213 protein-coding genes, 4 tRNA genes and 1 other RNA gene (1 of these 218 cut by a window edge) are annotated in these 223,450 nt (G+C 70.8%); 106 read left to right on the top strand and 112 right to left on the bottom strand.

From position 1 onward, the window contains the following. Positions 1 to 248 carry the start of a TetR/AcrR family transcriptional regulator gene (locus ABD999_RS23510; protein ID WP_271277287.1) on the bottom strand. Its footprint begins 337 nt before the window's first position, so the window shows 248 of its 585 coding nt (coding positions 1-248); its start codon is at positions 246 to 248; the stop codon falls past the left edge of the window. A gap of 62 nt (positions 249 to 310) precedes the next feature. Here ABD999_RS23510 and ABD999_RS23505 point away from each other — a divergent pair, with 62 nt between their 5' ends. After that, complete coding sequence (locus ABD999_RS23505; RefSeq protein ID WP_219549912.1) at positions 311 to 1,594, top strand: cytochrome P450; 1,284 nt, start codon at positions 311 to 313, stop codon at positions 1,592 to 1,594. On the opposite strand, the gene ABD999_RS43975 is transcribed toward ABD999_RS23505, so the two are convergent. Next, positions 1,557 to 1,727 carry a DUF3073 domain-containing protein gene (locus ABD999_RS43975; RefSeq protein ID WP_148036040.1) on the bottom strand — a complete coding sequence of 57 codons (171 nt, stop codon included), beginning with the start codon at positions 1,725 to 1,727 and terminating at the stop codon, positions 1,557 to 1,559. The genes ABD999_RS23505 and ABD999_RS43975 overlap by 38 nt on opposite strands. 89 nt (positions 1,728 to 1,816) lie before the next feature. Between ABD999_RS43975 and ABD999_RS23495 the strand changes: the two genes are divergently transcribed. From ABD999_RS23495 to ABD999_RS23485, 3 genes are all read left to right on the top strand, one after another. Further along, positions 1,817 to 2,149 carry an ArsR/SmtB family transcription factor gene (locus ABD999_RS23495; RefSeq protein ID WP_148036039.1) on the top strand — a complete coding sequence of 111 codons (333 nt, stop codon included), beginning with the start codon at positions 1,817 to 1,819 and terminating at the stop codon, positions 2,147 to 2,149. A 42-nt stretch (positions 2,150 to 2,191) separates the two neighbouring features. Beyond that, positions 2,192 to 3,070: a 1,4-dihydroxy-2-naphthoyl-CoA synthase gene (locus tag ABD999_RS23490; protein ID WP_148036038.1), complete on the top strand. Its 879-nt coding sequence runs from the start codon at positions 2,192 to 2,194 to the stop codon at positions 3,068 to 3,070. A 66-nt stretch (positions 3,071 to 3,136) separates the two neighbouring features. Continuing rightward, entirely contained in the window at positions 3,137 to 4,051 is a 915-nt protein-coding gene (locus ABD999_RS23485) for an aminoglycoside phosphotransferase family protein (protein WP_271277288.1), read from the top strand. Between the two features lie 16 nt (positions 4,052 to 4,067). Here the strand turns inward: ABD999_RS23485 and ABD999_RS23480 are convergent, their stop codons facing one another. Continuing rightward, positions 4,068 to 4,925: an alpha/beta fold hydrolase gene (locus tag ABD999_RS23480; RefSeq protein WP_271277289.1), complete on the bottom strand. Its 858-nt coding sequence runs from the start codon at positions 4,923 to 4,925 to the stop codon at positions 4,068 to 4,070. A 93-nt stretch (positions 4,926 to 5,018) separates the two neighbouring features. On the opposite strand from ABD999_RS23480, the gene ABD999_RS23475 reads away from it, so the two are divergent. Next, positions 5,019 to 5,540 (top strand): CGNR zinc finger domain-containing protein, encoded by a 522-nt coding sequence (locus ABD999_RS23475; RefSeq protein ID WP_271277290.1) that lies wholly within the window; start codon positions 5,019 to 5,021, stop codon positions 5,538 to 5,540. On the opposite strand, the gene ABD999_RS23470 is transcribed toward ABD999_RS23475, so the two are convergent. Next, positions 5,537 to 6,448, bottom strand: coding sequence for an NADP-dependent oxidoreductase (locus ABD999_RS23470; RefSeq protein ID WP_271277313.1), 912 nt, complete (start codon positions 6,446 to 6,448; stop codon positions 5,537 to 5,539). The genes ABD999_RS23475 and ABD999_RS23470 overlap by 4 nt on opposite strands. A 177-nt stretch (positions 6,449 to 6,625) precedes the next feature. Between ABD999_RS23470 and ABD999_RS23465 the strand changes: the two genes are divergently transcribed. From ABD999_RS23465 to ABD999_RS23455, 3 genes are read left to right on the top strand one after another with little or no spacing between them, the layout of a single operon-like run. After that, positions 6,626 to 7,165, top strand: coding sequence for a hypothetical protein (locus ABD999_RS23465; protein WP_271277291.1), 540 nt, complete (start codon positions 6,626 to 6,628; stop codon positions 7,163 to 7,165). Further along, positions 7,166 to 9,262 carry a flotillin family protein gene (locus ABD999_RS23460; RefSeq protein WP_219549896.1) on the top strand — a complete coding sequence of 699 codons (2,097 nt, stop codon included), beginning with the start codon at positions 7,166 to 7,168 and terminating at the stop codon, positions 9,260 to 9,262. A 3-nt stretch (positions 9,263 to 9,265) separates the two neighbouring features. Next, a complete protein-coding gene (locus tag ABD999_RS23455; protein ID WP_271277292.1) occupies positions 9,266 to 14,065 on the top strand; it encodes a DNA repair ATPase in 4,800 nt (1,599 codons plus the stop codon). A gap of 4 nt (positions 14,066 to 14,069) precedes the next feature. Here ABD999_RS23455 and ABD999_RS23450 read toward each other — a convergent pair whose 3' ends face one another. Then, positions 14,070 to 14,516, bottom strand: a complete 447-nt coding sequence (locus ABD999_RS23450) for a MarR family winged helix-turn-helix transcriptional regulator (protein ID WP_271277293.1) — start codon at positions 14,514 to 14,516, stop codon at positions 14,070 to 14,072. Between the two features lie 84 nt (positions 14,517 to 14,600). Between ABD999_RS23450 and ABD999_RS23445 the strand changes: the two genes are divergently transcribed. Continuing rightward, on the top strand, positions 14,601 to 15,746 hold the full coding sequence (locus ABD999_RS23445) for an FAD-dependent monooxygenase (RefSeq protein WP_271277294.1): 1,146 nt from the start codon (positions 14,601 to 14,603) through the stop codon (positions 15,744 to 15,746). Here the strand turns inward: ABD999_RS23445 and dapA are convergent. Next, positions 15,708 to 16,586: a 4-hydroxy-tetrahydrodipicolinate synthase gene (gene dapA, locus ABD999_RS23440; protein WP_271277295.1), complete on the bottom strand. Its 879-nt coding sequence runs from the start codon at positions 16,584 to 16,586 to the stop codon at positions 15,708 to 15,710. The two genes, ABD999_RS23445 and dapA, sit on opposite strands and share 39 nt — an antisense overlap. A gap of 71 nt (positions 16,587 to 16,657) precedes the next feature. Here dapA and ABD999_RS23435 point away from each other — a divergent pair, with 71 nt between their 5' ends. After that, positions 16,658 to 17,527 (top strand): LysR family transcriptional regulator, encoded by an 870-nt coding sequence (locus ABD999_RS23435; protein WP_148036029.1) that lies wholly within the window; start codon positions 16,658 to 16,660, stop codon positions 17,525 to 17,527. Here ABD999_RS23435 and ABD999_RS23430 read toward each other — a convergent pair. Further along, complete coding sequence (locus tag ABD999_RS23430) at positions 17,517 to 18,461, bottom strand: serine hydrolase domain-containing protein (protein ID WP_271277296.1); 945 nt, start codon at positions 18,459 to 18,461, stop codon at positions 17,517 to 17,519. The genes ABD999_RS23435 and ABD999_RS23430 overlap by 11 nt on opposite strands. Positions 18,462 to 18,557: 96 nt before the next feature. Between ABD999_RS23430 and ABD999_RS23425 the strand changes: the two genes are divergently transcribed. Further along, positions 18,558 to 18,767: a hypothetical protein gene (locus tag ABD999_RS23425; RefSeq protein ID WP_148036027.1), complete on the top strand. Its 210-nt coding sequence runs from the start codon at positions 18,558 to 18,560 to the stop codon at positions 18,765 to 18,767. A 562-nt stretch (positions 18,768 to 19,329) separates the two neighbouring features. On the opposite strand, the gene ABD999_RS43970 is transcribed toward ABD999_RS23425, so the two are convergent. Both ABD999_RS43970 and ABD999_RS23415 read right to left on the bottom strand, forming a co-directional pair. Further along, positions 19,330 to 19,830: a hypothetical protein gene (locus ABD999_RS43970; protein ID WP_425571061.1), complete on the bottom strand. Its 501-nt coding sequence runs from the start codon at positions 19,828 to 19,830 to the stop codon at positions 19,330 to 19,332. Between the two features lie 129 nt (positions 19,831 to 19,959). Then, positions 19,960 to 20,913, bottom strand: a complete 954-nt coding sequence (locus ABD999_RS23415) for a hypothetical protein (RefSeq protein ID WP_271277298.1) — start codon at positions 20,911 to 20,913, stop codon at positions 19,960 to 19,962. Between the two features lie 282 nt (positions 20,914 to 21,195). On the opposite strand from ABD999_RS23415, the gene ABD999_RS23410 reads away from it, so the two are divergent. Together ABD999_RS23410 and ABD999_RS23405 are read left to right on the top strand one after the other, a co-directional pair. Next, the gene (locus ABD999_RS23410) at positions 21,196 to 21,549 is read left to right on the top strand and encodes a hypothetical protein (protein WP_148036025.1); all 354 of its coding nucleotides are present in this window, start codon (positions 21,196 to 21,198) and stop codon (positions 21,547 to 21,549) included. A 96-nt stretch (positions 21,550 to 21,645) separates the two neighbouring features. After that, positions 21,646 to 22,047 (top strand): RidA family protein, encoded by a 402-nt coding sequence (locus ABD999_RS23405; RefSeq protein WP_219549882.1) that lies wholly within the window; start codon positions 21,646 to 21,648, stop codon positions 22,045 to 22,047. On the opposite strand, the gene ABD999_RS23400 is transcribed toward ABD999_RS23405, so the two are convergent. Then, positions 22,048 to 23,490: an MFS transporter gene (locus tag ABD999_RS23400; RefSeq protein WP_271277299.1), complete on the bottom strand. Its 1,443-nt coding sequence runs from the start codon at positions 23,488 to 23,490 to the stop codon at positions 22,048 to 22,050. Positions 23,491 to 23,520: 30 nt separating this feature from the next. Continuing rightward, complete coding sequence (locus ABD999_RS23395; protein WP_271277300.1) at positions 23,521 to 24,201, bottom strand: class I SAM-dependent methyltransferase; 681 nt, start codon at positions 24,199 to 24,201, stop codon at positions 23,521 to 23,523. Between the two features lie 155 nt (positions 24,202 to 24,356). Between ABD999_RS23395 and ABD999_RS23390 the strand changes: the two genes are divergently transcribed. After that, positions 24,357 to 25,727 carry an LCP family protein gene (locus ABD999_RS23390; RefSeq protein ID WP_261808993.1) on the top strand — a complete coding sequence of 457 codons (1,371 nt, stop codon included), beginning with the start codon at positions 24,357 to 24,359 and terminating at the stop codon, positions 25,725 to 25,727. Between the two features lie 3 nt (positions 25,728 to 25,730). Here the strand turns inward: ABD999_RS23390 and ABD999_RS23385 are convergent, their stop codons facing one another. Continuing rightward, complete coding sequence (locus tag ABD999_RS23385) at positions 25,731 to 26,192, bottom strand: ATP-binding protein (protein ID WP_271277302.1); 462 nt, start codon at positions 26,190 to 26,192, stop codon at positions 25,731 to 25,733. 323 nt (positions 26,193 to 26,515) lie between these two features. Between ABD999_RS23385 and ABD999_RS23380 the strand changes: the two genes are divergently transcribed. After that, positions 26,516 to 27,445 carry an ATP-binding protein gene (locus tag ABD999_RS23380; RefSeq protein WP_271277303.1) on the top strand — a complete coding sequence of 310 codons (930 nt, stop codon included), beginning with the start codon at positions 26,516 to 26,518 and terminating at the stop codon, positions 27,443 to 27,445. Between the two features lie 88 nt (positions 27,446 to 27,533). Further along, complete coding sequence (locus ABD999_RS23375) at positions 27,534 to 27,920, top strand: SCO5389 family protein (protein ID WP_148036017.1); 387 nt, start codon at positions 27,534 to 27,536, stop codon at positions 27,918 to 27,920. Positions 27,921 to 27,947: 27 nt separating this feature from the next. Here ABD999_RS23375 and ABD999_RS23370 read toward each other — a convergent pair whose 3' ends face one another. From ABD999_RS23370 to ABD999_RS23360, 3 genes are read right to left on the bottom strand one after another with little or no spacing between them, the layout of a single operon-like run. Continuing rightward, the gene (locus tag ABD999_RS23370) at positions 27,948 to 28,943 is read right to left on the bottom strand and encodes an LLM class flavin-dependent oxidoreductase (protein ID WP_271277304.1); all 996 of its coding nucleotides are present in this window, start codon (positions 28,941 to 28,943) and stop codon (positions 27,948 to 27,950) included. 13 nt (positions 28,944 to 28,956) lie between these two features. Then, complete coding sequence (locus ABD999_RS23365) at positions 28,957 to 29,628, bottom strand: ribonuclease HII (protein WP_219549870.1); 672 nt, start codon at positions 29,626 to 29,628, stop codon at positions 28,957 to 28,959. A gap of 11 nt (positions 29,629 to 29,639) precedes the next feature. Then, positions 29,640 to 30,575 (bottom strand): LysR family transcriptional regulator, encoded by a 936-nt coding sequence (locus tag ABD999_RS23360; RefSeq protein ID WP_148036014.1) that lies wholly within the window; start codon positions 30,573 to 30,575, stop codon positions 29,640 to 29,642. Positions 30,576 to 30,654: 79 nt separating this feature from the next. On the opposite strand from ABD999_RS23360, the gene ABD999_RS23355 reads away from it, so the two are divergent. Together ABD999_RS23355 and ABD999_RS23350 are read left to right on the top strand one after the other, a co-directional pair. Beyond that, the gene (locus ABD999_RS23355; protein WP_271277305.1) at positions 30,655 to 31,902 is read left to right on the top strand and encodes a pyridoxal phosphate-dependent aminotransferase; all 1,248 of its coding nucleotides are present in this window, start codon (positions 30,655 to 30,657) and stop codon (positions 31,900 to 31,902) included. 255 nt (positions 31,903 to 32,157) lie between these two features. After that, positions 32,158 to 35,178 carry an AfsR/SARP family transcriptional regulator gene (locus ABD999_RS23350; RefSeq protein WP_271277306.1) on the top strand — a complete coding sequence of 1,007 codons (3,021 nt, stop codon included), beginning with the start codon at positions 32,158 to 32,160 and terminating at the stop codon, positions 35,176 to 35,178. Between the two features lie 300 nt (positions 35,179 to 35,478). Here the strand turns inward: ABD999_RS23350 and ABD999_RS23345 are convergent, their stop codons facing one another. Beyond that, positions 35,479 to 36,876, bottom strand: coding sequence for a N5-glutamine methyltransferase family protein (locus ABD999_RS23345; protein WP_271277307.1), 1,398 nt, complete (start codon positions 36,874 to 36,876; stop codon positions 35,479 to 35,481). Positions 36,877 to 37,030: 154 nt separating this feature from the next. Here ABD999_RS23345 and ABD999_RS23340 point away from each other — a divergent pair, with 154 nt between their 5' ends. Further along, complete coding sequence (locus ABD999_RS23340) at positions 37,031 to 37,333, top strand: hypothetical protein (RefSeq protein WP_261808992.1); 303 nt, start codon at positions 37,031 to 37,033, stop codon at positions 37,331 to 37,333. Positions 37,334 to 37,336: 3 nt separating this feature from the next. Here the strand turns inward: ABD999_RS23340 and ABD999_RS23335 are convergent, their stop codons facing one another. Then, positions 37,337 to 37,936 (bottom strand): TetR/AcrR family transcriptional regulator, encoded by a 600-nt coding sequence (locus tag ABD999_RS23335; protein WP_271277308.1) that lies wholly within the window; start codon positions 37,934 to 37,936, stop codon positions 37,337 to 37,339. Beyond that, on the bottom strand, positions 37,933 to 38,469 hold the full coding sequence (locus ABD999_RS23330; protein WP_271277309.1) for a GNAT family N-acetyltransferase: 537 nt from the start codon (positions 38,467 to 38,469) through the stop codon (positions 37,933 to 37,935). The genes ABD999_RS23335 and ABD999_RS23330 overlap by 4 nt, the downstream gene beginning before the upstream one ends. 60 nt (positions 38,470 to 38,529) lie before the next feature. Here ABD999_RS23330 and ABD999_RS23325 point away from each other — a divergent pair, with 60 nt between their 5' ends. The 4 genes from ABD999_RS23325 (at position 38,530) to ABD999_RS23310 (ending at position 42,092) form a co-directional block, all read left to right on the top strand. Further along, the gene (locus ABD999_RS23325; RefSeq protein ID WP_271277310.1) at positions 38,530 to 38,991 is read left to right on the top strand and encodes a winged helix-turn-helix transcriptional regulator; all 462 of its coding nucleotides are present in this window, start codon (positions 38,530 to 38,532) and stop codon (positions 38,989 to 38,991) included. 42 nt (positions 38,992 to 39,033) lie between these two features. Next, positions 39,034 to 39,822: an SURF1 family cytochrome oxidase biogenesis protein gene (locus ABD999_RS23320; RefSeq protein WP_271277311.1), complete on the top strand. Its 789-nt coding sequence runs from the start codon at positions 39,034 to 39,036 to the stop codon at positions 39,820 to 39,822. A 10-nt stretch (positions 39,823 to 39,832) separates the two neighbouring features. Next, the gene (locus ABD999_RS23315) at positions 39,833 to 40,558 is read left to right on the top strand and encodes a tyrosine-protein phosphatase (RefSeq protein WP_271277312.1); all 726 of its coding nucleotides are present in this window, start codon (positions 39,833 to 39,835) and stop codon (positions 40,556 to 40,558) included. Positions 40,559 to 40,892: 334 nt separating this feature from the next. Continuing rightward, positions 40,893 to 42,092, top strand: coding sequence for an amidohydrolase family protein (locus ABD999_RS23310; protein WP_148036005.1), 1,200 nt, complete (start codon positions 40,893 to 40,895; stop codon positions 42,090 to 42,092). On the opposite strand, the gene ABD999_RS23305 is transcribed toward ABD999_RS23310, so the two are convergent. The 3 genes from ABD999_RS23305 to ABD999_RS23295 form a co-directional block, all read right to left on the bottom strand. Then, on the bottom strand, positions 42,089 to 42,451 hold the full coding sequence (locus tag ABD999_RS23305) for a YkvA family protein (protein ID WP_271279847.1): 363 nt from the start codon (positions 42,449 to 42,451) through the stop codon (positions 42,089 to 42,091). The genes ABD999_RS23310 and ABD999_RS23305 overlap by 4 nt on opposite strands. Before the next feature lie 62 nt (positions 42,452 to 42,513). Next, a complete protein-coding gene (locus ABD999_RS23300) occupies positions 42,514 to 43,470 on the bottom strand; it encodes an LLM class F420-dependent oxidoreductase (protein WP_148036003.1) in 957 nt (318 codons plus the stop codon). Between the two features lie 33 nt (positions 43,471 to 43,503). Then, positions 43,504 to 44,172: a TetR/AcrR family transcriptional regulator gene (locus tag ABD999_RS23295; RefSeq protein ID WP_219549848.1), complete on the bottom strand. Its 669-nt coding sequence runs from the start codon at positions 44,170 to 44,172 to the stop codon at positions 43,504 to 43,506. Between the two features lie 284 nt (positions 44,173 to 44,456). Between ABD999_RS23295 and ABD999_RS23290 the strand changes: the two genes are divergently transcribed. Further along, the gene (locus tag ABD999_RS23290) at positions 44,457 to 45,179 is read left to right on the top strand and encodes a hypothetical protein (RefSeq protein ID WP_271279846.1); all 723 of its coding nucleotides are present in this window, start codon (positions 44,457 to 44,459) and stop codon (positions 45,177 to 45,179) included. Positions 45,180 to 45,203: 24 nt separating this feature from the next. On the opposite strand, the gene ABD999_RS23285 is transcribed toward ABD999_RS23290, so the two are convergent. The 5 genes from ABD999_RS23285 to ABD999_RS23265 all read right to left on the bottom strand — a co-directional run bounded on the left by ABD999_RS23285 (position 45,204) and on the right by ABD999_RS23265 (position 49,092). Beyond that, entirely contained in the window at positions 45,204 to 46,262 is a 1,059-nt protein-coding gene (locus ABD999_RS23285) for an aspartate-semialdehyde dehydrogenase (RefSeq protein ID WP_219549846.1), read from the bottom strand. After that, positions 46,259 to 47,533: an aspartate kinase gene (locus ABD999_RS23280; protein WP_148035999.1), complete on the bottom strand. Its 1,275-nt coding sequence runs from the start codon at positions 47,531 to 47,533 to the stop codon at positions 46,259 to 46,261. The genes ABD999_RS23285 and ABD999_RS23280 overlap by 4 nt, the downstream gene beginning before the upstream one ends. Before the next feature lie 83 nt (positions 47,534 to 47,616). Further along, positions 47,617 to 48,147, bottom strand: coding sequence for a DUF5063 domain-containing protein (locus ABD999_RS23275; RefSeq protein ID WP_148035998.1), 531 nt, complete (start codon positions 48,145 to 48,147; stop codon positions 47,617 to 47,619). Beyond that, a complete protein-coding gene (gene recR, locus ABD999_RS23270) occupies positions 48,140 to 48,739 on the bottom strand; it encodes a recombination mediator RecR (protein ID WP_148035997.1) in 600 nt (199 codons plus the stop codon). Before recR ends, ABD999_RS23275 begins: the two co-directional genes overlap by 8 nt. 2 nt (positions 48,740 to 48,741) lie before the next feature. Next, positions 48,742 to 49,092, bottom strand: a complete 351-nt coding sequence (locus ABD999_RS23265; RefSeq protein ID WP_187281561.1) for a YbaB/EbfC family nucleoid-associated protein — start codon at positions 49,090 to 49,092, stop codon at positions 48,742 to 48,744. 340 nt (positions 49,093 to 49,432) lie between these two features. Here ABD999_RS23265 and ABD999_RS23260 point away from each other — a divergent pair, with 340 nt between their 5' ends. Together ABD999_RS23260 and ABD999_RS23255 are read left to right on the top strand one after the other, a co-directional pair. After that, complete coding sequence (locus ABD999_RS23260) at positions 49,433 to 50,872, top strand: helix-turn-helix domain-containing protein (RefSeq protein WP_187281560.1); 1,440 nt, start codon at positions 49,433 to 49,435, stop codon at positions 50,870 to 50,872. A gap of 534 nt (positions 50,873 to 51,406) precedes the next feature. Then, positions 51,407 to 52,212 (top strand): IS5 family transposase gene (locus ABD999_RS23255; protein ID WP_378525268.1). Its coding sequence is split into 2 segments (ribosomal slippage): positions 51,407 to 51,755 and positions 51,755 to 52,212, totalling 807 coding nucleotides; the frame shifts between segments, so codons are not numbered across the junction. A gap of 123 nt (positions 52,213 to 52,335) precedes the next feature. Here the strand turns inward: ABD999_RS23255 and ABD999_RS23250 are convergent. Both ABD999_RS23250 and ffs read right to left on the bottom strand, forming a co-directional pair. After that, positions 52,336 to 55,302 carry a DNA polymerase III subunit gamma and tau gene (locus ABD999_RS23250; protein ID WP_417629319.1) on the bottom strand — a complete coding sequence of 989 codons (2,967 nt, stop codon included), beginning with the start codon at positions 55,300 to 55,302 and terminating at the stop codon, positions 52,336 to 52,338. 29 nt (positions 55,303 to 55,331) lie between these two features. After that, positions 55,332 to 55,430: signal recognition particle sRNA small type (gene ffs / locus ABD999_RS23245), an RNA gene on the bottom strand. Positions 55,431 to 55,512: 82 nt separating this feature from the next. Here ffs and ABD999_RS23240 point away from each other — a divergent pair. Further along, positions 55,513 to 55,597 (top strand) — tRNA-Ser (locus ABD999_RS23240). Between the two features lie 114 nt (positions 55,598 to 55,711). Here the strand turns inward: ABD999_RS23240 and sigJ (ABD999_RS23235) are convergent. Then, complete coding sequence (gene sigJ / locus ABD999_RS23235) at positions 55,712 to 56,605, bottom strand: RNA polymerase sigma factor SigJ (protein ID WP_271279881.1); 894 nt, start codon at positions 56,603 to 56,605, stop codon at positions 55,712 to 55,714. Positions 56,606 to 56,774: 169 nt separating this feature from the next. Between sigJ (ABD999_RS23235) and ABD999_RS23230 the strand changes: the two genes are divergently transcribed. From ABD999_RS23230 to ABD999_RS23210, 5 genes are all read left to right on the top strand, one after another. Further along, a complete protein-coding gene (locus ABD999_RS23230; protein ID WP_271279880.1) occupies positions 56,775 to 58,040 on the top strand; it encodes an amidohydrolase family protein in 1,266 nt (421 codons plus the stop codon). Next, positions 57,968 to 59,044: a threonine aldolase family protein gene (locus ABD999_RS23225; RefSeq protein ID WP_271279879.1), complete on the top strand. Its 1,077-nt coding sequence runs from the start codon at positions 57,968 to 57,970 to the stop codon at positions 59,042 to 59,044. Before ABD999_RS23230 ends, ABD999_RS23225 begins: the two co-directional genes overlap by 73 nt. Before the next feature lie 58 nt (positions 59,045 to 59,102). Next, positions 59,103 to 59,513, top strand: a complete 411-nt coding sequence (locus ABD999_RS23220; protein ID WP_271279878.1) for a VOC family protein — start codon at positions 59,103 to 59,105, stop codon at positions 59,511 to 59,513. 66 nt (positions 59,514 to 59,579) lie between these two features. Beyond that, on the top strand, positions 59,580 to 61,964 hold the full coding sequence (locus tag ABD999_RS23215; protein ID WP_271279877.1) for an excinuclease ABC subunit UvrA: 2,385 nt from the start codon (positions 59,580 to 59,582) through the stop codon (positions 61,962 to 61,964). 46 nt (positions 61,965 to 62,010) lie between these two features. Continuing rightward, positions 62,011 to 62,343 carry a YbaB/EbfC family nucleoid-associated protein gene (locus ABD999_RS23210; protein ID WP_148035991.1) on the top strand — a complete coding sequence of 111 codons (333 nt, stop codon included), beginning with the start codon at positions 62,011 to 62,013 and terminating at the stop codon, positions 62,341 to 62,343. Here ABD999_RS23210 and ABD999_RS23205 read toward each other — a convergent pair. From ABD999_RS23205 to ABD999_RS23190, 4 genes are all read right to left on the bottom strand, one after another. After that, positions 62,336 to 63,289 (bottom strand): hypothetical protein, encoded by a 954-nt coding sequence (locus ABD999_RS23205; protein ID WP_271279876.1) that lies wholly within the window; start codon positions 63,287 to 63,289, stop codon positions 62,336 to 62,338. The two genes, ABD999_RS23210 and ABD999_RS23205, sit on opposite strands and share 8 nt — an antisense overlap. Before the next feature lies 1 nt (position 63,290). Then, the gene (locus ABD999_RS23200; protein ID WP_219549830.1) at positions 63,291 to 63,671 is read right to left on the bottom strand and encodes a hypothetical protein; all 381 of its coding nucleotides are present in this window, start codon (positions 63,669 to 63,671) and stop codon (positions 63,291 to 63,293) included. Between the two features lie 107 nt (positions 63,672 to 63,778). Then, complete coding sequence (locus tag ABD999_RS23195) at positions 63,779 to 64,480, bottom strand: DUF4097 family beta strand repeat-containing protein (RefSeq protein WP_271279875.1); 702 nt, start codon at positions 64,478 to 64,480, stop codon at positions 63,779 to 63,781. A gap of 69 nt (positions 64,481 to 64,549) precedes the next feature. Further along, the gene (locus ABD999_RS23190) at positions 64,550 to 65,149 is read right to left on the bottom strand and encodes a LysE family translocator (protein WP_246640995.1); all 600 of its coding nucleotides are present in this window, start codon (positions 65,147 to 65,149) and stop codon (positions 64,550 to 64,552) included. Between the two features lie 127 nt (positions 65,150 to 65,276). Here ABD999_RS23190 and ypfJ point away from each other — a divergent pair, with 127 nt between their 5' ends. Both ypfJ and ABD999_RS23180 read left to right on the top strand, forming a co-directional pair. After that, positions 65,277 to 66,107, top strand: a complete 831-nt coding sequence (gene ypfJ / locus ABD999_RS23185; protein WP_148035986.1) for a KPN_02809 family neutral zinc metallopeptidase — start codon at positions 65,277 to 65,279, stop codon at positions 66,105 to 66,107. 48 nt (positions 66,108 to 66,155) lie between these two features. Then, on the top strand, positions 66,156 to 66,452 hold the full coding sequence (locus ABD999_RS23180) for a type II toxin-antitoxin system VapB family antitoxin (RefSeq protein WP_148035985.1): 297 nt from the start codon (positions 66,156 to 66,158) through the stop codon (positions 66,450 to 66,452). A 98-nt stretch (positions 66,453 to 66,550) separates the two neighbouring features. Here the strand turns inward: ABD999_RS23180 and ABD999_RS23175 are convergent. From ABD999_RS23175 to ABD999_RS23160, 4 genes are all read right to left on the bottom strand, one after another. Continuing rightward, positions 66,551 to 66,640: transfer RNA gene (locus ABD999_RS23175), tRNA-Ser, on the bottom strand. Positions 66,641 to 66,650: 10 nt separating this feature from the next. Further along, positions 66,651 to 67,088: a nucleoside deaminase gene (locus ABD999_RS23170; RefSeq protein ID WP_148037197.1), complete on the bottom strand. Its 438-nt coding sequence runs from the start codon at positions 67,086 to 67,088 to the stop codon at positions 66,651 to 66,653. Between the two features lie 14 nt (positions 67,089 to 67,102). After that, positions 67,103 to 67,579 carry a tRNA adenosine deaminase-associated protein gene (locus tag ABD999_RS23165; protein WP_345482881.1) on the bottom strand — a complete coding sequence of 159 codons (477 nt, stop codon included), beginning with the start codon at positions 67,577 to 67,579 and terminating at the stop codon, positions 67,103 to 67,105. 14 nt (positions 67,580 to 67,593) lie between these two features. Next, complete coding sequence (locus ABD999_RS23160; protein WP_148035983.1) at positions 67,594 to 68,103, bottom strand: tRNA adenosine deaminase-associated protein; 510 nt, start codon at positions 68,101 to 68,103, stop codon at positions 67,594 to 67,596. A gap of 153 nt (positions 68,104 to 68,256) precedes the next feature. On the opposite strand from ABD999_RS23160, the gene upp reads away from it, so the two are divergent. The 6 genes from upp (at position 68,257) to ABD999_RS23130 (ending at position 72,242) form a co-directional block, all read left to right on the top strand. After that, positions 68,257 to 68,895 (top strand): uracil phosphoribosyltransferase, encoded by a 639-nt coding sequence (gene upp, locus ABD999_RS23155; RefSeq protein ID WP_219549824.1) that lies wholly within the window; start codon positions 68,257 to 68,259, stop codon positions 68,893 to 68,895. Between the two features lie 130 nt (positions 68,896 to 69,025). Further along, on the top strand, positions 69,026 to 69,250 hold the full coding sequence (locus tag ABD999_RS23150; protein ID WP_148035981.1) for a three-helix bundle dimerization domain-containing protein: 225 nt from the start codon (positions 69,026 to 69,028) through the stop codon (positions 69,248 to 69,250). A 97-nt stretch (positions 69,251 to 69,347) separates the two neighbouring features. Further along, positions 69,348 to 69,506 carry a hypothetical protein gene (locus ABD999_RS23145; protein WP_187281558.1) on the top strand — a complete coding sequence of 53 codons (159 nt, stop codon included), beginning with the start codon at positions 69,348 to 69,350 and terminating at the stop codon, positions 69,504 to 69,506. Next, positions 69,503 to 70,036, top strand: coding sequence for a PH domain-containing protein (locus tag ABD999_RS23140; protein WP_148035980.1), 534 nt, complete (start codon positions 69,503 to 69,505; stop codon positions 70,034 to 70,036). Before ABD999_RS23145 ends, ABD999_RS23140 begins: the two co-directional genes overlap by 4 nt. 96 nt (positions 70,037 to 70,132) lie before the next feature. Then, positions 70,133 to 71,464 (top strand): helix-turn-helix domain-containing protein, encoded by a 1,332-nt coding sequence (locus tag ABD999_RS23135; RefSeq protein ID WP_219549822.1) that lies wholly within the window; start codon positions 70,133 to 70,135, stop codon positions 71,462 to 71,464. A gap of 103 nt (positions 71,465 to 71,567) precedes the next feature. Next, a complete protein-coding gene (locus ABD999_RS23130) occupies positions 71,568 to 72,242 on the top strand; it encodes a FadR/GntR family transcriptional regulator (RefSeq protein ID WP_148035978.1) in 675 nt (224 codons plus the stop codon). A gap of 19 nt (positions 72,243 to 72,261) precedes the next feature. Here the strand turns inward: ABD999_RS23130 and ABD999_RS23125 are convergent, their stop codons facing one another. Next, the gene (locus ABD999_RS23125) at positions 72,262 to 73,080 is read right to left on the bottom strand and encodes an NAD(P)H-binding protein (protein ID WP_148035977.1); all 819 of its coding nucleotides are present in this window, start codon (positions 73,078 to 73,080) and stop codon (positions 72,262 to 72,264) included. Then, complete coding sequence (locus ABD999_RS23120; RefSeq protein ID WP_148035976.1) at positions 73,077 to 73,364, bottom strand: antibiotic biosynthesis monooxygenase; 288 nt, start codon at positions 73,362 to 73,364, stop codon at positions 73,077 to 73,079. Before ABD999_RS23120 ends, ABD999_RS23125 begins: the two co-directional genes overlap by 4 nt. Before the next feature lie 61 nt (positions 73,365 to 73,425). Here ABD999_RS23120 and ABD999_RS23115 point away from each other — a divergent pair, with 61 nt between their 5' ends. Continuing rightward, positions 73,426 to 73,881: a MarR family winged helix-turn-helix transcriptional regulator gene (locus ABD999_RS23115; RefSeq protein ID WP_219549816.1), complete on the top strand. Its 456-nt coding sequence runs from the start codon at positions 73,426 to 73,428 to the stop codon at positions 73,879 to 73,881. Here ABD999_RS23115 and dnaN (ABD999_RS23110) read toward each other — a convergent pair. The 3 genes from dnaN (ABD999_RS23110) to ABD999_RS23100 all read right to left on the bottom strand — a co-directional run bounded on the left by dnaN (ABD999_RS23110) (position 73,864) and on the right by ABD999_RS23100 (position 77,105). After that, positions 73,864 to 74,961, bottom strand: coding sequence for a DNA polymerase III subunit beta (gene dnaN, locus ABD999_RS23110; RefSeq protein WP_271279664.1), 1,098 nt, complete (start codon positions 74,959 to 74,961; stop codon positions 73,864 to 73,866). The two genes, ABD999_RS23115 and dnaN (ABD999_RS23110), sit on opposite strands and share 18 nt — an antisense overlap. A 63-nt stretch (positions 74,962 to 75,024) precedes the next feature. After that, positions 75,025 to 75,675: a response regulator transcription factor gene (locus ABD999_RS23105; protein WP_148035973.1), complete on the bottom strand. Its 651-nt coding sequence runs from the start codon at positions 75,673 to 75,675 to the stop codon at positions 75,025 to 75,027. After that, the gene (locus ABD999_RS23100) at positions 75,675 to 77,105 is read right to left on the bottom strand and encodes a sensor histidine kinase (RefSeq protein WP_271279665.1); all 1,431 of its coding nucleotides are present in this window, start codon (positions 77,103 to 77,105) and stop codon (positions 75,675 to 75,677) included. The genes ABD999_RS23105 and ABD999_RS23100 overlap by 1 nt, the downstream gene beginning before the upstream one ends. A 110-nt stretch (positions 77,106 to 77,215) precedes the next feature. Here ABD999_RS23100 and ABD999_RS23095 point away from each other — a divergent pair, with 110 nt between their 5' ends. The 7 genes from ABD999_RS23095 to ABD999_RS23065 all read left to right on the top strand — a co-directional run bounded on the left by ABD999_RS23095 (position 77,216) and on the right by ABD999_RS23065 (position 85,223). Beyond that, positions 77,216 to 78,121, top strand: coding sequence for an ABC transporter ATP-binding protein (locus ABD999_RS23095; protein WP_271279666.1), 906 nt, complete (start codon positions 77,216 to 77,218; stop codon positions 78,119 to 78,121). Next, positions 78,118 to 78,852 (top strand): ABC transporter permease, encoded by a 735-nt coding sequence (locus tag ABD999_RS23090; RefSeq protein ID WP_271279667.1) that lies wholly within the window; start codon positions 78,118 to 78,120, stop codon positions 78,850 to 78,852. The genes ABD999_RS23095 and ABD999_RS23090 overlap by 4 nt, the downstream gene beginning before the upstream one ends. A gap of 9 nt (positions 78,853 to 78,861) precedes the next feature. Continuing rightward, the gene (locus ABD999_RS23085; protein ID WP_271279668.1) at positions 78,862 to 79,581 is read left to right on the top strand and encodes a metallophosphoesterase; all 720 of its coding nucleotides are present in this window, start codon (positions 78,862 to 78,864) and stop codon (positions 79,579 to 79,581) included. A gap of 10 nt (positions 79,582 to 79,591) precedes the next feature. After that, positions 79,592 to 80,071 (top strand): redox-sensitive transcriptional activator SoxR, encoded by a 480-nt coding sequence (soxR, locus tag ABD999_RS23080; protein WP_148035968.1) that lies wholly within the window; start codon positions 79,592 to 79,594, stop codon positions 80,069 to 80,071. Positions 80,072 to 80,191: 120 nt separating this feature from the next. Then, a complete protein-coding gene (locus tag ABD999_RS23075; protein ID WP_148035967.1) occupies positions 80,192 to 80,674 on the top strand; it encodes a hypothetical protein in 483 nt (160 codons plus the stop codon). Positions 80,675 to 80,704: 30 nt separating this feature from the next. Beyond that, a complete protein-coding gene (locus tag ABD999_RS23070; RefSeq protein ID WP_345482879.1) occupies positions 80,705 to 84,997 on the top strand; it encodes an HAD-IC family P-type ATPase in 4,293 nt (1,430 codons plus the stop codon). Positions 84,998 to 85,097: 100 nt separating this feature from the next. Continuing rightward, complete coding sequence (locus tag ABD999_RS23065; protein ID WP_261808989.1) at positions 85,098 to 85,223, top strand: hypothetical protein; 126 nt, start codon at positions 85,098 to 85,100, stop codon at positions 85,221 to 85,223. Here ABD999_RS23065 and ABD999_RS23060 read toward each other — a convergent pair. After that, entirely contained in the window at positions 85,220 to 88,765 is a 3,546-nt protein-coding gene (locus ABD999_RS23060) for a replicative DNA helicase (protein ID WP_271279311.1), read from the bottom strand. The genes ABD999_RS23065 and ABD999_RS23060 overlap by 4 nt on opposite strands. A 282-nt stretch (positions 88,766 to 89,047) precedes the next feature. Here ABD999_RS23060 and ABD999_RS23055 point away from each other — a divergent pair, with 282 nt between their 5' ends. Continuing rightward, positions 89,048 to 90,349 carry an MATE family efflux transporter gene (locus ABD999_RS23055; RefSeq protein WP_271279310.1) on the top strand — a complete coding sequence of 434 codons (1,302 nt, stop codon included), beginning with the start codon at positions 89,048 to 89,050 and terminating at the stop codon, positions 90,347 to 90,349. An 88-nt stretch (positions 90,350 to 90,437) separates the two neighbouring features. Beyond that, complete coding sequence (locus ABD999_RS23050) at positions 90,438 to 91,907, top strand: APC family permease (protein WP_261808988.1); 1,470 nt, start codon at positions 90,438 to 90,440, stop codon at positions 91,905 to 91,907. On the opposite strand, the gene ABD999_RS23045 is transcribed toward ABD999_RS23050, so the two are convergent. The 7 genes from ABD999_RS23045 to rpsF all read right to left on the bottom strand — a co-directional run bounded on the left by ABD999_RS23045 (position 91,904) and on the right by rpsF (position 96,253). Beyond that, a complete protein-coding gene (locus ABD999_RS23045; protein ID WP_271279309.1) occupies positions 91,904 to 92,647 on the bottom strand; it encodes an amino acid ABC transporter ATP-binding protein in 744 nt (247 codons plus the stop codon). The two genes, ABD999_RS23050 and ABD999_RS23045, sit on opposite strands and share 4 nt — an antisense overlap. Beyond that, positions 92,644 to 93,492, bottom strand: coding sequence for an amino acid ABC transporter permease (locus ABD999_RS23040; RefSeq protein ID WP_271279308.1), 849 nt, complete (start codon positions 93,490 to 93,492; stop codon positions 92,644 to 92,646). Before ABD999_RS23040 ends, ABD999_RS23045 begins: the two co-directional genes overlap by 4 nt. Next, on the bottom strand, positions 93,489 to 94,355 hold the full coding sequence (locus tag ABD999_RS23035; protein ID WP_271279307.1) for an ABC transporter substrate-binding protein: 867 nt from the start codon (positions 94,353 to 94,355) through the stop codon (positions 93,489 to 93,491). Before ABD999_RS23035 ends, ABD999_RS23040 begins: the two co-directional genes overlap by 4 nt. A gap of 189 nt (positions 94,356 to 94,544) precedes the next feature. Next, on the bottom strand, positions 94,545 to 94,991 hold the full coding sequence (rplI, locus tag ABD999_RS23030; RefSeq protein WP_148035962.1) for a 50S ribosomal protein L9: 447 nt from the start codon (positions 94,989 to 94,991) through the stop codon (positions 94,545 to 94,547). A 14-nt stretch (positions 94,992 to 95,005) separates the two neighbouring features. Further along, positions 95,006 to 95,242 (bottom strand): 30S ribosomal protein S18, encoded by a 237-nt coding sequence (rpsR, locus tag ABD999_RS23025; protein ID WP_020543048.1) that lies wholly within the window; start codon positions 95,240 to 95,242, stop codon positions 95,006 to 95,008. Between the two features lie 66 nt (positions 95,243 to 95,308). Beyond that, the gene (locus ABD999_RS23020; protein ID WP_148035961.1) at positions 95,309 to 95,869 is read right to left on the bottom strand and encodes a single-stranded DNA-binding protein; all 561 of its coding nucleotides are present in this window, start codon (positions 95,867 to 95,869) and stop codon (positions 95,309 to 95,311) included. A 93-nt stretch (positions 95,870 to 95,962) separates the two neighbouring features. Continuing rightward, complete coding sequence (gene rpsF / locus ABD999_RS23015; RefSeq protein WP_148035960.1) at positions 95,963 to 96,253, bottom strand: 30S ribosomal protein S6; 291 nt, start codon at positions 96,251 to 96,253, stop codon at positions 95,963 to 95,965. Positions 96,254 to 96,444: 191 nt separating this feature from the next. Here rpsF and ABD999_RS23010 point away from each other — a divergent pair, with 191 nt between their 5' ends. Next, entirely contained in the window at positions 96,445 to 96,756 is a 312-nt protein-coding gene (locus ABD999_RS23010) for a hypothetical protein (RefSeq protein ID WP_271279306.1), read from the top strand. Between the two features lie 44 nt (positions 96,757 to 96,800). Here ABD999_RS23010 and ABD999_RS23005 read toward each other — a convergent pair whose 3' ends face one another. Further along, entirely contained in the window at positions 96,801 to 96,980 is a 180-nt protein-coding gene (locus ABD999_RS23005; protein WP_148035958.1) for a hypothetical protein, read from the bottom strand. Between the two features lie 73 nt (positions 96,981 to 97,053). Between ABD999_RS23005 and ABD999_RS23000 the strand changes: the two genes are divergently transcribed. Continuing rightward, complete coding sequence (locus ABD999_RS23000) at positions 97,054 to 97,797, top strand: deoxyribonuclease IV (protein WP_187281556.1); 744 nt, start codon at positions 97,054 to 97,056, stop codon at positions 97,795 to 97,797. A gap of 63 nt (positions 97,798 to 97,860) precedes the next feature. Here ABD999_RS23000 and ABD999_RS22995 read toward each other — a convergent pair whose 3' ends face one another. The 4 genes from ABD999_RS22995 to ABD999_RS22980 all read right to left on the bottom strand — a co-directional run bounded on the left by ABD999_RS22995 (position 97,861) and on the right by ABD999_RS22980 (position 103,447). Then, positions 97,861 to 98,925: a mannosyltransferase family protein gene (locus ABD999_RS22995; RefSeq protein WP_148035957.1), complete on the bottom strand. Its 1,065-nt coding sequence runs from the start codon at positions 98,923 to 98,925 to the stop codon at positions 97,861 to 97,863. Then, the gene (locus ABD999_RS22990; protein WP_271279305.1) at positions 98,922 to 100,247 is read right to left on the bottom strand and encodes a glycosyltransferase family 87 protein; all 1,326 of its coding nucleotides are present in this window, start codon (positions 100,245 to 100,247) and stop codon (positions 98,922 to 98,924) included. Before ABD999_RS22990 ends, ABD999_RS22995 begins: the two co-directional genes overlap by 4 nt. Next, positions 100,244 to 102,907 (bottom strand): transglycosylase domain-containing protein, encoded by a 2,664-nt coding sequence (locus tag ABD999_RS22985; RefSeq protein WP_345482878.1) that lies wholly within the window; start codon positions 102,905 to 102,907, stop codon positions 100,244 to 100,246. Before ABD999_RS22985 ends, ABD999_RS22990 begins: the two co-directional genes overlap by 4 nt. Before the next feature lie 153 nt (positions 102,908 to 103,060). Further along, complete coding sequence (locus ABD999_RS22980; RefSeq protein ID WP_271280538.1) at positions 103,061 to 103,447, bottom strand: DUF5318 family protein; 387 nt, start codon at positions 103,445 to 103,447, stop codon at positions 103,061 to 103,063. A gap of 133 nt (positions 103,448 to 103,580) precedes the next feature. On the opposite strand from ABD999_RS22980, the gene ABD999_RS22975 reads away from it, so the two are divergent. Together ABD999_RS22975 and ABD999_RS22970 are read left to right on the top strand one after the other, a co-directional pair. Beyond that, positions 103,581 to 104,168 carry a PadR family transcriptional regulator gene (locus ABD999_RS22975; RefSeq protein ID WP_271280539.1) on the top strand — a complete coding sequence of 196 codons (588 nt, stop codon included), beginning with the start codon at positions 103,581 to 103,583 and terminating at the stop codon, positions 104,166 to 104,168. Positions 104,169 to 104,181: 13 nt separating this feature from the next. After that, positions 104,182 to 105,261, top strand: a complete 1,080-nt coding sequence (locus tag ABD999_RS22970) for an inositol-3-phosphate synthase (protein WP_219549783.1) — start codon at positions 104,182 to 104,184, stop codon at positions 105,259 to 105,261. A gap of 49 nt (positions 105,262 to 105,310) precedes the next feature. Here the strand turns inward: ABD999_RS22970 and idi are convergent, their stop codons facing one another. Next, positions 105,311 to 105,907: an isopentenyl-diphosphate Delta-isomerase gene (gene idi, locus ABD999_RS22965; RefSeq protein ID WP_148035951.1), complete on the bottom strand. Its 597-nt coding sequence runs from the start codon at positions 105,905 to 105,907 to the stop codon at positions 105,311 to 105,313. 107 nt (positions 105,908 to 106,014) lie between these two features. On the opposite strand from idi, the gene ABD999_RS22960 reads away from it, so the two are divergent. Beyond that, positions 106,015 to 107,301: an MFS transporter gene (locus ABD999_RS22960; protein WP_219549781.1), complete on the top strand. Its 1,287-nt coding sequence runs from the start codon at positions 106,015 to 106,017 to the stop codon at positions 107,299 to 107,301. On the opposite strand, the gene ABD999_RS22955 is transcribed toward ABD999_RS22960, so the two are convergent. Continuing rightward, a complete protein-coding gene (locus ABD999_RS22955) occupies positions 107,291 to 108,694 on the bottom strand; it encodes a CCA tRNA nucleotidyltransferase (protein WP_148035949.1) in 1,404 nt (467 codons plus the stop codon). The two genes, ABD999_RS22960 and ABD999_RS22955, sit on opposite strands and share 11 nt — an antisense overlap. A gap of 146 nt (positions 108,695 to 108,840) precedes the next feature. On the opposite strand from ABD999_RS22955, the gene ABD999_RS22950 reads away from it, so the two are divergent. From ABD999_RS22950 to trxA, 8 genes are all read left to right on the top strand, one after another. Further along, complete coding sequence (locus ABD999_RS22950; protein ID WP_271276836.1) at positions 108,841 to 109,365, top strand: aminoacyl-tRNA deacylase; 525 nt, start codon at positions 108,841 to 108,843, stop codon at positions 109,363 to 109,365. 47 nt (positions 109,366 to 109,412) lie between these two features. Then, positions 109,413 to 111,560 (top strand): DUF6049 family protein, encoded by a 2,148-nt coding sequence (locus ABD999_RS22945; protein ID WP_271276837.1) that lies wholly within the window; start codon positions 109,413 to 109,415, stop codon positions 111,558 to 111,560. Beyond that, the gene (gene murJ / locus ABD999_RS22940; RefSeq protein ID WP_271276838.1) at positions 111,557 to 113,164 is read left to right on the top strand and encodes a murein biosynthesis integral membrane protein MurJ; all 1,608 of its coding nucleotides are present in this window, start codon (positions 111,557 to 111,559) and stop codon (positions 113,162 to 113,164) included. Before ABD999_RS22945 ends, murJ begins: the two co-directional genes overlap by 4 nt. Before the next feature lie 167 nt (positions 113,165 to 113,331). Beyond that, a complete protein-coding gene (locus tag ABD999_RS22935; RefSeq protein WP_271276839.1) occupies positions 113,332 to 114,846 on the top strand; it encodes a protein kinase family protein in 1,515 nt (504 codons plus the stop codon). A gap of 15 nt (positions 114,847 to 114,861) precedes the next feature. Next, positions 114,862 to 115,491, top strand: coding sequence for an RNA polymerase sigma factor SigM (sigM, locus tag ABD999_RS22930; RefSeq protein ID WP_148035945.1), 630 nt, complete (start codon positions 114,862 to 114,864; stop codon positions 115,489 to 115,491). Continuing rightward, a complete protein-coding gene (locus tag ABD999_RS22925; protein ID WP_271276840.1) occupies positions 115,488 to 116,348 on the top strand; it encodes an anti-sigma factor family protein in 861 nt (286 codons plus the stop codon). Before sigM ends, ABD999_RS22925 begins: the two co-directional genes overlap by 4 nt. Before the next feature lie 126 nt (positions 116,349 to 116,474). Then, positions 116,475 to 117,407, top strand: a complete 933-nt coding sequence (trxB, locus tag ABD999_RS22920; protein WP_148035943.1) for a thioredoxin-disulfide reductase — start codon at positions 116,475 to 116,477, stop codon at positions 117,405 to 117,407. A gap of 12 nt (positions 117,408 to 117,419) precedes the next feature. After that, on the top strand, positions 117,420 to 117,734 hold the full coding sequence (gene trxA, locus ABD999_RS22915) for a thioredoxin (protein WP_148035942.1): 315 nt from the start codon (positions 117,420 to 117,422) through the stop codon (positions 117,732 to 117,734). A 48-nt stretch (positions 117,735 to 117,782) separates the two neighbouring features. Here trxA and ABD999_RS22910 read toward each other — a convergent pair whose 3' ends face one another. Beyond that, positions 117,783 to 118,070, bottom strand: a complete 288-nt coding sequence (locus ABD999_RS22910; RefSeq protein WP_148035941.1) for a DUF6300 family protein — start codon at positions 118,068 to 118,070, stop codon at positions 117,783 to 117,785. Further along, entirely contained in the window at positions 118,067 to 121,591 is a 3,525-nt protein-coding gene (gene dnaE / locus ABD999_RS22905) for a DNA polymerase III subunit alpha (protein ID WP_271276841.1), read from the bottom strand. Before dnaE ends, ABD999_RS22910 begins: the two co-directional genes overlap by 4 nt. Before the next feature lie 100 nt (positions 121,592 to 121,691). Between dnaE and ABD999_RS22900 the strand changes: the two genes are divergently transcribed. Beyond that, on the top strand, positions 121,692 to 122,642 hold the full coding sequence (locus tag ABD999_RS22900) for a LysR family transcriptional regulator (RefSeq protein ID WP_271276842.1): 951 nt from the start codon (positions 121,692 to 121,694) through the stop codon (positions 122,640 to 122,642). Positions 122,643 to 122,678: 36 nt separating this feature from the next. Here ABD999_RS22900 and ABD999_RS22895 read toward each other — a convergent pair whose 3' ends face one another. Further along, complete coding sequence (locus ABD999_RS22895) at positions 122,679 to 123,296, bottom strand: GNAT family N-acetyltransferase (RefSeq protein WP_148035938.1); 618 nt, start codon at positions 123,294 to 123,296, stop codon at positions 122,679 to 122,681. Positions 123,297 to 123,563: 267 nt separating this feature from the next. On the opposite strand from ABD999_RS22895, the gene ABD999_RS22890 reads away from it, so the two are divergent. From ABD999_RS22890 to ABD999_RS22880, 3 genes are all read left to right on the top strand, one after another. Next, positions 123,564 to 124,796: an aminotransferase-like domain-containing protein gene (locus ABD999_RS22890; protein WP_246640482.1), complete on the top strand. Its 1,233-nt coding sequence runs from the start codon at positions 123,564 to 123,566 to the stop codon at positions 124,794 to 124,796. A gap of 140 nt (positions 124,797 to 124,936) precedes the next feature. Next, complete coding sequence (locus ABD999_RS22885) at positions 124,937 to 125,908, top strand: D-alanine--D-alanine ligase family protein (RefSeq protein ID WP_271276843.1); 972 nt, start codon at positions 124,937 to 124,939, stop codon at positions 125,906 to 125,908. A 1,322-nt stretch (positions 125,909 to 127,230) separates the two neighbouring features. Continuing rightward, positions 127,231 to 128,274, top strand: coding sequence for a threonine aldolase family protein (locus ABD999_RS22880; RefSeq protein WP_271276844.1), 1,044 nt, complete (start codon positions 127,231 to 127,233; stop codon positions 128,272 to 128,274). A gap of 324 nt (positions 128,275 to 128,598) precedes the next feature. Here ABD999_RS22880 and ABD999_RS22875 read toward each other — a convergent pair whose 3' ends face one another. The 8 genes from ABD999_RS22875 to rpmH form a co-directional block, all read right to left on the bottom strand. After that, positions 128,599 to 129,564 (bottom strand): ParB/RepB/Spo0J family partition protein, encoded by a 966-nt coding sequence (locus ABD999_RS22875; RefSeq protein WP_271276845.1) that lies wholly within the window; start codon positions 129,562 to 129,564, stop codon positions 128,599 to 128,601. A 291-nt stretch (positions 129,565 to 129,855) separates the two neighbouring features. After that, positions 129,856 to 130,788 (bottom strand): ParA family protein, encoded by a 933-nt coding sequence (locus ABD999_RS22870; protein ID WP_271276846.1) that lies wholly within the window; start codon positions 130,786 to 130,788, stop codon positions 129,856 to 129,858. Positions 130,789 to 130,924: 136 nt separating this feature from the next. Further along, on the bottom strand, positions 130,925 to 131,617 hold the full coding sequence (gene rsmG / locus ABD999_RS22865) for a 16S rRNA (guanine(527)-N(7))-methyltransferase RsmG (RefSeq protein WP_148035933.1): 693 nt from the start codon (positions 131,615 to 131,617) through the stop codon (positions 130,925 to 130,927). A gap of 250 nt (positions 131,618 to 131,867) precedes the next feature. Further along, positions 131,868 to 132,356, bottom strand: coding sequence for a Jag family protein (locus ABD999_RS22860; protein ID WP_148035932.1), 489 nt, complete (start codon positions 132,354 to 132,356; stop codon positions 131,868 to 131,870). Positions 132,357 to 132,376: 20 nt separating this feature from the next. After that, positions 132,377 to 133,327 (bottom strand): membrane protein insertase YidC, encoded by a 951-nt coding sequence (gene yidC, locus ABD999_RS22855; protein ID WP_219546774.1) that lies wholly within the window; start codon positions 133,325 to 133,327, stop codon positions 132,377 to 132,379. A gap of 4 nt (positions 133,328 to 133,331) precedes the next feature. Continuing rightward, on the bottom strand, positions 133,332 to 133,610 hold the full coding sequence (gene yidD, locus ABD999_RS22850) for a membrane protein insertion efficiency factor YidD (RefSeq protein WP_148035930.1): 279 nt from the start codon (positions 133,608 to 133,610) through the stop codon (positions 133,332 to 133,334). Beyond that, on the bottom strand, positions 133,607 to 133,972 hold the full coding sequence (gene rnpA, locus ABD999_RS22845; protein ID WP_148035929.1) for a ribonuclease P protein component: 366 nt from the start codon (positions 133,970 to 133,972) through the stop codon (positions 133,607 to 133,609). The genes yidD and rnpA overlap by 4 nt, the downstream gene beginning before the upstream one ends. A 63-nt stretch (positions 133,973 to 134,035) precedes the next feature. Continuing rightward, entirely contained in the window at positions 134,036 to 134,173 is a 138-nt protein-coding gene (rpmH, locus tag ABD999_RS22840; RefSeq protein WP_020547366.1) for a 50S ribosomal protein L34, read from the bottom strand. Between the two features lie 446 nt (positions 134,174 to 134,619). Here rpmH and dnaA point away from each other — a divergent pair, with 446 nt between their 5' ends. From dnaA to ABD999_RS22795, 9 genes are all read left to right on the top strand, one after another. After that, the gene (dnaA, locus tag ABD999_RS22835) at positions 134,620 to 136,215 is read left to right on the top strand and encodes a chromosomal replication initiator protein DnaA (protein WP_148035928.1); all 1,596 of its coding nucleotides are present in this window, start codon (positions 134,620 to 134,622) and stop codon (positions 136,213 to 136,215) included. A 522-nt stretch (positions 136,216 to 136,737) separates the two neighbouring features. Next, positions 136,738 to 137,877: a DNA polymerase III subunit beta gene (gene dnaN / locus ABD999_RS22830; RefSeq protein WP_148035927.1), complete on the top strand. Its 1,140-nt coding sequence runs from the start codon at positions 136,738 to 136,740 to the stop codon at positions 137,875 to 137,877. A 49-nt stretch (positions 137,878 to 137,926) separates the two neighbouring features. Beyond that, complete coding sequence (gnd, locus tag ABD999_RS22825) at positions 137,927 to 138,877, top strand: phosphogluconate dehydrogenase (NAD(+)-dependent, decarboxylating) (RefSeq protein ID WP_148035926.1); 951 nt, start codon at positions 137,927 to 137,929, stop codon at positions 138,875 to 138,877. A 62-nt stretch (positions 138,878 to 138,939) separates the two neighbouring features. Continuing rightward, positions 138,940 to 140,172, top strand: coding sequence for a DNA replication/repair protein RecF (recF, locus tag ABD999_RS22820; RefSeq protein WP_148035925.1), 1,233 nt, complete (start codon positions 138,940 to 138,942; stop codon positions 140,170 to 140,172). Further along, a complete protein-coding gene (locus ABD999_RS22815; RefSeq protein WP_261808987.1) occupies positions 140,162 to 140,662 on the top strand; it encodes a DciA family protein in 501 nt (166 codons plus the stop codon). Before recF ends, ABD999_RS22815 begins: the two co-directional genes overlap by 11 nt. A gap of 379 nt (positions 140,663 to 141,041) precedes the next feature. After that, entirely contained in the window at positions 141,042 to 142,985 is a 1,944-nt protein-coding gene (gyrB, locus tag ABD999_RS22810; protein ID WP_271276848.1) for a DNA topoisomerase (ATP-hydrolyzing) subunit B, read from the top strand. A gap of 36 nt (positions 142,986 to 143,021) precedes the next feature. Beyond that, complete coding sequence (gene gyrA, locus ABD999_RS22805; RefSeq protein ID WP_148035923.1) at positions 143,022 to 145,523, top strand: DNA gyrase subunit A; 2,502 nt, start codon at positions 143,022 to 143,024, stop codon at positions 145,521 to 145,523. A 3-nt stretch (positions 145,524 to 145,526) separates the two neighbouring features. Continuing rightward, the gene (locus ABD999_RS22800; RefSeq protein ID WP_148035922.1) at positions 145,527 to 146,231 is read left to right on the top strand and encodes a DUF3566 domain-containing protein; all 705 of its coding nucleotides are present in this window, start codon (positions 145,527 to 145,529) and stop codon (positions 146,229 to 146,231) included. 126 nt (positions 146,232 to 146,357) lie between these two features. Further along, a tRNA-Ile gene (locus ABD999_RS22795) sits at positions 146,358 to 146,431 on the top strand. Positions 146,432 to 146,638: 207 nt separating this feature from the next. On the opposite strand, the gene ABD999_RS22790 is transcribed toward ABD999_RS22795, so the two are convergent. Continuing rightward, positions 146,639 to 147,034 (bottom strand): RidA family protein, encoded by a 396-nt coding sequence (locus ABD999_RS22790; protein WP_271276860.1) that lies wholly within the window; start codon positions 147,032 to 147,034, stop codon positions 146,639 to 146,641. 97 nt (positions 147,035 to 147,131) lie between these two features. Between ABD999_RS22790 and ABD999_RS22785 the strand changes: the two genes are divergently transcribed. From ABD999_RS22785 to ABD999_RS22765, 5 genes are all read left to right on the top strand, one after another. Further along, on the top strand, positions 147,132 to 148,106 hold the full coding sequence (locus tag ABD999_RS22785; protein WP_271276849.1) for a helix-turn-helix transcriptional regulator: 975 nt from the start codon (positions 147,132 to 147,134) through the stop codon (positions 148,104 to 148,106). A 185-nt stretch (positions 148,107 to 148,291) separates the two neighbouring features. Further along, on the top strand, positions 148,292 to 149,110 hold the full coding sequence (locus ABD999_RS22780; RefSeq protein WP_271276850.1) for an ABC transporter ATP-binding protein: 819 nt from the start codon (positions 148,292 to 148,294) through the stop codon (positions 149,108 to 149,110). Further along, positions 149,107 to 149,679, top strand: coding sequence for an ABC transporter substrate-binding protein (locus ABD999_RS22775; protein WP_271276851.1), 573 nt, complete (start codon positions 149,107 to 149,109; stop codon positions 149,677 to 149,679). Before ABD999_RS22780 ends, ABD999_RS22775 begins: the two co-directional genes overlap by 4 nt. Continuing rightward, positions 149,658 to 150,092, top strand: a complete 435-nt coding sequence (locus tag ABD999_RS22770) for an ABC transporter substrate-binding protein (RefSeq protein WP_271276852.1) — start codon at positions 149,658 to 149,660, stop codon at positions 150,090 to 150,092. The genes ABD999_RS22775 and ABD999_RS22770 overlap by 22 nt, the downstream gene beginning before the upstream one ends. Beyond that, entirely contained in the window at positions 150,089 to 150,859 is a 771-nt protein-coding gene (locus tag ABD999_RS22765; protein WP_271276853.1) for an ABC transporter permease, read from the top strand. The genes ABD999_RS22770 and ABD999_RS22765 overlap by 4 nt, the downstream gene beginning before the upstream one ends. A 9-nt stretch (positions 150,860 to 150,868) precedes the next feature. Here ABD999_RS22765 and ABD999_RS22760 read toward each other — a convergent pair whose 3' ends face one another. Then, a complete protein-coding gene (locus ABD999_RS22760; protein ID WP_271276854.1) occupies positions 150,869 to 151,408 on the bottom strand; it encodes a dihydrofolate reductase family protein in 540 nt (179 codons plus the stop codon). A 137-nt stretch (positions 151,409 to 151,545) separates the two neighbouring features. On the opposite strand from ABD999_RS22760, the gene ABD999_RS22755 reads away from it, so the two are divergent. Beyond that, positions 151,546 to 154,047, top strand: a complete 2,502-nt coding sequence (locus ABD999_RS22755; protein WP_271276855.1) for an ABC transporter substrate-binding protein — start codon at positions 151,546 to 151,548, stop codon at positions 154,045 to 154,047. A 40-nt stretch (positions 154,048 to 154,087) separates the two neighbouring features. Here ABD999_RS22755 and ABD999_RS22750 read toward each other — a convergent pair whose 3' ends face one another. After that, on the bottom strand, positions 154,088 to 155,695 hold the full coding sequence (locus tag ABD999_RS22750; protein WP_378525265.1) for an RICIN domain-containing protein: 1,608 nt from the start codon (positions 155,693 to 155,695) through the stop codon (positions 154,088 to 154,090). A gap of 173 nt (positions 155,696 to 155,868) precedes the next feature. Between ABD999_RS22750 and ABD999_RS22745 the strand changes: the two genes are divergently transcribed. Further along, positions 155,869 to 156,717: a fumarylacetoacetate hydrolase family protein gene (locus ABD999_RS22745; RefSeq protein ID WP_148035915.1), complete on the top strand. Its 849-nt coding sequence runs from the start codon at positions 155,869 to 155,871 to the stop codon at positions 156,715 to 156,717. Here ABD999_RS22745 and ABD999_RS22740 read toward each other — a convergent pair. The 4 genes from ABD999_RS22740 to ABD999_RS22725 form a co-directional block, all read right to left on the bottom strand. After that, a complete protein-coding gene (locus ABD999_RS22740) occupies positions 156,706 to 156,981 on the bottom strand; it encodes a hypothetical protein (RefSeq protein ID WP_271276856.1) in 276 nt (91 codons plus the stop codon). The genes ABD999_RS22745 and ABD999_RS22740 overlap by 12 nt on opposite strands. Before the next feature lie 18 nt (positions 156,982 to 156,999). Further along, positions 157,000 to 158,007, bottom strand: coding sequence for a methyltransferase (locus tag ABD999_RS22735; RefSeq protein WP_271276857.1), 1,008 nt, complete (start codon positions 158,005 to 158,007; stop codon positions 157,000 to 157,002). Between the two features lie 267 nt (positions 158,008 to 158,274). Then, positions 158,275 to 159,462 (bottom strand): sensor histidine kinase, encoded by a 1,188-nt coding sequence (locus ABD999_RS22730; RefSeq protein WP_271276858.1) that lies wholly within the window; start codon positions 159,460 to 159,462, stop codon positions 158,275 to 158,277. Next, the gene (locus tag ABD999_RS22725) at positions 159,459 to 160,115 is read right to left on the bottom strand and encodes a response regulator transcription factor (RefSeq protein WP_148035911.1); all 657 of its coding nucleotides are present in this window, start codon (positions 160,113 to 160,115) and stop codon (positions 159,459 to 159,461) included. Before ABD999_RS22725 ends, ABD999_RS22730 begins: the two co-directional genes overlap by 4 nt. A gap of 128 nt (positions 160,116 to 160,243) precedes the next feature. Between ABD999_RS22725 and ABD999_RS22720 the strand changes: the two genes are divergently transcribed. Genes ABD999_RS22720 through ABD999_RS22705 form a run of 4 tightly spaced genes read left to right on the top strand, consistent with a single transcriptional unit; the run spans position 160,244 to position 163,687 of the window. Continuing rightward, positions 160,244 to 160,714 carry a hypothetical protein gene (locus ABD999_RS22720; protein WP_271276859.1) on the top strand — a complete coding sequence of 157 codons (471 nt, stop codon included), beginning with the start codon at positions 160,244 to 160,246 and terminating at the stop codon, positions 160,712 to 160,714. After that, a complete protein-coding gene (locus ABD999_RS22715; RefSeq protein ID WP_345482870.1) occupies positions 160,714 to 161,814 on the top strand; it encodes an efflux RND transporter periplasmic adaptor subunit in 1,101 nt (366 codons plus the stop codon). The genes ABD999_RS22720 and ABD999_RS22715 overlap by 1 nt, the downstream gene beginning before the upstream one ends. Further along, positions 161,811 to 162,482, top strand: coding sequence for an ABC transporter ATP-binding protein (locus tag ABD999_RS22710; protein ID WP_271280536.1), 672 nt, complete (start codon positions 161,811 to 161,813; stop codon positions 162,480 to 162,482). The genes ABD999_RS22715 and ABD999_RS22710 overlap by 4 nt, the downstream gene beginning before the upstream one ends. Then, on the top strand, positions 162,482 to 163,687 hold the full coding sequence (locus ABD999_RS22705; protein WP_345482869.1) for an ABC transporter permease: 1,206 nt from the start codon (positions 162,482 to 162,484) through the stop codon (positions 163,685 to 163,687). Before ABD999_RS22710 ends, ABD999_RS22705 begins: the two co-directional genes overlap by 1 nt. Before the next feature lie 56 nt (positions 163,688 to 163,743). Here ABD999_RS22705 and ABD999_RS22700 read toward each other — a convergent pair whose 3' ends face one another. The 3 genes from ABD999_RS22700 to ABD999_RS22690 are packed head-to-tail and all read right to left on the bottom strand — an operon-like array spanning position 163,744 to position 166,084. Then, positions 163,744 to 164,955 (bottom strand): Dyp-type peroxidase, encoded by a 1,212-nt coding sequence (locus tag ABD999_RS22700; protein ID WP_271280076.1) that lies wholly within the window; start codon positions 164,953 to 164,955, stop codon positions 163,744 to 163,746. Then, entirely contained in the window at positions 164,955 to 165,473 is a 519-nt protein-coding gene (locus ABD999_RS22695; protein ID WP_271280075.1) for a copper chaperone PCu(A)C, read from the bottom strand. Before ABD999_RS22695 ends, ABD999_RS22700 begins: the two co-directional genes overlap by 1 nt. 59 nt (positions 165,474 to 165,532) lie before the next feature. After that, positions 165,533 to 166,084 (bottom strand): MFS transporter, encoded by a 552-nt coding sequence (locus tag ABD999_RS22690; protein WP_271280074.1) that lies wholly within the window; start codon positions 166,082 to 166,084, stop codon positions 165,533 to 165,535. Between the two features lie 86 nt (positions 166,085 to 166,170). On the opposite strand from ABD999_RS22690, the gene ABD999_RS22685 reads away from it, so the two are divergent. Continuing rightward, positions 166,171 to 166,854: a hypothetical protein gene (locus ABD999_RS22685; RefSeq protein WP_271280073.1), complete on the top strand. Its 684-nt coding sequence runs from the start codon at positions 166,171 to 166,173 to the stop codon at positions 166,852 to 166,854. Positions 166,855 to 166,928: 74 nt separating this feature from the next. Beyond that, positions 166,929 to 167,450, top strand: a complete 522-nt coding sequence (locus ABD999_RS22680) for a universal stress protein (RefSeq protein WP_148035902.1) — start codon at positions 166,929 to 166,931, stop codon at positions 167,448 to 167,450. A 51-nt stretch (positions 167,451 to 167,501) separates the two neighbouring features. Here ABD999_RS22680 and ABD999_RS22675 read toward each other — a convergent pair whose 3' ends face one another. Genes ABD999_RS22675 through ABD999_RS22665 form a run of 3 tightly spaced genes read right to left on the bottom strand, consistent with a single transcriptional unit; the run spans position 167,502 to position 170,871 of the window. Next, positions 167,502 to 169,703, bottom strand: coding sequence for a heavy metal translocating P-type ATPase (locus ABD999_RS22675; RefSeq protein WP_271280072.1), 2,202 nt, complete (start codon positions 169,701 to 169,703; stop codon positions 167,502 to 167,504). Positions 169,704 to 169,723: 20 nt separating this feature from the next. Further along, a complete protein-coding gene (locus ABD999_RS22670) occupies positions 169,724 to 170,662 on the bottom strand; it encodes a hypothetical protein (RefSeq protein ID WP_271280071.1) in 939 nt (312 codons plus the stop codon). After that, positions 170,659 to 170,871, bottom strand: coding sequence for a heavy-metal-associated domain-containing protein (locus ABD999_RS22665; protein ID WP_271280070.1), 213 nt, complete (start codon positions 170,869 to 170,871; stop codon positions 170,659 to 170,661). Before ABD999_RS22665 ends, ABD999_RS22670 begins: the two co-directional genes overlap by 4 nt. 282 nt (positions 170,872 to 171,153) lie before the next feature. Between ABD999_RS22665 and ABD999_RS22660 the strand changes: the two genes are divergently transcribed. The 4 genes from ABD999_RS22660 to ABD999_RS22645 all read left to right on the top strand — a co-directional run bounded on the left by ABD999_RS22660 (position 171,154) and on the right by ABD999_RS22645 (position 174,279). Beyond that, a complete protein-coding gene (locus tag ABD999_RS22660; RefSeq protein WP_013130296.1) occupies positions 171,154 to 171,273 on the top strand; it encodes a DLW-39 family protein in 120 nt (39 codons plus the stop codon). A gap of 15 nt (positions 171,274 to 171,288) precedes the next feature. Beyond that, on the top strand, positions 171,289 to 172,020 hold the full coding sequence (locus tag ABD999_RS22655) for an HAD family hydrolase (RefSeq protein WP_148035898.1): 732 nt from the start codon (positions 171,289 to 171,291) through the stop codon (positions 172,018 to 172,020). Positions 172,021 to 172,039: 19 nt separating this feature from the next. Beyond that, positions 172,040 to 172,112 (top strand) — tRNA-Ala (locus ABD999_RS22650). A gap of 406 nt (positions 172,113 to 172,518) precedes the next feature. After that, positions 172,519 to 174,279: an ATP-binding protein gene (locus tag ABD999_RS22645; protein WP_271280069.1), complete on the top strand. Its 1,761-nt coding sequence runs from the start codon at positions 172,519 to 172,521 to the stop codon at positions 174,277 to 174,279. Positions 174,280 to 174,872: 593 nt separating this feature from the next. On the opposite strand, the gene ABD999_RS22640 is transcribed toward ABD999_RS22645, so the two are convergent. Continuing rightward, positions 174,873 to 175,049 (bottom strand): hypothetical protein, encoded by a 177-nt coding sequence (locus tag ABD999_RS22640; RefSeq protein WP_271277008.1) that lies wholly within the window; start codon positions 175,047 to 175,049, stop codon positions 174,873 to 174,875. 184 nt (positions 175,050 to 175,233) lie between these two features. On the opposite strand from ABD999_RS22640, the gene ABD999_RS22635 reads away from it, so the two are divergent. After that, entirely contained in the window at positions 175,234 to 175,590 is a 357-nt protein-coding gene (locus ABD999_RS22635) for a helix-turn-helix domain-containing protein (RefSeq protein WP_148035888.1), read from the top strand. Between the two features lie 27 nt (positions 175,591 to 175,617). Here ABD999_RS22635 and ABD999_RS22630 read toward each other — a convergent pair whose 3' ends face one another. After that, positions 175,618 to 176,208, bottom strand: a complete 591-nt coding sequence (locus ABD999_RS22630) for a ClpP family protease (protein WP_219546817.1) — start codon at positions 176,206 to 176,208, stop codon at positions 175,618 to 175,620. Continuing rightward, the gene (locus tag ABD999_RS22625; RefSeq protein WP_271277009.1) at positions 176,205 to 176,831 is read right to left on the bottom strand and encodes a ClpP family protease; all 627 of its coding nucleotides are present in this window, start codon (positions 176,829 to 176,831) and stop codon (positions 176,205 to 176,207) included. The genes ABD999_RS22630 and ABD999_RS22625 overlap by 4 nt, the downstream gene beginning before the upstream one ends. A 200-nt stretch (positions 176,832 to 177,031) precedes the next feature. On the opposite strand from ABD999_RS22625, the gene ABD999_RS22620 reads away from it, so the two are divergent. Beyond that, positions 177,032 to 177,538 carry a hypothetical protein gene (locus ABD999_RS22620; RefSeq protein ID WP_148035885.1) on the top strand — a complete coding sequence of 169 codons (507 nt, stop codon included), beginning with the start codon at positions 177,032 to 177,034 and terminating at the stop codon, positions 177,536 to 177,538. A 306-nt stretch (positions 177,539 to 177,844) separates the two neighbouring features. Here ABD999_RS22620 and ABD999_RS22615 read toward each other — a convergent pair whose 3' ends face one another. Further along, the gene (locus tag ABD999_RS22615) at positions 177,845 to 178,495 is read right to left on the bottom strand and encodes a class I SAM-dependent methyltransferase (RefSeq protein WP_148035884.1); all 651 of its coding nucleotides are present in this window, start codon (positions 178,493 to 178,495) and stop codon (positions 177,845 to 177,847) included. A 61-nt stretch (positions 178,496 to 178,556) separates the two neighbouring features. Here ABD999_RS22615 and ABD999_RS22610 point away from each other — a divergent pair, with 61 nt between their 5' ends. Next, positions 178,557 to 179,195, top strand: a complete 639-nt coding sequence (locus ABD999_RS22610; RefSeq protein WP_148035883.1) for a TetR/AcrR family transcriptional regulator — start codon at positions 178,557 to 178,559, stop codon at positions 179,193 to 179,195. 19 nt (positions 179,196 to 179,214) lie between these two features. On the opposite strand, the gene ABD999_RS22605 is transcribed toward ABD999_RS22610, so the two are convergent. After that, positions 179,215 to 180,105, bottom strand: a complete 891-nt coding sequence (locus ABD999_RS22605; protein WP_271277010.1) for an aminoglycoside phosphotransferase family protein — start codon at positions 180,103 to 180,105, stop codon at positions 179,215 to 179,217. 103 nt (positions 180,106 to 180,208) lie between these two features. Further along, complete coding sequence (locus ABD999_RS22600) at positions 180,209 to 180,814, bottom strand: hypothetical protein (protein ID WP_271277011.1); 606 nt, start codon at positions 180,812 to 180,814, stop codon at positions 180,209 to 180,211. Between the two features lie 205 nt (positions 180,815 to 181,019). On the opposite strand from ABD999_RS22600, the gene ABD999_RS22595 reads away from it, so the two are divergent. Then, complete coding sequence (locus ABD999_RS22595; RefSeq protein ID WP_271277012.1) at positions 181,020 to 182,435, top strand: autotransporter outer membrane beta-barrel domain-containing protein; 1,416 nt, start codon at positions 181,020 to 181,022, stop codon at positions 182,433 to 182,435. Between the two features lie 14 nt (positions 182,436 to 182,449). Here ABD999_RS22595 and ABD999_RS22590 read toward each other — a convergent pair whose 3' ends face one another. From ABD999_RS22590 to sigJ (ABD999_RS22580), 3 genes are all read right to left on the bottom strand, one after another. Continuing rightward, positions 182,450 to 185,020, bottom strand: a complete 2,571-nt coding sequence (locus ABD999_RS22590) for an AfsR/SARP family transcriptional regulator (protein ID WP_271277013.1) — start codon at positions 185,018 to 185,020, stop codon at positions 182,450 to 182,452. 49 nt (positions 185,021 to 185,069) lie between these two features. Then, a complete protein-coding gene (locus ABD999_RS22585; protein WP_271277014.1) occupies positions 185,070 to 187,157 on the bottom strand; it encodes a glycoside hydrolase family 6 protein in 2,088 nt (695 codons plus the stop codon). 64 nt (positions 187,158 to 187,221) lie between these two features. Next, positions 187,222 to 188,112, bottom strand: coding sequence for an RNA polymerase sigma factor SigJ (gene sigJ / locus ABD999_RS22580; RefSeq protein ID WP_271277015.1), 891 nt, complete (start codon positions 188,110 to 188,112; stop codon positions 187,222 to 187,224). Positions 188,113 to 188,204: 92 nt separating this feature from the next. Between sigJ (ABD999_RS22580) and ABD999_RS22575 the strand changes: the two genes are divergently transcribed. Then, on the top strand, positions 188,205 to 188,591 hold the full coding sequence (locus ABD999_RS22575) for a hypothetical protein (protein WP_271277016.1): 387 nt from the start codon (positions 188,205 to 188,207) through the stop codon (positions 188,589 to 188,591). On the opposite strand, the gene lgt is transcribed toward ABD999_RS22575, so the two are convergent. Continuing rightward, the gene (gene lgt, locus ABD999_RS22570; RefSeq protein ID WP_271277017.1) at positions 188,567 to 189,454 is read right to left on the bottom strand and encodes a prolipoprotein diacylglyceryl transferase; all 888 of its coding nucleotides are present in this window, start codon (positions 189,452 to 189,454) and stop codon (positions 188,567 to 188,569) included. The genes ABD999_RS22575 and lgt overlap by 25 nt on opposite strands. A gap of 64 nt (positions 189,455 to 189,518) precedes the next feature. Then, entirely contained in the window at positions 189,519 to 190,445 is a 927-nt protein-coding gene (locus ABD999_RS22565; RefSeq protein WP_271277018.1) for a zinc-binding dehydrogenase, read from the bottom strand. Between the two features lie 101 nt (positions 190,446 to 190,546). Between ABD999_RS22565 and ABD999_RS22560 the strand changes: the two genes are divergently transcribed. Beyond that, complete coding sequence (locus ABD999_RS22560) at positions 190,547 to 191,239, top strand: TetR family transcriptional regulator (RefSeq protein ID WP_271277019.1); 693 nt, start codon at positions 190,547 to 190,549, stop codon at positions 191,237 to 191,239. Here the strand turns inward: ABD999_RS22560 and ABD999_RS22555 are convergent. From ABD999_RS22555 to ABD999_RS22545, 3 genes are all read right to left on the bottom strand, one after another. Beyond that, positions 191,226 to 192,110 (bottom strand): hypothetical protein, encoded by an 885-nt coding sequence (locus tag ABD999_RS22555; protein ID WP_271277020.1) that lies wholly within the window; start codon positions 192,108 to 192,110, stop codon positions 191,226 to 191,228. The genes ABD999_RS22560 and ABD999_RS22555 overlap by 14 nt on opposite strands. Positions 192,111 to 192,164: 54 nt before the next feature. Next, on the bottom strand, positions 192,165 to 192,923 hold the full coding sequence (locus ABD999_RS22550; RefSeq protein ID WP_271277021.1) for a class I SAM-dependent methyltransferase: 759 nt from the start codon (positions 192,921 to 192,923) through the stop codon (positions 192,165 to 192,167). Between the two features lie 83 nt (positions 192,924 to 193,006). Beyond that, a complete protein-coding gene (locus ABD999_RS22545; RefSeq protein ID WP_333485714.1) occupies positions 193,007 to 193,216 on the bottom strand; it encodes an ATP-binding protein in 210 nt (69 codons plus the stop codon). Between ABD999_RS22545 and ABD999_RS22540 the strand changes: the two genes are divergently transcribed. After that, positions 193,215 to 194,135, top strand: coding sequence for an ABC transporter permease (locus ABD999_RS22540; protein WP_271277022.1), 921 nt, complete (start codon positions 193,215 to 193,217; stop codon positions 194,133 to 194,135). The genes ABD999_RS22545 and ABD999_RS22540 overlap by 2 nt on opposite strands. A 91-nt stretch (positions 194,136 to 194,226) precedes the next feature. On the opposite strand, the gene ABD999_RS22535 is transcribed toward ABD999_RS22540, so the two are convergent. After that, positions 194,227 to 194,463: a hypothetical protein gene (locus tag ABD999_RS22535; RefSeq protein WP_271277023.1), complete on the bottom strand. Its 237-nt coding sequence runs from the start codon at positions 194,461 to 194,463 to the stop codon at positions 194,227 to 194,229. A 261-nt stretch (positions 194,464 to 194,724) separates the two neighbouring features. Here ABD999_RS22535 and ABD999_RS22530 point away from each other — a divergent pair, with 261 nt between their 5' ends. Continuing rightward, a complete protein-coding gene (locus tag ABD999_RS22530; RefSeq protein ID WP_271277024.1) occupies positions 194,725 to 197,550 on the top strand; it encodes an AfsR/SARP family transcriptional regulator in 2,826 nt (941 codons plus the stop codon). A gap of 21 nt (positions 197,551 to 197,571) precedes the next feature. On the opposite strand, the gene ABD999_RS22525 is transcribed toward ABD999_RS22530, so the two are convergent. The 7 genes from ABD999_RS22525 to ABD999_RS22495 are packed head-to-tail and all read right to left on the bottom strand — an operon-like array spanning position 197,572 to position 204,025. Then, the gene (locus ABD999_RS22525; protein ID WP_271277025.1) at positions 197,572 to 198,750 is read right to left on the bottom strand and encodes an ABC transporter permease; all 1,179 of its coding nucleotides are present in this window, start codon (positions 198,748 to 198,750) and stop codon (positions 197,572 to 197,574) included. Beyond that, positions 198,750 to 199,424 (bottom strand): ABC transporter ATP-binding protein, encoded by a 675-nt coding sequence (locus ABD999_RS22520; protein WP_271277026.1) that lies wholly within the window; start codon positions 199,422 to 199,424, stop codon positions 198,750 to 198,752. Before ABD999_RS22520 ends, ABD999_RS22525 begins: the two co-directional genes overlap by 1 nt. Next, a complete protein-coding gene (locus tag ABD999_RS22515) occupies positions 199,417 to 201,135 on the bottom strand; it encodes a peptidoglycan-binding protein (protein ID WP_271277027.1) in 1,719 nt (572 codons plus the stop codon). The genes ABD999_RS22520 and ABD999_RS22515 overlap by 8 nt, the downstream gene beginning before the upstream one ends. Positions 201,136 to 201,163: 28 nt before the next feature. Further along, complete coding sequence (locus tag ABD999_RS22510) at positions 201,164 to 202,036, bottom strand: hypothetical protein (protein WP_271277028.1); 873 nt, start codon at positions 202,034 to 202,036, stop codon at positions 201,164 to 201,166. 33 nt (positions 202,037 to 202,069) lie between these two features. Then, positions 202,070 to 202,993: a hypothetical protein gene (locus ABD999_RS22505; RefSeq protein WP_148035861.1), complete on the bottom strand. Its 924-nt coding sequence runs from the start codon at positions 202,991 to 202,993 to the stop codon at positions 202,070 to 202,072. Next, a complete protein-coding gene (locus ABD999_RS22500) occupies positions 202,990 to 203,313 on the bottom strand; it encodes a PadR family transcriptional regulator (protein ID WP_148035860.1) in 324 nt (107 codons plus the stop codon). Before ABD999_RS22500 ends, ABD999_RS22505 begins: the two co-directional genes overlap by 4 nt. A 43-nt stretch (positions 203,314 to 203,356) precedes the next feature. Continuing rightward, complete coding sequence (locus ABD999_RS22495) at positions 203,357 to 204,025, bottom strand: DNA alkylation repair protein (RefSeq protein ID WP_271277030.1); 669 nt, start codon at positions 204,023 to 204,025, stop codon at positions 203,357 to 203,359. A 303-nt stretch (positions 204,026 to 204,328) separates the two neighbouring features. On the opposite strand from ABD999_RS22495, the gene ABD999_RS22490 reads away from it, so the two are divergent. Continuing rightward, positions 204,329 to 204,820: a VHL beta domain-containing protein gene (locus ABD999_RS22490; RefSeq protein WP_271277031.1), complete on the top strand. Its 492-nt coding sequence runs from the start codon at positions 204,329 to 204,331 to the stop codon at positions 204,818 to 204,820. Here ABD999_RS22490 and ABD999_RS22485 read toward each other — a convergent pair. The 7 genes from ABD999_RS22485 to ABD999_RS22455 form a co-directional block, all read right to left on the bottom strand. After that, positions 204,807 to 205,325: a DUF1707 SHOCT-like domain-containing protein gene (locus ABD999_RS22485; RefSeq protein ID WP_271277032.1), complete on the bottom strand. Its 519-nt coding sequence runs from the start codon at positions 205,323 to 205,325 to the stop codon at positions 204,807 to 204,809. The genes ABD999_RS22490 and ABD999_RS22485 overlap by 14 nt on opposite strands. Beyond that, positions 205,322 to 206,125: an ABC transporter permease gene (locus ABD999_RS22480; RefSeq protein ID WP_271277033.1), complete on the bottom strand. Its 804-nt coding sequence runs from the start codon at positions 206,123 to 206,125 to the stop codon at positions 205,322 to 205,324. The genes ABD999_RS22485 and ABD999_RS22480 overlap by 4 nt, the downstream gene beginning before the upstream one ends. Next, positions 206,122 to 207,087: an ATP-binding cassette domain-containing protein gene (locus ABD999_RS22475; RefSeq protein WP_148035855.1), complete on the bottom strand. Its 966-nt coding sequence runs from the start codon at positions 207,085 to 207,087 to the stop codon at positions 206,122 to 206,124. Before ABD999_RS22475 ends, ABD999_RS22480 begins: the two co-directional genes overlap by 4 nt. Positions 207,088 to 207,104: 17 nt before the next feature. Further along, the gene (locus ABD999_RS22470; RefSeq protein WP_271277034.1) at positions 207,105 to 208,034 is read right to left on the bottom strand and encodes a DUF4097 family beta strand repeat-containing protein; all 930 of its coding nucleotides are present in this window, start codon (positions 208,032 to 208,034) and stop codon (positions 207,105 to 207,107) included. Then, positions 208,034 to 208,552 carry a toxin-antitoxin system HicB family antitoxin gene (locus tag ABD999_RS22465; protein ID WP_219546837.1) on the bottom strand — a complete coding sequence of 173 codons (519 nt, stop codon included), beginning with the start codon at positions 208,550 to 208,552 and terminating at the stop codon, positions 208,034 to 208,036. The genes ABD999_RS22470 and ABD999_RS22465 overlap by 1 nt, the downstream gene beginning before the upstream one ends. A gap of 89 nt (positions 208,553 to 208,641) precedes the next feature. Further along, positions 208,642 to 209,406: an ABC transporter permease gene (locus tag ABD999_RS22460; protein ID WP_271277035.1), complete on the bottom strand. Its 765-nt coding sequence runs from the start codon at positions 209,404 to 209,406 to the stop codon at positions 208,642 to 208,644. Then, positions 209,403 to 210,338: an ABC transporter ATP-binding protein gene (locus tag ABD999_RS22455; protein WP_271277036.1), complete on the bottom strand. Its 936-nt coding sequence runs from the start codon at positions 210,336 to 210,338 to the stop codon at positions 209,403 to 209,405. Before ABD999_RS22455 ends, ABD999_RS22460 begins: the two co-directional genes overlap by 4 nt. A gap of 111 nt (positions 210,339 to 210,449) precedes the next feature. On the opposite strand from ABD999_RS22455, the gene ABD999_RS22450 reads away from it, so the two are divergent. Together ABD999_RS22450 and ABD999_RS22445 are read left to right on the top strand one after the other, a co-directional pair. Next, entirely contained in the window at positions 210,450 to 211,556 is a 1,107-nt protein-coding gene (locus ABD999_RS22450; RefSeq protein WP_271277037.1) for a sensor histidine kinase, read from the top strand. Continuing rightward, on the top strand, positions 211,553 to 212,203 hold the full coding sequence (locus ABD999_RS22445; protein WP_271277038.1) for a response regulator: 651 nt from the start codon (positions 211,553 to 211,555) through the stop codon (positions 212,201 to 212,203). The genes ABD999_RS22450 and ABD999_RS22445 overlap by 4 nt, the downstream gene beginning before the upstream one ends. Here ABD999_RS22445 and ABD999_RS22440 read toward each other — a convergent pair whose 3' ends face one another. Together ABD999_RS22440 and ABD999_RS22435 are read right to left on the bottom strand one after the other, a co-directional pair. Beyond that, positions 212,204 to 213,163 carry an endonuclease/exonuclease/phosphatase family protein gene (locus ABD999_RS22440; protein WP_271277039.1) on the bottom strand — a complete coding sequence of 320 codons (960 nt, stop codon included), beginning with the start codon at positions 213,161 to 213,163 and terminating at the stop codon, positions 212,204 to 212,206. Between the two features lie 104 nt (positions 213,164 to 213,267). Next, the gene (locus ABD999_RS22435; RefSeq protein ID WP_271277040.1) at positions 213,268 to 214,152 is read right to left on the bottom strand and encodes a M23 family metallopeptidase; all 885 of its coding nucleotides are present in this window, start codon (positions 214,150 to 214,152) and stop codon (positions 213,268 to 213,270) included. Positions 214,153 to 214,548: 396 nt separating this feature from the next. On the opposite strand from ABD999_RS22435, the gene ABD999_RS22430 reads away from it, so the two are divergent. After that, entirely contained in the window at positions 214,549 to 217,797 is a 3,249-nt protein-coding gene (locus ABD999_RS22430; protein ID WP_271277041.1) for a LamG-like jellyroll fold domain-containing protein, read from the top strand. Positions 217,798 to 217,840: 43 nt separating this feature from the next. Next, positions 217,841 to 223,450 (top strand): RHS repeat domain-containing protein (locus ABD999_RS22425; RefSeq protein ID WP_345482864.1); only part of this gene is annotated, 5,610 nt, incomplete at its 3' end.

Genomic DNA, 223,450 nt, shown 5'->3' with positions numbered 1-223,450 from the left:
AGCTCGCGGGGCGTGCCGAGGCCGCTGCTGAAGATGGCCTTCTCGACCCGCTCGGTCCACCCCTCGAAGCAGGCGATGATGGCCTCGTTGAGCAGGGCGTCCTTGCCTCCGAAGTGATAACCGATGGAGGCGAGGTTGGTGCCCGACGCCGCGACCAGGTCGCGCGCGGTCGTGCGGGCGTAGCCCTTCTCCTGCAGGCAGCTCACCGCACCGGCGAGCAACCGCTCGCGAACCTCTTTCCGTGACACGGCATCCATGCTATCGATATATACAAACGTCTATGACATACGTACGTATCGGAGGACCTGTGATGCTCCCACCCGGACCGCGACTGCCCGCAGCCGCCCAGACCGCCTGGATCATGCTCGACCCCGCGGGCGCGTTCGACAGGCTGCACCGCGAGTACGGCCCGATCTTCACGGTGCGCTACTTCGGCTTCCCGCCCGAGGTGTACGTCACCACCGCCGAGCTGGCCGAACAGGTCTACCGCACCGACCAGGGCGGCGGCCTGGCCGGCGCCGCGCGGCGCGACTTCCTGGAGCCGATGGTCGGCGCCCACTCGGTGCTGACGCTGGACGGCGACGGCTGGTCACGCCACCGGAAGGCGCTCACCCCGCCGTTAAGAGCCAGGCAGGTGGCCGGCTACCACGACGAGATCGCGGCCATCGCCGCGGAGAAGATCGCGACCTGGCCGCTCGGCGTGCCGATCGCGCTGCGCGACCGCATGCAGGAGATCACCCTGGAAGTGATCATCAGGCTGGTCTTCGGCATCCGCGACGCGGAGCGCCTCGGCCGGCTGCACGCGCTGCTCCCCCGCCTGATCCGGCTCGGCGGCGCGACGTCGGTCGTCATGCTCCCGGCCCGCCTGCGCGAGCGCGCCAAGGGAGTGCCGTTCCTGCCGTACGCGCGCTTCCTGAAGGCACGCGCGGGCGTCGACGCGATCCTGTACGAGGAGATCGCCCGCAGGCGGAGCGCCGGGGCGGACGGCACGGACGTGCTGAGCAGGCTGCTGGAGTCGGGCTTCGACGACCAGGAGATCCGCGACGAGCTGATCACCCTGCTGATCGCCGGTCACGAGACCACGGCGACCAGTCTGGCCTGGGCGTTCGAGCGGCTGCTCCGGCTGCCGCACGTCCTGGAGCGGCTGCCCGACGACGAGCCGTACCTGGACGCGGTGGTGAAGGAGGTGATGCGGGTCAGGCCCGCGGTCTACGAGGCTCCCCGGCTGCTCGACGCCCCGCTCCGGCTGGGTGAGTACGAAATACCGGCCGGATCGTACGCGGGACCGTTCATCCCGCTCGTGCACCGGGACCCGGCGGCTTTCCCGTCACCGGAGGAGTTCAGGCCGGAACGCTTCCTCGATGGTCAGCAGAGCAGGGCCTGGATGCCGTTCGGCGGCGGCCGGCGCTTCTGCGTCGGCGCTCAGCTGGCCCTGCTGGAGATGCGGGTGATCATCAGGGAGGTGTTGCACCGCCTGGATCTCACGGCGCCGGATCCGGCGCCCGAGACCAGGCGGCTCACCAACGTCACCCTGAGTCCCGCACGACTCACCCGCGTTATTGCGCGCGCCCGGTCTCTTGATCGGACGACGTAGCGGGGTGCATGTCGTCACGTCGTTCGTCGGCGCCCAACTCCTCGCGGAGGCGGTCGTAGTCGATGTGATGGCTGGTGTACTTCAGCTGGCGAGCGACCTTCGTCTGCTTCGCCTTGGCTCTTCCTCGGCCCATGGCTCAACTCCCTAGTCCCCGCTGCCCATGCTATCCGACAACGTTACGACTTGAAGAATTATGCAACTGCGCTGGATTAGTCTGTCACTATGCACGTGGAGGTCAACCAGGCCAAGGCGGATTTGTTCCGGACTCTCGGCCACCCCGCTCGCATCAGAGTGTTGGAGCTACTCCAGGAAGGGCCACTTCCCGTCAGGGATCTCCTGGCCCAGATCGACATCGAGGCGTCGAGCCTCTCACAGCAGCTGGCGGTCCTGCGCAGAGCGGGCATCGTGACCGCCATCCGTGAAGGCAGCACCGTGGTCTACACACTGGCCACACCCGAGCTCGCCGACCTGCTGCGGATCGCCCGCCGCATCCTGACCGACATGCTCGCCGACCAGGGCCAGCTGCTCGCCGAGCTCCGGGCGGAGGTCCCCTGACCGGCCCGTGGGCCGGAGCCGCCACCCGGTAGGCTTCGGCCCATGGTCTCCGAGCTGTTCGATCCCAAGGCGTGGCAGGAAGTCGAGGGGTTCGACTTCACCGACATCACCTACCACAGGGCTGTCGACCAGGGCACGGTGCGCATCGCGTTCAACCGCCCGGAGGTGCGCAACGCCTTCCGCCCGCAGACCGTCGACGAGCTCTATCGCGCGTTCGACCATGCCCGGCAGACCACCGACGTCGGGTGCGTGCTGCTGACCGGCAACGGCCCCTCGCCCAAGGACGGCGGCTGGGCCTTCTGCTCCGGCGGCGACCAGCGCATCCGCGGCAAGGACGGCTACCAGTACGCCGACGGCTCGGCCGCGACCGGGCGGCTGCACATCCTCGAGGTGCAGCGGCTGATCCGGTTCATGCCCAAGGTGGTCATCTGCGTGGTGCCCGGCTGGGCGGCGGGCGGCGGCCACAGCCTGCACGTGGTGGCCGATCTCACACTCGCCAGCGCCGAGCACGCCCGGTTCAAGCAGACCGACGCCGACGTGGCGAGCTTCGACGGCGGCTTCGGCTCCGCCTATCTCGCGCGCCAGGTGGGCCAGAAGTTCGCCCGCGAGATCTTCTTCCTCGGCGACACCTACAGCGCGGCCGACGCCCACCGGATGGGCATGGTCAACGCGGTCGTGCCGCACGAGGAGCTGGAGGCCACGGCGCTCGACTGGGCCCGCAAGATCAACGCCAAGTCGCCGACGGCGCAGCGGATGCTCAAGTTCTCCTTCAACCTGATCGACGACGGGCTGGTGGGCCAGCAGGTGTTCGCCGGTGAGGCGACCAGGCTGGCCTACATGACCGACGAGGCCGCCGAAGGGCGCGACTCGTTCCTGGAGAAGCGCGAACCCGACTGGTCGCCGTACCCCTATCACTACTGACGCCCGCTCCCCGCGCGAGGCCCTGACCTCCCGAAAACCGGTTGCCCGGGCGGCCAGACTGGTGGCATGGAGATCGTGGTGCCGCCGGCGTTGACCGAGTCGCATGTCAAGTGGGAGGGCGAGGCGGGACGGGCCTGGTCGGCCGGGCTGCCCGCGCTGGCCAAGCGTTATCTGGAGGAGTGGGGGCTGCGCCTCGACGGCGCGTCCATGCACGGCGTGGTCTCCCTGGTGCTGCCCGTGGTGCGGGCCGACGGCACGCCCGCCGCGCTGAAGCTGCAGCCCGTCACCGACGAGAACGCGACCGAGCCCGTGGGGCTGCGCGCCTGGGCCGGCGACGGGTCGGTGCTGCTGCTGGAGCACGACCCGGCGACCGGGACGATGCTGCTGGAGCGGCTGGACGAGAGCCGGTCGCTGTCGGCGGTGCCGGACGACATGAAGGCGATGGAGATCCTCGCCGAGCTGCTGGCCCGGCTGGTGGCGCGGCCCGCTCCCGAAGGGCTGCGGCGGCTCGGCGACATCGCCGGGCAGATGGTGGAGGACGTGCCCGCGGCACTGGCGAAGCTGCCCCGGGAGGAGGACCGGGCCTGGCTGCGCCGGTGCGCCGCGGCGGTCGCCGATCTCGTCCCCGAGCCCGGCGACCGGCTGCTCCACTGGGATCTGCACTACGACAACGTGCTGGCCGCCGAGCGGGAGCCGTGGCTGGCGATCGACCCGAAGCCGCTGGCCGGCGACCCCGGGTTCGACCTGCTGCCCGCGCTGGACAACCGGTGGGGTGAGGTGGTGGCCTCCGGTGACGTGCGCGGGAGCGTGCTGCGGCGCTTCGACCTGCTGGTGGAGGCGCTGGGGCTGGACCCCGCGCGGGCGGCCGGCTGGACGCTGGGACGGGTGCTGCAGAACTCGCTGTGGAGCGTCGAGGACGGCGAGGACCGCCTCGACGATGTCCAGCTGGCCATCGCCGAGGCGATGGTTCACCGCCAGTAGGCCCGGCGGCCGGGGGTCAGTCCGAGAGGCCGCGCAGGAAGTCGCGGGTGAGGGCCGCGATCTGGGCGAGCCTGGTCTCCAGGGGGAAGTGGCCGGCGTCCAGCAGGTGGATGCGCGCGTCCGGCACGTCCCCGGCGAAGGTGCGCGCGCCGTCCGGGCCGAAGATCTCGTCGTTGCGGCCCCACACGGCCAGCACGGGCGGGCGGTGCGTGCGCAGATACTCCTGCCACTGCGGGTAGAGGGCGACGTTGCCCCCGTAGTCGAGGAAGAGCGCGAGCTGGATGTCGGCGCTGCCCGGCCGGTCCAGCAGCGCCTGGTCGAACAGCGCCTTGTCCGGGTTGACCAGCGTGGTGTCCGGCACGCCGTGCGTGTACTGCCACTGGGTTGCCTCCCAGGTGAAGTACGCCCGCAGCGCCGCCGTGCCGGCCTGCGGGTCTGCCCAGGCCTTCTTGAACGGGTCCCAGAACGGGGTCAGCCCTTCCTCGTACGCGTTGCCGTTCTGGGTGACGATGCCGGTGATCCGCTCGGGATGCCGGACGGCGAGCCGGAAGCCGACGGGTGCGCCGTAGTCGTGCACGTAGAGCGCGTAACGCCGCACGCCGAGCGTGTCCAGCAGCCGGTCCACCACGTCGGCGAAGCGGTCGAAGGTGTAGCCGAACTCTCCGGCGGCGGGCGCCGAGCTGTGCCCGAAGCCGGGGTAGTCGGGCGCGATCAGGTGGAACTCGTCCCGCAGCTCGCCCATCAGCTCCTGGTAGGCGATGGACGAGGTCGGGAACCCGTGCAGCAGGACGAGCGTGGGCGCGGACGGGTCGCCCGCCTCCCGGTAGAAGACGTCGAGCCCGTCGATCCGGACGGTGCGGTAGCGGATGGTCACGGCGAACCTCTTAACCGTTGAAAGTCTTTTCGATGGTTAAGTGGTAGCATGATGATCTGCAACCGGTCAAACTGACTTCAGGGGTTAATCACTGTGAGACTGCGTCCGCTCAGGACCGAACCCGTGGGGCTGGACCTGGTCGACACCGTGTGGATCGACAACGCCACACTGGTCGACCAGTTCGACGATCTCGACGGCGTGCGGGCCTGGCTGGCGGATCACGATCTGCCAGGCGGCGACGACCCGGAGCGCGCCCGCGACCCGCTGGTCCAGGCCCGCGACGCGATGCGCGCGCTGCTTGAGCGGGGCGAGGCGGCCCCGCTCAACGCGGTGCTGGCCCACGGCGCCCGCCGCCCCCAGCTGAGCGGCGCCGAGCCGTACGAGGTCGTCGTCCTGGACGATCCGGCCTGGCACGCGGCCTGGGTGGCGGCCGCCGACCTGGCCCGGGTGCTCGGCGAGCGCCCGGAGCGGGTGCGCAAGTGCGCCAACCCGCGCTGCGTGCTCTGGTTCTACGACGTGAGCAAGAACGGCGGCCGCCGCTGGTGCTCGATGGACGTGTGCGGCAACCGGGCCAAGGTGGGCCGGTTCAACCAGCGGCAGCGCGTCCGTTCCTAGGAGACCGTGATGACGATCTTGCCGGCGCCGTGGCGGGTCTCGATCTCGCGGTGCGCGTCCGCCGCACGCTCCAGCGGGTACGTCCTGCGTACCGGGAACTTGAGCCGGCCCTCGGCGTACAAGGCGGCGTAGCGGGCCAGGCGCTCGGCGCTGCGCGTGCCCCGGGTGACCTTGATGCCCAGCTCGGCGGCCTTGTCGTGCTCGACCAGCGTGAGGATGCGGTCGCGGTCCTTGACCAGCTCCAGCGACACCTCCAGCGCGTCGCCGCCCGCGCCGTCGAGCGCGGCGTCCACCCCGCCGGGGGCGAGGGCGCGCACCCGGTCGGCCAGGCCCGCGCCGTAGGCGACCGGGATGGCGCCGAGGTCGCGCAGGTAGGCGTGGTTCTCCTCGCGGGCGGTGCCGATCACGGTGGCGCCGCGCATCCCGGCGACCTGGACGGCCACCGTGCCGACCGCGCCCGCGGCGGCGTGCACGAGCAGCGTGTCGCCCTCGGTCACGGCGAGCCCGTCGAGGGCCAGCTCGGCCGTCTGCGCTCCGGCGGTCAGCGAGCCGGCCACCTCCCACGGCATCGAGGCCGGCTTGGGGGTCACGTCGCCCGCGTCGACCACCACGTACTCGGCGTAGCAGCGCAGCAGCGAGAACCCCAGCACCTCGGCGCCCGCCGTCACCCCGGTCACCCCCTCCCCCACCTGGTCCACCACGCCGGCGAACTCGTTGCCCGGGATCCGCGGCAGCCCGCCCGTCACCCCCGGCGGGGTCCAGCCGGCCCGGACGGCCGCGTCGAACGGCTGCACCCCGGCGGTCCTCACCCGTACGCGCACCTGGCCGGGGCCGGCCTGCGGAGCCGGCAGCTCCATCACCCGCAGCACCTCGGGGCCGCCGAACTCGGCGAAGGCCGCGGCCCGCATGATCTCGTCGTTCATGCGGCCAGCCTGCTTCCTCAACCGAGGTTGAGGTCAAGCGGGCTAACCGCGCGCAACATATGCCTAACCATTCGGGAACTTTTCGCTTTACTCGTTCTTTATCTGTATATAGTCCGACATGACGAGCACCGGGGGACGGGGCATCGGGTATTGACTGACTTCTTGCGGGTTGCGCTGAGCTTCCCGACGGCCGTTTTCAGCTTCCTTCTGATCGTGGTCGTCGGGTACTGGATCGTCGTGATCACCGGGATTTCCGACCTTGAGGGCGACGCCCCCTGGCTCGGGTTCGGCGGGGTGCCGGCCGGCATCACGATCTCCCTGCTCGTCGCCCTGGCGTGGCTGCTCACGCTGATCGGCAGCCAGTTCGCCGCGGGCCCGCTGCTGTGGGCCGTGCCGGTGCTCGCCCTCGGCGGAGCCTGGCTCGCCACCCGCGTGCTGATCGCCCCCCTGCGGAGGCTGGTGCCGGACGGACCACAGCCCTCACGTGGGGATTTCGTCGGCCAGCGGTGCGTGATCCGCACCGGGCGGGCGACCCCCGACTTCGGCCAGGCCGAGGTCACCGCCGCGGACGGGTCCTCCGCCGTCGTCCAGGTCAGGACGACCGGCCAGGACCGGCTCACCCGCGGCCAGACAGCCCTGATCTTCGAGTACGACGCAGACGGCGAGTTCTTCTGGGTCATGCCTTACGAAAGTGAGCAGTGAATGGATGTGATCTCCACCGGCGTCGGCGTGTTCATCGCCGTCGTCCTTGTGATCCTCATCGGCCTGCTGATTCTCATCAGCCGCCTTTTCCGCAAGGTCGAGCAGGGCAAGGCGCTGATCATCTCGAAGGTCAACAAAGTCGACGTGACCTTCACCGGCGCGGTGGTGCTCCCTGTCGTGCACCGGGCGGAGACGATGGACATCTCGGTGAAGACCATCGAGATCGAACGCACCGGCCGCGAAGGGCTGATCTGCCGCGACAACATCCGGGCCGACATCAAGATCACATTCTTCGTACGGGTGAACAAGACCGCCGAGGACGTCATCAAGGTCGCCCAGGCCATCGGCACCGAGCGGGCCAGCGACGAGAAGACGCTGCAGGAGCTGTTCAACGCGAAGTTCTCCGAGGCGCTCAAGACCGCCGGCAAGCACCTGGACTTCGTGGACCTCTACACCAAGCGCGACGAGTTCCGTGACGAGATCGTCCGGCTCATCGGCACCGACCTCAACGGTTACAGCCTTGAGGACGCGGCCATCGACTACCTGGAGCAGACCGCGCTGCACCAGCTCGACAAGAGCAACATCCTCGACGCGCAGGGCATCCGCAAGATCACCGAGCTGACGGCGATCGAGCACGTGCGCACCAACGAGTTCCAGCGCACCGAGGAGAAGGAGATCACCCGCCAGAACGTGGAGGCCCGCGAGGCCATCCTCGAACTGGAGCGCCGCCAGGCCGACGCCGAGATCAAGCAGAAGCGCGAGATCGAGACGATGAAGGCCCGCGAGGAGGCGGAGACCTACCGGGTGCAGGCGGAGGAGCGGCTGCGCGCCCAGAGCGCCGCTATCAAGACCGACGAGCAGCTCGGCGTGCAGCAGGAGAACCGCAACCGCGAGGTGGCCGTCGCGGAGAAGAACCGCGAGCGCGTGATCGCCATCGAGTCCGAGCGCATCGAGAAGGACCGCCTGCTGGAGGTCATCGCCCGCGAGCGGGAGACCGAGCTGTCGCGCATCGCGAAGGACAAGGAGGTCGAGACCGAGAAGCGGTCGATCGCCGAGGTCATCCGCGAGCGCATCGCCGTCGACAAGACGGTGGCCGAGCAGGAGGAGTCGATCAAGCGGCTGCGCGTGGTCGAGGAGGCCGAGCGGACCCGCCAGTCCGTCATCATCGCCGCCGAGGCCGAGGCGCAGGAGAACCTGGTCAAGGACATCAAGGCGGCCGAGGCCGCCGAGGCCGCGTCGAAGTTCAGGGCCCGCGAGGAGCTGGTGCTGGCCGAGGCCAGGCAGCAGGCGGCCGAGCTGGACGCCCGGGCCAAGATGCGGCTCGCCGAGGGTCTGCAGGCCGAGGCGGCCGCGTCCGGCCTGGCCGAGGTCCAGGTCAAGGAGCGCGACGCCGAGGCGATCGAGAAGGTCGGCAGGGCCGAGGCGCTGGTGCTGAACGAGCGGCTGCAGGCCGAGGCCGAGGGCGCCAGGGCGATGGCGCTGGTCGAGGGCGAGCGGCTCAAGGCGCAGGCTGCGGGCGAGCAGGCGATGGCGCTGGCCAACGCCGCGGCCGTGGGCGAGAAGCTCAAGGCCGAGGCGGAGGGCCTCACCGAGAAGGCCGCCGCGATGGCCGCGCTGGACGAGGCCAGCCGGGCGCACGAGGAGTACCGCCTGCGCCTGGAGGCCGACACGGAAGTGCGGCTCAAGCAGATCGACGTCACCCGCCAGGTGGCCGAGTCGCAGGCGAGCGTGCTGGCCGCGGGCCTGGCCAAGGCCAACATCGACATCGTCGGCGGCGAGACGATGTTCTTCGACAAGGTGGTGGGTTCGATCACCGCCGCCAAGACGGTCGACGGCTTCATGGAGCACTCCGAGGTGGCGGGTTCGCTCGCGGCTCCGTACCTGAACGGGAGCGCCAGCCTGATCGAGGACCTCAGGGGCGTCGTCGGCGGGGTGAGCACCGAGGACCTGAAGAACCTGACCGTCTCTGCGCTGCTCCTGCGGCTCATCCAGCAGGGCGGGCCGGAGTCGGGGCCGCTCGGCGAGCTGCTGGACACGGCCCGGCGGCTGGGCGTGGCCGACCAGCCGGTGGCCGCGCTGGCAGCGGCGAAGGTCTGACGCGTGACGGAGCAGGTCGACCTGGAGGCGGGCACCTACGAGGTGCTGCGGAACCGGCTCGGCGCCCAGGCCAGGGCGCTGGCCGCGGCCGCCGAGGCGGTCAACGCGGCGCGGCTGGAGGTGTTCGGCGGGGCGGAGCTGCGGCTGCTGGGCACCGAGCGGATCCGCACCGAGAACAACTGCGTCCCCAGGGACATCGTGTCCCTGGGTGAGGTGATGTTGTTCGGCTACAACGTCTTCATCGGGCTCAAGCCGGAGACGTCGGTGTCGGACGTGTTCGCGGTGCACCGCTTCGCCCGGGAGGGCGACGGGTTCCGGTTCGAGCAGGGCAAGCTGGAGGCGCTGGACGACCCGGCGTTCAAGAAGGACTTCGCCGAGCTCTACCGCTACTACAAGGAGACCCGGCTGAAGCAGCTCCGGCGGGTCGAGGGCAAGCTGCTGGCGGTGTTCAGGACAGGGCCGGCCGACATCCGGGTGCTGCGCTGGGCAGTCAGCCCCACCGGAGTCACGAAATATCTGGACAACAGGGGGGAGCGCGACCACGTCTTCCCCCCGTCCCACGACTTCGAGTGGACCCCGGCCACCCGCGACGACCACGTGCTCGGCCGGCACCCGCACATCGACATCCAGGGCGAGGTGTTCGTCGAGACGCTCGGCGGCGACCTCACCATCAAGATCGAGAACAACACGGAGACCGGCGAGGGCATCTACGCCGAGCCGGTCGCCGAACCGCTGCAGAGCCTGGCGGACGCCGACGTCGAGCACGCCCGCGTCGGCCCGCTCATCCTCATGCGGATCAGGCCGTACAAGGAGGACGCCTGGCGGCACCTGGTCTTCAACACCCGCACCAAGGCCGTGACCAGGCTCGACGGCATCGGCCAGGCCTGCCAGCGGCTGCCCGAGGACCAGGGCCTGATCTTCCCCGGCGGCTACTACCTGACCACCGGCGCCAGCAAGACGTTCGACACCGACGTGGCGGACCTGGAGTTCGAGCGGGTCGTGCGCGCGCCCAACGGCGAGGACGCGCTCTACGTCTTCCACGCCAGGGACGACGGCCGCTCGCTGCTGCTGCCGTACAACGTGATCAGGAAGGAGGTGGCCAACCCCATCGTCTGCCACGGGTACTCGCTGTTCGACGACGGCACGATGGTGGTCTTCCGCGCCACTTCCGAGGAGCCGACGCGGGTGCACCCGATGCAGGTGTGGCAGACGCCGTACGTCTCCGACACCTTCGCGGCCGCGCAGCCCGCCGGCACCGGCCCGCTGGAGCGGATCGGCAACGCCGAGCTGGTCCGGGGCATCTCCGACTGCCTGTCGGTCACCCGCATGGTGGAGGAGATGGCGCCGTCGGCCGCCACGTTCGAGGCGCTGATCGCCGCCTGCACGCGCTCCTTCGACAGCTACCACTGGCTGGCCGAGCACGGCCTGAGCGAGCCGCTCGCCGACGTGCGCGCCACCGCCGAGCAGGTGCTCGACGAGTACGAGCACGTCGAGCAGCTCACCGCCCAGGCCGCCGCCACGCTCGCCGAGGCCGACGAGGAGGTCACCCAGCTGGTCAGGCGGGCCGGGGCGGACGCGCCCGGCACCGCCGACGGGTGGGTGAGCCTGCTGGCCACGCTCCGCCGGGCCCAGGGCCACCTGGTGACGCTCCGCGAGGTGCGCTACATCGACACCGGCCGGCTGGACGAGCTGGCCGCGACCCTGGCCGGCGAGCTGGACGAGGCGGGCAGGCGGGCCGTGGCCTTCCTGGAAGGGGAGGACGCGTTCACCGGCTACCACGCGGCCGTCGAGGCGCTGGCCGCCGACGCGGCGGCGATCGCGACCGCCGCCGAGGCCGAGCCCGTCGCCGGACGGCTCGCCGAGCAGTCCGAGGGCCTGGAAGTGGTGACCGAGGTGGTCGGCTCCCTCGACATCGCCGACGCCACCGTGCGCACCGCCATCCTGGGCCGCATCGCCGAGGTGCTCGGCGGGGTCAACCGGGCGCGGGCGGTGCTCGACGGCCGCCGCCGCGAGCTGCTGAGCAGTGAGGGCAGGGCCGCGTTCGCCGCCGAGTTCGCGCTGCTCGGCCAGGCCATCACCGGTGCGCTGGCGATGGCCGACACCCCCGACAGGTGCGACGAGCAGCTCGGCCGGCTCATGCTGCAGATCGAGAACCTGGAGTCGCGCTTCGGCGAGATCGACGACTTCGCCGAACAGCTCGGCGGCAAGCGCGACGACGTGTACGAGGCGTTCTCGTCGTGCAAGCAGGCCCAGCTCGACGCCCTCGCCCGGCGCGCGGACCGGCTGTTCGCCTCCGCCGACCGCATCCTGGCCAGCGTCACCCGCAGGATCGCCACGCTCGGCTCGCCCGACGAGATCAACACGTACTTCGCCACCGACCAGATGGTGACCAAGCTCCGCTCGGTGGCGGCCGAGCTGCGCGAGCTCGGCGACTCCGTACGGGCCGAGGAGCTGGACGGGCGGGTCAAGGCGGCGCAGCAGGAGGCCGGGCGGGCGCTGCGCGACCGGCTCGACCTGTTCGCGGACGGCGGCGAGACGATCAGGCTGGGCCGTCACCGGTTCGCGGTGAACACCCAGCCCATCGACCTCACGCTGGTGCCTCACGACCAGGAGATGCAGCTGGCCATCACCGGCACCGACTTCCGGTCGCCGGCGCCGGCCTCGTTCGCCGACACCCGGCCCTTCTGGGAGCAGCTGCTGGTGTCGGAGACGCCCGAGGTCTACCGGGCCGAGTACCTGGCGGCCTCGCTGCTCGACCGGGTCACGCCGGGCGACGACCTGGACCGCCTGGTCCGGGAGGCCGCCGCGGCCCGCTACGACGAGGGCTACGAGCGGGGCGTGCACGACCACGACGCCGCCGCGATCCTCGGCGCGCTGATCCGGCTGCGCGACGGCGCGGGCCTGCTGCGCTACCCGCCCGAGGCGCGGGCCGCGGCCCAGCTCTTCTGGGCGCACGGCGTGGACGAGGTTTCACGTAAAACATTGGCCACCAGGGCCGTGTCGCTGGTGCGGGCCCGCGAGGTGTTCGGCCCCGGGCCCGCGCTCGCCACGCTCTCCGCCGAGCTGGGCGCGCTGATCGCCGCCTTCCTGGCGACGGCCGGCCTGCCCGACACCGACGCCGCGCTCGCCGGTGAGTATCTGGTGGAGGAGCTGGCCGGCAAGCCCGCCGGGTTCGTCACCGGCAAGACGGCCCGCGACCTGCTGGAGGGGTTCCACCACACGCTCGGGCCGGTCAGGACACGCGAGTTCGAGTCCGACCTCAAGGCCGTCGCCCTGCCGGAGCAGGTGCAGCTCGCCCGTGCCTGGCTCGGCGCTTACGCGCAGGGGCCCGAGCTGGCCGAAGCCGTCGCCGTGCAGCTGTGCGACCTGCCCAGGCACGACTCCGGCGCCACCGTCACCGCCACCGTGGAGAACCTGCTCGGCTCGCACCCGCGGATCGCCGGCAGGAAGCTGGAGATCCGGCTGGACGAGCTGCTGGCCAGGACCCGGCGGTTCGCGGCCGAGCGGGTGCCGGGCTTTCGCGCGTACCAGAAGCGGCGCACCGAGCTGGTCGCCGCCGAGCGGGAGCGGCTGCGGCTGGAGGAGTACAAGCCCAAGGTGATGAGCGCGTTCGTGCGCAACCGGCTGCTCGACGAGGTGTACCTGCCGCTGATCGGCGACAACCTGGCCAAGCAGCTCGGCTCGACGGGCGAGGGCAAGCGCACCGACCAGATGGGCCTGCTGCTGCTCATCTCGCCGCCCGGCTACGGCAAGACGACGCTGATGGAGTACGTGGCCAGCCGGCTCGGGCTGCTGTTCGTCAAGGTGAACGGGCCCGCGCTGGGGCACGACGTGACCTCGCTGGACCCGGCCGAGGCGCCCAACGCGACCGCCAGGCAGGAGGTGGAGAAGATCTCGTTCGCGCTGGAGGCGGGCAACAACACGCTGCTGTACCTGGACGACATCCAGCACACCTCGCCCGAGCTGCTGCAGAAGTTCATCTCGCTCTGTGACGCGCAGCGGCGCATCGAGGGCGTCTGGAACGGCCGCACCCGCACCTACGACCTGCGCGGCAAGCGGTTCGCCGTGTGCATGGCCGGCAACCCGTACACCGAGTCGGGGCAGCGTTTCCGGATCCCGGACATGCTCGCCAACCGGGCCGACGTGTGGAACCTGGGCGACGTGCTGTCGGGCCGGGACGACCTGTTCGCGCTCAGCTACGTCGACAACGCGCTCACGTCCAACCCGGTGCTCGCGCCGCTGTCGGCCCGCGACCGGTCGGACGTGGAGCTGCTGGTGCGACTGGCCAGGGGCGACGCCTCGGTACGGCCCGACCAGCTGAAGCACCCGTACACCAAGCCCGAGCTGGACCAGCTGCTCAGCGTGCTGCGCAAGCTGGTGCGGGTGCAGGAGGTGGTGCTGGCCAACAACCGGGCCTACATCGCCTCCGCCGCCCAGGCCGACTCCTCGCGCACCGAGCCGCCGTACCGGCTGCAGGGCTCGTACCGGAACATGAACAAGCTGGCCGAGCGGATCGTCCCGGCGATGAACGACGACGAGCTGGAGGCGCTCGTCGACGACCACTACCTCGGCGAGGCGCAGACGCTCACCGCGGACGCGGAGGCGAACCTGCTCAAGCTGGCGGAGCTGCGCGGCCGCCTCAGCCCGGAGCAGGCGGCCCGCTGGGCCGAGATCAAGGCCGCCTACCTGCGGGACAAGGCGCTGGGCGGCGACGCCGACGACCCGATGGGCCGGGCGGTCGGCGCGCTGGGCCTGCTGGCGGACCAGGTCCGTGACGTGGGCTCGGCGATCAGGAACCGCTGACGGGTCAGGTTTCCTGCCGGGTCAGGGCGGCGGTGGCGTCGCGCTGGATCGCCGTGGCCCGGCCGAGGAAGTCGAGGATGAGCTCCAGCTGCTCGTCGGTGTAGCGCTCGTACAGGCCGGCCAGGCCGGTCACCAGCGGCACGAACAGCTCGTCGAAACCGGCCAGCCGCTCCCAGTCGACCTCCACGATGACGCGGCGCCGGTCCTTGGGGTGGCGGGCCCGCCGCGCCAGCCCTTTGGCCTCCAGCCGGTCGATCAGGTTGCTGACGGTGGCGGGGGCCAGGCCGGTGTGCCGGCAGATCTCCCCCGCCGTCAGCGGACCGAGGCGTTGCAGCAGGTCGATGGTCTTCTCTTCGCTCATGCCGAGGCCCAGCCGCTCGCCCATGGCCGTGTGGTACATGACGGCGGCGTTGCTGTTCTCCCGCCCGGCCGTGGTCAGGGCGTCGAGCAATTTCTTTCGGCGATCCGAAACATCTCTGGCCATACGACCTCGCCTCGGCATATATTTCGTTCGGACGAACGAAAGGTTATCACGATGAAGGCTCTCATCACAGGGTGCGGGATCGGCGGCCCCGCCATCGCCATGGCGCTGCGCGAAGTGGGCATCGACGCCGAGATCCACGAGGCGTACGACGCCGGGGCCGAGGGCGTGGGCGCGTTCCTCAACGTCGCCTCCAACGGGATGGCCGCGCTGCGCGTGCTCAGGCTGCACCACGAGGTGGCGCGCGCCGGCATCCCCACCCCCGACATGGTCATGTGGAGCGGCACGGGCAAGCGCCTGGGCCGGGTGCCCAACGGGATGGCGCTGGACGACGGCACGGTGAGCCACACGATCCTGCGCTCGGACCTGTACCGGATCCTGCGGGACGCCGCCGCCGCACGGGGCGTCCCGATCGCCTACGGCAAGCGCATGGTCTCCTTCGACGACACCGGCTCCCAGGTGGTGGCCCGGTACGAGGACGGCACGAGCGCGACCGGCGACCTGCTGATCGCGGCCGACGGCGTGCACTCGCGCACCCGGCGGCTGCTCGACCCCGAGGCGCCCGAACCGCGCTACACCGGCCTGTACAACTGCGGCGGCATCATCAAGGACCCGAACATCACCGGCGAACCCGGCGTCTACCACATGATGTTCGGCAGGCGCGCGTTCTTCGGCTACACGGTGACCGGCGACGGCGAGACGTGGTGGTTCGCGAACCTGCCTCGCGCCCTCGGCGACGAGCCCGCGGACTGGCGGGCGGTGCTGGAGGAGGCGTTCGCGGACGACGCCGGCATCGCCGCCGGTCTGGTCCGGCGCGCCGACCTGGGCCAGGTGCTCCCCATCCACGACCTGCCGCCGGTGCCCGTGTGGCACCGCGGCAGGGTGGTGCTCACCGGCGACGCCGCGCACGCCACCTCGCCCAGTTCGGGGCAGGGCGCGTCGCAGGCCGTCGAGGACGCCGTGGTGCTCGCCCGCTGCCTGCGCGACGCCGCCGGCCACCGGGAGGCGTTCGGCCGGTACGAGAGCGAGCGGCGCGAGCGGGCCGAGCGGGTGGTCGCCTACGCCAGGAGGATCAGCAGCAGCAAGGCCGCCGGGCCGGTCGGCCGCATCTTCAGGGACGCGCTGCTGCCGATCATCCTGAGGCGTCAGGCGAACCAGGAGTCACTCGCCTGGATGTACCGTCACCAGGTCAGCCTGTGACACCGACTCCGCGCTCGCGGGAAGCAGCGGCAGCCGCACGTCGGGGGTGGGGATGAGACCGCGGGCGTGCAGCACGCCCTTGATCACCGTCGGGTTCGGCTCGGCGAACAGCGCGGCCGACAGCCGGGCCAGCCGGTGCCCCAGCGTCCTGGCCCTGGTCACGTCGCCCGCGCGCCAGGCCGTGACCAGCTCCGCGAACGCGTCCGTGGCCAGGTGCGCGGAGGCCATGATGCCGCCGGACGCGCCGAGGGCGAGCAGCGGCGAGATGAACGCGTCGTCCCCGCCCAGCACGTCGAACCCGTCCGGCAGGTCCCCGAGCAGGTCCACCGCGTCCTGGTCGACGCCCCCCGCCGCGTACTTGACGGCGGCCACGCGCGGATGGGCGCCGAGCCGCCGCAGGGTCGCCGCGCTTACGGCCTGCCCGGTCCGGTAGGGGATGTGGTAGATGACCAGCGGCACCGGCGTCTCCTCGGCCAGCGCCTCGAAGTGCGCGATCACCCCGCGCTCCGACGGCCGCAGGAAGTACGGCACGGTGACGAGCGCCGCGTCCACCCCGCCGGGCAGCTCCTTCAGCGCCTGTCCGACCGAGCGGGTGTCGTTGCCGGCGACCCCGACGGTCAGCGGCACGCCGCGCTCCCGGCAGGCGGCCGCGCAGGTCTCGATCACCCGGCTCCGCTCGTCCGGCGTCAGGGCCGCGACCTCTCCCGTCGTGCCCAGCGCGACCAGCCCCGAGGCGCCCTGGCCGAGCACGTGGTCGGCCAGCTTGCCGAGCGCGTCGAACGCCACCTCGCCGTCCGGTCCGTACGGAGTGATCAGCGGTACATGGATGCCTGTGAACATATCTCCAGCCTGGCCCGGAAGGACACGTAAGGTCCAGCGACGTTTTCTAAGCTGCATCGTAAGATGAGCTGATGCTGGACCCTCGCAAGCTCCACCTCCTGCGCGAACTGTCCCGGCGCGGCACCATCGCGGCCGTCGCCGAGGCCGCCGCGTTCACCCCGTCGGCGGTCTCCCAGCAACTCAGCGCGCTGGAGCGGGAGGCGGGCGTGCCGCTGCTCCAACGCACCGGCCGCACCGTGACGCTCACCCCGGCGGGCCGCCTGCTCGTCGAGCACGCCCAGGCCGTGCTCGAACAGCTCGAACGCGCCTCCGCCGCCCTGGCCGCCGTCCGGGGCGGACCGTCCGGCCCGCTGCGCGTCGGCGCCTTCCCCACCGCGGCCCGCGTCCTGCTGCCGCCCGCGCTCGCCACGCTCGCCGCCGCCCACCCAGGGCTGGTGCCGATGATCTCCGAGATCGACCCCGCCGACGTCTCCGCCGCCCTGCGCGCCGGGGAGCTCGACGTCGCGCTCGTGCACGAGTACGACTTCGTGCCGCCGGTCACCGACGACGCCCTGGAGACCGAGCCGCTCTTCGCCGAGCCCATGTACCTCACCGACCGGCCCGCCATCGCCGCGGCCGCCGGCGACCCGTGGATCGCCGGCACGCCCGGCACCCTGTGCCACACGATGACGATCAGGGCCTGCCAGGCGGCCGGGTTCGAGCCGGACGTGCGCCACCACATCGACGACTTCGACACCGTGCTGTCGTTCGCGGCGGCCGGGCAGGGCGTGGCGCTGGTGCCCCGCCTCGCGGCCCTCTCCCCGCCGTCCGGGGTGCGGCTCACCCCGCTCCCCCTGCACCGCCGCACGCTCGCGGCCTTCAGGCGGGGGTACGGAGAGCATCCGGCGATCCAGGCGGCCATCGCCGCCTTCCACGAGGCCCTCGCCGGCCTCAGTCTCTGAGCACGGCGTCCAGCACGGCCGCGGTGCCGGGCCGGTCGAAGACGTCGTAGTCGCCGGCCGTGACCGCCACCACCAGGTCCCGCGACGGGATCACGAGCAGCCGCTGGCCCCCGTTTCCTGAGGCGCTCACGGCCGGCGTCGCGCCCGTCTCCACGTACCAGTGATAGCCGTAGTGGCGGTCCCCGTCGATCGGCACCCGCGGCCGGAGCGCCTCCCGGAGCCAGCTCTCCGGCACCACACCGTCGCCCCCGCGCAGCACCATCACGCCGATCGCCGCCAGGTCACGGGGCGTCAGGCGCAGCCCCGCCGCCGCCAGCGGCACCCCGTCCGCCCCCTTCGTCCACTCGAACGCGCCGATGCCCAGCGGCTCGAACAACACCTGCCTCGCGTACTCGTCCAGCGGCCTGCCCGCGCCCCGGGCGATGATCCCGCCCAGCAGCGCCGTCGCCCCGCCGCAGTAGGACCACCGCGTGCCCGGCTCCTCGACGATCGGGCGCTCCAGGACGTAGCGGTAGCGGTCGGGGGCCTCCTCCATCGCGATCTCGCTGTTCGCGGCGCTCGTGTACGGCACGCTCTCGTCCCATTCGAGGCCGAGGGTCATGGTGAGCGCGTGCTCGACGGTGAGAGCCGCGTCCGCCAGGTCCCGATGCGCGGGGAACTGGTCGAGGAGCCGCTCGCCCGGATCCGGCACCAGGCCGCTCTCCAGCGCGATCCCGTACAGCAGCGCCACCACGCTCTTGGTGATGGACCGCACGTCGTGCGGCGTGCCGGCGTCGAACGTGACATGCCCCAGCGGGTCGCCCAAACGGAAGTCCTGCCCCGCGCCGTACCGCTCCAGCACCCGCTCGCCGCGCTGGACCACCACGATCCCGTGCAGCCCGGGCGCCTCACCGGCGTTCAGTACGGCGTCCAGCCGATCCACCATGCCCGTCATGGCCTCCATCCTGGTCTAATTCCTGACACCGTGTCAGGCTCGATCGCGTGGGTAGCTGGAGAACGCGCGCGGGCGCCAGCACCCAGGGCAGGTGACATGCACAAGACAGACCCCTTTCCCTTCGAACTTTCGGTGACGGTCAGCGAACGGACCCCGGCGGCCATCGAAGCGGCCGCCTATCCCCTGGCGGAACGGTTCTTCGGCAGCGACGCGGAGGTCCACGTCGTCAGCGCCAAGGTCCAACCGGACCCGGACCACCACGACCGTTTCACAGCCACCGTCGTCTTCCGCCGAACCATCACCTAGCGGCGTCCCGCACGCCCTGGGCCGCGGTGCGGCAGAACGCTCACGTACTGTTCGGCAGAACGCCCACAGGAGTACCGGCAGAACGACCACGCCCACATCGGCAGAACGACCACGCACTGCTGATGACCTGCACGGCCACCGAGGTCTTCAACCACATGAACGCCTGACGCCGCCCGTACCAAAGGGCTCGCCCAACCAGGCGCTCCGCGCCCCTCGCAAGCTCGGCGTGCTTCCCGGGCCTTCGGCCCTCTTCGCGCGAGGGCAAGCCCTCGCGCTGTCGTCCGGGGAAGACGGCGGCAGAGCGCTTTCACAGTCACCGGCAGAACGCTCACCAGCCCATCGGCAGACCGACCACGTGACCTCCGGCAGAACGCTCACGCGTCGGAGTTGGTCACGATGGTCCAGTTGGATGGGACGCGTACCCCGAACGGCTCACGTGACTCGCGCGTCTTGCCCAATCACCCTCCGTAAGGCATGATGGGGGCTGCCGCACCCCCTGGGGTGCGGAAGTGAGGCCGGGCCTCCCGATGGAATCGGGCGTCCGGCCTTTGCGTTTCCCGCTTCATCCGACGCATACCAGGCGTGTCTTCGGCGCGAGCATCTCATAGCAGCCTGTTCGGTCGTCCAGCCACCACGTCGTAGCGCCCACTACGGCGTCTGCCGCCCACAGAAGCGGCTCGCTGACGGATGGCTGCCATCTGACCACCAAATCGTGGGGAAGGGTTCGCGCGCGACGCATACCCGTCAGGAGGCCCCGATCGAGGTGATCCTGTTCGGCGGAACGAGCTTCGATGACAACCTCGGAGCACCCCGCCAGGCTGACTTCGCCGAGAAGCCGTTCGAGACATCGGCGGCGCGCGCGTTCGGTGCGAACTGCGCGATCGTGGATGTAGATCGTGACGATTCCGTGGATGGGCATCTCTGTGAGCCGCTGGGCTATGGCGAACTGCCGCTTGACGGGCTCGTCACGCCAATGCAGGCGAGGGCTCTTGCCGACCCGGAGCGATTCAAGTGCGACACGGATGTCGTCTTGGTCGACGGAGTCGATGACGACCGCGGCCATCGCGTAGACGCTGTCGTCGCCAGGGCGCCGACGGAGGCTCTCATCAACATAGGCCATAAGCATTAAGTAAAGATATAGCTACTCACAGTAAAAAGATGTTGTCCTATATGCACGTTCGGGCTGTCGGGCTCACCGAACGCGCCAGTCCTCCTTGCGGGGCGGGTAGGCGAAGGTCTGGGTGTCGGCCCAGTCCTCGCCGACGTTGCGGTAGTCGTGATCAGCCTCGCCGGCCGTGTGCTCGCGGCCGATGTCGACCTCGTCACTGATCGACCAGACACCGTCCACCTGCTGCTCAACGGTGTAGTAGAACTCGTTGAAGCCCGATGAGGACACCGAGGTGTTGACGATGGTGAGCGAGCTCCTCCCGGTGGTCAGCTCCGGTGGCAGCTCGACGACCTGGTCCCGCCACTTGTAGGTGCTCTCGCCGAGCAGCGGCCGCCATTCCGCCGCCGGCCGGCCGTTCACCGTGATGGTGGCGTGCTGCAGGGCGACGCCCACGTCCAGGCGGCGGATCAGCCGTACGGCGGTGTGGGCGGGGTCGACGGTCACGGTGAACCGGCTCCACCCGCCGCGGGGGAACGCGCGGCCGTCGTCGGTGACGAGGTGGCCGGGGTCCATGGTGCGGACGGGCAGGTCTTCGGGCACGCCGTGGCGGGACCTGACCGACAGGGCGATGACGGCGCCCGAGACCACGACCGCCACGAGCGCGGCGAGCAGGACGGCCCGCTGCCGGCTTCCTCCGGACCCGCGAACCGTCACCGCCTCGGCGGTCCCCTGATCCGCGAGCGGCGCGCCGGCGGGAGGTTCGCGGTCCTCACCGATGGCCATCCGGGTGATCCGCACCCGCTCCCACGCGCGTTCCCATGCCGGGATCTGCTGCTCGGGCACCCGGCAGGCCCGCAGGAACGCCAGCATCACCGCCTTCTTGGGGAAACGCCGCCCGGCCAGCATGTCGGCGCACGTCGCCCGGGGAAGCCGGGCCCCGCCCGCCCGGTCGGCCCGCGACTCCAGCTCCCGCAGCGACACGTCGGCCCTGGCGAACTGCTCGGCCAGCACCCTCACCAGCTCCGCGTGTGAGCCCACCCGTTCCAGCGCCTGATCGACAGACCGAAGATCTGGGCCCTCTTTGGGGTTCTCGTTCATCGTCGCGCAGAACCTTGCCCTCTCCCGACCAAGGGATGTCCACCAAGTGACTCCAAGTGTACGAGCAATTACCCAGAGCGTCCGGCGTCGACCACCGTGCGTCCCGGCGCGATCGAGTCCGGCCGAGTCCGTCCGACGCGCTGTTGGACACCCCCGCCGCCCGGCTTACCTGAGTGCCGAGGCGCCGACCGGCGCCTGACACCACCACACCGGGAGAACGACATGACACTCCACACCGAGGAAGACAAGAAGGCGGCACTGCGGGAGAACCCGGCCGTGACCGAGGTCCTGGCGCAGTTCGGCGACGGCGCCGAAGCCCTGCTGGACGAGCTGGCGGCCGGACTCAGCGCCGAGCAGATCGAGGCGATACCCCCGTCACCCGCCGTACCGCGGGACGACGTGGCCATCGCGGCGCTGAACTGCTGGAAGGCTCGGGCCGTGTACGCGGTCTACCAGCTGTTCGGCATGGCGGTCTGCACCATCGTCGGCGGCTACACGGGCGGGCTGGCCGCCATCGCGTGCCGCTTGATCAAGGCCGCCGCCGGCAAGGCGATCGACTGGAACCGCCTCTGCTGACGCGCCGAGCCCCGCCCGCACCCGCGCCACGCGGGCGGGGGCCGCGGCGCGATATTGCGGTGCGGACGAGCCGGGATCCGGCCAGACTCAAGCGTCATGATGAAGCGCATCAATCCCGACGAACTACATAAGACCCCCGGCTACCACCACGTCACCATCGTGGAAGCCGGCCGAACGGCGTTCCTCGCGGGCCAGTGCCCGCTCGACCAGACCGGCGCCATCGTCGGCCCCGGAGACCTGGACGCCCAGATCGACCAGGTCGCGGCCAACGCCCTGGCCGCCCTCGCCGCGGCCGGCGCCCGGCCTGAGCACGTCGTACGATCCGTGATCTACGTGGTCAGCGGTGACAGCTCCGTGCTCGGCTCCGCCTGGCGGCGTCTCAACGACTCGGTGATCGCACCGGCCTTCACCACCGCCAGCACCCTCCTCGGCGTCGCCCAGCTCGGCTTCTCAGGGCAGCTCGTCGAGGTGGACCTCACGGCGGCGCTGCCCAACTGATCAGGTCGGGGAGGCGGTGGAGAGCGGGGCGGCGATGTCTTCGAGGCCGCGCCGTTCCGCCTTCACTCCGAAGATCATCTCCACGATCCCCGCCAGGATCATGAGGATGGCCCCGATGGCGAAGGCCAGCGCCGTGTCCCCCGGCACCCCGCTCGACACCAGCTTGGCGAAGATGAGCGGCCCGGCGATGCCGCCCGCCGCCGTGCCGATGGCGAAGAAGAACGCGATGGCCATCGCCCTGGTCTCCATCGGGAAGATCTCGCTCACCGTCAGATAGGCCGAGCTGGCACCCGCCGAGGCCACGAAGAGCACCGCCGACCAGCAGGCCGTGAGCGTCACAGCGGTCAGCATCCCCTCGTTGAACAGCCACGCGGTCCCCAACAGCAGCACCCCCGACCCCACATAGGTCGCCGAGATCATCGGAACCCGGCCGACGGTGTCGAAGAGCCTGCCCAGCAGCAGCGGCCCGAGGAAGTTGCCGACCGCGATGACGGCGAAGTAGTAGCCGGTGTGCGTGTCGATCTCGTAGAACGTCGACAGGATCTGCGCGTACCCGAAGGTGATCGCGTTGTAGAGGAACGCCTGTCCGATGAAGAGCGACAGCCCCAGGACGGTCCGCGTGGGGTAGAGGGCGACCATGGTGTGCGCGATCCGGATGAACCCGATCGACTTGCGCGTGTGGATGGTGATGGCCTGCCGGGGTTCGGGCAGGGCGGCGCCGACCTCCTTCTCGACCTCGCGCTCGACCCCCTGGACGATCTTCTCCGCTTCGTCGCCGCGCCCGTGGATGAAGAGCCAGCGCGGGCTCTCCGGTACGTGCCTGCGCACGAGCAGGATGGCCAGCCCGAGCACCACGCCCAGCCCGAAGGCGACCCGCCAGCCGATGTTGACGGGCAGGTTGTTGAGCAGCGGCACGGTCAGCAGGGCGCCTCCGGCGGCGCCGAGCCAGTAGCTGCCGTTGATGAGGATGTCGATCCGGCCGCGGTGTCTGCTGGGGATGAGCTCGTCGATCGCGGAGTTGATGGCCGCGTACTCGCCCCCGATCCCGAACCCGGTCAGGAAGCGGAACAGGAAGAACCACCACACGCTGAACGAGAACGCGGTGGCCAGCGTGGCCGCCAGGTAGACGAGCAGCGTGATGATGAACAGTTTCTTCCTGCCGAACCTGTCGGTCAGCCATCCGAAGAACAGCGCCCCCGAGCAGGCTCCGGCGACGTAGAGCGCGGCGGCGAGGCCCGCGACCTGTTCCTGGGAGATGTCCAGGCCGCTGCCGGGCTTGGCGAGCTGGGCGGACAGGTTGCCGACGATGGTGACTTCGAGCCCGTCGAGGATCCAGACGGTGCCGAGGCCGATGACGATCATCCAGTGCCAGCGGGACCAGGGCAGCCGGTCCAGGCGCGCCGGAACCTTGGTGGTGATCGTGCCGGTCTCGACATCGCTCATGAGCACCTCGGGTTACCCGGCGACCGGCGCTCAAACCTTCAGCGCCTCCACCATGCGGGTCCTCGCCCACGGCCCGCCGTACCAGTACCGCCGGCCCAGGTCGCGGCTGTGCACGTCACGCGCGCCGAGCCCGCGCAGGACGGCCTCGTACGCGGGCACGTGCCTGACGTCCGCGACGAGCAGCAGCCCGCCGGGGCTCAGCACCCGGTACGCCTCGCGCAGGGCCTGCTCGCGCCCGGCGGCGCCGGGGACGCGGTGCAGGGCGAGCGCGGACACGACGACGTCGAACCGCTCGTCGCCGAACGGCAACTCGTGCAAATCGGCGGTGACCAGGTCGACGCGTTCCGAGACGCCTTCGGCCTCGGCGTTGGCCCTGGTGAGCGGCTCGCCGGTGGAGCGCCACGGGTCCACGCCGGTGGCCCGGCCTGACGACAGCCGCCGGGCGGCGAGCAGGAGCACGGCGCCGCGCCCGCAGCCGAGGTCCAGCACGTCCTCGCCGCCTTCGAGCCGGTCCAGCTCCTCGCCCCACACGGCGAACCTGCCGCGCCGGGTGGTGTAGAGGTGGCTGGCGGCGCTGGCGAGCGTGTAGACGGCGCCGCTGGTGAAGACCACACCGGTGACGAGGATCCCGGTGACGAACGAGACGGCCGCCAGCGCGACCAGCAGGACCGTCCCGAGCATGAGACCGGTCAACGCCCAGGGTGCGTCCAAACCGTACTTTCCGCGTCCATCACCCACATGGACGTTATAACGCAAAGAATCTCTTGACCCCATGTTTGGTGTTTCGTGTCATCAGGTGAGGTCAATCGGCCGCAAAGCTCATTAGCGTTGGAGAGATCTGCGGACACCAGGGGGTTTGACCAGGCATGAGAGGTAGGAAGCGCGGCTTCGGACTCGGTTCCAGCCTCGGGCTGACCCTGGGGTCCGCTCTCTTGTGGGGCGTCGCTCATCTGGCGACGCAGCGGCACCGCACCGCATTCGTGCTCATGTCGGTGCAGATCGTACTGATCGCCGCGATCCTTACGGTGCTCACCGCGTTCAGCACCCAGTTGCTGTCGCTGGCCGTCCAGCCGGGGTGGATGACCGGGCTGGCGCTCATCCTGGCCGCCGTCGCGATCGCCTGGACGGCCGTGATCATCTGGTCGTACATGCTGGTACGGCCCGCCGCGTCGGGCATGCCGGGCCGCGCCCTGGCCGCCGGCCTGGCCGTCTCCCTGTGCGCGCTGGTGCTGGCCCCGACCGCGTACGCGGCGCGGATGGCGTACGTGTCGCGCGACCTGGTGCACCACCTGTTCGCCGGCAACATGGGCCCGGTCGTGGCCGACGACCCGTGGAGCGGCACGCAGCGGGTGAACTTCCTGCTCATCGGTGCCGACTCGGCGCCGAACCGGCCCGGGGTGCGCACCGACAGCATGACCGTGGCCAGCGTGGACACCGCGACCGGCGCGACCACGCTGCTCGGCCTGCCGCGCAACCTGGAGGAGGTGCCGATGCCCGCGGGCCCCGCCCGCGCCAGGTTTCCCTACGGCTTCACCGGCGATGGCCTGGACTCCCCCGGCCTGCTCAACGAGGTCTTCCAGTACGCCGAGAACCATCCGGAGGTCGTGCCGGGTGTGCCGGACGGGCAGCGCGGCCCGGCCCTGCTGAAGGAGACGGTCGGCGGCGTGCTCGGCATCCCGGTCCGCTACTACGCCATGGTCGACATGAAGGGCTTCGCCGAGATGATCGACGCCGTGGGCGGTGTGCGGATCACCGTCGAGGAGCCGATCGTGTACGGCAAGTACCGCGAGGGCCTGCTACCGGCGGGCACCCGCCGGCTGAGCGGCGAGGAGGCGCTCTGGTACGGCCGCTCCCGCACCGACAGCGACGACTACGTGCGCATGGGCCGCCAGAAGTGCCTGATCAACGCGGTGGCCAGGCAGGCGGACCCGGTCACGCTGCTCAACAGCTTCGACGGCCTGGCCACGGCCACCAAGCGGGCGATCTCCACGGACGTCCCGCAGGACCTGCTCCCCGCCCTGGTCGAGCTGGCGCAGAAGGTCCGCGACAACCCGATCAAGAGTCTCAACTTCGTCCCCCCGCTGATCAACACTGCCTACCCGGACTGGCGGTTCATCAGGCACAAGGTCAACGAGGCGCTCTCCCCGGTGGCGCGCACGCCCGCGCCCGCCGCCCAGGCGGCCCGCCCGACCGCGTCCCCCGAGGGCCCGGTGACCCTCGACAAGACCTGCGGCTGACGGTCAGGCCAGGGGCGCTCCCGGCGGCGCGCCCGCGCCGGCCGTCTTCGTCTCGCCCGCGGCCGCGCGCGGCACGGGGTAGGCGACGTGCAAGCGCAGCAGGGAGCGGTCGCCGGACCGTTCGACGACGACCTCGTCGCAGAGCCTGCGGATGATCCAGAGACCGTAACCCCGCGACGCCGCCGGAGGCGGGTCGGCGCCCTGCCGGTAGAGGTCGCCGGCCGTCAGCGTGCCCGCCGAGTCGGCCACGTCGATCCAGATGCCCCGGTCGTCGGCCCAGGCGTCCAGCCTGCCGGACCCGCCGCCGTGTTCGAGCACGTTGTCGGCCGCCTCGTTGACGGCGATCACCAGGTCGTCCAGCCGCGAGCCGGACAGCCCTTCCGCGCTGGCGAAGGCGCGCACGTGCTCACGAAGCAGGCCAAGGTCAGCGGTGATGGGGCAGCTCAGCGCTGTCTCCTCGCCCATGCTCAACTCCCGGCATGATTCGGCCCGGCTGCTTGCTGCCCGCTCCTCGTGGACGCATACATCGAGCGATCCTGACCTGGCCTCTTGCGCGTGCGGGCGCGCTCACACCGGGATCCCCCCGGCATCCGGACCACAGCGGAAGTTACACCGTCTGCACCGGCTTTTCCGAGCATTACGCCATATCGCGGTCATATCGACACTCTTTCCGCATGTCACCGGCCCGACATGACGCTCGATCGCCACTCCCGGCACCGGCTCCTGTGGCATGATGAGGACGCGACAGTGGAAACGGTTTTCATAATCGTGATCAGGAGGGACAAACCGTGAGAGTGGCCTTCGTCGGCAAGGGCGGCAGTGGCAAGACCACGCTGTCGGCGCTGTTCGCGAGACACGTGGCGAGCCGGGGAGCCCCGGTGGTCGCCGTCGACGCCGACATCAACCAGCACCTGGCGCTGGTGCTGGGCCTCGACCGGCCGCCCGAGCCACTGGGCGCCCACCTCGGCGAGATCAAGGATCTGCTGCGCGGCGACAACCCGCGCATCCCGTCGGCCGACGCCATGGTCAAGACCACCCCGCCCGGCCGCGGCTCCCGGCTCCTGCGCTTCCACGAGCTCGCCGCCTACGAGCACGCGGTCACCACCTCCGAGGGCATCAGGCTCATGGCCACCGGCCCGTTCGAGGAGGACGACCTGGGCGTCGCCTGCTACCACTCCAAGGTCGGCGCGGTCGAGCTGCTGCTCAACCACCTGGTCGACGGTCCGGGCGAGTACGTGGTGGTCGACATGACGGCCGGTTCCGACTCGTTCGCCTCCGGCCTGTTCACCCGCTTCGACCTGACCTTCCTGGTCGCCGAGCCGACCCGCCAGGGCGTGGGCGTCTACCGGCAGTACCGCGACTACGCCGCCGACTACGGCGTGGCGCTGGCCGTCGTCGGCAACAAGGTGCACGGCCCGTCCGACGTCGACTTCCTGCGCGAGCACGTCGGCTCCGGCCTGCTCACCTGGATGGAACACTCCGGGGCCGTGCGCGCGATGGAGCAGGGCCGCCCGTTCGCCCTCGACGACCTGGAGCCGGCCAACTCCGACGCGCTCGCCGTGCTGCTCAAGCACCTCGACGAGCAGGAGAAGGACTGGGCGCGGTTCGGCAGGCAGGCGGCCGAGTTCCACCTGCGCAACGCCAGAGCGTGGGCCAACGCCAAGACCGGCGTCGACCTCACCGGTCAGATCGACCCCGACTTCGTCTACGGGCCCTGACCACACGACTGTCCCCCTCCAGCCATCTGGAGCGTTTCCAGATGCTCACCTAGCGTCAAAAGGCGATGTTCTTCTGAAAGGAGACAGCATGTCGCTGACCGTTCCGAACGATCTGCTCGACCGGGCCCGTGCGGGCGACGTCGACGACGCGGCCTTCGTGGCCTGCGTGCGCGACTCCCTGCCCTACGCCTGGTCGGTGATCAGCGAGCTGGTCGAGCAGCGAGACAAGACCGGAGCCGAGTTCGCCGACAACCAGGTGCCGCCGCCGGACGAGCAGGCGCGCGGGGAGCTCCTGCGCTGCCTGGCCAGCGATGCCATGCGCGGTGCCCTGGAGCGTCACTTCGGCGTTCGCCTCGCCTTCCAGAACTGCCACCGGGTGGCCGTGTTCGCGCCGTCCGCCGGCGAGGCGCTGCGCGAGTTCGTCACGCCCCGTGCGCAGATCCTCAACCAGAAGCCGGAGCTCGTCGACTGCTAGCTCCGCGCGCCTCCGGTGGGCGACCGCCTACCGGAGGCGCGGCAGCACCTCAGCGCCCAGCCGCCGGACGTTCTCCACCACCCGATCCTTGTCTCCCGCGCCCTCCACCATGAGCAGGAACCTCTCGACGCCGGTCGCCTCGGCCGTGCGGGTCAGCCGTTCCACGCAGAGCTCCGGTGAACCGACCGGGTGGATGCGGGTGAGGAGGTCCACGTACGCGCCGACGTCCCTGGGCGGGCGCGGCCGGCCGTCCACCGGCACGTAACCGGCGAGCCCCGGCTCCAGCCAGGCGGGCATCGCCCGCTTCAGCTCCCCGACCGCCTCCGGCGTGCTGTCGGCGACGTGCGCCACCGCCGCCGCCACGTGCCCCGGACCCGCCCCGGCGTGGCCCGTGCCCTCGGCTCGCCGAGCGTATTCGCTGACCATGGCGGCCTTCTCCGCGTCCCCGACGTGCATGCCGAGCAGCATCGGCAGGCCCCGGTCGGCCGCCAGCGCGGCCGTCGCCCCGGACGTGCAGGCCACGACAGGCCGCATCCGGGCCGCGGGCACCAGGTTCACCTCGCGGAAGGCGAAGAACTCTCCGCCGGCCTTGACCGGCCCGCCCGACAGCGCGGCGGTGAGCAGGTCCAGCGCCTCGGGGAAGCCGCGCTCGAACCGCGCCGGCCCGGTGCCGAACACCTCCAGGTCCACCCACGGCCCGCCCCTGCCGACGCCCAGCGTGAACCGGCCGCCCGACAGATGGTGGAGCATCGCCGCCTGCTCGGCCAGCGCGATCGGGTGCTGCGTGGACAGCACGCTCACCGCGGTGCCGAGGCCGATGCGCGAGGTCCTGCCGGTCGCCACCGCCGCCAGCGTGGTGGGCGACGGGCAGACGCCGTAGGACATGAAGTGGTGTTCGGCGATCCACGCCTCGTCGAACCCGGCCCGCTCCGCGGCCACGATCAGGTCGACGGTGTCGGCCAGGACCTGCCCTGGCTCGCGACCGGGGAAGCCGGCCGCGATGAGGAAGATGCCGATGCGCACCTCTCCGATGATGTCAGCCGAAGAGGCTGACCTGCCCCTCCCCCACGGCTGGATCCCGGTGTCGCTTCAGGTGCCGCCACGCGGGCAGGTCGTCGAGGTACGACCAGGAAAGCCGGTGATGCGGTGTCGGCCCGAGCCGGGCCAGCGCCTCCTGGTGGAGCGGCGACGGGTAGCCGGCGCTCTCCGCGAACCCGTACTCCGCGAACCCGATCGCCGCCATGTGAGCGTCCCTGCGGACCTTGGCCAGCACCGACGCGGCGGCCACCGACACGCTGGCCGCGTCGCCCCTGACCTCCAGCCGCACCCGCCAGGGCGGGCCGATGTAGTCGTGCTTGCCGTCGAGGATCACCGCGTCGGGCCTGACCGGCAGCGCCTCCAGCGCCCGCCTGGCCGCCCTGCGCAGCGCCTCGGTCATGCCCAGCTCGTCGATCTCCAGGTGGGACGCCTCGCCGAAGCCGACGCCCGCCGCCCACGGCTCCAGCTCGGCCGCCACCGCCTCGCGCCTGGCCGCGGTGAGCCGCTTGGAGTCGGTCAGCGCGGCCGGCGGCTCCCCGTCGCCCGCGACCACGGCGCAGACGGTGACCGGGCCCGCCCAGGCGCCCCGGCCCACCTCGTCCACGCCCGCGACCGTGCGGATGCTCGGCTGGGACAGCAGCAGGTGCTCGATGTCGTACGAGGGCGGCATGGCCCCAGAGGCTACCGGGCCGCGAGCTGTACGGCGGCGAGGTCGGCGGCGATGAGCCGGGCCGCGACGTGGATCGCGCGCAGCGTGACCGAGACCGAGGGCCGGTTCACGCTGGAGGCGCGGGCGACGGCGAGCACCTCGCGGGCCACCGGGTTGCCGGGGAAGTCGCGCACCGACAGCCCGCGCACCCCGGCGGCCAGCGCCAGCGCGGGCACGGCGGCGATGCCGATGCCCTTGGCCACCAGCGACAGGATCGTGCCGAGGCCCTCGAACTCCCACGGGACCGGCTTGGTGCCGCCCACGTCCATCAGCAGCCGGTCCATCGCCAGCCTGGACGGCTCGCCGTCGGGGGTGGCCATCCACGGCTCGTCGCGCAGTTCGCGCAGGTCGAGCGGCACTTCCGGGTCGGCGAGCCGGTGCTTGCGCGGCACCACGAGCACGAGCGGGTCGGACAGCAGCGGGAAGACGCGCAGGTTGTCGCTGTCGGCGGCTCGCCCGTACCAGTCGTCGACCAGGGCGATGTCCACCTCACCCGATTGCACCTCGCGCATTCCCCGTCCGGACCGGCTCTGCCGCAGGCGGAGCGTGAGTTCGGTGTGGCGGCGGAGGGAGCGGGCGAGCGCCGGGGCGAATGCCACCGCCGCTGTGGGGAAGGCGGTGACCACGACGCGCCCGGCGGGACTCCCCGCGTGGGCCGACAGGTCTGATTCCGCCTCTTCGACCATGGAAAGGATGCGTTCCGCGTGGGCCACGAGCCGCCGTCCGGCGTCGGTGAGTTCAGCGCTTCTGGCCGTCCGGTCGATGAGGGCGGTGCCCGCCTCGCGTTCCAGCGCCGCCAGCTGCTGGGAGACCGCGGAGGGGCTGTAGCCGAGGGATTCGGCGGTCCCGGCGATGCTGCCCCGGCGGGCGAACTCGCAGATCAACATCAAACGCCGCAGATCAAGCATCAGACTTCCTTATGCCTACCCACAACAAGCCTCGCTTGTACTGATGCCTTCATCCAACCACCCTGGGAACGTGACAAACATGGCTGTGACTCTGTCTGCCACCCTGGCGGCGAACGAGGACATCGAGCGAAGACGACGCGCCGGGGAACGCGTGCTGAACCTGGCCTTCGGTGAGGCCGGTCTGCCCGTCCACCCGGCGCTGCGCGAGCAGCTGGCCGCCGCATCCCATCGCAACGGCTACGGGCCGGTCGCGGGGGCGGCCGGACTCCGCGGCGCGGCAGCGGGCTACTGGACTCGACGGGGGCTCATCACCGACCCCGAGCAGGTCGTCTGCGGGCCCGGCAGCAAGTCGCTGCTGTACGGGCTGCTGCTGGCGATCGGCGGTGACGTCGTCCTGACGATGCCCAGCTGGGTCAGCTACGCGGCGCAGGCCGATCTGGTCGGCTCCAGCCCGATCCTGCTGCCCCCGCCGCCGGGCGAGGGCGGCGTGCCGGATCCCGACCTGGTGGCCGAGGCCGTGCGCGGCGCCCGCGCGCGGGGCAGGACCGTACGCTCCGTGCTGGTGACACTGCCGGACAACCCGACGGGGATGCTCGCGCCGAGGCGGACCATCAGCCGGCTGGTGGAGGTCGCCCGCGAGCTGGACCTCTACGTCATCTCCGACGAGATCTACCGCGACCTGCTGCACGATCCCGGCCAGGAGTACACCTCGCCCGCCGACCTCGCGCCCGAGCGCACGCTGATCACCACCGGGCTCAGCAAGAGCCTGGCGCTGGGCGGCTGGCGGATCGGCGTAGCCAGGCTCCCCGACGGCGCCGACGACCTGCGCGGACGGTTGCTCGCCGTGGCCAGCGAGATCTGGTCAGCGCCGGCCGCGCCGGTGCAGGAGGCCGCCGTCTACGCCTTCACCGATCCGCCCGAGCTGACCGAGCGCATCGCGCGCAGCGGGCGCCTGCACGGCACCGTGGCGCACGCCGTCCGCGACCGGTTCCTGGCGATCGGCGCGTCCGTGCCGGCCCCGCAGGGCGGTTTCTACCTCTACCCCGACCTGGGCCACCTGGGCCTCGGCGGCTCGGCGGAGATCACCCGGCTCCTGCTCGACACGCACGGCATCGGCGTGCTGCCCGGCCACGCGTTCGGCGACGACCCGGCCGCCGCGCGGGTCCGCGTCGCGGTCAGCCTCCTGTACGGGGATACGCACGAGGAGCGCATGGCCGCGCTGGAGAGCTCCGACCCGCTCCGGCTGCCGTGGATCAAGGCCAGCCTGGACCATCTGGCCCTGGGCCTGGCGGAGCTGTCGCTGACGCGCCCCGCCCTGGTCTCCTGACCCCCTTCAGACATGCGGAGGCCCCGCCCTGTCCCCCCAGGGCGGGGCCTCCGACGTCTCGGCTGATATGCGCTCCCGATGCGGCCGCCCCCGCGGGCCACACCGTCCTTGTCTGAAGGGTCGCCCGTGGGGCTCAACGGGGAATCAAAGCCGGATCAACGCGAGAATGAAGGAATGGGTTCCTTTCTAGGTGCCGGCTGAGGTTGGATCTATCATTTGGTACCAATTCGTTCCATTGCTGTGGGGACAGGCGGCATGGCTGGTCAGGGAGTCGAGGGCGGGCTGCGGTTCGCCGTGCTGGGTCCCGTCCGTGCCTGGCGCCACGGGCAGGAGCTCGACCTCGGCACCCCGCTGCAGCGCTCCATCCTCGGCATGCTGCTGCTCAAGGAAGGGCGGGCGGTCACCCCCACCGAGATGATCGACGCCATCTGGGGCGAGGAATCACCGCCGCGCGCGCTGGGCGCGCTGCGCACCTATGTCTCCCGGCTGCGTACGGTGCTGGAACCCGACCGGCCCGCCCGCTCGCGCCCGGAGCTGCTGACCTCCGTCGGCAAGGGCTACGCGCTGCGGCTGGCGGCCGACGCCCTGGACCTGACCAGGTTCGAGCGCGGCATCGCGGCGGCCGAGTCCGCCCGCAAGAGCGGCCGCCCGCGCGAGGCCGCCGAGAAGATGAGGGCCGCGCTCGCGCTGTTCGAGGGCGAGCCGCTGGCCGGAGCCGTCGGCCCGTACGCCGAGCACCAGCGCGACCGCCTCGTCGAGCGGCGGCTCGGCGTGGTCGAGGCGCTCATGGACGTGGACCTGGAGCTGGGCGACCACGCGGCGGTGGTGGCCGAGCTGATCGCGCTCACCGCCGACCACCCGCTGCGCGAGCGGCTGCGCGCCCAGCTGATGCTCGCCTACTACCGGTGCGGACGGCAGGGCGACGCGCTCAACGTGTTCACCGAGACGCGCGAGGCGCTGATCGACGAGCTGGGCGTCGAGCCGGGGCCGGAGCTGACCGCCCTGCACCAGCGCATCCTGGCCGCCGACCCGACCCTGGCCGCCCCGGCCGCGCCCGCCCACGGGGCCGCCGCCGAGGCCGGGCAGGACGCGCCCGAGCCCGACGAGGAGCCGGCGCCCGAACTTCCCAGGCCCGCCCAGCTCCCGGCGGCCGTCAACGACTTCACCGGGCGCAAGGAGGTCGCCGGGCGGCTGCGCTCGCTGCTGTCGGCCCAGTCGTCGGCCGAGGGCGTGCCGGTCGTGGCGATCTGCGGGATAGGCGGGGTGGGCAAGACCACGCTGGCGGTGCACGTGGCGCACGCCACCGGCGACCTGTTCCCCGGCGGCCAGCTCTACGCCGACCTGCGCGGCTACACCGACGAGGCGGCCGACCCCACGTCGGTTCTGGGCTCGTTCCTGCGCGCGCTGGGCATCCCGGCCGACGTGATCCCCGAGAGCCCGGCCGACCGGTCGGCGCTCTACCGGTCGATCCTGGCCGACCGGCGCATCCTCGTGCTGCTCGACAACGCCCGCGACGCCTCGCAGGTCAGCCCGCTGCTGCCGGGCTCACCGGGCTGCGCGGCGATCGTGACCAGCCGGTCCAAGCTCGCCGACCTGCCCTCGGCCAGGCTCGTCGACCTGGACGTGATGGAGCCCGACGAGGCGCTGTCGCTGTTCGCCGCGGTGGCCGGGCCCGAGCGGGTCGCGGCCGAGCACGGCGCCGCCATGGACGTGGTCGCCGCCTGCGGGTTCCTGCCGCTGGCGGTGCGGATCGTCGCGGCCAGGCTGGCCGCCCGCCCGTCGTGGACCGTCGCCTCGCTGGTGCCCCGGCTGGCCGACGAGCAGCGCCGGCTGGACGAGATGCGGGTCGGCAACCTGGCCGTGGAGGCCACGTTCGCGCTCGGCTACGGCCAGCTCGACCAGACGCAGCAGCGCGCCTTCCGGCTGCTGTCGCTGCCCAACGGGCCGGACATCTCGATCGGGGCGGCGGCCGCGTTGCTGTCGATGACCGCGATCGAGGCGGAGGACGTGCTGGAGTCGCTGGTCGACGCGAGCCTGGTGGAAGCGCCCGCGCCCGGCCGCTACCGGTTCCACGACCTGCTCAAGCTGTTCGCCCGGCGGGAGCTGGACAGGGCCGAGCGGCAGCAGGCGCGCACGCTCGCGCTGCGCCGCCTGCTCGGCTTCTACCTGGCCTCGACCCAGTCGGCGCACCGGCTGGCCTACGAGGGCAGCATGATCTCCGACAACCTGGTGGTGGTCGGCAGCGGGCGCACGTTCGGCACCGCCGACGAGGCCGTCGCCTGGCTGATCGTCGAGGGCGACGCGCTGTTCGCCACCATCAACCAGGCCGCCGCCTCCGCCCGCGCGGGCGAGCAGCTGCTGCCCGCCGGCGACCTGCTGGTGGCCATGGAGCCGCTGCTGGAGTCCGGCACCCACACCCGCGAGTTCGACCACGGCACCCGCGCCGTGCTGGCCACCGCGCTCCGGCTCGGCGACCGGGGCAGCGAGCTGCGTGCCCGGTACGTGCTCGGCCGGGTGCTGTTCGCCGGCAACCGGCTGCCGGAGGCCGAGGAGCAGTTCACCCGGGTCCACGAGCTGTCGGCGACCCGCGGGGAGAAGATCGTCACCGGCGAGGTGCTCAACGCGCTGGCCGTCGTGGTGGGCCGGCAGCGCCGCCACACCGAGGCGCTGGCCTGGTTCGAGGCGGCGATGCGCTGGTACCGGGAGAACGGCGTGCCTGCGGGCGAGGCGCTGGTGCTCAGCTACTCGGCCCGCGACCATCTCGGCCTGGGCCGGCCCGAGGACGCCATCGCGGCGGCGGAGAAGGGCCTGGCCATCTTCACCGAGATCGGCAGCGGCGCCGGCACCGCCAGGGCCCGCTACCACCTCGGCATCGTGCTGTCCCGGGTGGGCCGGCTGACCGAGGCCGTCCACCACCACGCCGAGTGCCTGGCCTTCTTCCGGGCCGGCAAGCAGCGGGTGTGGGAGCAGCGGGTGTGCTCGCGGCTGGCCGAGACGTTCATCGCCGCCGAACGCTACGAGGACGCGGTGCGCCACGCCGAGCAGGCGCTGGTCGTCTCCCGCGAGATCGGTCATCCGTACGGGGAAGCGCTGTCGCTCACGGTGCTGGGCCGCGCGCTCAAGGGGCTGGGCAGCGCGGCCAGGAGCGCCGAGTGCCTACGTGGGGCCCTCGCCATCTTCACCCGGCTCGGCGCTCCCGAGGCCGGCGACGTCAGGAGCCTGCTCGACAGCGTCCCCGTCGCCGGGAAGGCCGGCGGGAAGGTCGTCGAGTCCTGAGTACAGCTCGTCGTCCAGACGTGTCATCCACACATGGTTAAACAAGGCTGTCCTTTGGGAGTCACGAACCCCCGTGGTCCGTACAGGTGGATCGGCGGCCCGGCCGGCCGCCTGACCACCGCGCGTCGCTAGGGGGCCCGGTCATCCGGATGCTCCGCGCGGCGGCTAGCCGCCTCACAACGGCGACCGGCCGGACCCGACACGGTCCTCGAACCCCCCAGGGCCGCGTCGTGGTCAGAAGTTTCCACGGCGCCGGTCAACAGCCGATCAACGCCGGATCGCAGCCCTCCGGCGAAGCGGTCAGAGGAGGAAGTAGCCCTCGGCGATGAGGGGGCGGATGGCCTCGGTCTGCGGGGCGCCGCCGTCGCCGACCAGTTCGGCGATAACGTTGAGCAGGGGCCCGAGCGCCAGCTCGCCGTCGCACACGCCGGCCAGCGCCGCCTCGACCGTGCCGACCTCGCGGGTGCGGCGCAGCCCGGTGGTCTGGCGCAGCACGATGCGCATCGGGTCCTCCGCGCCGGGCAGCCCGACGCGCTCGTCCAGCAGGCCGTCGGCGGTGCGCAGCCGGACCGACGGCAGGTCGCGCACGCGGTGGGCGGCCGCGATCGCGTCGAGCACGCCGTCCACGTAGTCGCCGACCGGCAGCGCCACCTGGTGGGTGAGCTGCTCGACGCGGACCACCGGGTCGAGGGTGCCGGAGTTGCGCATGCTGATCCAGCCGAAGCCGACCGCCTCGACCTTGTGCTCCTCGAACCAGGCCAGCCACCGGTCGTAGCGCCCGGTGTAACCGGGGGTGCCCTGCTCGGCGGCGTCGCGCAGCCACAGCTCGACGTACTCGGCCGGGTCCTGCACGTCGCGCTGCACCACCCAGGCGTCGCAGCCGCCCTCGCGCAGCCAGCCGCCCACCCGCTCGCGCCAGTCTTCCCCCTCCACGTGCAGCCAGCTGGCCAGGAAGTGGGCCTGGCCGCCGGGGCTGAGATGGCGCGGCGTCTCCCGTACGAGATCGCGGCAGAACGCGTCGCCGCCGGCGCCGGTCTCGCGGTAGGTCAGCGTGCCGCCCGGAGAGATCACGAACGGCGGGTTGGCCACGATCAGGTCGTAGTGCTCGTCCGCGACCGGCTCGAACAGCGAGCCGACGCGGGCGTCCACGCCGGACACGCCCGAGAGCCGCCAGCTGAGCCGGGCCAGCTCGATCGCCCGCGGGTTGACGTCGGTGGCCGTCACGTGAGAGGCCCGGCCGTCGAGCGACACCACCTGCACGCCGCAGCCGGTGCCGAGGTCGAGCGCCCGGTCGGCGGGGCGGCGGGTGACGAGCTGGGCGAGGTTGGCGGACGCGCCGCCCGCGCCGACCACGTGGTCGGGGCGGAGAGCCGGGTCGCCGGGGCGCACCTTGCGGTCGGAGACCACGTAGCCGTCGCTCTCCCAGGGCTGCAGGTGCACGTCGGCGCGGACCGTGTCGCCCTCGGCGCTGACCAGCCCGGACTCCAGGACCACCGCCGGCAGGCTCGCGGCCTCGACGGGAACGCCGAGCCACCAGAGCCGGATCAGCGCGCCGAGCGGGTCGCCGTCGGCGGTGGCGCGCAGGGCCGGGACCAGCTCTTCGCGGGCGAGCGCGGAGGCCGCGACGTCGCCCAGCCGGTCGCGCACGCCGTCCACTGTGTAACCGGTCTCCAGGAGATGATCGCGCAGTCGTTCCACGACACCATCCTTTCACCGTGAACCAACACGCATGATCCGATACTGTCAGTGATCATACTGTTACGAGATACCGCAGCATTCTCCAAGCGAGGCACAAGTGTGGCGGGGTATCTCTTGGATGCTCTCCCCCGCCGTTCGAAGAGGAGCGGATCCCGTGCTCATCCCCTGTCTGGCCTGCGAGGCGCGTTTCGTGCCCGACGACTACTTCGCCGCCTGCTCCGACTACAACCGCGGCCTGGACCTGGTGTCGTGGACGTGCCCGCACTGCGGCAACCGCGACGACCTCCGGGTGCTGCCCGGGGAGCTCGGGTTCGGCTACTCGCGCGGCGGGCGCTTCGACGTCCAGGACCGCGTGCGGGTGCCGGGGCTGCGCCGGCAGCGGGGAGAGCTGCGGCTGGACATCTCGCTCGACGCGGCGAGCTGGAGGGTGCGGACGCGGGTGCGGCAGCCCGCCTGACCGCTAGTCCTCGTCGCGCTGGCGCAGGCTGTGCCAGGCGGCCTCGGCCAGGCCCTTGACCTCTTCGTCGGTCGGGGTGTGCGCGCCGGCGAACCACAGCCGGCAGATCTCCTGCGCCGGCCCGAGCCACAGCACGTAGCACATGGTCGGGGAGACGGGCTGGAGCATGCCGTTCCTCATGTGCGGCCGCCACCAGTCGGACACCTGGCGGAAGAACTCGCGCCGGGCCTCGGCCACCTCGGCGCCGCCCGGCTCCTGCTTGCGCGGCGGGCGCTCGCTGACGAGCAGCCTGGCCCGCTCGGGGTGCTCGCCCGACCAGCGCATATGGAAGGCGACCACGGCCTCCACGCCGTCGCGGGCGTCGTCGTGGCGCCTCAGCTCGGCGACGAACTCCTGCTGGTAGGCCCGGAGCGTCTCGGCGTAGAGCACGCCGAAGACGTGCTCCTTGCTCGCGAAGTGGTGGTAGAAGCTGCCTACGCTCACACCACTCTCGTCACGGAGGCTGGCCAGGGTGGTGGCCGACACCCCATCCTGGCTGAATCGGCGGAGGGCCCCCTCGATGATCCGGGTCCGGCCGTCGCGTCCGTTCTTGGCACTCTTCACACTGTCAATGGTGAGCCACCAGAACCTTGTTCCGCAAATATCTGGGCCTCTCGGATCATAGCGGTCACCTCCACCGATCCGGCGGATACTTTCATCTGCGCGCCCGGCCAGATCCTGCGGATCATGCCCAGCACCTTGCGGTTGTCACCGAGCACGTCCATGCCGACGGTGCTGGCCCCGCGCACGGTCGCCCTGGCCAGCAGCGTGTCGATCAGCGCGGGGCCGAGCCCGAACCCCTGCCACTGGTCGGCCACCACCACCGCGATCTCCACGTCGGTCTGGCCGCCCCGGTAGCTCATGGCGTGGCCGACGATCTCTCCCTCCAGCACGGCGACGAGCGCGTCCCTGGTCTCGTTCACCTCGATGAGCGCGCACACCAGACTCGCCGCCGGACGGCTGACGCCGGCGAAGAAGCGCAGGGTCTGCGTGTGCAGGGATAGGCCCGTCAGGAAGCGCCGGACGCGCTCGGCGTCGTCGCTCACGGCCGGACGGATCAGCACGCCGCACGGAGGTTCCCCCTGAGTTCCAGACATGAACTCAGCTTGCTTCAGCAGACCTGAGTCTGTCAATTGAACTCAGGTAGAATGTGCGGCATGAACGTGCCTTTCCGGGTGAACAACTGCTCGATCGAGAGCACCCTGGACGTCGTCGGGGAGAAATGGACCTTCCTCGTGCTGCGTGAGGCGTTCAGCGGCGTGAGACGGTTCGCCGACATGCAGTCCAACACCGGCGCGCCGCGCCAGGTGCTCAGCGCCCGGCTGACGCGCCTGGTCGACGAAGGGCTGCTGCGCAAGGTCCCCTACCGCGAGCCGGGCCAGCGGCAACGCGACGAGTACCGGCTGACCGAGAAGGGGCGCGACCTCTATCCGCTGCTGGTCGCGCTCATGCACTGGGGCGACAAGTACCTCACGGGCGAGGAGGGGCCGCCCGTGCTGCTCTCCCACCGCGACTGCGGCGCCCTCGTCGAGCAGCACTTCCGGTGCGCCGAAGGCCACGAGGTGGGCGGCCCGAGCGAGGTCACCCCGCTGCCGGGAGCTGCGCGTAAGATCGCCTGAGCCGCGTGCGGGACCACCCGCCGCGGTGCCTACCCTTGAAGCGTGTACCGGTTCCTGCTCACACCCCGGTGGATCGCGCTCCACGTCGTCGTGCTGCTCGTGATCCCCGCCTTCGTGCTGCTGGGGCAGTGGCAGTTCGGGCGCTTCGAGGAACGCTCGGCCAACAGCGACCTGGTCACCCGCAACATCGAGAGCGCCCCGGTGCCCCTGGAGACCCTCGTCCAGCCGGGCCGGCCGGCCAAGGAGTCCGACCGGTTCAAGAACGTCACGGTCACCGGCACGTACGACCCCCAGCAGGAGCTCGTCGTGCGCCGTCGGCCGCAGGGCGGGCGGCCGGGCTACTACGTGCTCACTCCCCTGCCCATCGGCGGCGGCCACGCCGTTCTGGTCAACCGGGGCTGGGTCAAGGCGGGCGCCACCGCCGACGAGTATCCCGCGGTGCCGCCGCCGCCCACGGGTGAGGTAACTGTCACCGGGAGGCTACGCCCGAGCGAGACCGAGGCCGGCAGCGGCATCAGGGAGCGGTCCGGGCTGCCGCCCCGGCAGGTGCTGCTCATCAACCCGGCCTCGATCGGCCGGTCCCTGCCGTATCCCCTGCTCGACGGGTACGTCGAGCTGACCGGGCAGGAGCCCGCGGGCGCCGCCGCCCCCGAGCCGGTGACCGAGCCCGACGTGGGCGCGGGCGGCGGGCTCAACCTCGCCTACGGCGTGCAGTGGTGGCTCTTCATCGGCATCGCGATCGGCGGCTGGGTGCTGCTCATCAGGCGCGAGGTGGCCGACAGGAAGGCGCAGGAGTCCGTACCCGAGCCGGAGGAAGTCCGCGCCGATTAAGGTGTTGGACGTGATCCGGCACATCAAATTCGCCAACATCCACAATTTTCGTGACGTTGGCGGATATGCCACCGCCGACGGCCGGTCCGTCCGCTGGCAGCGCCTCTACCGCGCCGACTCCCTCGGCTGGCTGGCCGGCGAGGACCTCGACACGTTCCGGGCGCTGCGCGTGCGCACCGTCATCGACCTGCGCAACCCCTTCGAGGCGGAGAAGTACGGCCGGGTCCCCGAGGAGCACGGGCTGGCCTACCACAACCTGCCCATCGAGGGCCGCCGCTGGGACTTCGCCCTCTACGAAGAGGACCGGGGCGTCGCCCGCTACCTGGCGGACCGCTACCTGGAGGTGACCGAGGACGGGGTCGCCAACCTGCGCACCGCCATGGAGACGATCTGCCGCGCCGACAGCGCGCCCGTCGTCGTCCACTGCGCCGCGGGCAAGGACCGCACCGGCCTCCTCTTGGCGATCGTGCTGTCCCTCCTGGGCGTCGCCGAGGACGACATCGTCGCCGACTACGCCCTGACCGGCCTGGCCACCGACCGCTTCATCGCCGACTGGACGGCCCGCCACCCGGACGGAACGCTCTGGCCCGGCTTCGGCCTGGCCCCGGCGGAAGCGATGCACCTGTTCCTCACCGACTTACGCGCCCGCCACGACTCCATAGAGTCGTACGCGACGAAAACCCTCGGCCTCACCCCCGACGCCCTCACCGAACTCCGCCAACACCTCCTCACCTAACGGGGCAGCACCGGTGCCCGACCTTCCATGGGGAAGGTCTTGCGAGGAGCGCCGGTGCCTGGACTGAGGAGGGAGGGAGCCCCGCGAGGAGCGCCGGTGTCTGGACTGAGGAGGGAGGGAGCGAAGCGACCGAGCGACGAGGGAAGACGCCGGGTCTGAGCGACGAGCCGCGATCCGCAGGATCGCCATAAGCACAGCGACCGAGCGACGAGGGAAGGCGCCGGGTCTGAGCGACGAGCCGGCGATCCGAAGGATCGCCAATCAAACACAGCAGATCGCAATTAGAGACCTCGCAGCTTGTTCCACGTTATCCAGCCGTCGTACGGTTACCTGCGTGACTACGCCGCTGCTTCCCGACCCAGAGCCGAGGCGGCGCGACTACGTGATCATTTCCGCCGACGATCATCTGATCGAGCCCCCCGACCTTTTCGAGGACCGGGTGCCGGAGAAATTCGCCGACGTCGCGCCGAAGGTGGTGGAGACCGAGGCCGGTCACCAGGTGTGGCGCTATGGAGGCGCCACCTATCCCTGCGCGGGGCTCGACGTCGGCGCCGGCCTGCCGCGCGAGCAGTGGACGCTCGACCCGGTCAGGTTCGAGAACATGCGTCCCGGCTGCTACGACATCGAGGCCCGCGTCAAGGACATGGACACCGCGGGCGTGTGGGCCGCGCTCTGCTTCCCCGGCATGGTGGCGGGCCAGTCCGGCATGGCCTTCGCCAGGACCCGCGACCAGGAGCTCGGCTTGGCCCTGGTCAAGGCCTACAACGACTGGCACATCGACGTCTGGGCCGGCACCTTCCCCGAGCGGATCATCGGGCTGCAGCTGCCCTGGCTGCCCGACCCTGACGTGGCCGCCAAGGAGATCAGGGCCAACGCGGCGCGCGGTTTCAAGGCCGTGGTGTTCCCCGAGTTCCCGACGCGGCTGCGGCTGCCGTCCATCCACAGCGGCCACTGGGATCCGTTCTTCGCGGCCTGCGAGGAGACCGGCACCGTGGTCGCCCTCCACACCGGCGCGTCCAGCTGGTCGCCGGTGCCGTCGCCCGACACGCCGATCGAGGCGATCACCACGCTGATGCCGACCGGCGCGATGTTCGCGTGCGCCGACTGGCTGTGGTCCGGGCTGCCGCTGCGCTTCCCCAACCTGCGGATCCTCATCGTGGAGGGCGGGGTGGGCTGGCTGCCGATGCTGGCCGATCGGGCCGACTACGCGCTCGACCACCCGGTGACGGGCGGCGAGACGTCGTGGGAGGGCGGGCTGAAGCCCAGCGAGGTGCTGCGCCGCAACTTCTTCTTCGGCACGCTCAACGACCACGCGCTCTCGGGGGTGCGGCTCGCGGTCGGCCTCGACCACGTGCTGCAGGAGAGCGGCTACCCGCACTCCGACTCGACGTGGCCCGACACGCAGAAGGCTGTGGCGCGCAACCTCGGCCCGCTGCCGCCGGCCGACATCGCCAGGGTCGCGTACGGGAACGCGGCGCGGTTGTTCGGCCACCCGCTCCCGTCACGCGCCTGGCTGCGCATGGAGGAGATCTAGCCTTCCTGCGGCCGGGCCTCCACGTGCCCGGTGACGACCTTGCGCTGCTCCCAGTCGACGTAGCGGCCGCTCTCCCCGAGCAGCGACGCCATCAGCCACAGGAACACCCCGAAGTCGTCGGCGACCCCGATCAGGACGAGGAAGTCGGGCACCAGGTCGATGGGCGAGATCATGTAGACCACGCCCATCGCCATGAGCCCCAGCTTGCCCTTGCCGAGCCCGTCGTACCGGCCGCGCATCACGTCGCCGATCATGCGCGGGGTCGCCCGCACTCTCGTCATGAGAGACGGGGAGCCCGGCTTGCTCACTTCGCGGTACGTCCGATAGACCGCGGCGGCGCGTGCTGGTTTCGGCTTCATGTGATCCCCTTACCCCGGTTTCACGACATAACGTGTTACCCACGGGGATTGGTTCCTAACGATCAGGCTTTCGGCGCGAGGTCCCGGACGGCCTGGGCGATCGGGGTCTCACCGGGGATGGGCGCCAGCACGGGCGTGTCGAGGCCGTTGTCCACGTACTCCTGGATCCTGGCCCGGCAGGTGGCCGCGTCGCCGTGCACGATGAGCGCGTCGACGACCTCGTCCGGGATGGCCTGGAGCGCGGCCTTGCGGTCGCCGGCGGCCCACGCCTCGTGCAGCGGGCGCAACTGCTCGCCGCGGCCCAGCCAGTCGTGGAAGGCCGCGTAGGCGGGCACCGTGAGGTAGCTGGCCAGCATCCAGCGCCCGCGCTCGCGTACCGCGTCCGCGTCCTCGCTGACGCAGACGAACAGGCGGGCGATCAGCTCGGTCTCCGGCCGGACCTCCGCGCGGACCTTGCGCACGTCGTCGGGCGAGAGCCAGTTCGTGATCGCGCCGTCGGCCTCCTCGGCGGCCAGCCGGAGCATCCGGGGCCGGAGCGCGGCGAGCACGATCTTCGGCGCGACCTTCGGCGCCCGCTCCAGCTTGAACCCCTTGACCGCGAACGTCTCGTACGTCTCCGACACCTTCTCGCCGGCCAGGGCGGCCCGCAGGAAGCGCAGGGTGTCGCGGGTGCGCGCGTACGGCTTGGTGAACTCCATCGCGTTCCAGCGCTCCACGATGGCCGGCGAGGACGAGCCGATGCCCAGCACGAACCGCTCCGGCGCCAGGTCGGCCAGCGTCGCGGCGGACATCGCCAGCAGGCCGGGGCCGCGCGTGGAGACCGGCACGATCGCGCTGCCGAGCCGCGTTCCCGGGGCCCACTGCGAGGCCAGGGCCAGGGGCGTGAACCCGTCGGCGCCGTTCACCTCCGCGGACCACAGATCGGTGTAACCGAGCGACGGCAGCTCCTCGATCAGCTCCTTCGACGCGGCGAGCGAACGGTCGTAGAAGGGAATGGTCATGCCCCAGTTCTGCGTCATGCACCGCACCATACCAATCGGTATGTGGTACGCCTATGCCCTGAGCTCGTGCATCGCCGCGATGAAGTCCTTGGTGATGCCGCGCAGCCCCGGCAGGTGTGACATCCCCACCAGCCGGTCGACCAGCGGCACGGTCACCTCGATCAGCCGGTACGTGCGCGCACACCCCGGCGAGGTGTCGTGCACCCAGAACAGCACCATGCCCATCGACAGCAACCAGAGCAGCTCGGGCAGCTCCTCGCGCAGCTCGGCGTCCATGCGGTCGGCCGCGCCCTCGACCACCTGACGGTAGATGGCGATCGACGCCTCCCTGGCCGGGGAGGACTGGGCGCTGAACGGGCTGAGCGGGTTGGCCGGCTCGGCCGCGTGCTTGAAGAACTTGACGGCGAACGCGTGGTACGGCTCCGAGACCCGTACCCACTCCCGCAGCACGCCACTCAGGCGGGCCGCGAAGGCGCGCTCGGTGGCCAGCAACTCCGCGCAGGCCTCCTCGTGCTCGGCCTGGGCGCGGTCGTAGTACGCCTGGACCAGCGCTTCCTTGCTGTCGAAGTAGTAGTAGGCGTTGCCCACCGACACCCCGGCCTCGGCGGCGATGGCCCGCATCGTCGTCGCCTCGAAGCCACGCTCCCGGAACAGCCTGAGGGCCGTCGCGACGATGACCTCCCGGGTGCTCTCCGATCCTCGGTTTCGGGCTTCGGCCACGTTCGTCACTTTACGGCTTGATGCCGGGTTAGGTCATGAACCCGCACGGTGATCGCAGACACAGGGCAAAGATGCCGCTGAGACAGGGGTCATCTCATGTGAAGCGTGGGATTGATGATTCCAGCGGAAGGGCTATTCCGCGAAAAGGCACAGACATGTGGATACGTAGGACAGTGCGGCTCTGCGTGGTCGCGCTCTTTGCTATAGAAACTTCCATAATCGCCATGGCCACCGCCGCCTCAGCCACTCCGATCCCTCCCGGTAAGGACCTGGGAGAGGAGCTGGTGCCGATCATTCGCATCGAGGACGCGTTCAAGGCTCCCCGCTGGATCGACTCACTCGAGAACAGAAACGACGGCCTGGACTGGACGTACGGCGGCGCCCGCTCGCTGGCCCCTCGCCACGAGCATGCCGCGCACCGGATCCGCGAAGCCGGACGGCACGTCCGGGACATCGGCTGGTCCGGCTACCGCGCGGGCCCACCGGCCCACAGGACCAGGTGGCACGACTACGAAGCAGGCTGGCGGTCCCGGGCCCACGAGGCGCTGGAGGGCACCGACAGCCGCGGCAAGCGGCGCGTGAAGCTGGCCCGGGTCAAGCCCAGGTACGCGACCATGCACCTGTCGCACAGCCACGCCACCCGCTGGCTCAAGCAGGCCGGCCTGCGCTGGACCTCGTCGGGCGGCTGCGCGAACCGGCACGTCCGCCACTGCACCTCGCTCGAATCCGTACGCACCGCGACCGTGCAGCGGATGGTCCAGCTCAAGAAGCGCAGCGGCTGCTCCGTCACCGTCACCGGCGGCACCGAGACCGGGCACGCGCCCGGCCGCTTCAGCCACGGCAGCGGCCACAAGCTCGACATCGGGCACAACAAGTGCATCGACCGCTACATCAAGAAGACCGCCGAACCGGCCGGGGTGCGGGGTGACGGCGCCCGGTTGTACCGTTCGCCGTCAGGCACCGTCTTCGCCGACGAGGGCGACCACTGGGACATCCTCTTCAGGTGACGGGCCCGTACCCCGGCCGCTCGGTCAGAACTCGGCGGCGACCAGCTCCGCGATCTCGGCCGCGTTCAGCGCGGCGCCCTTGCGGAGGTTGTCACCGCAGACGAACAGGTCGAGCGTGTTGGGGAAGTCGACCGCCTGGCGGACCCGGCCGACATAGGTCGGGTCGGTGCCGACGACGTCGGCCGGAGTGGGGAAGACGCCGTTGGCGGGGTCGTCCATCAGGACCACCGTCGGCGCCGCCTCCAGCACCCGGTGCGCGTCGGCCACCGTGATCTCGCGCTCGAAGCGCGCGTGCACCGCCAGCGAGTGGGTGGTGATCACCGGCACCCGGACGCAGGTCGCGGAGACCTTCAGGCCGGGGATGCCGAGGATCTTGCGGGACTCGTTGCGGAGCTTGAGCTCCTCCGAGGCCCAGCCACCGTCCTTGTAGGAGCCCGCCCACGGCACCACGTTGAACGCGACGGGCGCGGGGAACGGCGAGTCGTCAGGCAGCTTGTTGGCCAGCGCCTTGCGCACGTCGCCCGCCGCCTGGCCGATCGACCGGTCGCCGGCCAGCGCCTCGACCTCGTCGTAAAGCCTGGCCGAGCCCGCCACGCCGGCGCCGGACACCGCCTGGTAGGAGGCCACCACGAGCTCTTGGAGGCCGTACTCGGCGTGCAGGGCGCCCATGGCCGCCATCATCGACAGCGTGGTGCAGTTGGGCGTCGAGATGATGTTGCGCGGGCGCTGGCGCGCGTCGTGCGGGTTGACCTCCGGCACCACCAGCGGGACGTCGGGGTCCATCCGGAACGTGCCGGACTTGTCGATCACGATCGCGCCCCGCTCCGCGGCGATCGGCACCCACTCGGCCGACACCTCGTCGGGCACGTCGAAGATGGCGATGTCGATGCCGTCGAACACCTCGGGCGCGAGCGCCCGCACGACGACGTCCTCGCCGCGGACCCGCAGCACCTTGCCCGCCGAGCGCGGGGAGGCGACCAGGCGGACCTCGCCCCAGACGTCGTCACGCGACGAGACGATGTCGCGCATGACGGTGCCCACGGCGCCGGTCGCGCCGATCAGGGCCAGATTGGGTCTGCTCATCGTCCGGTACCTCCATACACAACGGCTTCGACCTGGTCGACGTCGAGGTCGAAGGCGTGGTGGGCGGCGGCGACCGCCGAGTCCACGTCGTCCTGCCCGACGACCACGGAAATCCGGATCTCCGAGGTGGAGATCATCTCGATGTTGACCCCCGCGTCCGCGAGAGCCGCGAAGAACGTGGCCGTGACGCCGGGGTGGGAACGCATGCCCGCGCCGATCAGCGAGACCTTGCCGATCTGGTCGTCGAACAGCAGCGACTCGAACCCTATCCGGGCCTGGATCTTCTTCAGCGCCGTGAGCGCCGTCTGGCTGTCGGCCGTCGGCAGCGTGAAGGAGATGTCGGTGCGGCCCGTCGCCGCGGCCGAGACGTTCTGCACGATCATGTCGATGTTGACCTCGGCGTCGGCCAGGGTTTTGAAGATCGCGGCAGCCTCACCGACCTTGTCGGGGACCCCGACAACAGTGATCTTGGCCTCGCTCCGGTCGTGTGCCACGCCGGAGATGATCGGCTGCTCCATCTCGGTTCCTTCGGAGTAGGGGTCGGAGACGACCCACGTGCCTTCCTTGTTGCTGTACGAGCTGCGTACGTGGATCGGCAGGTCGAAACGGCGAGCGTACTCGACGCAGCGCAGGTGGAGGATCTTCGCGCCGCAGGCCGCCATCTCCATCATCTCGTCGTAGGAGATGCGCGGGATCCGGCGGGCGGCCGGCACGATGCGCGGGTCGGCGGTGAAGATGCCGTCGACGTCGGTGTAGATCTCGCACACGTCGGCCTCGAGCGCCGCCGCCAGCGCGACCGCGGTGGTGTCGGAGCCGCCGCGGCCGAGCGTGGTGATGTCCTTGGTGTCCTGCGAGACGCCCTGGAAGCCGGCCACGATCGCGATGTGGCCCTGGTCGATGGCCTCCTGGATGCGGCTCGGCGTCACGTCTATGATGCGCGCCTTGCCGTGGGTGGAATTGGTGATCACACCCGCCTGCGAGCCGGTGAACGAGCGCGCCTCGTGGCCGAGGTTGGCGATCGCCATCGCCAGCAGCGCCATCGAGATGCGCTCGCCCGCGGTCAGGAGCATGTCGAGCTCGCGGCCCTGCGGCAGCGGCGACACCTGCTCGGCCAGGTCGAGCAGCTCGTCGGTGGTGTCACCCATGGCGGAGACGATGACGGCGACGTCGTTGCCGGCTTTTTTCGTCGTGACGATACGCTGCGCCACCCTTTTGATGGAGGACGCGTCGGCAACGGACGAACCACCGTACTTCTGCACAACGAGTGCCACGAGAGTCTCCCGATCTGGACTGTGAAAGCCCAGTCTACTTGGGACGTCTCATGCCACTGATGTGCCAACCACTATGTGGACACCTACCCGGTCGTGACCTCTTCCGCCACGTCGAGCCGCGAGTGCGCGGCCAGGGCCTGCAGCGCGCGCATGGCCGCGCCCGCGTGGTTGCCCCAGGTGTTGAAGTAGGAGTATTGCCACCACCACAGCGCCTCGTGCGGCCGGCCCGCCTGATAGTGGCGCAGTCCGTGGATGAGATCGGCGGCCACCGCCGTCAGGTCGTCGGACAGACGGTAGGGAGTCACCCCGGTGTCCTTGTACGGGTCGAACACCTCGGCGTAGTCGTCGACCGGGCCGAGCCGCTCGGCCAGGGCCGTGCGCACCCCGTCGATGTCGGGATCCTCGCTCAGCGGCGGTTCGTAGTTGCCCGAGAGGATCACGTCGCGGTTGGCGCCGAGCTTGGCGCCCGCCAGGCTCACCTGGGCGACCTCGACCAGGAGCAGCGACCAGATGGCGTCGCCCCCCTCGCCGCCCGCGACCCTCGCCAGGCCGTCGACGTAGTTCTGCGCGTGACCGGCGATCTCCTCCGCCAGCGCTCCCCACTCGTCAGACATCCAGCAGCCTCCGTCCTTCGAACGCGCGGCCCAAGGTCACCTCGTCGGCGTACTCGAGATCACCGCCCACGGGCAGACCGCTGGCCAGTCGTGTCACTTTCACACCCATCGGCTTGACCAGACGGGCAAGGTAGGTAGCCGTCGCCTCACCCTCGAGATTGGGGTCTGTGGCGAGGATGAGCTCCGTCACCCGGCCGTCGGCCAGCCGGGTCATGAGCTCGCGAATCCGCAGGTCGTCGGGGCCGACACCGTCGATCGGGCTGATGGCACCGCCGAGCACGTGGTAGGTGCCGCGGAACTCGCGCGTCTTCTCGATCGCGACGACGTCCTTCGACTCCTCCACCACGCAGATCACGTGAGTGTCGCGGCGCGGGTCGCGGCAGATGCGGCACTCCTCCTCGGAGGCCACGTTGCCGCACACCCGGCAGAACCGGACCTTCTCCTTGACCTCCAGCAACGCGTGCGCCAGCCGCTTGACGTCGGCCGGGTCGGCCGCCAGCAGATGGAAGGCGATGCGCTGCGCGCTCTTGGGACCTACGCCGGGCAGCAGGCCCAGCTCGTCGATCAGATTCTGGACGACCCCTTCGTACATCGCTAGAACCCTGGCAGCTGGCCGAGGCCGCCGCCGCCCAGCCCCTGGGCCAGCGGCCCGAGCTTCTCCTGCTGCAGGTCGCCGGCCGCCCTGACGGCGTCGCGCACGGCGGCGATCACCAGGTCGGCGATCGTGTCGGCAGTGTCCTGCGCGTCTCCGGCGTCGATGACACTCGGATCGATCTTGAGCTCCAGCAGCTCGCCCGAGCCGTTGACGACGGCGGTGACCATCCCGCCGCCGGCCGAGCCCTCGATCTGCGCGTCGTTGAGCTCCTGCTGGGCGCTCACGAGCTGCTGCTGCATGAGCTGGGCCTGCTCCAGCAGCTGCTGCAGGTTGACATCCCCTGGGTTCACCGTCGTGCGCTCCTCGTGGCTCCGCGTTCTTGACTGCCACGAGCCTACGGTGTTTGGGCCTCGGCATGTACTGGAGGCTTGCAGGTGTTTCGCTCCCGGGCCGTGAATCCGGACATCTTCTTGGCCGGGTCCCGGCCCCCCTCCAGCGTCCGGGACCCGGCCAATCGCGTCGACCGGAGCGGCCGCACCACGCCGACGCGGTACGCCGGAACGCTAGCGGCAGTGACGTTGCACACACGTTGCTATCGTTCAATCACCCTCGGCAATCCCCTGAACTGCTTGCGCGGGCGGCACCCCAACGCGGATGCTCCCCCTAGGGGACGATTACTTGGAGTGGCTGATGAGTTACGCTCACCTTGACGCATACTCCCGCCGTCTGCAGGCCGCGCACGAGGTGGTGACCGCTGCCGCCCCGGTTCCCGCAGGCCCGCGCAAGCTGATCCGCGACTCCTGGCGCCGCTCGCTCGCCGCCGGCATCGACCCCGACGCCCCCGGCGCGCCCGCCGCCCACGACCCCGGGCAGGTGAAGAACGCGTTCGAGACCCACCCCCTGCGGCCCCTGCTCCCGCTCATCAAGCAGACCCTGCGCACGGTCGCGGACGAGGGCGAGCACATCATGGTCCTCACCGACCGCGAGGGCCGCGTCCTGTGGCGCGACGGCCACACCGCCACCATGCGCCGCGCCGACGAGGTCGGCCTCGCCGGCGGCTACCGCTGGGCCGAGGAGGCCGCCGGCACCAACGGCATCGGCACCGCGCTCGCGCTCAGGCGGCCTGTTCACGTCTACTCCGAAGAGCACCTCATGCGCGTGCTGCGCGTCTGGTCCTGCAGCGCCGCCCCCATCACCGACCCGGAGACCGGGCAGCTCCTCGGCTGCGTGGACGTCAGCGGCACCGCGCCCAGCCTCCACCCCGCCACCGTCGCCCTCGTGGCCGCCACCGCGAAGCTGGCCGAGACCCAGCTCGCGCTCCGCATGCGCGACCACGACGATTCCCTGCGCCGCCGCTACGAGTCGCTCCGCGCCCGCCCCGCCGTGCTGCTCTCCGCCGGCGGCCGGGTCATCGCCGGCGACCCCGGCGGCCAGCTCGGGCCGCGCCTCCAGCTTCCCGTCACCGGCGAGCGCATGATCCTGCGCGACGGGCGGATCGCGCTCCTGGAGCCGTTCTCCGACGGCTACCTGCTGCGCGCCACCTCCAACACCGCCTCCACACCCGCCGCCCTCGCCCTCACCTTCCTCGGCGACGGCCCGCCGACGGCCATCGTCGGCGGCCGCAAGGTGCTGCTCTCCCTCCGCCACGCCGAGATCCTCGCCATCCTGGCGCTCCACCCGCGCGGCCTCACGGCCGAGCAGCTCTCCTTCCACCTGTACGGCGACCTCGGCAATCCGGTCACCATCCGCGCCGAGATCCACCGGCTGCGCACCCAGCTGGACGTCCCCATCGACGCCAAGCCCTACCACCTGGCCTGCCCCGTCGAGGCCGACTTCCTGGACCTGCGCCGCCTCCTGGCCGCCGACCACCCCGCCTCCCTGGTGGCCCGCGCCTACCCCGGCCCCCTGCTGGCCCGCTCCGAGTCCCCCGAGATCCGCCGCGAGCGCGACGAACTGGAGGTCCTGGTACGCACCTGCCTCCTCCAACGCGGCGCCCCCGAGGACCTGTGGACATACGCCCAGACGATGAACGGCCGCGAGGACTTCCAGCTCCTCGAACGCCTCACCTCCAGCCTCCCCCAGGCGGACCCCCGCGCCGCCGCCGCCCGCGCCCGCCTGCGCGCCCCTTGACCCCTCACACCGCGAAACCCCTACGGCGCTCACTGAAGTCACATCCCGCCGCCCGCCCCCCGCCCGGCCGTCACCCACCTCAGACCTGAGAACCCCCGCGGCACTCACCCCACGACCCCCGCGCGGCCCCATTTGCCGTCTCCGCCCGCACGGCAAGCCCCGCGCCGAATCACCAACACGCCGCGCCCGTACGACCGGGAGTACAAGCATCCCGAAGCCCGACCTGCGGCCATGTGAAAGGTGGGACCGGTTACCGGCTCCGACGTGCCGCCCGTACAGCTACCGACCCTTCCGTACGACCGCGAACGCGAGTATCAGAAAGACGCATCCGAAGCTCGACCGGCGGCCCTCTGGAAGGTCAGATCGGCCACCAGCTCCAACGCTTCGCCCGTACGGCAACCGGTCCCTTTCCGTACGAACGCGAGCATCGGGAAGACGCACCCGAAGCGGCCCTCTTAGAACGCCTAACAGAATGATCTCTGTTGTGCTTTGATCTCTCGCTGTAGCCGAGCGAGAGGAGCGCGGGTGACCAAGCTGAAGCCATGGGAGGTCAGCGACGAGCTGTGGGCGGTGATCAAGCCACTGTTGCCCGAGCATCAGCGCAGGTTCCGGCATCCGGGACGTAAGCGGCTGGATGACCGGCTTGCGTTGCAGGGCATCTTGTTCGTGCTGCACACCGGGATCGCTTGGGAGCACCTGCCGCAGGAACTCGGCTACGGCTCGGGCATGACGTGCTGGCGGCGGCTGGCCGAGTGGAACAAGGCCGGCGTCTGGCAGCGGCTGCACGAGGTCCTGCTCGATCGGCTACGGGCCGCCGACGCCCTCGACTTCTCCCGGGCTGCAGTGGACTCCTCGCAGATCAGAGCGTTAAAAGGGGGGCGCAGACCGGCCCGTCCCCGGTCGACCGCGGACGCGCCGGCAGCAAGCACCACCTGATCACCGAGGCCACCGGCATCCCCCTCGCCGTCATCTTGACCGGCGCCAATCGCAACGACGTCACGCAACTACGCCCGCTGCTGGACGCCATCCCGAAGGTGCGCGGCAAGCGCGGCCGACCCCGCCAGCGTCCCGACGTCGTGCTCGCCGACCGCGGCTACGACCACGACAAGTACCGCAACCTGGTACGCGAGCTGCAGATCCGCCCGCTGATCGCCCGACGCGGTACCGAACACGGCTCCGGCCTGGGCAAACAACGCTGGGTTGTCGAGCAGACCTTCGCCCTGCTGCACGCCTTCCGACGCCTGCGTATCCGCTGGGAAGTCCGCGCCGACATCCATGAGGCCTTCCTCAAGCTGGCCTGCGCACTCATCTGCTGGCGACGCCTGACCTCATTGCGTTAGGAGCTCTTAGAAAGTCCGAGCGGTCCCAACTCCGACGTGCCGCCCGTACGGCAACCGGTCCCTTACGGCCGGGAGTGCGGTATCGGAGGAGGTCGGCCCTCGGGAAGGGCTGGCGGCTCGCTGTCAGGAGTGGTCGATCTCGCCGATGACCTGGGCGCCCAGTTCACGTTGCAGGAGAGCCATCCCCGAGAGCTCGTCCACGTCGGCGTCGGCGTCGTTCAGCGGGTCCACGTCATCCGTGTCGGGAGCGCTGCCTCGCTTGGGGATGGCGCTGGGCCACCCGGCCGAGCCGCCTCCCTGCCTGGCGGCCGGAACCCGGGGGCCTGCCTGCGCCGCCGCCCTGGCCGCCGAACGAGCGGCAGCCAGCCCGGTCCCGGTCATCACACTGGCAGGAGCCGCCTGCGACGGATCCGGCCCAGGCGGGGACCCAGGGCCGGGTTCGTCGGGAGCCGACGGCCAGGACTCGTCCGTCGTCGGCCGCTGCTGGGACCCGCCCTGCGCACCGCCCGCCGCCTGAACGCCTCCAGCCTCCGCGAACTGTCCAGACGACACGGCACCCACGGCAGCGCCCGGCCCGGAGCCGACGCGACCGTCCGCCCCCGCTCCGGCGCCATGCGCCGCAGAGCCGGCGTGACCATTCGCACCGGTCACCCCGGAGCCCGCCCGGCCATCCACACCGGTCACCCCGGAGCCGGCCTGGCCATCGGCACCGGTCATCCCAGAGCCGGCGTGACCATCCACACCGGTTACCCCAGAGCCGGCGTGACCATCCACACCGGTCATCCCAGAGCCCGCGCGGCCATCTACACCGGTTACCCCAGAGCCCGCGCGGCCGTCCACACCGATCATCCCAGAGCCTGCACGGCCATCCGCAGCGCCCGCGTGCCCGCCCGCGTCAGGCATCCCGGCACCGGCGCGACCCTCAGCACCGTGCGTCGCGGAGCCCGCGTGGCCATCCGTGCCAGGCGTTCCCGCCCCGGGGCCGCCGGTGGACGGCCGCGTACCGCCGGAGGCGTGGGCGCCAGGAGAACCGGCGGCGTCACCCCAAGAATCCTGGGAACCTCCGTACGGCCCAGCGGCTCCTCCTGGAGAACCCGCAGGCCCCGAACCCCCGGACGGCCCGGAGTGGGCCCCACGAGACGGCGGAGGACCGTTGCCGACCACGGCCTCGACCCGCCACGCGCCCCCCAGCACGTCGGCGAGCGCCGTGGCCACGACGGCGTCCTTGCCGCCGCCGGTGAAGTTCTTCATCGCGCCGATCTGGGTGAACCCGAGCGTCACCAGGTTGCCCTCGACGCCGACCACCTGCGCGTTGGTGCTGACGTTCGCCCACACGACGATGCTGCGCTGCTTGAGCGCCGCCAGCACCGCGGGCCACTGCTGCTGCAACGCCGCCGTACCGCCGCCCGACTGCGCAGCCCCCGCCTGTCCGGAAGCCTGGGGACCACCATGAGCGGGACCGCCCTGCTCCTGGCCGCCGCTCTGGGGTTGCCCACCGTACGCGGGAGCACCCGAGCCGGAGCCCGGCCGAACGGTCTCGGGCCAGTCGTCGGCCGCAGGCCCACCGGTCCGGGCCGGGTGAGGCCCGTCCAGCGCCTGACCGCTCGGCGTCGCGACGGTGCCCGGCCCTCCCGCCTGCGAGGCCGCGGGCACACCACCACCGGCATGCCCCGTACCGACGCTCCCGGAAGCACCGTGACCAGACGAGGCCCCCCCAGCCCCGGACGAGGCGTGCCCAGAAGCCGCAGACCCAGAAGCGCCAGGCCCAGAAGCGCCAGGCCCGGAAGCCGCAGGTCCGTGGGCCGCGGGCCCGGAACCCCCCGGCCCGGAAGCCGCGGGCCCGGACGACGGGTGCCCCGTGGCGGCGGGCCCGGACGAGGGCGGCCCGGCGGGTGGAGCGGCCGGGACCGCGCGGGCGGCCATGCCGGCGACGGCGCTGCCGCGTTCGAGGCGCTCCAGGCGGGCCAGCAGGGCGGCCTCGCCCTGTTCGGCCGCCGGGAGGAGGACGCGGGCGCACATCAGCTCCAGGAGCAGACGCGGCGAGGTGGCGCCGCGCATCTCCGTGAGACCGGCGTTGAAGATCTCGGCGGCCCTGGTCAGCTCGGCGGGCCCCATCGAGGCCGCCTGCTGGACGAGCCGCTCCAGCTCGTCGGCGGGCCGGTCGAGCAGGCCGTTGGCGGCCGCCTCGGGGACGTTGGCCAGGATGACCAGGTCGCGGAAGCGTTCGAGAAGGTCGGAGGCGAAGCGGCGGGGGTCGTGGCCGCCTTCGACGACCCGGTTGACCGCCTGGAAGACCTGGCCGCCGTCGCGGGCGGCGAACGCGTTGACCACCTCGTCGAGCAGGTCGCCGTCGGTGTAGCCGAGCAGGGAGACGGCGCGGGCGTAGGTGATGCCGTCGTCGCCGGAGCCGGCGAGGAGCTGGTCGAGGATCGACTGCGAGTCGCGGGCGGAACCGGCGCCCGCGCGGACGACGAGCGGCAGCGCGGCGGGCTCGAACGGGACGTTCTCGGCGGTGAGGATCTCTTCCAGCAGCGCGCGCAGCGTCGCCGGCGGGATCAGCCGGAACGGGTAGTGGTGGGTGCGCGACTTGATCGTGCCGATGACCTTTTCCGGCTCGGTCGTCGCGAAGATGAACTTGAGGTGCGGCGGAGGCTCCTCGACGAGCTTGAGCAGCGCGTTGAAACCCTCGCGGGTCACCATGTGCGCCTCGTCGATGATGTATATCTTGAAGCGCGCCGACACGGGGGCGAAGAACGCCCGCTCGCGCAGGTCACGCGCGTCGTCGACACCGCCGTGGGAGGCCGCGTCGATCTCGATGACGTCGAGGTGGCCGGGCCCGGTCGGGGCGAGCGCCACGCACGACTCGCACTCGCCGCAGGGGTCGGGGGTCGGGCCCTTCTCGCAGTTGAGCGAGCGCGCCAGGATGCGCGCGCTGGAGGTCTTGCCGCAGCCGCGGGGCCCGCTGAAGAGGTAGGCGTGGTTGATGCGGCCGGTGCGCAGCGCCTGCCGCAGCGGGTCTGTGACGTGTTCCTGACCCTTGACCTCCGCGAAGGTCCCGGGTCGGTACTTGCGGTAAAGCGCAAGGCTCATGCGACCATCCCGCCTGCGAGGGGCTTCCCAACGAAGGAACCCCTCGCACACCCGCCAGAGCCCGCTTATCCTTGCTGCCTTCCGGCCCTGGGGAGGTTCACAGGATGACGCCGCGCGAGGGGTCCGGGGACAGTCTATCCACATGCGGCAGTGCTCGCTGCCACGAAATGGTGGTCCCGAGACCCTGCCGAGTCCGGTAAGCTCGTCGGCGGAGGATTCGCCTAGTGGCCGAGGGCGCACGCTTGGAAAGCGTGTAAGGGGCAACCCTTCGGGGGTTCAAATCCCCCATCCTCCGCGCCTGGTTGAGGCAGTAAACGCGAAGGGGCCGACCCTATCCAAGTCGGCCCCTTCGCTGTTTTCCGACCTCATCATGCTCGCAGCATGCCTAGGGCGCTGACCCGGCGGCGCGTCAGGTTCGGCGGATCCCGGTGAGCTTGTCGGGGTTGGTCACCGAGTAGATGCCGACGATCCGGTCGCCGTCGGGCGTGAGGTCCACGACGACGACGGCCAGCGGGCTGTCGCCGGAGAAGACGAGCGCGCACGGGTCGCCCGCCACCCGCCGGTAGCGGATGTCCAGCCCGCCGTCGGGCAGCGTCGCGGCGACCGACACGAACAGCGCCGCCACCCGGTCGCGGCCGTGCACGGGACGCAGGCTGGTGGCGGGCCCCTTGCCGCCGCCGTCCGTCCACAGGGTCACGTCCGGTGCCAGCACCTCCAGCAGCGCCCGCAGGTCCCCGCCGAGCGCGGCGGCGGCGAAGCGCTCGGTGACCTGGGCGTGGACGTCCGGCTCCGTCCGGTGGCGGGGGCGGCGCGCGTGCACGTGGCGGCGCGCGCGGGCCGCGAGCTGGCGGACCGCCGCAGGCGTGCGGCCCAGCATGCCCGCGATCTCCGGATGGCCGAAGCCGAACACCTCGTGCAGGACGAACACCGCCCGTTCGAGCGGTGACAGGGTCTCCAGCACCACCAGCATCGCCATCGACAGCGACTCGGCCCGTTCGGCGGCCCCGGCCGCGTCCTCGGCGGTGACCAGCGGCTCCGGCAGCCACGGGCCGACGTAGGTCTCCCGGCGGCGGCTCAGGTCGGCGCGGCGGGCCAGCGCCCGGTTCACCGCGATCCGCACCAGATAGGCCCGGGGGTTCTCGACCGGCTCGGCGGCCGGCCTGCCGTGCCGGGCGGACCAGGCCAGCCACACCTCCTGCAGCGCGTCCTCGGTGTCGGCGACGCTGCCGAGCATGTTGTAGACCACCGAGAACAGCAGCTCGCGATGGCCGAGGAACTGCTCGGTGACGGTCGCGTGCATCATGGCGAACCTCCTCATCTGTCGCGACCGCAGAGACCCGTGACGCCGGGAGTGTGACATGGACGCCCGGGATGTGATCCATGCCACGGCCGGTCGTGGCCATGTCACAGCCGGCCGCCGACAGCCCTCTGTGGTGGCGTCCGTGACTCACGACCTTCAGAGGAGATGTTCGATGCGTACGCTGATCCGCGACGTCCGGGTGTTCGACGGCGAGCGGTCCATCGCCAGGGCCGACGTGGTGATCGAGGGCGAGCTGATCACCGCGGCCGGGGCCGGTGCGGGTGACCAGGCCGACGTGGAGGTCGGCGGGGCGGGCAGGACGCTCCTGCCGGGGCTGATCGACGCGCACACGCACGTGTTCGACGGCAGCCTGGCCCAGGCCCTGCGGCACGGGGTCACCACCGAGCTCGACATGTTCTGCCTGCCGCACATCCTCGCGGAGCAGCGCCTGCTGGCCGCGGGGAACGACGACGTGGCCGACCTGCGCAGCGCGGGCACCCTGGCCACCGCACCCGGCGGGCATCCGACCCAGCTGCTGGCGGCCCTGGCCGGCACCGTGCTCGACGGCGCCCCGGCGATCGACTTCGTGTCGGACCCGGCGCAGGCGCCGGCGTTCGTCCGGGCCCGGCTGGCCGAGGGAGCCGACTACCTCAAGATCGTCATCGACGACGGCAGGGTGCACGGCGCCGACCTCCCGGCGATGACGCCGGACGTGGCCACCGCCCTCACCGAGGCGGCGCACGACGCCGGGCTGCGGGTCGTGGCCCACGCGATCACCGCGGCCGAGGTGGGGATCGCGCTCGACGCCGGCGCCGACGGCCTGGCCCACGTGTGGACCGACCTCGCGCCGGGCGACCCGGCTTCCCGGCGGCTGGCCGAGCGGGTATGCGCCCTGGGCGTCTTCGTCGTGACCACGCTCGCGTACTTCGAGGCGATCACCGCGCAGCACGTCGAGACCGCCGACCGCGCGCGTCCCGGCAGCTCGGCCGGGGCCGCCGGCGCGCTGCGGGACCTGCACCGGGCCGGGGTGCCCCTGCTCGCGGGGACCGACGCCACCCCGTTCGCGCCCGCCCACGAGGCCGGCCTGCACCGCGAGCTGGAGTTGCTCACCGAGGCCGGGCTCAGCGCCGAGGAGGCGCTCGCCGCCGCGACCGGCCTGCCCGCCCGGCACTTCGGCCTGGACGACCGCGGCCGCATCGCCCCCGGACTCCGGGCGGACCTGGTGCTGGTCGAAGGCGACCCGACCCGTGACATCACCGCCACCGGCGCCATCGTGGACGTCTGGCGCCGAGGGTGCGCCAGACCCGTCGGTGACGCACTGTACCTTCGTCCTTATTGCACATGGATTGCAATAAGGAGGCCTTCATGTCCGACACCAGCCCGCCGGTCCGGCGCTCGCTGTTCCTGCACGCGCCGATCCGGCGGGGGCCGCGCATGATGCTGGAGCGGATGCTCGCCCTGGTCGACGACGACACCCCGGCCGACGGCCCCGAAGGCCCCGTCGCGGTGCTGGAGCGGCGGCTGGCCGAGCTGCTCGGCAAGGAGAGCGCGCTGTTCTTCCCCAGCGGCACGATGGCCCAGCAGACCGCGCTGCGCGTGCACGCCGACCGGCGCGGCCGCCGCACGTTCGCCGCGCACCCGCGGTCCCACCTGGACGTGTGGGAGGAGCAGGGCTACAACGCCGTCCACGGCCTGCGGTTCCGCAGGGCTGGCGACCCGCACGAGCTGATGACCGCGGAAGACCTGGCGGCGATCGGCGAACCGCTCGCGGCAGTCGTCTGGGAGCTGCCGCAGCGCGACCTCGGCGGCCTGGTGCCGGGCTGGGACGACCTGCGCGAGCAGGTCGCGCTGGTGCGCGCCACCGGCGCCGCCGCGCACCTGGACGGCGCCCGGCTGTGGGAGGCCCAGACCTACTACCGGCGGCCGTTCGACGAGATAGCCGCGCTGTTCGACACCGTCTACGTCTCCCTCTACAAGAGCCTGCAGGGCGTGCGCGGCGCGGTGCTCGCCTCCGACGCGGCCACCGTGGAGGTGGCGAGGGTGTGGCGGCAACGACTCGGCGGCGGCATCGGCGACGCCTGGCCGCTCGCCCTGGCCGCGCTGGTCCACCTCGACACCCTGGCCGGCGAGATGCCCGCGTACCGCGAGCACGCCATCGCCATCGCGGCCGCGATCAACGCGGACGGCGCCGCCCGCGCCTGGCCCGACCCGCCGCAGACGCCGCTGTTCCACATCCACCTGCCCGCCGACCGGCGCGCCGTCGAGCGGGCCGGCGCGGAGATCCTGGCCGAGCGCGGCATCCAGCTCTGGGGCCGGGTACGGTCCGCGTCCGAGCCCGGCCGCTGCGCCTTCGAGGTCAGCGTGGGCGAGAACGCCATGGAGTTCACCCCCGGCGAGGTGGTCGCCCTCATCCGCGACCTGCTCGCCCGCGCCGCCCCTTGAGCGACACGATCAGGAATCGAGAAGCGTCGCCGGGCGCGGCACGCCTAACGTGGCAGCCATGGACATCACCATTCACGCGAGCTTCCTCCCGCACTCCGACCCCGACGCCTCGCTGGCCTTCTACCGCGACGCCCTCGGCTTCGAGGTGCGCAACGACGTCGGCTACGAGGGGATGCGCTGGATCACGGTCGGCCCCGCCGGCCAGCCCGACACCTCCATCGTCCTGCAGCCCCCGACCGGCGACCCCGGCATCACCGACGACGAGCAGCGCACCATCGCCGAAATGATGGCCAAAGGCACCTTCGCCGGTATCGTCCTGTCAACCGACGACCTGGACGGCACCTTCGCCCGGCTCCGCGACAACAGCGCCGAAGTCATCCAGGAGCCGACCGAGCAGGACTACGGCCTGCGCGACTGCGCGGTCCGTGACCCCGCGGGCAACATGATCCGCATCCAGGAACGGCCCTGACCCTCCGGCGTTCACCGCGGTGGCCGCCCAGCTGACGAGCGACCACCACGTACCCATGGAGACACGATGACCACGAGAACGGACACGCGGTCGCCCGAGCCGCACGCCGCCGACACCCACGACCTGATCCGCGTGCACGGCGCGCGGGTGAACAACCTCAAGGACGTCAGCATCGAGATCCCGAAGCGCCGGCTGACGGTGTTCACCGGCGTCTCCGGCTCGGGGAAGAGCTCGCTGGTGTTCAGCACGATCGCCGCCGAGTCGCAACGGCTGATCAACGAGACCTACAGCGCCTTCGTCCAGGGCTTCATGCCGGTGCTGGCCCGCCCCGAGGTCGACGTGCTCGACGGGCTGACCACCGCGATCATCGTCGACCAGCAGCGGATGGGCGCCGACCCCCGCTCCACCGTCGGCACCGCCACCGACGCCAACGCGATGCTGCGCATCCTGTTCAGCCGGCTCGGGGAGCCGCACATCGGCTCGCCGCAGGCCTTCTCCTTCAACGTCGCGACGGTACGGGCGAGCGGCGCGATCACGGTCGAGCGGGGCGCGCGCAAGACCGAGAAGGCGACCTACACCCGCATCGGCGGCATGTGCACGCGCTGCGAGGGCCGCGGCACGGTCTCCGACATCGACCTCACCCAGCTCTACGACGACTCCAAGTCGCTCTCCGAGGGCGCGTTCACCATCCCCGGCTGGAAGTCCGACAGCTTCTGGACGGTGCGGGTCTACGCCGAGTCCGGCTTCGTCGACCCGGACAAGCCGATCCGCGACTACACCAAGAAGGAGCTCCAGGCCTTCCTCTACAAGGAGCCGGTCAAGGTCAAGGTCGACGGCGTCAACCTGACGTACGAGGGCCTGATCCCCAAGATCCAGAAGTCGTTCCTCTCCAAGGACCGGGAGGCGATGCAGCCGCACATCCGCGCGTTCGTGGACCGGGCGGTCACCTTCACCACCTGCCCCGAGTGCGACGGCACCCGGCTCAGCGAGCTGGCCCGCTCCTCGCGCATCCGCGGCGTCAGCATCGCCGACGCCTGCGCGATGCAGATCAGCGACCTCGCCGCGTGGGTCCGCGACCTCGACGAGCCGTCGGTCGCGCCGCTGCTCGCCAAGCTGCTGCACACCCTCGACTCGTTCGTGGAGATCGGGCTGGGCTACCTCTCGCTCGAACGGCCCGCCGGCACGCTGTCGGGCGGCGAGGCGCAGCGCACCAAGATGATCCGCCACCTCGGCTCCGCGCTCACGGACGTGACGTACGTGTTCGACGAGCCGACCATCGGCCTGCACCCGCACGACATCCAGCGGATGAACGACCTGCTGAAGCGGCTGCGCGACAAGGGCAACACCGTCCTGGTCGTCGAGCACAAGCCGGAGACGATCGCGATCGCCGACCACGTCGTGGACCTCGGCCCCGGCGCCGGCACGGCGGGCGGCGCCATCTGCTTCGAGGGCACCGTCGAGGGACTGCGGGCCAGCGGCACCATCACCGGCCGCCACCTCGACGACCGGGCGTCGCTCAAGCCGGAGGTGCGCACCCCCACAGGGAAGCTGGAGATCCGCGGCGCCACCCGGCACAACCTGCGCGACGTCGACGTGGACATTCCGCTCGGGGTGCTCTGCGTGGTCACCGGCGTCGCCGGCTCCGGCAAGAGCTCGCTGATCCACGGGTCGATCCCGGCCTCCGCGGGCGTGGTCGCGGTCGACCAGTCGGCGATCAAGGGCTCACGGCGGAGCAACCCGGCGACGTACACCGGGCTGCTCGACCCGATCCGCAAGGCGTTCGCGAAGACCAACGGCGTGAAGCCGGCGCTGTTCAGCGCCAACTCCGAGGGCGCCTGCCCCGACTGCAACGGCGCCGGCGTCATCTACACCGACCTGGGGATGATGGCGGGCGTCGCCACCACCTGCGAGGAGTGCGGGGGGAAGCGCTACCAGGCGTCGGTGCTGGAGTACCACCTCGGCGGCAAGGACATCAGCGAGGTGCTCGCGATGTCGGTGACCGAGGCCGCCGAGTTCTTCGGCGCCGGAGAGGCGCGCACGCCGGCCGCGCACGCCATCCTCGGCAGGCTCGCCGACGTCGGGCTCGGCTACCTCAGCCTCGGCCAGCCGCTCACCACGCTGTCCGGCGGCGAGCGGCAGCGGCTCAAGCTGGCCACCCACCTGGCCGACAAGGGCGGCGTCTACGTGCTCGACGAGCCGACCACCGGCCTGCACCTGGCCGACGTGGAGCAGTTGCTCGGCCTGCTCGACCGGATCGTGGACTCCGGCAAGTCCGTGATCGTCATCGAGCACCACCAGGCGGTCATGGCGCACGCCGACTGGATCGTGGACCTCGGTCCCGGCGCGGGCCACGACGGCGGACGGGTCGTCTTCGAGGGCACCCCCGCCGACCTGGTCGCCGCCCGCTCCACCCTCACCGGCGAGCACCTGGCGGCCTACGTCGGCGCCTGATGCGCGTTCGTAGCATGATTGACATCCGCGCGCAGGACAATGCCTCATGGCCGAACGAGAGCAGCGCACCGGCGACCCCGAGCTCGACCGCGTCATGGCGGAGTTCCGGGCGAACTCCACGGAGCTCGCCGACGTCATGGGCGCGGTCGGCGAGGTGACCGGCCACGCGGCCACCCCGGACGACAAGATCAAGATACGGGTCTCGGCGTCCGGGCAGCTGGCCGCGCTGCACATCGACCCCCGGGCGATGAGGATGGGCTCGCGCGAGCTGGCCGACACGATCGTGGACCTGTCGCGCCGGGCCGCCGAGGACGCGGCGCGACGGCTGGTGGAGGTGACGCGGCCCTACCTCGGCGAGGGCGACCGGAAAGTCACTTGAGTCGCGGGATCAGGCTCCGCGTGCCGTGGACGATGAACTTCTGGTACATCTCCTCCTCGGTCAGCCCGTGCTCGGTCCCGGGCAGGGGGTTGTCGCCGCGCTGCGCGTCCAGGGACATCGAGTACGCGGTCGAGCCGGCCAGTCTGGGGACGAAGTTGCCGGTGTTGAGTGTCGTCCCGTTCGGCAGGGTCAGGTTGGCGGTGACGGCCCGCAGCCCGGGCACCTTCGCCATCAGCGCCGCCGTGCCGTCGAGGACCCCGTTGAAGGTCATGTTGGCCACGAAGTGCTCGCGGAACGCGGTGAGGTTGTGGCCGAGTGACCTGACGTCGTTGCCGGACAGGTCGGTCTTGATGCCGCCCGCGTAGTTGAGCGCCAGGGGCAGCGCCACCTCGCCGGTCGCGTACGACACGCTGTCGGCCACCCAGTAGGAGAAGGTGGGCAGCAACAGGGTGACGAAGCGGTGCGCGCCCAGTCGGAGCAGGATCGCCTGCCTCTTCATGATCGCTTGCAGGAGCTTCCAGGTGAAGACCTGATAACCGATGGTGTACATCATGTCCACGGTCAGGATCCAGCACAGCACGTGCAGCGCGTGGTTGACCTTTTCCACGACGTCGGCGTAGGCCCGGCAGGCGTTGGCCGCGTTGCGGTGTTTGAGCGAGACCGCGAGAACCGCGGGGCCGTATTCCTCCTGCCAGAACTTCTTGAACGCGTCGACCGCCTCGTCGGAGCTTTTCTTCCATACCGTTTCCGCGGCCGTGTTCGCCTCCCGGAAACGCAGGTCGATCGCGTCGGCGATGTCGTCGAGGACGTCGGCCGCCTGGCGGATCCGTTCGGGGTCGCCTTCGAGATAGGAGATGCCGAACAGCACCTCGGGTGCCAGCGCACCGGCCACGCCGGCGCCGGCCATACCGCCCAGGGCGACCTTGGTCGCGAGGCCGACGGGCATGTCAGGCCCTCTCCACCGGGGTGGTGGGCACGCTGACCTCGTCGTTCTCGCGCTCGGCGAAGGCGACCAGGTCGCGCACGGACGCGTTCCGGTCGACCATGCTCGCCCAGTCGGCCGCCTTGACGTTCTTGCTCATGGCCACGACGGCGGACCCGATGTCCCGGTACGCCTTGCCGAGGTTGTCCACGGCGGTGCTCAGGTCCTCGTAGGCGCTGTCGAAACCGGGGTGACCGTCGGCGCCCCTGCGGAAGATCCGCGCGGCCTCGTCGCTCGCCGGGTTTCCGAAGTAGGGAATGAGCGGCTCCAGTTCGGCGTGGAGCCGGCTGATCTTGCGGGCGAAATCACCATCCTCGCCGTGGATCGCCTTGCCGCTGCTCTCCATACTGGAATGGTCGATATCCAAGGTGGTCGCCTCCTCAGATGGCAATCAGCGGCCAGCCTTCACCTCATGTGTTACTCGTGGATGACTTCTCAGTTTCCGTTTGTGCGCTATCGCGCGGGCAGGACTTCGAGGGCGCCGGAATCGCTACGCAGGGTGATCTTGCGCGGGGCGGCGCCGTCGTGCGCGGCGTCGACGCGCCTGCGGCCCGAGTCGGTGGTGGCGGTGATGTCGTACGGGCCCTCCGGCACGCGTACGACGCTGGAGCCGGAGTCCGAGTTGGTCTCGACCTTGTCCGGCGCCGCGGCGAAGGACAGGGAGATGCCGCCCGAGTCGGTCCCGGCGACGACCTGCTTGCCGGTCAGGTCGGTGGCCTCGATCCGGCCGGAGTCGGAGTTCGTCTCGACCTCGCCGGACAGCCCGCGCAGCGTCACGGCGCCCGAGTCGGTGCCGGCCTTGACGCGCAGCCCGCGGGGGATCTCGACCTTGTAGCCGACGTCGCAGTGGAGCATGCCTCCCCAGCCGGTCGGGCAGGTGTAGGCGAGCACGAGCGTGCCGCCCTTGACCTCGTGGGTGGGCTGGGGAGGCCGGTCGCCGGTCCAGGTGAGCGTCTCGGTGACGTGCACGCCCTGCCTGTCGGACTCGATCACCTCGATGGCGCCCCCGTCGGCCCCGACGTCGAGCGCGGTCACCGTGCCGGTGACGTCGTAGGAGGCGGTTTCCGTGTTCTCGGGACCGCCGATGCCGCAGCCCGCCGTCACCGCCGCCAGCCCGAGCAGGCCGGCGATCATCGCTGTTCGCCTGACGTCCATGGGCTCAAGTGTCGTGGGTCAGGGTCCGGGGGACCTCAGGTGACTCCCTGAGACTTCCCCTGAATCCGGCTAGGCGGTCGTCAGGGCTCTGGACCGGTCGGTCGCCAGATGGACGGCCATGCCGCCGAGCACGGTGCCCATGAAGTAGCGCTGGACCCTTACCCAGACCGGGCGGCGGGCGAGGAAGGCGGCCAGGCCGCCGGCCGAGATGACGATGAGCCCGTTCACCAGCGTGCCGACGGCGATCTGGGCGGAGCCGAGCACGAGGCTCTGCAGCATGATGTGGCCCATCGAGGGGTCGATGAACTGCGGCAGCAGCGACATGTACAGAATGGCGATCTTGGGGTTGAGCAGGCAGGTGAACAGGCCCATGGCGAAGAGCCGGCGGGCCGGCTCGACCGGGAGCTCGCGGGGCTCGAAGGCGGAGGTGCCGCCGGGCTTGATGGCGCTCCAGGCGAGGTAGAGCAGGTAGGCGGCGCCCGCCAGCTTGAGCGCGGTGTAGGCGGCGGGGACGTACGCGAAGATCGCCGTCAGGCCGAGACAGGTGGCGGTCAGGTAGACGCTGAACCCGAGGAAGACGCCGACCAGGGAGATGAGGCCCGCCCGCCGGCCCTGGGTGATCGACCGGGAGACCAGGTAGATCATGTTCGGCCCCGGGGTGAGGACCATGCCCAGGGAGACCAGTGCAATCCCTACTATTCCGCCCGTCATAGGGGAAGACTAACGGAACAACATAGGGATGACCATCTGCCCAGGGGGAAGCAGTGATCCACCCCCACGGAAGGGACACCGGGCAATGGACTTCAGGGACGACGTCAATCTAGACCCCTCACAGGTGGAGGACCGCGGCGGCGGGGGCGGCGGCGGCCGGTTCCCCGGCGGCATGGTCGTCGGCGGCGGCGGGATCGTCAGCCTGATCGCGCTCGTCCTGGTCTTCGTGCTCAACAATGTGGGCGGCGTGGACACCGAGCCCGGTCAGGGGCAGCCGCCCGCCAACCTGGCCGAGGAGTGCCGCACCGGCAAGGACGCCGACCAGGCCGGGAAGTGCCAGGTCGTCGGCGTGGTCAACAGCATCCAGGACTACTGGAAGACCGAGCTCCCGGAGTACCGCCTGGCCAAGACCGTCCTGTACTCCGGTGGCGTGCGCACCGCCTGCGGCGCCGCCGACTCCTCCGTCGGCCCGTTCTACTGCCCCGGCGACCAGCGGGTGTATCTCGATCTGACCTTCTTCGACGACCTGGAGACCCGGTTCGGGGCCAAGGGCGGCCCGTTCGCGCAGGCGTACGTGATCGCCCATGAGTACGGTCACCACGTGCAGAACCTGCTCGGCGCCCTCGACTCCGGCAGCTCGGTGGCCGTCGAGCTGCAGGCCGACTGCTACGCCGGGGTGTGGGCGAAAAAAGCGTACGAGGGCGGCTTCTACGCCGCCGAGTTCACCGCGGCGGAGATCGCCGAGGCGCTCGACGCGGCGGCCGCGGTCGGCGACGACCGGATCCAGCAGCGCAGCGGCGGCCGGGTCGATCCCGAGTCGTTCACCCACGGCAGTTCGAAACAGCGGACGGCGGCGTTCCAGCGCGGTTACGACACCGGAAATCCGGGCCGATGCGAGGGCGCCGAGCTGATGTGAGGAGTGCGGAGAACACGAGCGTGCGAAATCCGGCCTAAAATCGGGGGGGTGATCTTCAAGATGGTCGGCGACGGACGCCCTTATCCCGAACACGGATTGTCCAACCGCGATTGGGCCCAGATACCACCGCGGCAGGTCCGGCTCGATTCGCTGATCACCACCAAGGCCATGCTCGACCTGCACTCGCTGCTCGCCGCCGATTCCACGTTCTACGGTGATCTCTTTCCGCACGTCGTGCAGTGGCAGGGCGAGCTCTATCTGGAAGACGGCCTGCACCGGGCGTTGCGCGCGGCCCTGCACCAGCGGTCCATCCTGCACGCCAGGGTTCTCGAACTTCACAGCTAGGGGAAAGCGCGCTCTTTTCTTCCGGGCCGCGGCGGCCCGGTCATTTCGCGCGGCTGAAAGGCGAAGGGGCCCCCGCTCGACGCGGAGGCCCCTTCGGGTGGCGGTGGTGGTGGGATTTGAACCCACGGATGAGTTGCCCCATCACACGCTTTCGAGGCGTGCGCCCTCGGCCACTAGGCGACACCACCGCCGACGAGCTTACCGGATCCGGCGAGTGCCGAAGAACTTCTTGAGGACGGCCGCGGACTCCTCGGCCAGCACGCCCATGACGACCTCGGGCCGGTGGTTGAGCCTGCGGTCGCGGACGACGTCCCAGAGCGAGCCCACGGCCCCGCCCTTCTCGTCGACGGCTCCGTACACGATCCTGTCGACGCGCGCCAGGACGGCGGCTCCCGCGCACATCGTGCAGGGCTCCAGCGTGACGACGAGCGTGCAGCCGTCGAGCCGCCAGGCGCCCCTGCGGCGGGCGGCGGCGCGGAGCGCGAGGACCTCGGCGTGGCCGGTGGGGTCGGCGGCGGACTCGCGGTCGTTGCCCGCGGCGGCGAGCACCTCGCCCGAAGGGCCGAGCACCACCGCGCCGACGGGCACCTCGCCGCGCTCGCCGGCGGCGGCCGCCTCGGCGAGCGCCTGCCGCATCGCGGCGGTCCAGGTCACCGCAGGCGGTCGAGCTCGTCGGCGAACGACAGCCGCTCGGCCAGCACCGAGACGATGTCGGCCGGGAGCATGTTCTCTTCCATGCTGAGTTCGAGCAGCTCCTCTGAGCTGATGCCGAGGTCGCTCAGCAGCTCGAAGTCGCCGGCCGGGCGCACTCCCAGCTCGTTGCCCTCCTTGTCGGGCGCCACGCCGGCGAACTCGGCGAACAGCTCACCCAGGTGGTCGGACATGATCGCGTGAGCGTCGGAGAGGAACACCCGCGGCTCCTCGTCGCCGCGGTAGCGCACGATCGCGAACCATTCGTCCTCGACCTCGACGCAGAGCAGGGCCAGCTCGTCGCCGACCAGCCCGAGCGCCTCCGTCACGGCGTCGCCGAAGTCGTCGACGATCTCGGTGGCGGACAGGTCGACCTCGGCGCCGCTCCAGCCGTCGGAGGTCCTGACGAAGGCCGCAGAGAAGGTGTTCGCCGCCATGTGCGCTCCAGGGGTCAGTCGAAGACCGATTCGATGGCACGCTCGAACGGCTCGGAGAACCCGAGCCGCGCCGCGATGCTGGACAGGACCTCGTCCGGCAGCAGGTCGACGTCGCCGGAGAGGATGCCGAGCTCCATCTCGTCCAGCCCGAGGTCCGCGAAGATCGACAGGTCGCCGGCCGGGAGCGCGGTGTCCTCGTCCTGGAGGATCTCGTCGAGCTCCTGCTCGTCGGGCACCGGCACGTCGAGGTAGTCGAGCACCTGCCTGGCCAGCGGGAAGTCCCACGAGGCGGCGATGTCGGAAAGGAAGACATCGACCCGCTCACCCAGGACCCGCAGCGCCACGAAGAACTCATCCCCCACGGCCACGAGGCCAATCGTGCCGCTCTCGCTCGGCTGCTGGCGGAGCGCCTTGACGAGCCCCTGCAGATCGGACGTGAGCGCCACGGGGAGCAGCTCGGCGTCCCAGCGCTCGTCCTCTCGATAGACCACGATGGCGAAATCGAGTGCCTCTTCGTCTGTCATCGCGATCCCCCACCCGACCCTGACACCAGAGTCTTCACAGGTTTCCAATCGTTCCAGACCAGGCTGCCCGTCGTGGGCCGCTCCGACCAAATTGTGATCAAAACCAAGACCGGGACGTGCCGGTACGTAACACACAAGATAGCGTTGTCCCTTATGGAAACCCTCGTCGTCGATCATCCGCTCGTGGCCCACAAGCTCACCGCGCTGCGCGATGTCCGCACCGACTCCCCCACCTTCCGCAGGCTGGCGGACGAGCTGGTGACGTTGCTGGCGTACGAGGCGACCCGCGACGTCCGCGTGACCGAGGTGACGGTGCAGACCCCCGTGTCCCCCGCGCGCGGCCTGCGGATGGCCAAGCCCCACCCGCTGGTGGTCCCGATCCTGCGGGCCGGGCTGGGCATGCTCGACGGCATGACCCGGCTGCTGCCCACCGCCGAGGTCGGCTTCCTCGGCATGATCCGCGACGAGGAGACGCTCCAGGCGGAGACGTACGCCACCCGGCTCCCTGACGACCTGTCGGGCCGGCAGTGCTACGTGGTCGACCCGATGCTGGCCACGGGCGGCACGCTCGCGGCGGCGATCAAGTTCCTGTTCGACCGGGGCGCGGTGGACGTGACGGCCATCTGCCTGCTGGCCGCGCCGGAGGGCCTGGCCTACATGGACAAGGTGTTCGCCAACTCCGGCAAGCCGATCCGGGTCGTCACCGCGGCGCTGGACGAGCGGCTCAACGAGTACGGCTACATCGTGCCGGGTCTCGGCGACGCCGGCGACAGGCTCTACGGCGTGGTCTGACCTGCGCCAATCCCCCACCCAGGGTGGCCACTTCGTTACATACTGTGATTGCATGGGTACGTAGAGCCATGAAAGACACTGGGGTGTGGGGGATCACCATGTGCGTTTGTCCGAGCTCCGGAGTGTGCTCGTGAACGGTCACACCGAGTCGGAGCCGAGCCCGTACGCGGAGGTCGAGGCGGCGCTGTGCGACGAGTTCGCCGGCGTCCACTCCGCGGCCACCGTGACGAGATGTGTCGAGGCGGCACATTACGGCGCGCTGGAGGTCACCGGGTTCGCCCACCCCAACCTTGTGGAGCGGATCGCTCGCAAGCATCTCCACGTGCTCGCCCTCGTGGCCAGCGACCGTGGCTAACAAGATCGGAACCAAACCGTCGAGTCACCTTTACCCCGGCATGGGGGTGGGTAATGTATGAGACGGGTGGAGTGGGTAAGTCGGTTCGGAGGCGACAGTGCAGGTCAAAAAGGTCCTCACATACGGCGGCATCGGTTTTGTCGCCTACTACCTGTTCGCACGGCCCGCTGACGCCGCTGACGCGGTCAGAGGGGCGTTCGACACCGTGTTCACCGCGGCCGATTCGCTGGCCCAATTCGTGAACAACCTCGCATGAGACTTGTGACCCACGGGGACTCTGCTCCGTCGTCGGTCAACCGCTACCTTCTCCCCCACGAGCAACAAGTCATCATGGTGCGGCGCCACCCCGCCGTGCTGCTCCGCCCCGTCGCCGAGGTCTTCGGGGGCCTGATCGTCGCCGGACTCCTCAGCCGGTTCTTCAGCGGCGAGGGCAGCGCCGGCACGGCCCTGGTGGTCGTCTGGTGGCTGTGGCTGCTGTTGTTGATCCGTTTTGTCTGGAAAGTGGCTGAGTGGTCGGTTGACTACTTCGTCGTGACTTCCAAACGGATGCTCTTGACCACCGGGCTGATCACGCGCAAGGTCGCGATGATGCCGCTGGGAAAGGTCACCGACATGAGCTTCCAGCGATCTCTGCTGGGGCGCATGCTCGGCTACGGTGAGTTCATCCTGGAGTCCGCCGGCCAGGACCAGGCACTCTCCACCGTGGAGTACATTCCGTATCCGGAGACCCTGTACCTGGAGGTCTGCTCGATGCTTTTCCCGGGCAAGGACGACGGAGACGATTAATCTCCAGGTAGAGAATTCTTCACGCGGGTATACCCCATTCGGCTACTTCATGCAATCATTGCGGGGTGTTGACCCTTCCCCGCCTTGAGAGATGAGATGCCGAGTCAGGGAACCATCGGTGACCGCGTCCGAGGATTGCGGCTTAACAGGCGGATGTCGCAGGCCCAGCTGGCCGGACCCGACCTGTCGGACAGTTACGTCTCGCTCATTGAGTCGGGCAAGCGCACGCCGACTCCCGTCGTCGCCCGGCTTCTGGCCGAGAGACTCGGCTGCACCACCGAGTTCCTCCTCCATGGCATAGAGCCCCGCCAGCGCATCGACACCGAGCTCGGCCTGCGTCATGCGGAGCTGGAGCTGCACCACGGTGATCCCGCCGTAGCGGCCGACCGATTCACGGAGATCGTCAAGGCCGCCGACGAGGAGAACGCCATGCTGACGGCGCAGGCCCGCTTCGGCAGGGCTCGCGCGCTGGAGGCCCAGGGCAGGCTCGGGCAGGCCGTCGAGGCCTTCGAGCGGCTGCGCAGGGAGGCCTCGGCCCACCCTGAGCGGCTGGCCGACCTGCCGATCACGGTCGCGCTCAGCCGCTGCTACCAGCGGGCCGGCGACCGGCTGCGGGCCCGCGACCTGGCGTCGAAGGCGCTGGAGCAGGCCGAGCGGATGTCGATCGTGCAGGGCGAGCTCGCCGTCGACCTGGCCTGCGCGCTGGTGGCGCACGCCGGCCGCGAAGGCGACTCCCCCGAGCTCGTCTACGTCAAGAAGGTGCTCGACGTCGCTGGCTTGTCTGATGTTATGGACCGTTCCGGAGAGGTCCGCGCTCTCTGGCGGGCGAGCGGCGAGGCGGCCGCGGGTGAGGACTCCGCGCTGGCGGTGCGCCTGGCCGACGACGCCATCAGCGCAGGTCGCGACGGCCGGATCGCGCTTCAGCTGGCTCGCCTGGGCATGCACTGGGCGCGGCTGGAGTGGGCTCCGGCGGACGAGGCGGAGCGGTTCGCCGCCGCGGCCGCCCGCACGTTCGCGTCGGCGGGCCTCGGTCACGAACGGGGCGAGGCCCTCATCGTGCTGGCCCGGGTCATGCTGCGCGCGGCCGATCCGGACCGCGCGGCCGAGCTCGCCGCAGAGGCGCTGGGGCTGCTCGGCGGCGGCAGCGCCGTGGCCGAGGCACACCTGGTGAGCGCCACGGTGGCCGTCAGGCGCCAGGCCGACCCGGCCGACCACCTCACCGCCGCCCGCGTCGTCCTCGACGGAGCAGGCCGCCAGCCGTACGGCGCCGACCGGGTCTCCGCCCGGTGCTGGCGTGAGCTGGGCGACCTGTTCGGCCAGGTCGGCGACCGGGCCGAACAGACGGCCGCCTACCGTAAGGCCCTGGAAGCCGCCGGGGTGCGCTCGATGATGGCGGGGCTGACCGTCGACACGACGATCGCCCGCTGACCGCCGAGGGGGGTTCCAGACTCGGGCATTCCCGGGTCTGGAATACACTGGGGTTCCAGTCATTGACTCATAGGATGATTGGTTTCCCCAGAGGAGGCGGACTGTGAGTCTGCGTACGGCGCAGCGGGCTTCGCTCGTCGACCAGGTGATCGATCAGCTCAAGGAGCAGATCACCACAGGGTCGTGGCAGATGAACGGCAAGATCCCGACGGAGACCGTGCTCGCCGAGCAGCTCGGTGTCGGGCGCAACACCGTTCGGGAGGCCGTGCGCGCGCTCACCCATGCCGGCCTGCTGGAGTGCCGCCAGGGCGACGGCACCTACGTGCGCGCCACGAGCGAGCTCTCGGGGGCCATGCTCAGGCGCCTGCGTCAGGCCGAGCAGCTGGAGATCTTCGAGGTCCGCCGCGCGCTGGAGGTCGAGGCCGCCCGGCTGGCCGCCACCCGCCGCACCGACGAGGACATCGCGCTCATCGAGGCGGCGCTGGCCGAGCGCGACCACGCCTGGGAGCAGGACGACCCCGCCCGGTTCGTGGAGACCGACCTGGCCTTCCACATGGCCGTCGCCTACGCCACGCACAACCGGGTGCTCATCGACCTGTACGAAGACTTCTCCGCGGCGCTGCGGGCCAGCATCACCGCGGCCGGCACGTCGCTCAACAAGACCTACATCCCGCATGACGCGATCGCCCGCGCCATCGCCGCCGGCGACGCGTCCGCCGCCGAGCGCGCCGGACACGCGTGCATGGAACACATCCTCATCGCGCTCACCGAGGGCTGAGGCCGGCCCGAGGGCCGGGTCAGCCGCCGAGCCGGTCGGCGTGGTCGGCGGCGAACGCCTCGAACGCGCGGGCTTGGTGTCCCATCACCTCGGCGAAGTCACCGGTCGTGTAGTCCCCCCAGCCGCTCGCGTACGCGCGGGCGTACTCGACGTTGACCGCCGCGTCCCACTCCGGCAGCCCTGCCTGGATCATCGCCTGGCGCGCGTCCTCGGGGCCGACGGGCTGATAGCCGGCGCCGATCCTGGCGGCGGCCTCGCGCAGCGAGATGCTCTCCGGGCCGGTGATCGTGTAGGTCCTGCCGTGGTGTGGCCGCGCGTCGGCGAGCACGCGGGCGGCGAAGGCGGCGATGTCGCGCACGTCGATGAGGCCCATCCTGCCCTCACCCGTCGGGCCGTACAGCGTGCCGGCGTTGACCGACCCGAACAGGTTCTGCATGAAGAAGGCCGGCCGGATGACGGTCCAACTCAGCCCGGAGGCGGCCAGTTCGATGTCGGACAGCACGTGCAGGCGGCCGTTGCGGGTGGGTGCGTCGTGCCCGGCGCCGATGGCCGACATCCGCACCACGTGCCGCACCCCCGCCTCGCGGGCCGCCCACACGGCGTTGGAGCCGGCGTGCGGCGCGTCCGGCCCCATCGCGGTCAGCAGCCATACGGTTTCGACCCCCTTGAAGGCGTCTTCGAGCGTTTCCGGCCTGTGCAGGTCGCCCACCGCGACGTCCACCCCTCGCGGCGCCCGCGCCGGGTCACGGACGAGCACGCGCACGTCGTCGGTGCCGGGCAGGGCGCGCAGCAGCGCGCCGGAAACGGTGCCGGTGGCACCGGTTATCAGCAGAGTCATGTCAGCTCTCCTTCTTCGGTGGAGACCAGGTCGTCGATCAGATCGAAGAAGGCTCGGATGCCGGGCAGGTCGCCGCCCTTGGCGCGCGAGGCGGCCAGGTCGGCGGGGCTGCGCCACTCCACGATGTCCAGCCACTCTCCGCCGGGCAGCCGGACGAGGCGGGCGCCGAGGAAGCCGGTCCGGCCGGTCCGAAAGCCGGCCAGCATGCCGGGGCGGGCGGCCAGCAGTTCGCCGGTACGCTCCGGGGCCACACGGAATCTCGTCAGTTCCACTGTTGTGGTCATACCGGAAGCCTAATAGTAAGAATTAATGACCGTCAATATTGGTGACTAATTGGAGGATGGCATGCGCCGGAGCGAGCGCAAGAGAAACGAACCCGACCTCGGCATCCTGAGCAGCCGCACCCTCTTCAGCCTGCAGAAGGAGTTGTTCGCGGCGCTGGCCGAGCAGGGGCACCCGCGGCTGCGGCCGCGCCACGGCGCCGTGCTCGCGTACCTGGACGAGGAGGGCAGCCGGGCCACCGACCTCGCCGCCCGCTCGGGGCAGCACAAACAGGTCATCGGCACGCTCGTGGACGAGCTGGAGGAGCTCGGTTACGTGGAGCGGCGGCCCGACCCGGCCGACCGGCGGGCGAAGCTCATCGTGCCGACCGGCAGGGGCCTGGACCAGATGGCGCGTTCGGAGGAGATCCTGGCCGCCATCGAGGAGCGGCACGCCGAGGCGGCGGGCGCGGCCGACTACGCGACGTTCAAGCGGGTCTTCAGGCTGGTCGCCGAGCGCCAGTCAGGTCAGGCGGAGTGACATCACGAGATAGCGGAAGTCGGGGCCGGCGTCGCCGGGCACGTCCTGGATGAGGGCCGGCCGGGTCGTGGACTCCATGTTGATGCGGGCCAGCTCGGTCTCGATGCCGGTGAGCCCGTCGAGCAGGAACTGCGACTGGAACGCGATCTGGATGTCGTCGCCGCGCAGCTCGCAGTCCACCACCTCGGCGCCGCGGCCGATGTCGCCGCCGCCCGCCTGGATGAGCACCTGGCCCTGGCTGAACGACAGCCGGATCGCGGTGTTGCGCTCGGCCACCAGCGCCACCCGCTTGATGGCCGCCACGAACGGCGCCACCCGCACGTCGGCCCTGATCGACCACTGCGAGGTCAGCCTGCCCCGGTAGTCGATGAACTGCTCGTCGAGCAGCCGCACGGTGGTGCTGCGGCCCACGCTCTCGAACCCGGCCACCCCGTCGCCGAGCGCGACCTGCACCTCGCCGCCGCGCAGCGACCTGGCCACCTCCACCAGCACCCGGGCGGGCACCATGGCGGAGACCGCGGCGTCGGGGCTGACAGGGCGCCAGCCGAACTCGCGGGCGGCGATGCGGTAGCGGTCGGTGGCGGCCATCGTCACCGACTCGCCCTCCACGTCGACCCGGATGCCGGTGAGCATGGGCAGCGTGTCGTCGCGGCTCGCCGAGGGCGCCACCTGGCCGACGGCGGAGGCGAACACGCCACCGCCGATGGCGCCGATGGCGGGCGGCATCGTCGGCATGGTCGGGAAGTCTTCGACCGGCATGGTGATCAGGCCGAACTCGGCGCTGCCGCAGGTCAGCACCGCCTCCTGGCCCTCGGTGAGGATCTCCACGTCGTCTTCGGGCAGGCTCCGGCTGATCTCGGCGAGCAGCCGGCCGGGGATCAGCACGCGGCCGGACTCCGCCACGTCGGCGTCGACGGCGGCCCTGGCCGAGACGTCGTAGTCGAACGCGGACAGGCTCAGCTCCTCGCCCGCCTCCAGCAGCAGGCCGGACAGCACGGGGGTCACCGGGCGGCTGGGCAGAACCCTGGCGGCCCAGGCGACGGCGTCGGCCAGCACGTCACGGTTAACCCGGATCTTCACCTGATCGACCCTTTCTTCTCGGCATGCCCTTAGAAGGTATCCGAGGCCACCGACAAAGCCCGCCTAGCGGTTGTTGAGGTAGGCGAGGACCGCCAGCACCCGGCGGTTGTCGTCGTCGGACGGGGCCAGGCCGAGCTTGCCGAAGATGCCCGCCGTGTGCTTGGCCACGGCGCTCTCGCTCAGGTAGAGCCGCTGGGAGATGGCGGCGTTGGAGCGGCCCTCGGCCATCTGCTCCAGCACCTCGCGCTCGCGCGGGGTGAGCGCGGCCAGCGGCTCGTTCTTGGCGTTGCTGGCCAGCAGCTTGGAGATGACCTCGGGGTCCATCGCGGTGCCGCCCGCCGCGACCCGGCGCACCGCGTCGATGAACTGCTCGGCGTTGAACACCCGGTCCTTCAGCAGGTAGCCGATGCCGCCCGAGCCGTCGGCCAGCAGCTCGCGCGCGTAGAGCTGCTCGACGTGCTGCGACAGCACCAGGATCGGCAGCCCCGGCACCTTCTTGCGCGCCTCCAGTGACGCCTGGAGCCCCTCGTCGGTGAGCGTCGGCGGCAGCCGCACGTCCACCACCGACACGTCGGGACGGAGCTCCAGCAGGCCCTTCAGCAGCTCGGGGCCGCTCTCCACGGCGGCGACCACGTCGAACCCGTGAGCCTGCAGCAGGTGGACCAGCCCGTCTCTGAGCAGGTAGAGGTCTTCGGCGACGAGCACCCTGTTCATCAGCAGAACCCTACGCCCTCAAGCGGGTTGCGGGGCGCCAAGGGGTGGTCCTTGTGGTGGGCCGGGATGGCGACCGCGGTCGCGTACATGGCCGTACCGAGCAGGATCATGAAAGCGATGCAGGGCCACTGCCACGCATCGGGCAGGTGCAGCGCGAGGAACCAGGCCTTCTCGTCGAAGCCGACCAGTTTGAAGATGCCCGCCACGACGCCCTGTGGGAACAGCGGGCACCAGGCCGTCCCGTACAGGGCGATCACGGTGGCCAACTTCCAGCGAGGCAACTTGGCCACGTCTCCGGCCCAGTGCTCGGGCAGCACCTTCGGCAGCTCCAGGGTCACCGTCGTCGGCCCGCCCGCCGGGCTGTGGATCGCCATCACGCCGTCGAAGGCCGCCAGCCGGCGCTCGATCCCGGTCAGGCCGCTGCCCTTGGACGGGTCGGCGCCGCCCCATCCGTCGTCGGTGACCGTGATGCGCAGGTTGGCTCCGCTGGTGCTGATGTCGATCTCCACCGACTCGGCCCCGCCGTGCCGGGCGGCGTTGGACAGCAGCTCGCTGACCGCGAAGTACGCCGCCGCCTCGACCGGCGCCTCGGGCCGGTGCGTCAGCTCCACCTGGACCGACACCTTCAGGGCGCTGTCCATCGCCAGCGCCCGCACCGCGTCGCCGAGGCCGCGCTCGGCCAGCACCGGCGGGTGGATGCCGCGGATCACCCGGCGCAGCTCGGTGAGCGTCTCCGCCGACGCCTCCCTGGCCTTGGCCATCAGCGCCCTGGCCGCCTTCGGGTCGGACTCCATGAGCTGCTCGGCGGCCCCGATCGTCATGCCGAGCGCCACCAGTCTGGCCTGCGTGCCGTCGTGCAGGTCACGCTCGATCCTGCGCATCTCGGCGGCCTGCGTGTCGACGGCGAGGTTGCGTGCCCGGTTGAGACTGCTGAGCTGGCCGGCCATCCGGCTGGACGCGGTCGCGGCCAGCAGCAGCTCGCACCAGAGCCCGTACACGCGCAGCCCGCGGCCCGGCAGCAGGATCAGCAGCGGCAGCAGCACCATCTTGACGCCCGGATCGAGCAGCAGCCAGAACCCGTCGCGCCAGGTCGCCGGGTCGGTGAGCATCCACTTCCAGCGGTCGTTCCAGGCCGGCATCCGGGGCGTCTTGTAGAGCGTGCGGTGCGACCGGTAGAGCCCGTCGGGCTGCCGCTGCGGAGGCGGCGGCTTCGGCAGGTACGGCGGCTCGATCACGATCCCGGACGAGGCGCGCACCAGGTAGCGCGCCATCCCGGTCACCCATCTGATCATCCGCACCTGCGGCGGGAACAGGAACACCATGCCCAGGCCGAAGCAGAGGACCAGGCACAGGAACGTCGACACGAGCGTCAGGAGCTGCACGACGACGAGCGCGAGCAGCGCGAGGACGTGACCGATCTTCCGCACCATGACAACCAGTGTGCGCGATGGAGCGGGATGCGCACACTGCACCTAAGTACACCTATGCCCGGCAACCAGCTCGATTCCCCGGCAGAACCGGCGTCCCTAGCGTCGTAGACATGAACGTCATCGAGGTCAAGAACCTCCACAAGCGCTACAAGGACCACGTGGCGGTGGAAGACGTGTCGTTCGAGGTCCGGGCCGGCGAGATCTTCGGCATCCTCGGCCCGAACGGCGCGGGCAAGACCACCACCGTGGAGTGCGTGTCGGGCCTGCGCGTGCCCGACGGCGGCACCCTGCGCGTCGCCGGCATCGACCCTGTACAGGACAGGGACGCGCTCCGGCGCGTGCTGGGCGTGCAGCTGCAGAGCTCCGCGCTGCCCGAGAAGATCAAGGTGTGGGAGGCGCTCGACCTGTACGCGTCCTTCTACCAGGACCCGGCCGACTGGCCGGAGCTGCTGGAGCGGGTCGGCCTGGGCGCCAAGCGCGACGCCATGTTCGGCAAGCTGTCCGGCGGTCAGCGCCAGCGGCTGTCCGTCGCGCTCGCGCTCGTCGGCAAGCCGCGCATCGCGGTGCTCGACGAGCTGACGACCGGGCTCGACCCGCAGGCCCGCCGCGACACCTGGGAGCTGGTCGAGCAGGTGCGCGACTCCGGCGTGACGATCGTGCTCGTCACCCACTTCATGGAGGAGGCCGAGCGGCTCTGCGACCGGATCGCGCTCATCGACTCCGGCCGCGTCGCCGCTATCGACTCGCCCGCCGGGCTCGTCGCCCGGGTCGGCGGGGAGCAGAAGGTGCGGTTCAGGCCGTCCGCGCCCGTGGCCGACTCGGTGCTGACATCGCTGCCCGAGGTCAAGGAGATCAGCCGCACGGGCGACCAGGTGGTCGTCACCGGCATCGGCAACCTCGCCCCCGCCGTCACGCTCGCGCTCGCCGAGCAGCGGATCGTCCCCAACGACCTGCGGATCGAGCAGGCCACCCTGGACGACGCGTTCCTCGCACTCACCGGAAGGAAGCTGGCATGAAGAAGATCCTGCTCGTCGAGACCAAGCTGCTGGCGCGTGACTGGCTCGGCGTCGCGCTCTCGCTGGCGCTCCCGGTCGGCCTGCTGCTGGTCCTGGGGCAGATCCCCGACCTGCAGAAACCCGACCCGAACCTGGGCGGTCAGCGGTTCGTCGACGCCCAGCTGCCGGCCCAGATGATCCTGCTCGCCCTGCTGACGACCGCTTTCACCATCCTGCCCGGCGCCATGGCCACGTATCGGGAGCAGGGCGTGCTGCGCCGGATGTCCACCACGCCGACGCACCCGGCGCGGCTGCTCGGCGCGCAGCTCCTGCTCAACCTGATCATCGCGCTGTGCAGCGCCGTGGTGGTGATCGTCGCCGGGTGGCTGGTGTTCGGCTCGCAGCTCCCCGGGCAGCTCTTCGGGTTCCTGCTGGCGTACCTGCTCGGCGCCGCCGCGATGCTGGCGCTCGGCCTGGTGATCGCCGCCATCGCGCCGAACAGCAAGACCGCGCCCGGCATCGGGTCGGTGGCGATGTTCCCGCTGCTGTTCGTGGCCGGCATGTGGATCCCGCGCGAGATCATGCCCGACACGCTGCGCACGATCAGCGACTTCTCCGTGGTCGGGCCGTTCGTCAACGCCATGCGCGACACCTGGGCGGGCGACTGGCCGCAACTGCCGCACCTGGCCGTCATGGTCGGCGGACTGGCGCTGTTCAGCGGGCTCGCCGTGCGCCTGTTCAAGTGGGAGTAGTTTGTTCCCATGGTGGCCTTCGCACAGATCAGCGACATCCACATCGGCGGCTCGCCGGCCAGCGAGGAGCGAGCCGCCGCCGTCCTGCGTCATGTCGACTCCCTCGGCCTCGACGCGATCCTGGTCACCGGCGACATCGCCGACCACGCGCTGCCGGAGGAGTACGACACCGCCGCCGCGCTGATGCGCGTCGGCACCCCGCTGATCGTCTGCCCGGGCAACCACGACTCGGTGCCCGAGTTCGACAAGCGGATCGGGCCGGCCAACCAGGTGCTCAGGCTCGACGCGGTGACGCTCGCACTGGCCGACTCCAGCGTCCCGGGCGAGGCGTACGGGTTCCTCGCCGACGAGACGCTGGCCTGGCTCGACGAGGTGCTGGCCGAGCGGCCCGGGGTGCCGGCCTTCGTGGGCCTGCACCATCCGCCCGTCCCGCTCGGCATCCCGTACGTGGACAGGATCGCCCTGCGTGAGCCGGAGCGGCTCGCAGACGTGCTGGCCCGCCACCCGCACGTGACGGCGGTGCTGGCCGGGCACGCGCACACCGCCGTCCAGGCCCGGTTCGCCGGGCTGCCGCTCGTCGTCGCGCCCGGCGTCGTCTCGACCTGCCTGACGAGCGTGGAGACCGCCGACACGTTCCCTGTCTCGTACGAGCTGCCACCCGCGTTCGCGCTGCACCTGTTCGACGGCGGGAACCTGGTCACCCACTTCAGGCCGGTCGTCCTCAAGTAATGTCGAGGTCGTGACCAAGGTTGCCTGGAACTCCAAGGAACTGACCGTGGGCCAGCTCGCCGAGCGCAGCGGCGTCGCCGTCTCGGCCCTGCACTTCTACGAGGCCAAGGGTCTCATCGCCAGCCGGCGCACGGCCGGCAACCAGCGCCGCTACACCCGCGACACCCTGCGCAGGGTCGCGTTCATCCGGCTCTCCCAGCGCCTCGGCATCCCGCTCAAGACCATCAAGGACGCCCTCACCGAGCTGCCCGAGGGCCGCACCCCCACCAGGGACGACTGGGCCCGGCTGTCGGCCGCCTGGCGCGGCGAGCTCGACGACCGCATCGAGCAGCTCCAGCGGCTCCGCGACGACCTCACCGACTGCATCGGCTGCGGCTGCCTCTCGCTCGACCGCTGTGTGCTCGCCAACCCCCACGACCGGCTCGGCACCGAAGGGCCGGGCGCCCGGCGCATCGACACCCGGATCTGTCCCCCCAGCACCTGCCGCTAGCCCGGCCGGGGACGATACGGCAGGGGACGGCAAAAAGGTCAAATACCTCCTGTCCGGATTATGGGGTGAGGCCGAGGAGAAAAACCGAGAGGTACCGGCATTCGCGCCCAAGGAGGAGTCATGGCTGATACCCAGACGCAGCCGTCCACAGCCCAGGACAAGAAGGTCACGCTGGACCTGCCCATGATGTCCATCCAGCTCCACAAGCCCGACATGAAGCTGCCGCACGTCCCGATGCCGCACATCAGCAAGCAGGAGATGGGCCACGCGGTCGACGTCGCCAAGTCGATCCTGCCGCCGCCGGAGCGCGTCGCCTACTACGGGGCGCTCGGCGCGCTCGCGGTGTTCGGCGTCGTCGAATGGCCCGTGGCGGCCGCCATCGGCGTGGGCACCGTCATCGCCCAGCGCGCCCGCGGGAACGGCAACGGCAAGCCCACCTCGGCCCGCAAGCCCGAGAAGCCCAAGCAGAACGAGATGGAGACGAGGCAGAAGACGGCGAGCAAGGCGGCCGAGGCCGCCACCGCGAAGAACAAGGCCGCGGCGGTCAAGAACGCCTTGACCCGGCAGAAGGAAGCGGTCGAGCGCACCCGTCCGAGCAAATAGGCCGAACCAGCCGAGAGAACAGGGGGCGGCATGCCGGCGTTCGGCCTGTTCTCCGCTGACACCTTGCTGGACCTCCTTCCTGAGCCGGTACGCGGTCTCGTCCCACGTCCCCGCCGGGTGCGGGCGTGCCCCGGCGGGACCCGCGTGGAGCTGCGCCACCTGGGCGGGCCGGGAACGGAGGAGCGCGTCCGCGAGCTGGAAGGGCGGCTGCTGGCCCGCGGCGCGCGCCGCGCCGAGGTGAACGGGACGCTCGGCTGCGTGTTCGTCGACTGCCGGCCTGGCGAAGAACTGGACGAGCTCATCGAGCTCATCGAGGAGCACGACACCGAGGGCCCGCCCCCCGCCCGGGTGCTCGACGGTGCGGAGCAGCAGGCCAAGGCCGCCGTGAGCCTCGGGCTCAACCTCGTCGGCGCCGCCCTCGCGCTGACCGGCCAGGTCGCCCGCGTCCCCCGGCTGTCCGACGCGGTGCCCAGCTTCGCCGCGCTGGCCGACGAGATCCCCCGGGTGCGCCTGGAGCTGGAGCGGCGCCTCGGCGCGTCGGCGACCGACGCGATACTCGGCACGACCAGGATCGTCGCCAACGCGCTGGCCGCGCGACCCGTGACGCTGCTCGTCGACTCCGCCGCCGCCGCGGGCCGGTACGCCGCCGCGCACACCGGCCGACGCGCCTGGGAACGGCGCGAAACGGCGCTCGCCGGCCACGACGGCTCCTACCGGCACATCAGGACCGAGGAGTCCGAACGGCCCGCCCCGCTGCCCCGCGGCCCGCTCGAACGCTACGCCGACCTCGCGGGCCCCGGCGCGCTGGCCGCGCACGGCGTGACCACGTTCCTCACCCGCGACCACCGGCGCGGGCTTCCCTTGCTCATCTCCGGCACGCCCAAGGCCGGCCGGCTCGCCAGGGACGGCTACGTCAGCGCGATCATGGCCGCTCTGGCCGGGCGCGACGCGATGGTGCTCGACCGCCGGGCGTTGTCCCGCATGGACCGCGTCGACACCGTCGTCTTCGACGCCGCCGTGCTCACCTCCGGCCGGTGGGCGATCGAGAGCGTGCTCCCCCTCGTACCCGACGTGGACCTGGACGAGCTGCACGCCTGCCTCTACACGCTGCTCGACCTCACCGACCCGGACGCGCGGCGCGAGCAGGACGGCTGGACCGCCGCCCCCGCCGGCCTGGACGTCGCCCGCTCGGAGTGGGTCGACCAGGGCATCCGCCCCGTCACCGTCTCGAAGGACGGCGCGGAGGTCGCGCTGGTCGGGCTGGCCAGGGAGCCGCATCCGATGGCCGAGGCGCTGGTCTCCGCGGCCAGGAGCGCCGGCACCGTGATCATCGCCGGCGACGAGGACGGCCTCGCCCTCCGGCTCGGTGTCGATCCGTCCCCAGGGTCCGAGCCGGCTGAGCTGGTGCGCGAGCTGCAGGCTGACGGGCACGGCGTCGCCGTGGTCTCGCGGCGCGCGCGGCGCGCGCTCCGCGGGGCCGACCTGGGCATCGGCGTGCTGGAACCGTCCAGGCGCTTCCCCTGGGACGCCGACGTGGTGGGCGGGCTGGACGCGGCGCACCTGGTGCTGCGGTCCCTGCCGGTCGCCAGGAAGGTGAGCACCCGAGGCGTGTGGCTCGCCGCCTCCGGCGCGGTCGCGGGCTCGGGGCTGGCGTTCATCGGCCCGGAGGCGGCCGCCCCCCGGCGTGCCAGTTGGGTGCGGGACGCCGTGTCGGCGGTCGCGCTGGTCTTCGGCTACTGGTCGGGCCGCGCCACCGGGCGCGGCACTCCGCCCGTCCAGGCCGACCCCACGCCCTGGCACGCCATGGCCATACCCGACGTGCTCGCCCGGCTCGACACCTCACGCAAGGGACTGACCGAGGAGGAGGCCGCCCGCCGCAGGACCCCGCCCGCCGCGACGGAGGAGGCGCCGGAGTCCCTGGCCGGCGCGGCGGTCCGGGAGCTCGCCAACCCGCTGACACCGGTGCTCGCCGCCGGCGCGGGCGTGTCGGCCGCCGTCGGCTCGGTCCTGGACGCCGGGCTCATCGGCGGCGTGATGCTCATCGACGCCCTCCTGGGCGGCGCCCAGCGGACCGGCGCCGACCGGGCGCTCAACCGCCTCTCCGAGATCACCGCGGTCACCGTGCGCGTGCGCCGGCCCGGCGGCACGGTCGACTGCGACGCCGGCGTCCTCGTCCCGGGAGACGTGATCGAGCTGCGCGCGGGCGACGCCGTTCCGGCGGACGCCAGGCTGATCAAGGCGTCCGGGCTGGAGCTCGACGAGTCCACGCTCACCGGCGAGTCGCAGCTCGTCACCAAGACCATCAGCCCCACCGCTGCGCCCGCCGTCGCCGAGCGCAGCTCGATGGTGTATCTGGGCACCACCGTCGCGGCGGGCAGCGGCCGCGCCGTGGTCGTCGCCACCGGCGAACGCACCGAGGCCGGCCGGACCGCCGCGCTCGCCGCCCTGGAACCGCCACCGAGCGGCGTGGAACTGCGGCTGCGCGAGCTGAGCCGCAGGATCCTGCCGGCCGCCGTCGGCTCCGGCGTGGTGCTGATGGGCATCGACCTGCTCCGCGGCTCGCCGCTGGCCACCGCGCTCGGGCCCGCCGTGAGCATGATGGTGGCCGCGGTGCCCGAAGGCCTGCCGTTCGTCGCCACCATCGCCGAACTCGCCTCCGCCAAGCGGCTCTCGCAGCGCAACACGCTGGTACGCAACCCGTCCACGATCGAGGCGCTGGGCAGGGTCGGCGTGCTCTGCTTCGACAAGACCGGCACCCTCACCGAAGGCCACATCAGCCTCGGCCGGGTGTCGGACGGCTGGCACCAGAGGTCGCCTGACGAGCTGACCGGCGAGATGCGGGCCCTCGTCGGCGCGGCGCTGCGCGCGGGGCCCAAGTTCGGCGACGACCGCAGGATCGCCCACCCCACCGACCGGGCCGTCATCGAAGGCGCGAACGCGCTCGGCATCACCCTCGACGAGGGCCTGAAGTCCTGGAAACGCGTCGACGAACTGCACTTCGAGCCCGCCCGCGGCTACCACGCCGTGCTCGGCACGTCCGGGCCCGGACACCTGCTCAGCGTCAAGGGCGCCCCCGAGGTCGTGCTCGGCCGCTGCTCCACCGTCCTGCGCGACGGCCACCACGTCCCGCTGGACGACCGGATCAGGCTGGAGCTGGGACAGGAGGTGGAACGGCTGGCCCGGCAGGGCTACCGCGTGCTCGCCGTCGCCGAGCGGTCCGCCTCCAGCCGCGCCGACCTGGACGAGTCCCGCATCGAACGGCTGTGCTTCCTCGGCTACCTCGGCCTGGCCGACCCCATCAGGCCCACGGCCAAGGCGAGCGTGCGGCAGCTCATCGGCGCGGGCGTCCGGGTCATCATGATCACCGGCGATCACCCCAGCACCGCCGAGGCCATCGCCGCCGAGCTGGACGCGATCAACGGCCGGCGGATCATGACAGGGCCCGAGATCGACGCGCTCGACGACGAGCGGCTCGGCGAGGTGCTCTCCGACGTGGCCGTCTTCGCCAGGACCACGCCGGAGCACAAGGCACGCATCGTGACCGTCCTGCGCGACACCGGCAAGGTCGTCGCCGTGACCGGCGACGGCGCCAACGACGTGCCGGCCATCCGCCTCGCCGACGTGGGCGTCGCGCTCGGCTCCACGGCCACCCCGGCCGCCCGGTCGGCCGCCGACATCGTCGTCCTGGACAACCGCATCGAGACCATCATCGACGCGATCGTCGAGGGCCGCGCCATGTGGGGGTCCGTACGTGACGCGCTGGGGATCCTGCTCGGCGGCAACGTCGGCGAGATCGCCTTCACCCTCGGGTCGAGCCTGCTGACCCGGCGCAGCGCGCTGAACGCCCGCCAGCTGCTGCTGGTCAACCTCCTGACCGACATGCTGCCCGCGCTGGCCGTGGCCGTGCGGCCGCCCAGTGCCGCCAGCCCGGAGAAACTGCTGGCCGAAGGGCCGGAGGCCTCGCTCGGCACCGCGCTCACCCGCGAGATCTACCTGCGCGCCGTCACCACGGCGGCGGCGGCCGCCGCCGCGTGGCTGCTGGCCAGGATGGGCGGCACCCGCGGGCGCGCCGACACCGTCGGGCTCATCGGCCTGGTCGCCGCCCAGCTCCTGCAGACCCTGGCGCTCGGCCGGCGGGACCGCCTGGTCGTGGCGGCGTCCGTGTCGTCGCTGGCCGCCCTCTTCGTGGTCGTGTCGGTGCCGGGCCTCAGCCAGGTATTCGGGTGCCGCCCGGTCGGCCCCATCGGCTGGGGGATCGGGCTCACCAGCGCGGCCGCGGCCACGCTGGCCGCCGTCGCGGTCGAGAGCCTCGGTATCAGATAGACATCGATCGTTCACCTTCCGGTCACTCGGACTACAGTTCCCGGCGTGTTTTGTGGTTAATTATGCGAGGAAAGACACACTCGTCCCCGCGAGGTACCTAATGTCCGAATTCCTGGCGTCCCTGCTGGCCAAGGCGGCGGTCATGCTGCTCGAAGCCCTCATCATGCGCCTCGTCCAGTCGATCGTCACGTCGCTCGTGAGCCCTGCCGGAGTGCGCCTGGCCTAGTGTTGCGCCATGTCGACGAAGCGGCTGTAGTGGCCCTGGAAGGCCACGGTCACGGTCGCCGTCGGCCCGTTACGATGCTTCGCCACGATCAGGTCGGCCTCGCCCGCCCGTGGCGACTCCCTCTCGTAAGCGTCCTCACGGTGCAGCAGGATCACCATGTCGGCGTCCTGCTCGATGGAGTTGTGCAGGCTGATCCCGTTCGCGATGAAGTTGTGCGTGCCCAGCACCGTGGCGTCGAAGACCGGCTGCTCGCCCAACGACTCGACTGAGGCGATCTCATCCCAGAAGACGTCGTTGGTGGCCAGCAGTTCGAGGTCCGAGGCGTCCAGGACTGCGGCGACCCGTCCGAGGCGCTCCCGGCTCGGCGCGTGTTTCCAGAGCGTGGTCCCGCAATAGCTCGTCCCCATGCCGGCGGCGAACTCACGCTGTGACATACCTCGTTCCACCAGCGCTGTGCGGACGCGCATCCAAACCTCCTTCGGCACCGTGTCGATGTTGGTGTTACCGGTGATCAGCCGTAGGCGCCCGGCGCACTGACGCGCAGCCGTCTCGCGCCCGCCGTGGACACCGATCTCGTCGAGGAAACGCAGCTGGTTCTCCGCTCCGTAGACGAACAGCTGGTAAGAAGGGCGGTGATCGCCCTTGCGGGACTCCTTCACCCGAGTCATCACGTTGAACCGCAGCAGGAGCCGCGCCACGTCGTCCACCAGGCGCCTGCTGGTGGACGCGTAGTAGATGCGCGCCTGCCCGGCCTTCTCGTCCCACCACACGCACCCGTCGGTGGCCCACAGATGCCTGAGGAAGAGCGCGGCCTGCCGCTTCGGCAGCGCGAACAGGCCGTCCGGCATGAACTTCTCATGACTGCGCAGACCGAACAGGCCCAGCCCGTCGAGCCAGGCGGCGATGGGATTCCGCTTGCCATGGGTCAGCCGATACGGCGCGGGCAGCCGCAGGGAGGTGCACCGAGCCGCGGCGTGCTCGTCCCGCACGGCGGTGATGTGGAAACGCCGGGCGGCCGCCTCCGTGACGACGGCCAGGTTCGCCTCGTCGGTGCTGCTGTAGCGGATCGGCTGCCCGCGTACGAACGAGCCGTCGCCGATCAAATGGGCGAGCAGGACCAACTCGTCCTCGTCCCAAGACTCGACGTCCAAGGGAGCGGGGACGTGTCGCGGCACGGCCACCCGCGCCCCGGCGGCGAGATCCGCCAGGGGACGCCAGCCGTCGTAGGTGAGGAACGGGTGGCTGGCCGTCGCCTCCACCTCTCTGCCTGACCGGAGCCGGACCCGGTAGACCTCCCTGACCCCGCTCGGGAAGACGTGCGTCATCGTCCGGGGCACGAGCTTCAGCCGGTCGTCGAGGGACCAGACCGGGATGTCGCGCGCACCCGATTCGAGCAGATCTCCCAGCGAGACCTCGGCGCCCGTGTCGGCCCGCATGACGCGGGTGGCGGCGGTCAGGCAACCGGACTCACGCAGGTCGCTCACCTGGGGGCGCTTGTCCGTGCGTTGTTCGGGGCCTCGGTTGAGCTGGGAGATGGCAATGACGGGGACCTCCAGCTCCTTGGCCAGCAGCTTGATGGCACGGGAGATCTCCGACACTTCGTTCTGACGGCTCTCGGTCTTCTTCGGCGAGCTCATCAGCTGCAGATAGTCGATGACCACGAACCGCAGGTCGTTGCGCTGCTTGAGGCGGCGGCACTTGGCCCGGATCTCCATCATCGACATGTTGGGCGAGTCGTCGATGAACAGCGGCGCCTCCGCCACCTCGCTCATCCGCCGCGCCAGGCGTGTCCAGTCGTCGTCGGTCATCATGCCCGAGCGCATGGCATGCAGCGCCACCCGTGCCTCGGCCGACAGCAGTCGCATGGTGATCTCGTTGCGCGACATCTCCAGCGAGAAGATGACGGTCGACATGCCGTGCTTGATCGCCGCCGACCGGGCGAAGTCCAGGCCGAGCGTGCTGTTGTGGGTCGGGATCCAGGACCGGCTCGCCAGGTAGAGGTGGTCGGCGTTGTCGACCTGCACGCAGCGTACGGGCCTGGACGGGACGGGGCGCACGTCCACGATGTGGCGGACCGACGCCTTCGGGTCGGCGTCGCCGACCTGCCCGACGGCCTTCCCGGGGAGCCGGAAGACCTGGTCAGGCGTGGTGAAGCCGATCACGTAGGTGGATGACGCCTTCATCCGCTCGGTGCGGACGGTCGGCTGGTAGCCGAGGCTCAGGATCAGCTCGCGCGCGTCGCCGGCGAGGCGCCGGTCCGTCACGGCGAACCGGATCCGGCCCGAGGCGTCGACGCGTCCGCCGGAGTCGAGCAGCCCTGCCAGCAGGGCGCGGCGCTGCCGCTCCGACGCGCGCAGGTAGCTGACCGGGATGTGCCTGTAATCCAGGACGCCGAGGGAGCGCAGGACACCCTGGAGGCTGGGGCTCACGCTCGCGCCCCGGCCGTCGCCCAGCCAGACCCCGAGGGCGTAGGGCGGCAGAAGAAGGTCCGCCTCCTCCCCCTGGAGAGCCGCGGCCACCTCGACGGCGTGGTGGGGCCGCTGATCGGCGGGACACCACAGGGTGGCGGCGATCTCCTCGGTGGTCACGACCGAGCGGACGGCCGCGCGTGTCCGTCCCTCTCCGCCGGGCAGGGAGAGCGATCGGCGGGAGGCACGGGTCGTGGTGCGCCACTGATGGCCGGCGTCGGCCACGATCACCGTGCCGTCGCTGAACTCCACCTCGTAGCAGGGCCTGCCGTGCATCACCTCGGTGGCCGCGACCACGCGGGTCGGCCTGCCGTCGGCGCCGATCAGGTGATCGCCGACCCGGACCTCGCCCATCGTGGTCCAGCCCGTCGGCGTGGGCAGGGGGGTGTCGAGGGCGAGAGCCTTCCCGATGGCCGGCCGGGCGGCGACGACGATCATCTGGCCCGGGTGGAGGCCGTTGGTGAGCTGGTCGAGGTCGGCGAAGCCGGTCGGGACGCCGACCATCTGACCGCCGCGGCTGCCGATGGCCTCCAGCTCGTCGAGGGCGCCGGGCATGATGTCGGCCAGGGCCGCGTAGTCTTCGGACGTGCGGCGCTCGGTGACCTTGTAGATCTCGGCCTGGGCGCGGTCGACGAGGTCGTCGACCTCTTCGTTCTGGCCGCCGTAGCCGTAGGAGACGATGCGGGTGCCGGCCTCGATGAGGCGGCGCAGCACCGCCTGCTCGCGGACGATCTTGGCGTAGAAGTCGGCGTTGGCGGCGGTCGGGACGACGGCCGTGAGGGTGTGGAGGTAGGCGGCGCCGCCCACGCGGGCCATCTCGCCGCGTTTCTGCAGCTCGGCGAAGACCGTGACCGCGTCGGCCGGCTCACCGCGGCCGTAGAGGTCGGTGATGATGTCGAACACCATCTGGTGGGCGGGCCGGTAGAAGTCGTCGGAGCGGATGATCTCGATGACGTCGGCGATCGCGTCCTTCGACAGCAGCATGCCGCCCAGCACCGACTGCTCCGCCTCGATGTTGTTGGGCGGTGTGCGCTCGAACCCCGGGCCCGCACCGATCTCTTCGTCAATGCTCACCGCGCCCCCTCAACTGCTCGCAGCGGTCGAGCCACCCCCAGTTGTAGCCGACCGGTCTGACAGTTTCGCGGCTCTGCGGCCCATCAGCAACGCGGCCTGTGGACAAGGTTGTGGTCAAGCTGTGTACGCAGCCCGCTCAGGGTGTGAAAGGCCTGTGGACGAGCCTGGGGATAACTGTGGACATCATCATCCACATGCCCTCCGACCTGCGGATACGATGTCCACCGGCTGTGGAGGGAAGAAAGTTGGCAACCTGCGTCCCGTAAGGGGCATAATCGATGAATGCCCATTACGCCCCAGGATAGGGAGATATTGCGGCTGGCCGTGCCCGCGTTCGGCGCGCTGGTGGCCGAGCCGCTCTTCCTGCTCTCCGACTACGCGATCGTGGGCCACGGGCTGGGCACCACCGCGGTGGGCGCGCTGGGCGTGGCCGGCACGGTCCTGACGACGCTGGTGAACCTCTGCGTGTTCCTCGCGTACGGCACGACCGCGTCGGTGGCGCGGCAGACCGGGGCGGGCCACCACGAGCGGGCGATGCGCCACGGGGTGGACGGCATCTGGCTGGCGCTCGGCATCGGCGCGGCGCTGATCGCGGTCATGTGGCCGCTCGCGCCGCCGGTGGTGGACCTGTTCGGCGCCGCCCCGGACCAGGCCGAGCAGGCCGTGACGTACCTGCGGATCAGCCTGCTGGGCACCCCGGGCATGCTGGTGGTGCTGGCCGGTACGGGAGTGCTGCGCGGCCTCCAGGACACCGTGACGCCGCTGGTGGTGGCGGTCGGCTCGTTCGCGCTCAACGCGGTGCTGAACGCCTGGTTCGTGCTGGGCCTGGCCTGGGGCATCGCCGGGTCGGCGTGGGGCACCGTGCTGGCGCAGACGCTCGGCGCGGCCGTCTACGTGGCGGTCGTGGTCAGGGGCGCGCGGCGGCTGCGCGTCCCCCTGCGGCCGGACCCGGCGGGGGTGCGGCAGGCGGGCACGGCCGGGTTCGCGCTCCTGGTCAGGACCGTGTGCCTGCGGGTGGTGCTGGTGGTCGCCATGGTGATCGCCACCAGGATGGGGCAGGCCGAGCTGGCCGCGTACGCGATCGCCACGCAGGTGTGGACGATGCTGGCGTTCGCGCTGGACGCCATCGCCATCGCGGGGCAGGCGATCACCGGGCGGGCGCTCGGCGCCGGGGACGTCGAGGCCACCCGGCGGGCCACGCGGCGGATGGTGACGTGGGGCGTCTGGTCGGGTGCGGTGCTGGGGCTGCTGGTGCTGGCGGCGCGGCCGCTGCTGCCGGGCCTGTTCGACGCCGACCCGCAGGTGACCGAACAGCTGCTCGCCGTCCTCTGGCCGGTGGCGCTGTTCCAGCCGATCTGCGGGGTGGTGTTCGTGCTCGACGGCGTGCTGATCGGCGCGGGTGACCAGCGTTATCTGGCGTGGGCGGGGGTGTGGACGACGCTGGCGTACCTGCCCGCCGCCGCCCTCGCGTCCGGGATGGACATCGTGGCCCTGTGGTGCGCGCTCGGGGTGTGGATGGTGGCCAGGCTCGTCACCCTGGCCCGTCGCGCCACCGGCTCCGCCTGGCTGGTGGTCGGGGCTTAGCACCGTGACGCTTCCGTGCTTGCTGTGGCCGGAAGTGGTGAGGCACTGTGGGCGGGTCTCATGAGCGGGGTGTGTCACTTTGTCCGCAATGATGCGACGGCTGCCACCAGCCGAGGCGACCGGCCTCCGCACCGGCGCGCGCCATGCGCTGGCCCAGGTGTACCGGACCTCCGACCTCGTGGTGCTCGGACTCGGCGTGATGATCGGCGCCGGGATCTTCAGCATCGCCGGGCAGATGGCGGCGACGAAGGCCGGTCCCGGCGTCATCCTGTCCTTCATGATCGCGGGCATCGCCTGCCTGCTGGCCTGCCTGTGCTACGCCGAGCTGTCGTCGACGATGCCGACCTCCGGCAGCGCCTACACCTTCACCTACGTCATCTTCGGCGAGATCTGGGCGTGGATCATCGGCTGGGCGCTGATCCTGGAGCTGCAGCTGGCCGCGGCCGTGGTGTCGCGGGCGTGGGCGCAGATCACCGTGGGCGCCATCGGCAACTTCGGCGTGCGGGTCCCCCGGCCCGAGGTGGTCGAGAACGTCCTCGTCCTGGTCATCCTGGTGCTGCTGACCGGGGTCGTGGCGGCCGGCGCGCGGATCGGCCTGCGCGCGCTGTGGGTGATGGTGACCGCGAAGCTGCTGGCCATCGGCGCGGTCATCGTGGTCGGCGCGACGTACGTGGACGTGGCGAACTTCGGCGACTTCCACGCCGAGCCGCAGCCGGTCACCACGCCGACGGCGACCGTGCTGGACCTGTTCGTCGGCCAGGGCCAGACGTTCGGCTGGTCAGGCGTGTTCGCCGCCGCCCCGGTGATCGCGTTCGCCTACATCGGGTTCGACATCGTCGCGACCGCGGCCGAGGAGACGGTGAACCCGCGCACGGTGGTGCCGAAGGGCATGATCCGCAGCCTGGTCGTGGCCACGGTGATCTACATCGCGGTGGCCGCCGTCATGGTGGGGATGGTCCCGTACACGAGCATCGCGGTGGAGGCGCCGCTGGCGAGCGCGTTCCAGGCGGTGGGCGCCGGGTGGATGACGCACGTCATCGACGTGGGCGCGGTGCTCGGGCTGACCACGGTGATCCTGGTGCTGCTCGTGGGGCAGACCCGGGTGCTGTTCTCGATGGCGCGCGACGGGCTCATCCCGCGCCGGTTGGCGGTGATCAGCCGGGCCTACCACACGCCGTCGCGGGTGACGCTGGTGATCGGCGCGGTCGCGATCGTGCTGGCCGAGTTCGTGCCCGTGCTCACGATGCAGGAACTCGTCGTCATGGGGACGCTGTTCGCGTTCATGTTCGTGGCGGCCGGGGTGATCGTGATGCGGCGCAGGATGCCGGAGCTGGAGCGCGGCTTCCGGGTGCCGCTGTCGCCGCTGCTGCCGATCCTGTCGCTGGTCGCCACGTTCTGGCTGATGGTGAACCTCCAGGTGCACACCTGGGCGTGGTTCGCCCTGTGGATGGCCTTCGGGGTGCTGGTCTACCTCGGGTACGGCAGACGCCGCAGCCTGCTGGCCGACCCCGGCCGGGCCGCCGCGGCGACGCCCGGACGGGGCAGGCACCGGCGTTAGAAGCGGCCCGACTCCAGCACGCTGCCCAGGAAGGCGCGGGTGCGGTCGTGCTCCGGCTCGGTGAAGATCTTCTCCGGCGGGCCCTTCTCCAGCAGCACGCCGCCGTCGAGGAAGCACACGGTGTCGGAGATGTCGCGGCAGAAGGACATCTCGTGCGTCGTCAGGATCATCGTCATGCCCGACTCCTTGAGCTCCCTGATGACGGCGAGCACCTCGACGACCAGCATGGGGTCGAGCGCGGAGGTGACCTCGTCCAGCAGCATCACCCGCGGCTTGGTGGCCAGGGCCCTGATGATGGCCACCCGCTGCTGCTGGCCGCCGGAGAGCCGGTCCGGGTAGGCCCCGGCCTTGTCCGCCAGCCCGAACCTCCGCAGCAGCTCGTGCGCCTCCTCCTCGGCCTGCGCGCGGCCGACCCGGTGGACCTGGCGCGGGGCCAGGGTGATGTTGTCCATCACGGTCATGTGCGGGAACAGGTTGAACGCCTGGAACACGGTGCCCAGGCGCTTGCGCACCGCGTCGACGTCGACCCGCGGATCGGTGATCTCCTCGCCGTCGAGATGGATGGTGCCGTCGTCGGCCGTCTCCAGCAGGTTGACGCAGCGCAGCAGCGTCGACTTGCCCGAGCCGGACGCGCCGATCAGGCTCACCACCTCGTGCTGCTCGACCTCCAGGTCGATGCCGCGCAACACGACGTTGCCGCCGAAGCTTTTCCACAGGTTGTGGATGGTCAGCACGCTCATGAGCCCTGCCTCTTACGCGCCTTCGCCGACAGGTGGTCGGTGTACCGGGCCAGCGGAATCGTCAGCAGGATGAACAGCAGCGACGCCACCAGATAAGGGGTGTAGTTGAACGTCTGCGAGGCGATGATCTGGGCCTGCCGGAGCACCTCCACCAGGCCGATCGTGGACACGAGCGCGGTGTCCTTCTGCAGCGAGATGAAGTCGTTCAGCAGCGGCACCACCACCCGGCGCGCGGCCTGCGGCAGCACCACGAACCGCAGGGTCTTGCCGTGGCTCAGGCCCAGCGAGCGCGCCGCCGCCACCTGGCTGGGGTGGATCGACTCGATGCCCGACCTGAACACCTCCGCGACGTACGCACCGTACGAGAGCGTCAGGGCGATGACGCCGAGAGTGACCAGGTCGTTCGGGATGCCCTGCAGCTTCAGGGCGGGGAGCCCGAAGCCGACCATGAGGATGACCAACAGGGTGGGCACACCGCGGAAGGCGTCGACGTAGAACGTGGCCAGTGCCCTGAGCGGGAAGAGCGCGGGATTCTTGGTGCCGCGGACCAGCGCCACGAGCAGGCCCACGACCAGGATCAACGGCTCGGCGATCAGGAAGATCTTGATGTTGATCAGGAAGCCCTCGGCCACCGCCGGCGCCGACCTGAGGAACATCTCCGGGTCGAAGAACGTCTCCTGCACCCGGGGCCACCCCGGCGAGTTGACGACCACCACGACGGCCAGGGCGACGAACAGGATCGTGGAGATCGTCGCGACCGAGGCCGTGCGGCGGCCCTGTGACGCGAGAACCCGCTCGCGTTCGCGCTGGCGTTCGCTCTTGACCCAGACCGGGTCGGCGGTCACTTCAGCTCCGGCGCGCCCGCGGCCTCGCTCAGCCACTGCTGCTCGATCTTGTCCAGGTCACCGTTGGACTTGAGCTTGTCGACGGCCTTGTCGACGCACGACTTGAGCCCGCTGCCCTTCTCCATGACCAGGCCGAACTCCTCGGGACCTCCGCCGGTCGCGCTGAACTGGCCGACGATCTTGGAGCCCTCGACCTGCGCAGCCGTCACGTAGAAGGCCGTCGGCAGGTCGAGCACCAGAGCGTCGATCTGCCCGTTCTTCAGCGCGTTGATGGAGTCGATCTGCTCGTTGTAGACGTTCGGCTCGGCGCTGGGCTGGATCACGCTCTTGACCGCGTCCAGCGCGGTGGTGCCGACCTGCACGCCGATCTTGGCGTCCTTGAGCTCGGCCAGCGAGGCGGCGCCGGCGAACTTGCCGTCGCCCAGCGTCACCACGGACTGCTTGACCGTGTAGTACCCGTTGCTGAAGTCGACGGCCTTGGCCCGGTCGGGCGTGATCGAGACCTGGTTGATGTCGAAGTCGAACCGCTTCTCGCCCGGGGCGAACGCGGTGTCGAACTTGACCGTCTCCCACTGCACCTCGTCGCGGTCGAAGCCCAGCTCCCCCGCGACCGCGTACGCGACGGCGCTCTCGAACCCCTGGCCGTTGGCCGGGTCGTCGTCCTTGAACCACGGCTCGAAGGCGGGCTTGTCGGTGCCGATGGTCAGCTTGCCCTGGTTGACGAGCGTGAGCTGGTCCTTGGTGCACGCCGTGGACGAGGTGGGAGAGGCCGCCGCCGTCGTCGCCGTTTCGTCGACGGGCGCGCAGGCGACGGTCGCGGCCGCCAGCGCACCGAGCGCGATCAGCATCGAAGGACGGGCCATGGGGAGCCTCCAGGGGGAACGCGAGAGGAAGAACGTGAGAATTCTACGCGGCCACGGCGGGGATCAGGTCCCCCACCTGCGCGTACGGGCCGCCAAGCGGCGACCCCGTGAGCAACGGCCCCTGGCCGCGGCAAAAGGCAGGCCCCCTTCCCGCGGACGGGAAGGGGGCCGTGAGGCCGGGGCCTGGTGTCAGCCCGCGACGACCTCGACGTCGACGGACGCCGAGACCTCGGGGTGCAGCTTGACGGTGACCTTGTGGGCGCCGGTGCTCTTGATCGGGTTGACGATCTCGATGCGACGGCGGTCGAGGATCGGGCCGCCGGCGGCCTTCACGGCGTCGGCGATGTCGCCCGTGGTGACCGAGCCGAACAGCCGGCCGGACTCGCCGGCACGGGTGGCCAGGCGCACGCGCAGGGCGCCGAGCTGGCCGGCGACCTCCTTGGCGGTGCCGAGGTCGCGGATCTCGCGGGCGTCGCGCGCCTTCCTGATGGACTCGATCTGGCGCTCGGCGCCACGGGTCCAGCGCATGGCGTAGCCGCGCGGGATGAGGTAGTTACGGCCGTAGCCGTCCTTGACCTCGACGATGTCACCGGGGGTGCCGAGGCCGGAGACCTCGTGGGTGAGGATGAGCTTCATGTCGACAGACCTCCTTAGCGCGCGGTGCTCGTGTAGGGCAGCAGAGCCACCTCACGGGCGTTCTTGATCGCGGTCGCCACGTCGCGCTGGTGCTGGGTGCAGTTGCCCGTCACCCGGCGCGCACGGATCTTGCCGCGGTCGGAGATGAACTTCCGCAGCAGCGCCGTGTCCTTGTAGTCGACGTAGGAGATCTTGTCGTGGCAGAACAGGCAAACCTTCTTCTTGGGCTTGCGCAGTGCCGGCTTGGCCATCGTGGTGCTCCTCTCAGAGCCCCGCTGTCAGAAGCGGGAATGGACTCGGACTGGATTTCTGGTGGGTTAGAAAGGCGGTTCGTCGCTGAAGTCGCCACCGCCGCCGAAGCCGCCGGAGGAGGACCCGCCGCCCTGCTGCTGGCCGCCGCCCTGGTAGCCGCCGCCACCGCCGAAGCCGCCGCCCTGGGGCGGGGCGGGCGTGGCGGACGCCCAGGGGTCGTCGGCCGGGCCGCCGCCGAAGCCGCCGCCGCCACCCTGCCGGGAGGTGCGGTTGACCTTGGCGGTGGCGTTGCGCAGGGACGGGCCGACCTCGTCGACCTCGACCTCGTAGACGGTGCGCTTCTCGCCTTCCTTGGTCTCGTAGGAGCGCTGCTTGAGCCGCCCCTGGACGATGACCCGCATCCCGCGCTGGAGGCTCTCGGCGGCGTTCTCCGCCGCCTGGCGCCACACGTTGCAGGTGAGGAAGAGGCTCTCGCCGTCCTTCCACTCGTTGGTCTGGCGGTCCATAAAGCGCGGAGTGGACGCGATGCGGAACCGGGCCACCGCTTGCCCCGTCGGGGTGAAGCGCAGCTCGGGGTCGTCGACGAGGTTGCCGACGAGGGTGATTACGGTGTCGCCTGCTGCCATGGCTTGCGCTCGCCTTCCTGCACGTCTTCGCTTGGGATTACGGCTCAGACTACGGTCGCGGCCCGACAAAAAGCCGGGCTACGAGCGGCTCCTTCAGTGGTTGTCCGGACGCAGGACCTTGGTGCGCAGAATGCCCTCGTTGAGGTTCATCTGCCGGTCGAGCTCCTTGACCGTGGCCGGCTCGGCGGACAGGTCGATGACGGCGTAGATGCCTTCGGACTTCTTGTCGATGTCGTAGGCGAGACGGCGACGGCCCCAGACGTCGACCTTCTCCACGGTGCCGCCGTCGTTGCGGACCACGGTGAGGAACTGGTCGAGGGACGGTGCCACGGTGCGCTCATCGAGCGAAGGGTCCAGAATGACCATTACTTCGTAACGACGCATGCGGGACTCCTACCTCCTCTGGACTGTTGCGGTCACGACGCTCTGCCGTGACAGGAGGACGCTGACGTCTGACCCGGACGCCCCCTTCGGCGCTCCGGGGTGACGGGTCTCCCATCACAACGCAGCCTGACCAGGTTACCAGCAGCCCGCTGATGGGAAAGCCTGTCAGAAAGCCAAGGAGGTGCTCCGCAGTGCCACACTTCCTCCAGCCCGCCCAGACCGAGCGGTTCCGGCTCACGCTCAACACCGACGGCCGCCGGCATCCGGTGGAGAACACCCTCGCCGTGGCCGCGGTGGTGTGCGGGCTCGTCGCCTTCGTATCCCTGTTCTTCCCTGGCGGGCACGTCGTCGCTTCCTGGGCGGGCACGCTCGGCCTCGGCATCGGCTTCTACTCGCAGTACGTCTCGGTGACCACGCCGCAGCGTTCGCTCAACATCGTCGGCATGGTGTCCGCGTTCGTCGGCGTCGCGCTCGGCATCGCGGGCGGCGGCTACCTTCCGTAAAGCGAACGGCCCGGGCCGGAGCCGGGGCCGTTCGGTGATATCGGTCATCCTCCGATGTGCAGGTCCACGCCGAGCAGGACCAGGAACCAGAGGAAGATGGCGAGCAGCGCCTCGGCGACGTCCCTCAGGACGGCCGGGGTGATGTAGTCGTACACCCACGCCACGTAGATGCCGATGATCACGTAGACGAGCAGGATCAACGACCGCCAGCGCCAGCGGGTCATATCGTCTCCTCGGGGTAGGGGGTGCAAGGCGACTGCCCCGCCGCAGGTCAGTCAAACGGATAGGCTCCATGACATGGTGCGCATCGGAGCTCACGTCCACCAGGACGACATCACGGCCCACGCCGAGGCCGTCGGCGCCGAGGTCGTGCAGTTCTTCCTCGGCAACCCCCAGGGCTACAAGAAGCCCGTGCTGCCCGCCCAGCCGGTCGAGGGCGTCGACATCTACATCCACGCCCCCTATCTGGTCAACGTCGCCACGACCAACAACCGGATCAGGATCCCCAGCCGCAAGCTGCTCGCCCAGCACCTGGAGGCGGCGGCGAGCATCGGCGCCAAGGGCCTGATCGTGCACGGCGGCCACCTCGGCAAGGACGAGGACCCTCAGGTCGGCTTCGACAACTGGCGCAAGGTGTTCGAGCGCATGGAGTGCCCGATCCCGGTGCTGATCGAGAACACCGCGGGCGGCGACAACGCGATGGCCCGCAGGCTGGAGAGCATCGCCCGGCTGTGGGACGCGCTCGACGGCTTCGACGTCGGGTTCTGCCTCGACACGTGCCACGCGCACGCGGGCGGCGAGGAGCTGCTCGGGCTGGTCGACCGGGTCAAGGCGATCACCGGCCGGATCGACCTGGTCCATTGCAACGACTCCCGCGACGACTTCGGCTCGGGCGCCGACCGTCACGCCAACATCGGCAACGGGCGGATCGACCCGGAGGTGATCCTGGAGGTGTGCCGGATGGCCGGGGCCCCGGTCGTGGTGGAGACTCCGGCGGAGGGCCAGGCGGACGACATCGCGTTCCTGAGGAAGAATCTGTAGACGATGTACACAACCTGTGGATAACTTCCCTGGATTACCGATGCCGTCTAACGGGTATAGAGATCAGCCCGCCCAGGCGCCTTCCAGGAACCGGGCCGTGTTCAGCACCATCAGCGGCCCCGAGACCAGCGCGTACGCCACGATCACCCACCGTCTCCTGGTGGCGAGCAGGGCCAGGGCCACCCAGAGCGGAAACCACAGCAGCAGCGAGCGCGGCACCGACAGGTAGTACGCCGACGTCATGAGCGCGGCCGCCTGCAGCCCCGTGTAGACGGCCTCGCTCCACCTGCGCAGCGCCAGCAGCCAGATCAGCCCGATCACCGCCACCACGGCGCCGGCGATCTCCATCCGGAAGGCCGGCGCCATGTCGCCGCCCCCCATCGCGTTGTTCCAGGTGACCGCCCAGGCGTCCCAGGGCCACACCATCTCGCGCCCCCAGCCGGCCTCCTGCGCGTGCTTCCACGCCAGCCAGTCGCCGGTGCGGGTGTAGTGGTAGAAGGAGTAGCCGGCCAGCGGCAGGAACGGCACGGCCAGCCAGGGCGCGCGGCGCAGCGGGGCCCTGCTCAGGGCGAACTCCGCGATCAGCGCCGCGGCCAGGAACAGCCCGGTGATGCGTACGCACGAGGCGCCGGCGGCGAGGGCCGCGGCCGCCGGCCAGCGGCCCTGCCGGGCGGCCAGCCAGGCGGGGATCGCGAAGGCCAGGAACAACGACTCGCTGTAGCCGGCGCTCAGGAACACGGCTGCGGGGAAGAGCACCAGCCCCAGCACCGCCATCCAGCCCTGCGCGCCCTCGTGCTCGGCCAGCCTGGCCAGCGCCACCATGGCCACCGCCCCGGCGACGAGCGAGACGATCAGCCCGGCCGCCGACCAGTCCGGCACCACCAGGTGCACCAGGCGCAGCGCCGCCGGCAGGCCGGGGAAGAAGGCGGGCAGCCCGCCGTCGGCCGGCCGGGCCGGGTCGCCGTCGTAGCCGAAGCGCGCGATGGTGACGAACAGGTGCGCGTCCCACCGCTCCCACCGGCCGAGATACTCGTGCAGCGACACGCCCAGCAGCGTCGTCACGAGCAGGCCGATCCGCGAGCCGAACCAGATCAGCAGCGCGTCCCGGCCGGCCGAGCGGGTGATCATCGGAAGGCGAGGCTCCGCAGCGTGAACCGGTCAGGCGCCTCGTCGAACACCCCGCCGATCTGGTCGTCCACACCTCCCTGGCGCACCAGGTCCTTGTCCGGGCGCAGGATGTCGCGTACCACGAACGCCATCATGATCCCGATGGTGATGACCCGTCCCCAGACGGCGGTGAAGTACGTGTCGTCCCCGATGCCCAGGTCGGTCCGGGAGAGCGGCGCCTGGTTGAGCAGGTAGAGCCAGATCGCGAAGAAGTACCAGACCTCGGCCACCTGCCACAGCGCCAGCGGCTTCCAGTTCGGCCTGGCGAGCACCGCGAGCGGCACCAGCCACAGCACGAACTGCGGCGACCACACCTTGTTCGTCATCATGAACGCGGCCAGCGCCAGGAAGCAGATCTGCGCCAGCCGGGGCCGGCGCGGCGAGGTCAGCGTGAGCACCGCGATGCCCAGGCAGAGCAGCGCCAGCGAGACCATGCCGAGCGTGCTGACGTCGGTCTCGCCCAGGATCGGCCAGCCCTTGTTGTGGAAGAACAGCCACGGCGAGCCCCAGTCGACGCCACGCTCCTGGGAGAAGACGTAGAACCGGCGCCAGCCGTCCCAGGCGAAGACCATGAAGGGCAGGTTGACCGCGAGCCACACGCCGGCGGCGTAAGCCATGGTGACCAGGAACGGCCGCCATCGCCCCGTACGCCAGGTGAGCAGGAACAACGCCCCCACGAACATCAGCGGGTAGAACTTCGTGGCGATGGCCAGCCCCAGCAGCACGCCGGCCAGCACCTGCCGCTTGCGCGCCCAGGCCAGGAGCATGCCCATGGACAGCGCGCCGGCGACGAGGTCCCAGTTGATGTAGGCGGCCAGCACGACCGCGGGCGCGAGCGCGTACCAGACGGCGTCCCAGCGGCGGGTCGGCCCGGCGGCGGCGGCCATCAGCAGCACGCCGGCCACCAAGGAGAGGCCCATCAGCACGACCGTGATGTCGTAGAAGCGCGCCGCCTGCGCCGCGACGTCCTGCTCCAGCCACCGCACGATCCAGGCGATGACCTGCATCACCTCGCCGAGCACCACGGGGTACTCGACGTGCTTGTCGAACGGGACGTCGGCGAAGTAGGGGTTCTGGGTCGCGAGCTGCCGGTCGAAGTAGAGCGGGTAGATGTCGGTGTAGCAGAAGTTGGTGTACGTGGCAGTCTGGTCGTTCCAGCCGCCGTTGCGACAGGGCAGCCGCATCACGTACGCAAGGGTCGCCCCCAGGACCGCGAACAGCCCCAGGGGGAGATACGGCACGACCCGCGCCATGGACGGGCCGCGCCTCAGTATCGCCGTCACCGTTCCTCGCGCCTGCCCGGCGGGGAGTCCGGCCCGTTCCTGCTACCGCCCATGAAGCCGTCGTCCACGGGGATCTCGTCGTCCTGGTTGGGGTCGACCGACACGTTGCCGTCGTCGTCGGAGCACGGCCCGATGACGCAGTCCTGCTCGGTGCCCTGCTGGTCGTTGTCGAACGGGTCGCCGGTGTCGAGCTCCAGCGAGTCCTCCGTGGGCGTCGGGGTCGGGGTCGGCTTGGGCACGAGGTCCTCGGTGACACCGGTGTCGGCCCGCTCGGGGAACGGCACGACTTTCTGGCCCTTGGTGGCCTCGGTCATGAACGTCTTCCAGATCGACGCCGGGTAGGTGGCGCCCTGGAACCCGGTGCCCAGCGGGATCTCGTACGGCCTGGAGTACGGGTTCTCCATGGTGTACTTCTTGCTCTTGCCGCGGGCCCAGGGGCAGTTGTCGTTCACCGGCTTGACGACCTTGCCGCTGTCGGTACGGCACTGCTGCCTGAACATGCCGACCGCGGTCGACACCTGCGGCGTGAACCCGACGAACCAGGCTTCCTTGTTCTCGTTGTTGGTGCCGGTCTTGCCGGCCACCGGGCGGTCGTAGAGCGCGGCGTTGCGGCCGGTGCCCTGCTTGACCACGGCCTCCAGCGCGATGACGGCGTCGGCGGCGGCCTCCGGCGAGATGACCTGGGCGTAGCTCTTCTTCTCGGTGAGCACGGTGTCGCCGTGCTTGTCCTTCACCTCGATGACGACGTGGTTGTCGTAGTGCCTGCCCTGGTTGGCGAAGATCGAGTAGCCGCCCGCCTGCTCCACCGCCGACACCGTGCCGCTGCCGATGGTGATCAGGTAGTGGTGCTGCTCCATGGCGGCCTCGAGCCGCTTCTTGCTGAGGCCCGACTTGCTCGCGATGTCGATGACCTTGTCGAGGCCGACCTTCTCCCCCATCTTGGCGTAGGCGGTGTTGACGGAGCTGGCCGTGGCGCTCACCACGTCGACGCCGGGGGCCTTGAACGGGTGGTCGTTGTCGATCGGGGTGGTGCCGGGCAGCTTGACCGGGCCCTTGGTGGGCACGTAGCTGCGCAGGCTGTAGCCGGCGTCCAGCCAGGCGGCCAGCACGTACGGCTTGAACGCCGACGCGGCCTGCTTCTGCGACTGGAAGGCGTCGATCCACTGGTCCTTGGCGTAGTCGGCGCCGCCGTAGAAGGCGAGGACCTGCCCGTTGCGCGGGTCGACGGCCGCCAGGGTGGTGTTGATCTCCGGGTCGAGGCTGCCGGTGTGCTTGTCCACCGCGGCCTTGGCGGCGCGCATGAGCTTGAGGTCGAGCGACGACTTGATCCTGTAGCCGCCCTTCTCGACGTCCTCCCTGGGGATGTCCAGCGACTCCAGCTCGTCCAGGACCACCTGGACCATGTAGCCCTTGATGCCGTTGAACGGGTTCTTCGGCTTGTACTTGGTCCGCTTGGGCGCCGTGGGCGACTTGGCCGGGAGTGCGCCGTACGCCTGCGGGTCGAGCTTGGCCATCTGCCCGAGCGCGTAGTCGTAGCGCTCCTCGGTCGGGGCGAGGTTGCCCGCCTTCTCCTCGCGGTCGAAGCGGTCCGGGTTCTGGATGCGGCCGGCGAGGTAGGCGCCCTGCTCGGGTGTGAGCTTCTCCACCTTCTTGCCGAAGAACGCCTCGGCTGCCGCGCCGATGCCGTGGGCGCCGCGGCCGAAGTAGATGGTGTTGAGGTACTGCTCCAGGATCTGCTCCTTGGAGATCTTGTCGCTCAGCTTGACCGCGACGAAGATCTCCTTGACCTTCCGCTGGATCGTGCGCTCCTGGGAGAGGCCGTCGTAGTAGGCGCGGGCCATCTGCTGGGTGATGGTGGACGCGCCCTGCACCTGCTGGCCGCTGACCGTGCTGTAGAGGGAGCGGACCATGCCGCTGAAGGAGATGCCGGAGTCATCCCGGAAGGTGTCGTTCTCGGCGGCGATGACCGCGTCCTGCACCGCGCGCGGCACCTGGTCGTAGGTGACCGGGATGCGCTTGGTGCCGAGCCTGGCCAGCTCCGTGCCGTGCCGGTCGACGATGATGCTCTCCTGGTCCTCCACACCGTCCTGGACCTGGTCCTGGGTGGGGACGGGCGTGTTGGCGTACGCGACCGCGATCATGCCGAAGACGCCCGCGGACAGCACCACGAAGCTGGCCACGACGAGCTTCCAGCTCGGCAGGAACTTGCGCCACTTGGGGCGGTCGCCGCCGCCCTTCGGCGGGCCGTCCGGCGGCTCCGACGGGCCGCCGGGCCCGCCGCCGCTCCTGCGCGCGCGCCGGGGCGCGTCGCTGACCATCGTCTCCTGGTTGCTGCGGGCCCTGGTCTCCTGCTCGGGAGCCCGGCGGCGGGAACCGGCCGCGCGCCTGCGACCGGGCTGGCCGGGAGCGCCCGGCTGCTGACCGGGCTGACCGGGCTGATGGCTCGGCTGAGGGCCGGGCTGATGGCTCGGCTGCTGACCGGGGGCGCCGGGCACGCCCGGCTGGGCGGGCGGCGCCGAGCGCGGGTTGGCGCGGGTGGGCGGGTCGTTGTACGGCTGCGCGGCCATCGCGCCGGTCTGCTCGTACGCGGCCTCGGGACGACGGGCGGGCGGCCCGCCCCAGCTGGACTCGCCGGTTTGCGGCGGCGGCTCCTGGGGCACGGAACGAGTTGAGCCGGAGCGGCGGCGCCTCCCCGGGCGGGCCGTCCCTTCGTTGCTGCTGTAACTCACGCGTCCTCGCATCGTCGTCGGATAGCACGGCGGATTGGGGCGTGACTCCTCGCCGTCCTCGGTTCTGTCGTGCGGCCGTTTGCCCTAGCTCCGGCCGACGAGGCCCGGCGGCCCGTTCCCGAGGACGAACGAGACCGTCAGGTGATTCCAGGAACAACCTTGGCAGACCTCGACCACGTACACCCGGAACTCGTCGTAATCATGAGCCATCTCGGTCAGGTCTGAGGTCACCTTTGCCTGACCGGCATGGCGTCCGAGCGGGTCCCCGTACACATAGGTCACGTTGGTGACGTTCTCCCGCTCGCACATCGGGCAGAGGCGATCGGTCGGCTCGCCGAAGTGGCGGGCCGCCCGGAGGAGGTACGGCTGTGCGTCGCAGACGTCGCCGGGCGGAGTCCGCCCCGCGCGCACGGCGTGGACGACCGCCCGCTTGGCGAGCCCGTAGTCCACCACCCTTCGCTGTGACCACATGGGCGCCAGACTACGGCTTTTTTCCGATTGATCCCAACGACTTGGGGAAGTCGTCAATTGCTCGATATAGCGGCGCGACGTATCCTCTGGATGTATCGGCTCGATACATCGACGCGAGAGGAGGGCGGTTCCCATGGCCAGCGGACAACGCAGGGTGCTGGAACTGGCCGTGCTCGGGTCGCTGCACGAGACGCCGCTTCACGGCTACGAGCTGCGCAAACGGCTCAACACGCTACTCGGCATGTTCCGCGCGTTCTCCTACGGGTCGCTGTATCCCTGCCTGCGCTCTCTGCTGGAGCAGGGGCTCATCGCGGAGGAGCAACCGGCCCAGGCCACGATCGTGGGCGGCCGATCGAAGATCGTCTACAAGCTCACGGCGGAGGGCAAGGAGCGACTGCAGGAGCTGCTCACCCAGGCCGGCCCGTCGGCCTGGGAGGACGAGAGCTTCGGCGTCCACTTCGCGTTCTTCCGCCACACCGAGGCCGAAGTCCGCCTGCGCATCCTCGAAGGCCGGCGCAGCCGGCTGGAGGAGCGCCTCGACAGCGTGCGCACCGCCCTGGCCCGCACCAGGGAGCGGCTCGACAGCTACACCCTCGAACTCCAGCGTCACGGGCTCGAGTCCGTCGAGCGCGAGGTGCGCTGGCTCAACGAGCTGATCGCCACGGAAAGACGGGCCTCAGAGCGGGGCCCGGCAACAGACACCACATCAAGTGATGAGTAAGGGAGCGAGTGCGATGGGTTCGGTTCGCGTGGCCATTGTCGGTGTCGGCAACTGCGCGGCGTCACTGGTCCAGGGCGTTCACTACTACAGGGACGCCGACCCGGCCGCGCGCGTGCCGGGCTTGATGCACGTGAAGTTCGGCGACTACCACGTGGGCGACGTCGAGTTCGTCGCGGCCTTCGACGTGGACGCCAAGAAGGTCGGTCGCGACCTGTCGGAGGCGATCGTCGCCAGCGAGAACAACACGATCAAGATCACTGATGTGCCTCCGACGGGGGTGATCGTCCAGCGTGGCCACACCTACGACGGCCTGGGCGAGTTCTACAGCGAGATCATCGAAGAGTCCGACGAGACTCCCGCCGACGTGGTCCAGGTGCTCCGCGACAACCGGGTCGACGTGCTCGTCTCCTATCTGCCCGTGGGCTCCGAGGACGCCGCCAGGTTCTACGCGCGGTGCGCCATCGAGGCGGGGGTGGGCTTCGTCAACGCGCTGCCCGTGTTCATCGCCTCCGACCCCGAGTGGGCGGAGAAGTTCACCGAGGCGGGCGTGCCGATCGTCGGCGACGACATCAAGTCGCAGGTCGGCGCCACCATCACGCACCGCGTCATGGCCAAGCTGTTCGAGGACCGCGGGGTCGAGCTGCTGCGCACCTACCAGCTCAACTTCGGCGGCAACATGGACTTCATGAACATGCTGGAGCGCAAGCGCCTCCAGTCGAAGAAGATCTCCAAGACGCAGTCGGTGACCTCGCAGATCCCGCACGAGATGGCCAAGGCCGACGTGCACATCGGGCCGTCCGACCACGTGCCGTGGCTCGACGACCGCAAGTGGGCCTACGTGCGACTCGAAGGCCGCTCGTTCGGCGACACGCCGCTCAACCTGGAGTACAAGCTCGAGGTCTGGGACTCTCCCAACTCGGCCGGCATCATCATCGACGCCGTGCGCGCGGCCAAGATCGCCCTCGACCGCGGCATCGGGGGCCCGATCCTGAGCGCTTCTTCGTACTTCATGAAGTCGCCGCCCGTGCAGTACTCCGACGACGAGGCCCGCGAGCAGGTGGAGAAGTTCATCCGCGGCGAGGTCGAGCGCTGACCCCGGTCTTCGCGGCGCCGCACGGCACGTGCGGCGCCGCGGCGCGTTTCTAGGGGGCGTACGGCTGGCGCGCGGCGGGCGGCAGCTCGTCCTCCGAGGCCGTCGGCCACTGGAGCGGGTCGGGGCCGAGCGCCGACAGCAGCGGCATCTGCTCGCGGCACCACGGCGAGATGGAGATCAGCTCGCTGAGCACGCCCTCGGCGAACTCGGGCCACGGCATCCACCTCGTCTCCCCCACCTCGTCGGGGTTGGGGCTGGCGGAGCCGTCGACCAGCACGCGGTAGACGGGGCACAGCTCGTGCTCGACGATGCCGTTGCCCATGACCGCGCGGTAGGAGAAGCCGGGCAGCACCAGGTCGGCCCGCTCGACGGACAGGCCCAGCTCGAAGGAGAGCCGGCGCAGGACCGCCTGGTCGAGCCGCTCGCCCGGCAGCGGATGGCCGCAGCAGCTGTTGGTCCACACCCCCGGCCAGGTGAGCTTGTGGCCGGCGCGCCTGGTCAGCAGCACGCGGCCGTCGCGGTCGAAGGCGTAGCTGGAGAAGGCCAGGTGCAGCGGAGTCTCCCGGCCGTGCACGGACAGCTTGGGCGCGGTGCCGAGCGCGTGGCCGGAGCCGTCAACGAGTACCACGTGTTCCACAGTCGTCACGCTATGAAGCGTATGTGATCACGTGCTTCCCCTGAACCCGTTCGCCCACCTGATGCGCCAACCTCTTGTGTCCCCGCGCATCACAGGCTCAGGGCTAGGCTGGCGGGGTGTCATTCGTCGCCGATCTGCGCGTGGTCCTCCGAGGCCGGGATTTCCGGCGGCTTTTCGGCACGAGACTGGTCTCCCAGTTCTCCGACGGGATCTTCCAGTTCGGCGTACTCGGGTTCGCCTTCTTCAACCCGGAGAGCCAGACCACCGCCCTGGGCGTCGCGGCCGGTCTGGCGGTGCTGCTGTTGCCTTACAGCGTGCTCGGGCCGTTCGTCGGGGTGTTCATCGACCGCTGGTCGCGGCGGCAGATCCTGATGATCGCGCCGATCGTGCGCGGCGCGCTGCTGCTCGGCGCGGCCGCCCTGGTGGCGGCCGACGTGCCCGACCCCGTCTTCTACATGGCGGCGCTCGCCGTGCTGGGCGTCAACCGGTTCTTCCTGGCGGCGCTGGGCGCCTCGCTGCCACACGTGGTGCCGAGAGACCAGTTGATGGCCGCCAACGCGGTCACCCCGACCTCCGGGACCGTCGTCACCTTCGTCGGCGTGGGCGCCGGGTTCCTGCTGCGCGAGCTGTTCGGCATCGGCGACACGGGGGTGGCGTGGCTGCTGGCGACCTCCGGCGTGGTGTTCGGGCTCAGCGCCCTGATCGCGCGCACGATGGAGCGCTCGCTGCTCGGCCCCTCCCACGACCCGGACCGGCCGCAGACGCGCGAGGCGCTGCGCAACGTGGTGGCCGGGCTCGCCGACGGCGCCCGCCACCTGGTCGGACACCGGGTCGCCGCCGCCACGATGGGCGCGATGGCCGCGCACCGGTTCTTCTACGGCATGGCGACCGCGCTGGGCATCATCCTCTACCGCTACTACTTCACCGACGGCGATCCGGAGGCGGCGCTGAACGGGGTCAGCCTCGTGGTGGCCACCTCCGGCGTCGGCTACTTCCTCGCCGTGATCATCACCCCGTACGCGACCGAGTGGTTCACCATCACCCGGTGGGTGCCGATCGCGCTGACGTCCGCGGGCGTGCTCGCGGGCGTGCTCGTGGTGCCCTTCCAGGAGTGGGGGCTCCCGGTGGCCGGGTTCGTGCTCGGCCTGGCCGGGCAGAGCGTCAAGATCTGCGCCGACACGACCGTGCAGCGCGACCTCGACGACGTCTATCTCGGCCGCGCGTTCTCCGTCTACGACATGCTCTTCAACGGCATGTACGTGCTCGCGGCGGCCCTGTCGGCGGCCATCCTGCCGCCCGACGGCAAGTCGTACGCCGCCGTGGTGATCATCACGGCCGGCTACCTGGCGAGCGCGCTGGCCTACCGGATGATCACCCGGACGCGCGAGACGGTCAGCCCGTGACGACGTCGTTGGCCTCGGCCCAGTCGCGCAGCGCGGCCGTGGCCTCCTCCTTGCCCAGCACGCCTTTGTCGAGCCGCAGGTCGAGCAGGAACTTGTAGGCCTGACCCACCACCGGCCCCGGGCCGACGCCGAGCACCCGCTGGATCTCGTTGCCGTCGAGCTCGGGGCGGATCTTGGCCAGCTCCTCCTCCTCGGCCAGCCGGGAGATGCGCTCCTCCAGCTGGTCGTACGTGCGCGACAGGGCGGCCGCCTTGCGCTTGTTGCGCGTGGTGCAGTCGGCCCTGGTCAGCTTGTGGAGGCGGGTCAGCAGGTGGCCGGCGTCGCGCACGTAGCGGCGCACCGCGCTGTCGGTCCACTCGCCGGTGCCGTAGCCGTGGAAGCGCAGGTGGAGCTCCACCAGCCGCGACACGTCGGCGACGACGTCCTTGGGGAAGCGCAGCTCGGTCATCCGCTTCTTCGTCATCTGCGCGCCCACGACCTCGTGGTGGTGGAACGACACCCGGCCGCCGGGCTCGTGACGCCTGGTCTTGGGCTTGCCGATGTCGTGCAGGAGCGCGGCCCAGCGCAGGATGCGGTCGGGCTGGCCGTCGTCCTCCTGGGCGATCGCCTGGTCGAGCACGGTCAGGCTGTGCTCGTAGACGTCCTTGTGGCGGTGGTGCTCGTCGATCTCCAGGCGCAGCTTGGGCAGCTCGGGCAGCACGTGGGCGGCCAGGCCGGTGTCGACGAGCAGCCGCAGGCCGTCGCGTGGGCGGGCGCCGCAGACCAGCTTGTCGAGCTCGTCGCGGATCCGCTCGGCCGAGACGATCTCGATGCGCCCGGCCATCTCCGTCATCGCGGTCACCGCCGCCTGGTCGACGGTGAAGCCGAGCTGCGAGGCGAACCTGGCGGCGCGGAGCATGCGCAGCGGGTCGTCGCCGAAGGAGCGCTCCGGCGGGCCGGGGGTGCGCAGCCGCTTGGCGGCCAGGTCGGGCAGGCCGCCGTAGGGGTCGACGAACTCGTTGGAGGGCAGCCGTATCGCCATCGCGTTGACGGCGAAGTCGCGGCGCTCCAGGTCGGCGTCCAGGGTGTCGCCGTACATGACCTCGGGTTTGCGCGACTTGGGGTCGTAGCTCTCGCTGCGGTAGGTCGTGATCTCGATCAGCCAGCCGCCTTTGCGCAACCCGACCGTGCCGAAGTCGATGCCGATCGTCCAGACGGAGTCGGCCCAGTCGCGCACGATGTCGAGCACCCGTTCGGGCCGCGCGTCGGTGGTCAGGTCGAGGTCCTTGCCGACACGGCCGAGCAAGAGGTCGCGCACGGGGCCGCCGACCAGGGCCAGCTCGTGGCCGTGGTCGGCGAACACGCGGCCGAGCTCGTCGGCCACGGGGGCGATCTTGCGGAACAGGTCACGCATGGCCCGCTGCTGCGTTTCGGTCAGATTTGAGTCGGACAAGCTGGGTAGGTCCTTCGATTCCGGAACATATCCCCCGAGCCACACCGGGTCCGGGTTACCTTCGGTCAGGGGACCGACGGCGCGATGGAACGAGGCAAGGAGGTCTCATGAAGGACGCCCTCGCGATCCACCGCTGGCTCCTCGCACACCAGGTCCACCATGAGATCGTACGCCTTCCGCGCCCCATCACTTGCGCGGACGAGCTTCCCGAGACGATCTCCGCCGCGCCCGAGAGGTGCGTGACGGTCACGGTGTTCGAGGTCGCTCCGAGGATAGGGCGCGAGTTCGTCGTCGCCGTCGTCCACCCTCTCGCCACTCCCCCGGGACCGGCCGCCGTCGGCGGCCTGCTCGGTGTCCGTACGGTACGCCTCGCGCGCGCGCACGTCGTCAACAGGGCCACGGACTACGCGGCCGGGCTGGTCGGCCCGCTGCTGCTGCCCGAAGAGCTGCCGCTGTTCATCGACGACCGCCTGAGCGCCGACACCGAGCCGGTCTTCTCCGCCACCGGCGAACGCCACGCGGTGCTCAGCATGCGCGCCCTCGACCTGCTCACACTCGTGTCGGGGAAGACCGTCGACCTCCGCGTGCCGCAGCCCCGGGGAAGCCTGGAGGCGGTCGCGCCGGGGCACTGAGCCCGTACCATTGCGGGCGTGTGTCGTAATCCAGCCAGGGCGCAGGCGTGATCCGGAAGGCCACGCTGCTCGCCGTGCTCTCGGCCGCGCTGCTCGTCCCCTCCACGGTGGCGGCGGCGCCGGGCGCGGCTGCCGCGAGCGCCGCCGCGCGGCAGGGCATCGACCTGACCCTCACCTCCGTCACGCCCGATTACGCCACCGAGCGTGCGACCGAGATCAAGATCACCGGCACGGTGCGCAACAGCGGCTCCGTCGCCACGCCGGGCTTGCGGGTCAGGGTGCGCTACTCCTCCCAGCGCTTCGCCGACCGGGCCGCGATGGCCGCCTACGCCGACGACACCACGACGGCCACCCAGCCGCCCAACGTCTCGACCCAGTCGAGCATGGTCATCTCCGAGCTGGCCGCCAGCGCCTCCCAGGACTTCGAGCTGACCATGACGCCCGCGCAGTTCGGGCTGACCTCGTTCGGCGCCTACCCGCTCGCCGTCGAGGTGGTGCAGTGGGACGCCGTGCAGCTCGCCTCCCAGCGCACCTTCCTCACGTACGCGCCCGCGACCGGCCAGCAGCAGCCGGTGCGCAACCGGCTGGCGCTCGTGCTGCCCGTGATCGACCAGCCGCGCCGGTCGGACGACGGCACGTTCGTCGACGACCAGCTGGGCGCCGAGCTCACCGGCAAGGGCCGGCTCGCCGACCTGGCGCGCATCGCCGAGATCGCGCCCCCCAGCGTGACCTGGGTCGTCGACCCGGCGCTCTTCGACGACGTCCAGGCCATGACCAAGCCGTTCCGGGTCAAGACCGGCGACGGCAAGCCCGAGGAGCGGCCCGCCGACGCCGCGGCCTCCCAGTGGCTCGTCGGGATGCGCGCGGCGCTGGCCGACAATCCCGTCATCGCCACCCCGTACGCCGACCCCGACGTGACCGCGCTGGCCCACCGGGGCCTCGACCGGCAGCCGGGGCGCGCGCTGGAGCTGGCCGCGAAGAAGGCCGCGCTCATCAAGAGCGACGTGTCGACCTCGACCTACTGGCCGGTCGGCGGCATGCTCGACGCCGACGCGCTCGACCTGCTCGCCGTCGGCGCGCCCGGCGCCACCCGGGTCGGCAAGGTCCTGCTCGACCCGGCCAGCCTGCCGACCCAGCAAGCCGCCTCCGCGGCGACCGTGCTCCCCGCCGTCACCCCCGACGCCGCCACCACGCTCGACACCGTCATGGGCCCCGTCACCGCGCTGGTGGCCGACGCCGAGCTGAGCCACGTGCTCGAACCCACCCCCGGCACCCGCGGCGCGATCCTGCTGAGCAGGCAGCGGTTCATCGCCGAGACCGCGATGATCTCCGTCGAGCCGGGCCAGACCCGCGCGCGCTCCCTCGTCATGGCCCCGTCCCGGCGCTGGAACCCCAGCCCGACGCTCGTCTCGACGCTGCTGAAGACCGCGGGCAAGCTCCCGTGGCTGTCGCTCACCCCGCTCGACTCGATCAAGGTGCCCCGCGACCGGGTCCCGCGCGCCGGGCTGACCTACTCCGACCGCGACCGCAAGCAGGAGCTCAGCGGCAAGTACCTGGAGCCGGTCCGCGAGGTCGCCGCGCAGGCCCAGCTGGCCGCGGAGGTCACCGGCCAGCAGCAGTCGTCCTTCGACGCCGCGGTGCTCAGGCTCGCCTCCTCCGCCTGGCGCGGCGACACCAAGGCCGGGCGCGCCGTCACCGAGCAGGTGAGCGAGGCGGTCAAGGACCGCATCGGGAAGGTGTCGATCACCGGCGCCGGCCCCGACCAGCCGCGCACCCTCGCGGGCAGCGACGGCGAGGTCCCGATCAGCGTGAAGAACGAGCTGAGCACCCCCGTCTCGCTGTACGTCGACGTCAAGTCCGACGACCCGGGCCTGCTCGAAACCCATCTCCCGCAGCTGGAGCCGCTGCAGATCGACGGCGAGCAGAGCGGCACCGTCCAGATCCCCATGACCGTGACCTCCTCCGGCGGCGGCGACGCCTCGGTGACCGTCCAGCTGCGCACCGCCGACGGCCGGGCCTACGGCGAGCCGGTCAAACTGATCGTGCGCACCACCGGCTACACCGGCATCGCGCTGGTCATCGTGGGCGGCGCGCTGACCGTCATGCTGGCGGCGGTGGTCACCCGGATACTCCGGCGCAGGTCGCAGCGGCGGGTCGCACGGGCCGCCCGGACACGTGAGAGTGAGGCCATATGAGCCGCCTGCTGCGTGCCAGCGCCATCATGGCCGCCGGCACGATGGTTTCGCGCGTCACCGGGTTCGTCCGCACCATGGTGCTGGCCTACGCCATCGGCACGGCCGCGCTGGGCGACGCCTACAACGTCGCCTACGCCATCCCCTACAGCATCCTCGACCTGCTGCTGCTCGGCGTGCTCAGCAGCGTCGTGGTGCCGATGATCGTCAAGGCCCAGCAGCGCGACGCCGACGGCGGCCGCGCCTACGAGCAGCGGTTGCTGACGCTCGCCACCATCGCGCTCATCGTCGTGGCCGCGCTGGCGGTGCTGGCCGCCCCGATGATCATCGACCTCTATACCGACTGGGACCGCGGGGAGCGCCAGTTCGAGGTGGCGGTGCGGCTGGCCCAGTTCATCCTGCCGCAGCTCGCCTTCTTCGGCATCGGCGCGGTGGCCGGGGCGATTCTCAACACCCGTGACCGGTTCGCCGCCCCGATGTGGGCGCCGGTGGTCAACAACCTGGTCGTCATCTGCGTCATGGTCGCCTACGCGATCATCGTCTCCAACGGTTCCGACGTCGACGCGGTCACCAACGGCGAGCTGGCCCTGCTCGGCCTCGGTACCACGGCCGGCATCGTGGCCCAGGCGACGGTGCTGGTGATCGCGCTGAAGCGGGCCGGGTTCCGTTTCGTCGCCCGCTTCGACCTGCGCAACGCCCGCCTCGGCGAGATGGCCAAGATGGGCGTCTGGACGATCGGCTACGTGGTCGTCACCCAGCTCGGGTTCCTGCTCACCACCAACCTCGCCAGCGCGGCCGGCGACGTGGTCAGCGGTCACGGCGTCTCCCCGTACACCCTGGCCTTCCAGCTCTTCCAGCTTCCGTACGGGGTCGTCGGCGTCTCGGTGATCACCGCGATGCTGCCCAGGATGAGCCGGGCCGTGGCCGAGGGGCGCTTCGACGAGGTGCGGACCGAGTTCGGCTCCAGCGTGCGGCTCATCGGGGCGGTGATGGTGCCGGTGTCGCTGCTGCTCATGGTGCTCGGGCCGGCGATCGCCGTGCCGCTCTACGGCCACGGCGCCAACACCGTCGCCAACGCCGTCTACATCGGCAACGTGCTGCAGGTCTACGGCCTCGCGCTGGTGCCGTTCGCGGTCTTCCAGCTGCTGTTGCGGGTCTTCTACAGCTTCGGCGACACCCGCACGCCCGTCTTCGTCGGCGCCGGCACCACCGCCGTCAACGCCGCGCTGATGGTGCTGCTCTACAACCTGCTGCCGGCCCGCTACGCGGTCATGGGGCTGGCCCTGGCCTACGCGATCGCCTACGCGCTCGGCGCGCTGCTGGCCTGGGTGCTGGCCTCCCGCCGGGTCGGCGGGCTGGGCGGCTGGCAGGTCTGCATGTCGATGACCAGGATGTATCTCGCCGCCCTGCCCACGGCGGTGCTGGCCCTGGCCACGGTGTGGAGCATGCAGGAGATCTTCGGGATGCCCGGCTTCCTCGACTCGGTGATCACTTTGGCCGTCGGCGGCGGGCTGGGGATGATCCTTTACCTGTGGGTCGCCCACCGCGCGCGCATTCCCGAGGTCAGCTCGGTCGTTGGGATGGTCGCCGGGCGGGTACGCCGCTAAAGAGCGCGGGGAGCAACCGGCTCGGGCACTAGCATGGTGCCGACACGCGCGAATGGAAGCAGGAGGGGCGTGGGCGGATCCATCCGGCATAGCGTGCCTGCGCAGGACACCGCCAGGCAGGCACGTCGAGCCGTGACCAGGGATGATCGGGCGAGCGAGGTGAGCCAGTGAGCACATCGGCGATCGAGCCCGGCACCCGCCTCTCCGACCGGTTCCGGCTGGAGGACCGGGTCAGCGAATCCGACGGCGCCACCTACTGGAAGGCCATCGACGAGATCCTCGCCCGCCCCGTCGCGGTGCTGACCTTCGCGCCCGACTTCCCGCGCGTGCAGGAGGTCGTCACCGCCGCCCGGGCCGCGAGCAGGCTCACCGACCCCCGACTCACCCAGGTGTTCGACGCCGCCCAGGACGCCGATCGCGCTTACGTCGTCAGCGAGTGGGTGACCGGCGACACCCTCGCCGACCTGCTCTCTTCCGGTCCCCTGGATCCCGAGCGGGCCGCAGGGCTGGTGGCCGAGGCCGCCGAGGCGCTCGCGCACGCCCACGAGGCCGGCCTCTACCACCTGTGCCTGCGCCCCGGCAACCTGGTGTGGACCACCGGAAACACGGTCAAGGTGCTGGGCGTGGCCGTCGACTCGGCGCTCTACGGACTGACCACCGACCAGCCCGGGCTCGACGACGCCGAGGGCCTCGGCCGCCTGTTGTACGCGGGGCTGACCGGCCACTGGCCCGGCGACGAGGAAGAGGGCACGCTCCCGGCCGCGCCGATGACCGACGGCCACTTCTGCACCCCCCGCCAGGTGACCGCCGGCGTGCCCGGTTATCTCGATACGGTCACGATCCGGGCCTGCCTTCCCGAGTCGCGCCGGGGGCAGGGCGCGCTGTCCAGCCCCGCCGAGATCGCCGAGGCGCTCGCCGACGTGGCCAGGCCGATGCCGATCTCGATCCCGTACGGATCCGCGCCGTCGGTGACGACGTCGGCCTCCCCCAGTGAGGGCCTCGACACCGACCGGCGCAGGCCCACGGCGCCGCAGCACCTCCAGCCGGCCGTCCAGACCGGGCCGCAGGGCGGCGGCAACGTGCTCAACCGGGCGCTGATGACCGCGGTCGTGCTGCTGGTGATCGTCGCGGTGGGCGTCGGCGCCTGGACGATCGGCCGGAGCCTCGGCAGCCCCGACGGCCAGGAGGCGCAGCCCACGCCGACCACCGCCACCACGTCGCCGCCCGCCCAGGCGCAGGCGGTCAAGGCCGAGAAGGCGACCGGGTTCGACCCGCTCGGCGACCAGGAGGAGAAGGCCGAGCTGGCGGCCCTGACCATCGACGGCAAGCCCAGCACGTTCTGGAAGACCGACAACTACAACAGCGCCGCGCTGGGCAATCTCAAGGACGGGGTGGGCCTGCTCCTCGACATGGGCAAGTCCATGCAGATCAGCGACGTGGTGGCTACGCTGGGCGAGGCCCCCGGCGCGACCGTCGAGCTCAAGGTCGGCGACCAGGCCGACCTGTCGTCGCTCAAGACCGTCGCCCGGGTGAAGGGCGCCTCCGGCAAGACGACCTTCAAGCCGGAGCAGACTGCCAGCGGGCAGTACGTTTTGATCTGGTTTACCCGTCTTCCGGCGGACGCGGGCAAGTTTCATGGCACCATCTATGAAGTAGTCGTGCATTCTCCAGGATCGGCATAACCAGGAATCCCTCTTGTGAACTCCCCACCCGAGACCCCCTCACCAGCGGATCGGCCTGCGGTCAGCGACGCCGATCTGCTGGCCGCGCACATCACCGGGGATCCTCACGCCTTCAGCGAGATCGTCAAGAGGCACCGCGACCGGATGTGGGCCGTCGCGCTGCGCACGCTCGGCGACCCCGACGAGGCCGCCGACGCCGTCCAGGACGCCTTCGTCTCCGCCTACCGCAAGGCCGGCTCGTTCCGCGGCGAGGCCGCCGTCACCACCTGGCTCCACCGCATCGTCGTCAACGCCTGCCTCGACAGGATGCGCCGCAAGTCCGTGCGCCCGGTGGCCGACGACGAGCTGATCGAGGCCGCCGAGCGCGACGCCCAGCTGCCCGACCAGACGGTCGAGCGTGAGGTGTCGATGGAGGTCTCGGCCGCGCTCAAACTGCTCCCCGCCGACCAGCGGGCCGCGCTCGTGCTGGTCGACATGATGGGCTACTCCGTCGAAGACGCAGCTCAGGTGCTGCAGGTGCCCAGCGGGACGGTGAAGAGCCGATGCGCCAGGGGCCGCGCGAAACTTGCCCCGATTCTTTCGCATCTGCGGAACCGATCTGACTTGAGTCGCGTCTCATCCGCGAAGGGAGACAGAACTTCGTGACGGGTGAAACGCACTACGATCTGGACGCCCTCGCCGATTTCGCCGAGGGCCTCCTAGACGCCGACACGGCCGGCCTGGTCCGCGACCACCTCGCGGTCTGCCCCCCATGCGGGGAGCTGCTGGCCGATCTAGCGGCGGTTCGAGAGGTGCTCGCGGCGACTCCCACACCGGCCATGCCGATGGGTGTCGCACTGCGCATCGACAAGGCGCTGGCCGCCGAGGCGGAGTCCCAGCGCGGCGGAGTCGGCCTGGCGGATGCGCCGGACTGGGACAAGCTCATGCGCGACGCTCCATGGGAGCGGCAGGAGCCGGAGCCCGTGCGACTCGGGGTGGTCTCCGACGACGGCACGGTCGTCCCGGCCCGCACGCGCACCACCCGGCGGCGCCGGTGGGCGATGCCCGCGGTGGCGGCGGCCGCCGCGGCCGCGGTGGTGGGCACCGCCGCGGTGTCGGCGAGCCTGCTCGCCTCCGGAGGGGGCGAGCCGACAATCCAGCCGCCACCGGTCGTGGCCCAGAGCCAGCCGTCCCGGGAAGAGGCCAAGGCCCGGGCCTACGCGCTCACCGACAGCGGCCACAACTACAGCGACCAGGAGCTGGCCCAGGCGCTCGGCGACTTCCTCGCGCCCGCCCCGATCGTCGGCGGCGAGTCCGGCGGCAACCAGGTCGACCACTGCGTCGGCACGGTGTCCAGCCGGGCCAAGCTCGAGGTCTTCGCCGTCGACCAGGGCCAGTACAACGGCCAGGAGGCCATCATCATGGCGTCCTGGAAGAACAAGGAGACCAAGCGGCTGCGCATCGACGTCGTCGACCCCTTCAACTGCAAAAACTTGCGCAAGCCCGCTCTGGGCCGCTGGTAAGTCCCTGACCTGTGAAGAGCCCGCCTCGGCGGGCTCTTTCGCGTGTGCGCCCGAGGGCCGGGAATGGCGACGGCTTAGGATCTGTTGAGGCCAAAGGCAACATCAGACTAGAGAGGCGTGGGAGCGTTGGACGACGTTCGTAACGTGATCATCATCGGATCCGGTCCCGCCGGATACACCGCGGCCGTCTACTCCGCACGCGCCGAACTCCAGCCTCTGGTCTTCGAAGGCTCCGTCACCGCCGGCGGCGCGCTCATGAACACCACCGACGTGGAGAACTTCCCCGGGTTCCCCGACGGCATCATGGGCCCCGACCTGATGGGCAACCTGCGCAAGCAGGCCGAGCGGTTCGGCGCCGAGCTGATCGCCGACGACGTGGTGGAGGTCGACCTCAAGGCCGATCCCAAGGTCGTCAAGACCTACGACCAGACCTACTACGCCAAGTCGGTCATCCTCGCGATGGGCTCCGGCTACCGCGAGCTCGGTCTGGAGAACGAGAAGCGGCTGTCCGGCCGCGGCGTCTCCTGGTGCGCGACCTGCGACGGCTTCTTCTTCCGCAACAAGGACATCGTGGTCGTGGGCGGCGGCGACACCGCCATGGAAGAGGCGACGTTCCTGACCCGCTTCGGCCGCATGGTGACCGTGGTGCACCGCCGCGACCAGCTGCGCGCCAGCAAGATCATGCAGGATCGGGCGTTCGCCAACGACAAGATCCGCTTCATCTGGGACACCGAGGTCGTCGACGTCCTCGGCGACACCAGGGTGGAGTCCGTCAAGCTGCGCAACGTCAAGACGGGCGAGGAGTGCGACCTGGCCACCGACGCGCTGTTCCTGGCGATCGGCCACGACCCGCGCACCGAGCTCGTCAAGGGCCAGGTGGACCTCGACGACGACGGCTACATCAAGGTCGCCCACCCGACCACCGCCACCAACATCGACGGCGTGTTCGCCGCGGGGGACGTCGTCGACCACATCTACCGCCAGGCGATCACCGCGGCGGGCACCGGCTGCTCGGCGTCCCTCGACTCCGAGCGCTGGCTCGCCAACAACGAGAAGTAAGGGAGCGCATCCGTGAAGGCAGTTACCGACGCCACGTTCGAGGCCGAGGTCCTCAAGAGCGAGAAGCCCGTTCTGGTCGACTTCTGGGCCGAGTGGTGCGGCCCGTGCCGTCAGGTCGCGCCCATCCTCCAGGAGATCGCCAACGAGCACGGCGACAAACTCGAGATCGTCAAGCTCAACATCGACGAGAACCCCGAGGTTCCCCGGCAGGCGGGTGTCCTCCAGATCCCGACGATGAACGTCTACAAGGGCGGCGAGCTCGTCAAGCAGATCATCGGCGCCAAGCCGAAGGCCATGCTGCTCCGCGAGCTCGACGGCATCATCTAGGTCCGTCCACCCGAGAGCCCTCCGCCGCGTGGCGGAGGGCTCTCGCGTTCACAGCTCGCCTCGATACCAGGCCTCGGCCTCGGCTCTCAGCGCGTGCTCGTCCGGTTCCGGCGGCCGCGCTCCGGCGGCCTTCCCCAGCAGTGCCCGTACGAACCGGTCCGGATCGTACGGAGGGGTGAAGGACGCGACGAGTGGGTCGCCCGCGTCGCAGCGGGCGCACAGGAGCACCTCGCTGATGCCCCGGACCTCGTTCCCCGAGGCGTTCGTCCAGATGTGGGGCAGGCGCAGGACGGCGAGGACGTCGCCGGTGCGGCACCTCGGGCACGCCGGGGTCATGCGAACGCGCCGGCGCCGAGCAGCGCCTTGACGTCGCCGTAGAACGCCGGCTCGGCGGCGACCCGGAAGGGGCGGAGGTCCAGCAGCACGGCCCCGACCCGCACGTGCACCGGCGCCCTGCCGGGATGGGTGGTCAGGATGTGCTTGAACTCCCGGACGAGTCGCGGGTTCAGCTGGTTCTCCCTGATCGAGATCACCACGGGCGGCTCGGCGTCCGCCCGGGTGACGTCCAGGACGGCGATCTCCTCGGCGTAGACGCTCGTCGTCTCGTCGCGCACGTTGACCCGTCCGCGTACGGAGATCACCCGGTCCTGGGCCAGCGCTTCCCCGTACAGGATGTAGGTCTTGGGGAAGACGAGGCACTCCACGGAGGCGTCGTGGTCCTCCAGGGTGACGATCGCCCACGGGCTGCCCTGCTTGGTGACCTTGCGCTGGAGGCCGGAGACGATGCCGCTGACCCGGGCCGCGGCGTCCTGCCGTCCGGAGGCCAGCAGGTCGGCGATCGTGGTGTCGCGGTTGGCGTCGAGGATGTGCTCGGCGCCGTCGAGCGGGTGGCTGGAGACGTACAGCCCGAGCATCTCGCGCTCGAAGGTCAGCAGCGTGGCCTGGTCCCACTCGCCTTCGGGGATCACGACGGAGAACCCCTCGCCCTGCTCGGTGTGCTCGCCGAAGAGCGAGTCCTGACCGCGCGCCTCGTTCCGCTTGACGTCGGCGACCAGGTCGACGGCCTGCTCGTGCACCGCGACCAGGGCCTTGCGGTGATGGCCCAGGCTGTCGAAGGCCCCCGCCTTGGCCAGTGACTCGATGACCCGCTTGTTGCAGACCACAGAGGGGACCTTGGCGAGGAAGTCGTTGAAGCAGGCGTAGCGGCCCGCGGTCTCCCTGGTGGTGACGATGGCGTCCACGGCGCCGGCGCCGACGTTGCGGACGGCGCCCAGGCCGAAGCGGATGTCGGAGCCGACGGCGGCGAAGTCCAGCCGGCTGGCGTTGACGTCGGGAGGCAGCACCCTGATGCCCAGGCGACGGCAGTCGGCCAGATAGACGGCCATCTTGTCCTTGTCGTCGCCGACCGAGGTGAGCAGCGCCGCCAGATACTCCTGCGGGTGGTTGGCCTTGAGGTAGGCGGTCCAGTAGGAGACCAGGCCGTATCCGGCGGTGTGCGACTTGTTGAAGCCGTAGCCGCTGAACGGGACCAGCACGTCCCAGACCGCGCCGATCGCCTCGGCGGAGAAGCCGCGCTCGCGCATCCCGGCGGAGAAGCGGTCCCACTCGGCGTCCAGGACCTCCTTCTTCTTCTTGCCCATGGCCCGGCGCAGCATGTCGGCGGCGCCGAGGGAGTAGCCGGCCAGCTGCTGGGCGATGGCCATCACCTGTTCCTGGAAGACGACCAGGTGGTAGGTGTCGCCCAGGATGGGCTCCAGCGCCTGTTCCAGCTCCGGGTGGATGGGCTCGACGGGCTGCCTGCCGGTCTTGCGCAGCGCGTAGTTGGTGTGGGCGTTCATCTCCATCGGGCCGGGCCGGTAGAGCGCGTTCACCGCGGCGATGTCGGTGAACGTGGTGGGCCGCATCAGCCTCAGCAGGACCCGCATGCCGCCGCTGTCGAGCTGGAAGACGCCGAGCGTGTCGCCGCGCGCCAGCAGCTCGTACGTGGTCGGGTCGTCGAGCGGGATGTCCAGGATGTCGAGGTCGACGCCCTTGTTGGCGCGGACGCCCGCGATGGCGTCGCCGATGACGGTGAGGTTGCGCAGGCCGAGGAAGTCCATCTTCAGCAGGCCCATGTCCTCGGCCTGGGTGAACGGGAAACCGGTGATGACCGGGCCGCCGGCCTTGGGCTTGACCAGCGGGAGCACGTCGATCAGGGGCTCGCTGGAGAGGATCACGCCTGCGGCGTGCACGCCGGTGCCCCGGGTCAGGCCCTCGATGCCGGCCGCGGTGTCGATCACCCGCTTGACGTCGGGGTCCCGCTCGTACATCTGGCGCAGCTCGCTCGCCTCGCCGTGCCTGGGGTGGGCGGCGTCGTGGATGGCGGCCAGCGGGATCTCCTTGCCGCCGTCCGCCGCGGGGAACGCCTTGGTGATGCGGTCGCCCAGCGCGTAGGGCAGGCCGAGCACCCGGCAGGAGTCCTTGATGGCGGCCTTGGCCTTGATGGTGCTGAAGGTGACGATCTGGCAGACCCGGTCGTCGCCGTACCTGCGCGTGACGTAGTCGATCATCTCGTCCCGCCGCCGGTCGTCGAAGTCCAGGTCGACGTCCGGCATGGTGACGCGTTCGGGGTTGAGGAAGCGTTCGAAGATGAGCCGGTGCTCGATCGGGTCGAGCTGGGTGATGCCCGTGCAGTAGGCCACCATCGAGCCCGTGGCGGAGCCGCGGCCGGGGCCCAGGCCGATGCCGTTCTCGCGCGCGTACCGGCAGATGTCGGCGACGACCAGGAAGTAGCCGGGGAACCCCATCGCGTCGATGACGGACAGCTCGTAGTCGATGCGGTCGAGCACCTCCCGGGGCGGATCGCCGCCGTAGCGGCGGCGCGCCCCGTCGAGCGTCTCCGCGCGCAGCCAGCTCGACTCGGTCTCGCCTTCGGGTACGGGGAAGCGCGGCGTCAGATCGCGGTGCGCGAACACCTCGTCGTAGTCGCCGACCCGCTCGGCGATCAGCAGGGTGTTGTCGCAGGCGCCGGGCACCTCGGCGTCCCAGAGCGCGCGCATCCGGGCGGGAGACTTGATGAAGTAGCCGCTGCCGGAGAACCGGAAGCGGTCGGCGTCGGCCAGGCGCTTGCCGGTGCCCACGCACAGGAGCGCGTCATGGGCCCCGGCCTGGTCCTCCGTGACGTAGTGGGAGTCGTTGGTGGCCAGGGGCGGCAGTCCGAGCCGCTTGCCGAGGCGCAGGAGGTCGTCCCTGACCCGGCGCTCGATGGCCAGGCCGTGGTCCATCAGCTCCAGGAAGTAGTTGCCGGGGCCGAAGAGGTCGCGGTAGCGCGCGGCGGCCTCGACGGCCTGGTCGTACTGGCCGAGGCGGAGCCTGGTCTGCACCTGGCCGGAGGGGCAGCCGGTGGTGGCGATGATGCCGGGGGCGTGTTCGGCCAGCAGTTCATCATCCATACGCGGATATTTCTGGACATGCCCCTCCAGCCAGGCCCGTGACTGGAGGCGGAACAGGTTACGCAGCCCCTGGGCGCCGGTCGCCCACATGGTCATGTGCGTGTAGAGGCCGCGCCCGGAGACGTCGCCGCCCTCGCCGGTTTCGTCGTCGGACCGGCGCAGCGCGAGGTTGTCGCTGTAGTACACCGGCTTCCGGTGGAGCCGCGACTCCGGGGCGACGTAGGCCTCGATGCCGATGATGGGCTTGACTCCGGCCTTGCGCGCCGTCCGGAAGAACTCGTACGCCCCGTGCACGTTGCCGTGGTCGCTCATCGCCACGGCGGGCATCTCCTGGCGGGCGACCTCGTCCATCAGCAGGCCGACCTTGGCGGCGCCGTCGAGCATGCTGTACTCCGTATGCACATGCAGATGGACGAAGGACACCACGTCTCCCGGTTGTAGGCTCGCTCGCGAACCCGAGCATTCGACCCGAGAGGCGGCCCGGTTGTCCAACAATCGACACGCCGATCCCCCACATCCACCGGTTGTGGACCTGGACCTCGGCACGGTCCGGGCCTTCGTCGCCGTCACCGAGGACCACTCCTTCAGCGAGGCCGCCACCCGGCTGGAGATCAGCCAGCAGTCCGTCTCCAAACGGATCGCCAAGCTGGAGTCCGACCTCGGCGTGCGGTTGTTCTACCGCTCACGCAACGGGGCCGCCCTCACCGAGGACGGCCGGGCGTTCCTGCACTACGCGCGCAGCCTCGTCGGCCTCGCGGACCAGGCGCTCGGCGTGCTGCGCGGCCGCTTCCGCCCGCTCCGGGTCGACGTCCTGGACACCAGGCTGGCCTCGGTCGAGCTGGTCAGGGCGTTCCACAGTACGGCCGAGGACCTGCACATCGACGTCACCACCTCGAACGGCCTCAGGTCGGCCCGCGGCACACTCGCCAGGGGATCCGTCGACGCCGCCTTCGTCCGCGTCAGCGGGACGCTGGAGGAGGACCTCCGGTACGTGCCGGCCTACTTCGACCCGGTGCACCTGCTGATCAGCCGCGACCACCCGCTGGCCGACCGGCGCGCGGTGGAGGTGTCACGGCTCGCGGGATCGACCGTGTGGATGCCCGGCAACGCCCCCGGCAGCGAGTGGGCCGAGTTCTACGGCCTCCTCGGCGCCGCGTTCGACCTCCGGATCGACGCGTCGGGGCCGGACTTCGGCTGGGAGCACTTCGTGGCCGACATCGCCTCGGGCGAACGCCTCGGGTTCGTCGGCGAGGGCTGCCGCCTGCCCTGGCACGCCGGTGTCGTGCAGATCCCGGTCGTCGACCCCGTCCCCGTCTACCCGTGCTCGCTGCTCTACCACCGGCAGAACCACCACCCGGTGCTGGCCTCGCTCGTCGACTTCGTGTCCGAGAGGTTCCGGCCGCTCGACCCGCGGCGTCAGTGGGTGCCGGACGCCGATCGCGCCGCCCTGGCCGCCCTGGCCGCAGGAGGGCGCTGACGGGCCCGTACGAGGGCGGGCGGGGGCAGACTGGGGTCAGACCGGGCGAAGGGCGCGTTCGGGGCTCATGGAGCCCAGGAGACGTTCCAGGGCGACCTCGACGTCCTCGCGCCAGGACACGGCGGTTTTCAGCTCCAGCCGTAGCCGCGGAAATCGCAAATGCGGACGAACAGTTTTAAAGCCTACGGAAAGCAAATATTCAGCAGGAACCACACAACTCGGCTCCTCCCATTTGAGGTCCCCGAATGCCTCGATCGCCTTGACCCCCCGGCGTGTGAGGTCCTTCGCCACGCCCTGGATGAGCATCCGCCCCAGCCCGCCACCGGAGAACTCCTGCACGATATGGGCCGTCATCAACAGCACGGCGTCGGCGCTGACCGGGGACGTGGGAAAGGCCACCGAACGCGGGCTGTAGAGCGGAGGGCTGTAGAGCACGAACCCCGCGGGCACCCCGTCGACATAGACGATCTTCCCGCAGCTCCCCCATTCGAGGAGCGTGCCGGAGATCCAGGCCTCCTTCTCCAGCCCCGGGTCACCCGACTTCACCGCCCGCTCTCCGCTGACAGGGTCGAGCTCCCAGAAAACACACTGGCGGCAGCGCCTTGGAAGATCTTCCAGATTGTCCAGGGTGATATTGACCAGCCGACGCGACAACTACGGCCCCAATCGTAGACCCGGAAAAGCGCGGAAAACCGCGTCCCCACCTGGCATCGTAGCCCAGTGACGGTCTCGCCAGCGGGCACCACGGCCGTACCGCCCCGTCATGGGCGACATGTCCGGCTGGCGTAACCTGGAGTCTCGGATCGATATACACCTAGGAGGTGGGCCGTGACAGAAGAGCAGGATCACGGTCAGACGCCCGCGACCCAAGGGTCGCGCATCGACGCCTACGTCGACCGGTACGCCGCGCGAGCTACCGGGATGGTCGCCTCCGAGATCCGAGCTCTCTTCGCCGTCGCGTCGAGGCCCGAGGTGGTCTCGCTCGCGGGCGGCATGCCGTACGTCACGGCGCTTCCCCTCGACATGGTCGGCGAGCTGGTCTCGGATCTCGTGACCAGGCGCGGGCCCGTAGCGCTCCAGTACGGCTCCGGCCAGGGCGACCCGCATCTGCGCGAGCAGATCTGCGAGGTCATGGCGCTGGAAGGGATTCAGGCCGGCGGCAACGACGTGGTCGTCACCGTCGGCTCACAGCAGGCACTCGACCTGATCACCCGGATCTTCATCGATCCGGGTGATGTGGTCCTGGCGGAGGGCCCCTCGTACGTGGGCGCCCTCGGAACCTTTGCGGCATACCAGGCCAAAGTGGTGCATATCGCCATGGACGATCAGGGCATCCTGCCCGAATCCCTCGCCCAGACCATCTACGCCCTGGAGACGGCGGGAGCTCCGATCAAGTTCCTGTACACGATCCCGACCTTCCACAACCCCGGCGGCGTCACGCTCAACACCGCGCGGCGCCAGCAGGTGCTCGACATCTGCCAGCGCGCCGGGGTGCTCATCGTCGAGGACAACCCGTACGGGCTGCTCGGTTTCGACGGCGAGCCGATGCGCGCGCTGCGCGCGGACAACCCCGACGGGGTGGTCTACCTCGGGTCGTTCTCCAAGACGCTCGCCCCGGGCTTCCGCGTCGGCTGGGCGCTCGCCCCGCACGCCGTCCGCGACAAGCTCGTGCTCGCCATGGAGTCGGCCGTGCTGTCCCACTCGTCGTTCACCCAGCTGGCCGTCGGCCAGTACCTCGCCACGCAGCCGTGGCGCGAGCAGATCAAGACGTTCAAGGAGCTCTACCGCGAGCGTCGCGACGCCATGCTCGACGCCCTGGAGTCGCTGATGCCTCCGGAGGTCACCTGGACACGGCCCGCGGGCGGGTTCTTCGTCTGGGCGACGCTCCCCGAAGGGCTCGACTCGAAGGCGATCCTGCCCCGCGCGGTGGCGGAGCGGGTGGCGTTCGTCCCGGGCACCGGGTTCTTCTCCGACGGCAGCGGCGCCCGCCACATGCGGCTGTCGTTCTGCTACCCGGAGCCGCACCGCATCCGGGAGGGCGTCCGCCGCCTGGCGGGCGTCATCGAGCAGGAGATGCAGCTGCGCGACACGTTCGGCACCGGCTCCACCCGGGACCACCCCGGCGTGGACACGCCCGGCCCCGACCTCGCCTGACCACCTCACGAACGACCGGCGTCCGCGCGGACGCCGGTCGTTCGCCGTTCCACCCGGCCGGCGTGAACCACGCCCGTCGTACGCCACCGCCCCTTCTCCGCCGGTACGGTTGGACCTCGGGCGATCAGCGAGGAGAAGAGATGAGCGACCTGGGCCACGTGCTCGTGCTGGCCGGCGGCCTTTCCTACGAGCGTGAGGTCTCCCTGCGCTCCGGCCGCCGGGTGAGCGAGGTGCTCAGGGCGGCGGGCATCGACGTGGAGGCCCGCGACACGGACGCGTCGCTGGTGCCGTCGATCCTGGCCGACCCGCCCGACGCCGTGTTCGTGACGCTCCACGGCGGAGCCGGCGAAGACGGCGCGATCCGCTCGGTGCTGGAGCTCCTCAACGTGCCGTACGTGGGAGCCGACCCCGACGCGTGCCGGGTCGCCTTCGACAAGCCCACGGCCAAGGCCGTCGTCCGATCGGTCGGCCTGCGCACGCCCGCCTCGATCACGCTGCCCAAGGAGACGTTCCACGACCTCGGCGCGACGGCCGTGCTCGGCCGCATCGTCGACCAGCTCGGCCTCCCCCTGTTCGTCAAGCCCGCCCGCGGCGGCTCCGCCCTGGGCGCCTCCATCGTCCGCACCGCCGAGGAGCTCCCGGCCGCGATGGTCGGCTGCTTCGCCTACGGCGACACCGCGCTGATCGAGCGGTACGTCGAGGGCATCGAGGTCGCGGTCTCGGTCGTCGACCTGGGCGAGGGCCCCGTCGCCCTCCCGGCCGTGGAGATCGTCCCCGACGAGGGCGTGTACGACTACGCCGCCCGCTACACGGCCGGCCACACGGAGTTCTTCGCCCCCGCCCGCCTGTCCCCCGCCGCGGCGGCGGCCTGCGCCGAAACCGCCGTGACGGCCCACACGGCGCTCGGCCTGCGCGACATCTCCCGCACCGACCTCATCGTCGACGCCACCGACACCCCCCACTTCCTGGAGGTGAACGTCGCACCCGGCATGACGGAGACCTCCCTCCTGCCGATGGCGGCGGAAGCGGCCGGCCAGGACCTCGGCGACCTCTGCCGCGCCCTCCTCCAGAACGCCGCCTCCCGCCCCCGCCCCAACCTCTCCGCCCTCTGACCACCCTCCCCCCGAGGACACGCCTTTCCCTGAGGTCGGAAGGACTGTCTCCACCGACCACGCGAGGTTCTCAGCCGAACTCGGACTCGTCCTGAGGGGGGTGCAGGAGCGCATCCCGCCGAGGTCGATCGCAGCGCCTCCCGTCAACCCAGCCACGTCGGAATCCATGGAGCCCTCCCGCAGGGGACTCGCCGTCCGCCGAAGCTGGGAGCCGCCCCGAGGGACGCAGGAGCGTCCCATCGCACACGCCCGCTGAGGTCGAGAGCAGTGCCCTCCGCCGAGGTCCGTAGAAGGGCCTCCCGTCGTACGGGCTACCCGCCGAGGTCGCCACGCCGACGTCCCTGGGACCCTCCCCTCCAATGCGCCACACGCCAAGGTCGAAAGCAGCGCCTCCCGCTGTTCTCCCACGCAGCCTCAGCAAGCATCTCCCTCTCGGGAGTCGCCACTCACCGAAGCCGGTCCTTGCCTCCCGTCGAGAGGCATAGGAGCGCCTCCTGCGAGGCTCGCGCTCGCCGAGGTCGAGAACAACTCCTGCCCTGCCCTGGCCACGCCGGGTCTCATGGACTCGTCACCCGCCGAAGCGGAGGCTTGCCCCGAGGAGCGTCGGAGCGCTTCCCATCGCACGCGTCAAGGTCGAGGGAAGCGCCTCCCATGGAAACTCGCCGCCCTCTCCGAGAGCCGGGGGCAGCGCCCTCCGCCGAAGTCCGTAGGAATGCCTCCCGCCAGACGCACCACCCGCCAAGGCCGGGAGCAACTCCTAGCGTCGACCCCGCCACACAGGGGCCGTGGGGCTCTCCCGCCCGATGCGCCGCGCCGAGCTGGGACGCCCCCGCTGAAGGGCGTGGTGGCGCCTCGTCATGCGCGCCCAACCACCGGGATTGAGGCGCAGCGCCTCCTACTGGACTCGTCCTCTCCAAGAGCGGGAGCAGCGTCCTCTGCCGAGTCTGTGGGAATGCCTCCCCGTCGTAAGCACCACCGCCTTCTACTGGACTCGCCCTCGCCGAGGTCCAGGTACAGCGCCTGCCACCGACCCGACCGTGGTGGCTCTCCTGCCTGAGACTCGCCTCCTATCGAAGCCGGAACTCGCGTCGAGGGCGTGGGAGTGTGTCCCTTCTGATTTGCTGTCCGCCGAGGTGCTGGGGTCACGCCTGTGGGAATCGCCGGTTGCCGTGGTCCGGGGTAGCGCGTTGGGCGGCTTTCTCGATGTCGCTCAGGTCGCCGGTCGTCGGCGTGCTCGTTCCTGGATGCGGGTGCGGCCATCCTCGATCGGATGCGACGGATCTCGTACGAAGGGGCGTCTCTTTCGTAAGTAGCCTTGGCGTGTGATCGAGCCGACCTACCCGAAGAGCTTCGCCAGCGACAACCACGCCGGCGTCCATCCAGCCATCCTCGAAGCCATGGCCGCCGCCAATCAGGGCGACGCACCCGCATACGGCGGCGACACCTGGACGGGGGCGTTCGAGCAGCGCGTCAAGGACGTGTTCGGCTCTCATGCCGAGGGTTTCGCCGTGCTCAACGGCGCGGGCGCGAACATGGTGGGCCTGGCCCTCATGCTCGGCCGCTATGACGCGATCATCTGTCCCGACACCGCCCACATCGCCACCCACGAGACCGGCGCCACGGAACGCATCCTCGGCGTGAAGCTCATGACCGTCCCGACTCCGGACGGCAAGCTGCGCCCTGGTGACATCACCTCCCGGCTGTCCGTGCTGGGCGACCACCACCAGCCCCAGCCGCGCGTCGTCTCCATCTCCCAGGTCACCGAACTCGGCACCTGCTACTCCCCCGACGAGATCGCCGCCCTGGCCGAGACCGCCCACGCCGCCGGCATGCGCCTGCACGTCGACGGCGCCCGGCTGGCCAACGCGGCGGCCCATCGCGGGTGCGGCCTCGACGCGATCACCACGGCGGTGGGCGTGGACGTCTTCAGCTTCGGCGGCACCAAGAACGGCGCGCTGGCCGCCGAAGCGGTCGTCGTCCTGGATCCGTCCCTCGCCGACTCCGTCCCGTTCCTGCGCCGCCAGTCGCTCCAGCTCGCTTCGAAGATGCGCTTCATCTCGGCTCAGCTCAGCGCGCTTCTCACCGACGACCTGTGGCGGCAGAACGCGGCCCACGCCAACGCCATGGCCCTCCGCCTGGCGAACGGCCTCGCCGACGTCCCCGGTGTCGCCCTGGAGTATCCCGTCGAGTCCAACGCCGTCTTCGCGCGGCTCCCCATCCAGGTCGCCACCGCGCTCAAGCGCCGTTATCTCTTCCACTTCTGGGACGAGACGGCAGGCGTCGTCCGCTGGATGACCGCCTTCGACACGACACCGGAACATGTCGACGACTTCCTCGACGACATCCGCAAGGCAGCCACCGCCTAACGCCCCACCCGTGTTTCACGTGAAACACGTCCCAAGCGCCCTCGCAGGGCGGGGAGAGTCACGAGCCATGGGCAACGACGCTCACCGCCGCCACGAGACAGGCAGTCTCACAGCGCCAGAAACACCAAGCCCTACGTTTCACGTGAAACACGCCCCCGAGCCCTCCCCGGATGGAGAACCACGAGCCATAGGCAAGGACCTTCACCACGACACGAGGAGCGAAGTCCCACAGCGCCGCCAACAAGAAGCCCCGTGTTTCACGTGAAACACGGGGCGTGGGCAGTCGGCGGACGCTTCACGTGAAACCGAGGACTTGAACCGGAACTACTCCCCGGCCTCCCGCATGGCACGGGCCGCCTCAGGCGCCATGGTGCCGATGATGCGCTCAAGGTCGTCGATCGTGGCGAACTCCACCACGATGCGCCCCTTCCGGCGCCCGAGGTCGACCTTCACCTTGGTCTCGAAGTGATCAGAGAGCCGGTCCGCGAGATGGGAGAGGCCCGGGGCGGTGGGCTTGCCGGCCTGGCGTTCACGGACAGGCTTGGCCGGTGCGGCCTGGGCGCTGCCGAGGGCGACGATCTCCTCCACCGCGCGCACCGAGAGCAGCTCGGCGCTGATGCGCTTGGCGAGCAGGATCATCTCCTCCGGTGTGGAGAGGCCGAGCAGAGCGCGCCCGTGACCGGCCGTGATGGAGCCGGCCGCGACCTTGAGCTGAACTTCCGGCGGGAGGTTGAGCAGGCGGAGGGTGTTGGTGATGTGTGAGCGGGAACGACCGACCTTCTGGGCGAGCTGGTCGTGGGTTGCATCGAAGTCGTCGAGGAGTTGCTGGTAGGCGGCGGCCTCTTCCAGCGGGTTGAGCTGCTCCCGCTGGAGGTTCTCGATCAGGGCGTCGCGGAGGAGGTCGGTGTCACGGGTGTTGCGGACGATCGCCGGAATCTCCTGCAGGCCCGCCATCTTGCAGGCCCGCAGCCGCCGCTCCCCCATGATGAGCTCGTACTGTCCGCCACCCACCGGGCGCACCACCACGGGCTGCAGGAGACCGACCTCGCGGATCGACGCCTCCAGCTCCAGAAGGCGTTCGTCGTCGAACACCTCACGCGGCTGGCGCGGGTTCGGCACGATCGCGGAGACGGCGACTTCCTTGAAGTACGCCCCGGCGACGGGTTTCGGCCCGGCCTCCGGCGCCGCCGAACCGTTGGCAGGGGGCACCGTCCCCGCGCCGTCGACAATGGGACCGGTCGGAATGAGCGCCCCCAGCCCCTTGCCCAATCCCCGCCGCTGCTGGCTCACTGCGTCTCCTCATCCACCCGAACCGATTCCGGTCACTCCAGGAGAGGTTACCGTTGCCTGCCCCGGCCAGGGCCGCCTCTACACACCGTCCCACCGGATTTACACCACCATGCCCTGAACACACCCGATGCCAGAACCCCCGAGAGGGGGCACAGCGGGCATGCACGACTCAATCAGCTCAGGCGGCCGACCCTCATCAGGTGCTCGGCGGCTGCTGAGCCTCTGGCCACTGCCGTTGAGCCGCTGGTCGCTGCCGTCGAAAGGGCACCGTCCCGTCGTGACCCAGAGAGATCACACCAACGCGCGGTGGGCGATCTCCCTGGCGGCGTCCATGTAGGCCATCGCGCCGCTGGAGCCCGGATCGTACGTCATCACCGACTGCCCGTAGCTGGGCGCCTCCGAGAGGCGGACGCTACGCGGGATCAGCGTGTTGAGCACCGTGTCCCCGAAGTGCGCCCGGACCTCCTCCGCCACCTGTGAAGCCAGCCGGGTGCGGCCGTCGTACATGGTGAGGACGATCGTGGACAGGCGGAGCGTCGGGTTGAGGTGGACCTTGATGAGGTCGACGTTCCTGAGGAGCTGCCCGAGACCTTCCAGCGCGTAGTACTCGCACTGGATCGGGATCATCACCTCGTCCGCCGCGACCAGGGCGTTGACCGTGAGCAGGCCGAGCGACGGCGGGCAGTCGATGATGATGTAGTCGAAGTCCATGGAGTCGTACGCGGCCAGCGCCCGGCGCAGCCGCGCCTCCCGAGCCACCAGGGAGACGAGCTCGATCTCCGCGCCGGCCAGGTCGATGGTGGCGGGGGCGCAGTAGAGGTTGGGCATGTCGGGGACCTGCTTGACGATGTCCGCCATCGGCAGGTCGTCGACCAGCACCTGATAGACATCCGGCACGTCACCACGGTGCTCGGTGGCCAGCGCGGTGGACGCGTTGCCCTGGGGGTCCAGGTCGACCACCAGCACGCGCTCGCCCTTCATCGACAGCGCGGCCGCGATGTTCACCGAGGTCGTGGTCTTGCCGACGCCACCCTTCTGGTTCGCCACCGCGATCACCCGGGTCTTCGCCGGCTTGGGCCAGGCGTCACTGTCGCCCAAGGGGAGATCACCCGCCTGGGCGGGCAACTGTGCGGCCGGTGTTTCACGTGAAACCACTGAGTTGAGCGCCTCTCGTACCAACGGCGAATCACCTGGGTTCAGGGGGGTCTGGGTCACGATGGCCATCCTTTCAACCCGTGGCGTATCGGTGACGGGGATTCGCTGTCGGGACACGCCCGTTTCGGGCCAGCCAACCCCGGTGGGATTCTCGGACAGAGGCCTGTCCGGCCAGCCCAGACCGCATTGCGCGACTGGCATGCCGTCACCTCCTTCGTCGCCGCCTTTTCTGCTCCGGCGCGCGACCCGCTACGACTCGCACCAGTGTTGCAGGCGGCTCGACCTTACCGTGCCCCACGGTCACAAGCTCGGCCGTGAGGGCGCCGACGGCCTTGAGTCGCGGCTCCGCCTCGGCGAGCTCCTCGGCGGCCCGCTCCCCCTTCATGGCGATGAGCTCGCCGCCCTCACGCAGCAGCGGCATCGCCCAGGTGAGCAGCCGATCGAGCGGCGCGACGGCGCGGGCGCTCGCGACGTCGAACTCCCGCTTGCCCTTCAGCTCCTCGGCGCGGCCGCGCAGCACCTCGACGTTGTCGAGCTTGAGCGCCTCGACGCACTCCTCCAGGAACACGGTACGGCGGAGCAGCGGCTCCAGCAGGGTGACCGTGAGATCCGGCCGGACGATGGCCAGCACCAGCCCGGGCAGGCCCGCACCGGAGCCGATGTCGACCAGGCGGGCGTCATGAGGCACGGCCTCCGCGACGACGGCGCAGTTGAGCAGGTGACGGTCCCAGATCCGCGGCACCTCGCGCGGGCCGAGCAGCCCTCGCACCACCCCGGGGCCGGCGAGCAGTCCGGCGAACTCCTGGGCGCGGTCCCAGGCGTCGCCGGTGAACACGTCCCGCGCGATGTCCGGCGGAGGCGGCAGCTCGTCGCTCACTGCTTGGTGGCCCTTTCTCATGGGTGACGGTTTCTAGGCTGGGCAGGCGATCTCACCGAAGACTATCGGCCCTGCCTGAACGGAACCCCAGAGCGCGCCGCGCCGACTTTTCCACAATGCGGAAGCGCAGCTGGGGAGGGGGTCTGTGGATAAGGCTGTGGACAGAATGGATGCTCGCTCGTACCCCTGAAAGCTCCTGGGAGAGGCCCGGAAACGCGAGCGGCCGCCGGCGCCCGAAGGCGGGCCGGCGGCCGGGATGCCAGAGGAGTGGTCAGGCGGGCATGACCACGACGTAGCGGTTGGGCTCCTCGCCCTCGGACTCGCTGCGGAGGCCGGCGGCCGCCACCGCGTCGTGAACGATCTTGCGTTCGAAGGGGGTCATCGGCTCCAGAGCCCTGGGCTCACCGTGATCCTTGACCTGGTCGGCGACCTCGGTGCCGAGCTTGGTGAGCTCCGCGCGGCGGCGCTCGCGGTAGCCGGCGACGTCGAGCATGAGGCGCGACCGCTCCCCCGTCTGCCTGTGGACGGCCAGCCGGGTGAGCTCCTGCAGCGCCTCCAGCACCTCGCCGTCGGGGCCGACCAGCTCGTTGCTCTTGATGCCGACGACGGAGACCATCGCGCGGTCTCCCTCGACGTCCATGTCGATGTCGCCGTCGATGTCGGCGATGTCGAGAAGGCCTTCGACGTAGTCGGCCGCGATCTCGCCTTCCTGCTCCAGCGCGTTGAGATCAGGAGCTTTCTCCTGCTCGGCCTCGGTCATGACCGGCCTCTCCTTCGTAATCACGACTTCTTGCTGCCGGTGCGCTTGCTGCGGCTCTGGCGGCTGGGCTGGTTCCTGACGATCTTAGGCTCAGGAGGCGGGGCGGGGGCCTCTTCTTCCGGAGTCGTCCCGCGCAGCCGCTGGGCCAGGCTCGGCTTGGGCTTGACCGGGATCACGTTGCCCTTGGCGTCGAACTGCGGCATCGGGTTGCGGCTGTAGAACCAGTGCTGCTGGCCGAGCGTCCACACGTTGGTGGTGACCCAGTAGAGGATCAGGCCGAGCGGGAAGTTCAGGCTGAAGAACGCGAACAGCGGCGAGATCCACATGAGGATCTTCTGCTGCTGGGCCATCGGGTTGTCGGGCATCTGCGCCATGGATCGCGTGACGCTCTGCCGGACGGTGAGGAAGGTGGTCAGCGAGCTCAGCGCGACGAAGATCGCCATCACGACCCGCGTCTGCACGGGGCTCGCGTCCAGGGCGATCATGTCCGCTTCGGGCATGAAGAAGTAGGCCGGCAGCGGGGCGCCGAAGATGTGCGCCTTGCCGGCGCTGTCGACCAGCTCCTGGGTCATGCCGAACTTCGGCTCGCCGCTGGCCATCGCCTGCAGCACGGTGAACATGCCGATGAAGATCGGGAACTGCGCCAGAACGGGAAGGCACCCGCCCAGCGGGTTCGCGCCCGCGCCCTGGTACAGCGCCATGACCTCTTGGTTCATGCGCTGTTTGTCGTTCTTGTAGCGCTTGCGGATGTCCGCCACCTTGGGGGCGAGCTCCTGCATCTTCTTCGACGAGCGCATCTGCTTGAGGAAGAGCGGGAAGATGCAGATCCGCATCAGCACGGTCAACGTGATGATGGTCAACGCCCACGTCAGGCCACTGTCCGGGTTGAGGAAGGTGGCGTATCCCGTATGGATCCAGGTGATGACGAAGGCTACGGCTTCATAGAGCCAGCTCAGCCAGGACAGCTCCACTGAGCTATCTCCCTTGCAATTCGTGAGACCGAACCGGGCGTGGGGGCACCGGGTCTATACCTCCGGGGTGGAATGGGTGGCACCGCCCGATGCGCCGGACAGTCAACCATGTGCCGCGCAGGGCTCCGTGTACGGACATCGCCTCAAGCCCGTACGCGCTGCACGATGGGTAGAAGCGGCAGCGTGGACCGAGCAGCGGGCTGATGAACGCCCGATAGAACCGGATGGGGACGATCAGCACGCGAGCGGCGAGGCTCGGCGTCCCTTGCGGCTGCTCCGTCATCTCTGCTGCCCATCCATCGCGGACTCGTGCCGCCTGAGCAATCGGTCCAGGGTGGAGTCGAGCTCGGCGGCGAGGTGCTCGTATCGCGCTGACGCGGCCGGGGGGTTGGCGCGTACCACAAGCAGGCTACCTCTCGGAAGCCGGTCGAGACGCTCGCGCATCAGGTGTCGGAGCCGCCGCTTGACCTTGTTGCGCACCACCGCGCCTCCGACGGCCCGGCTCACCACGAAACCCACCAGAGGCGTCTCTTCCCCAGAAACGGCGAGATGTATCACCAAAGTAGGGCGACCGGCGCGATTTCCGCGCTTGATCGCCTTCTGGAAGTCGTCGCCCCGCCGCATGCGGGATGGCCGGGAAAGCATGGGAATACGCCTATCGCCCGCCGGCACAAGTCACCGGCGGGCGGAAAGTCGGGCGCGGGTCGATCAGGCCGACAGCTTCTCGCGGCCCTTGCGGCGGCGAGAGGCGAGGATGGCACGACCGGCCCGGGTGCGCATCCGCAGCCGGAAGCCGTGGGTCTTCGCGCGGCGACGGTTGTTCGGCTGGAAAGTACGCTTGCTCACGAGTGGGCTCCAGGCTTGAGGGTGCGCACGAGGCGCTGAACACACATGGCTGGCCTGTCATTAAGGCGAGGGCACGCGAAATAGCCGACGCGTGACAAGCCGACCGTCGTACGTTACGGGTCAGGAGCGCCCCAGGTCAAACCGGAACCGTCATCCACGGATCCACAGGCGACTTTTCCACCGGCCCGCCGACGTCCACATGTTGTGCACTCAGGTACCACTAGGCTGTGGACAACGCCTTGAACACAGCTGTGCACATAGATACTGTCGGCCCTTCCAGACCCACTAGCAGGGCTGTGCACAACTTGTGGATCTCCTGTGGAGACCCTGGGGGTTCCCACCCGGGCTCGACGCTGTGGACGGCAGGGCTGATCGCGAGGCGGTGGCCCTCTGGGTGTGGATAACACTCGCGGGGGGCCGCGATAGGAAGGAGGGGGAAACGCCCGATGACCAACGTCGACCTCGGCGCGGTATGGGCCAGGGCTCTGGGCAACTTTCTCAACGAGAACGTGCCCATACAGCAGCGCACCTGGCTCGGGATGGTGCGCCCCATCGCTCTCGCGGACGACACGATCGTGCTCGGCGTCCCCAACGACTTCCTGAAGGACCTCATCGAGGGCAAGCTGCGCCCGCTCGTGGCTCACGCGCTGTCCCAGGAACTGGGCCGCGCCATGCGGCTGGCCGTGATGATCGACACCACCGCCCCCGAGCCGCCCAAGCAGGATCTTCATCCCCAGCCTGGGGGTAATGGTTATCCCCAGGGGCAGGACCCCCAGCCGCGTTTTCCACAGGGTGCGCCACCCCAGCATTTCCAGGTTTCCGAGCCCCCGCAGTTCTATTCTCCACAGCCGGAATCCGGCCAGCCGTCCACCGAATATCCACAGCCTTCGTTCTCTTTCGACCCGGGCACGTTCGACCAGGCTCCGTCGTACACACCGCCTGTGGAGAAGGCGCCGGAACCGGCGCCGAACCGGTGGGAAGCCAAGAGCAGCAAGCCCAGCGAGCCGGCCCGGCTCAACCAGAAATACACCTTCGAGACCTTCGTCATCGGCGCCAGCAACCGCTTCGCGCACGCCGCGGCCGTGGCCGTCGCCGAATCGCCGGCCAAGGCGTACAACCCGCTGTTCATCTACGGCGACTCGGGGCTGGGGAAAACTCACCTGCTCCACGCGATCGGGCATTACGCGCAGAGCCTGTACGACGGCGCCCGGGTGCGTTACGTGAGCTCCGAGGAGTTCACCAACGACTTCATCAACAGCATCCGCGACCACAAGGCTGACGGTTTCCGGGGCCGCTACCGCGCGATCGACATCCTGCTCGTGGACGACATCCAGTTCCTGGAGGGCAAGGAGCAGACGCAGGAGGAGTTCTTCCACACCTTCAACACGCTCCACAACGCCAACAAGCAGATCGTGATCTCCAGTGACCGGGCGCCGAAGCAGCTGATCACGCTGGAAGACCGGCTGCGCAACCGGTTCGAGTGGGGCCTGATCACCGACGTGCAGCCGCCCGAGCTGGAGACGCGGATCGCGATCCTCCGGAAGAAGGCCATACAGGAGGGCCTGGCGGCGCCGCCGGAGGTGCTGGAGTACATCGCCAGCCGGATCTCCACCAACATCCGCGAGCTGGAGGGGGCGCTGATCAGGGTCACCGCGTTCGCCAGCCTCAACCGGCAGGGTGTGGATCTCCAGCTGGCCGAGGTGGTGCTGAAGGACCTGATCACCTCGGAGTCGGGGCCGGAGATCACCATCGCCACGATCATGGCGAAGACGTCCGAATACTTCGGCATCAGCATCGACGACCTGTGCGGCAGCTCGCGCAGCAGGGCTCTGGTGAACGCGCGGCAGATCGCGATGTATCTGGCGAGGGAGCTGACGGAGCTGTCGCTGCCGAAGATCGGGCAGCAGTTCGGCGGCCGCGACCACACGACCGTGATGCACGCCGAACGCAAGATCCGCTCGCTCATCGCGGAGCGCCGCTCGATGTACAACCAGGTCAACGAGCTGACAATGCGCATCAAACAGACGTCGCGCGGGTCCTAGCCGTCATGCACACCCTGTGGAAAACGCTGTGGATCAGGGGAAACGCGCCAAGCCGCCGTTCGTACGCCCCGCTATGCCCGGAAATTTCCTGCACAGAGGCTGGGGATAACAGTGGGGACATCCTGAGGAGAACCTGGGGACTACCGGTGGATGACTTGGGGACGGCCTGTGAACAGTCTCCGAGGGCGGAACGGAAGACCCGTTTACCCCGTGGACAACCGGTGGAAACCCGGTGGATGACCGGTGGACGAAGGCACCAAGATCTGGGGACGGCCTGTGGGCGACGCGGCTTCATCCCCAGCCGCCGAAGTTACCCCCAGGCGTCACCCACACCCGCAGTGGATGAAAATCGGGCCGTCGAGCTGCGGAGACGCAGGTTTTCCACAGTATCCACCGCCCCTAGTGTGATGACTCCACTTATCTCTTAAGAAGAAACTCAAGACCCATAGAGGGGTTCTCGCTGTTCGCGTCTGCCGGAGGCGAGACACTTGGAATCAACGACGAAGCAGGAGGCTGATCACCGTGATGTTCCGAATCGAGCGAGACGTCCTCGCTGAGGCGGTGGCATGGACGGCACGCAGTCTCCCGGCACGGCCGTCCGTGCCCGTCCTCGCGGGCATGCGCCTGGAGGTCACCGAGGAGCAGCAGTTGAAGCTGTCCGGCTTCGACTACGAGGTCTCGGCGGAGGTGACGCTCGAACTGCACACCGGCGAGCCCGGCATGGTCCTGGTCTCCGGCAAGCTGCTGGCCGAGATCACCCGCTCGCTTCCCGCACAGCCTGTGGACTTCGTGGTGGAGGGCGCCAAGGCGGTCGTCACGTGCGGCAGCGCCCGGTTCACCCTCCTCACCATGCCTGTGGAGGACTACCCGACGCTCCCCGCCATGCCGCCCGCGGCCGGCCGGGTGGGCAGCGACGTCTTCGCCTCCGCAGTCAGCCAGGTGGCCGTCGCCGCCGGACGTGACGACACGCTGCCGATGCTGACCGGCGTGCGCATGGAGATCGAGGGCGACACCGTCACCCTCGCCGCGACCGACCGCTACCGCCTGGCCGTGCGCGAGCTGAAGTGGCAGCCGGGCCAGCCCGACTTCTCCGCCATCGCGATGATCCCCGGCAAGACCCTGGCCGACACGGCCAAGGCCCTGGGCGCCACCGGCGCCGAGGTGGAGATCGCGCTCAGCTCCGCCGGCGGCACCGGCGAGGGCATGATCGGCTTCTCCAGCGCGGGCCGGCGCACCACCACGCGCCTGCTCGACCCCGAGTTCCCCAAGTACCGCTCGCTGCTGCCCACCGAGTTCTCCGCGCGCGCCGACCTGTCCACAGGCCCGTTCGTCGAAGCAGTCAAGCGCGTCGCCCTGGTCGCCGAGCGCAACACCCCGGTGCGGCTGGCCTTCAGGAGCGGCGAGGTCGTGCTGGAGGCGGGCAGCGGCGACGAGGCCCAGGCCGTCGAGGCCCTGCCCGTCGAGTACGAGGGCGAGGAGATGAACATCGCCTTCAACCACCAGTTCCTGCTCGAAGGGCTGGGCGCGATCGACTCCGACGTGGCCCGCCTGCAGATGACCACCTCGACCAAGCCCGCCATCCTCACCGGTGGAAAGCCTGTGGACGAGGGCGGCACTCCCGATTACCGCTACCTGATCATGCCGATTCGCCTGTCTAGCTGAATAATCGGTCGGAGATGGTGGAATCCGGACGAGGGGGTAGTGGGGCAACATGCAGATCGGCATGGTTGGACTCGGCAAGATGGGCGGCAACATGGCCGAGCGGTTGCGCCGCGGCGGTCACGACGTGGTCGGTTTCGACCGCGACCCCTCCCTCAGCGACGTGGCGAGCCTGAAGGAACTGGTCAGTCGGCTGCAGACCCCCCGCACGGTCTGGGTGATGGTGCCGGCGGGCGCGCCCACCCAGCAGACGATCGACGACCTCGGCGAGCTGCTGTCAGCGGGCGACGTGGTCGTCGACGGCGGCAACTCCCACTATGTGGACGACCAGAAGCACGCCGCCGAGCTGGCCGGCAAGGGCGTCGGCTTCGTCGACTGCGGCGTGAGCGGCGGCGTCTGGGGTCTCGACAACGGCTACGCCCTCATGTGCGGCGGCGACCGGCCGCACGTCGAGCGCCTCATGCCGATCTTCGAGACGCTCAAGCCCGAGGGCGAGGACGGTTTCGTGCACGCCGGCGACGTGGGCGCCGGCCACTTCGCGAAGATGGTCCACAACGGCATCGAGTACGGCATGATGCAGTCCTTCGCCGAGGGCTGGGAGCTGCTCGAGGCCTCCGACGTGGTCAAGGACGTGCGGGGCTGCTTCAGCAGCTGGCGCACCGGCACCGTGATCCGCTCCTGGCTGCTCGACCTCATGGTGCGGGCGCTCGACGACGACGAGCACCTGGAGGGCCTGCGCGGCTACGCGCAGGACTCCGGGGAGGGCCGGTGGACCGTGCAGGCCGCCGTCGACCACGAGGTGCCGCTGCCCGTGATCACCGCCGCGCTGTTCGCCAGGTTCGGCTCGCGGCAGGACGACCCTCCGGCGATGAAGGTGGTGGCCGCGCTGCGCAACCAGTTCGGCGGCCACGCGACCACCTCGGCCGAGGGCTCGACGGCCAAGGGCGCCGACGCGCCGGGCGCGGACGTGCCCCCGCTGCCCCGCGACGGCGAGCGGGAGTGAGTTTTCCACAGGCTGTGAGCCGGTGACCGCAGAGGTCGGCGCGGCCGACTAACCTTCGTGGGGTGCATGTCGCCCACCTGTCGCTGACCGATTTCCGGTCCTACACGTCCGTGGAGCTCGGCCTGGAGCCGGGCGTCACGGCCTTCGTGGGGCCCAACGGCCAGGGCAAGACCAACCTCGTCGAGGCGCTGGGCTACGTGGCGACCCATTCCAGCCACCGGGTGGCGAGCGACGCGCCGCTGGTGCGCCACGGCGCCTCGCGGGCGGTCGTCCGCTGCGCCGTCCACAGGGACGACCGGCGCGCCCTCGTGGAGCTGGAGATCAACCCCGGCAGGGCCAACCGGGCCCGGCTCAACCGCTCCCCCGTGTCCCGCGCGCGCGACGTCGTCGGGCTGCTGCGCACGGTCCTGTTCGCCCCCGAGGACCTCGCCATGGTCAAGGGCGACCCGTCCGAGCGCCGCCGCTTCCTCGACGACCTGCTGGTCTCCAGGACTCCGCGGTTCGCCGGCGTACGCGCCGACTACGACCGGGTGCTGAAGCAGCGCGGCGCGCTCCTGCGTACGGCCGCGCAGGCCCGCAGAGGCGCCAGGAGCGGCCGGAAGGCCGAGAGTGAGGCCGGGTTCGCGGCGGCGGGCGCCGGCGACGTCCTGGGCACGCTGGAGGTGTGGGACGCCCATCTCGCGCGCCACGGCGCCGAGCTGTTGCGCGCCCGCCTCGAGCTGATCGAGTCGCTGCGCCCGCTGGTCGCCGGGGCCTACGCCGCGCTGGCCCCCACCAGCGCCCCCGCGACGCTGGCCTATCGCAGCACGTTGTCCACAGGCGACGACGCCTCTGAGGACGAAATCCCCGGTGAGAGGGGATCTTCCGATGCGCCGACGTTATCCACAGACCTGGGGAAAACTCTTGAGGAGCGGCTCAAGGAGCGGCTGCTGGAGGTCCGTCCCGCCGAGCTCGAACGCGGCGTGACGCTCGTCGGCCCCCACCGCGACGATCTGGTTCTCGGCCTCGGCGAGCTGCCCGCCAGGGGCTACGCCAGCCATGGCGAGTCCTGGTCGTTCGCGCTGGCCCTGCGGCTGGCCGCCTACGACCTGCTGCGGGCCGACGGCGGTGACCCGGTGCTGATCCTCGACGACGTGTTCGCCGAGCTCGACGCGCAGCGCAGGCGCCGTCTCGCCGAGATCGTCGCCCCGGCCGAGCAGGTCCTCATCACGGCGGCTGTGGACGACGACGTGCCGCCCGAGCTGTCCGGAGCCAGGTTCGAGGTCGCTGAAGGGAGCGTGCGACGTGTCCGCTGACCACGACGCCACGGCCAGGGGCGCCGCCCTGGCCAGGGAGAAGCTCGCCCAGGCCAAGGCCGACGCGGCCAAGCGGGGCCAGCTGCCGCGCAGCGAGCCCCGGCGCAGGGCGGCCGGTCCGCGCCGGGACGCCGGCGACCCGCTGCTGTTCGGCCGGGCCATCGCCGACCTGCTGGCGGCCCGGGGCTGGGAGCAGTCCGCGGCCGTGGGCGGCGTGTTCGGCCGGTGGGCCGACATCGTCGGTCCCGACCTGGCCGCCCACACCAAGCCCGAGTCGTTCGAAGACGGCGAGGTGCTGGTGGCGGCCGACTCGACGGCGTGGGCGACGCAGGTCAGGCTGCTGGCGCGCACCCTCGTCCGCCGCCTCAACGAGGAGCTCGGCGACAACACCGTGACGAAGGTGAAGGTCAGAGGCCCGATGAACGCCCCGCGCCCCACGGGCGGATTGCGGGTGACCGGAAGCCGGGGTCCGGGCGACACCTACGGATAGCCGGTCCGCCGGCCGTCCACAGCAGGCCTTTCGCGCCGCCGCAGCCGGCCGCGGGCGCTCGCGTGGCTCTGGGCAGGCTGTTGGGCGATCAGAGGGCTCCCAGACGCGCTGACCCCCCGATCGGGAGGGGGGATGCTGATCCGGGGGGAAAACGAGCCAGAGAGCATCACAGGCGCGTTCAATGCCACCTTCGGGCTCCGGACCCGGTAGAATGAAAGCGGATTCCGGACACGTCCGCTTGCGTGTCACCCCGGCAGGCAAGCCGACTCCCCTGGGTGACCGCGCATCGGGGCACTCACGACGGTGACGGGCACGGCAGGGGCAGCTTTTTCGCATTCGAGCGTCCCCGCCGCGTGTCCGCGGCAGGAGGATTACGCAGTTGTCCTACGACGCTAGCTCAATCACCGTACTCGAGGGGCTTGAGGCCGTACGCAAGCGCCCGGGTATGTATATCGGCTCGACCGGCGAGCGCGGCCTGCACCACCTCGTGCAGGAGATCGTCGACAACGCGGTCGACGAGGCGCTCGCGGGCTACGCCGACCGGATCGAGGTCACGCTGCTCGCTGACAATGGCGTGCGCGTGGTCGACAACGGCCGGGGCATCCCCACCGGCATACACCCCGTCGAGAAGCGCTCCGCGGTCGAGGTCGTGCTGACGACCCTGCACGCCGGCGGCAAGTTCGACAGCCAGGCCTACGCCGTCTCCGGCGGCCTCCACGGCGTCGGCTCGGCCGTCGTCAACGCGCTGTCCACGGCCATGGACGTCGAGATCAAGCAGAACGGCCACTACTGGCGCATCTCCTTCGACCACTCCAAGCCGACCGCTCCCCTGGCCAAGGGCGAGGAGACCGACGAGACCGGCACCAGCGTGACGTTCTGGCCCGACCCCAACATCTTCGAGACCACGACATGGAACTTCGAGACGCTCTCGCGCCGGTTCCAGGAGATGGCCTTCCTCAACAAGGGCCTCGCCATCGTCTTCACCGACGAGCGTCCCGACCACGTCAACGGCGAGCCGCACCGGGTCGAATACCTGTACGAGGGCGGCCTGGCCGACTTCGTCAAGCACCTCAACGACAAGAAGGAGCCGGCCCACGCGTCGATCATCTCCTTCGAGACCGAGGGCGACGGCATAGCGGTCGAGATCGCGATGCAGTGGAACAACTCCTACGCGGAGTCCGTCTACACCTTCGCCAACACGATCAACACCGCCGAAGGCGGCACCCACGAGGAAGGCTTCCGCGCCGCGCTGACGACCATCGTCAACCGCTACGCGCGCGAGCAGAAGTTCCTCAAGGAGGGCAAGGACGACAACCTGTCCGGCGAGGACGTCCGCGAGGGCCTCACCGCGATCATCTCGGTCAAGCTCTCCGACCCACAGTTCGAGGGCCAGACCAAGACCAAGCTGGGCAACACCGAGGCCAAGTCGTTCGTCCAGAAGGCCTGCAACGACCACCTGCGCGACTGGTTCGAGCGCAACCCTGGCGAGGCCAAGGACATCATCAACAAGTGCCTGCAGGCCTCACGCGCCCGCATGGCCGCCCGCCAGGCCCGCGACCTGACGCGCCGCAAGTCCCTGCTGGAGTCCGGCAGCGGGCTGCCCGGCAAGCTGGCCGACTGCCAGTGGAACGACCCCGAGAAGTGCGAGCTGTTCATCGTCGAGGGCGACTCGGCCGGCGGCTCGGCCAAGGGCGGCCGCGACTCGCGCTTCCAGGCGATCCTCCCCATCCGCGGCAAGATCCTCAACGTGGAGAAGGCGCGGATCGACAAGGTCCTGAAGAACAACGAGGTCCAGGCGCTCATCACCGCACTCGGCACCGGCGTCCACGACGACTTCGACATCGCCAAGCTGCGCTACCACAAGGTCATCCTGATGGCCGACGCCGACGTCGACGGCCAGCACATCAACACCCTGCTGCTGACGCTGCTGTTCAGGTTCATGCGACCGCTCATCGAGGCCGGCCACGTCTACCTGTCCTGCCCGCCGCTCTACAAGATCAAGTGGGACCGCAAGGGCGAGGACGCCTCCTACGCCTACTCCGACTCCGAGCGCGACGCCGTCATCCAGGCGGGCATCGAGGCCGGCAAGCCCGACCCCCGCCCGCGCGACAACGTCCAGCGGTTCAAGGGTCTGGGCGAGATGAACGCCGCCCAGCTCTGGGAGACCACGATGAACCCGGAGACCCGGCTGCTGCGCCTGGTCACCCTTGACGACGCCGCCCAGGCCGACGACCTGTTCAGCGTGCTCATGGGCGAGGACGTGGAGGCGCGCCGCGACTTCATCATCCGCAACGCGCGCGATGTCCGCTTCCTCGACGTCTGAGCGGCCTAGCCGCATCTCGATAAAGGACCACAACCTGTGACGGAAGTGAACACCACTCCCCCAGCTGACCGCATCGAACCGGTGGACATCCAGTCCGAGATGCAGCGCAGCTACATGGACTACGCGATGTCCGTCATCGTGTCCAGGGCGCTGCCGGACGTGCGCGACGGACTCAAGCCGGTGCACCGCCGGGTGCTGTACGCGATGTACGACGGCGGCTACCGCCCCGACCGCGGCTACTTCAAGTGCGCCCGCGTCGTCGGTGACGTGATGGGCACCTACCACCCCCACGGCGACACCTCGATCTACGACGCGCTCGTCCGCCTCGCGCAGCACTGGTCGCTGCGCTACCCGCTGGTCGACGGGCAGGGCAACTTCGGCTCGCCGGGCAACGACCCGGCGGCGGCGATGCGCTACACCGAGTGCAAGCTCGCGCCCATCGCCATGGAGATGCTGCGCGACATCGACAAGGAGACCGTCGACTTCCGGCCCAACTACGACGGCAAGTCGCAGGAGCCCGACGTCCTCCCCGCGCGGTTCCCGCAGCTGCTGGTCAACGGCTCGGGCGGCATCGCAGTCGGCATGGCCACCAACATCCCGCCGCACAACCTGCGCGAGGTCGCCGCCGCGGTCAAATGGTGCCTGGAAAACCCCGAGGCCGACGACGAGGAGCTGCTCGAAGCAGCGATCAAGCTGGTCAAGGGGCCCGACTTCCCCACCCGCGCGCTGATCGTCGGCCGCCGCGGCATCGAGGACGCCTACCGCACCGGCCGCGGCTCGATCACCATGCGGGCCGTGGTCGAGGTCGAGGAAGACGGCAAGGGCCGCCAGGCGCTCGTCGTCACCGAGCTGCCCTACCAGGTCAACCCTGACAATCTCGCCCTCAAGATCGCCGAGCTGGTCCGCGAGGGCAGGCTGACCGGCATCGCCGACGTCCGCGACGAGAGCTCCTCCCGCGTCGGGCAGCGGCTGGTGATCGTGCTCAAGCGCGACGCGGTCGCCAAGGTCGTGCTCAACAACCTCTACAAGCACACCCAGCTGCAGGACACCTTCGGCGCCAACATGCTGGCGCTGGTCGACGGCGTGCCGCGTACGCTCCGCCTCGACCAGTTCGTCCGCCACTACGTGGCGCACCAGATCGAGGTCATCGTCCGCCGTACGCGCTACCTGCTGCGCAAGGCGGAGGAGCGCGCCCACATCCTGCGCGCGCTGCTCAAGGCGCTCGACCGGCTCGACGAGGTCATCGCGCTCATCCGGGCGTCGGAGTCCGCCTCCCACGCCCAGCAGGGCCTGATGTCGCTGCTGGAGATCGACGAGATCCAGGCGCAGGCCATCCTCGACATGCAGCTGCGCAAGCTCGCCGCCCTGGAGCGCCAGGCGATCCAGGACGAGTACGACCACCTCATGACGCAGATCGCCGAGTACAACGCGATCCTCGCCAGCGAGGCCCGTCAGCGGGAGATCATCGGCGAGGAGCTGGGCGAGGTCGTCTCGCGTTACGGCGACGAACGCCGCACCGAGATCATCGCGCACGACGGCGACATGTCCATCGAGGACCTCATCGCCGAAGAGGACGTCGTCGTCACCATCACCCGCGGCGGCTACGCCAAGCGGACCAGGACCGACCTCTACCGCGCGCAGAAGCGCGGCGGCAAGGGCGTGCGCGGCGCGCAGCTGCGCCAGGACGACATCGTCGACCACTTCTTCGTCACGACGACCCACCACTGGCTGCTGTTCTTCACCAACAAGGGCCGCGTCTACCGGGTCAAGGCGTACGAACTGCCCGACGCGGGGCGCGACGCCCGCGGCATGCACCTGGCCAACCTCCTGGCCATGCAGCCGGACGAGACGGTCATGGAGGTCCTCTACCTGCGCGACTACGAGGTGGCCCCCTACCTTGTGCTCGCCACCCGCAGCGGCCTGGTGAAGAAGACCCGCCTGTCCGAGTACGACTCCCCCAGGTCCGGCGGCCTGATCGCGATCAACCTGCGCGACGACGACGAGGTCATCGGCGCCCGCCTGATCTCCGAGGAGGACGATCTGCTGCTCGTCTCCAGGGGCGCGCAGTCGATCCGGTTCACCGCCTCCGACGAGGCGCTGCGCCCGATGGGCCGCGCCACCAGCGGCGTCATCGGCATGCGTTTCCTCGAAGGTGACGAACTTCTGGCCATGAACCGGATCTCCGACGGGCAGGATGTGCTTATCGCCACAAAGGCTGGGTACGCGAAGCGGACACCCGTTGAGCAGTACCCGGTGCAAGGACGTGGCGGAAAGGGCGTGCTGACTGCAAAAATCGTGAGCTCTCGTGGCAAGCTGGTCGGAGCCGTCATGGTCAACCCGGAGGACGAGGTCTTCGCGATCACGTCCGCAGGCGGGGTGATCCGGACGAGTGCCGGTGAGATCAAGCAGTCCGGCCGGCAGACCATGGGAGTCCGATTGATGAACCTCGCCGAAGGCGACAGCGTGGTGGCCCTCGCCCGGAACGCCGAGTCGATGGAGACTTCGGTGGAGAGTGAAGCAGACGGGGGAGGAGAGTAATAGATGAGCGCCCAGGGTGGCGCCGCCAGGACCCAGGCGGCTCGGGACAACGGCCAGCAGCAGCCTGGCAAGGCCCCTGACAAGGAGCCTCGCCAGGCACAGGAGGAGGAAGGCAACCCGACGAAGCCGGCACTCAAGCCGGACGGACAGCAGCCCCGACCCCAGTCGGGCCCCGCCCCGTCAGCTCCCCCGCGGGCCCCGGCCCCGTCGGAGCGCGACGGCAACGACACCGCGCGCTCGCGCCCGTCACTCGCGACCGAGGCTCCCCCGCCGGCCGTCGAGCTCCCCGGCAAGAAGAAGAAGTCGTCCGGCGGCGGAGGCTCGCGCCTCCCCCGCAAGGCCCACCTGGTGCTGCGCCGCATCGAGCCGTGGTCGGCCATGAAGTTCAGCTTCGTGGTGTCCCTGGTCTGCTTCGTGGTGCTCTTCGTCGCGGTCGCCGTCCTGTACGGGGTGCTGTCGGCCCTGGGCGTGTTCGACTCGATCGTCGACCTGGTCAACCAGCTCAGCCAGGGCGAGCAGGGTGAGGGGTCGCTCCAGATCGACATCGCCTCCTGGTTCGAGCCGGTGCGCATCCTGGGCTACACGGCTCTCATCGGCGCCGTGAACGTCGTTCTCATCACCGCGCTCGCCACCCTCGGCGCGGTCATCTACAACGTCTCCAGCGACCTCGTGGGCGGCGTCGAGGTGACCTTCAGCGAGGCCGAGTAATCCCGTCCCACGCACGCTCGCGCCGCCCCCGCGGCGGCGCGAGCAGCGTGCGGGAGGCGGTAAGCTTTTCCTCAGCCGAACCGGTTCGCCTCCGCGCGGCGGATGCGATACGGTTCCATGTGTTGCGGGGCTATAGCTCAGACGGTTAGAGCGCTTCCCTGATAAGGAAGAGGTCCCAGGTTCAAGTCCTGGTAGCCCCACCCAGCTAGAAGGCCCGTCGGGATGATCCGGACGGGCCTTTGACGGTAATAGGCACGGCAACGGCCCTCACCTCACTCCCCGAAGAGCTGCCGCGAGATCGGACGGGAAGATCGGGCCGACCTTGCGCATGCGTGGTTACCTCGGGTTCTGTGAAGAAGACGATGCATGCCGCCTCCGGCGGTCCGGCCGGAGGCGGCGGGGTCGCGTCACGCTACGGCGGTTCCCTCGAGTTCGACCATCAGGGTGGGGATCGCCAGACGTGTCACCCCGAGCATCGTGGTGGTCGGTGCCACCCCGGCGGCGCCCAACCGTGAGGCCAGCACGCCGTAGTGCTCGAAGAGGCGGTCGACGTCGGTGGTGTAGACGTTGAGCCTCACGAGGTTCGCCAGGGACATGCCGGCCTCGCCGAGCACGGCCTCCAGGTTGTCGAGGCTCAGCGCCAGCTGCGCCGCCATGTCATCGGCGTGCTGCGGCTTGCCCTCTCCGCTCATCGCGGTCTGTCCTGAGCAGTACAGGGTCCGGGTGTGTCCGGAGACGACCTCGCCCTGGTTGTAGCCCAGTTCCGTCGACCACGCCCACGGGTTGACCGCCGTTCGTTCCATTGCCACATCAGCTCCGTTCGAATGGGTTGCCACCTGTCGATGAGCCTCGCAAACAAACCACGACATCCCCTGTCATGTATTCCGGTAGCGTTTTCGTATGCGTGCCGACCGGCTGGTCTCGCTGGTGCTGTTGCTGCGGCAGCACGGCAGGCTGTCCGCGACCGCGCTGGCGCGCGAGCTGGAGGTGTCCACCCGGACCGTGCTGCGCGACATCGAGGCGCTGTCCGCGGCCGGCGTCCCGGTGTACGCCGAACGCGGCCGGCACGGCGGGTTCGCGTTGTTGCCCGGCTTCCGGACCGAGCTCACCGGGCTGAACCCCGACGAGGCCCTCGCCCTGCTGGTCGCCGGGTCGCGGCGCGGCGCGCAGGCGTTCGGGCTCGGGTCGGCGCTCGCCTCGGCGATGCTCAAGGTGGTCGACGCGCTGCCCGAGAGCTATCGGGACACCGCGGCCGGCGCGGCCGAGCGGTTGCTCATCGACCCGGAGACCGACCTCCTCTCACGCCGGCTGGTCGCCGAGGAGGTGCCCGACGCCGTCGCGGCCGAGGTCCTGCGCGCGGTGTTCGCCGGGCACAAGCTGCGCATCCACTACGCGGCCGCGGACCAGGCGCCGGAGTGGCGCACGGTGGACCCGATCGGCCTGGTCACCGTACGAGATCGGGGCTACCTGCTGGCCACGAGGTCCGGCGCGGACCGCACCTACCGCCTGTCCCGGATCCTGGCCGCCCAGGAACTCGCCGAACCCGCACAGCGAGCGGACCGGGTCGATCTGGACCTGGCCTGGCAGGAACGGAGCACGAGGTTCCGGGCCGGTGGCGACCAGGTCACCGTGGTGGTACGGCTGGACCCGGCGCGTCGTGAGGACCTGGTGGGCACCGCGCTGGCCGTCCTCGCCGAGGAAACCGACCCGGACGGCCGGCTGCGGCTGGAGGTGACCTTCCAGGATCGGAGACACGCCGAATGGGCGCTGTGGCAGCTCAGCACGAACGCTGAAGCCCTGGCCCCGCAGTGGTTGCGCGACTCCCTGCGCGCCCGCGCCACCGCGGTCGCCACCCGCTACGGCATGTCATCCTAAGCCTTCCGCGGGCCGCCGACGAAAGTCCCACCCAGGCGTGCCTTCGACAGAGGGGCCGCGGCGGAGGACCAGGGCATGATCCCCGGGGACCCTCGGCGCACAAATACCAGTAATTCCTATTGATTATACCGGAATAATAGGTAATCGTGGGAGGGCACCGAGGACCGAGAGCATGGGAGAGGCGTATGACCACCGGCCAGGCCACGTTCCCCGCCAGGGCGGTGGCCGCGGCGGGAGTCGGGTTGCGCGGGGTAGGCCACACCTACGGCAACGGCCACACCGTGCTGCGCGACCTGGAGCTCGACATCCTCCCCGGCGAGATCGTCGCCATCCTGGGGCCTTCGGGCTGCGGCAAGTCCACCCTGCTCCGCCTCGTGGCCGGGCTGGAGGCGCCCTCGGACGGCGAGATCACGGTCGACGGACGTCCGGTCCGCGGGGTCGACGCCCGATGCGCGGTGGTCTTCCAGGAGCCCCGGCTGCTGCCGTGGCGCGACCTGGCCGGCAACGTCGCCCTCGGCCTGCCAAAAGGCGTCGGCAGGGAGAGCGGCGCGCGCATCGTACGGCACTGGCTCGACGTCGTCGGCCTCGACGGCTTCCACCAGCACCGGCCCCGCCAGGTGTCCGGCGGCATGGCCCAGCGCGCGGCCCTCGCCAGGGCGCTGGCCAGGGAGCCCGGCGTGCTGCTGCTCGACGAGCCGTTCGCCGCGCTGGACGCCCTCACCCGGCTGCGCATGCAGGACCTCCTGGCCGACGTGCAGCGCGGCGCCGGAACCACCGTCCTGCTCGTCACCCACGACGTGGACGAGGCGTTGCACCTGGCCGACCGGGTGGTCCTGCTCGGCGCCGAACCGGAGCGGCCGGGCGCCACGATCGCGACCGTGCTCGACGTCCCCCACCGCCGGCCCCGCGACCGCGCCCATCCCGAACTCGCCGCCCTCCGCGCCGACCTGCTGGAGCGGCTCGGCGTGCCCCGCCCCACCCCCGCCGAGGAGCCCACTCCGTGATCCACCGCCGTTCCCTGCTCACCGCCGCCCTGCTCGTCCCCCTGGTCACCGCCTGCGTGCCAGGTGAGAGCGGCACCGCCACGCCCGCCTCGGGCCGGCTCCGGCTCGACTACGCCTACTACAACCCGCTCAGTCTGGTCATCCGGCAGCAGCGCTGGCTGGAGGACGCGCTCCCGGGCACCGAGGTGACCTGGGTGCTGTCGGCCGGCAGCAACAAGGCCAACGAGAACCTGCGCGGCGAGACCATCGACCTCGGCTCCACCGCGGGCGCCGCCGCCCTCCAGGCCCGCGCCAACGGCACCCCGATCAAGACCGTCGGGATCTACACCCGTCCCGAGTGGGCGGCGCTCGTGGTGGCCAAGGACTCTCCGATCACCGAGGTGAGCGGGCTCAAGGGCAAGAAGGTCGCCGCCACCAAGGGCACCGACCCGTACTTCTTCCTGCTCCAGGCCCTGGAGGAGGCCGGGTTGGACGGCACCGACGTCGAGGTCGTCAACCTCCAGCACGCCGACGGCAAGACCGCGCTGGAGCGCGGCGACGTGGACGCGTGGTCGGGCCTAACCCGCTGATGGCGCAGAGCCAGGTGGACTCGGGCACGAAGCTGATCTACCGGAACGCGTCCTTCAACTCCTACGGCTTCCTCAACGCCCGCGAGGAGTTCCTCGCCGAGCATCCGGACCTCGCCCAGAAGGTGCTCGACGCGTACGAGAGAGCCCGCGCGTGGATCGTCGAGCACCCCGACGACGCGGTCCAGCTGCTGGCCTCGGAGGCCAAGCTCGCCCCCGAGGTCGCTCGCGTGGTGCTCAAGGAGCGGACCGAGGTCGAGGTCAGCCCGGTCCCGGGTCCCGACCAGCGCGCGGTGCTGGAACGCATCCTGCCGACGCTGGTACGGGAGAGCCAGGTGCGCTCCGAGCAGGAGGCGAAGACGGCGCTCGACTCCCTGTTCGCTCCCGAGTTCGCCGAGAAGGCCGGGGCCTCGTGACGACACCCGGCCGGTGGGTGCGCCCGTGGAGCTTCGCCGCGGGCCTGATGGTGCCGCTGGCGGCGCTCGCCGCCTGGCAGGTCGCCACCGGCGCCGGCTGGTTCACCGCGAGCCAGTTGCCTCCGCCCGCGGCGGTCCTGGCGGCGGTGGGCGAGCTCATCCGGCGCGGCGAGCTGTGGCAGCACGTCGCGATCAGCGGTCAGCGCGTGCTGCTGGGCTTCGCCGGGGGAGCGTCGGCGGGGCTGGTGCTCGGCGCGCTCGTCGGCCTGTACGCGCCGGTCCGCACCCTGCTCGCCCCCAGCATCGCCGCGCTGCGCGCGGTGCCGTCGCTGGCGTGGGTGCCGCTGCTGGTGCTCTGGCTCGGCATAGCGGAGGGCCCGAAGATCGTCCTGGTGGCGATCGGTGCCTTCTTCCCCGTCTACACCACCGTGTCCGCGGCGCTCGCGCACGTGGATCCGCACCTGGTCGAGGCCGGGCGGGCGTACGGGCTGCGCGGCGTGGGCCTGCTCACCCGCGTCCAACTCCCCCACGCCGCCCCCGCCGTCTTCGCGGGGTTGCGGCTCGGACTGGCCCAAGGCTGGTTGTTCCTGGTCGCGGCCGAGCTGATCGCCTCGTCCATGGGCCTGGGATTCCTGCTGATCGACAGCCAGAACACCGGCCGCACGGACATCCTGCTGCTGTCGATCCTGCTCCTGGCGCTCCTCGGCAAGGCCGCCGACATGCTGCTCGGGCTGGCCGTGAGAGCCGCGCCCTTCGACCCGCGCTGAGACCCTTCGTCACAGGACCCGGAACCAGAGGTTGGTCGCCTGGGGGACCTGCGTCACGCCGAGACGTTCGAGCTTGACGTTCGTGCCGCCCGGGTGGTCGAAGAGGCGGACGCCGTCGCCGAGCATGACCGGGGCGACGCAGACCAGGACCTCGTCGAGCGCGCCCGCCGCCAGGCACTGGCGGGCCACGTCGGCGCCGATGACGTTGACGTACTTGCCGCCCGCCGCGGCCTTCGACGCGGTGATCGCGGTGTCGAGGTCGGTGACGAAGGTGACGCCCGGCACCGGATCGGCCGGGGGGTTGTGGGTGAGCACGAACTGGGGCCCGCTCCACCCTCCGCCGAACGCCTCGCCCTCGTGCTCGGTGTCCCTGTACGGGTCGTCGCCGCCGAAGGAGCGGTTGCCCACGAGAAGGGAGCCGACCTGGGGGAGCAGGTCGTCCACGGTCGGGTTGGGGCCGAGGTGCTCGGCCAGCCAGGACATGTCGCCGCCCGGCCCGGCGATGAAGCCGTCGAGCGACATGGTGACCGAGTAGAGCATTTTCGCCATGGGTTCCTCCCGCGATCGGACCTTACCTCGGTTAAGACCACGCACGGCGGCGGAAGTCATCGTGGTTCCGGCAGTACGCTCTTCTTGACGAGCGCTGCGGGGGCCGCGACGGGACGAGTCCGGAGGCTTGATCGCGCATGCCGTCCATCCCCGTGTACGAGCTGATCGACGAGGCCCAGCGCCGTCCCTCGCCCTTGGCCGGGGATCGCAAGCTGCCCATCCTGGTGTTCACCGGCGACGCGCTGCCGACCGGCACGGCCGTGGAGACGGCGGAGTGCTTCAAGCTGCGGGCACCGTACGCCGAGGTCAACGCGGACGAGACCGACGTCGCGACGATCGTCGACCGGCTCGCGGGGGAGAAGGGCTCGCTGACACCGTGGGTCAAGGGCACGCTGCTCCCGCCTCCCCGCTTCCCGCTGACCCGGTTCGTCCTCTGGGCCTGGAGCGAGCGCGAGACCGCGGCCGGGGAGCCGAAGGATCCGGTGGGCGTCCGCGGCACCCTGCGGCGGTCGCTGTCCCAGCGCCGGAAGAAGGACGCCTTCACCGGGTCGGCGCTGCGGGTGATGGTCGACTACGTGGGCAGGACCATGACCACGTGGCTTCCGGCCACCGGGCTGGCCACGTTCGGGCTCCAGAAGCTCGTGGACGGCATCAGCCTGGCGCTCTGGCTGGCCAGCCCGATCGTCGCCGTCATCGGCGCCCTGCTGCACGCCGCGCTGCTGATCCGCGGCTGGCTCTTCTACCGCTGGTTCCGCAAGGCCCCCTACGTCAGGCGCAGGAAGGGCGAGGACATCATCGCCTACGCGATCAGCGTGGGCCGCGCCGACCAGGACGCGGTCGAACGGCTGATGGTGACCGCGCTGCTGGAGGACCTCCGCCAGGCCTACCAGCGCCGTGTCCTTCCGTGGCCCGGCTGGGGGCGCAACACCTATCCCGTGGTAGCGCTCAGGAACGCCGACCCGGGCACGATGGGCCGCCGGTTCATGGAACTCCTGGACGAGGTGCGGGTCCGCGGACAGCGGGGCCCTCTCCTGCTGGTCGCCTCCACCTCGGAACCGCCGGCCGGGCACCGCTTCGACCCGCCCGCCACCGGCGAGCTGGAGCCGGTCAGGCAGTACCGCGCATGGCGGGCGGCGATCCACCGGGCGGAGCCGAGCCCGTACCTCGTGATCAGGTTGACGGAGGCCGGCGCGTCGCGCAGCGACGATCCCGCCCGGCTGCTTCTCGCTCGTCCGCTCGCCTTCTGGGCGGTGGTGCTGGCGCTGCTCGTCGTGCCCGTCATGGCGACCGTGACGGCCACCGCGGGCTGCGGCGCCGAGCTGCGCGAGGTGGACGGGCAGTGCGTGGGCCTGGGCGCGCTCGGCAAGATAGCGCCGCACCCGCTCGTCGCGCCGGTGGCGCGACGGATAGAGGAGCAGAACGCGGCGATCCCGCTCGGTCACAAGGTGTTCACCGTCGCCTATCTGGGCCCGCTGACGACACAGCCGGGCGCGCAGTTCAAGGACGGCCAGATGACGGCGGTGGCCGGCGAACTGGCCGGGATCGGGGCGTACCAGAAGAGTTACAACACGAGCCGATCCGACTGGAAGATGAAGATCGTGTTCGCCAACACCGGCCAGGACTTCATCAGCGCCGAGCTGGCGGCGACCGGCATCGCGGAACGGGCGCGGGAGGACTCGTCGCTGGCGGCCGCCGTGGGCTTCGCCTGGAGCCGCGAGGAGGTCAAACGGGCGGTGGGGGTGCTGACGAGGGCGAACGTGCCGATGGTCAGCACGGTCACCACGGTCGGCGACATCGCGGAGGTGGGGGACCGGCGGTCGGCGTTCCTGTTCCGGCTGGCCGTCGTGAACAGCCTGCAGATGAGGGCCACGGTCCACTGGCTGGAAACCCTCGGGCTCGCGGAGGGGGTGGACAGGAAGCCCGAGGTGGCCGTCGTCTGGCAGCGGCAGGACGGCGAGCTCTACAGTCAGGATCTGAAAGAGCTGTTCCTGGAGGAGTACCCGGGGCAGAGTGCGGACTTCTCGTTCGGCGACGACGCCTCGCTCGGCGTGGCGATGCGGGAAGCGTGCGGGTCGGGCGCCGAGGTGATCTACTACACCGGCCGGGCCGACTTCCTGAGCAGCCTCAGGCGGGATTGGGGCGCCTCGTGCGAGCAGCGCGAGATCAGGCTGCTCGCCTCGGACGACGTCACCGGCTCCGTCGCCAAGGACGTGCGGTCGAACCCGGCCGCCCACGACGTGAGCATGTCCTTCGTGTCGCTGACCGACGTCCGCGACACCTCGCTCACCAACCAGAGCCAGCAGACCCTGCGGCGGTGGATAGCGGAGTCCGGCGTCGGCGTCTCCTTCGCGCACGCCGCGTTCGGCTTCGACGCGGCCCAGGCCGTGGCGATCGCGTTCAGCGCCTACCGCACGCAGAGCGAGGCCGACGACATCCTCAGCGGCGTCCACTACAACCTGCGCGGTCAGGCGTTCGACGGCGCGACCGGCAAGGTTTCCTTCTCCGAGCACGCCACCGACCACGACGCCCAGGGCCGGGAGGTGTGGCTCATGACCGTCGAGTCGGGCCGGCCGATCCAGGCGACGTGGGTCTGCCGGCCCACCGCGACGGCGGCCGAGTGCGCGTCGCCGTCCGAGTGATCCGGCCGGGCGGGCCCGGCCGGATCACGGTCTGTTCCGGTCAGCAGCGGTTGATGCGGGAGTTCACCAGGTTGATGTTGCGGATGACGATGTTGGTGCCGCACGGGTTCTCGTTGATCGCCGAGTTCGTCAGCGTCAGGTTCTGCAGCGTGATGTCGGAGGTCACGGGGAACTCGGTGCGGGCCGCGATGCGGATGTCGGAGCCGTTCACGGTGCCGCTCTGGGCGGCGATCGTGACGTTGTAGCAGTTCTCGATGAGGATCGAGTTGCTGCCGGTCTGGGCGATGTCCACCCGGTCGATCACCGCGCCGCCGCTCTCCGACACGCAGAAGACGCCGCGGCCGCCGCCCCGGGCCTTGACGGTGCCGACGCGGATGTTGGCCGGGTACGAGCTGCCGATGCGGCCGTTGCGGTTGGCCATCCGGAAGGCCGCGTAGCCGGTGCCGGTGCCCGCGCCCTCGGCGTCGACGGTGCCGATGCTCGCGTTGATCGTGTCGTTGAGCAGCAGGCCGGACTCGCCGGTGTTCCGCGCGGTGACGGTGCCGATCGTGATGCCGTCGACGCCGTACGTCTCGACGCCGTGACTGCCGCCGCCGGAGGCGTACACGCTGTCGATGCGGACGTTCCTGGTGCGGACGTTCCTGTTGGCGTGGTTGTCGATGCGCACGCCCAGCCCGGCCGAGCCGAGCCGCAGGTCGAGCTGGCCGAGGGTGATGTTGGTGCCGTTGCGGACGAACACCGCGAAGTACGGGTTGCCGGTCACGGCGAGCCGGGTGACCTCGACGTCGGTGACGTTCTGGGCGCGCACGGCGGCGTTGTTGGCGCTGATCGTGCCGGTCACGTTGATCGTGCCGCACACTTCGAGGACGGTGTAGCTGGGCAGGTCGAGCGACTGGTTGGCGTTCATGCTGCCGGAGCCGCGGACGACCACCTTCTGCTTGGACGTGCGGCCGGAGGTGAGGCTGCCGACGGCGCGGCGCATGGCCTCGATCATGCTGCTGCCGGTGTAGAGGGTGCTGCCGCCGCCGTTCCTGGCCGTCCAGGTGCTGCCGCTGAGCACGGCCTCGGCGTTGAACGAGCCGCCGCCGCAGTCGGCGGAACCGCTGCCCATCTTGACGAGCTGCCACTGCTGGTTGGCGCCGTTGAGGTCGTCCCACTGGGAGATACGGGCGCCGTCGGCGGTGGACCACTCCCAGGTCTCCAGGGCTTTGCCGCTGTGGCGGTTGATCAGGCGGACGTGGCCGCCGTCGGAGTCGGCGAGCCGGAACTGCTGGTTCCAGCCGTTGGTGTCGGCCCACTGGACGATCTGGGCGCCGCCATTGGCGTTCCATTCGTAGACGTCCAGGACCTTGCCGCTGTGGCGGGACTTGAGCCGGTAGTAGCCGTCGCCGGAGCTGACGAACTGCCACTGCTGCTGGTTGCCGTCGTTGCGGGCCCACTGGACGATCGGGGCGCCGTCGTTCGTGGCGAACTCGTACAGGTCGAGCGCCTTGCCGCTGTGCCGGTTCACGAGGACGTACCAGGCGTTCGTGTCGACCGTCGCCGCGCTCGCGGGCGGCGGTTGCGCGACGAGGGCGCCTGCCAGCGCCATGACCAGGGCGGCCAGGACGGTGAGCAGGCACCGCCAGGCTTGGGCAACGGATCTCACTGTCTGCTCCCATCGGAGAAGGAAAGCGCTTTCCCCCAGGACTAGATCAGCGAGGACGCACCGCTTCGTCAAGTGCCGCGAACCCGGCAGAACGCCTGCCTGCCGAAACCCGTTGAAACTTTCATCGGATGTCTTAGGCTGGTCCTCCCCGACATTCCGGCAGAAGGGCGCGCATGCACCTCGTCAGGTCCGCTCAATCGCCCCGCTGGGTGGTCCGCGCCGAGGACGGCGACCGGGCGCTGCCCACCGGTTTCTCCCTCGGCGACGCGCTGTCCGCCGACCTCGCCCACTTCCGCGACCAGCTCGCCCGCGCCACCGAGCCGGTCGACCCGGTCACCCCCGCCGCCCCGGTCGACGCCGGCACCGAGGTGTGGGCGGCCGGCGTCACCTACCGCCGCTCCCGCGAGGCCCGGGTGGAGGAGAGCACCGAACCCGACATCTACCAGCGGGTCTACGACGCCGAACGGCCCGAGCTGTTCTTCAAGTCGGTCGGCTGGCGGGTGCGCGGCCACGGCGAGACCATCGGCGTGCGCGAGGACTCCACCTGGGACGTGCCCGAGCCCGAGCTGGCCGTGGTGATCGCCGCGAGCGGCGAGATCGCCGGCTACACCGTCTGCGACGACGTCAGCAGCCGCTCCATCGAGGGCGACAACCCGCTCTACCTGCCCCAGGCCAAGATGTACGCGGGAGCGACGGCGCTCGGCCCCGGCATCCGCCCCGCCTGGGAGGTGCCCGACCCCTACGACCTGGCGATGGCGGTGACCATCACCCGCGAGGGCCGCGTCGTCTGGTCGGACGAGGCGAGCACGGCCCAGCTCCACCGCCGCGTCGACGAGCTGGCCGGCTACCTGTTCAAGGCCGAGCGCTTCCCCCGGGGCGTGGTGCTGTCGACCGGCACCTGCATGGTCCCCGGTCCGGATTTCACGCTGCTGCCCGGGGACCGGGTGGAGATCGTCATCGACGGCGTCGGCACGCTCGCCAACGACGTGCGCCCCGCCCTGGAGGTCGTCTCACCGGCCTGAGCCGGTCACGGGCCGGTGGTGCTCGGCGAGCAGCCGGCCGTTGTGGCGGACCCGGGCTCGCTCGTACGGGCAGAGCCGGCGGGTCACGAAGGACCGGGCGAGGGCGTCGGCGTCCTGGCGGCCGATGCCCCAGCCGATGGTGTGCCACCGGGTGTCGTCACCTGTGGTGTCCAGGACGGTGATCTCGAAGAGCTGCGCGGGCGTGCACCTCGTGTGGTCATGTCCGGATGGCGCCTGGTTCATGGCCAGAACGTTCTCCGTCACCACGACGAGTAAACCGGCTCATCCGGGGACCGCCTCCACGACGTCGAAGACGCCGCCGCCGGTGACGCCGGCCAACCGCAGACCGGCCCGCTCGAACAGCTCCGCGTACTCGCCCGCCGTGCGCTGCCTGGCGCCCTTGGCGATGACCAGCATCTCCAGGTCGATCACGGTGGCGGCGGTCGGCTCGCGCGGCGGGTCAGGGATGACGGCCTCGCAGAGCAGCACGCGGCCGCCGTCGTTCATCGCCCGCCGGCAGCTCGCCAGGATCCGGACGGCGTCGTCGTCGCCCCAGTCGTGGACGACGTTGGACAGCAGGTAGGCGTCGCCGCCGGGCGGCACCGACGTGAAGAAGTCGCCGCCGACCAGCTCGCACCGGTCGGCCACACCCGCCTCCACGAGCGGCCCGCCCGCTCCCTCGATGACGTGCGGCAGGTCGAACAGCACGCCGCGCCCCTCGGGGTGCGCCGACAGGATGGCCGCGAGCATCGCGCCGTGGCCTCCGCCCACGTCGACGACGGTCCCGTACCGGGTGAAGTCGTGGCCGCGCACCGCCGGCCACACGAACGCGGCGGACACCGACGTCATCGCGTCGTTCAGCACCTCGCCGTGCTCGGGATGGTCGCGGAAGTGGTCGAAGGCCGGGCCGAAGACGCGCTCGAACGCCGACTCGCCGGTCCGCACGCTGTCGGCGAAACCCGACCAGGCCCGCCGGTGCCACGACGAGCCGAGCATCACGGCGAACCCGCGCTGCGACTCCGGGTGGTCCCGCCGCAGCCGTTCGCCCGTCTCGGTCAGCTCGAACACGCGGCCGTCGAGCTCGCGCAGCACGCCCAGGTCGGCGAGCGCCCGCAGCAGCCGGTAGAGCGCGCCGGGGTGGGCGCCCACGGCCCGCGCCAGCTGGTCGGCGTCGCGCGCGCCACCGGCCAGCGCGTCGGCCACCCCGAGCTCGGCCGCGGCGCAGACCGCCGACGCCACCCAGGCGCCGTCGATGTAACCCAGCAGCCGCTGGGCCGGGTCGGGTGGCATGGAACCCTCCTGCTGGATCGGTTGCCGCGCCGTCATTGTCCATCGGCTCGCCGGGGTTCGCCGTACGCGCGAGGACGCGTGTCGTGACGTACGGCCGGGGCGAGTGAGCAGAAACCGGGCAGAAAGTGGTCTGGTGAACGGGGGGCCGTGACCGCCATCGTGTCCGGTACCCGCACCCTCACGCGGGACGGCCGTCCGGGGGTGGACGGCCGGGTGCGGCGGGGTCCGCCGGGCGCGGGGACTCGCTCGACGGACCCGCCGCGCCGGTCACGGCACGGCGCGGGGGAGCGTGGCCGTCATCACCAGGCCGCCGCCCTCCCGGGGATGGGCCGTCACGTCGCCGCCGTGGGCGCGGGCCACCGACCGGACGATCGACAGGCCCAGGCCCGCGCTCTTGCCCGTGACGGTGCGCTCGCCGTTGAGCCGGCGGAACGGCTTGAACAGCTCCGGCACGTCGTACGGCGGCACGACAGGGCCCGTGTTGGTGACCGTCACTGTGACCCGCCCGCCGGTGGCCGTCCGGCTGGCGATCCGGACCCAGCCGGTGCCGTCGCTCAGGTTGTGCCGGACGCCGTTCTCCACCAGGTTCGTCACCAGCCGTTCGAGCAGCAGCGCGTCACCGGTCGTGGGCGCGGGGAACGCTTCCTCGTACACGGTGACCTTCTCCTGCGCCGCCTCGGGGGCGGTCTGGGCGACCACGTGCGCCACGACGTCGGCGAGGTCGACCGGCGACCGGTCGGTCACCTCGTGCTCGGCCCGCGCGAGCAGCAGCAGCCCGGAGATGAGCCGCTCGTGCCTGACGTTGATCTCCAGCAGGCTCTCCCCGAGCCGCTTGACGTCGGCGGAGGCGGAGCGGCGGTGCATGGCCAGCTCGACCAGGGCGCGGTTGAGCGTCAGCGGGGTGCGCAGCTCGTGCGAGGCGTTGGCGACGAACCTGCGCTGCCCGTCGAAGGACCGGTCGAGCCGCGCCACCATGGCGTCGAAGGTGTCGGCCAGCTCCTTGACCTCGTCGATCGGCCCGTCCAGGTCGATCCGCTCGCGCAGGCCGCGGTCGGCGTCGGGGGCGGCGGCGATCCGGCGCGCGGTCGCGGTCACCTTGTGCAGCGGGGCCAGCACCCGCCCGGCCACCACCCAGCCCAGCGCCGTCGCCAGGCAGGCGACCACGACCACCGCGATCACCCCCTGGGCCAGCAGGGACGTGGTCGCGGCGGCGCGCAGGTCGGCCTCCTGCTCGGCCAGCAGCCGCTGCGACTCCTCGGGGCTGAGCATCACCCCGTCCTTGATGACGGAGATGAACCTGTGCCGGTTCCCGCCGGGGTCGCCGTACTTCTCCTCGAAGATCCGTACCAGCTCCTGGTTGAACAGCAGGTACGTGACGCCGACGAGCACCACGCCGGCCAGCATGAACAGCGCGCCGTACACGACCGTGAGCCGCAGGCGCAGCGACAGCCTCATGGGATGCGGTAGCCCGCGCCGGTCACGGTCAGCACCACCGGCGGGTCGCCCAGCTTGCGCCGCAGCTTGAGCACGGTCAGCCGGACCACGCCGGTGAACGGGTCCGCGTTCTCGTCCCACGCCTTCTCCAGGAGCTGCTCGGAGGAGATCACGGCGCCGCCGGCCCGCAGCAGCTCGGCGAGCACGGCGAACTCCTTGTTCGACAGCGGCACGTACCGCCCGTTCCGGTACACCTCGCGCCGGGCCGGGTCGAGCGTGATCCCGGCGCGGCGCAGCACCGGCGGCAGGGCCGGCCGGGCGCGCCGGCCGAGCGCCTGCACCCGGGCCGACAGCTCGGCGAAGGCGAACGGCTTGGCCAGGTAGTCGTCGGCGCCCAGCGACAGCCCCGTCACCCGGTCGTCGATCTCCCCCGCCGCGGTGAGCATCAGCACCCGCGCCGTCGAATCCGACTCCACGAGGTGCCTGCACACGTCGTCGCCGTGCACGAGCGGCAGGTCCCGGTCCAGGATGACCACGTCGTAGTCGTTGACCGCGATCCGCTCCAGCGCCGACTCGCCGTCGCCGGCGGTGTCCACGGCGTGCGTCTCGTCGCGCAGCCACTCGGCTATCGCGTCGGCCAGGATGCGCTCGTCCTCCACTACCAGCACTCGCATGCCGGGAATCGTGGCGGATCGGCTGTTTACTCCCCGTTAGCGCTCATGGAAACCGCCGGGAAACCGGCTCGTCGGTTCCATCTCCTCTCAGGCGGCCGGAACGGTTCCGGCCCGACGAGGAGAACGTGATGCGAGTACGGATGCTCGGCGTGACCGCGGCGCTCGCGCTGGCGCTGACCGGATGCGGCGCGGAGGCCCCCGGCGTGGCCTCCGCGGGAGGCGATCCCACCGCGAGCGCCGCGCCGAGTCTGGACCGCGAGGAGCGGGGCCTGAAGTGGGCGCAGTGCATGCGCGAGAACGGCGTCGACGTCCCCGACCCCAAGCCGGGCGAGGGCATACGGATGACGATGGGCCCCGGCACCCAGGAGAAGATGGAGCAGGCCCGCGAGGCGTGCAAGGAGTGGCAGCCGGCCGGCGGCGGGCGTGCCGACGGTGAGAGCAACGACGACCTGCTCAAGATCGCTGCCTGCATGCGTGAGAACGGCGTGGAGAACTTCCCCGACCCCGAGGGCGGCAGGGTCCGCATCACCAAGGACGTCGGCGACGACCCCGACTTCGAGGCCGCGCAGAAGAAGTGCCAGATGGACCGGCCCAAGTGATGGGCACGACCACGATCGACGGGGAAGCGCTGGAGACGGCCCCGCGACGCCGCCGCGGCCGTCGGGCGGCCTGGCTGACCACCGCGACCGTGCTGGCCGGCGCGGTGGCCGCCGCCGGTCTCGGCCTGCTCGACAGGGCCCCGGCCGGGCGGCCCGCCGCCGCGCTGCCGCCGGCCACCGCGACGATCGCCGAGGAGACCCTGCGGGACACACGGGAGGCCGACGGCGAGCTGGGCTTCGGCCCGGCCGCCTCGGTGACCAACCGCATGCGCGGCACCGTCACCTGGCTGCCCGGCGGCGACGACGTGATCACCCGCGGCGAGCCGCTCTACAAGGTGGACGACGATCCGGTGGTGCTCATGTACGGGAGCACGCCCGCGTACCGGGACCTGGCGGTGGGCGCCGAGGGCCGTGACGTGGCGAGCCTGGAACGCAACCTGAGCAAGCTCGGCTACGACGGCTTCACCGTCGACGACACGTACACCTGGGCCACGGCGCGGGCGGTCATGGCCTGGCAGGAGGACCGCGGCCTGCCGGAGACCGGCGTGGTCGAGCTGGGCCGGGTGGTGTTCGCCGACGGCAGGGTCAGGGTGGACACCGTGGACGCCGAGGCCGGCCGGCCCGCCGCGCCCGGCCAGAAGGTGCTCGGCTACACCGGCACCGCCAAGGTCGTCACCGTCCAGCTCGACTCCGAGGACCGGCGGCTGGCGAAGGAGGGCGCCAAGGTGACGGTCACGCTGCCCGGCGGTCAGGAGGTCAGGGGCAAGATCACCGAGGTCGCCACCGTGATCGTCCCGGGGCAGGGGAACGAGGAGCCCCAGACCAAGGTCGAGGCGCTCGTCTCGCTCACCGGCGAGAAGGCCGCGGACCTCGACCAGGCGGCGGTCGACGTGAGGTTCACCGCCGAGGAGCGCGAGAACGTGCTCACCGTCCCGGTCGCCGCCCTGGTGGCGCTGCGCGAGGGCGGGTTCGGCGTGGAGGTCGTCGAAGGCGGCGCCACCCGTTACGTCCCGGTCGAGACCGGCCTGTTCTCCGGCGGCCGGGTGGAGATCACCGGCGACGGGCTCACCGAGGGCATGACGGTGGGGATGGCGAAATGATCGAGCTTTCCCGCGTGAGCAAGGTCTACCCCGGCGGCGTCACCGCGCTGGACGACGTGTCGCTGGAGATCCGGCGCGGCGAGATGGTCGCCATCGCGGGCCCGTCCGGGTCCGGCAAGTCGACCATGCTCAACACCATCGGCACGCTCGACCGGCCCACGTCGGGCACGGTCCGCGTCGACGGATACGACGTCGCGACGCTGTCGGACAACCGGCTGTCGGCGCTGCGGGGGACCGGGATCGGGTTCGTGTTCCAGCAGTTCCACCTGGCCGCGAACGTGCCGGCGCTGGATAACGTGGCCGACGGCCTGCTCTACAGCGGCCTGCCGCGGGCCGAGCGGCGCCGCCGCGCGCGGGCCGCGCTGGAGCGGGTGGGGCTCGCCCACCGCATGGACCACGAGCCGCACGAGCTGTCCGGTGGCGAGCGGCAGCGGGTGGCCATCGCCAGGGCGGTGGCCGGCGATCCGCCGCTGCTGCTGGCCGACGAGCCGACCGGCGCGCTCGACTCGGCGTCCGGGGCGGGGGTGATGGAGCTGCTGCGCGAGCTGCACGCGTCCGGTACGACGGTGCTGATCATCACGCACGACCCGGAGATCGCCGGCAGGCTGCCCCGCCAGGTGCGGATGCGCGACGGCCGGATCGTCGCCGACCACACCGGGGCGGCCTGATGGCCGGCCGTGATCTCACCCCGCCCCGGTTGCGGCCGCGCGACGTGCTCAGGGTCGGCGCGGTCGGGCTGCGCACCCGCCCGCTGCGGGCGTTCCTGTCGGCGCTGGGCATCGCCATCGGCATCGCGGCGATGATCGGCGTGGTCGGCATCTCCTCCTCGTCCGGCGCCGAGCTGGACCGCCAGCTTTCCGCGCTGGGCACGAACCTGCTCACGGTCTCGTCCGGGCAGACCCTCAGCGGCGAGGAGGCCAAGATGCCGGTGGAGGCCGAGGCGATGATCGAGCGCATCGGCCCTGTGCTGTCGGTGTCGTCGGTCGGGCAGGTCCAGGACGCCAAGGTGTACCGGTCGGAGGAGATCCCCGAGGCGCGGACCGGCGGCATCTCCGCCTACGCGGCCCGGCTCGACCTGCTCGACTCCGTGGGCGCGACGCTGCGCGCCGGCACCTGGCTCAACGCGGCCACGCACGCCTACCCGGCCGTGGTGCTCGGCTCGGCCACGGCCGAACGGCTCGGCGTCGGCGCGGTCGGGCCCGACACGCAGGTGCTGGTCGGCGGCCGGCGGTTCACCGTCGTCGGCGTCCTGGAGCCGGTGGCGCTCGCCGTGGAGCTGGACACCGCGGCGCTGGTCGGCTGGCCGGTCGCGGAGGAGCGGCTGGGCTTCGACGGCCACCCCACCGTGCTCTACACGCGGGTGGACGAGCGGCACATGGACGCGGTACGGGACGTGCTGGCCGGAACCGGCAACCCGGAGGCGCCCAACGAGGTCGACGTCTCCCGCCCGTCGGACGCGCTGGCCGCCAAGCAGGCCACCGACCAGGCGTTCACCGGCCTGCTGCTGGGCGTCGGCGCGGTGGCGCTGATCGTCGGCGGGGTGGGGGTCGCCAACACCATGGTCATCTCGGTGCTGGAGCGGCGGGCCGAGATCGGCCTGCGCCGCTCGCTGGGCGCCACCCGTGGCCAGATCCGCACCCAGTTCCTGGCCGAGTCGCTGCTGCTGTCGGCGATCGGCGGGGTGGGCGGCGTGTGCGTCGGCGCCGCCGTCACCGTCGGCTACGCCGCCTACGAGGAGTGGCCGTCCGTGATCCCCGCCGAGGCGACGGCGGGCGGCCTGGCCGCGACGCTGGTCATCGGCGCGGTCGCCGGGCTCTACCCGGCGATCCGCGCCGCCCGCCTCTCCCCGACGGAAGCCCTGGCCAGTCCCTGACCGACCGGGCCCGGGCGGTTCCTGACCGACCGGGCCCGGCGCCTACGGACGCGCCGTCAAGGCCCGTCCGCGAGCAGCGTCTCCCCGATCCAGCCGTCCGGGGCGCACCCGGGCGGGATCGCGAACACCGCCGAGCCGATCGCGGTGATCCACTCGTTGAGCAGGTCGCCTTCGGCCAGCCGCCGCTGCACCGGGACGAACTGCTTGTCCACGTCCGCCTGGTAGGCGGCGAACAGCAGCCCGGAGTCGGGGGTGCCGTCCTCGGCCAGCCCGTCGTCGTAGTTGTACGGCCGCCGCAGCATGCGGGCGCCGGGATCGTCCACCCGGGCCCGCCTGATGTGCGCGTACTCGGAGATGACGGGGAAGCCGAGCCGGTTCAGCCTGCCGAAGTCGGGCTCGTCGTGCTCGGCCCGGCCGGTGAGCGGCGCGCCGTCGGCGAGGCGGCGGCCGATCGTGAACTCCCTGCCGGTCCTGTCCAGCTCGTCCCAGGTCTCCAGGTCCATGCGGATCCGGCGCAGCACCAGCGTGGTGCCGCCGCGCAGCGGGCCCTGGCCGAGCCAGACCGCCCGGTCCAGGTCGGCCGGGTTGACGGTGCCGTCGAGCTGGCCCATCAGGTTGCGCTGGGTGGCGCCGGCGGGCTGGACGTGCGCGCCGCGCCGGAAGCCGCGCTGCGTCCAGCGCACCCGCGCGAACGCCCGCGCGTCCTTGACCACCATCCGCAGCGCGTGCGCGACGGTCAGCGGGTCGTCGGCGCAGATCTGCACCAGCAGGTCACCGCCGGACCAGCGGTCCTCCAGCTTGTCCGTCTCGAACTCCGGCAGCTGCCGGACCGGCGATTCCACCCCGGCCGCCTCGAACAGGCCGGGGCCGAACCCGAACGTGACCGTCAGCCTGGCGGGGGAGACGGCCAGCTCGGGCTCGGTGTCGGCGAGCGCGCCCCGGCCCAGGGTGAGCCGGCGCGCGTCGTCGGTCAGCAACCGCATGAGCCGGGCGATCGGCTCCCGTCCGGTGCCGCGCTTGAGGTCGAACGCCACGAACACGGCGTGCGCCTGCGGGGACGTGGCGATCCCGGCCTGGTGGACGCCGTGGAACGGTTCCGTGGCCGTACCGGACGGGACCTCCGTGGCAGCGCCGCTCGGCGAGGCGCCGGCGGCCGTGCCTGCCATCGTGCCGGCCATCGTGACGGCCACCGTGCCCGCCGCCGTGCCCACGGCCGTCGCCGCCCCGGCGGCGAACAGCCCGCGCCGGGTGATCCTCTGCTCGGCCATCAGTGGTCCGTGCCCGGCTGGTAGTCCTCCTTCGCGCCCGCGAAGTCCTTGCCGACGGCGGTGAACTCCAGCGGGGGACCTTCCTGCAGCGTCAGCGTGATCGGGATCTCCGCGCCGGGCTTCACCTCCTCCTTGACGCCCATCAGCATGATGTGGTCGCCGCCGGGCTTGAGCTCGTGGCTGCCGCGTGCCGGGACGACGAACCCGCCCTCCTTCGGCCGCATGATCATCTTTTTGTCGGACTCGACCACCTCGTGCAGCTCGATCTCCGGCGAGAGCGGCGAGGCGCCCGCGACGACGGTGATGGGGCTGTCGGTGTGGTTGACGAGGGTGCCGAACGCGGCGGTCATCCCCTCCTTCACCGCCTTCACCCAGGGGTCGGTGATGGTGAGCGCCTGGGCCGGGGCGGCGGCCTCGACGCTGGTGGTGGGCGCGGGCCCGGCGGCCGGGGTGGCGGCGCCGCAGCCGGCGATGAGCACGGCCGTGGCGGTGACGAGCAGGGCGGAACGGGTGTTCATGGACATGCCTTCCTGCGCCCGCGGCGGAAGTCGCCGGGGCGTCGGTCATCGGAAAAAGGTCAGCGGATTCCGATGACCGCGGGCGGCCCGCGCCCGCTGACGGCATGCCGGAGGATCGCCGAGCGCAGCACCGGCGGCTCGGCGTGGGGCAGCTCGACGAACGGCGTCGCCGGCACCGGCAGCAGCACGGTGACGAGCCGTGCGGCCAGGCGGCGCAGCAGCCCCCACAGCGCGGCCTCCCCGCGCGCCAGCCAGAGCGCGGTCAGCCCGACCGCCCACCCGTGGGCGACGAACATCCCGAGGTCGGGGGCCAGCCCGGCCGAGGCGTGCGCGGCGTGCGCGGCCCCGGCGGCGGGGGAGACGGCGTGGGAGAGCGAGAACATCACGTGCAGGACGAGCTGCAGACCGCCCAGCAGCGCCAGGATCGCCCGCGGGCCCCGCTCCCGCCCGGCCAGCGGGTACGCACCCCCGGCGGCCACGAAGAACCCGGCCACCATGGCCGGCCCCGGCACGCTCCCGCCCGCCAGGGAGTGGGCCACCATGCCGAGGCTGAGACACACCACGGCGAACACCGCGGTGCGGGCGAGGCGGAACGGAAGGCTGGACGGCACGATGCCGACATGATTTCACGCCACCCCCTCGGTCCTTCTCCCGACACAGCCCAAGATTTCCGGCGAGACCGGCATAATGGCGCGGGATGCTGACGCCCACGGACCCGCACGCGTACGCGGCGGCGATCGCCCCGGTCATCGACGCGGTCCACGTCAACCTGCACGCCGCCACACGCAGACCCGACGCCCTGGGACTGCTGAACGACCTGCGGTTCACGCTCCCGCTGCGCACCCTCACCAGACGCGACCTGGCCGCCGTCCACCGGTACGGGGACGACCGGGAGGAGAGCATCCGGGAGCACGTCCGGCGCGGCGAACTGGCCGACGACGACGGCACGCTGCGGCTGACGGAGCGGGGCCTGGGCCTCGTGCACGGGCTGTACGAGACGCACGCGGCCGTGGCCGGCCGGATCTGGCGGGACCATGACGTCGAGACCCTCGCCGCGCTGGCGGGACGGGTGCTCGGCAAGGCCATGGCGGAGCCGGGTGACGCGCTCGCGGTGATGGCTCCCCCGTACGAACCCGAGGGGGCACCGGCGGGGCTGCTGCTGTTCAACCGGCTGGCGGCGCTACGCTACGCCCGCGCCGACGCGCACGCGGCGGCCTGGCAGGCGGCGGGACTGACCGCGGCCGAGGTCGTCGCACTGGAGCCCGGCCCGCTGCGCGAACGCATCGAGGCGGGCACCAACCGCCGCGCGGCGGTGCCGTACGAAGCCTTTTCCGAGCCGGAACGCGAAACCCTCTATACCGGCTTGCTCGCACTGGTGTGAGAGGTCCGAAACTCACACCTCCCGGTAACTAGCCGAAAGGCGCACTATGGTACGTACCTCGGTAAGGGAGGGGCGTGGTGGATCAGGACCTGCCCGGCGGCGTGCGGCTCATCGTGGGCGTCGACGAGACTCCGGCCGCGCGCTGGGCGCTCGCCTGGGCGATCGGGACCGCGCGGCTGCGCCGCATGGCTCTCGTCGCCGTACATGTCAGCCGGGCTCCGGTGCACCCGTTCCCGGAGGCGCTGCCCGTGCAGCACGCCATCAGATCGGGTGAGGAGGCACGCTGCGGCGAGGTGATCGCCGGCGTGTTCGAGGACGTGGCGGGAGGCCTGCCGGAGGACCTCCACACGGTCATGGTGTCCAGGGTCGGCGATCCCGGCTACCACCTCGTCGACCTGGCCCGCGAGGGCGACCTGCTGGTGCTCGGGCGCAGTCGCCGCGGCCTGCTCAGCCGCATGTTCCTGCCCTCGACCAGCATGTACTGCGCGCGTCACGCCAAGACGACGGTGGTGATCGTGCAGCAGCCCACCCCGCCCGACGAACCCGAGATGTCAGAAGACCGCTCCCGCCGGTTCTGGAGCCGCAGGCACGATTGACGCGCGAAGCCCGCCGCGGGCCCGGCACTGCCGGGCCGGCGACGGACGGTCTCACCTGAAAGCGCGCAGCCGCAGGCTGTTGCTCACCACGAACACGCTGGAGAACGCCATCGCGGCCCCCGCGATCATCGGGTTGAGCAGCCCCATCGCGGCCAGGGGCAGCGCGGCCACGTTGTAGGCGAACGCCCAGAACAGGTTGCCCTTGATGGTGGCGAGCGTCCTGCGCGACAGGCGCAGGGCGTCGGCCGTCACCCGCAGGTCGCCGCGGACCAGCGTCAGGTCGGACGCCTCGATGGCCGCGTCGGTGCCGGTGCCCATGGCCAGCCCGAGGTCGGCCTGGGCGAGCGCGGCCGCGTCGTTGACGCCGTCGCCCACCATCGCCACGACCTTGCCCTCGCCCTGCAGGCGCTTGACCACCTCGACCTTGTCCGCGGGCAGCACCTCGGCGATCACCTCGTCGATGCCCACCTCGGCCGCCACCGCGCGGGCGACCTTCTCGTTGTCGCCGGTCAGCAGCACCGGGGTGAGGCCGAGCCGCTTCAGCTCCGCGACCGCCTCCGCGCTGGTGGGCTTCACCACGTCGGACACCACCAGCACGGCACGGGCCCGGCCGTCCCAGCCGACCGCGACCGCGGTGCGGCCCGCGGCCTGCGCCTGCTCCAGAGCCTCCACGAGCTCGGGGGTGAGGTGCTGCGACCACTCCTCCAGCAGCCTGGGCCGGCCGACCAGCACCGCGTGCCCGTCGACCACGCCCTGCACGCCGAGCCCTTCGACGTTCGCGAAGTCCTCGACCGTGGCGTCCGACCGGGCGGCCCTGGCCACGGCCTGGGCGATCGGGTGCTCGGATGCGTGCTCCAGCGCGCCGGCCAGGCGCAGCACCTCGGCCTCGTCCTCGCCCTCGGCGACGTGGACCTCGGTGAGCGTCATCCGGCCCTCGGTGACCGTGCCGGTCTTGTCGAGCACGATCGTGTCCGCCTTGCGGGTGGACTCCAGCACCTCCGGGCCCTTGATCAGGATGCCGAGCTGCGCGCCCCTGCCGGTGCCGACCAGCAGCGCCGTCGGCGTCGCCAGCCCCAGCGCGCACGGGCAGGCGATGATCAGCACCGCCACCGCCGCGGTGAACGCCGCGCCCGCGCCGTTGCCCGTACCGAGCCAGAACCCGAGCGTGCCCACGGCGAGCGCGATCACGATCGGTACGAACACGCCCGAGATGCGGTCGGCGAGCCGCTGCACCTCGGCCTTGCCCGTCTGGGCCTCCTCCACCAGCCTGGCCATCTGCGCCAGCTGGGTGTCGGCCCCGACCCGGGTGGCGCGGACGACGAGCCGGCCGCCCGCGTTCACCGTCGCGCCCGTCACCGCGTCGCCCGGCCGCACCTCGACCGGCACGGACTCGCCGGTCAGCATCGAGGCGTCGACGGCGGACGTGCCTTCCTCGATCACGCCGTCGGTCGCGATCTTCTCGCCCGGCCGGACCACGAACAGGTCACCCGCCGTGAGCTGGTCGGCCGGGACGCGGCGGCCGTCGGCCAGCTCCACGTCCTTGGCGCCCAGCTCCATCAGCGCCCGCAGCGCGGCCCCGGCCTTCCGCTTGGACCGCGACTCGAAGTAGCGCCCGGCCAGGATGAACGCCGTCACCCCGGCCGCCGCCTCCAGGTAGATGTTGCCGGCGCCGTCGGTGCGCTGGATCGTCAGCTCGAACGGGTGGACCATGCCGGGTATCCCGGCCGTGCCGAAGAACAGCGCCCACAGCGACCAGCCGAAGGCCGCGAGCGTGCCCATCGAGACCAGCGTGTCCATGGTGGCGGTGCCGTGACGCAGGTTCGTCCAGGCCGCCTTGTGGAACGGCCAGCCCGCGTACACCACGACCGGCCCGGCCAGCGCCAGCGACAGCCACTGCCAGTAGCGGAACTGCAGCGCCGGGATCATGGCCATGGCCACCACCGGGACGCTCAGCACCACCGCGACGATCAGCCGGTCGCGCAGGCTGTTGTCCGGCTTCTCCGCTTCTTCCTTGGGCCGCTCGTGGGGCAGCTCGGCCGTGTAGCCGGCCTTCTCCACCTCCTGGACCAGCGCCAGCGGGTCCAGGTCCGCGGGGAAGGTGACCTTGGCCTTCTCGGTCGCGTAGTTGACCGTCGCCGTGACGCCGTCGAGCTTGTTGAGCTTGCGCTCGATCCGGTTGGCGCAGGAAGCACACGTCATGCCGCCGATCGAGAGCTCGACCGCGCCCCCGCGGCCGTCGGTGAGTGATGTCATCACCCTTCTCCTCCCAGGCGTCAGTGGCCGTGCGGTCCGGTCTCGGCCGTGAAGGCCGCGGTGCGCACCTTGCCGTCGTGCTTGAAGTCCAGGAACAGGCGGTAGGAGCCGGTGCTGGGCACCTCGGCGAAGAACGTGATCTCCGGGCCCGCCTTGCCGGTCTCCTCAGGATGGACGTGCAGATAGGCGAGATCGCCGGCCCTGAGGGCCACCAGGTGTCCGTAGGCGCCGAGGTAGGGCTCCAGGTCGGTCACCGGCTTGCCGTCCTTGCTCACCTTGAGCGTCAGCTTGCTCGACCGGCCGGGCTCCAGGCTCCCGGCGAGGCTCACAGTGTAGTCACCGGTCCGCGCCTCGGTGCTCGCGTGCGGGAGCTCGCGCGGGCGGTAGTCGCCCGGCACCTGCAGGTCGAGGCCGAGCGTCAGCTTGTCGGCGCCGGTGGGCTTGAAGTCGGCGAAGGCACGGTAGGGGCCGGGCTCGTCCAGGGGGAGCTTCACGCGCCAGGTGCCGTCGGCGGCCATCTCCGGGTGGAGGTGCCGGAAGATGGTCAGGTCGCGGGAGGCGACGATGAGGTGCAGCTTCTTGTCGTGCTCGACGTCGAACTCCGTCACCGGCTTGTCGCCGGGGCCGTCGACGGTGAAGCGGAAGTCGTCGGGGTCGTCGGTGGCGAGGCGCGTGAAGGTGTAGCCGTCCTGGGAGACCTGGAGCCCCCCGGGGGTATCCGTAGCGCCTGAGTGCCCGCTGTCGGCGTGGCCGTCCGCGCTGTCAGTGTGGCCGTCCTCGGCCTGCTCACCCGTTCCGTGGTCCATGGCCGTCTCTCCCTGCTTCACCTGCTCCGCCGTGCGGCCGGTCGGGCCGGCGGCGGGCCCGATCTGGCCCGCCGCGCTCCCGGCGCCCAGCGCCGCGGCGAAGATCACCGCGAGCCCGGCGCCGTAAAGGCCCAACCGGCCTGCCGTTCTCATGACACCCCCACCAGTTCGTAGCCGGCCTCCTTGACCGCGCCGCTGATCTCCGTCTCATTGACAGGACCGTCGCTGACCACGGTCAACCGGCCGCTCTTGAGGTCCACGTCGACGGAGGTCACGCCGGCCACCTCGCCGACCTCCTCCTTGACGGAACTCACGCAGTGGCCGCAGGTCATGCCCTTGACGGTGTAGGTGGCGGTGCTCATCGCATGCTCCTTCATATGCTCGTACGTGATGCCTTGTATCGAGTCTAACACCGTACCCCCCTAGGGTATGTCTTGACCCTGGCTGTGCATACCTGGAGGGGGTATGCGGAGGACGATATATACGGCTAGGGGGTATGTCAATCCTCGGCGCCGCGTGTTCCTTGAACAATCCGACATCTGGTCCGCGCAAACACGGGGACCGCCGCCATCCCTTGCTAGGCTGCAAAGCATCCGTTGGGTCTTGCCCAGCGGGCGAGACCGTCGAAGAAGTGGGGTCACACAGTGAAGAAGCTGCTCGTTCTGGCGCTGGTCGCCCTTGGGGGGTTGCTGATCTGGCGCAAGGTGCAGGCCGATCGGGCAGAGCTCGATCTCTGGACCGAGGCGACCGGTAGCGAGAACTAACCGACCGGCGAGGCGATGAGTGACATCGTCCCCATCAAGCTGGTGTGCCTGGACCTGGCAGGCACCACGGTCGGCGACATCGCCACGGTCGAGCGCGCGTTCGCCGAGGCGATCGCCACCCAGGGCATAGTCCCCGGGACCGGAGCGTACGCACGTGCCATGGTGCACGTGCACCGGTCCCGGGGGCAACCCAAGATCGACGTCTTCCGGGGCATCTTCCCGGAGAACGAGGCCCGGGCGCAGGCCGCCAACCTGACCTTCGAGCGCGCCTACGAAGGCGCCCTCGAACGCTCCGGCCTCACCCCCGCCCCCGGCATCGTCGAGGTCCTCGACAAGCTCCGCGGCTCCGACATCCGGCTGGCCCTGCTCACCGGCTTCAGCCGCACCACCCTCGGCCGCGTCCTCGGCATCCTCGGCTGGCACGACAAGATCGACCTGGCCATCAGCCCCGAAGACGCGGGCGGCCGCGGCCGCCCCTGGCCCGACATGGTCCTGCACGCCGTCCTGCGCCTCGGCATCCCCGACGTCCGTCAGGTGGCCGTCGCCGGTGACTCCGAGAGCCACATGCTCGCCGGCCACCGCGCCGGCGCCGCCGTCGTGGCCGGCATCCTCACCGACAGCGGCCACAGCCGAGACCGCCTCGTCGGCGGCGGCGCCACCCACGTGTTACCGTCCGTCGGCGCACTGCCGGAGCTGATCCTGAGCGGCGACCTGGGAGGCGCGCGGATACCGGCGCCGGTTCGGTAGGCTATCTTCATTGTTCGAAGGGGCCTTAGCTCAGCTGGCAGAGCGCCTGCTTTGCAAGCAGGAAGTCAGGAGTTCGAATCTCCTAGGCTCCACCGCACGTCGGAGGCCACATCCCATGATCGGGAAGTGGCCTTTTCGATCTTGTGCAGCTACAGCGTCAACTGTTCTCCACACGCTCGCTGTGCTCCTGCGGGATCGCCCCAATGATCCTCGCTCCTCTCGGGCGTTCTTCCCTGTGCATGCATTCGGTCCCGCAAGAAGGTCTTCACGTGGGGCGCTTCGCGTAAGAATGAGCTCGGGCGCCCTCATTGATCCGAATACGGTCTCTTGGAGCTTGTGCAGCCGATGTATACGGCTACATCCCGGTGCCTCCGGTGGACGAGAGCCGAGAAAGCCCTCTGTTCAGGTACCTGGCTTGGTGATTCCTGTTATCTAGCCGAAGCATGCTAACTAGCATGCTAACTAGCATGCTCGTCCGCGCTGCTCAGGGAGTACAACGTGCTCGACGAAGAGCTCTCCGAGATCATTGCCAACCTCCGCGTTCTCGGCGGGGACATCTCCGACGTAGAAGTGAAGCAGTCCCAGCGCGAGCTGCCGAAGACGATCCGGGAGACGCTCTCTGCCTTCGCCAACACTCACGGTGGTGTGCTCATCCTGGGCCTGAGCGAGAGCACGGGATTCTCAGCAACGGGTGTACGTGATGCTTCAAAGCTTTCCAACGACCTGGCCTCGCTCTGCTCCACTGACATGGAACCTGCTCTGCGGCCGTTGATCCGCGTCCACGACTTCGAAGGTGTGAAGATCATCGTGGCAGAAGTCCCCGAACTGGATCCGGCCCAGCGACCGTGTTTCTACAAAGGTGCCGGGATGACCAAGGGCAGCTTCGTACGCGTAGGCGATGGGGATCGGCGACTGTCGAGCTACGAGGTTCAAATCATGCTGTCCTCACGCGGGCAGCCTCGTGAGGACGAGCAGGCCATTTCAGGAACCGGCCTCCAGCTTCTTGATCCGATCGCCCTGGAGTCGTTCATCGCAAGACTCCGTACCAACAGGCCTCATGCCTTTGCAGATCTTGACCGTGACGACCTGCTGAGACGAGCCAGGATTCTGGTAGCTGGACACGACGGCACGGAAACGCTCTCCCTGGCAGCCCTGCTCGCGCTCGGCTCCTACCCGCAAGAGTATCTCCCCCAACTGATGATCAGCTTCGTGCATTACCCCTCGGTCACCGGCCAACCATCAGCCACTGGCACGCGCTTTCTGGACAACCTCACCGTCGAAGGACCCATCCCCATCATGGTCCGCGACGCGCTGGCTGCGATCCGGCGAAATATGTCCAGGAGGGCAGTCATCGGAGGAGTCGGCCGAGAGGACGTCTGGGAGTACCCGGAGACCGCACTTCGGGAAGCCGTGGTGAATGCGCTCGTACACCGGGATCTGTCCAGCGCCGCCCGGGGTACTCAGATTCAGATTGAGATGTACCCGGACAGGCTGACAATTCGAAGCCCTGGCGGATTGTTCGGCCCGGTGACCATCGACAATCTCACCGACGAAGGGATTTCTTCCGCACGCAACGCGACGCTGATGAGGATGCTTGAGGACGTTCCTCTTCCGGGTGAGACCCGGATGGTTTGTGAGAACCGGGGCTCTGGAATCCGCGCCATGGTCTCCGCCCTCCGGGCGGCCGGGATGAGTCCGCCGCAGTTCGAAGACCGTGTGTCCTCCTTCATCGTTACCATCCCCAACCACGCTTTGCTGAACGAGGAAGTCGTGAGGTGGATCGAAAGTTTGGGCGAAGGAGGCCTCTCTGGCAGTCAGTGCATCGCGCTGGCGATGCTCCGAAATCGAGAGATCCTGGATAACCGTTCCTACCGGAGCACGACCGGTGTGGACTCGCGCGTGGCTACGGCCGAACTGGGGGATCTGGTGGCACGTGAACTAGTGACCCAGACCGGGAGCAGGCGATGGGCGCAGTACGAGTTGTCCCAGCGGGGGCACCGCCCTCTCCCCGGGGAAGCACCTGCATCGACACGGAGCGATCGACGCCCTCAGCTACTGGACGCGCTTGGTGACGAAACCCTCTCGCGAGCCGAACTGGCCCGGAGTACCGGCCTGACCGATCAGACCGTACGGCGCTGGCTCTCGATCATGCGTGACGAAGGCACGGTGGAATTGATCGGAAGCTCACCGAGAAGCTCGACCGCCCGGTACCGCCGAACACGACAGGGCTCCCTTTTTTCACCGGCTGAGCCCGGGTAACGGCTGTACAGCAGAGAGATACAGCAATGCCGCCTCACGCGATCACACTCCACCAATCTTCATCTGCCACTTGACCAGGGCAAGGTCCTCGCTTCGCTCGGGCTGTGCTTCCAGGGGCGCGCCTCCGGCGCGCCGGCTTCGCCATCAGGACATCACGTTGGCCGTCTGGCAGATCCTGACGCTCAACCCCCGCGTCCAGACGTGTCGGCGATGCTCTGGGTCGGCGTCCACAGCTGAACGACGAGGAAGGCCCCGGCGGATGAGCCGAGCACCGCACGCGGGACTACCAGCAGACAAGCTCGCGTTCGGATCACTGGCAGTCCTCGCTCACCCGCTGAGGGATGTGAAGCGCGACGAGGCAGGGTCCGCGCAATACCCTCCACGGCCATTCGCGGAGGGCCCCGCCACCTCGCCGAGCCGGTCTATCGGCCGCCTCGCCCGGCTTGCCGGAGCGCGGCGGGCGCACCTTGTCCGCGCAACATCTCAGCCGCGCCCTGGTGCCAAGGGTTGAATGCCGCCCGGTTTTAGTTTGACGACGCTGCCATCGCCTGAGATTGAGGGCTCGCCCTGGGAGTTCCGTCCAGCGGGTCCGATCAGTCGCGCAGTTCCTCCACTGGCACCGCCTCATCGGCTGGCGGCGGCTTGATGTTCGCCTTCATCCCCCAATTCGACAGGAGGATCTTTCCCTTGCCGAACCCCACGACGCCACGGACCGGTACGACGGACCAACTGCCGACCATGAACATCCGGGAATGCTCGACGACCTTCACCCATGGCCGGGGACGAGCCGGCGCTGGACGGCGTCGGCGTGAACGCTTGGCCTGCGGTCAACGTCATACGACCACAGAGAGAACCGCCGCGTGATTCGCCGTCGGCCGGACCGGAGGAGACGGGACTATTCCGCTCTGCGCGGATCAGGCCGACTTCGAACGCGGCACCTGTCTAGGGTGAGGCATGGCCCCTTCCATCCCGCCGCTACGTTCAGCGATCGATCGGACCAACTCCAAGCCGTCTCCGGAGCGCGAGCCGCTGTGGCGGCACGTGCTCGGTGAGTGTCTCAGAGGCCTTCGTCACGAGCGGGGCGAGAAGTTGAGCGAGACGGCACGTCGCGCCGGGGTCTCGCCGCAGTATCTCTCCGAGATGGAACGAGGCGTCAAAGAGCCGTCGAGCGAAATGATCGCTGCGGTCGCCGGCGCGCTGGATGTGACCCTGGTCGATCTGACCCTCGCCGTTGCCGAGAGCTTGCGGTCTGCTCAGAACAGCACGTCGAGAGGTGCTACCTGCTCGGCGGCTTATGCTCTGGCCGCGTAGCGTGGCTTGCCCGGGTCATCCACCGGCCTAAGAACGCTCCTCGATGATCTGATCGAGGAGCCCGTACTCCAAGGCAGCGGTCGCGGTGAACACGCGATCGTGATCGGTGTCGGCGCGTAGGGTCTCGATCGTCTGGCCGGTGTGCCGCGACAGTATGCGCTCGATGTCTGCTCGGACACGGACGACCTCGTCAGCCTGCAAGATGAGATCGGGGATCGTGCCGCGTCCCTGAGCGGCTGGTTGGTGCAGGATCACTCGTGCGTGCGGGAGAGCGGCACGTTTTCCTTCGGCGCCCGCGGCAAGAAGGACGGCACCCACCGCGACGGCCTGTCCGACGCAGGTGGTCGAAACCCGGGGGCGGATATGACGCATGGTGTCATATATCGCGAGCATCGCGCTCGGATCCCCGCCCTCGCAGTTGATATAGAACTGTATTTCGGCATCGGGGTTGTCCGACTCGAGAAATATCAGCTGGGCGATGAGAGCGTTGGCGACGCCCGCGTCGATCGCGGTGCCCAGATAGATGATCCGCTCGGTGAGCAGGTGCGAGTAGACATCCATGATGCGCTCGCCACGAGAATTCTGCGTGATGACATTGGGAATCGTATACGTGCTCACTGGCCGCCTCCTTCGGTCACGTCGAATCCGAGCCGTGGGCGATTGCGCGGCGCGATTTCGTCGAAATGTTGCACGATCGCATCTATGAAGCCGTAGTCCAGTGCCTCTCGCGCCGTGTACCAGCGATCGTGCAGAGAATCCTCGAATATGCGCTCGACGGACTGCCCCGTGTCCTCGGCGATGAGGCCGAGCACTGTGTCGCGAGTATGCCGAAGGTCGCCGGCCTGCAGTTCGATGTCGACTGCGGTGCCACCGATTCCCGCCGAGCCCTGGTGCATCAGGACACGTGCGTGTGGCAGGGCGCGACGCTTCCCTCGGGCGCCCGATGACAGCAAGAACTGCCCGGCGCTGTAAGCGATGCCCAGCACGAGGGTCGACACGTCACAGGGAATGAGTCGAATGATGTCGCGGATCGCGAGCATCGAGGGAACCGACCCACCCGGCGAGTGAATCCACAATGCGATGTCCGCCGAGGCGTCCTGCGTGGCGAGCGCTATCAGTTGCGTGGCCAGCAGTGTCCCGTTGTCGTCATCGAGAGGGCCGTCGAGAACGAGCACGCGCTGGTCGTAGAGCTCGCGTCTGACCCGCGAATTGAACAGTGGAAGATTCGATTCTCCGCTCATGAGCCCATCATGTGAGGCGATCCGGACCGAGGTCGACACGATCCGCTTGGGGCAGATCTGCTCTGAGCAGCGGGACTCGAGTTCCGGTCCGTGTTCTTAGGCCACCTCCCGTGATCGGGAAGTGGCCTTTTCAATCTTGTGCAGCTGCAAAGTACGGCTGAGGTGGCGCAGAGGCGAGCACGTCCACGATCATGGTGCGCGTGGCGGTGCTCAGGTTATTGGCAGTCGGTCTCATCAGCGGCGGCGTCATGACGATCCCGTTCCTATGGGCTCAGCGTGGCAGCGACTTCGAGCACGTCCGTCTCTCGGCCCTGATAGGCCTGAACTTGGGGCAGCTCGTGACCGTCCCGCTCGGGTTGCTGATCGGCATCGTGCTTGTCGCGATGCGGTCGTGGACGCGCCCTCCCGGCTACGTGCTGGCTGCGGCCACGATCGTGTTCGGTGTGGTTGTAGCGACGCAGGCGTGGGCCATGGCGGACTGGGCCGAAGGCCGACCTGCCGGGATCGGCGATCCGGACGGAGAGGTAGGCCTCGGGGGGCTGAACGCTCTCGCGGGTGGGTTCACGGTCCTCCTGGGCGTCTCCATCGCCTTGATTCGGTGGTCTGGTTGGGAGCCGGAGGCGGCTTCGGCGCGTCAGACGTCCGCACGTAGGGCTCGACGGAGGAGGCGTAAGTCATCGGCCCACGTCAAAGGCCATTGCCCATGATGGGGGAATGGCCCAGGAGACCATCGCCGCCTAACCGAGTCTTCACGCTTTCAGGGGATGGACACACTGGCGTCTTTTCACCACGTGCGTTGGGGCAGGAGATGCCGTCGGCCCCATGTTCTTAGCTCGATCATCGACAAATATGGTGATCGCACACCGTAGGACAGAATGCGGCAGAACAGGTTCCGTGACCACATGATCGCTGTGCCCGATGGGACGGGAAACGGGCCACCTCCCACGATCGGGAAGTGGCCTTTTCGGCACAGTCGTGACGCCGCCGACGATGGAACCGGCGACCAGATACCGCTAGGCGTCGCGGCGCAGGGTGAACCAGAAGGTCGGGACCGAGTTGGTGCCCGGTGTGACGTCGATTACCTCCCAGCCGGTGAACCTGGCGTGGAGTTCGTCGGCTGTGACGCCCGCCGCCCATGACGTGACCTCGGTGGTCGGATTGCCGAGCGGCTCGGGGCCGTACCCGAACATCAGCAACTGTGCCCCGGGAGCGGCGCGGTCGGTGAGCCCGGCGGCGTAGGCGTCGCGGCGGTGGAGTGGGATCCCGCAGTAGCAGCTCAGGTCGAAGAACAGGTCGAAAGGGCCGGGCGCGTCCAGCTCGTCGAGGCGGGTGGCGTCTCCGTGCAGCAGTCGCACCGCCACCCCAGCCGCCTCGGCCTTCTCCCGGGCCTGGTCGACGGCGCTGTCGATCAGGTCGACGGCCGTCACCTCCCAGCCGTGCCGGGCGAGGTAGATGGCGTTGGTCCCCGTGCCGCAGCCGAGTTCGAGGGCGCGGCCGGGCGGCGGTGCGCCGTGCCCCTCTACCAGGGCCACCAGCTCGGGGGGCGTCACGCCGGTGTCCCACGGCGGCTTGCCCGCACGGTAGTAGCCCTCCAGTGCGCGATGGACGGACTCCTCCTCCTGGTCTCGCAGTGTCGAGGTCGGGCCCGGCTTGGGGTGGTTCATCGTCTCCTCCAAGAATCTAGAGTCAAACTCTAGTGTTGTTCTCTGAAGTTATACTCGCACTATGGAAAGAGTCAATCGGCCCGACAAGCGAGCCGAGCGCTCACGCCGCACCCGGGCGAAGGTCATCGAGGCGGCTCGCGAGCTGTTCGTCGCGCAGGGGTACGGGGCGACGAGCCTTCAGGAGGTCGCGGACCGGGCGGGCGTGGCCGTCCAGACGGTCTACTTCGTCTTCCGCAACAAGCGCACGCTGTTCAAGGACGTGGTGGACACGTCCATCGCCGGGGACACCGAGCCTGTCGCCATCATGGATCGTGAGTGGTTCCGCGCCGCCTGCGCCGAACCGACCGCAGCGGGGCAACTGCGCGCGCACATCCGCGGCACTCACGAGATCCTGGGCCGGGTCGCCCCGATCATGCCGTTGATCGCGGCCGCCGCGGCCACCGACCCTGAGATCGCCGCACAGTGGCCGGACGGCCCCGACCCGCGTTACACCGTGCAGCACGCGGCGGCCGAGGCCCTGGCCGGCAAGCCCGACGCCCGTCCCGGCCTCTCTGTCGAGATGGCGGCTGACCTGCTGTTCGGCCTGCTCAGCCCGCAGCTCTATCTGATCTTCGTCCGTGACCGCGGCTGGTCACCGGACACGTGGGAAGAGTGGGCCCGCACCGCTCTGACCTCCCAGCTCTGCGCCGACCCAGGCTGAAGTGGACGGAGGTTTTGATCTAGCCGATGAGTGCCTCGGTAATCTGACGGGTGGTCTGCGCGGCGACCCTCGGGTCGACAGCGGCATAGGCGGTGTAGGCGTTCAGGCCGGTGGCGAGGGCCCAGCCGCGACCCCGGGTCCAGGTGGCGTCGTCCACGTCGAGCGCGGCGCGGAAGGCGGCCCGGCTGCCGGCCGACATCAGGGTGAAGGCGATCATCAGATCACAGGCCGGATCGCCGATGCCGAGCCCGCCGAAGTCGATGACCACGCTGAGACGGCCGTCGACGGTCAGCAGGTTGCCGGTGTGGAAGTCGCCGTGGAACCAGACGGGAGGGCGGTCCCATCCGGGAGCGTTCACGGCCGCGTTCCACAGTTCGGTCATGGCGGTGGCGTCGAACACGCCGCCGACCTCGGCGATGGCGGCTCGCGTCGCGCGATCCCGGCCCACCAACGGCGGGCCCTGGAGGCTTTCACGGGTCGCCAGGGCTTGGATGTCCTCGGGCGCGAACTGTCGCAGGGCTGCCAGGAATTCCGCCAGTCGGACGGCGGCCGTGGACGAGTCCGCCAGTGCCTCGACGGTCGCCACCTCGCCCTCCAGCCAAGAGGACACCGCCCACCGCCACGGATAGCCGAAGCCGGGCTCACCCACGCCCACCGGCACCGGGATGGCCAGGGGTAGTCGCGGGGCGAGCCGGGGCAGCCACTCGAGCTCCTTCTCGGCCTGTCCGATGGCGCCGCTGTGGCGGGGCAGCCGGACGGACAACTGCTCGCCCAGCCGGTAGATCACATGGTCCGAGCCGGCCGGATCCAGCAGTTCCAGCGGCAACGCGGCCCACTGCGGGAACTGCGTATCGACCAGCTTCCTGACCAGCGCGGCATCGATCGTGGGGCGGGTGTCCGTCGTTCTCACGGCTGCCAAGAACTCCTGCGATCGGCCCGCTCCGTGCGGCGGGCGGCTGAACCATCGCAGTGCACCGCGGCTCGCCTGTCGACCGAATTTCGGCAGGACCGAGTCAGCGGGAGCTGGGGGAAGAGCGCGCGAGGAGCTCTTGGGCCAGTCGCCTGCGTTCCGCCGGCAAACGGCGAGCAGTCATCGCCCGCTGCAGAAGATCAGGATCAAAGCCATGCGTGCCCATGTGGTCGAGGAGAGGCTCATATCGATCAGGTCGATCTCTCAGGAGCTCCGTGATCAACCGTAGTTCCAGGCGGACCACAGGAACACGATGAGAGCCGTACCTGATCAGGACGTAGTGCCGCCACGGACCGTGACCGGCACATTCCATCCCATCTGAGTCGACCTGCTCTTCCATGGTGCTCATGCCTACGGCGACGCCGTTCACGTCGTAATCGGTGAAGTACTGCGAAGCTTCGGGAAGCCAAGAGGCGGCGTAGAGGCAAGGAAACGATGAGAGGGCGCCAGCGAACGCGTTCACGTCCTCTCGTCGAGTCACCAGGAGGTCGATGTCCCCGACGGGGAGATGGACGCCTTGCAGAAGAGCGGCACTCGTGCCGACCACGCGATATACCGGGTCGGCGCCCACGGCTCTCAGCGCAGTTAGGGCCGTGTCCAACGCCGCGGTTACGTCCGCCGGTCGCAGAGACGCGTCGCCATCGCCCATGGAGATCAGCGTATCGATGTCCGAGTCGCTGGAGCCGTCTCTGACGACTGCCGGAGGATCTGCATGGCCGACATGGGAAGGATCGGTCGACGGCCGTCGCGACACGCCTGCACTCAGGGTTGCGTCAACCTCACAGGGAGCTACTGCTAGAACCCATCTGTGGAGCAACCGCGTGCTCCGGTGCAGAGGAAAGAGGAGTTCCCTGATGTCCTGGCAGAGATTCCGAGCGCAGGGTCCCGCCCGCAACGTCCGGCGAGCGTTTCCGGCCCGGCTCCTGGTCGCGGCGAGCCTGGCGGCCGGCGTTGTGACGCTTCCGGCCCTGCCCGCCCAGGCCGCCACCGTGTCCGTGAGGTGCTCGGTCTCGGACCTCGTCAGGGCCATCAGGAACGCCAACAACTCGCCGGGCCCCGACACGCTCAACCTGTCCCACAGGTGCCACTACCGCCTGGTGCGTCCTGATACCGCGAACCCCGCCAACGGGCTGCCGGCCATCACCAGCGACATCACGATCAACGGCAACGGCGCGGCGATCACGCGGGCCAAGACCGCCCCCGCCTTCCGCATCCTCCTCGTGGCCGGCACGGGCACGCTCACGCTCAACAGGACCACCATCAGCGGCGGCAGGGCGACGGACTGCCCCGGTGCGCCGGCCCCGCCCAATCCTCCCGGGCTGGTCTGCGGTGGCGGCATCAACAACCAAGGCACCCTGACGGTGAACCACAGCCGGGTGATCGGCAATACCGCCACGTCCGGGGTCTTCGCCGAGGGCGGCGGCATCGACAGCGACGGCACCGCGACCTTGAACAACACCGACGTCAGCTACAACACCGCCAGTTACACCGGCACCGACCCGAGCGCCGCCGCGGGCGGCGGGATCGCCAACGACGGCCCGATGACGGTCAGGCACAGCCGGGTGACCGGCAACACCGTCCACGTCACCAGGAGATCCCGTGACAGCTTCGCTTTCGGCGCCGGCCACGCCGCCTTCGCCGCCACGACGATCGTCCACAGCACGATCAGCGGCAACCGCGCCAGTGCCCCGGGCGGCACCGCGCGGGGCGCGTTGACCAGCGCGGTCGACATGACCGTGACCGACACCTTCATCCGGGGCAACACCGCCAGTGCCTGGCGTGGCACCGTGACCGGCGGCGGAGTCGCGTACACCGGCACCATGCTCATGACCCGCACTCACGTCACCGGCAATCGAGCCATCGCCGAGGGCGGCAACGCGCTGGCCGGCGGGATCCGGATCGGCCCAGGCGGTCAGCTCAACCTGCGCGACAGCGCGGTGATCGGCAACATCGTCAGTGCTCCCCGTGGCAGGAGCGCCGTGGGCGGCGGCATCGACAACTCCGCCGGCGGCACCCTGACAAGCAGCCAATCGAAGATCATCAAGAATGTCGCCACAGCTCTGGGCCCCGGCACGGCACGCGGCGGTGGCCTCTTCAACGCCATCGGCTCGGCGAGCCTGACCGACAGCGTCGTCACCGGCAACACAGCCGGCGACGGAGGCGGCATCTTCGAAGAGTCCGGCGCGGTCACGCTGAGCGACAGCGTGGTCAGGGGCAATCGGCCGAACAACTGCGCCCCACCCAACAGCGTCCCCGGCTGCGTCGGCTGACCGAGCCCGGCAGCTCAGAGCAGCGCCAGCAGGGACCTGGCGTTCGCGCCGCCCTGGCGGTCGCCGGTCTCCTCGAAGACCTCCAGCGCCGCCCGGGCCAGCTCGCGCGAGCGTACGGTCGCGCCCTCCGAACGGTTGACCTTCGCCAGGGCCAGCAGGGCCTGCGCGTCGAGCAGCCGGTCGCCGAGTCGTACGGCGATGCCCCTGGCCCGTTCGGCGGCGGCGCGCGCGTCCGGTCGCGCGCCCTGCGCCAGGTGTACGGCCGACAGCTCCAGCAGTGTGTCGGCCTGGCGGTGCCGGTCGCCGAGCTCGGCCAGGCGACCGGCGGCGGCCAGCAGCCGGTCGGCGGCCTCGTCCGGCCGGCCCGCGCGGCGCAGCATGACACCGAGGACCTGCTCGGCGTCGGCGGCGTCGCGCTGGTTCTCCGCCGCGTCCAGGCAGGCCAGCAGGGCACGCTCCGCCTCCGCCAGGCGGCCCAGCTCCAGGTGGACGCGGCCGAGCCGGCGCGTGGCGTGGGCGACCTCGCGGGCGTGTCCCCGGCTCCGGAACATCTCCACCGCCAGCCGGAGCCGCTCCTCCGCCCGCTGCCAGTCCCGCTCGGCCAGGTGCAGGTCACCCTGGTCCAGCAGGACGAGCGCCTCGCCCAGGCTGTCGCCTGCCCGCCGCGCCGACTCCATCGCGTGCCCCGCCAAGGCCCGCCAGTCGTCCAGGAACCGGTGCCGCTCCAGGTAGGGCGTCAGCAGGTGGGCCAGCCGCCAGCAGCCGTCGTCCAGCCCGGCGGCGCCCAGGTCGGCGACCAGGCTCACCAGGAACGCCCGCTCGGCCGCCAGCCACTCGACCGACTCCCTGATGTCCCTGGTCGCCACGGCCGTGGCCGGATCTCCCGACACCAGCGGGAACCGCGACGCCCGCACGCGCGACAGCGCCACGTCCGCCAGCTTCGCCAGCGTCCCCGGCGCCGGCTGCTCGCGCGCGAACAGCCGGGTCAGGTCGTGCAGCCGGTAGCGCACCTGCCCGGCCACGTCCACGCCGTGCGTCTCCAGCAGGCCCGCGTCCACCAGCGCCTCCGCCTGCCCGCCGAACAGTTCGGTCACCCAGTCGGCGAAGTCCGGCGCGGACAGCGCGCCCAGCCCGCGTAACGTCAGCCTCGCCGCCTCCGGCAGCCCGTCGAACCCGATCGCGAACACGCTGCGCACCGTCAGGTCGCCCGCGCGCAGCCGGTCGAGCCGCTGGTGCTCGTCCTCCAGCAGGCCCACCAGATAGTCGGCGGTCCACTCGGGGCGGGCCGCCAGCCGGGAGCCCGCGATGCGCAGGGCGATCGGCAGGCCGCCGCAGAAGCGCGCGAGCCGCCGCAAGGCGCCGTCCGCCGCCCGGCCCGAGCTCTTGACCAGCAGCTCCAGCGCCTCACCGTCGTCCAGCACGCCCACCGGCAGCCGCCGCGCGCCGGGCAGGCCGCCCAGCGGGGAACGGCTGGTGACGATCGTCGGGCACGAGGTCAGCAGCGGCCGTACCTGCGCCTCGCCGGCGGCGTTGTCCAGCACCACCAGGAGCTTGCGGTTGGCGGTGTAGGTGCGGAACAGCCGCTCGCGCTGCTCAGGCGCGGCCGGCATCGCCCGGGCCGGGCAGCCGAGCCAGCGCAGGAAGTCCTCCAGCACGGCCGCCGGGGCCGTGGTCTCGCGCAGGTCGGCGTACAGGATGCCGTCGGGGAAGTGGGGGCGCCGCCGCCACGCCGCGTGCACGGCCAGCGCCGACTTGCCCGCCCCCGCCTGCCCGTGCACCACGACGAGGCCGCCCGCCACGTCCTCCAGCAGCTCGGCCCGGCCGGTGAAGTCGGCCACGTCGGGCGGCAGCAGCACCGGCGGCCCGGCCGACACGTGCAGCGAGGCGTCGTCGTGCAGCATGCGATGGTAGAGCAGCTGGAGCTCCGGGTCCGGCTCGATGGCGTGGCCGCCGTCGAGCTGGTCGCGCAGCACCGCGTACGAGGCCAGCGCGTCCACCCGGCGCCCGCTGCGGTAGAGCGCCAGCATGTACTGGCCGCGGAACCGCTGCCACGTCGGGTGCTGCCGCGTCAGCTGCCGCAGCTCGGCCAGCAGCTCGCGATGGCGCCCGGCGTCCAGGTCGGCCTGCACCCGGCGCTCCAGCGCCAGCAGCCGCAGCTCCTCCAGCTCCTCGCGCAGCCGCCGGGTCTCCACCCACCGCTCGCCCTCGGGGTCCACGTCGTCCAGCGCCTCGCCGCGCCACAGGGCCAGCGCCTCCTCGTACGCGCCCCGGTCCACCAGCAGCCGGAACCGATCGACGTCGAGCTGCCCGTCGCCGAGGTTCAGCAGGTACGCGCCGGACACGGTGGTGATCGTCCCCTGTCCGATGAGCCGCCGGAGCTGCCCCACGTACCCGCGGACGAGCGAGTCGGACCGGTCGCCGCCCTCGTGCGGCCACAGCAGCCTGCGCAGCCGCTCGGCCGTCAGCGGCCGGCCCGCGTTGAGCAGGAACATCGCCAGCAGATCGCGATGCTTGCGCACGGTCGGGGTGCAGTTCTTGCCGTCGGTGTCGCGGACCTCCAGCGGGCCCATGATGCGGAACTCCACGGCTCCTCCCTATCAGGAAGCCCGCTCGCGCGGACGATGAGCGCGGGCCTCACCGCAAGGGCGGGTCGGCCAGTTGCGCCCGTTCGAGGGCCAGCTCGGCCCACCACTCGCCCGCCTCAGGTGACACGACGCCGCGCTCCGGGTCCTTCTCGCCGTCGGTGCCGCGCCGGCACCGGCCTCCTGACGTGCCCGCCCGCGCGATCCACAGGTAGGCGTCCACCAGCTCCTCGCCCGTCGCCGTGGTCGGCCGGTCGCCGACGCCCCTGCCCGGCGGGTTGCACCAGGTCTGCGGGTCGGGGTAGCTCCTGGCCGGGGCCCAGGAGCCCTGGCCGTTCCTGCCGGTGTCGACGACGAAGTGCGGCATGGCGGCCGGGTCCGCCCGCACGTCCGCGGGGCAGTCCTTCCGGCCGGTGGCGCGCCGGACGGCGACGCAGGCCGACAGCTTCTTGCCGTACGCGACGGCCTTCTCGGTGCGCTGGAAGCCGGCCGTGTTGACGAAGAAGCCGTCCGCCCGGTCGATGCTCGCGCCGATCAGGCGTTCGGCCATGGGTTCCGTGCCCGGCCAGAGGTCCTGGCCGCCGTCGAGGTAGACGGCGGTGTTCGGGTTGGACTTGAGGGCCTGGACGGCCTGGCGCAGGTCTTCGTAGCGCTGATCAGAGGAGCCCTGGGGGTCGCAGTTCGCCGTGCCGGGCAGCCTGGCGAGGCTGCCGGGCTCCAGGATGACCGCCGCGCGCGCGTCGCCGATCTGGGCGGCTATGCCCTTGATCCAGTCGTGGTAGGCGGCGAGGTCGGCGGAGGCCGCAGGGCCGCACTCGCTGCCCGGCAGGCGGTTGATCAGGAACACGGGCACGGCGTCCCGCTGCCCGGCGGCCGTGACGGCGTCCTTCACCTTGGCGCCGGCCTCGGGCTTGCCGAGGCGGATGGCGTACGGGATGGCGGCCAGTTTCGTCATGAGCTCGGCGTCCTTCGGCCGGTCCTCGGCCCAGAGCTTCGCCTGGCGGTCGGCCTCCGGCTCGGGCGGGGCGTAGAAGCGGACGTCCTTCCCGGCCCGCAGGGGGTTCCGCGCGGCGGTGGTTCGAGAGGCCGCCGGAGACGGCGTGTCGACCGTACCCTTGGCCGTCGGATCCCGGACGCCCTGCCCCTGCGACGCGAACGCCGCCGCCACCCCGGCCGTGGCGACGACCACGGCAGCCGCCCCGGCCACCCACTTGCGCCGGCCGTCCACGACGCGCGCCGCTTGTGCCGGTGCGGGTCCGGGGGACGAGGACCGGGGTGGCCTGGTCGGGCCGGCCCGTTCGGCGCTCCCGCCCGTGTCGTCCGGGGGAGCGACGGGTAACGGGATGGACGTGCTGAGGTGGTCCAGGATCTCCTGGGCGGTGGGACGATCCGCGGGCGTCTTGAGCAGGGCGGCCGCGACCACGTCGTGCAACTGGCCGGAGAGCCCGTGCAGGGCCGGGGGGTCGTTGACGATGCGGAGGAGCACCGTGGGCACCGAGCCCGAACCGAAGGGCGAGGCCCCGGCCGCGGCGAAGGCCACCGTGGAGCCCCACGAGAAGATGTCCGACGCGGAACCTACCTGCGAGCCCGAGACCTGCTCGGGAGACATGTACGCCGGCGTCCCCACGATCGCGCTGCTCATCTCCGCGTCGGCGAGGCGGGCGATGCCGAAGTCGATGACCTTGGGCCCCACCTGGGACAGCAGCACGTTGGCCGGTTTGAGGTCGCGGTGCACCACCCCCGCCCCGTGGATGGCCCGCAGCGCCACCGCCATGGACGCCGCCAGCCCGTCCAGCGCCGAGCCCTTCAGCGGCCCCGACCGGCGCACGACGTCCTCGAGGTTCGGTCCCTCGACGTACTCGGTGACCAGGTAGGCCGTCTCGCCCTCGACGTCGGCGTCCAGCACCGGGGCCGTGCAGAAGCGGGCGACCCGCCGGGCGGCGGCGACCTCGCGGGCGAAGCGGCGGCGGAAGTCGGCATCCGCGCTCATCCTGTGGTGGATGAGCTTGACGGCCACCCGCGTGCCGTCCGGTCCCTCACCCAGGTAGACGACCCCCATCCCGCCCTCGCCCAGCCGGGCGAGCAGGACGTACGGCCCGGCCAGGCGTGGATCCCCGTCGCGCAACGCCACCAAGGTCATAGACCGTCAGGTTAGCCCGCGGCCGGTGGCCCTTCCAGACCTCACTCTTCCCGCCCGGTGCGAGCTACGGCGACATCCACGGCCGTAGCTTCCGCGGGTTGCGGACCGCCCAGATCCGGGTGACGCGGCCGTCGGCGACGTCGAACGAGGCCACGACCACGACTTCCCCGGCACGCCGGGCCACCAGGCCCGGCACGCCGTTGACCGACCGCTCCAGGAGTTCGAGCCCCGGCGCCTTGTCGGCGATGGCGACCATGTACTGAGCGATGCGCGCGCCGCCTTCGACCGGGCGCAGGACGGTGCCGACCACGCCGCCGCCGTCGGCGGTCATCACGGCGGCCGGGTCGAGGAGGTCGACGAGGGCCGCGATGTCCTTCGTCTCCCATGCCTCTTTCACCCGCCGCACCGTGTCGGCCTGCCCGGCCGCCGTCACGGGAGCGCGCGCGACGCCCACCCGCCGCCGCGCGGAGGCCGCCAGCTGCTTGCAGGCCGCAGGGGTACGGCCGAGGACGCCGGCGATCTCGGCGAAGGGGTAACGGAACACGTCGTGCAGGACGAACGCCACCCGCTCGGCCGGCGTCATCGACTCCAGGACGACGAGGAAGGCCATGGTCACCGATTCGTCCAGGACCAGCTGGTCGGCGGGGTCGGCGCCCTGGCCGTGGTTCCACTCGGCGCGGTCGGGCAGCGGCTCGGGCAGCCACGCGCCGACATAGCGTTCGCGCCGGGCCCGCGCCGATCCGAGCACGTCCAGGCAGATGCGGCCGGTCACCGTCGTCAGCCAGGCGCCGGGGGACACGATCTCCTCCTGCCGGCTCCGTGGCAGCGCGTACCAGCGCGCGTAGGCCTCTTGCACGGCGTCCTCGGCCTCGGCCAGCGAACCGAGCAACCGGTAGGCCACGTTGATCAGTTGGCGCCGCTCACCGGCCGTCTCATCGGTGCTGGCCGTCCCCACGCTGCCGACCGCCTTACCTTTCGCGGGCCCGCGTCGTCGGGCTGGTGAGACCTTATCCATGCACCGCCTCCGGGCGGAAAGGAGACCTTGTCATGGCCACCCAGGCGACGGCACAGCGCGGCCTCTCGTTTCTGCGGGTCGCGATCGCCCTGCAGACCCTGACCATCTTCCTTCAGGCGGTCTCCGCCGGACTGCTGCTGACCTTCTCCTACGGAGAGACGCTGCACAGCGCGGGAGCCCGCGTGATGTTCGGGGCGTCAGTGCTGTACGTGCTCGCGGCGGTGCTGGCGTGGAAGCCGGGCGGCGGCTCACCCCGGCCCGTCTGGCAGGCGGCCGGCTTCCTCGCCCTCGCTTCCGTCCAGGTCGTGCTCGGCATCGCGCACGTGCCGTCGGTCCATCTCCCTCTCGGCGTCCTGATGTTCGGGCTGAGCGTTCTGGCGCTGGCGCGGGGTCCTCAGGAACCTCTCGGAGTGCGGTGAGCGTCCTCCTCCGCGTCGGCCTGCTCGGGCGAAGCGGGCACCACGATCTCTTCGGTGTCCTTGTGACGGGTCACCCAGAAGTACACCAGCGCCCCGGCGAGCAGCACGATCGAGGTCCACTGGTTGATCCGCAGGTCCAGGAACATGACCGCGTGGTCCACCCCGCCGACCGGGTCGATCCGCAGCCCTTCGATCCAGAACCGCCCCAGCGTGTAACCGGCGACGTAGAGGGCGAACAGGCGGCCGTGGCGGAGCGTGAACCGTCTGCCGGCGTAGATCAGGGCGAAGCCGAGCGCGACGTTCCACAGCGACTCGTACAGGAATGTCGGGTGGTAGAGCACGCCCGGCTGGCCGCCGTGCGCCTGGTCGATCTCCAGGCCCCACGGCAACGTGGTCGGGCTCCCGTACAGCTCCTGGTTGAACCAGTTGCCCCAGCGGGCGATCGCCTGCCCGAACGCGATGCCGGGCGCGACCGCGTCGGCCACGGCGCTGACGGACAGTCCCCGGCGGCGGCAGGCCAGCCACACGCCCACGCCTCCCAGGGCGACCGCGCCCCAGATGCTCATCCCGCCTTCCCAGATGAACAGCGCCTGGTAGGGCTCCTTGATCGCGCGCGGGCCGAAGTACAGCTGCCAGTCGGTGATGACGTGGTAGAGGCGGGCGCCGATCAGGCCGAACACCACCCCGGGCACCGCGATGTCGGTGATCGCGCCTTCCTCGCCGCCCCGGGCGCGCCAGCGCCGCTGACTGAGCCAGACGCCGAAGGCGATGCCGACGATGAAGCACAACGCGTACGCCCGGATCGGAATGAATCCGAGATGCCAGACACCTTCGGAAGGGCTGGGAATCGAGGCGAGGGGCATGACCGTGACGGTAGCCGATGCGGCCCCGATTCGTCGCGTGCGCGATTCGTCCGGGGTGAGGTCGTCAGGCGATGTCGAGGACGGCCTTGCCGTGCAGGCGGCGGCCCAGGAGGGCGTCGATCGCCTCGGCGGCCTTGTCCAAGGGGCCGCGCCAGGCGATCTGTGGGGTGAGGACACCCGCGGCGACCTTGGCGGCCAGCCAGGTGAGGTCGGGGCCCAGGCCGGACTCGCCTGGCAGGTAGAAGGACACGATGGAGCGGTCGTGGCCGCGGTCGCCGGACAGCATCGGGTACGGGAAGCTCTCGCCCTCGCCTGTCACCCGGCCCACCGCGACGAGGGTGCCGCCGGGGGCGAGGCGGTCGTAGGCCGCGACGAGGTGGTGACCGCCCACCATGTCGAGGACGCCGTGCACCGGTTCGTCCACGTTCTCCGGGCCGGCGAGCACTTCGTCGGCTCCGAGGGCGCGCAGAGTGTCGCCGTGCGCGGCGGGGTCGCCGGTGGAGGCGATGACATGGGCGCCGGCCAGCCGGGCGAGCTGGACGGCGTACCGGCCGACGCCTCCTGTCGCGCCGGTGATCAGCACCCGCCTGCCGAGGACCGGGCCGAGGCGGCGCAGGGCGCGCAGGGCCGAGAGTCCCGCGACGGGGATCGTGCTGATCGCGCCGGGGTCGGCGCCCTCGGGCACGGTGCCCATCATGCCGGTGTGCACGGCGCGCTGTTCGGCCCAGGCGCCGGCCATGCCGAGGGTGATCACGGGGGTGCCCGCCGGTGGGCTCGATCCGTCGCCGGCGGGCCGGACCACCACTCCGGCGGCGTCCCAGCCCAGGACCGCGCCCGCCGGCGCCCCCTGCCGCGCCAGGGACGCTTCGCCGTGGTTCAGGGACGTGGCGGTCACGCGTACGAGAGCCTCGTCCGGTGCGGGGACGGGGTCGGGCGTCTCGCCCAGGCGGAGCCCGCCGGGGGCCGCGGGGTCGGTGATCAAAGCGCGCATGGTGGTGCCTTTCGTCGAAGTGCGCCGACATGGCTCACTATAACGCCACTCAGTGGCATAAACCTCCTGTAGGCGTTAGCGCATCCGTTACACTTGGAGGGGTGGACAGCACCACACCGACCCGCCCGGCCGTACTCGCCCGCCGGGTGATGACCGAGGACGAACTCCGTGACCTGCCGCTGCGCGAGCGGAAGAAGGCGCGGACCCGGCAGGCCCTGATCGACACGGCGCTGGAGCTGTTCACCGAGCGGGGCTTCGACGGCGTGACGCTCGACGAGCTGTGTGACGCGGTGGAGATCTCCAAGCGCACGTTCTTCCGCACCTTCACCAGCAAGGAGGACGTGGCCGGCGCGCCCACGCACGATCTGTGGATCGCCTTCCTCGACGACATCGAGTCCCGCGACCCCTCCGGCGCCGCGATCCTGCCGTTCCTGTGCGACGCGCTGCTCTCCGTCATCGACCGGATGCCCGCCGAGGGGTGGACCCGCCGCGTCCTGCTCAACCTGCGACTGGCCGACAAGACCCCGTCGCTGGACGCGCACTGCCGTTACATGTGCGACCTCATCACCCGCACCGCCCTCGACATCCTGTCCCGCCGCTTCGACGTGCCGCCGGAACGCGACGATCCCCGTCTTCGCCTGGCCCTGGACATGGCGGTCGCGGCCTTTCACCACGCCCTGGAAGGGTGGGCCGCCGACCCGGCGGAGCCCACCCGCGCCTCCCTGACGGCCCGCATACGCGACACCTTCACCGCCGTCCCCGGCGCCTTGACCCTGACCCTCACGCCCCGCTGACTACGAAGAGTTCTTCGACGCTTCGTACGGTGACCGCCTTGTGGATCCACGCTTCGAGCGTTTCCTGGTCGGTGCAGCCGAGGATGCGTTCCCGCGTCTCGTCGGACACTTCGAGGCCACGTGTCTCGAGAACCATCAGGATCGCTTTGGCCTCTCCTCTAGCCTCTCCCTTGGCTTCTCCCAAGCTCTCGCCGTGGGCGATCCAGCCGCGTACCCACGGGTGCTTGATCTCATCCAGGACGGCCACTGCGATCTCCCTGAACTTGGTGACAACGGACTCGGGCAGCAGCGCGAGTACCAGATCAGAATAACTCCGCTGCTCCTGGGGCAGGTGCTGCTGTGAGTCATGCAGTACTTGCAGGACTTTGAGGCCTTCGTCGCCATCGCCGTGCACGACGGCGGACAGGGCGGTCAGCTCGGGCTCGGCGATGGCGCGGGCGATATCGGTGATCATGGGCACCTGTTCCGGGCCCACCACCACCGGGCAGAGGATCCAGCCGGGATGCCCCATGTCGATATGAGTGGCGCACCTTCTGGCTTCCGCCGCGTCGGGGCAGAAGACGAGAAGGACGCAGGGACACTTGAGGCGCGCCCGCAGCGTGGCCAGATATACCGGCCACGACCAGTGTTTTCGTCTGTCGTATCTGCGTTGCACCTCCAGTACGACGGCGAAGACTCGCTTGTCGTCGACCATGGCGACGACCGAGTCCGCGCGGTATTCGGTAGGCCGGCAGTCGTTCAGGTCGGCGCTTTCCAGCCGGGCCTCCTTGAACGCGGGCACCTTGAGGCCGACTTCGGCCAGCAGGGTCGCGACCAGGGAGGGTCGATGGCGGACGAGTTCGATGAGGAACTCGTGCTCCTGCGTCAGCATGCCTGAATATTACTCACAGCTACTGCTTGTTTACTGTGAGTTTCGGCTGTTCGCTCAGTTGCGTTCGAGGGTAAGGAGTGGCTCGGAGAAGACGGGTGCCGGGGCGTCGGGGTCCGCGGCGACCGCCTGTTCGAGGCGGCGGAAGCCGGTCTCCAGGTCGTCGGGGCTGAGCTGGGCGAAGAACGAAAGGGTACGCAGGCGCAGTCGTTCGAGCATGTCGCCGAGGGTGCCGTAGGACGGTTCGGTGACCGTGCGAAAGTCGGTGACGCGCCAGCCGTCCGACGTGAACATCGCGATGACCTCGTGCAAGGGCTGGAACAGGGCGGCGTCCACCTCGTAGCCGCGGGGGAAGTGTTCCAGCCACCACGGCCTGGGGTGGTGGTCGCTGAAGTTGGCGCGCAGCAGGAGGCGCCCGCCGGGCCGGAGCACCCTGGCCAGCTCGCGGGCCGCGCGTGGTTTGTCCTGGACGTGGTGCCAGGACAGGAACATGAGCGCGTAGTCGGCGCAGGCGGACGGCACCGGCATGTCCTCGGCGGAGCCTGCCAGATAGCGCACCTCGGGATGGCGGGACTGGGCCTGCGCTGTCTCGCGCATGCGGACCGACGGCTCGACGCCGGTGACAGGGCCGAACGCGCGCGCCAGTGCGGGGGTGAACCTGCCGGTCCCGGAGCCGACGTCCAGCCCGGCGAGCGGGCGCCTCTCGGGCAGCGCCGCCTCGAAGGCGCTGATCCATGTCCGCCGTTGCTCCTCGTTGAGCGCCCGGCCGCGCGCGTAGTCCTGGTGCTGCTCGGTGTCGTAGTCGATCCGCCTCATCGCAGCTCCCGCCTCACCGGGTCACCCCGATGTATCGACTTGATATATCGGGACGATATGCAGGATCACGCCACGACGCAAGGTCACGACGAGGGCAGGCGCACGGTCATCGTCAGCCCGCCTTCCTCGCGCGGTTCGGCCACGACGGTGCCCTGGTGGGCCTGGGCCGTGGCGCGCACGATGGACAGCCCCAGCCCGGTGCCGCGGTCGGAGCGCACCCGGTCGGTCCGCAGACGGCGGAACGGCTCGAAGATCGCTTCCAGGTCGTACGCGGGCACGGACGCCGCGCTCATGGTCCGCAGGATCGCGGGAGTCACCGACGCCAGCGCCACCGGCACCGTGGCCGCGACCATCCGCAGGACCGACCGCGTTCCCAAGGAGGACACGGGCGGACTGACCGTCCAGGCCACCTCCCTGGACCTGCTGGACACGCTCGACGGGCGCGTGGGCACCGGACGGTGGCTCGACGAGGCGATCGCCCGCCAGCCCGCGGTCGTCCTCGGCGCGGTCGCCGCCCGGAGGCTCGGCGTCACCCGTACCGGAGTCCAGGTGTGGGTGGGCGAGCGGTGGTTCACCGTGACGGGCGTGCTCACCTCGCTGCCGCTGGCGCCGGAGATCGACCGGGCCGCGCTGATCGGATTCCCGGTCGCGCGGGAGCGGCTCGGCTTCGACGGCCATCCGACGACTGTCTACGAGCGGTCGACCGAGGAATCGGTGGCGCGGGTCAGGGGCATGCTCGCCCGTACGGTCAGCCCCGAGAGGCCGCACGAGGTCGCGGTCTCACGCCCGTCGGACGCGCTGGCCGCCCGCGCTGCCGCCGCGGGCACCTTCACCAACCTGCTGCTGGGGCTCGGCGCGGTCGCGCTGCTCGTCGGCGGGGTGGGCGTGGCCAACACGATGGTGATCTCGGTGCTGGAGCGACGCAAGGAGATCGGGCTGCGCCGGGCGCTCGGCGCCACGCGGGGGCAGATCAGGATCCACTTCCTGACGGAGTCGCTGCTGCTGTCGGTGCTCGGCGGGGTGGCAGGACTCGCGCTCGGCGGCCTGGTGACCACGGGGTACGCGCTGTCGCGGGGCTGGCCGCCCACGGTGCCGCCCTGGGTGCTGGGGGGCGCCTTCGCCGCCACGCTGGCCGTCGGTGCGGTGGCCGGGATCTACCCGGCGATCAGGGCCTCCCGGCTGGCTCCCACGGCGGCCCTCGCGGCAAGCTGACATCCGGCCGGGAACGTGGAAACGCTCCCGGCAGGACACCTATGACCGGAGTCCCGGTGCCGAGAAGAACACCGGAATCTTCAGGACATCCCTACGGCCGGGCGAGGGCGTACATCTTCGTGGAGCCGACCTTGATCGTGGTGCAGTAGTACTCGGGACCCGCGGAGTTGGCGTCGGAGTTGCACTGCTTCGCGCCCGCGGTGGTGTACGGATACCACCTGACGACGACCTGGGCGGAGGCCGGGGCCGGAGCGAGGACGACGGTCATCGCGGCGGCGGCGATGGCGGTCGACAGGCCTAGAGAGATACGCCTCATGGCAACCTTCATGCGCGAATCCTTTCGAGGTATGGAGCCTTGCGGAAAGACGACGGTGAACGCCGATTCCGACGGCCCTATCCACGGAATTTCGGTCCGAGCCTATGGATGACGTGCCTGTTTTCCGCCTGTTTTCCGCACGAGTCAGAGGCAGGGACCGGTCCCCGCGCAGCCGGAGGGATGCCCTGATCTGGGGCGATGTCGTGATCTTTCCGCCTGTCGGCCCTACACTCGTGCGGAGTCAGGAGGTGGGGAGGGGGCAGGGAGCCGCTGATGGCAGGTGGGGACGCTTCCGCGCCGGCGACGCTGTTCCGCCTCCTCGGGCCCGTCCAACTGGAGGCGGGGGCCGAACGGGTCACCTTCTCCGGCAAGCAGGGAGCCCTCCTCACGGCCCTGCTGCTGCACGCCGATCGCGTGGTCTCGACGCAGCGGCTGGCGGAGGCGGTCTGGGGCGAGCCGTTGCCCAGCGGCTCGGCCTCCCGGGTCAGGATGCTCGTCTCCGAGGTGCGCCGTGCCTGCGCCGCCCTGGGAGCCGACGTCATCGCCACCCAGCGGCCGGGCTACGTCCTGCGGCCGTCCCCTGGAGGGCTCGACCTCGCCTGCTTCAACTCCCGGGTGGCGCTCGCCCGCGAAGCGGTGGCCGAGGGCCGGTCCGAGGAGGCGCTCGGCCACTTCGACCGGGCGCTGGGCTGGTGGCGGGGCGCCCCGCTCGCCGGGGTCACCGGCTCGTTCGCCGAGGCGCAGGCCGAGTGGCTGGACGGGCTGAGACTCGACGCGCTGGAGGAGCGGCAGTCCGTGCTGCTGGCCCTGGGCAGGAACACCGACGTCGTCACGGAGGTCCGCGCGCTGGCGGCCGAGGCCCCGCTGAGGGAACGCCTCCACGGGCAGCTCATGCGGGCGCTGTACGAGAGCGGACGGCGCGGCGAGGCGCTGGAGGTGTACCGGCAGTTCCGGGACCGGTTGGTCGGCGAGCTGGGCCTGGAGCCCACGAACGAGCTCCAGCGGCTGCAGCGGCTGATCCTGCGGTCCGACGCGGGCCCGCGCGAGCGACCGGGCACGGACCGCGCGCCGCGGCGGGACGAGCTGCCCGTGCTGCCCGTGCCCAGCCAGCTTCCCGCCGCACCCGCGTCCTTCACCAACAGGAGCCGCGAACTGCGGGAGCTCGACCGGCAGCCGGCCTTCGGCGCGGACAGCGTCGGCGTCGCCGTGATCAGCGGGCCCGGCGGCATCGGCAAGACCTGGCTGGCGCTCCACTGGGCGCACACCCACCGCGACCGCTATCCCGACGGACAGCTGTACGCGAACCTCCGGGGTTTCGACGACGCCGAGGAGCCGGTGCCGCCGGGCACCGTGCTGCGGCACTTCCTGGGAGCGCTGGGCGTGCCCCCCACGGTCATCCCCGTGGAACAGGAGGCGCAGGCCGCGCTCTACCGTTCCGTCCTGGCGGAGCGCCGGCTGCTCGTCGTGCTGGACAACGCCAGGGACAGCGCCCAGGTGACGCCGCTCATCCCGGGAAGGCCGGGCTGCACCGTGCTGGTCACCAGCCGCAACCGGCTCGTGAGCCTGCACGCCACGCACTCCGCCCGGCTGCTGGAGGTCGGCGCCTTCTCCGACGAGGAGGCCCACCACATGCTCTCCCACCACCTCGGCCCGGAGACCATGGCCGCGGACCCCGCCTCCGTCGGCGTGCTGCTGGAGCACAGCGGCGGCCTGCCCCTGGCCCTGGGCGTGCTGGCCGCCCGTGTCAGCGCGCATCCGGGCTTCCCCCTGGCCGTTCTCGCCCGGGAGCTCCGCGATCCGGCCACCAGGCTCGACGCGCTGCAGACCGGCGATCTGGGCGCCGGTCTGCGTGCCGTGTTCGCCTCCTCGTACGCGGCGCTGGACGCGCGGGCCGCGCGGCTCTTCCTCTTGCTGGGGACGGCCCCGGGCCCCGAGATCGGCCTGCCCGCGACGGCCGCGCTCGCCGGGCTCCCGCCCGCCGAGACCCGCGCCCTGATCTCCACCCTCGAGACCGCGAACCTGGTCCGGCAGGTCTCCCCCGGCCGCTACTGGATGCATGACCTCGTCCGGCTGTACGCCGCCGAACAGGCCGAGGCCGACCTGCCCGCCGGCACGCGGCGACAGGCTCTGGTACGCCTGATCGAGGCCTACATGGCGATGGCCTGCGCAGCGGACCGGGTGCTCTACCCCCACCGCCCCGCCATCGCGGCCCCTCCCTGGCAGGGGGACGACCCGGCCTTCGAGGACGCCACGGCCGCGCTGGCCTGGTTCGAGACCGAACTGCCGTGCCTGCTGGTCGCGCACCACCTGACCCCCGGGCTGGGCATGGACGCGGCGGGCTGGCAGCTCGCCTGGGGCATGAACACCTTCCTGCTGCGCCGCTCCTTCAACAGGGAGCGGCTCGCCTCCTGGGAGATCGCGCTGGCGGCCGCGGACCGGCTGGACGACCCGCACACCACCGCCGTCGTCCACTGGCACACGGGATACGCCCACGCGGCGGCCGACCGGATCGACGAGGCGATCGACCACCTCGACCGGGCGCTGGAGCTGTTCGAGCGGGCCAGGGACTGGTCCAGGCTGGCCCAGGTGCACCACACGGTGGGCTGGATGTGGAGCGTGCGCGGGCAGCCGCGGCGCGGGCTCCGCCACGCGCGGGCCGCGCTGCGGCTCCAGCGCGAGGCGGGCGACCCCATCTGGGAGGCCAACGCCCTCAGCGCCGTGGGCTGGATCCGCCTGCAGCTCGGCGAGCACGAGGCGGCGCGCGACGCCTGCGAGCGGGCACTCACGCTCTTCCGCCGCCACCACGACCGCGGTGGCGAGGCCGCCACGCTCGACAGCCTCGGCATGCTCGCCTTCCGCCAGGGCGAGTACGAGCGCGCGCTGGAGTACTACGGGCAGTGTCTCGACCTGCGCAAGATCACCGGGAACGCCTTCCAGAGCGCCGACACGCTGGTCGGCCTGGGCGACGCGCACCACGCGCTCGGAGACGACACGGCGGCGAGGGACGCCTGGCGGGACGCGCTGGCCCTGTACGAGTCACAGCATCGCCGTGCCGAGGCCGAGCGGGTGCGGGAGAAGGTCTCGGCGACGCGTGATTGACAGGGGCGGCCCCGCGCTCGGTCAGCGGAGCGCGTCCACCGGCTCCATCCTGGCGGCACGCAGCGCCGGATGGAGCCCGGCCAGCAACCCCACCACGGCTCCCACGACGGGCGCGGCGACGGCCAGGCGTACGTCGAGCAGCGGTGTCCACTGTTTGGCCGCGGACACCGCGACGATCGTCACCACGCCCAGGCTCGCGCCGATCACACCGCCGGTCAGCCCGATCAGCGTCGACTCGAGCAGGAACTGGGCGGCGATGTGCCGCCTGGCCGCGCCGAGTGCGCGGCGCAGGCCGATCTCGGTGACCCGCTCCATGACGGTGACGAGGGAGACGTTGGCGATGCCGACCGCGCCGACGACGAGCGAGACCAGGCCGAGGATCATGAACAGCGCGTTGACGTCGTCCTGGGCCTGGTCGCGGGCCCTGGTCGGGCTGGGCGGGGCGACGACCTGCAGCATGTCCTCGTTCCCCGGGCTGAGCGCGGCCGGCGCCTGTCGGGTGATCAGCCCGGTGGCGCCCAGGCTGGTGTTGACCAGCACCCTGTTCACGTCCCGGAGACCGAACCGCCGGCCCGCGGTGTGCGGGACGATCACGGCGGTGCTCAGGTTCCGTTCGCGGCGCAGGTCGCCGAGCACCCCGATGACGGTGTACGCGTGCTTTCCGATGAAGACGGCCGGCGCCCGGTCGAGCGCGGTGACGCCGAGCATCCTGGCCGCCTGGTCGCCGAGCACCGCCACCCGGTCGCCCCGCCTGACGTGCCCGCTGTCGTAGAACCGGCCCCGCACCATCCGGCCGCGCGCCGCCTCCGGCAGCCCGGTCGTCGCGGCGAGCACGGTGAGGGACTGCGTGGTGACCCGGGTCGGGTCCACGATGTCGGTGGACCGCACCGACAGGTTGGCGCCCTCCTTCGACTCGGCCACGGCGGCCGCCGACTCGACCCCGCGCAGCCGGGTCAGCCGGTCGACCGCGGTCCATCCCACCAGCGGAGCGTGCGGCGACTCCGGCACCTCGACGGTGATGGCGGTGGCCACGAGCTCGTCGAAGCGGCCGACGATCTGGTTGCCCGCGGTGGCGGCCACGCCCAGCGTGACCACGAGCGTGGTGATGCCGAGCACGGTGCCGAGCGTGGTGAGCGCCGCTCGGACGGGTCTGGAGAGCAGCCCGGCGGCCGCCTCGCCGGCCAGGTCCCGGAAATCCATCAGGCCTCCGTCAGCATGCCGTCGGTGATCCGGACCCGGCGCTCGGCGCGCTCGCTGACTTCTCGCTCGTGCGTGATGACCACGATCGTCAGCCCTTGCGTCCGCAGCCCGGCGAACAGGCTGAGCACGGCCTCGGTGTTGCGGCTGTCGAGGTTGCCGGTGGGCTCGTCGCACAGCAGCAGGGCCGGCTCTCCCATGAGGGCCCGGGCGATGGCCGCGCGCTGGCGCTCGCCGCCCGACAACCGGCCCGGTGGGAAGCCCGTACGGTGGCCGAGGCCGACGCGTTCGAGCGCCGCCAGCGCCCGCTCCCGCCGTCCCCTCCGCGGCCGCCCGCCGTAGACCTCGGCGAGCATGACGTTCTCGGCCAGGCTGCGGTGGGGGAGCAGGTGGAAGGACTGGAAGACGAAGCCGATGCGGTCGCCGCGCAGCCTGGTGCGGGCGCCGTCCTTCAGCGTCGTGGTCTCGGTTCCGTCGAGGCGGTAGCTGCCCGTGGTCGGGCGGTCGAGCAGGCCCAGCACGTTGAGCAGCGTCGACTTGCCGGAGCCCGACGGGCCGACGATCGCCACGTAGTCGCCCCGGTCCACCCGGAACGACACGTCGTCGAGGGCGCGTACCGGAGGCCGGGAAGGGAACTCCTTCGTGATCGCGCGCAGCTCGATGACCGGCTCAGACATCGCTCACCACCACCCGGTCGCCTTCCTTGAGCTCGCCCGTCACCTCGACGTTCCCGTCGGCGGCCAGGCCCGTCCGCACCTCGACGTCCCTGGTCCTGTCGGAGGCGTACTCGACGCGGACGCGTGTCCTGCCGTCCGCGCCGGTGATGACCGCGGCGATCGGCACCACCAGCACCGGCTCCTCGGTCGCCCCGACCGTGATCCGCGTCGTCACCGCGGTCCCGGCCTTCAGTCCCTTCATCGAGGCGGGGGTGAGCAGGACAGGCCGGCCCCCGTCGGCGGCCGGTCCCGCGCTCTCGTTTCCCACCGCGGCCCGCTCGCCGACGGCGGTGAGCGTCGCCGGGAGCTTCCTGCCGGTGCCGGCCTCGATCTCGGCCCGCATGCCCGCCCGCAGCAGGCCCGACTCCGCCGCCTCGACCGTGCCCGTCACCATGAAGACGGAGCTGGTCACGGTCGCGACCTCGGCCTCGACGCGCTGCCCCGGCTTCACCTCGCTCTTGTGCACGCGGGCCGGCAGCTTCGGCAGGAACACCACCTCCCCTGGCGGTACGGACGTTCCGTACGTGCGCGCGAACTCGGCGAGCATCGCCTCGGCCGCCGCCACGTTCTTCCTGGCGTTGGCGACCTTGAGCCGGGCCGGCGCGAGCTGCCTGGCCTGGCGCAGCGCCTGCTCGGCCGTGGCCAGCGCCTCCCGCGCGTCGCGCACGGCCTTGCGCAGCTCGGTCAGCCGGGTATCGCGGCCCTGCGCGGCCTCCGCCAGGATCCTGCTCCTGGCCTCTCCCGCGGCGGCGAGCTCCGCCTCGGCGTTCGCCACCCGCATCTCCAGCAGTTCCCTGTCGACGGCCGGGGCCGTGGCCCGGGGGCCGTCCGACGGGGCGGCGGTGGGCTGGTCACCGGCCGCGGCGAGGGCCCGCCGCGCCTCCGCCAGCTTCTCCCGCGCCGTGCGCGCCGCCTCGTCGGCCGCCGCCAGCCTGGTCTCGTCCTCGGACGTGAGCCGCCGCGACCCGGCCTGCTCCAGCGCCTTCTTCGCCGCCGCGAGGTCGGCCTCGGCGTTGGCCGCCCTGAGCTTCAGCGGGGACACGTCACGGCCCCGGTCGAGCGCCTGGCGCTCGGTCGCGAGCGTCTCCCGCGCCGTCCGCACGGCCTGGCGCAAGGTGTCGTAGGTCTGCCGGTCGGCGAGTGCCGGCTTCTGGGCCTCGTACCCCTTGGCCGCGTACATCCTGGCGACGGCGGCGATCGTGGCCTGGTCGAAGACGCCGGTGCGCGGGCCGCCGTACCCGAGCCTGCGCAGCGCGCGTTGCAGTTGCCCGACGTCGGCGCCCTCGGCGCCGGGCGTGATCGTGCGGTGCATCGGCACGGCGCCGCGCAGGGCGAACACCGGGCGGCCGTTGACCTCCATGAGCACCGCGCCCTCCACGAGCCTGCCCTTGCGCGGTGCCCGGGTGGCTCGCTGCAGTTCTTCCCCGCCGCCGACGGCTCCGGCGAGGCTCACGGGCAGCGGCGAGCCGTACTCCACCGTGCCGCTGACCACCACGGCGCTGACCAGCCGGCGGCGTTCGACGGCGACGGTGACGAGCGAGGGCCGCGGCGCGGCGCGGCGGGCGGCCTCGTCCGCGGGTGAGCGCAGCCTGGCACCCAGGGCCCAGCCGACGCCGGCGATGACCACGACGCCGGCGAGAACGGCGACGAGAAGCTTGCGCGGGGACTTCATCGGACCCGCGGCCCGCCGATGGACGTCGTCACGGTGTCACGCCCCCGAACATCCGCGTCACCCTGTCGCTGATCTCCCGGTTCCTCGGCTCGTACGCGGCGTAGAAGTCCTTGCCGCACTCCACGTCGTCCAGGGCCGCCTTGATCTCCTTGTCGGCCCACTGCCGGGCCGTGGCGGGGGCGAGGCGCGGAACGATGTAGCGCCCTTCGCCGATGCCTTCCTCGGGGATGTCGTCGTTCAGGGCGATCCGCTTGAGCTGCTCCTCGAACGTGTTCGGGACCTGCCTGCCGATGTCCGCCGGCCTGACGGAGTCGATGCGGTAGCCCTTGCCCTTGAGGCAGTCGCCCATGGCCGCGGCCAGCTCGATCAGCTCGGGGTCGCCGTTGAGCTCGCGGTCGAGCGTCTGGTCGATCATCTGGTTGCGCTGCTCGGCCAGGTCCTCCGCGGAACGGACGACCCGGCCGGTGACCTTCTTGACCGCCTGGGCCCGGCAGGATTCGAGCGCCTTGTCGTAGGCCGCAAGCTGGGCGGGGGAGAGCTCGTTCTTGATGGTGAAGTTGGGGCTGTCCGACTCGCTCCAGACGACTTCCTTGAGGCTCGGGTCGGCGATGGTGGTGAAGATGCCGAACCCGCGCTTCCTGGCGATCGCCCGCATCGCCTCGTAGTCGCCCGAGGCGGCCTTGTCCTGTTCGTCGCCGGTCTTCGGATCGGGGGTCCAGGCGACGTACTTGAAGCCTTCCTGCTTCATGCAGTCGGCGATGGCCGACTGCGTGAGCTGAGCCTGGTCGGCCTTGCTGTCCTCGGCCGGCTGGGGCGCGGATCGGGTCTCGGCCGCGGAGGCGCACGCCGCCGTCCCGGCGAGACAGAGCGCGGCCAGACCCAGGAGGAATCTGTTTGGCATGCGCGGGACCATACTACGTTCAACGAAGTATGGTCAATCGAGGCAGTGGCGCCGATGCCTGAAGGGCGCGAACGCCGCGGCCAGGGCCAGCAGGACCAGCACGCCCTCGTAGGCCAGGTGCTGTTTCGTCAGCTCCGGCGCGTGCAGGATCATCCCGCCCGAGGTCGCGAGCAGGTAGACGCTCGCGGCGAACGCCCACCGGTGGTCGCGTGCCAGATATCCGCACACCGCCGCCAGGCCGAACGCCGTCACCTCCGCGGCCATCCTGCTCAGACTCAGGGGGTGACCCGCCTCCTCCGCCATCCAGGCCGGACCGGCCCAGGCGGCGGGCACGATCGCCGCCCACCACCACCATGACCTGACCCGCGGCGCCCGGCTCCGGGAGATGAGCACGAGCAGTCCGATCAGCGCGACCGCGTAACCGGCCGCCGCGACGAGCGGACTGCTGTCACCGAACAGCGGCCGGTCGCCGAGCGGGTTCGGATAGACCGGGAGCACGGTCAGGTCGAACGCCGGCCGCCCGGCCGCGATCGCCGCCGCCTTCACCCCGGTGACCAGCGTGAGCGCGAACGCCGTACGCAGCCGTCCGCGCTGGACGGCCAGCAGCGCGAGCGCCGACAGCAGCGTCCACAACGGCAGCGTGCCGGCGTAGGGCAGAAGCGCGGCCAGGTTCGCCGCCGTCACGGCGGTGACGGCCAGGTGGAGGCCGTCCGCCCAGGCGTTGCCCGTCGCCTGATGCAGGATGCGGCTGCGCACGCCGCCCAGAAGCAGGCCCCACACCTCCTTCGGCGGCGGGACGGTCCGTCCCGCCGCGTCGGCGAGCAGGACGTCGAGCAGTTCGTCGCCGTAAGCGGTGCGGTAGTGCCTCGGGTAGGCGAGCAGCAGCTTGCGGTAGCGCCGTTCCAGGACGGACGGGGCGGGTGGTTCGACGGCGGAGGCAGGCTTGACGATCGTCATGGACCGGCCGGGCGCAGGACGAGCGAGGCGGCCGCCTGCATCCGCCTCGCTTCGGCCTCCACCAGAGCCCGGCCTTCGTCGGTGATGCGGAAATAGCGGCGGTTGCGGCCGTTGATCAGCTCTTCGCGGTCCACCGTGATCACGCCGCGATCGTTCAGGCGTTCGAGGATGCCGTACAGCGTGCCGACCGACGGCTGGACCCGGCCTCCGGACAGCTCCTTGATGGACTTGCTGATCGCGTGCCCGTGCAGCGGCCCCGCGCGCAGAGCGGCGAGCACGAAGAACATCGGCTCGCTGACTTCGGAGGTTCCTCTTGGCATGAGGCCGACATTATTCCGTTCAACGGAGCATCTGCAACGCCGCTCATCCCCTCTGGCGGCGCACGATCTCGTCGATCCAGATGGGCGCGAAGGGGGACGTGCAGCCCGGGGGAGTCGGGTAGTCCTTGAGCACCTGCAGCCGCTCGCCGATGTCGACGGCCCGGGCGCGGTGCTCGGCGTGGTCGATGCCGATCTGGGCCAGACAGTTGTTCATCGCCCACTGCAGGCGGTCCGGGGCGTCCTTCATCTCCGCCTCGATGACGTCGAGCAGCCCCGCGAGGTCGAGGATCTCGGGCTTCTTCGTCACGCGTTCGGTGGTCAGCGCCCAGCCGGCGCTCGCGACCACGGGGTCCGGGTCGGCGGACCAGATCAGGCGCAGCTCCTCGGCGTGCGGGTTCTTCTTGACCACGTAGTTCACGAGCCAGTCGTGGACCTTGGGCGTGCGCGCCTCGCGCAGCATGGCGTCCAGCTCGTCCCGCCCGAACGCCTTCGGGCGGCAGATCAGGATCGCCACCAGCCTCGCCGCGGTGTCACCCGTCTCCCAGAGCCGGACCGAGAGCTCCTGCTGCGTCTTCAGCCGCTTCGCGAGCGCGCGCAGCTTGCCGAGGTTCACCCCGTGATCGTCACCGTGCTTCTCGTTGACCGCGCGGGTCTTCGGGTCCTCCAGCTCGGCCAGCTCGGCCATCACCTCGGCCGCCGTCGTCTCGGCCACCTCGGCCTCCTGTCCGGTTGCGTACGACGGGGCCACAGTCTCATCTGGCGCTTATATAAGTCAAGGCTGATTGAGTCGGGCCTCGGCGCACGCTTGAAAGTGGGTCGGTCCTGCCAGCCAGAAGCCGGTGCTCCGCGTCTTCTTTGCGGGATGTGTCTGTTGTAGATATCTGATATCGGCGCGGTCAGTGTTCAGGAGGGTGACATGGCGAATTCCTCTTCGAATTCCCGCGGATGGCTGGGGCCGCGATCTGTAGCTTTTTGGACGGTAATAGCAGGAATTGTCGGCATCCTATCCCTTGTCGTGGCGGTAGTGCCGTTATGGCAGGAGACATCGTGGACCGATCCAACACCCAGTCCGACCAGCTCACCCTCTCCGGCCGACTCCTCAGAAGAGCCCAGCCAGGAGCCATCCGAGGAGCCGACCGAAGAGCCGGTCGAGGAGGAGACCGAAGAGCCCGTCGTGGAGGAAACGGAAACACCCGATCCTGATTCGTACCGATATTCGTTCACCCATGCCGGTGCCAGCGCCTACGCCTGTTCCGTGGAAGGCCGGCTCCACTCGGTGAACGGATGGCCCTCACAGCTGATGGTGATCAACGAGAGCCCGTACTCCATACAGATCCATTGGCTGGACAGCGCGGGAAACCGGCAGCAATACACGACGCTGGAGCCCGGTCACAACTACCGGATCGACTCGTTCGGCAACCACGCCTGGCTGATCGCCGACCATGGCGCCAACTGCATCCAGATCTTCGGCCTGGCCGCCAACGGCTCCACCATCACCGTCTCCTGACGAAGGAGCCGGAGTGGGCGGTGCGGACGGTGAGGCGGCCGTAGGTCAGCTCGCCGGTGATCCGGACGTGCGGCCCGCCGGCGAGCCGGGAGGCGGGGGCCTTCCACACCACGGAGCCCCATCCGGTGCGCACCCCGTCGGCGTTCGCGCTCGCCCCGGCGGGCAGGATGATCGTGGCGCTGCCGAACGGGAGCCGGAGCTCGATGTCGATGTGCGGATGCCGGATGACGGCCTGCGACAGGTCGAGCCGTACCCTGCCGTACTCGGAGCTGACGCGCAGGCGGCGCGGGACCTGCCAGTCGCCCGCTCGCCTGATGCTTCCGCCGGTGGTCTCGAGCACGACCACGTCGTCCGGCAGGTCGGCGAGGATCGGCTCCAGGTCCTTCGCGGAGGTGGCGGTCAGGGCGAGTTCGAGGCGCTGTTCCAGCTCGGCGGGCTGGAGCCGGCCGTCCGCGTACGCCTGCTGGACCAGCTCCACCGCCATCTCGCGGTCGTCGGGGGTCATCGGCTGACGGCCTTCTTGTACAGCCGCGTGGCGAGCGGCGCGAACACGGCCAGGAGCAGCACCGACCAGAGGAACGACACCGGCACCGCGTGCCGCAGCGGCCAGGCGTCGGGGACGGGCATGGCGGGGCTGGTGTTGCCGAACAGCTCGCGTGAGGCCTGGATCAGGGTGGAGACCGGGTTCCATTCGGCGATCGGCTTCAGCGGGCCGGGCAGGCGCGCGCTGTCGACGAACGCGTTCGACAGGAAGACCAGCGGGAACGACATGATCGTGGCCACGTTGTTGAAGACCTCGGGCGTGCGCAGGGCCAGCGCGACCGTCGCCGTCACCCAGGAGAAGGCGTACGCGAACAGCAGCAGCATGAGGAACCCCAGGGCCGCCTCCCACGGCGAGGTGTGCACGCGCCACCCGACGAGCAGCCCCACGAGCGCCATCGTCACGATGCTGGTGACGTTCATGATGACGTCGGCGACGGTCTGGCCGGTCAGCACGGCCGAGGGCGACATCGGCAGCGTCCGGAACCGGTCGAAGATGCCTCTCTGCAGGTCCTGGGTCAGCGTGTAGCCGGTGATCTGCCCGCTGGAGACGATCGTCATGACGAAGATCCCGGGCAGCAGGTACTCCACGTACGACACGCCCGGCAGGCTGATCATGCTGCCGAAGACGTACGTGAACAGCAGCACGAGCACGATCGGGAGCATGACGACGCCGCCCAGCAGGTCGGGCGCCCGCCGGATCTTCAGGGCGTTGCGCCTGGCGATCGTCACGCCGTCGGCGACGGCGAGATGCAGGGTGTTCATCGTGCGGTCTCCTTGGTCTTCTCGTCGGCCTCGCGTCCCGTGAGGGTCAGGAACACGTCGTCCAGGGTCGGCCGGCGCAGCCCGGCGTCGCGTACGGTGATGCGTTCGGCGGCCAGGCGGACCAGCGCCTCGGTGAGCGCGGACGCGCCGCCCGCGACCGGGATCGTCACCCGCAGGGCGGTCGCGTCGCTCTGCGGGGCGCCCGCGGACAGCGGGGCCAGCACGCGCGTCGCGGACGCCAGGTCCGCGGCGCTCGTCACCGACAGCTCGATCCGGTCGCCGCCGACGTGGCTCTTGAGCTCGTCGGCGGTGCCGAGCGCGATGACGCGTCCGTGGTCGACCACCGCGACGCGGTCGGCGAGCCGGTCGGCCTCCTCCATGTACTGGGTGGTGAGCAGCACCGTCGTGCCCGCCGCGACGAGCTCGGAGATGACGTCCCACAGGCTCGCCCTGGCCCGCGGGTCCAGGCCGGTGGTGGGCTCGTCGAGGAACAGCACCGGCGGGTCGGCGACCAGCGCGCCGGCCAGGTCGAGCCGGCGCCGCATGCCTCCCGAGTAGCCCTGCACCGGGCGGTCGGCGGCGCCCGTCAGGTCGAAGCGCTCCAGCAGCTCGCGGGCGCGCTCCCGGCTGCGCCTGGTGCCCAGGTGGTAGAGGCGGCCGACCATCTCCAGGTTCTCGGCGCCGGTGAGATGGTCGTCGACGGCGGCGTACTGGCCGGAGGCGCCGATCCGGGCGCGTAACCGGCGCGCGTCGCGGACGACGTCGAACCCGGCCACCGTGGCGTGTCCGGCGTCCGGTGTCAGCAAGGTGGTCAGGATCCGCACCGTGGTGGTCTTGCCGGCGCCGTTCGGGCCGAGCAGCCCGAGCACGGTCCCTTCCGGGACGGTCAGGTCCATCCCGTCGAGGGCGACGACGTCGCCGTACTTCTTGACCAGACCTTCGGCCACGATCGCGTCAGGCATGAGCTTCTCCTCACTTGTCAGGAACGGTGGATGACGATGTCGCCGTAGGAGGTGTGGGCCCGCACCTTGACGACGTCGCCGGCCGGGCCGGGGCCGTCGGCGGAGTCCAGGCCGACGTCCACGGATCCGTACTTCGAGCTCACGTCCAGCCAGGCGGCGCTGCCGTCGCGGATGCCCAGCTCCAGCCCGCCGCCGGTGGTCTCCATGACGACCGAGCCGCGGACCGCCTCGCCGATCCGGACGCTGCCGTACGCCGTCTTGGCGACGACGCCGGCCAGGACGCGGTCGACGGTGGCGTCGCCGTGGGCCGTGTTCAGCCGCAGCTCGCCGGTGACCTCCCGGAGGCGGATCTCGCCGTGCGAGTTCCTGATCACCGCCGTGCCGTCGATCTCGCCGACGCGGATGTCGCCGTGGTCCGTGGTGATCTCGGCGTGCCCGGCCGCGCGGGTGACCGAGATGTCGCCGTACGTGGTCTTCAGGCGGAGCCGGCCGGCCGCTTCCACCTGGATGTCGCCGTAGGAGGTGGTGAACGCCACCTCGCCGAGCGGTCCGCGGCAGCGCAGGCCCGCCGCCCGCTTGACGTCGAGGCGGGAGCCCGCGGGCAGGTCGATGGTGACCTGGACCGAGCCGCCCTGGCCGAGCAGCAGCGAGCGCGCCCAGTCGGCGGGCGACTCCACGAGCTTGCCGAGAGACAGGTCCCGGTCGGAGGTGTCCTTGTCGGCGCGGACCAGGAGCCTGCCGCCGGCGTACTCGACCTCGGCGCGCTCGGCGGCCCGCACGTCGGCGTCGTCGAACTCGTCGGCCGGGCGGATCTCCACCACCGTGTCGTCGCGGTCGCCGGCGTTGACCCGGACGGTGGCGGTCGCCATGTCGATGATGGCCAGGATCGGCTCGGGGGTGTGGAAAGCGGGCATCATGGTCCCCTCGTCATGGGTCGGCGTGGTCATCAGCGCACCCATCCGCTGTAGCGGTTGCCGCTCTGCCGGGTGGCGCGGCGTCCGGTCTCGCCGGGGTCGAGGGCGGCGGACACGGCGCGGACCAGCCAGGCGTTGACCGACAGGCCGTCGCGGGCCGCCGCCTCCTCGATGCGCGGCTTGAGGTGCTCGGGAACCCGGAGCGAGATCCGGGCCGTGCCGCCCTCGTCGGCGTCCGGCGGTGGCGGGGCGGGCGGTGGCGCGGCGGGCCGGTCGCTCTCACCCTCGTCCTCGTACGAGCTGCCGCCCGGCGGTGGCGTCACGACGAAGCCGGGGTCGCGGCCGCGCAGGCGCACCTCGACGGAGCCGGGCGCGAGGTCGCGGGTGATCTCGTCGGCGGCGGCGGAGAGAGCCTCGAGCAGCGCGAGCCGGGTGGCCGACTCCAGCGTGGCGGCGAGGCGTTCGCCCAGCACGCGGGCTTCCTCGCCGCCCGCCCCTGCGGCGATCGCCAGCTCGCGGCGGAGGTGATCGACATATGGTGCGAGGTCCATGACGCCACTATGACGCTATTCTGACGCCATTGCAATCCCATAGCGGCGTCTTCATAGCGTCATAGGGGTGTCGGGCCGACCCGTCGTGGCTAGTCCCAGCGGAAGAACACCGCCGCGATCACCGTGCCGAACACCACGTTCGCCGCCAGGGCGACCAGGTGGGCGGCCTCGACGGGCGCGCCGACCCAGGCGGACGACAAAGCCTGGACGCCGGCGCCGAACGGCAGCCACTGCCCGATCGTCGCGACCGCCTCCGGCAGGTTCTGCATCCCGCCGAACATGCCGCCGGTGGCCCCCAGGAGGAAGAAGAGGGTCAGGCCGATCGCCACGGCGGAGTTCGGGGTGGGCGACAGGGCGGCGACGATCAGGCCCACGGCGTACATGGCGGCCACCGTCAGCGCCAGCACGCCGAGCGCCGCGCCGATGTTCACCGGCGTGTTGGCCCCGAACGCCAGCATGGCCACGGCGTAGGCGACCGCGATGCCCACGGCGATCTGCACGATCCCCACCACCGCCTGGGCGACCAGGACCATCATGGGCGAGGCGGGGGTCACGCCGAGACGGCGCAGGATGCCGCTGTGCCGGTAGGCGGCCAGGAAGCTCGGCATGTTGACGATGCCGGTCGTGGCCATGACGATGGCGAACACCAGAGGCAGCACGAACACGTCGAGCGCCGTGCGGCCGTGCGCGACGACGTGCTCGCCGGCGGACGAGGCGTTCATCACCAGGATCAACACGGGCATGCCGATCGGCACGATCAGCCCGGCGGTGTCGCGGGCGACCATCTTGAGCTCGCAGATCAGCATCTGGCCGAAGGCCCGCGGGCCGGGCCGGTACACGGGGATGTCCGTCATCGGGTGCTCTCCTCCTCGGGGTCCAGCCGGTGCCCGGTCAGCGCGACGAACGCGTCGTCCAGGTTGGCCTGCACGCTGCGGGTCTCGGTGGCCACGACGCCGGCCCTGACGAGCGCGACGCTGACGGCCTGGAGCAGGTCTCCCTTGCCCTCGACCGTGACGCGGTCGCCGTCCGCCCGGACGCGCTCGACCTCGGCGAGCCCTTCCAGGAGCCCTTCCGGTACGGGGGAGGCCGCGCGGAAGGTGACCCGCTGGGCGAACCCGGCCCGCCTGACCAGCCCGGCGGGCGAGTCGAGGGCGACGACCCGGCCCGCGTCGAGCAGCGCGACCCGGTCGCACAGCCGCTCGACCTCCTCCATGGCGTGGCTGACGAGCAGGACGGTCACGCCGGACTCGCGCAGCCCTTCGACGGTCGCCCACATGTGACGGCGCGCCTCGGGGTCGAGCCCGGTGGTGAGCTCGTCGAGGATCACCACCCGGGGGCGTCCGATGAGGGCCAGCGCGATCGACAGCCGTTGCTGCTGGCCGCCGGAGAGGTTGTCGAACCGGGTGCGGGCGGAGTCGGTCAGGCTGACCGACTCGATCAGCTCCCCGGCCGGCACCGGGTCGGGGTAAAAGGTCGCGTACAGGCGGACCAGCTCGGTGACGGTCAGCGCGTGGTGCAGGGTGGCGTCCTGCAGCTGGACGCCGAGGACCTGGCGCAGCCGGGCCCGGTCGCGCCGGACGTCCAGGCCGAGCACGCGGACGGTGCCGCGGTCGGGCCGCCGGAGACCGGCGATCATCTCGACGGTGGTCGTCTTGCCGGCCCCGTTGCGCCCCAGGACGCCGAAGATCTCGCCGGCGCCGACCGACAGGCTGATCTCCTCGACGGCGACCTTGGCCCGGTAGCGCTTGTGCAGTCGTTCCGCCTCCACGGCGGGCGTTGATGGCATGCCTCCGACGCTAGGAAGGGGCGGGCACCGGGCGCCTGTGCCGATGGTCAGCAGGCGCACCCATGACTTTCGGCACCCCAGGATCGGGCAGATCGCTCGTACAGTGGCGTTATGCGGCGAATCGAGCCGGACGTGTGGGCCGGTCTGGCGATGCTGCTGGTGTGCGTCGGGGTGGGTGCTCCGACGCTGCTCGGCGTGACCGAGACGTGGGTGCCCCTACCTGTCTGGAGCGCGTTGTTCGCGGGCCTGATGCTCGCGTGCCTGGGCGCCGTGGTCTGGGAGGAAGACGGGAAGAAGGCGGCGTGGGTCTGTTACGCCGCGGCGGTCGTGCTGGGCTGGCTGACGGTCCTGACGGCGCCCCGGGCCGGATGGCTGCCGATCCTGCTGGTCTTCACCGCGACCTTGAGCGCCTACGTCGCGCCACGGTGGGCGGGCCCCGTGGTGATCGCGCTCAACACCGCCGTCATCGCCGTGACCGCGGGCCTCGCCGGCGCCGACCCCACCGGGATCGGGCTCGGCGCGCTGCTGTACCTGCTGATCCAGACGGCGGCGGTGCTCAGCTCGGTGGCGATCATCCGGGAGCAGCGGCTCCGCCGCGAGCTGGCCGAGGCGCACGTGGAGCTGCGGGCGGCGAGCGTCATCCTGGCCGACACCGCGCGAGCGCACGAGCGCCTGCGCATCGCCCGCGAGCTGCACGACCTCATGGGGCACCAGCTCACGGCGCTCACCCTGGAGCTGGAGGTCGCCAGGCACCACGAGGGCGCCGCCGCCCGCACCCACATCGAGCGCGCCGACGGGGTGGCGCGCAACCTGCTGCGGGACGTGCGCACGACCGTCGGGCAGCTCCGCGCCGACGCGCCCGACCTGCGCGAGTCCCTCGACGCCCTGGTACGCGACATCCCGGGGCTCGACGTGGGCATCAGCATCGACGACGTGAGCCTGTCCGAGGAGGTGACGCTGACGCTCATCCGCGCCGTACAGGAGATCGTCACCAACACCATCCGGCACGCCGGCGCGACCTCGCTGCGCATCAGCATCGAGAACACGCCCGGCCAGGCCGTCAAGCTCACCTCCGTCGACGACGGGCGCGGCAGCCCCGAGCTGCGGCTCGGCAACGGCCTGCGCGGGCTGCGCGAGCGCATCGACGCCATCGGGGGCGACGTCAGGCTCGACGGCAGCGACGGGTTCCGCGTGACGGCGACGGTGCCCGCGCGATGATCCGGGTGATCGTGGTCGACGACCAGACCCTGGTGCGGCAGGGCATCCGCAGCCTGCTCGACCTGACCGACGACATCGAGGTGACGGGGGAGGCCGACGACGGCATGTCCGCGCTGGCGGCGATCGAGGAGCACGCCCCCGACGTCGTCCTGCTCGATCTGCGCATGCCCCGCCACGACGGCATCTGGACGCTGAACGCGCTGCGCGAGCGCGCGGGCGACGCGCCGCCGGTGCTCGTGCTGACCACGTTCGACAGCGACACCCTCGTCCTGGACGCGATGCGCGCGGGGGCGGGCGGCTACCTGCTGAAGGACGTGACGCTGGAGCGGCTGACCCGGGCGATCCGCGTCCTGGCCGGCGGGGGGACGCTGATCTCGCCGTCCATCACCGAGCGGCTGATGCGGGCGGTGGGCCGCCGCCCGCCGCCGGACGAGGCGGGGCTGCCCGCGATCCAGCAGCTCACCGAGCGCGAGCTGGAGGTGCTGCGGCTGGTCGCGGAGGGGTACAGCAACCGCGAGATCGCGCGGGCGCTGTTCCTGGCCGAGGGCACGGTCAAGAACCACGTCTCGACCGTGCTGCTCAAGCTCGGCGCGCGAGACCGCACGAACGCGGTGCTGCGCGCCCTGCACGCCCACGTCCTCGACTGATCAGAGCTTGATACGGGCCATGACCGGCAGGTGGTCGCTGCCGGTGGCGGGCAGGGTCCACGTGGTCACCGGCGTCGCCGCCCGGGTCATGACGTGGTCGATCCTGGCGAGAGGGAAGGCGGCGGGCCAGGTGAAGCCGAAACCCTCGTCCGCCGGGGTCAGCCGCGAGGTGACCGGGGCCAGGCCGCGGTCGTCGAGGGTGCTGTTGAGGTCGCCCATCAGGACGATCCGGTCCAGCTTCTCCGCCGCGAGGGCGGCGCCCAGTTCGCCGGCGCTCTCGTCGCGCCAGGCCGAGCCGAAGCCGTCGGGCAGCCGGATGCGGACCGACGGCAGATGGGCGACGTACGCGGCCAGGTCGCCGTACGGTGTCCGCACGGTCGCCCGCAGCCCTCGGCTCCAGTCGCCTCCGACCTCCGCCGGCCTGATGTCCACCGGCCCGGAGTCCGCGAGGGGATGCCTGGACCAGAGCCCGACGCTGCCGACGACCACGTGGTGCGGGTGATCGGGCGCGAGGACGGCCTCGTACACCGGCCGGGCCTCGGGCGTCAGCTCCTCCAGGGCGATCAGGTCGGCCCCGGCCCCGGCGAGCGCGCGGGCGGTGCCTTCCGGGTCGGGGTTCTCGTCGTTCACGTTGTGCTGGAGCACGGTCAGGTCGTGCGCCGCTCCCTGGCCGGCGGGTAACAGCCGGGCGCCGAAGAGGCCGCCCCACACCGCCGAGGGAAGCACCAGCGCCACCAGCGCGAGGGCCGAGCGGCGCAGCACCGCCAGGACGAGCAGCACCGGCACGGCCAGGCCGGCCCAGGGCCGGAAGGTCTCCAGCAGGCTGCCGAGCCGGCCCACCGCGTTCGGCAGCACGCCGGGGAACGCCGTCAGCACGGCCACCACCACGGCGGCCGCCGCCAGGTCCCGCCCGCGGGTCCACGACATCCCGCCGCAGGCTTTCCGATCTTGCGTGCTCATGCCGCCGACCGTACGGGACGTCGCGGGTTGCCGGCCGGATCTCGGGGGAATCGCCGCCTGCGGACGGAGGCCGTGGTCCGCAGGCGGACGAGTGCGGAGCGGCGTCAGGCGCCGCAGTGTTCGAAGGGGCTGGTGTAAGAGCTGCTGCCGACCGAGCCGCCCCACTTGACGCACTGGCCAGGAGCCGACCGCTTGACCGGGCCCGCGTAGTAGCCGTAGCTGCCGGAGTCGGTCGTGCGGGTCGAGCCCTGCGGTTCCAGGAAGGCTGACACCGGCGAGGCCGTGCCGACGTTCGTGGTCTTCAGGGTGACGACGCAGTTGTAGCCGTTGCCGGAGTTGTAGAGCAGGTAGACGCGGCCGCCGGTGAGCGCGGCGGAGTCGATGACGCCGTAGCCGCTGCCGCAGGCTTCCTGCGGGGTGTAGGGGTTGCTGCTGCCGCCGCAGGCGTTGGTGCTGGTGATGGCCTTCTTCTGGCCCAGGGAGACGGTGACGCCGTCGACGGTCGGGCTGGTGTCCATGGCGCCGGTGGAGGTGCGCTGCTCGTAGTGCAGGTGCGGGGCGTCGGTGCCGCCTGTGGCGCCGACGGTGCCGATGGCGGTGCCCTGGCCGACGCTCATGGAGCCGCCCGCCGAGCGGACCATGGTGGCGAGGTGGGCGTAGCGGGTCCTGGTGCCGTCGCTGTGCCGGATCTCCACCCACTGGCCGTAGCTGGTGCTGCCGGCGTTGTAGAAGTACGCGGTGCCGGCCGCGGTGGCGCGGACGGTCTCGCCGTTGGTGGCGTCGCCGCCGTAGCTCTGCCAGTCGATGGAGCCCGACGGGTTGTGGTTGGGGGTCCAGTTGTTGGCGTAGAAGGTCTTTCCGCAGTTGAACGGGCTCTTGTGGGACGCCAGGGCGGTGGACGCCGAGGCGGCCTGGGGGAACAGCGTGGCGGCGAGGGTGACGACGAACGCGATGATCATCGGCCGGGTCGGCTTGCCGGTTGCGGGCATGCGTACCTCTCGGAAAAAGGGGGGTGAGGGGGGTTCGCTGTGGCCACGGAACGTGATCGGAAAGATATCCCTGAAAGTTGTCTTCATCAATCCCTGATGACATGAAAGTTGACCGTGACGCGTAAGGCGGCCTGCCGACCGCCATATCTCCTGCGTCAGGGCCGGTTTGGCGAAAGTTGTCAAAAAACCCGGGTTTCATGGAAAACCTTTACAGACCGCGATCAGCCTCTTGATCACCCCCTCCGCCGCGTACACACTTGCGCTGAATCCCCGGCTTTACAGAGCGTCGTCGGAGGCATGATGGCTCGGGTCAGGAGCACCGCAACATCGCCAGGCCACCGTTTACGTCCGAGCCTCAGACCCGTCACAGCAGTCGCCGCAGCGGCTGCTTTTCTGTTGGCAGGGCTGACAGCACCGACCCCCGTCCAGGCGGGCACCCCGGTCACGCACCGGGAGCCCCCGCCTGACACCGCCACCGAGCTGGGCGCCCTCGACGTGGCCCGCCAGAAGAACGAACGCGTCGAGGTCGGCTCGCTGCGCACCGAGACCCGCACCGTCTACGCCACCCCCGAGGGCAGCCTCGTCCTGGAGCAGAACGCCCGCCCCGTCCGGGTACGTCAGGACGGCCGGTGGACGCCGGTCGACACCACCCTGCGCCGTCTGCCGGACGGTTCGGTCGCCCCCGTCGCGACGGCGGTGGACCTGCGGTTCTCCGGCGGCGGCGACGCCCCGATGGCCAAGGTCGCCAGGGGCGCCAAGTCCCTCGCGATGACCTGGGCGGGCAAGCTGCCCGAGCCCGTGCTCGACGGCGCCACCGCGACCTACGCCGAGGTGCTGCCCGGCGTCGACCTTCAGGTGACGGCCGACGTGGACGGCTTCTCGCACGTCCTCGTGGTCAAGACCAGGGAGGCCGCGCTGAGCGGCCGGCTCGACCGGCTCGACTTCGCCCTCCAGCCGGAGGGCCTCACCGTACGGCGGGGCCGGGGCGGCGGGATGGAGGCGGTGGACCGGACGGGCGCGGAGGTGTTCGCCGCGCCGACGCCGCTGATGTGGGACTCGCCCGACACCGTCAGGGCCCTGGCCAAGCGGCCTGGCGAGGGGCCGGACCCGGGCACCCGGCACGAGGCGATGGGCCTGCGGGTCGACGACCGCGCGCTGACGCTCACCCCCGACAAGGCCATGCTCGCCGACCCGGACACCCGCTACCCCGTCTACCTGGACCCGTCGGTGTCCGCGCCGCGCGGCTCGTGGACCGCGGTGTGGAAGCGGTATCCGACCACCAACTACCTCAACTCCAGCGACGTGGCGCGCGTCGGGCACGAGAACGACACCGGAGGCACGAACCGGTCGTTCTTCCAGATGAACACCGGCAGCGCCATCCACGGCAAGCAGATCATCAAGGCCACCCTGCGCACGTACGAGACGTGGTCGTGGTCGTGCACCAAGAAGCCCGTCGAGCTCTGGCGGACCGGCACCATCAGCAAGTCCACCACCTGGAACAACCAGCCGACCTGGTACGAGAAGCTCAACACCCAGACGGTGGCCAAGGGCTGGGGCACCGCCTGCCCGGCCGGCGGCGTGGAGTTCGACGCCACGGCGGCGGCGGTGCAGGCGGCGGCCAAGAGCTGGCCGAACATCACGCTGGGCCTGCGCGCCAGCAGTGAGACCGACACGTACGCGTGGAAGAAGTTCCGCAACAACCCCACGCTCGTCGTCGAGTACAACACCATCCCGACCACTCCCGTCGCGGCCGACGTCTGGTCCGACCCGGGCGGCGCGTGCGTCTCCGGCACGGCACGGCCGAGGATCGGGACGGCGACGCCGAAGCTGTGGGCGAAGCTGCGCGACGGCGACAACTCGGTGAAGGCCCGCTTCGAGTGGTACGACGCGGCCGGGACGAAGCGCGGCGAGTTCCTCACCGCCGCGGCCTCCTCCGGCAACGCGTTCACCGCGACCGTCCCCGCAGGCGTCTACACGGACGGCTCGGTGATCCGGTGGCGGGCGCGCGGCGAGGACGGCCAGGCGAACAGCGGCTGGAGCCCGTACTGCGAGATCGGCGTGGACACCACCGCGCCGGGCCGCGAGCCGACGGTCTCCTCGGCGCGGTATCCGGAGAACGCCTGGGGCGAAGGGCTCGGCCGGGCCGGGGAGTTCACCTTCGGCGCGAACGGCGAGGCCGACGTGACCGCGTTCCTGTACGGGCTCAACACCAGCCCCGTCACCGAGGTGAGCGCGACCGGCGGCGCGGCGACGATCAGTCTCACCCCGCTGGAGGAGGGCCCGAACGTGCTGTCCGTGCGCAGCAAGGACGGCGCGGGCAAGCAGGGCCCGATCCGCAGCTACGTGTTCAACGTGCGGGCCGGCACCGGCCCCGCGGGCTACTGGCGGCTCGACGAGGGCTCCGGCGTCACCGCCGGGGACGAGGCGGGCGCCCATCCGGTGGCGGTCACCGGCGCCGCCTGGGCCGACGGCCGGGCCGGCAAGGCGCTCAAGTTCGCCGGCGCCGGCCAGTACGCCGCCACGGCCGCCGGCGTCGTGCCGACCGATCAGAACCTCGCGGTCTCGGCGTGGGTGCGGCTGTCGTCGCTGCCCGCGGGCAACGTGGCCGCCGTCAGCCAGAGCGGGCAGGACAACAGCGGCTTCTGGCTCGGCTACAGCGGCGGCGTCAAGTCGTGGGCGTTCATGATGAACCACCCGGGCGGCACCTCGCACACCATCTGGGCGCGCAACCCCGCGGTGGTGCCCGCCGCGAACGAGTGGACCCACCTCACCGGCGTCTACGACTCCGCCACGCGCAAGATGACCCTGTACGTGAACGGCACGCTCGCCGCCGGGCCCGTGACGTACCACGGCGGGGCCGGACCGGCGACGGCGGTGCAGTTCGGGCAGGCCCGCTACCAGGGCAGGCAGACCGACCCGTGGCCCGGCGAGGTGGACGAGGTCAGGGTGCACGACCGGGCCCTGGCCGCCGACGAGATCGTGAAGCTGGTCAACCACGCGGCCACGCTCACCGGCCACTGGACGCTGGACGAGGAGACCGGCACCGCCGCGGCCGACGCGGCGGGCGTGACCGGCCCGCTCACCCTCGGCCCGGGGGCCTCCTGGACCAGCGGCTGGCTCGACGGGGCGCTCGCGCTCGACGGAGCCGCCGGGCACGCCGAGGCGTCGCGGGCGGCGGTGCGCACCGACGACAGCTTCACCGTCACGGCGTGGGTCCAGCTCGACACGCTGCCGCCGGCCGACGCCGCGGCGGTGGCGCAGCGCGGGACCCGGGCCCGCGGCTTCGCGCTCGGCTACGCCGCCGACGGGCCGCGCTGGTCCTTCGGCATGGCCGGCGCCGACGCGGACGGGGCGCCGGTGACGCGCACCCGATCGGACGCCGTCCCGTACGTCATGGAATGGACCCACGTGGCGGGCGTGTACGACGCGCTCGCCAAGAAGCTGCGCGTCTACGTGGGCGGGCAGCTCGTCGCCACCACCGAGACCGGCCACGCGAGCACCTGGAACGCCACCGGGCCGCTCCAGCTCGGCCGGACCCTGCACGACGGCGCGTTCACCGGGCACTGGCCCGGCATCGTCGACGATGTCCGCACCTACCAGGGCGCACTGGGCGATCTCGACGTCGCCCGGCTCGCCGCCGAATGACCCTCCGCCGGCACCCCCCATGCCCGACCCCTGGACGGTGAGGATGTACGACCACGAGGAGATCCCCGACTACGAGCGCTCGACCTTCCTGATCTTCGAATGGTTCCCGCGTAAGTTCCGCTGGTTCGCCCGGTCCTGCGCGGCCATGGCGATCGTGGTCGTCGTGCCGCTGGTGTACGCCATGCCGGCCGAGGCCGAACGCAGGGAACGGCCGGAGGTTCAGAAGGAGGAGCCGGTGCCCGGCCGGCCGGTCGCCGTGCTGCCCAAGGCCGAGGACGTCACGGCCGAGAAGGCGCTCAAGGCGGCCCCGTCCGTGGCCTGGCCGAAGCCGGGCACCGCCGAGTTCGCACCGGCCGCGAGCCGGCCGGAGCGGGGCAAGGCCGAGCCGGGCAAGGCCGAGCAGGGCAAGGCCGCAGCTGAGCCGGGCGCGGGTGAGAAGGCCTGGGTGAAGGCCGGTTCGCTGCCGGTGCGGGTAGAGGCCCCGGCGAGCGGGCGCGCCCAGGCGCCGCCCGAGCGGGTCAGGGTCGAGGTGCTCGACCGGGCCAAGACCCCCGGCGTCCAGGGCGTGCCGCTGCGCCTGTCCCGGGGACAGGGCGCCACGCGCGGCGGCCCGGCCCGGGTCGAGCTGGACTATTCGGGCTTCCGGCACGCGTTCGGCGGCGACTACGCCGACCGGCTGAAGCTGGTCAAGCTGCCGGACTGCGCGGGCGCCGCCTGCCCCGAGCCGGAGCCGGTGCCCGCCGAGAACGACGTCAAGGCGGGCGTGCTGACGGCCGAGGTGAACGTCGAAGGCGCCCAGCTGTACGCGCTGACCGCCACCGCCTCGGGCGCCTCGGGCGACTACTCGGCCACGTCGCTGGCCCCGTCGGCGAAGTGGAGCGTCGGCCCCCAGTCGGGCGACTTCAGCTGGAACCACCCGATGCGGGTGCCGCCGTCCATCGGCGGCGAGGAGCCCGTGATCAGCCTCGGCTACTCCTCGCAGAGCGTCGACGGCCGCACCTCCTCCACCAACAACCAGGTGTCCTGGGCGGGTGAGGGCTTCGACCTGACCTCCGGCGGCTACATCGAGCGCCGCTACAAGTCCTGCACCGCCGACGGCAAGAAGACCGGCGACCTGTGCTGGGACCACGAGAACGCCACGCTGATGCTCAACGGCTCGGCCGTGGAGCTGGTCAAGGACGCCACCACCAAGCAGTGGCGGCCCAAGCGCGACGACGGCACCCGGATCGAGCTGCTCACCGGGGCGACGAACGGCGACAACGACGGCGAGTACTGGCGGCTCACCACCACCGACGGCACCCAGTACCACTTCGGACTCAACCGGCTGCCCGGCTGGACCACCGGCAAGCCCGAGACGAAGTCGGCCTGGACGGTGCCGGTGTTCGGCAACGAGTCCGGCGAGCCCTGCCACAACTCCACCCCCGCGAACGCCTGGTGCCAGCAGGCCTGGCGCTGGAACCTGGACTACTCGGCCGACCGGCACGGCAACGCGCTCACGTACTGGTACGAGACCGAGCGCAACCACTACGGCCGCAACGAGAAGCCCGACCTGGGCACCCCGTACGTCCGCGGCGGGTATCTGACCCGCATCGACTACGGCTACCGCTCGGCCGAGCTGTTCTCCGGGGCCCCGGCGGCGCGGGCGGTGTTCACCGTGGCCGAGCGGTGCCTGCCGAGCGGCTCGATCACCTGCGAGCCGGCCCAGCTCACCAAGGACACCGCGAGCCACTGGCCCGACGTGCCGTTCGACCGCAACTGCGACGCCGGCGAGAGCTGCAAGGACCGCACCTCGCCCACGTTCTGGACCCGCAAGCGGCTGGCGAAGGTGACGACGCAGGTCCGCTCCGGCAGCGCGTACCGGGACGTGGACTCCTGGACGCTCACCCACTCCTTCCCCGCCACCGGCGACGGCCTGAGCCCGGCGCTGTGGCTGGCCTCGATCCAGCACGCCGGCCACGTCGGCGGCACCGTCACGCTGCCCAAGGTGACCTTCGCCGGGGTGCAGCTCCGCAACCGGGTCGACGCCGACGAGGGACGCGCCCCGCTGTACAAGTGGCGCATCCAGTCGATCAACTCCGAGGCCGGCGCCGAGACCCGGGTGAACTACGCGCCCGAGGAGTGCGCGCCGGGCAACCTGCCCGCCGCCGACCGCAACACCAAGCGCTGCTACCCGCAACGCTGGACGCCGCAGGACGAGATGGAGGTGCTCGACTGGTTCCACAAGCATGTGGTCGCGCAGACCGTGGAGATCGACCGTACCGCCCGCTCCCCCTGGCTGGTCACCGACTACGAGTACCTCGACGGGGCGGCCTGGCGGTACGCCGAGCACATCCTGATCAAGCCCAAGGAGCGCACCTGGTCCGACTGGCGCGGTTTCTCCCGCGTACGGGTGCGTCAGGGCGACGGCCAGGACGGGCCGCGCACGATGACCGAGCACCGCTACTACCGCGGCATGGACGACGACCGGCTGGCCGACGGGAGCCGCAAGGACGTCCGGGTCACCGACAGCGAGGGCAAGGCGCGCGAGGACCACGACCAGCTCTCCGGGGCCGACCTGGAGACGATCGTGCACGACGGCGACGGCGGGAAGGTCCTGTCGGCCACCGCCGAGGAGCACTGGTGGCGCAAGACGGCCGAGTTCACGTTCGAGGGCGTGACCAAGACGGCCCACATCGTGCAGTCCGCGAAGATGACCGCCCGCGACCTGAAGGAGGACGGCACCTGGCAGCGCACCGCCGAGGAGCGGACGTACGACGAGCACGGCATCCTCACCCAGGTGAGCGACCTCGGCGACGTCACCGACCCCGCTGACGACGTCTGCACCCGCTACACCCACGCCCGCGACCCGGCCGCGTGGATGCTCGACTTCACCAGCCGCGTCGAGACCGTCGCCAAGCCGTGCTCGGCGACGCCGCAGCGGCCCGCCGACGTGCTGTCGGACGAGCGGTTCCACTTCGACGGGCGCGCGTTCGGGCAGCCGCCGCTGCGCGGCGACGTGACCCGCGAGGAGGAGCTGGCCTCGTACGAGGGGAGCACGCCGCGGTACGTGCTGGACGTGGCGCGCACGTACGACGCCTACGGCCGCGAGACGTCGGAGACCGACGCGGCCGGCGGCTCCACCACGACCACGTACGTGCCCGCGACCGGCGCGCAGGCGACCGAGGTGCGCTCCGCCAACCCGCTCGGCCACTCGGACGTCACCTACGTGGAGCCCGCCTGGGGCGAGCCGGTCGCGGAGGAGGACGAGAACGGCCGCCGCGCCGACCTGCAGCACGACCCGCTCGGCCGCCTGGTCAAGGTGTGGCAGAACGACAGGAACAAGGCGGCGGGCCAGTCGCCCAACACCGAGTACTCCTACCTGATCCGCACCGACGGCCCGAACGTCGTCACCACCAGGACGCTCGCGACCGACGGCACGTACATCGCCAGCCACGAGCTCTACGACGGGCTGATGCGCCCGCGCCAGACCCAGGAGCCCGCGCCCGGCGGCGGCCGGGTCATCACCGACACCTTCCACAACTCCATCGGCGAGGTGGCCAAGACCAACGAGGGCTACTACGCCACCGGCGACCCGGAGACGAACGTGTTCGCGGTGTCGGACGACGACGTCGCCGGGCAGGTCGTCACCGCCTTCGACGGGGCCGGCGAGATGGTCTCGCAGAGCTTCCGCGTCAAGGGCCAGGAGAAGTGGAAGTCCACCGTCCGGCGCGCCGCCGACCGGGCGCACGTCACCCCGCCGCCCGGCGAGAGCGCCGCCACCCTCATCGCCGACGTCGAGGGCCGGGGCGTGGAGCTGCGCCAGTACAAGGGCTCGACCCCGACCGGCGAGTACGAGGCCACCAAGTACACCTACGACAAGGCGGGCCGGCTCGCCACCGTGACCGACTCCGCGGGCAACGTGTGGCGGCACCACTACGACCTGCGGGACCGCGAGATCAAGACCGAGGACCCGGACAAGGGCGTCACCACCCGCGTCTTCAACGACCTCGACGAGGAGGTGTCCAGCACCGACGCCCGCGGCCGCACCCTCGTGCACGCCTACGACCTGCTCGGGCGCAGGACCTCGACCCGGGAGGGCTCGGCCACCGGGCCGCTGCTGGCCGAGTGGCGCTACGACGTGCTGGCCAAGGGCCACCTGGCCGAGACGGTCAGGTACGCCGGAGGGCAGGCCTACTCCGCCAAGATCGAGGCCATCGACCGGGAGTACCGCACCCTCCGCCAGAGCGTCACCATCCCGGCACGCGAAGGCCCGCTGGCCGGCACGTACCTCTTCAACACCCGCTACACCGCCGACGACCAGGTGCAGTCCATCACGTTCCCGGAGGCCGGCGGCCTCCCGGCGGAGACCGTCACCTACGGGTACGACGCGCTGCGCCAGCCCACCAAGGTCGAGGGCCTGTCCACGTACGTCACCGACGCCCGCTACGGCAAGCTCGGCGAGACGCTCCAGTACGAGCTCAGCACCGGCGCCCGCAAGACGTGGCTCACCTACACCCATGAGGAGGGCACCCGCAGGCTCATCCGCTCCCAGCTCGACAGGGACATCGGCACCGCCTCCGACCTGGACCTGAACTACACCTACGACGCGACGGGCAACGTCACCCGCATCGCCGACCGGGCGTCCGCCGACACCCAGTGCTTCACCTACGACCACCGGCGCCGGCTCAGCGCCGCGTGGACGGCCACCGACGCCTGCGCCGCCCCCGAGCCGCGCTCCACCCTGATCGGCGGCGTCGCGCCGTACGCCACCAGCTACGCCTACGACTCCACCGGCAACCGGACGAAGGAGACCCACCACGCCTTCGGTGGCCGGTCCCAGGTCGTCCGCGACTACGCCTACCCGGCCGCCGGGCAGCCCCGGCCGCACGCGCTCGCGTCCGTCACGCCCACCGGCCCGGCCGGTGAGCAGTCGTCCTCCTACGAGTACGACGCGGCGGGCAACACGATCGTGCGCCGGACCGGCAGCTCCTCCCAGCAGCTCACCTGGGACGCCGAGGGCAACCTCGAATCGGTCACCGAGGCCGGCAAGACCACCTCGTTCGTCTACGACGCCGACGGCGACCGGCTGATCCGCCGCACCCCCACCGACACCGTCCTGTACGTGGACGACCTGGAGCTGCGGCTCGACCAGGCCAAGCAGACCGTGGAGGGCACCCGCTACTACACGGTCAACGGCGAGGCGGTGGCGGTACGCAACTCGGCGGGGAAGGTCCACTTCTTCGCCAGCGACCACCACGGCACCGCCAACGCCGCCGTCGACGCCGACAGCGGCGCGGTGGCGATCCGCCGTCAGACCCCCTTCGGCGCCGACCGGGGCACCCCGCCCACCTGGTGGCCGGGCGAACGGGGGTTCGTCGGCGGGACCGTGGACCCGACGACCAAGCTCGTGCACCTGGGCGCCCGCGAGTACGACCCGGTGATCGGCCGGTTCCTGTCCGTGGACCCGGTCATCGACGAGCAAGATCCGCAGCAGCTGCACGGCTACGCCTACGCCGGCAACAGCCCCGTCTCCGTGACCGACCCCGACGGGCAGCTCGGCGGGGTCGCCGCCGGCATCGCGCTGCGCATCGCCCTCCAGGCCGCGGCCGGGCGGGCGGCGATCGCCGCGGCCCGCAGGGCAGCCGCTGCCGCAGCCCGGCGCGCCGCGCTCGCC

Source organism: Nonomuraea ferruginea (assembly GCF_039540635.1).
GTDB lineage: Bacteria > Actinomycetota > Actinomycetes > Streptosporangiales > Streptosporangiaceae > Nonomuraea > Nonomuraea ferruginea.
The sequence above is the reverse complement of the archived record's forward strand: the minus strand, read 5'-3'. Positions and strand labels throughout refer to the sequence as shown.

What these genes read in the sequence shown, in the direction of transcription:
- ABD999_RS23505 (WP_219549912.1), top strand. Translation starts at nt 311, where the DNA reads ATGCTCCCACCCGGACCGCGACTGCCCGCAGCCGCCCAGACCGCCTGG.
- ABD999_RS43975 (WP_148036040.1), bottom strand. Translation starts at nt 1,727, where the DNA reads ATGGGCCGAGGAAGAGCCAAGGCGAAGCAGACGAAGGTCGCTCGCCAG.
- ABD999_RS23495 (WP_148036039.1), top strand. Translation starts at nt 1,817, where the DNA reads ATGCACGTGGAGGTCAACCAGGCCAAGGCGGATTTGTTCCGGACTCTC.
- ABD999_RS23490 (WP_148036038.1), top strand. Translation starts at nt 2,192, where the DNA reads ATGGTCTCCGAGCTGTTCGATCCCAAGGCGTGGCAGGAAGTCGAGGGG.
- ABD999_RS23485 (WP_271277288.1), top strand. Translation starts at nt 3,137, where the DNA reads ATGGAGATCGTGGTGCCGCCGGCGTTGACCGAGTCGCATGTCAAGTGG.
- ABD999_RS23470 (WP_271277313.1), bottom strand. Translation starts at nt 6,448, where the DNA reads ATGCGGGCCGCGGCCTTCGCCGAGTTCGGCGGCCCCGAGGTGCTGCGG.
- ABD999_RS23460 (WP_219549896.1), top strand. Translation starts at nt 7,166, where the DNA reads ATGGATGTGATCTCCACCGGCGTCGGCGTGTTCATCGCCGTCGTCCTT.
- ABD999_RS23445 (WP_271277294.1), top strand. Translation starts at nt 14,601, where the DNA reads ATGAAGGCTCTCATCACAGGGTGCGGGATCGGCGGCCCCGCCATCGCC.
- dapA (WP_271277295.1), bottom strand. Translation starts at nt 16,586, where the DNA reads ATGTTCACAGGCATCCATGTACCGCTGATCACTCCGTACGGACCGGAC.
- ABD999_RS23435 (WP_148036029.1), top strand. Translation starts at nt 16,658, where the DNA reads ATGCTGGACCCTCGCAAGCTCCACCTCCTGCGCGAACTGTCCCGGCGC.
- ABD999_RS23430 (WP_271277296.1), bottom strand. Translation starts at nt 18,461, where the DNA reads ATGACGGGCATGGTGGATCGGCTGGACGCCGTACTGAACGCCGGTGAG.
- ABD999_RS23425 (WP_148036027.1), top strand. Translation starts at nt 18,558, where the DNA reads ATGCACAAGACAGACCCCTTTCCCTTCGAACTTTCGGTGACGGTCAGC.
- ABD999_RS43970 (WP_425571061.1), bottom strand. Translation starts at nt 19,830, where the DNA reads ATGGCCGCGGTCGTCATCGACTCCGTCGACCAAGACGACATCCGTGTC.
- ABD999_RS23410 (WP_148036025.1), top strand. Translation starts at nt 21,196, where the DNA reads ATGACACTCCACACCGAGGAAGACAAGAAGGCGGCACTGCGGGAGAAC.
- ABD999_RS23405 (WP_219549882.1), top strand. Translation starts at nt 21,646, where the DNA reads ATGATGAAGCGCATCAATCCCGACGAACTACATAAGACCCCCGGCTAC.
- ABD999_RS23400 (WP_271277299.1), bottom strand. Translation starts at nt 23,490, where the DNA reads ATGAGCGATGTCGAGACCGGCACGATCACCACCAAGGTTCCGGCGCGC.
- ABD999_RS23390 (WP_261808993.1), top strand. Translation starts at nt 24,357, where the DNA reads ATGAGAGGTAGGAAGCGCGGCTTCGGACTCGGTTCCAGCCTCGGGCTG.
- ABD999_RS23385 (WP_271277302.1), bottom strand. Translation starts at nt 26,192, where the DNA reads ATGGGCGAGGAGACAGCGCTGAGCTGCCCCATCACCGCTGACCTTGGC.
- ABD999_RS23375 (WP_148036017.1), top strand. Translation starts at nt 27,534, where the DNA reads ATGTCGCTGACCGTTCCGAACGATCTGCTCGACCGGGCCCGTGCGGGC.
- ABD999_RS23365 (WP_219549870.1), bottom strand. Translation starts at nt 29,628, where the DNA reads ATGCCGCCCTCGTACGACATCGAGCACCTGCTGCTGTCCCAGCCGAGC.
- ABD999_RS23360 (WP_148036014.1), bottom strand. Translation starts at nt 30,575, where the DNA reads ATGCTTGATCTGCGGCGTTTGATGTTGATCTGCGAGTTCGCCCGCCGG.
- ABD999_RS23355 (WP_271277305.1), top strand. Translation starts at nt 30,655, where the DNA reads ATGGCTGTGACTCTGTCTGCCACCCTGGCGGCGAACGAGGACATCGAG.
- ABD999_RS23350 (WP_271277306.1), top strand. Translation starts at nt 32,158, where the DNA reads ATGGCTGGTCAGGGAGTCGAGGGCGGGCTGCGGTTCGCCGTGCTGGGT.
- ABD999_RS23330 (WP_271277309.1), bottom strand. Translation starts at nt 38,469, where the DNA reads ATGTCTGGAACTCAGGGGGAACCTCCGTGCGGCGTGCTGATCCGTCCG.
- ABD999_RS23325 (WP_271277310.1), top strand. Translation starts at nt 38,530, where the DNA reads ATGAACGTGCCTTTCCGGGTGAACAACTGCTCGATCGAGAGCACCCTG.
- ABD999_RS23305 (WP_271279847.1), bottom strand. Translation starts at nt 42,451, where the DNA reads ATGAAGCCGAAACCAGCACGCGCCGCCGCGGTCTATCGGACGTACCGC.
- ABD999_RS23300 (WP_148036003.1), bottom strand. Translation starts at nt 43,470, where the DNA reads ATGACGCAGAACTGGGGCATGACCATTCCCTTCTACGACCGTTCGCTC.
- ABD999_RS23285 (WP_219549846.1), bottom strand. Translation starts at nt 46,262, where the DNA reads ATGAGCAGACCCAATCTGGCCCTGATCGGCGCGACCGGCGCCGTGGGC.
- ABD999_RS23275 (WP_148035998.1), bottom strand. Translation starts at nt 48,147, where the DNA reads ATGTCTGACGAGTGGGGAGCGCTGGCGGAGGAGATCGCCGGTCACGCG.
- recR (WP_148035997.1), bottom strand. Translation starts at nt 48,739, where the DNA reads ATGTACGAAGGGGTCGTCCAGAATCTGATCGACGAGCTGGGCCTGCTG.
- ABD999_RS23260 (WP_187281560.1), top strand. Translation starts at nt 49,433, where the DNA reads ATGAGTTACGCTCACCTTGACGCATACTCCCGCCGTCTGCAGGCCGCG.
- ABD999_RS23250 (WP_417629319.1), bottom strand. Translation starts at nt 55,302, where the DNA reads ATGAGCCTTGCGCTTTACCGCAAGTACCGACCCGGGACCTTCGCGGAG.
- sigJ (WP_271279881.1), bottom strand. Translation starts at nt 56,605, where the DNA reads ATGATGCACGCGACCGTCACCGAGCAGTTCCTCGGCCATCGCGAGCTG.
- ABD999_RS23230 (WP_271279880.1), top strand. Translation starts at nt 56,775, where the DNA reads ATGCGTACGCTGATCCGCGACGTCCGGGTGTTCGACGGCGAGCGGTCC.
- ABD999_RS23225 (WP_271279879.1), top strand. Translation starts at nt 57,968, where the DNA reads ATGTCCGACACCAGCCCGCCGGTCCGGCGCTCGCTGTTCCTGCACGCG.
- ABD999_RS23220 (WP_271279878.1), top strand. Translation starts at nt 59,103, where the DNA reads ATGGACATCACCATTCACGCGAGCTTCCTCCCGCACTCCGACCCCGAC.
- ABD999_RS23215 (WP_271279877.1), top strand. Translation starts at nt 59,580, where the DNA reads ATGACCACGAGAACGGACACGCGGTCGCCCGAGCCGCACGCCGCCGAC.
- ABD999_RS23210 (WP_148035991.1), top strand. Translation starts at nt 62,011, where the DNA reads ATGGCCGAACGAGAGCAGCGCACCGGCGACCCCGAGCTCGACCGCGTC.
- ABD999_RS23205 (WP_271279876.1), bottom strand. Translation starts at nt 63,289, where the DNA reads ATGCCCGTCGGCCTCGCGACCAAGGTCGCCCTGGGCGGTATGGCCGGC.
- ABD999_RS23200 (WP_219549830.1), bottom strand. Translation starts at nt 63,671, where the DNA reads ATGGAGAGCAGCGGCAAGGCGATCCACGGCGAGGATGGTGATTTCGCC.
- ABD999_RS23195 (WP_271279875.1), bottom strand. Translation starts at nt 64,480, where the DNA reads ATGGACGTCAGGCGAACAGCGATGATCGCCGGCCTGCTCGGGCTGGCG.
- ABD999_RS23190 (WP_246640995.1), bottom strand. Translation starts at nt 65,149, where the DNA reads ATGGTCCTCACCCCGGGGCCGAACATGATCTACCTGGTCTCCCGGTCG.
- ypfJ (WP_148035986.1), top strand. Translation starts at nt 65,277, where the DNA reads ATGGACTTCAGGGACGACGTCAATCTAGACCCCTCACAGGTGGAGGAC.
- ABD999_RS23170 (WP_148037197.1), bottom strand. Translation starts at nt 67,088, where the DNA reads ATGCGGCAGGCGCTCGCCGAGGCGGCCGCCGCCGGCGAGCGCGGCGAG.
- ABD999_RS23165 (WP_345482881.1), bottom strand. Translation starts at nt 67,579, where the DNA reads ATGGCGGCGAACACCTTCTCTGCGGCCTTCGTCAGGACCTCCGACGGC.
- ABD999_RS23160 (WP_148035983.1), bottom strand. Translation starts at nt 68,103, where the DNA reads ATGACAGACGAAGAGGCACTCGATTTCGCCATCGTGGTCTATCGAGAG.
- upp (WP_219549824.1), top strand. Translation starts at nt 68,257, where the DNA reads ATGGAAACCCTCGTCGTCGATCATCCGCTCGTGGCCCACAAGCTCACC.
- ABD999_RS23140 (WP_148035980.1), top strand. Translation starts at nt 69,503, where the DNA reads ATGAGACTTGTGACCCACGGGGACTCTGCTCCGTCGTCGGTCAACCGC.
- ABD999_RS23135 (WP_219549822.1), top strand. Translation starts at nt 70,133, where the DNA reads ATGCCGAGTCAGGGAACCATCGGTGACCGCGTCCGAGGATTGCGGCTT.
- ABD999_RS23125 (WP_148035977.1), bottom strand. Translation starts at nt 73,080, where the DNA reads ATGACTCTGCTGATAACCGGTGCCACCGGCACCGTTTCCGGCGCGCTG.
- ABD999_RS23120 (WP_148035976.1), bottom strand. Translation starts at nt 73,364, where the DNA reads ATGACCACAACAGTGGAACTGACGAGATTCCGTGTGGCCCCGGAGCGT.
- ABD999_RS23115 (WP_219549816.1), top strand. Translation starts at nt 73,426, where the DNA reads ATGCGCCGGAGCGAGCGCAAGAGAAACGAACCCGACCTCGGCATCCTG.
- ABD999_RS23105 (WP_148035973.1), bottom strand. Translation starts at nt 75,675, where the DNA reads ATGAACAGGGTGCTCGTCGCCGAAGACCTCTACCTGCTCAGAGACGGG.
- ABD999_RS23100 (WP_271279665.1), bottom strand. Translation starts at nt 77,105, where the DNA reads ATGGTGCGGAAGATCGGTCACGTCCTCGCGCTGCTCGCGCTCGTCGTC.
- ABD999_RS23095 (WP_271279666.1), top strand. Translation starts at nt 77,216, where the DNA reads ATGAACGTCATCGAGGTCAAGAACCTCCACAAGCGCTACAAGGACCAC.
- ABD999_RS23090 (WP_271279667.1), top strand. Translation starts at nt 78,118, where the DNA reads ATGAAGAAGATCCTGCTCGTCGAGACCAAGCTGCTGGCGCGTGACTGG.
- ABD999_RS23085 (WP_271279668.1), top strand. Translation starts at nt 78,862, where the DNA reads ATGGTGGCCTTCGCACAGATCAGCGACATCCACATCGGCGGCTCGCCG.
- ABD999_RS23075 (WP_148035967.1), top strand. Translation starts at nt 80,192, where the DNA reads ATGGCTGATACCCAGACGCAGCCGTCCACAGCCCAGGACAAGAAGGTC.
- ABD999_RS23070 (WP_345482879.1), top strand. Translation starts at nt 80,705, where the DNA reads ATGCCGGCGTTCGGCCTGTTCTCCGCTGACACCTTGCTGGACCTCCTT.
- ABD999_RS23065 (WP_261808989.1), top strand. Translation starts at nt 85,098, where the DNA reads ATGTCCGAATTCCTGGCGTCCCTGCTGGCCAAGGCGGCGGTCATGCTG.
- ABD999_RS23055 (WP_271279310.1), top strand. Translation starts at nt 89,048, where the DNA reads ATGCCCATTACGCCCCAGGATAGGGAGATATTGCGGCTGGCCGTGCCC.
- ABD999_RS23050 (WP_261808988.1), top strand. Translation starts at nt 90,438, where the DNA reads ATGATGCGACGGCTGCCACCAGCCGAGGCGACCGGCCTCCGCACCGGC.
- ABD999_RS23045 (WP_271279309.1), bottom strand. Translation starts at nt 92,647, where the DNA reads ATGAGCGTGCTGACCATCCACAACCTGTGGAAAAGCTTCGGCGGCAAC.
- ABD999_RS23035 (WP_271279307.1), bottom strand. Translation starts at nt 94,355, where the DNA reads ATGGCCCGTCCTTCGATGCTGATCGCGCTCGGTGCGCTGGCGGCCGCG.
- rplI (WP_148035962.1), bottom strand. Translation starts at nt 94,991, where the DNA reads ATGAAGCTCATCCTCACCCACGAGGTCTCCGGCCTCGGCACCCCCGGT.
- rpsR (WP_020543048.1), bottom strand. Translation starts at nt 95,242, where the DNA reads ATGGCCAAGCCGGCACTGCGCAAGCCCAAGAAGAAGGTTTGCCTGTTC.
- ABD999_RS23020 (WP_148035961.1), bottom strand. Translation starts at nt 95,869, where the DNA reads ATGGCAGCAGGCGACACCGTAATCACCCTCGTCGGCAACCTCGTCGAC.
- rpsF (WP_148035960.1), bottom strand. Translation starts at nt 96,253, where the DNA reads ATGCGTCGTTACGAAGTAATGGTCATTCTGGACCCTTCGCTCGATGAG.
- ABD999_RS23005 (WP_148035958.1), bottom strand. Translation starts at nt 96,980, where the DNA reads ATGACCCGCTGGCGCTGGCGGTCGTTGATCCTGCTCGTCTACGTGATC.
- ABD999_RS23000 (WP_187281556.1), top strand. Translation starts at nt 97,054, where the DNA reads ATGGTGCGCATCGGAGCTCACGTCCACCAGGACGACATCACGGCCCAC.
- ABD999_RS22995 (WP_148035957.1), bottom strand. Translation starts at nt 98,925, where the DNA reads ATGATCACCCGCTCGGCCGGCCGGGACGCGCTGCTGATCTGGTTCGGC.
- ABD999_RS22980 (WP_271280538.1), bottom strand. Translation starts at nt 103,447, where the DNA reads ATGTGGTCACAGCGAAGGGTGGTGGACTACGGGCTCGCCAAGCGGGCG.
- ABD999_RS22975 (WP_271280539.1), top strand. Translation starts at nt 103,581, where the DNA reads ATGGCCAGCGGACAACGCAGGGTGCTGGAACTGGCCGTGCTCGGGTCG.
- ABD999_RS22970 (WP_219549783.1), top strand. Translation starts at nt 104,182, where the DNA reads ATGGGTTCGGTTCGCGTGGCCATTGTCGGTGTCGGCAACTGCGCGGCG.
- ABD999_RS22955 (WP_148035949.1), bottom strand. Translation starts at nt 108,694, where the DNA reads ATGCGTGACCTGTTCCGCAAGATCGCCCCCGTGGCCGACGAGCTCGGC.
- ABD999_RS22950 (WP_271276836.1), top strand. Translation starts at nt 108,841, where the DNA reads ATGAAGGACGCCCTCGCGATCCACCGCTGGCTCCTCGCACACCAGGTC.
- murJ (WP_271276838.1), top strand. Translation starts at nt 111,557, where the DNA reads ATGAGCCGCCTGCTGCGTGCCAGCGCCATCATGGCCGCCGGCACGATG.
- ABD999_RS22910 (WP_148035941.1), bottom strand. Translation starts at nt 118,070, where the DNA reads ATGACCCCGGCGTGCCCGAGGTGCCGCACCGGCGACGTCCTCGCCGTC.
- ABD999_RS22890 (WP_246640482.1), top strand. Translation starts at nt 123,564, where the DNA reads ATGGTCGCCTCCGAGATCCGAGCTCTCTTCGCCGTCGCGTCGAGGCCC.
- ABD999_RS22885 (WP_271276843.1), top strand. Translation starts at nt 124,937, where the DNA reads ATGAGCGACCTGGGCCACGTGCTCGTGCTGGCCGGCGGCCTTTCCTAC.
- ABD999_RS22870 (WP_271276846.1), bottom strand. Translation starts at nt 130,788, where the DNA reads ATGGCCATCGTGACCCAGACCCCCCTGAACCCAGGTGATTCGCCGTTG.
- rsmG (WP_148035933.1), bottom strand. Translation starts at nt 131,617, where the DNA reads ATGAGAAAGGGCCACCAAGCAGTGAGCGACGAGCTGCCGCCTCCGCCG.
- ABD999_RS22860 (WP_148035932.1), bottom strand. Translation starts at nt 132,356, where the DNA reads ATGACCGAGGCCGAGCAGGAGAAAGCTCCTGATCTCAACGCGCTGGAG.
- yidD (WP_148035930.1), bottom strand. Translation starts at nt 133,610, where the DNA reads ATGACGGAGCAGCCGCAAGGGACGCCGAGCCTCGCCGCTCGCGTGCTG.
- rnpA (WP_148035929.1), bottom strand. Translation starts at nt 133,972, where the DNA reads ATGCTTTCCCGGCCATCCCGCATGCGGCGGGGCGACGACTTCCAGAAG.
- dnaA (WP_148035928.1), top strand. Translation starts at nt 134,620, where the DNA reads ATGACCAACGTCGACCTCGGCGCGGTATGGGCCAGGGCTCTGGGCAAC.
- gnd (WP_148035926.1), top strand. Translation starts at nt 137,927, where the DNA reads ATGCAGATCGGCATGGTTGGACTCGGCAAGATGGGCGGCAACATGGCC.
- ABD999_RS22800 (WP_148035922.1), top strand. Translation starts at nt 145,527, where the DNA reads ATGAGCGCCCAGGGTGGCGCCGCCAGGACCCAGGCGGCTCGGGACAAC.
- ABD999_RS22790 (WP_271276860.1), bottom strand. Translation starts at nt 147,034, where the DNA reads ATGGAACGAACGGCGGTCAACCCGTGGGCGTGGTCGACGGAACTGGGC.
- ABD999_RS22785 (WP_271276849.1), top strand. Translation starts at nt 147,132, where the DNA reads ATGCGTGCCGACCGGCTGGTCTCGCTGGTGCTGTTGCTGCGGCAGCAC.
- ABD999_RS22780 (WP_271276850.1), top strand. Translation starts at nt 148,292, where the DNA reads ATGACCACCGGCCAGGCCACGTTCCCCGCCAGGGCGGTGGCCGCGGCG.
- ABD999_RS22760 (WP_271276854.1), bottom strand. Translation starts at nt 151,408, where the DNA reads ATGGCGAAAATGCTCTACTCGGTCACCATGTCGCTCGACGGCTTCATC.
- ABD999_RS22755 (WP_271276855.1), top strand. Translation starts at nt 151,546, where the DNA reads ATGCCGTCCATCCCCGTGTACGAGCTGATCGACGAGGCCCAGCGCCGT.
- ABD999_RS22745 (WP_148035915.1), top strand. Translation starts at nt 155,869, where the DNA reads ATGCACCTCGTCAGGTCCGCTCAATCGCCCCGCTGGGTGGTCCGCGCC.
- ABD999_RS22735 (WP_271276857.1), bottom strand. Translation starts at nt 158,007, where the DNA reads ATGCCACCCGACCCGGCCCAGCGGCTGCTGGGTTACATCGACGGCGCC.
- ABD999_RS22730 (WP_271276858.1), bottom strand. Translation starts at nt 159,462, where the DNA reads ATGAGGCTGTCGCTGCGCCTGCGGCTCACGGTCGTGTACGGCGCGCTG.
- ABD999_RS22725 (WP_148035911.1), bottom strand. Translation starts at nt 160,115, where the DNA reads ATGCGAGTGCTGGTAGTGGAGGACGAGCGCATCCTGGCCGACGCGATA.
- ABD999_RS22720 (WP_271276859.1), top strand. Translation starts at nt 160,244, where the DNA reads ATGCGAGTACGGATGCTCGGCGTGACCGCGGCGCTCGCGCTGGCGCTG.
- ABD999_RS22715 (WP_345482870.1), top strand. Translation starts at nt 160,714, where the DNA reads ATGGGCACGACCACGATCGACGGGGAAGCGCTGGAGACGGCCCCGCGA.
- ABD999_RS22710 (WP_271280536.1), top strand. Translation starts at nt 161,811, where the DNA reads ATGATCGAGCTTTCCCGCGTGAGCAAGGTCTACCCCGGCGGCGTCACC.
- ABD999_RS22705 (WP_345482869.1), top strand. Translation starts at nt 162,482, where the DNA reads ATGGCCGGCCGTGATCTCACCCCGCCCCGGTTGCGGCCGCGCGACGTG.
- ABD999_RS22700 (WP_271280076.1), bottom strand. Translation starts at nt 164,955, where the DNA reads ATGGCCGAGCAGAGGATCACCCGGCGCGGGCTGTTCGCCGCCGGGGCG.
- ABD999_RS22695 (WP_271280075.1), bottom strand. Translation starts at nt 165,473, where the DNA reads ATGAACACCCGTTCCGCCCTGCTCGTCACCGCCACGGCCGTGCTCATC.
- ABD999_RS22685 (WP_271280073.1), top strand. Translation starts at nt 166,171, where the DNA reads ATGCTGACGCCCACGGACCCGCACGCGTACGCGGCGGCGATCGCCCCG.
- ABD999_RS22675 (WP_271280072.1), bottom strand. Translation starts at nt 169,703, where the DNA reads ATGACATCACTCACCGACGGCCGCGGGGGCGCGGTCGAGCTCTCGATC.
- ABD999_RS22670 (WP_271280071.1), bottom strand. Translation starts at nt 170,662, where the DNA reads ATGAGAACGGCAGGCCGGTTGGGCCTTTACGGCGCCGGGCTCGCGGTG.
- ABD999_RS22665 (WP_271280070.1), bottom strand. Translation starts at nt 170,871, where the DNA reads ATGAGCACCGCCACCTACACCGTCAAGGGCATGACCTGCGGCCACTGC.
- ABD999_RS22655 (WP_148035898.1), top strand. Translation starts at nt 171,289, where the DNA reads ATGAGTGACATCGTCCCCATCAAGCTGGTGTGCCTGGACCTGGCAGGC.
- ABD999_RS22635 (WP_148035888.1), top strand. Translation starts at nt 175,234, where the DNA reads ATGGCCCCTTCCATCCCGCCGCTACGTTCAGCGATCGATCGGACCAAC.
- ABD999_RS22625 (WP_271277009.1), bottom strand. Translation starts at nt 176,831, where the DNA reads ATGAGCGGAGAATCGAATCTTCCACTGTTCAATTCGCGGGTCAGACGC.
- ABD999_RS22615 (WP_148035884.1), bottom strand. Translation starts at nt 178,495, where the DNA reads ATGAACCACCCCAAGCCGGGCCCGACCTCGACACTGCGAGACCAGGAG.
- ABD999_RS22610 (WP_148035883.1), top strand. Translation starts at nt 178,557, where the DNA reads ATGGAAAGAGTCAATCGGCCCGACAAGCGAGCCGAGCGCTCACGCCGC.
- ABD999_RS22600 (WP_271277011.1), bottom strand. Translation starts at nt 180,814, where the DNA reads ATGGGCGATGGCGACGCGTCTCTGCGACCGGCGGACGTAACCGCGGCG.
- ABD999_RS22595 (WP_271277012.1), top strand. Translation starts at nt 181,020, where the DNA reads ATGTCCTGGCAGAGATTCCGAGCGCAGGGTCCCGCCCGCAACGTCCGG.
- ABD999_RS22585 (WP_271277014.1), bottom strand. Translation starts at nt 187,157, where the DNA reads ATGACCTTGGTGGCGTTGCGCGACGGGGATCCACGCCTGGCCGGGCCG.
- ABD999_RS22575 (WP_271277016.1), top strand. Translation starts at nt 188,205, where the DNA reads ATGGCCACCCAGGCGACGGCACAGCGCGGCCTCTCGTTTCTGCGGGTC.
- lgt (WP_271277017.1), bottom strand. Translation starts at nt 189,454, where the DNA reads ATGCCCCTCGCCTCGATTCCCAGCCCTTCCGAAGGTGTCTGGCATCTC.
- ABD999_RS22565 (WP_271277018.1), bottom strand. Translation starts at nt 190,445, where the DNA reads ATGCGCGCTTTGATCACCGACCCCGCGGCCCCCGGCGGGCTCCGCCTG.
- ABD999_RS22555 (WP_271277020.1), bottom strand. Translation starts at nt 192,110, where the DNA reads ATGCTGACGCAGGAGCACGAGTTCCTCATCGAACTCGTCCGCCATCGA.
- ABD999_RS22550 (WP_271277021.1), bottom strand. Translation starts at nt 192,923, where the DNA reads ATGAGGCGGATCGACTACGACACCGAGCAGCACCAGGACTACGCGCGC.
- ABD999_RS22540 (WP_271277022.1), top strand. Translation starts at nt 193,215, where the DNA reads ATGGTCCGCAGGATCGCGGGAGTCACCGACGCCAGCGCCACCGGCACC.
- ABD999_RS22545 (WP_333485714.1), bottom strand. Translation starts at nt 193,216, where the DNA reads ATGAGCGCGGCGTCCGTGCCCGCGTACGACCTGGAAGCGATCTTCGAG.
- ABD999_RS22535 (WP_271277023.1), bottom strand. Translation starts at nt 194,463, where the DNA reads ATGAAGGTTGCCATGAGGCGTATCTCTCTAGGCCTGTCGACCGCCATC.
- ABD999_RS22530 (WP_271277024.1), top strand. Translation starts at nt 194,725, where the DNA reads ATGGCAGGTGGGGACGCTTCCGCGCCGGCGACGCTGTTCCGCCTCCTC.
- ABD999_RS22525 (WP_271277025.1), bottom strand. Translation starts at nt 198,750, where the DNA reads ATGGATTTCCGGGACCTGGCCGGCGAGGCGGCCGCCGGGCTGCTCTCC.
- ABD999_RS22520 (WP_271277026.1), bottom strand. Translation starts at nt 199,424, where the DNA reads ATGTCTGAGCCGGTCATCGAGCTGCGCGCGATCACGAAGGAGTTCCCT.
- ABD999_RS22515 (WP_271277027.1), bottom strand. Translation starts at nt 201,135, where the DNA reads ATGAAGTCCCCGCGCAAGCTTCTCGTCGCCGTTCTCGCCGGCGTCGTG.
- ABD999_RS22510 (WP_271277028.1), bottom strand. Translation starts at nt 202,036, where the DNA reads ATGCCAAACAGATTCCTCCTGGGTCTGGCCGCGCTCTGTCTCGCCGGG.
- ABD999_RS22505 (WP_148035861.1), bottom strand. Translation starts at nt 202,993, where the DNA reads ATGACGATCGTCAAGCCTGCCTCCGCCGTCGAACCACCCGCCCCGTCC.
- ABD999_RS22500 (WP_148035860.1), bottom strand. Translation starts at nt 203,313, where the DNA reads ATGCCAAGAGGAACCTCCGAAGTCAGCGAGCCGATGTTCTTCGTGCTC.
- ABD999_RS22485 (WP_271277032.1), bottom strand. Translation starts at nt 205,325, where the DNA reads ATGACCCCCGACGACCGCGAGATGGCGGTGGAGCTGGTCCAGCAGGCG.
- ABD999_RS22480 (WP_271277033.1), bottom strand. Translation starts at nt 206,125, where the DNA reads ATGAACACCCTGCATCTCGCCGTCGCCGACGGCGTGACGATCGCCAGG.
- ABD999_RS22475 (WP_148035855.1), bottom strand. Translation starts at nt 207,087, where the DNA reads ATGCCTGACGCGATCGTGGCCGAAGGTCTGGTCAAGAAGTACGGCGAC.
- ABD999_RS22470 (WP_271277034.1), bottom strand. Translation starts at nt 208,034, where the DNA reads ATGACCACGCCGACCCATGACGAGGGGACCATGATGCCCGCTTTCCAC.
- ABD999_RS22465 (WP_219546837.1), bottom strand. Translation starts at nt 208,552, where the DNA reads ATGGACCTCGCACCATATGTCGATCACCTCCGCCGCGAGCTGGCGATC.
- ABD999_RS22460 (WP_271277035.1), bottom strand. Translation starts at nt 209,406, where the DNA reads ATGACGGACATCCCCGTGTACCGGCCCGGCCCGCGGGCCTTCGGCCAG.
- ABD999_RS22455 (WP_271277036.1), bottom strand. Translation starts at nt 210,338, where the DNA reads ATGCCATCAACGCCCGCCGTGGAGGCGGAACGACTGCACAAGCGCTAC.
- ABD999_RS22450 (WP_271277037.1), top strand. Translation starts at nt 210,450, where the DNA reads ATGCGGCGAATCGAGCCGGACGTGTGGGCCGGTCTGGCGATGCTGCTG.
- ABD999_RS22445 (WP_271277038.1), top strand. Translation starts at nt 211,553, where the DNA reads ATGATCCGGGTGATCGTGGTCGACGACCAGACCCTGGTGCGGCAGGGC.
- ABD999_RS22440 (WP_271277039.1), bottom strand. Translation starts at nt 213,163, where the DNA reads ATGAGCACGCAAGATCGGAAAGCCTGCGGCGGGATGTCGTGGACCCGC.
- ABD999_RS22435 (WP_271277040.1), bottom strand. Translation starts at nt 214,152, where the DNA reads ATGCCCGCAACCGGCAAGCCGACCCGGCCGATGATCATCGCGTTCGTC.